The sequence below is a fragment of the Chitinophaga sp. W2I13 genome (assembly GCF_050434005.1).
Lineage (GTDB): Bacteria > Bacteroidota > Bacteroidia > Chitinophagales > Chitinophagaceae > Chitinophaga.
The window spans coordinates 5,057,304-5,287,989 of record NZ_JBNPWD010000001.1; the positions used below are offsets into that span (position 1 = coordinate 5,057,304).

A 230,686-nucleotide genomic window follows, 5' to 3' on the forward strand; every position below is an offset into this window, starting at 1 on the left:
AAGGAAGTGATTGGATTTTTAACCCCTAACGAAGAGATTCAATATAAACTGCTGTTGAATAAATCTATCAAATCCACCAGCGATGGAAAAGCGGTAAGCTCCTGGCGGACAGGAATTATTGTGCTTGATTATGTTGACTTTGAGAGCCTTCAGGCCATTCTCTTTAATAACTATAACTACGTATTGAAAACAGGCAAACGGGATTTAAATCATCTTCATTTTTCGGCAACCATCAAAAAAACAGACCGTATTGAAGATGTGATGAAACTCCTGAGCTCCATCAATAAAACCAAGTTTTCTATTACCGACAAGACAATCGTAATGTATTAATAACCCGGTGTAATCCTGTTTAAACGAATGAAAATAACTGTAGCATCTTTAGAGCGATTTTTACGTATTTCCGTATTGTGTTTCCTTTACATTCTCAATGCCGGCATTCTGCTTGGCGCAGCGGATGTGAGGGCACAGAAACTTTCCGATACCAAACTGACGGTTAATTTTGAGCACCAGAAATTAACGACTGGCATTGAGAAACTGAAAGAATTAACCGGTTTATATTTTGCATATAATAAAGATCTTTTTAAAGAAACCCGCATTGCCCCCATGTCGTTCAGGGATACGCCGCTGGATGTAATATTGAACAGGATGCTGGAGAAAACAGATTTTTCTTACCAGGTTGTTAATAATAATATTCTTATCAGCTTAGATAATAATAAACGGAACCAACGGGCGGAACCAGGACGTGTATCGGGCAAGGTAACAGATGGGAAAACAGGTGAAGCCATTCCGGGTGTAACGATCATCGCTTCAGGAGGCTCCTCATACGGCAGTACAGATATCCAGGGAAACTATGTGCTGAAACTGCAGCCCGGACAATATAAGCTGGAGTTCAGGTACATCGGTTACCAGGCGAAGGTGATCACAGAGGTGATGGTAAAAGAAAATGGAACCACTTCTTTAGATATTGTTTTGCAACAAACCTCCCAGCGGCTGAAAGATGTGGTAATCACCAGCTCGTATCGCCGGGAATCGCAATCAGCATTGTATGCCCTTCAGAAAAGAAGTACGGCCATCACCGATGGGATTTCTGCAGAGCTGATACGCAGAACACCCGACAGGAATGCAGGAGATGCGATTAAGCGGGTAACAGGAGTAAGTGTGCTCGATGGGAAATATGCGGTGGTAAGGGGACTTGCAGACCGCTACAATTATACGCTGTTAAACGGAGGGCTGCTTCCCAGCACGGAGCCCGACAGGCGCACTTTCAGCCTGGACCTGATTCCTGCGCTGGCTGTGGAAAGCATTGTAGTAACAAAAACAGCGACCGCAGATTTGCCCGGTGAATTTGCCGGTGGCGTGGTACAGGTGAACACGAAAGATTTTCCGGATAAGGATTTTATTACACTGTCGCTCGGAACCGGCTTTTATGACGGGCAAACAGGGAAAGCATTTTTCAAAGACCGCAGCGGTAAGAATGACTGGATAGGCTTTGATGATGGTAAACGCGCGGTCCCGGATGAATTTAAAATGAAAGCCAGTGAGTTGGCCCAGCTCTATCCGGAAGAAAGGTTCCGGATCAGCAATGCGCTGAGCAAAGGCTGGGAGCCGGTAAGCAGCGGGAAAGCAGAGCCCATACAACAGGTACAGATTGGCTATGGCAAAACCTTTAACTTCAAAAATGATACGAAGTTTGGCATCGTAGCGTTGGCAAATTACCGCAAAGACCAAACCATTGACCAGGTGGAACGGTATGATCTTGCACGGTATAGTAAATACGAGGGCACTGCCGGCCCGGGAGACACGGTGAAGTTTATGCGGTCCTATTTTAATGAAGAAGCCTACCGGTACCTGGTAAATACGGGAGCTTTGTTGAACATCACCTACCAGTTTGGAAAGAACAAGATAGGCATTAAAAGCATGTTTAACCAGGACTTTGAAACAGTAACCACCATCAAAAATGGGGAGAAAACATTGGGAGAAGGGATTGGCGATATCGTAAACAGCAGGGTAGTGGATATGCACCCTACGCAAAAAACCTTGCTGGGTGCGCAACTCCAGGGTGAGCATCGGTTAGGGATAGAAGCACCGGTTACATTTACCTGGAATGTTTCTTATAACAAAATCAGGAAGTATGAGCCCAACCAGGTGCGGTTAGGTTATGTAAACCTGTACCGCGCAGATACGGTGAGATATAAAGACCAGGATTACTTTGTACCGGAGTTCGGTTCTGTTGAAAATTCAAGTAAACTATATTCCGATTTAAAGGAAGATGCTTATAATATCAATTTTGCGGTATCCACTCCTTTTAAAGTGGCAGGCCAGCCACAGATTGTCAAAGCAGGCGCTTTTACACAATTTCGGAAGAGAGAGTATATCACTTATAATCTTGGGTATTTTGATGCCGCCCGCGGGTTAACTACCGGCAATGATACAGGAGGTTTCCCAAGTGATTCGGCCATTAACTTCGGCCAGCCAATAGATAAGATACTCAGTCCTGAAAACTTCAGGCCCGGTGGGTTAGTGGCAGTAAATTATGAGCTGCCTGCGAATCAATACACCGGCGGGGCTAATCTGGCATCGGCTTTTGTAAACGTGGAGAGTCAGCTGCTCGACAATCTTAAACTGATCTATGGTGCAAGAGTGGAGTTTTATGCCATGAGCCTGAGCACCAACAAGGAGCTAAACCGCAAATTGCCCGGAAGCGGTGGAACAGGAGATGACCAGGCGCCTATAGATTATATCCGTTATAATACAGATGTACTACCCTCGGCAACGATCATTTACAGCCCGGTTACATCAATGAACGTGCGGGCGGCCTATTCAAAAACACTGACAAGGCCCGAGTTCAGGGAAATAAGCCCCTATAATTACTTTGATTTTGTAAGCGGGTATATGACCATTGGTAATCCGGAGCTTAACCGGGGAACGATTCAGAATCTCGATTTCCGGGTAGAATGGTTTCCTTCCGCCGCTGAAATTATTTCGGCATCTATCTTCAAAAAGAATTTGCATGATCCGGTGGAACTTACCACGCAGGCAACAACATCCACAACGAGGTTTGTACGCACGTACAGGAATGTGGATGAGGCATTGGTATGGGGACTTGAATTTGAGCTGCGTAAAAGCCTCTATTTTGGAACCGGCCCTGAATGGCTCCGTAACATTATCATCTTTGGTAATTATTCCCGGATACATTCCAAAATAATGGGAGAAACCGCAGGCTCCGGATTGGAGGTTACACAGAAATTGCGGGAAAGGCCATTAATGGGGCAGTCGCCTTATCTGCTCAATGCAGGGTTGCTTGTTAACGCATTTAAAAATACTTTCAGCTTTTCAGCAGCAATTAATCGTACCGGCCGGCGCATTGTTGTTGTTGGAACTACCGCTGAAGACAGGTCTGAAATCGGGGCCTATCCTGATATATATGAAAACCCTCGTAACCAGCTGGATGTACAACTTTCGCAAAAGCTATTGAAACAACGACTGGAACTCAGGTTGAATGCAGCCAATTTGCTGAACGACAGGTACATACAATACCAGGATTTTGATTTGAACGGCAAGTATTCAGGGAACACTTTTGACGGAACAACTTTTTCAAGGAAATCATTCAGTAATTACACATTCACAATTTCTTACAATTTTAAAAAGTAGCACGGAGAAAGAAAACGGTTTTTTGATGTGTGCGCGCACAAGCTGGTAAAACCGTAATTGATTTTTGTACTGCAAACAACGGCAATTGCTAAACACAGTTGCTGGTGGGCATGCCTTGTCTTAACCCTTGTAAAGGCGCTGATGTCCATTTTATGAAACCCACTTTATCATTAAAAATTTCAACAAAAATGAAAACGATCAGTAAACTGTTAACTATCGCAGCCCTGACGGCATCTTTTGCAGCGTGCAAAAAAGACGGAAACATTGAACGTGACGTAGTATCCGGCCCAGATCCCAACGTTGACACCATTAAAGGAAATGTTGTAGGTACTGTAAATTTACTCGCAACCAAAACTTACATTTTAAAAGGCCTGGTAACCGTAAAGAGCGGAGCGATCCTGAATATTCCAGCCGGAACAACCATCAAAGGTTATGATGTAGCTGGAGAAAAAGGCGTACTGTTAGTAGCCAAAGGCGGTAAATTAAACGCAAACGGTACATTGAACAACCCGGTTATTTTTACCTCTATTAAAGCTACTCCTACCAACGGCGATTGGGGTGGTATCATTATTCTCGGCCAGGCGCCAACCAATAAACCAGCTACAACTTTCATCGAAGGTATTCCTAACACATCAGATGCCCAGTACGGTGGTACAACGCCTGCAGATAACAGCGGTACTATCACTTACACACGTATTGAGTATGCTGGTGGTGTTTTCCAGGGTGCACTCGGAAATAACAATGAAGTAAATGGTCTGACTTTAGGCGGCGTTGGTTCCGGTACTGTGATTAATCACGTACAGGTAAGCTATAGCGGCGATGATTCCTTTGAGTTCTTTGGTGGTACAGTAAACCCTACCCACCTGATCTCTTATCGTGCAATTGATGATGACTTTGATTTTGATTTCGGTTACAGTGGCAGATTACAGTTCCTGGTTGCTTTGCGCGATCCTGAAGTTAATGACCAGTCTAAGTCTAATGGTATCGAATGTGATAACGACAATACCGGCGTAGCTACTAACGTACCACGCACACATCCGATCATTTCTAACTTAACCGTACTGGGTAACAACGGTGTGGCTGATTCTAACCCGGATTTCCCTGTAACTTCAGCCACTGGTGTTGACGGATCATTCCAGGCTGGTGCGCATTTCCGCAGAAATACCGGCTTGTCTGTACGTAACTCCATTTTCCTGGGCTTCCCGGCTGCTGGTTTACTGGTTGACGGAAACGTTACTGCAGATTCCCTGACTAACGGTGCGTCAGAATTCAGGAAGAACTTCGTTCATTCCAATACTTCAGGAAAAGCCTTTGCAGTTGCTTCAGGAACTACTTCCTACACAGATGCAACTTTAAAGACCTTCCTGACAAACGCTACCAATGCAAATGTTGAACTGGCTGCTGCGAGCGGCGCCGGCCTGGTTAATCCGTTTAACCTGAGCAGCGTTAACTCCACTCAGTTCTTCCTCACTTCCGGTGCTGCTCCTGCTACAGGTGCTGATTTCACCGGTGCATTCTCAACTGGATTCAGTTCAGTTGCTTACCGTGGTGCATTCCCTGTTTCAGGTGGTGCAAACTGGGCGACTGTAAGATCAGGTTCTCTCGGATGGACAAGATTCTAAGCAATTTTCAGAACATTTAATGATGGTGAGATTGGCATATCATGCCAGTCTCACCTTTGTAATATACCACCGTCAAAATAATATAAGCCAAATGAACAGAAACTATTGCCTGCCGATGATGCTCAGTGCCTTTCTATCCATTTGTTTGTTGTCATGTAAGAAGGATGATAATAAGTTAGAAACCCAAAAGCCAGTCGTGGCCCTGCCGGAAAAAATCGACGCAAACCGCACCCTGAAAAGCGATACCATTTACACCTTTGCGGTATCCGTGAATGTAACAAATAATGCCGTGCTCACTATTGAGCCGGGCACCGTTATTAAAAGCAGGAGCGTAGCAGCTGGCGCCGGAAGATCCGGTTATATTGCTATCGAAAGAGGTTCGAAAATTATGGCCGAAGGCACTGCGGAGAAGCCGATCGTATTTACTTCCGGCACACCTTCCGGGTTCCAGCAACACGGTGATTGGGGTGGACTGTATATTTTTGGCAAAGCACCTGTCAGCGCTTATGATGAGAATACCGGTGGGGCCGGTACAGAAATGACCCTGACCGGGTTAGGCGCGCTTTTACCTTCCGGCGGGGGAAATGATCCCAGGGATAATTCCGGTGTGCTCAGGTATGTGCGCATCGAATTTGCAGGAGTGGGATCTGCCGAATCATACGGACTGGCCTGTGTTGGCGTAGGGTCAGGCACCACCATTGAAAATGTGCAAACCAGCTATACACAAACTTCAGGGTTTGGCTTCTTCGGTGGAACCGTGAATGCAAAGCACCTGGTGGCATTTAATAACCGGCTGGCAGGATTTGTTTATTCAAACGGCTATACCGGCATGCAGCAGTTTATAGTGAGCTATAAACATCCTTATTTTGCTGCCCCCGGACCTTTTATCAGCACCTGCGATGCATTATTGGTACTGAACGATACCAAGGGGTACCCGGTAGCGCCGGATACACGCCCGGTATTGTCAAACGTTACCGCTGTTGGCCCGTATAACAATCCTGGTTACAATAGCGCTTTACCCTGGAACGCCGCCTTAAATGTAAGTTATAGCGGGGCGTTTGTTTTGAGAAATTCTATTTTGATGGGAATGCCAAAAGGCGGGATTAAATTCAGCGACGATATCGCCGCACAGCGGTTAATGGACGGCACCTCCGAATTTTCCACCAACCTGGTGCATAGTAATATTTCAGCAGATGCTTTTACCGTAGATCCCGGGGCTGTTTACTCAATAGATGCAGCCGGCGTTACTGATTACGCGGTAAATCATCATAACAAAATGTACGTTAAACCGGAAGAAATCGGTCTTACCAACCCGTTCAAATTTGCGCTGCCTGAACTATTGCCCACCACCGGTGCGGCAGCTCTGACAGGCGCTGATTTCAGCGGGGAGCCTTTCCAGGGATTTTTTAAGAAAGTAAATTATATAGGCGCTTTCGGAACTGAAAACTGGATGCAAAACTGGACAGATTTTTATCCTTTTACCATTAAATATTAAGGCAATCAACAGCTGTTTGAACATACCGGGTCGTAAAATGGGCTTTTGTTTTTGCCTTTTCATGATATTATGGTGCCATCGCAGCCCGGCGCAGCAGATGGTATCAATGGGCGTGTTTTTATCCAGGCAAACGGTGAAAGACGCCGGGATGTCTGCCCGTATTTACCAGGGAACATATCCCGGTATGGCCGCCCGGTTTTCGCATACCGGCCGGGTAACACAGGAAGTGGGCGCCCGTGGGGCATGGGGAAAATTATATGCCAACAAAGGATCTGGCGCCATGCGATCAAAAGTTTTGGGGTTAGACTACAATATTTTATTTACGCTGGGAAAGACAGACAGAACCCGGTTTGAATTTGGCGCTGCCCTGGATAATTATCTCCATCTGAGGGAACAGCTGCATTACGTAAACAATCGTGATTACTATGAGTTTATCAGTTCCATTGGCCCCACTGCCCGGTACAGCTATGTATTTTCATGGCGTGATAAACAGGCCGGCAAAAACTGGGAACTAAGCACCCGCATCTTTTGCCCGGTGGCTGCTGCGCTTTCCACAGCGTATTCGGTATACGAAGGACAAGCCGGTTTGCATACGCCCTCATTGCGGACCATTACCCGGGATATTAAGCTGACAAGCTGGAACAAGCTTAACCGGTTTTACTGGAACACCGGCATAAAGGTGAGCATGCGCAAAGGCAGTGGCCTGTCTTTACACTATCAATGGGAATACTACCGGATTAAAGAGGTGAGCGGGGTACAATCAGCTATGCATAGTTTAACCATCAACTACTTTTTTTTATTATGAGGAATGTTGTCAGCATATGCATGGTGATGATGCTATTCATCGTTTCCTGTGAAAAGGCGATTATAAAAGAAGACAAGCAAAACCCTGTCGCTGTTTTTGAAAGCCTCTGGCATGCGATGGATACCAGGTATGCACTGTTCACCTATAAGAAAGTGGATTGGAAAGAAGCCTACCGGAAATACCGGCCGATGGTATCTGACAAAACCAGCACCGGGGAATTGTTTGATATTTGCACAGCTATGCTTGATCAGCTGATGGATGGCCATGTGGCCCTTATCAACGGGGAGCAGAAGCACACTTACACCGGTTATTACAATTCATATCCCCACAATTTTAATTTCGGCCTGTTAAAGGAAAAGTACCTGCCGGGAATTAACTACCAGGGTACATTGGCGTATACTTTCATAGAACAGTTTGGATATCTGCACATTCCGTCCTTTGGGGAGGAATTGACATTAGCGGATATCGACCGGGTGTTTGAGAAATTGGCAGATGTACAAGGGCTGATCATTGATGTGAGGGATAATGGGGGCGGTGGTTCTTTAAAAGTAGACAGGATCGTGGAGAAGTTGCTGCCGGAAAAGATGTTGCTGAAGTATGATATTTATAAGCGCGGACCGGGCCATGATGACTTCCTTCCGCCGGAGGCCAAATACCTGGCGCCCAGGCATCCTGTTTTGGCAGGCAAGCCAATGTTGATATTGACAAACAGGAGATGTTTCAGTTCGTGCAATGATTTTGTGCTGTATATGTCGGAATTACCAAACGCTGTTATAATCGGAGATCAAACAGGCGGTGGAAGCGGTACTCCGTTTGATTATGAGCTGCCCAATGGCTGGGTGCTGAAATACGCTGCTTCTATGGCTGTTTCTGTTGAAGGAACGAATATAGAAGGAGGGATTGCCCCGGATTATTTTATATCCAATAGTTTGGATGATGAAAGTAACGGGAGGGATGCCATTTTTAAATTTGCATTGGAACACCTGCAATAGTTTATCTTAAATATTAGAAATGCCTTCTTATATTACAAGTTGAAAATTATTGTTTACCCCAAAAAAGGGTGTTTACCGGAATCTATGTTGATCATCTTATTGCGTATAACCAGCTATGGCTGGGCGGCCATTGCGATTGTAGTATTGTCTGTACTGTTAGCGGTTAAAATATTAAAACGAAACAACCCGGGCGGCAAACCTGGCTGCATGGGGATAGGTTATGTTTCGCTGGTGGTATTTTGCCTGCTTAGTCTCTCTGCCACGCTTGCGGGTGTATTGGGCGACTTTGTGGTGAATGCGTTTACCTTGCCGCGGTATAAAGCGAAGGTGGTCAGTTTTTCCTCTTATGTATCGAAGGACAGCAAAAATAAAAACACTATCATGTATCGCTCCACGGTAGCCTTCACAACGAAAGACGGCACACCGGTGGAAATGGAAACCGATGTATCCTCCTCCGGCAAGCCGGATATCGGCGAGGTGATTACCGTGGGCTATGAACCCGGTATGTCTGCCGCCGGCGAGTTCTCCACAAGTAAATACCTGTTAATGAGTGGAGCGGCTGTTATGTTACTGGTAATGGGATATTTTGCAATAGGAGGTATTTTATATGCAATGGGCTGGCGGATGGCCTCTTTCTTTAATTCCGGGATGATCCTGCTGCTGTATTTCATCATACCTTTGGCCATGCTGTTTATGTTAGGCGGCATGGGATACGCGGTAGTGCAGTATTTCATGGGACTCCGGCCCGATATGCCGGTATGGGCGGTGGTAGTATGTACTTTTTTCTGCCTGGTGTTATCTGCCGGGATGCTGGGGTATTTCCGGATGCTTACGGACAGGCGGGCACGCACCCGTTAAATTTTTGTGGGGGCTGTCCCGAATTGCTTCTTGAAAGCAAATGAAAAATGCGAGAGGTCCTCGAAGCCAAGGTCCAGGTAAATATCGGAAGGCGTTTTACCTTTTTCTTTAATAAGATAATAGGCTTCCTGTAATCTCCGCTGCTGCAGCCAGCGGCTGGGGGTTGAATGAAACAGCTTTTCGAAATCGCGCTTGAAAGTAGCCAGGCTCCTGCCGGTCAGGTAAGCAAACCGGTTAAGGTCCACGTTAAAATGAAAATTCTTATTCATAAAAGCTTCGAGATCTATTTTTCCCGGCTCACTGAAATCGAATAATATATCTTTCATGCCGGGATTTACTTTTAACAACAGCAGCACTGCTTCTCTTAATTTCAATGTAACCAGCGCGGCATCATCTTCCCCGTTCAGTTGCATGTAGGGCGGCAGTGAATTAAAATAGTTTTTATACAAAGGATGGGGTTCCAGGGCAATGACAGCGTTGCCATTCACCTGCTTTTCGGCTTTATATCCGGCTTCCATACTAAACTCCCGCAGGAAGGGCTGATCGAAGTGAACGGAAAACGATTTAAACTCGCCGCCTTCGGGCGGTAGCTTGTTGAACTTCATCAGCCGGTTCCGCCTGCCGAGTCTGACATCACCGGGTTTAAAAATATATGCTTTGTTGCCATCATTCATGATCATTGTTCCCGACACCTGGTAGCTGAATACATAGTCCTGTATAAACTGTTCTCCCTCCCGGGTACTGATGGTGTAGCAGGAATACGCGATAGGGGATGGTTGTTTATTGAGTGAAGGCATTATTCAATTGTATTAATCCGTTTGTGTAAAACTCACTGCATCTGTAGAGACGCTTACCGGCAGCCACTTTTCCATTTCCTCATTTCTTTCCGCATTGGCTTCCCTTATCCGGTATATGGCATCGCTTCCAAGTACCAGGTGTACCGGGGGCGCAGGATGCTTAACCAGGTTAATGATTGCTTCCGCGGCTTTGTCAGGCGTGCCTGCGGGGCTAAAGTTACTATTTTTAAACAGTGTTATCCGGGTGCCCACTGTCTTTTCATAGCCCGCTATCTCCTGCGCGCAGGGCAAAGAGGCCGTCATGCCGGTGCGGAAACCGCCCGGTTCAATACTTGTCACCAGTATGCCCAATGGTCTTACCTCTTTAGCCAGGGCTTCGCTGAAACCGCTCAATCCAAACTTCGCGGCCTGGTAAATGGTGAGGCCGGGGCTGCCCACCCTGCCGCCTACGGAGCTGATTTGAAGTATCCTGCCCGAACCTTGCCGGCGCATATATGGCAACACTGCACGGGTGATGGCGATAGGTGCATACAGGTTCGTTTCCAGCTGGCTGAGTACCTGCTCATCGCTGTAGGCCTCAGCGGCGCCTAAGATGCCGGCGCCTGCGTTATTGACCAGCACATCTATCCGGCCAAAATGTTGAATGGTATTTTCAATGGCGGCGATGATCTGTGCGTTGTTGGTAACGTCCAGCTGCAGCGGATATATATTGCCGGGATACTTTGTTGCAAGATCTTTTAACAGGCCGGGACGCCGGGCGGTGGCCGCTACCAGGTCGCCACCCGCCAGTACAGCTGCTGTAAGGCTCCTTCCCAATCCGCGGGAGCTGCCTGTAATAAACCAAACGCTGGACATAATTTTAGTTTTATCAAAGGTCGGATTAACCGGGTAAGACCGGTTTGCTGAAACGTGGTGCAAACTGCTTTGTTAAAAAGTTCAGATTAATAAAAACAGACGCTCCTGTTGATGGCCGGGATTACATCCCCGAAAAAAATTTCCTCCTGCTTCACCCTTTTTCACTTTTCTGTTGCCTATGATGATAGTGGTGATTTAAATGAGGCAGCCGGCCGTTGGTTATCTGCAAAAAACAGCAACAGCATAATGCGGGACAACAGATGATGGAAATAAATCCGGATTTTATTATACTTTGTGCGGATAACAATGAAGTTACAAAGTGGTTTATGTACCAACCAAAATCAGGTGAAGTAGTTTCTTTCGAAGAACAGTTCAAACTTCACTACACCTTCCTGTGCACTGCCGCTTACTATGTAGTGGAAGATGAGGACGCGGCCAGGGATATTGTGCAGGATTTTTTCCTTTATTGCTGGAGTAAGCGGCATGTCATCCGTATTACCCACGATTTTAAGAGTTATGCCGTTCGCGCCATCCGCAACGCTTCACTGAACTATTTAAAGAAATCAGGCAAAACGTCGCTGGAGGAAATAGCCGTCATTGAAAACATGACGCAGCATTTTCCGCTGGAAGACAATGAAGCGGAAGCCGACCGCAATGCAGCGCTGTGGGCGGCTGTAGCCCGGCTGCCGGAGCAGCGCCGCCGGATATTCCTGCTAAGCAACCGGGATGGACTGAAATATAAAGATATCGCCGAAACGCTCGGTATCTCCATTAATACGGTGAAAACGCAGATAAAACTGGCACTGCAGTTTTTACGGAAAGAATGCCGGTGGATGAATATTTTCATCGCTTTCCTTTTTTTCTTAAAAAATAACTGACAGGCCTTCACCCTTTTTTCATAATTGTTTGCCCTTATTACCGAAGTTATGAATGAAAAAGATAAAGAAATAGACTGGGATAAGCTGCTGGACCTGATGGATGGGAACAGAACGGGGGAATCCCTGACGGAGGAAGAGCTGGCAATGCTGGCTGCAGCTAAAGAGATGCAGTCGAGACTGGGCGCGGAAAAATTCCCGGAAGAAGAGGGATGGCAGAGTTTTGTACAGGCCAGGGACCGCAGGCAGGCCCGCCGTTTCACACTGGTGAAGCTGGCCGCCGCAGCAATATTGGTATTGGCCATCGGGGCAGCATTATGGACATTCCTGCCCAGGCAGCACACGCCGCAGTTGGCCAACGAAATGCCCGTGGGCAAGGTGCGCCTCAAGTTATCCAACGGTCATGAAATAACGCTTGGCGGCGACACACAGGTTATTCAAAACAACGGCATCGCCGCTATCAAAGCAGGTCAGTCGTCATTGGTATACGATGCCGGCGCCGATCGTGCAGTAGTAACGGCGATGGATACACTGGAAGTGCCCCGCGGCTTACAATTCACCCTCCGGCTGGCCGACAGCACCAGGGTATGGCTCAACGCCGGTTCCCGGCTGATCTATCCTGCTGCCTTTAACGGCCCGTCACGGGAAGTGTATGTGCAGGGAGAAGCCTACTTCGATGTGGCCGCCGATATAGAACGCCCATTCCTGGTACATACAGGCAAAATGACCATGAAAGTACTGGGTACTGCCTTTAACGTAAACACCTACGGACCGGGTATACAAACCACTTTAAGCAGCGGAAAGCTGCTGGTCACCGCCGGCCAGGAGCATACCATACTGGCGCCCGATGAGCAGGCCGTTTATAATGATAAAAATGGTTCGCTGCAAAAAAGGACCGTGGAAGCCAGGGTGTTCACCGCCTGGATGGAAGGCGATCTCTTTTTTGAAGATGCCACACTGCTGGATATTACCGGCTACCTGGCCCGGAATTATGATTACGTTTTTGTTTTTGAAGATCCAACGCTCGAGAAAATAAGTTTTACTTTAGATATGCGCCGCCCGGCGGTTTTACAGGATGTACTGAACCAGATCAGCCATAGCATGGGTAATTTAAGGTTCCGGGTGGAAGGCAAAACAGTGCACATCATGAAACGTCAATAGTTAAGAATATCAACCGGAGTCAATCAGATTGCCAGTAGCCACCGGTTACTGCTTAAACCATAATACCAAACCAGAATGAGAAATTTATTGGGCTTGTCCTTCGCCTGGAAGGAAGCGCGGCGCTATGTCATGCGGTTACCTTACCAGTTGTTGCTTTTGCTGCTTCTTACCGGCAATGGGGCGTTGGCGCAGGATAGTATACAACAGGAAATATTATCGAGAAAGATTTCTTACGAGGCCAATAAATCATCTTTAAGCAAAGTGCTGAAGGATCTGCGTACGAAGATGCATATACGCTTTACCTATAACAGTGAGCTAATCCGGCGTCAGCCACCGGTTACGGTGAAAGTAAATGCGGTTTCACTGGAATCGTTACTCAAAAAACTGTTGCTTAATACCGGCCTGCAATTTATGGTGGAGATGGGCGGGATCATTATCTACGAACAGGAGGTGTCTGCAGAAAAGGCAACCAGCCAGTCGGTGATCCTCAGGGGAAGGGTAACCGACCCCCAGGGCTCGCCTTTGGCAGGGGTGAGCATTAAAGGACTTACCTCAAAGGAAATGACCGTAACACAGCCCGACGGGATGTTTATGCTGGTTGCCCGGGAGCAGGAACAGGTAAGCCTCTCCCTGGTAGGAATGAAAACGCTGCTGTACAAAGTGAAGGTGTCAGACGATCCGTTGATCCCTTTTAAAATGGATACCATTGCCCGGGAAATCCAGGAAGTTGTGGTGAACGGGTATCAGAAAATAGATCCCCGTTTAGCCACGGGCTCCGTATTAAAACTCAATGCAGCCGATATCTTACAGCCCGGTCAGCCGTCTGTAGACCGGATGTTGCAGGGCAAAGTGCCGGGGCTGATGGTGATCAACACCTCCGGTGGTGTGAATGCAAAGCCTACTATGCGAATCCGCGGTACCTCCACCTTAATTGGCAACGCCGCCCCGCTCTGGGTGATCGATGGTATGATACGCCCCGACCCCGTTAATATCTCCTCCGCATTGTTGAATAATGTACTCAGCGGTCCTTCCCAATCCAACTATGAACTGATGGGAAACGCCATCAGTGGTTTGAACCCCTATGATATTGAAAGCATCACATTTTTAAGAGATGCCGCCGCTACTTCTATTTATGGTACCCGCGCGGCCAACGGCGTAATTGTGGTAACCACTAAAAGAGGAAAGGCGGGTCCAGTGGAAGTAACCTACAATTCAAATATATCTTTCCAGGCGCGTCCATCCTACAACCAGCTGAACCTCATGAATTCGAAGGAACGCGTGGCTTTCTCAAAATCACTGATAGAAGATGGCGTGGTCTTTAACGGAAGTGAAAGTGGTTTCGAAGAACGTTTTTCGTATGAAGGATTATTAAGACAGTTGTATGCCAGGCAAATTACGGAAGCAGAATTCCGGGCGGGGGTAGGCACTATTGAAACCCGGAATACGGATTGGTTTAAGGTGTTGTTCAGGAACCAGATGAGCATGCAGCATGCGCTCAGCATGAGTGGCGGCGCGGGCAAAACCACCTATTACGCTTCCCTGAGCTATGGCGGCTTTAACGGCGCAGCGAAAGAGGATGGCAAGAAAACATATTCAGCGAATGTAAGTGTGCGCACGCAGATTGGTAAACGGTTGAACCTGGACTTGTCCATGCAAAGCAATTATATAAAATCCACCGGGTATTACCAGTCGGTAAACCCGTTGACCTATGCGTTGCAAACAAGCCGTATTTACAGCCCGGATGATTTTTACCCGGTGCGCACGCCGGGCAACCTGAGGGTTAATGAGCCCGTACAGTTAGTATGGCCACCGTATGTTTATAACATACAAAATGAAATCAGTCACTCGGAAAACAACAGCAGCACACATTCTTCCAGCCTGAATTTATCGTTGGATTATAAGATCAGGAAGGGATTGTTTTTTCGCCATTCTTCCAACGTTATTGTGAGTGGAGCCGATGGATTAACCGCAGCTGATGAGCAAACATATGCTATTGCGGTTGAACGCGGATGGAGCGCGGAGGTGGTGCCTACACAGGAGATGATGCTGACGGCGCTGCCCACAGGAGGCATGGCCTATATGATGAACCAGAAGAGTATGTCGCTCGGAATGCGGAACAGCATAGATTACAATACAGGCGTACGGAAGGACCGCGACCAGTTTAATTTTACGTTGGGTAACGAGGTGAGAAGTGAAACCGCCAATGGCCTTACATCCAGGGAACCGGGGTACTTTCCGGACAGGGGAAAGTCATTCTTTCCGACTGTAATGGGCAGGAAATTATATAGTTCAGAAACAATCAACGAAGCTATCGACAACTCCGTTTCCTATTACAGTACGGCCGCTTACAGCATGATGAACCGCTATGTATTGAGCGGTACCATCCGGACGGATGGCTCCAACAGGTTTGGGCAGTATTCCAACTCCAGGTTCTTACCTAATTACAGTATTGCTGCCCGCTGGAATGCTTCTTCAGAAAACTGGTTTCCCGTAAGCTCCCTGATCAGCGACTGGCAGGTGAGAGGTTCGTATGGCACACAGGGAAATGTGGTGAGTGCAGTAGGACCTAACCTGGTAGCCACTTATTCCCCCGTTGTGGGAGAAACAAGTCCCATTACCGGCAAACCCTACCTGCACATAAAAACCATGCCTTACCCGGAGTTGCGCTGGGAAAAAACCCACCAGTGGAACCTGGGCACCCAGGTAGCCATGTTCAATAGCCGCCTGCGGGTGAATGTTGATTATTACTCGAAGAAAACAACGGATGTACTGGACATGATAAAGATTCCTTTTGAATATGGTATGGATGTGATGTACAGGAACGGAAGCGAGTTATATAACCAGGGATGGGAAGCGATGATCAATGTAGATGCCATCAGATCGCGGAACACATCGCTCTCCTTTACGTTGACCACCAGCAAGAACAGCAACCGGGTATCTGACGAAATTATTCCCAACGACTACAATTCCTTTTTTAATGGCAGCGGACACTTACGCGGAAAACCAGTGAGTGGTTTCTACTCTTATATTTATAATGGTCTGAATCATAACAGCGGTTTGCCGATGTTCAGGAATTTAGATCTCAAGGAAAAAACCACCAACCCGGATGATTTCCTGGTGTATTCCGGGCAACTTCAACCTTCTTTCACCGGGAGTATTCAACCGGTGTTCCGGTACAAATCCTTTTCAGCAGTGATGTTGTTTTACGTGAGTATTGGCAGCAGCAAACGGCTCAATGATCCTTTCCCGCGCACAAATGCATTGAATGGGGTGCCGGCGCCATTTACCAATCTCAGCAAAGATTATTTAAACCGCTGGCGTAAACCGGGTGACGAATTACATACAGATATTCCTGTAGTGATGGATCTTTTAGCCACCCGGGACTGGCTTGTTATACCGTACAAAGTGCTCAGTAACCGTACCAATGTAAACGCCGGAGAAATATCCGTGGATCCGTTCCAGGCTTATAACATGTCTGATCTGAGAACCGTCAGTAACAACTATATGCGATGCAGCAATCTAAATCTTACCTACACCATTCCTGCTGTTAAGCTAAAGGGAAGCGGGATTAAGAATTTAAGCGTTGGCGCCGCCGTAAATAATGTTTTTACAGTTGCCAACAGGAAACTAAAAGGACAGGACCCTGAAATTGATGGCATCGGCACCACTGCATTGCCGCTTACCCGGCAATATGCTTTCAGCCTGAATGCTACTTTTTAATGTAACTAATTTCAATAACACAGCATGAAGAAATCGTTGCTTGTAATCATAGGCGCCTTGTGTCTGGTATCCTGCAAGAAGTTCCTGCAGGAATATTCTCCAACAGATGTAATACCTAAATCCACCCATGATTTCGGGGAAATATTATATTATGATGGATACCCTACCGCTTCCACATTGCTGCAACCCTGGATGGTATTCCTGGATGACGACACCCAGGGCTATACAGGACCACTCATGGCCCACTCAAATGCGCCACTCCTGCCGGCTCCCATCTTTCAGTGGCAACCAGACATGGAGCCCGCCACGGCCGCTGCCGGCAATGCTATCAATTTCAATACCTGGAGCACTTATTATAAGTTGCTGCTGGGCGTAAATGTAGCGCTTCAGTATATGGATAATTCAACCGGCTTGCAGGCCGACAAAGACCAGTTTAAAGGAGAAGCCTATACACTACGGGCGTTCTATCACTTTATGCTGGTGAATATTTATGCAAAACCCTATAATGATTCCCTCACTACACCCGATAAAAGTCCCGGCGTGCCTATCAGGAAAACCGCCGACCTCTCGGATGCTTTTCTCAGCAGGAACACCGTGAAAGAAGTGTACAACCAGATTGTGAGTGACCTCGACAGCGGTATTTACCTGTTGGATAAATACAAGGCTAACCGCGAATATTACCGGGTTTCCCATGTGGCTGCGCATCTGCTGGCCAGCAGGGTTTTCCTTTACATGGAAGACTGGGATAAAGCGATCAGTCATGCCGACGAAGTGCTGCGTTATCACCCGCAGTTAATGGACCTGAACACCTGGGGAGGGATGCCGGATACAGAAAATAAAATGCTGATAGGACCGTCTAATATTGAAAGTATCTGGAACTATGGACAGGGAGAGGAGCAGTTACCAAACACTTATTCAGAGGCATATGATATTTCGTACGACCTGGTGAACTGTTTTGAAGAGAATGACCTGCGCAGGCAAACAGGATTTTACATCAATCCGGAATTTATGAAAGAATTCCTGACGCCCGATTTTTCACAGATGAAGAATGTGCCATCCGTTTCGGGGCATTCTGCCGAATTAACCAATTCGTGGAGAAGTTCCGAAGCTTACCTGAACCGTGCAGAAGCCTACATCCAGAAATACAGGAAAACAGGCGATGGTAACGCCGCCGCACAGGCACTGGTAAGCCTGAATACCTTGCGCGCCAATAGAATTGACCGGGCTTCTTTCACCCCCTGGATCGTAAAACCGGGAGATGTATTGCTGCAAATGTGCAGAACAGAACGCCGCCGGGAACTATACCGCGAAGAAGCACATCGCTGGTTTGACCTGAGACGCTACGGCATGCCATCGATCAAACACATCTTTACACCCAACCAGGTAACGGTGCAGGTGTTCCGGTTGCCGGCACGCGACCCGCAGTATATAATGCCGATACCCACCGATGTACTATCAAGGAACCCGGCACTGACACAAAATCCCTTATTCGCAGGTAAGCGTTTACCGGAATAATTTCTTTCAACTGTAAATAATCATATATGAGATTATATTTCCTGATAGTGCTGTTAGTGGGAATAGCCTGTAATAAAGAGGCGGCATTAACACCGGATCCTGTCCAGCCCTTATATACGCTCCCACAGGGTAATCATGAGTATGATGATACGATAGTGGCCTGGTATAAAAAATACAACACTTTTGTCCTGTATAAATTTACACAGCTGGATTATGCTTATAACTACTCCGATAAGAAAACAGATAGTGCATTTAATGCTAATCCCGCTTATATAGCATCCACGTTACAGTATATAAGAGAGGAATTACTGGACGTATACCCGGAGGCTTTTTTAAAGACCACACTCCCTTACAAAATTTTACTTGCCTCCTATATCGGCGCAGGGAATACCCGTTCAGCAACCGGATTTTCTGCCACCAGCAGTATGCTGGCTATTGGCTGGGCCGATAGTACGCTGTCGAAAAAAACACCGGCAGAACGCAAGCAGATGCGTGGCTGGCTGCACCGAAGCTATATGGAACGCGTCGTTCGGACAGACGGCACTATTGTTCCTGATGCATTCAAAGCCCTGGCGCCGCCTTCCTACGGACAGGTACCGCCTGCCAGGCTCCTGGCAGAAGGCATCGTGGAGCCATACAACAACCAGCTGAATGTGGCCACTGATTTCCTGGCATTTATTCAATTGATTACCAGTCATACCAAAGATGAACTGGAAGCGGGCGTACTGCGCAGCCAGGTGGATGAAAAGGGATTGATAAGAAAGAAATACGATGTTGTTGTCAGCACATTTCTCAACAGATACCAGGTAGATCTTCAGGCGATCGGTAACAGGCCATAACCTGTACGGAGCCGTTGATATTCTTCGCATTAATATTTTTTGTATGAAAACATTGAAAGGAGCGCAACTCCTGCTATCAGGCGTGTTGGCCATTGCCGGCTTTACGGTTAAAGCCCAAACGCCCGCTGCTAACGCTACGCAGCCGTCGTACCACAGCGCCGTTATCACTGCTGCTATCAATAAGGTCACGAAAAAACATTACCATCCAAGGCCGATTGACGACGCCTACTCCGCGGCAGTATGGAACCGGTTCCTGCACACCCTGGACCCTAACAGTAACCTGTTCCTCCAGGAAGATGTGGCTGCCCTTGCGGTATATAAAACGCAGGTCGACGATCAGCTGAACACAGGCGCTACTACTTTTTTTGATGCCGCCTACGCGATATATGAGAAACGCGCTAATGAAGCCAGCCAGCTTTGCCAGCAGATCCTGGCCACTCCCTTCGATCTGAAAAAGAAAGAAACGGTAATGGCCTTCAGGAAAGATCTTCCCTTTTGCACCAGTAAACAAACGCGCGAAGAACTGTGGCGCAAGCTCCTGAAATATTACACCCTGCGGCATTATATGGAGATGAGCGCCGCCAGTGGCGACACCGCCAAACACCTCGCAGCTGCCGACCCGGCACTGGAAGCCAAAGCCCGGGAAAAAGTACGCAAATGGTACAGCGATTATTTCCGTCAGACGACCGGGCAACGCGGAGCGGAAGACAAATTTGCGCAGTATGTAAGTGCCGCTATGTTTGAAATTGATCCGCATACTACCTATGCGGCGCCACAGGACCGGTTCATGAATGAACAGCTGAATAAACGTTATTTCGGACTGGGCATAGAGCTGGGCGTAAAAGAATCCGATTACTATATCAAAAGATTATTGCCGGGTGGTACCGCTTACCGCAGCGGGCAGGTAAAAGAGAACGACAATATCATCGCCGTTGCCGACAGCAAAGGAGAGATGCTGCCGGTAAACGGGCTTCCCGCCAACGAAGTAGCCGGCTTGATCCGCGGTGAAAAAGGAACCTCCGTTACCATGCGGCTGCAACAGCCAGGTGAAAAAGAAAGAACGGTGACCGTAAAAAGAGATGAAGTAATTGACCTGGAAAACAGGGCGAAAAGCGCCGTGATTGAAAAGAACGGAAAACGTTTTGGATATATCTTCCTTCCCCTCTTTTACATGGATCCTTCCGGTACCAAAATAAATGGCTCTGCCAACGATGTAGCCCGGGAAGTAGAGAAGCTCAAGGAACAGGAAGTAGATGGCATTGTAGTGGATCTGCGCGGCAATGGCGGTGGCTCCCTCGATGAGGTAGTCACCATGGGCTATTGCTTTGTGCCCTCCGGACCTATTACCTGGCTCCGCGGAAAAGACAGTATCCGGATGTATTCCTCTCCGGCAGTGGAACCATTGTATGATGGGCCGCTCACCGTGTTGGTAGATGAAGGCAGCGCCTCTGCGTCTGAAATATTTGCCGCCGCTATGCAGGATCGTGGCCGCGGGCTTATTGTAGGCACCTCCTCTTCTTTTGGAAAAGGCACTGCCCAGGTGAATATCACCATCGGTAAAATGGGTGATGCTGCGAAAGGCATTGCCGATGTAAACTATGGCACCATGCGGGTTACCACGGAGAAGTTTTACCGCATTAACGGATCATCCACACAGCTGCAGGGCGTAATCCCTGATGTTGTACTGCAGGATAGAATGAGTTCGCAATCCGTAATGGAAAAAGATTTTTCGTCTGCCCTCGCATGCGATACCGTCGGATTGCCTCCTTATCAGCGGCTTACCTTTGGGTTTGATTATCAGAAAGTAGTGCAGCAGGCACGCTTGCGGGTTCAGCAGCATCCTTCCTTTGCCACTATCGCAGCCAACACCCGCCAGTTAAAAGCATTGCAGGAGCAACCTGCACCACTGGAACTGTTGTCGTTCGGCGCTGTTTATAAGCAAACATCCGGGTATGAGAAAAACATACAACAGGCCAAAGAACTGAAAGGTAAGGACGTGCTGACCGTACTGCCATCGATGCTGAGGAACATTAATCCCGCTATGCAAAAGAATGATGCCGTTAATACTGCCTCTTACAAAGAATGGCTGGACAAACTGGGGAAAGATGTTTACCTCGCTGAAACAGTATCGGTGCTGGAAGATATGCTGACTAACCCGGTCACGCCGAAAAAATGATAATTAATTAACAACAGGCTTCACCCGTTTTGCGGTAATGATTGCCTAATACTTAAACGCACTTAATCATGATGAGAAAACTGTTTGCATTCACTTTTTGCATGGGAAGCTTTGCTGCGTATGCGCAGGAGGATGTGGCCATCATTACGGCCAAACTGGATAAGTCCCCGAATGATACCGCGGTGACGCTGTACGAACCTTATTCCGGAGATACTGCCAACACCGTCATTAAGAACCACCAGTTCAGGCTAACGATGCCGATAGCCAAAGGAGGAAGCGTATATATTATGCAGATAGGCAGTAAACCGGAACTGGGAGGCGCATTGGTATACCTGGAAAAAGGCAAGATGAACATCACGGGGAAAGGCGGATATTTTAATGACGCCACTTTTTCCGGCGATTCCTGGGTAAAGGAATGGCAGGAAGTAATGGAAATGACTTCCCCGGACAAAGGTGATGGGAAGTTGTTTGCAGAGCTGGAGCAGAAATACCATAAAGCAATGGAAATAGGAGATGAGGATGCAGCGGAAGCCTACAATAAACAGGGTTCCGAAGTGGAGCAGCGGATGAAGGATACACTCCGGAAGTGGATATTGGCCCATCCGAATTCCGGTGTTACCGGTTATCTCATCACGGTATATTTTAATAAGAATACAAAGGAAATGGAAGCGCTTTATGATGGCCTTGGTGAACATGCAAAAGCTTCCAGGATACTGCAACGCTGGAAGAATCCGGGTAAAGTGGATCCATCCATCCTCTCTCTGAAGATGAATGAAGAAGGAGAAGCACCCGGCAGGCCCGGCCAGATAAAGATCGGCGACGCTGCGCCGGCTTTCAGTATCCCCGATGTAAATGGCAAAATGGTGTCGCTGGGAGATTTTAAAGGGAAGTATGTACTGGTGGATTTCTGGGCCAGCTGGTGCGGTCCCTGCAAACCACAGATCCCTTTCCTGAAAGCGGCGAATGACAAATTCAAAGATAAGAACTTCGTAATGGTGGGCATCTCACTGGATTCCAAAAAAGAAGCCTGGGTAAAAGCCATGGAAAAACATGAACTGAACTGGCTCAATCTCTCCAGTCTCAAAGGTTGGGGCGACACCGCCGCAGCGGCTTATGGCGCCGGCTACATTCCTTCCAATGTATTGATCGGACCAGATGGAAAAATAATAGCCAGGGATCTCTATGGGGAGGCATTGGATAAAAAATTAATGGAAACAATCAAATAGGTTGTTTGCGGGAATACCTTCAGCATAACTTCCGCCAGGGGCAACGGCACACTACCGCTGTGCTGTTGCCCTTTTTTGTTTACATAAAAAAGATATCAACTTTATGCGTCCTGTCATTAAAATAATCATCTTCCTGCTGCTGCCTTTATACAGCCTGGCAGGAGAAGGATTTGTAATCAAAGGAAAAGTAACGGGCATCATCAGCGGATACGTGGCCATTCTTGAACATGTGGATGAAGCCGGGAAGCCGGCAGTGCTGCCACCAAGGGTTCGTATCATCAACGGAGAGTTTACTTTTTCCGGTAAGCTGGATCACCCCGAATTGATACAGCTTAAAGTGAGCACAAAAACAGTGCAGCTGTTCCTGGAAAACACTACCTATACAGTTGAATCCAGCCTCGACTCACTGACCGGCAGTTCTTTTAAAGGCGGCCGGATGAACGACCAGTTTTATGCGTATCAACAGCATAGTAAGCCGCAAATGGAATATGTGAAAGATAACCCCGAACTGGAACTCTCGGCCTGGCTTGCCCTGAGAAACGCATCCACAGCCGATAAAGCAGCGCAAGGGTATGCGCTCCTGGCTCCCGCCAGCAGGAATACCTGGCATGGAAAAGCATTGCTGACAAAGATCGAATCATTTAAACGCACCGGCGCCGGCGCAGCATTGCCGGAATTAAAATTGACGGATCCTGATGGTCATGCCTTTTCTATCAAAGACATGGCAGGAAAAGTGGTGGTACTCGACTTCTGGGCATCCTGGTGTGCTCCCTGTCGTGCTTACATTCCGCAGATGCGCAATCATTATAACAAGTTTAAGGAGAAGGGAGTCGTATTTGTCGCGGTGTCTGTTGACGACGACAAAGCCAAATGGCTGACCGCTGTAAACGAAACTAAAATGGAGTGGCTGCAGGGGCTTACAGAAGGCGGCTTTAAAGCAGGCATAGGTGTGCAACAGAATTTTAATATCACCTCCATACCACATGTGGTGATAGTGGGAAAAGACGGAAAGATTGCCCAATCACTGGACTTTTATAAAAAAGACCAGCTGGAAAAAGAATTGGATAAACTGGTGCAATAACAAGAATATGATCATCAAAAAATTACCACTGCTGCTGGCAATTGCTGCCGCGATATTTTTCTCCGGGTGTACAGCATTTAAAACACCCGAACCACGGCTTCCGAAAAAACTGGCTGTCAGGGTTTTCAATATCACGCCGCAACAGGCGGCATTGAAAATAGAAGGAATCTACTATAATCCTAACAGTTTCGGATTCACGTTTAAAGGCGGCGACCTGGACCTGATGCTGGATACTTTCCTGTTGGGACATGTGCACATCGATACCCTGATAAATGTGCCGGCAAATGCGTTGTTCACCATCCCCGTAACAGTGAAACCGGATTTTAATAAACTGGGTCAAACGGGCATTAACCTGGAGGACTCTGTGCATATTTCCTTCAAGGGTACCATGAAAGGCGGTGTGGGCTGGTTCTCCAAAACAATCAACATCGCGTATGATGGCCGGCATTACCTGGACCTGATCATGAACTGATGCTATCTAAGGCGTTTCAGCTTCGCAGCAATTACTGATAAAAGCCGGCTTTTTTTGCAACCTCCGTAAAACGGACACGCATGTTCAATGCGTAGCCATGGAATAACTTCATTTCATCGATTTTTATCCATTAAAATGTTAATTATGAAGTTTAATTCCATGGTTGATTTGCGGGCAGATGTAACTGCACTTAATCCAAATGATCTGATCCATCTACTTGGCTATTATTCACCCGGAGATGGTGGTGGTGGCGATTTTTACTGGGATGCCACCAGCACAGATACTGATAACGGCGGATCGGTTATTAAGAGGACAGCCATAGCGGTTGGCCGGTTTAAAGCCATCCTGAATGATGTTATTAATGTAAAGCGTTTTGGCGCAAAAGGCGTTGGCGGGAGTGACGATGACACCCAGGCAATAGCCAATGCGTTGGCAGCATGTGTTGCTACGGGTATACAGGTATTGTATTTGCCCCAGGGAGAGTATGCCACCACGCAGGATATTGTACTTACGCAGGACCATCAGATCATTAAGGGGGAGTCGCGTGATGATGCTATTATTGTACTGAATAGTGGGGCTAAAGTAATAGTCAATAATGCGCAATACGCACAACTATCAAGCTTTAAGATTATCGCGCCGAAAGAGCAGGGTTGTGTGAACGGTTTGTTACTGAATAGTTCACCGGGTACACTGGTGGAAGATGTTTACGTAACCGGCTATTTTACAGAGTGCGGCATTCGCGTTGGGGAAGCATGTTATAGCACAAGGTTTGTGCGCTGTTTTACGAATGAAATACAAACAGGTGATGGCTGGTGGTTCCGTAATGAAGGGAATAACAGCATTCAGCTGCAAAGTTGTTATATCCTGAATACAAAAGCCGGATGTGGTATTTCCATCTCCCAGGCTAATAACATGGTGATCGACGCGCCGCAATTAGAGGCGAATAAAGAAGGTCATATCCAGTTCTACGCGGCTGAAGGAGTTCCCGGTGCAATAAGAAGCCTGATTATAAATGATCTTTATTCAGAACAGTCTGATGCGGCCAATAAACCCACCTTTACTATTAAACATGTAAGTGGTGTGATGAACATCCGTGGGTTGTACGTCAATGGCGGCTATGTCAACGGATTCACAATGCCCTATTTTGCGGACTTTACCGGCATCATTAGCGGGTCCGGAACGGTAGGCGTTTCCTGTCACAATGTGAATATCCAGAACATAACAGCAGCGGGATATAATATAGATACCTCCGTAAGGGGGTATATCACCGGTCCTGCACCACTCAACGATCTCACAGAATGCTGCCCATTGGTGGTTACGCTGCCAGGTAATGCCGCAAGTGTATCTGTAGTCAGGAACAGGAGCATCGGCATCGCGGAACCTATGCAGCCGTTATTATTGGGACCATACAATCCTACCCTGGCACAGGCTGGAGGATTATGGTATGATGCCATGCAGGATAACCTGCGTTTTAAAGATACCAAAGGTGAATATATTCTTGGAGCACGTAGCCTGTATATACCACCGTTATCGGCACAATTCCTGATCTCTCAAAGATAAAACAGGACTATTTTATTCCATTGAACGCTGTCAATGCGGCCATTACTATTCCTTTACCAGCGGCTTCCACTGTTCCTGCGGGCCTGACAATCACCATCAAGAAAATTGATGCCAGTGCGAATCCTGTTACCATCACCTCCACCAGTTTGATGGACGGCGCGGGCTCCAGAACACTCACCGCGCAGTATGAAGCAATCACGGTAATGTCTGATGGCAGTTCAATATACCGGGTGGTTTCCGGCGTGAATGCCAATACGAATGTATTCAATAATACCTCTGTGGCTAAAACAGCCATTACCAATACCTTTCTCAATACTAATTACCCGGCCGCTGCATATCCCGCCGGATCTTTGGTAATATTTACCAACCTGTCTGACGCGGTCACCAACACCGCCGAATGTAGAAGACTTACTCCTACTACATGGTCAATAAATGCAACAGCCGGTAAGCTGTAGCAAGTCTGCATAAAGGAGAATGCCTGTTCAAGGCATCCTCCTTTATGCAGAACCTTGTTCATGCCGTTGCCCGTTTATATTTTCGCGGCAGATTTGCAGTTCCAGAATGGAATGTATATTTTAACGCTATGCTAAAAACTTCGGACACAATGACTGACCTTTCCTTTAATCGCAGAACAGCCTTAAAAGCGCTCAGCTTATCAGCCGGCGCTGCATTGCTGAAATTACCGGTATCAGCAAAGGCGCCTGTTGAAAAGCCTTCGCCTGCTTTTAAGTATTCACTGAACATGAGTACCATCCGGGGGCAGAAATTGGGTTTTATCAAAGAGCTGGAAACGGCGTCCAAAGCAGGGTTTAGCTCGGTGGAGATATGGATAGATACTTTTCAGGGGTATTTGCAGCAAGGGGGCTCGGTAACGGAAGCCAGAAGGATCATTCATGATTTAGGCATTGAAGTGGAGAATGCGATTGGATTTGCCAAATGGATTGTGGATGATGAAGCCACCCGCAAAGCGGGGCTGGAACAGCTGCAGCGCGAAATGGAGCAGCTGGCGCAAATTGGCTGTAAGCGGATAGCGGCGCCGCCAATGGGCGCTAACAGCAGCAATGACCCGTTAATTGACCTGAACGTGGTAACGGAAAGATATCTTACTATCCTTGAAATGGGCAAGAACACCGGTGTAATGCCCATCCTTGAAATGTGGGGCGGATCTCCCAACCTGAAAAAAATAAGCCAGGTGCTGTATGTGATCACAGAAAGCGGCCATAAAGATGCCCGCGTGCTGATGGATACCTTTCATATTTTCAAAGGTGGTTCAAACCCCGACAGCATGGCGTTTGTAGGTAAGGATGCCGTGGATATTTTCCATATAAACGACTACCCGGCGGGGATCACGCCAGGTAAAATTTCTGAGCCGGATCGTATTTACCCGGGAGATGGCATTGCACCGCTGAAGCAGATGCTGCAACATATTAAGCACCCCGGGAAACCGGTGATTATTTCACTGGAGGTTTTTAACAACAATTATTATCAGCAGGATGCTTTGCTGGTAGCGAAAACCGGCCTGGTGAAAATGAAAGCGGCGACGGCGGGGATATAGGGAAATCTTAACTGGATTCCCGCACAATCAGTTCCGTTTTCAACACCCTGATAATACTCTTCCATTCCGATACATCGCGGCTGATCTGGTCTATGAGCAGCTGTGCGGCCGTGCCGCCAATTTCCTTTACCGGCTGTGATACCGTGGTTAAAGAAGGATGAATAAGCCCTGATGCAAAGTCGTTACTGAATCCCACCACCGCAATATCTTCCGGTACCCGCAAACCTCTTTTCTTCACCACCTGTATAATCTCAATGGCGGTAGGATCGCTGATCGCAAAAATCGCATCGGGGGGATGGGGAAGGTTTAAAAGATGATTAACATAAATATGCACCTTATCGAGGTTCAGGTCATACGGAATTACCAGGTCTTCATCCAGCTCAATATTGTTTTTTCTTAAAGCAGCCTTATAGCCGTTCAGTCTTTTTTCACTTATTTTGAGAGAAGGTGGGCCGGATAAATGTGCGATCCTTCTCCTGCCTCTTTCAATCAAATGATTCACCGCACGGAATGCGCCGTCATAGTCGTCAACAATTACTTTGGGCACATCCATTTCATCGCATACCCGGTTGAAAAATACGATGGGAATCCCCTTGCGCTGGAATATCTTTAAATGATCAAAGTTCTTTGTTTCTTTAGTGATCGATACCAATACACCATCTACCTGGTTGGCCAGCATCACTTTGGTATTGGCTACTTCCGTTTCATAAGTTTCGTTGGATTGACAAATGACGGTATTATAGCCGGCTTTGCTGGCCACTTCCTGCGCGCCGATGGTAATATTTGGGAAATAAGAACTGGTAAATTCCGGAACGATGATCCCGATAGTATTTGTTTTCCGGGTAACCAGGCTGATCGCCAGCATGTTACGCTGGTAGTCGAGTTTTTCCGCCAGGTCCAGCACCGCCTGCCTTGTTACTGCGTTCACGCTGGGGTGCCCTGTTAAAGCCCGCGATACGGTTGATTTAGAAAGATTAAGCTCCTTCGCAATGTCAACAATGGTGATCTGGTGTCGCTTCATCAGGTTTTTTTCTTGTAAAGAAACATAATTATATCAAAATTGGGAACATTCCCAATTTATGGGAATGTTCCCAATGGCAAAATCATCATTTTTTTTACCATCGGGTAACAGTTAGTTATAATCTTTGGACACATAAATTCTCACGATATGAAAGAACTGTTGCTCTCAACCTCTTTTGCACCAACCGTGCCTGTACCTGTCGCCTTATGCCAATCATCCGCATTACACCTGTTACACGATTACATGGAGTAACTTCCTGCGCCCGGTAATTGAACCGGCACTCGATAAAATAAAAATGAATTAAACAGATTTTAATCTAAAAAACACGTTTGGGGGTATGCATAAAAATGGTTTCTTATCAGCAGGGTATTTATTGCTCCTGCTATTTATCATCTTCCCTGCTACGGATGTAGCAGCACAGCAGCCTGCCACGGGGTCTGCTGATAAAATATCAGTTACCGGAAAAGTAACAGAAGCCGCAGGCACCGGCCTGGTAGGGGTAACGGTCCGCGTGAAAAATGACAAAACCTCCGCCATCACTAATGAAGACGGGATCTATCACATCTCCGCCAGTAACGCACCCGGCGCCACACTCGTATTCAGCTATGTAGGATTTCTGAGCAGGGAAGTAAAACTAACCAGTGGAAGAAGCGTATATAACATCGTGCTGGAACCTTCCATAAAGGGTTTGAACGATGTGGTTGTAATCGGTTATGGAACTGTAAAAAGAAAAGATGTCACCGGATCAGTAGGCGAATTTAAAATAGCCGACCTGGCAAAAGCGCCGGTACCTTCCTTCGAAGAAGCCCTGGGTGGCCGCGTGGCGGGTGTACAGGTATCTGCCAGCGATGGTCAGCCCGGATCCTCTTTGAACATCGTTATCCGCGGCAACAACTCCGTAACCCAGGAAAACTCCCCATTGTACGTGGTAGACGGATTCCCGATGGAAAATCCGTCCAACAACATTTTCAATCCTGAAGAAATAGCCTCCATCGAAGTACTGAAGGATGCCTCGGCAACAGCCATTTATGGCGCCAGGGGCGCCAACGGCGTTATCCTTATCACCACCAAAAAAGGGAAGGCCGGCGCGCCAACCGTTACCTATCAAACCTGGATGGGCTTACAGGAAAATATTAAGAAACAGGAGATGATGAGCCCCTACGAATTTGTGAAATACCAACTGGAACAAAATTCGGCTTTTTACACGCCCATCTACCTCGGCGAAGATAAAACACTCGACGACTATAAGAACGTAAAGGGAATCGACTGGCAGGATCAAATCTTCAGAAAAGCATTTATGCAAAATCACAGCCTCTCCCTGAGAGGTGGTAACGATAAAACAACTTACTCGCTTTCCGGCTCGCTGCTGGACCAGAACGGTATCATCATTAATAGCGGCTTTAAACGGTACCAGGGAAGGGCAGTGGTGGATCAGCGGCTGAATGATAAAGTGAAAGCCGGCATCAACGTTAACTATACAGCTACCAAAACATATGGCGCTGTAGCTTCGCCAACACCCAACGGTCCAACCTCCAGCCTGATGTACAGCGTTTGGGGCTACCGGCCGGTAACCGGCGACTCCGCCAGCGACGCCTCCCTCATCGATCAGCCCTTTGATCCGGATGTGGACCCGCTGAATGAATACCGCATGAACCCGATCATTTCTACCAGGAATGAATATAATCCGCTGTTCAATAATACCCTTATCACCAACGCGTATGTGGAATACCAACCTGCAAAATATTTTACATTAAGAGTGGCCGGTGGTATTACCAAAGAAGCACAACGGAAAGAAATATTCAATAATTCCAATACCCGCCTCGGAAATCCCAAGAGCAGTGTACTGGGCATCAATGGCTCGGTAAGCAATCTGGAAAGAACCAACTGGCTCAATGAAAACACACTCACCTACGCCAGGGTGATCAACAAAGATCATAACCTGAATGTATTGGGTGGTTTCACCATGCAGAAGTCAGCCTTTTATAGTTATGGTTTCTCCGCCAGCCAGGTGCCAAACGAATCGCTGGGTATGAGCGGCCTGGACGAAGGGACTATCAATACCGCGCCCACGGCAAAATCATCTAATGCGTTGATGTCTTTCCTTGGCCGTGTTAACTACGGCTATAAATCACGCTACCTGCTCACACTGTCGTTCCGCGCAGATGGCTCTTCCAAGTTTCCTGTTAACAACCGCTGGGCCTATTTCCCTTCCGGCGCCGTGGCATGGAGGATCATTGAAGAATCTTTCATGAAAAATTTATCTTTCCTGTCGGATGCCAAAATACGGGCAGGATTCGGTACCACCGGGAATAACCGGGTGGGCGATTTTGCCTATCTCACTTCCCTGCAGCTGTTTCCTTACTCTGGTTACAGCTTTGGTAACTCGCCTGCGCAGGGTACTATTCCCAGCAACCTGGGATATCCTAAACTGAAATGGGAAACCACCGCGCAAACAGATATCGGGGTAGACCTGGGATTCCTGAAAAACAGGATCACGTTTACCGCCGATTATTATAAGAAGAATACAAAAGACCTGTTGTTAAATGCAACGTTGGCGCCCTCTTTGGGTTACCTGAGCGGTATCCGGAATATCGGTAAAGTGTCTAACGAAGGGTTGGAATTTTCTGTGAACAGCATGAACGTGCAACATAAAAAATTCACCTGGTCTACCAGTTTCAATATTTCATTCAACCGCAATAAAGTAATACAGCTGAACGAAGGAGAACCCAGTTACGCTTCCCGCATCACCTGGGGTAATTTTAACAACGCTTATCCGTATATCGCTATACCGGGACATCCGATCGCATCGTTTTATGGGTTTATTTTTGATGGCGTCTACCAGTACAGCGACTTTGATCAATCCAACGGCACCTATGTGCTGAAAGATAAAGTGCCGAATAATGGGAATCCAAGAAGCAGCATCCAACCGGGTTACATCAAGTTTAAAGATATCAACGGCGACGGACAGGTAGATAACAGCGATCTCACCATCATCGGTAATCCTAATCCTATACATACCGGTGGGATCTCCAATAATTTTACGTACAAAAACTTCGACCTGAACGTATTTTTCCAGTGGAGCTATGGCAACGATATCCTGAATGCCAACCGCATAGAATTTGAAAATGGCGACGTCACCAGGTCTTTCCTGAATATGTTCGCCAGTTATGCCGATCGCTGGACACCGGAAAATCAAAACAACAAATTGTATAAAGTAGGCGGACAGGGACCACTGGTATATTCTTCCCGCACTATTGAAGATGGCTCTTATCTGCGTCTCAAAACGGTGGCACTGGGGTATAATTTACCGGCGCCGCTGCTGAAACAGGCCAGGATAAAAGCACTGCGGGTGTATGCTTCCGCGCAAAATCTTATTACCTGGACCAATTACTCAGGACTCGACCCTGAAGTTTCTGTAAGGCAATCGGCATTAACACCGGGCTTCGACTGGTCGGCGTATCCGAAGGCAAGAACCATCACTTTCGGACTGGATGTGACCTTTTAACGAAACTAAAAAGCTGCGATTATGAAATCAAACAATATCAGATTATCTCCCGTTAGAAAAATAACAAAGCTCTTCCTGCTGTGCATCCTGGCCGGCAGTACCTTCAGCGCCTGTAACAAATTCCTGGATACAAAGCCGGAAGATTTCGTAACACCGGAAAATTATTTTAACACAGAGGCTGATCTCGAAAGAGCCCTGAACGGCGTATACAACAGGCTGATAGACAACTTCGGAAGGATGTATTCACGTGGACTGTACAGCTTCCTGGCCATCAGCGATGATTTTTTCTACAAGAATATTACCGTGAATAATTTAAAGGTGATGGATTTTGACGCCGGTCAGCTGGATGTAGGCAAACTCTGGGAAGTTGCCTACCAGGGCATCGACCGCGCCAACCTGTTACTCGAAAATGTAGACAAGCCAAAGATGGATGAAAAGAAGCGGGCAGCTATTAAAGGGCAGGCGCTTTTTCTGAGAGCTTACTATTATTTTATCCTGGTAGATAATTTCGGCGGCGTGCCCCTGAAATTGTCGTCTACCAAATCGCCTGTAGAAGTCGCGCTGCCCCGCTCTTCCGTGGCGGATGTGTATGCGGCGATCCTCAACGATATGAAAGCGGCGGAGCCGCTGGTGAACGATATCAGCACCTACACCAATAATGAAAGGGTAACCACCACCACCGTGCAGGCCATATTGGCAAAGGTGTACCTCACAATGGCCGGGGAGCCGCTGAAAGATGTATCAAAATATGCCGACGCATTAACTTATGTGGACAAAGTGATCGCCTCCGGTAAGCACTCCCTGAATCCCGATTACAGCGCCATCTTCATCAATCACTCCAAAGATATTAACGAGCCGAAAGAATGCCTCTGGGAAATAGGTATGTATGGCAACCAGCAGGGTTCCACCCAGCTGGCAGGCGGCATAGGTATTGAAAATGGCGTGGAATCACCGGATGATAACGTCGGTTATTCAAACGGACCGGTACACCCCAGCGCGAGGTTGTTCAACCTGTATGATGCCGCCGATAAGCGGAGGGACTGGAGCATTGCACCGTACAAATATTCCCTCGTGAATGGCGTTGTTACCAAAGTGGCTTATACCGCTACGCAGATATATGACCGCACCGCCGGCAAATGGCGCCGTGAATACGAAACGCAGACACCTAAAAACAGGTCGTATAATTCTACCAACTTCCCGGTGATCCGCTATGCAGATGTATTGCTGATGAAAGCCGAAGCGGAGAATGCGGTGAACGGGCCGGTAGCAGCAGCTTATGAAGCTATTAATATGGTAAGAAGAAGGGGCTACGGCAAACCTCCGGCAACGCCGGATGCCACCGTTGACCTGCCGGCTGGTTTAGGGAAAGACGCATTCCTCGAAGCATTACAGGATGAACGGGCGCGGGAACTTAGCTTTGAAGGGGCGCGCAAGCACGACCTGATCCGCTGGGGATTATTCCTGTCTAAAATGCAATCGCTGGCGGCTGAAGTAGCAGCGACAGCGCCCTCCGCATGGAAATATTCAGGGAACGCGGCAAAGAATACAACAGCCAGGAACGTGCTGCTGCCTATTCCTACTACAGAAACCACCATTAATCACCTGGCAGAACAGAACAAAGGTTGGTAACGCCGCGCTAAAAAGTATTTAATATGCGAAATTCATTATACCTGTTGATCATTGTTATTATATTTATCTCCTGTGCAAAGGAGAAGGTAGTCACACCGTCGCTGGAAATAACTACTTCTTCACTTACTTATAAAGCAGGAGATACCGTTACCTTTAACTTTACCGGCAACCCGGATAATATTACTTTCTATTCCGGCGAACCCGGCCACAACTATGCGTTCAGAGACCGTACCACCGCAGAAAATGATCTGCAGATAAATTTCAAGACATGGGTACAATTTGGGATGATCTATAAAAACCTGCAGTTGTTGGTATCTAACAACTATTCCGGTGTAGCCGATACCACCAATGTAAGGGCCGCTACCTGGACAGATATTTCTGACCGAGCCGTTTTTTCCACCGGGCAGGACAATACACCGTCAGGGACTATCAGCCTGAAAGATTTTGCGGATCCAAAAAATACGGCTGCCCGCATTTACATTGCTTTTAAATACACGGACTATAAAAAAACACAGGGACAAAACCGCTGGGTAGTCCGGACCTTTGAAGCCAACAACATTTCAGCAGATGGTGTAGTATCGCCGGTGGCGGTACTATCCAGCGGAGGATGGAAAGCATTCGATTTTAAAAACCCGGCATCCGTGTGGACGGTTACCACCGCGCAGCTGTTGATGTTTGGCGGTGATAAGAATGCGGATGATAATGAAGACTGGGTGATTACCAAAGGGCTGGATCCTTTTTATATTAAGCCAGATGCGGGTGTTGCACTGAAAAATATCAGTACCGTACTGCCTTCGTATAAATATGTTTATACTAAACCGGGTACTTACAAAGTAGTATTTGATGCGTCCGCGGTACGTTATAATGGAGAAAAAAGAATAACAAAAGAACTTACTTTAACTATCACCCCATAGCTGAAAAGCGGGGGTTAAACGGAAACATTTGATGAACACTGTAATCGATACGTCAGTCATTATTGTATTTTCCTTATTTATTATGCTGGTAGGTTTTTCCTTTTCCAGGACAGGAAGAAACCTCAAGTCGTTTTTTGCCGCAGGCGAATCAGTGCCCTGGTTCATTGGGGGGCTCTCACTTTTCATGAGCTTCTTTTCTGCAGGCACGTTCGTGGCATGGGGATCTATCGCCTATAAATACGGATGGGTAGCCATTACCATACAATGGACCATGTGTATCGGCGGACTCGTAACAGGATTATATCTGGCGCCCCGGTGGAAGGCTACCGGCAACCTTACCGCGGCGGAGTTTATCCGCGAACGCCTGGGGGTAGATGTGCAGAAGATCTATATCTACATCTTTATGGTGGTATCGTTACTAATCAAAGGTTCTGTGCTGTATTCTGTGGCCAGGCTGGTAAGCGCTTCACTCGGACTGCCACTGATGCCGTCTACCGTGGTGCTGGGCCTGTTCATGATTGCTTATACCGCCGTTGGCGGACTGTGGGCAGTAATGGTAACAGATATATTGCAGTTCGTAATCCTCACGGCGGCTATATTGATTATTATCCCCCTGGCCTTTGATGCCGCCGGCGGTGTGCAGCACTTCCTGCACTTTTCACCCGAAGGTTTTTTCAGCGTAGTGAACGGGGAATATACCTGGGGCTTTATCCTGGCCTTTGCATTGTACCACGTTTTTTATATCGGCGGCAACTGGACCTTTGTGCAACGCTATACCAGCGTGGATGTTCCCAGGTCTGCATCCAAGGTGGCGTATCTTTTCGCAGGACTGTATATCATCAGCCCCGTGCTATGGATGCTGCCGCCCATGTTATATAAAAGTATCAACCCAGGTTTGCAGGGACTGGAAACAGAAAATGCCTACCTGATGATGTGCCAGCATGTATTGCCGGCCGGCCTTATGGGACTCATTCTTACGGGCATGTACTTCTCTACGTCCGCATCTGCCAATACCGCGCTGAACGTGGTGTCGGCCGTTTTTACGAATGACATCTACAAAGGTTCCATCAACCCAAAAGCATCTGATAAAAAACTGATGAGTGTTGCACGCATATCCTCCTGGTTCTTCGGACTTGGTATGATATGCATCGCCTTAATTGTGCCTTATATCGGCGGCATCGTTGAATTTACACTGAGCATAGGCGCTGTAACCGGTGGCCCGTTGCTGGCGCCACCTATATGGGCGCTGTTTTCAAAACGGCTAACGGGAAAGGCTACACTATATATCACGGGTATCAGCCTGGCTACCAATCTTGTATTTAAGATTATCCTTCCACTGGCCTATGGCACCGGTTTAAGCCGCGCCAACGAAATGCTGCTGGGTGTAGGATTGCCCTTTGTAATGCTGGCGCTGTACGAAGCATACGCTTATTATAGAGGACTCACCAGCAATGAATATATACAGCTCAAAGCACTGAGAACACAACGCAGGGAAACCGTTCGTGAAATAGATGAGAAAGAAGAACTGGAGATAAGAAAGCAAAACAAATTCGGCCTGAAAGTAATCGCTTTTTCGCTTTCATTTATTGCATTGCTGTTATTCGGACTGTGTTTCTTTTCCGGGAAAAGCGCTACGCTGGTAGCTGGTATTGCCACGGTGATCCTGTTAACAGCAGCCATTCCGCTACGGGCATCCCGCAAGGTGAAAGTAGACCCGGTAATCTCACCGTCAGCACATTTGGTAAATTAAAAAGCAGATCCTTTGAGAAAAATATTATCAGCCGGTATCTTATTTTATGCAGTGTGCGTTTGCTGTATACCTGCACCGGCACAGCAACAAACCGCATTGGCCAACAACGCGCTGCGGCTTTCCTGGACCAGCAAAAACGGGGAATGGCATATTAAAGAGGTGGCCGTTCACGGGCAATCCCTGCCGCATACCAGTGGCGAATACACCCTGCTGTATACGAAAGAGAAGCCCGGAAATACACCCATCACATTATACGATAAGTCGGGTAAGAAGAGCAGTTTCCTGGAGCAGCAATACAAATACATTGTTCCTTTATGGGAAGCGGCCCTGAAACCCGTTCCCATGAATACTGCCGGCGAGGCCATCTATTTCTATCCTTCTTCCGTTAAAAAAAATAACGGGGAGCTGGTCTTCACGGGGGAAAATAATAAGGCTACGGTTACTTCCTCCTGGCGACTGGATGAAGTCTTTAAAACAGATATCCTAGTGGAAATATCATTGCAGGCAAAGGAAGACGGCTACTATTCCCTGGCAACACCCACGCTGGCTACTGTTCCGGAAAATGAACTGGCCTGGGGAGGCATACCGGGATACTTTCAAAGTAATGCGGTGGAGAAAGATATTATAAAAGCATACGCCTATATGCAGGGCATCCCCGATAAACCGGTGATTGTCCGCGAGAGAACGGCGGCTACCTTGTCGCCTTTCATCCAAACCAAAAATAACCTTACGCTGGCGGTAATACCCGCCCCCGGTACAGGAAGGGATCCCTGGGAAAATGACACGAATACGCAGAGTGACTGGCTCCTTGGTCTTTCCCTTATGAACAGGAAGGCATCGCTTACGCCTACACTCTATCACCCGGTGTTGGGAGAAAAAGGCTCCCTCCTGAAAAGAGGAGAGAAGGTGACTTTTTCTTTCAGGTACTCGCTGCAGAAGGCCGGCTGGTACACGGTGTTCAAGCACGCCGTGAACGATATTTACCATTTCAACGATTTCCTGGCGCTGAAAAAGACGCGGCAATCACTCACCAGCCGTATCTTATCCATGCATAAATATGTAGTGAATAATAAGACATCATTATGGAACATCGAAAATTATAAGGGGATCGATATCGGCGCACAATCTTACCTGGGGGGGGTGTATGGATCGGAAAAAGATGCCATGAAGAATTCCGATTATGGCGCTATGTGGATGCTGGCCGGCATCACCGGCGACAGCGTACTGCAGCAAACGCGCCTGCCTTATGCCCGCAACTTTAAATTACAGCAACAGGATAATACGCCCGGCTTTTTCCACGGCGCCGCAGCAGGACAATATTATCTCACAAAAAGTAAAAGATTTACAGAAGAATGGGGACCGTATGTAGAACCCATTGGTCTCACCTATTACATGATGATGGACATGGGTAATGTCCTGCTGTTTAATCCACGCGATACGGTATTAAAGAAAGAACTGCAATCCGCGGCTGACAAGCTGCTCGCCTGGATGGCGCCTGAAGGGAAATGGGCGGTGGCTTACGACCATGCTTCGCAACAGGAAATGTTTACGGAAGTGGAAGACCTGCGTCCTACTTTTTACGGGCTGATAGTAGCCTGGAAAATATTGAAAGAAAAAAAATACCTTGATGCGGCTAAACGTGGCGCCGACTGGTTCATCCGGAATGCCACCGCGAAAGGACATTTCCTCGGCGTTTGCGGCGATGCCCGTTTTGCGCCGGATTTTGCAACCGGGCAAAGCGCCCAGGCACTATTGGATCTTTACGATATCACAAAAGATCGCAAGTATTTGCAGGCCGCCGTGCGCACCGCGCAATTGTACACGACTTCTATTTATACTCACCCTGTTCCTTCCGCCAAAAGTAAAAAGGTGAACGGTGTATTACGGCAGGACTGGGAGATAAGCCAGGCAGGGCTCAGCTTCGAGCATGGTGGTATCCTTGGTTCTGCCAATCATCGTGGACCTATTTTGTTGGCTAGTCATGCCGGTATGTTTGTGCGCATGTTCACCCTCACCGGCGATTCCCTGTTCCTGAACATGGCCCGCGCCGCCGTGCTCGGAAGAGATGCGTTTGTAGACAGCGCTACCAGCGTAGCCTCCTACTATTGGGATGTGATGAATAAAGGCGCCGGTCCTTATCCGCACCACGCCTGGTGGCAGGTGGGATGGATCACCGATTACCTGCTGGCTGAAATGGAGATGCGTTCATCCGGGAAAGTTCAATTCCCGAGAGGATTTATTACACCGAAAGTAGGGCCGCATCAAACCTATGGTTTTGCCGCAGGGAAAGTGTATGGTACCAGTGCGGATTTGTTGTTGAAAGATGGATTGCTGAAAACAAATAACCCTTACCTCGATTACTATTGTGCTATTAATCCTAAAGAGCATAAGCTGTTCCTGCTGTTGCTGAACAGCGACGACGATCCGTTGAAGTGTTCGATAGACATTGATTACACCAAAGTACTGCCCGGTAAAACCATAAAGCCGGTTGCCTGCTACCGGATCAGTAAAAACGGCAGTAAAAAGACCACTGAAATAACGCCATCATTCCAGGAAGACATCCCGCCTTACGGACTGAATGTAATAGAAATAAATTATGAGCTGTTGGCTAAGTAGATATTTATTCCTGGCTGCAATAGGATGCCTGTGCAGCGCATCATCAGTACAAGCGCAAACCGGCTACTTGTTGGAAGCAGAAGATTTCCAGTTCAAAGGCGGTTGGCAGGTGGAAAAGGTGCCGGGCGAACAAGTGTCCGGTAATACTATCCTCCGCGTTTTTTCCGGTAAAGTAAAAGCCGCGGATGCGCTTACCGTGATCAACAGCAAAGCTGCCGGCACATTTACTGTTTGGGTACGTACCCCGGATTATCCCGCCAATAAACCCGGCACGCGTTTGTTCCAGGTAGCCATCAACGAGCAACCGCTGGAAAAAGAACCAGGGCAGCATGGCAAGGAAGGCTACTACTGGGAAAAGGCTGGTACTGCTACGCTTGATGCCGGCGAAAATGTAATTGCGCTGCAGGATACAAAGGGTAATTTTGGAAGATGTGATGCCATCTTCCTGGCCACTGCCGGCTTTGATCCAAATACAGAACCGCTGGCATCACTCCAGCGTTTTAAAATAAGGCCACTAACGGTGAAGTATATACCACCTGCTCCGGTTACACCGGCAGCCGGTGTGAAAAATATTTCCGGGCAAGGCACTGTTATCGCTGGTATTAGCAACGGTAAACTCCGCCTGCAATTCCTGCAAACAACTGACCGGCAGATAATAGCCAGTAACAGTATCCGGAAAGGCGATCAGTGGATCGATATGCAAACGCATGGCGAAGGAAGCAAAATATTCCTGCTTACCGCCGAAGATCCGCAGATCAGCTTTGGCAGTTTCTTCCCTTCCTGGAACGGACCGGCAGCTTCCGGTAGTTTCCAAAGCCGCGGCAAAACGTTCACGGTACTGGCTGCTGAAAGTCTTACCAATCCCTTTCTTGCGGGCACACTACAGGAATGCCTGCCGGTTGCCGTGAAGCAGTTATCGGATAAAAAACTGGATGTCACCTATCAGACTGCCGCAGGAGATACCCTGAAAGGTACCTGGCAACTGGGGCCTGGCAATAATCATTTACTGCTAACGTTAACGTATATACCAAAACAGGCGGGATATTACAGCCTGGCAGTTACCGGTTTTGAAGGAGTAAAAAAAGAAGAGGTAACCGCCATACAGCTGCCTCCCATGTTTCAATACCAGCGCATCCCGGATCACCCGGTGATGCTGCCTTCTGCCATGATGCCGCAGCCATTGGCCATCATGGAAACGAAGGAGAGGATCGCTGTTTTTGTTTCCGGAACACCGGCCGATTTCCCATTGGATTGGGGAGAAGCAGGTACTTCGCCGATGGGATTTACCATTAAGAATAAAGAGAATAACGTACAGCCGGTAGCGTTATCACCGGTGCTGGGACTGGATGATTCCAGGCGTGCCGCCGGTCAGACTGTTACCCGTGAATTTGCACTGGGTGCATTGCCCTCTGGCTGGAACGATGCACTGGCGTATATATCAGACAGTATCTATAAAGTAAAGGACTATCGCATACAGGGACCCGTTTCTCTCACAGAAACTGTTTTCAATATTACAGACCTGATCCGGAACGATACTGCCGCCGGCTGGGCGCCGGAACTGAAGGGCTTTTACGATATCGAAGCAGATCCGAAAGTGACGCCCACCGTTGTGCAGGCTGCGCCGCTGGCAGTGGTTTCAGCGGCAGTGCTGGAAAAGGACGAAGCGTTTTTCATCAGCAGGGCGTTGCCTACTATCGAGTATACGCTGTCCCGCAGCGGGTTCCGCTGGTCGAGGGGCATTGCCGGCACACCGTTTAACAAAGATAAACAGTCGCTGGTGCTGAGCCCCTATCACTCGCAATTTACCACGGCATACTACGAGGGCTTGCATCAATTGCTCGGCGAAGCCAATCCCTGGCTAAAAGAAATAGCGCTTCCCGGAAATAATATCAGGTCAGCGAAAGGCTATTCAGTGAACATTCCCGCCTGGACACAGGAACTGGCAGCTTACCGTTTCACCAAAGATAAGAGCTGGCTGGGGGCCGCAAAGAAACATGCGAAGGAGTATATTGCAACGGAAGTATATGGCACTAAAACCGCACCATTAGGCAAGCAGCCTTTTTATAATGCATCTTTCTACGCCTATTGGTGGGATCTCACAGACCTTTATGACATCACAAAAGATACGTTCTTCCTGCGCGCTGCGGAAACTACTGCTTTTCAGACGCTGGCGGGAGTAAGGGTGTATCCGGAAGTAAAGGAACAGCTGCAAACGATTCATCCGGGCAGTACCTACGATGGCAACACTACGTTGTGGTGGAAAGGCGGAGAGAAATACCGCCTCGGGTTTCCAAGAAAGAAAGGCGATGCACCGGAGAAACAGGTGCCGCAAAGCCTCGTATCTCCCGTTGGACTCGGATTTGAGCAACCCTTTACATTCTTTGATCCGGGCAAGCTGGTGCGACCGGTATTCATGAGCAGCTGGGCGCCTCACCTGTTACGTTTATTTGCTGAAGATAACCGGACGATTTTTGAAATCTATGCACGCAATGCCGTGATAGGACGCTTTTCAAACTACCCCGGCTACTATGCCACCGGGTTTACTGATATTACGATGCAGCCGGATTTCCCTTATAAAGGTCCGGATGTGAGCTCTGTTTATTATCATCATATTCCGCCGCATCTGGCGTTTACACTGGATTTCCTCATCACCGAAGCAATACAGCGTTCCCACGGGAAAGTGAGTTTCCCCTATGGCAAGCAGGACGGCTTTGTATGGTTTAATAACCGGGTATTTGGCGGAGGCAGCGGCAAAGTATTCGATGATGAAGGCGTGCGCCTCTGGATGAAAAGAGGACTGGTGCAAATAAACAACCCGGCTGTAAATTATGTCACCGCTATTTCTCACAACCGCTTCTGGTTGTTTTTACTCAATGAATCGCAAGAAAAAGTAACCGCTGATATTCTTCTTGGAAAGGAAGTCGCGGTGCAGGATAACGTAGTTGCTGCCTGTTATGTCACTGCCGCTGCTCCGCCGGCCACTGTTCCCGTGAACAACCGCAAACTGCGTGTGCCCGTTACCGGTAAGGGCTTTTCTGCCATCTCTTTCCCGCTGAAGATAAAGTACGAAGTGACAAGTATACCGCCGGTAAAGAATGGTATGCAGGTGCTGGATCTGGGTACAGGCATTGGCAAATGTTATGCCTTCAGGATACGTTCGCCCTTTGGATGGGATGCCATATACACCTACCTGGAATCGCCGCCTGAAGCGGGGTTGCAGGCCAGCTTCCAACTGAATGGAGAAAGCCGTGTTATTACTGCCTATCCTTATGAAAGCTCGTTTTATCCCGTGAAAATATCAGCAGAAGTGGTGCTGAAAGTAAAGGTCACCACCGGAAACGGACAGGTGAAAGAAGGGATTGTCACATTTGATAACAACTGATCGCAATATGAAGCATTATTTTATCCTGGTACTATGTATGGGAATGTCGTTAGAAATAGCTGCACAGCATAAAGAAGAAGCGGAAAGAGCTAAGCTCATTGCCCTTTCACAGGCAGGCGCCTCGCCTTTATATTTTTACCCGGCTGATACTGTGCCATTAATAGCCCCCGGCAACTTCAACAACCCGGCGGAATGCACCGTGCGCAACGGAGCGCCTCATTTCTTTCAAAAAGTTGCGTCAGGAAAACCGGTGACGATCGGGTTTATAGGAGGAAGCATTACGCAGGGTAATCAATGCTACCGGCCACAGGCCACCCGTTATATCCAGTCGATGTATCCATCGGTAACCATGAAAGGCATCAATGCCGGGGTATCCGGCACAGGCACTGATCTTGGCGCCTGCCGCCTCCGGGATCAGCTGCTGCAATATCACCCCGACCTGGTATTTGTGGAATTTGCGGTGAACGGCGCCTATACAGATGGAATGGAAGGTATTGTGAGACAGATACGAAAATATGATCCCACTATCGACATCTGCTTTATTTATACGATCCACAACGAACATACGAAAACCTACCTGGAAGGCAGCATCCCTGAAAACATTCAGGGCCTCGAAAAAATAGCGGATTATTATCACCTGCCATCCATACATCTTGGTATGGAGATCTCCGTGCTGGTGAAAGAAGGGAAGGTGGAGTGGAAGAGTGACAGTACGGCTATACCGGGCAAAATTATTTTTTCCCGCGATGGCATACACCCGATAACAGCCGGCGGCAACCTGTATGCAGCGGCTATTGCAAGAGGCATGAATAAGTTGAAGCAACACACCGCTATTTCTTCCACCACATTACCCGCACCACTGATAGCAAATAACTGGGAAGACGCGGGCATGTATGCCCCGCAGGATATTGCTGCATTCAGTGCTGGCTGGAGCCGCGTTAATACCGCTAATTCCCCGCAAAAGCAGTTTACAGGATGGTTCCCCTATATTATGAAAGCAACGCAGCCAGGCGCTTCCTTTACCTTTAAATTCAACGGCAGCATGTTTGGCATTTTTGATATCGGTGGTCCCGAAATGGGGCAGCTGGAAGTAATAGTGGATGGTAAGCCGGCCAGGCTCGCGGACGCCGGTGTAAAAGGCGCCCGCCAGCTGAAGATAGTGAACGCAACAGATCCCAATGGCAGTAACGTAATTAACCGGTTCAATAACTTTTGCAATAATAGGTACCGCGGTCAATACGAGTTCATCTCCCTGGCGCCCGGTATTCACACCGTTACCATCCGGCTATCTGCTGAAAAAGCAGATAAAATAAAAATCCTGGGAGATAAACAACTGGAAGATATTACCAGGAATCCCGCTAAGTACGATAAAACCACGGTGTATATCGGGAAGATCCTTTTAAGGGGAAAGCCCCTGTAACAACAGCAACTTTTTATGGGAACATTCCCGTGAAATGGGAATGTTCCCAACTTTTTTAGCGGCCCTATATTTTGAAGTTACGATGCGCAGGCTGTTAATTTGAAGGATTAAAAACTGATACGGTATTAATTATTTCACGTTCATATGCGGTGCTTGTTAATCATACTTCTATTATTGCCTGTTCAGATTGCACAGGCAACTGATACCCTGTTGCTGCAAAGTCCGCATAAAACACTGTGCACAAAACTTTTTACAGCACACGGCGCCCTCCTGTACCAGCTGCAGGCTGGCAAGCAGTGGGTGATCATGCCATCGCGCATGGGCATCAGGGTAAACAACAAAACCACCGGCGTCCATGTGCAACAAATGACCATCTCCAGAAGGGAGATAATCCGGGAAACACATCCCACGCGGCTGAATGCAGCTGTAGCTAAACAGGAGGGCATTGCCTATACGATCGCCATAAAAGAGCCTGGTACCACCTATACCATAGAATGCAGGATGTTTGATAACGGCTGCGCCTTCCGTTATATAATAGATGGAACAGCAGATAAACACGTGCAGGAAGAATTAACTGCTTTTACTGTGCCGGCTTCATACGGTGTATGGTATTTTGAACGGAACAACAGCTGGAAACTCCAGTCGTATGCAGGGCTATGGCAACACTCTACCATCAGTCAGTTATCCACCGTGTCAGCACAAGGCCCCATTCAGGGAAAGCCGCTGGTGATTGAACTGCCACAAAAAAAATATGCAGTGATTACTGAAGCTGCGTTGTACAACTATAGTGGCATGCGGCTCAAAGCCTCCGCCAATGGCAGCTTGCAGGTGAACTTCACAGAAGGCGATACCGGCTTCGTGGTGAAAGGTACATTAGTTACCCCGTGGAGAACGATCCTGTATGCAGATAACCTCAACGCAATGGTGAATAACCAGGTGATTGAAAATCTGAATCCGCAGCCCGACAGCCGTTTATTTGCCGATATCACCTACATAAAGCCCGGTAAAAGCGTATGGAGCTGGATTACGAGAGATGAACACTATATGGAGCCTGCAGAAGAGATGCGGTTTATAGACGCCGCTGCTGCCCTGGGCTTTGAATATTCGTTGCTGGATGAAGGCTGGGAAACCAAATGGCCCCATAAATGGGAACAGCTGAAAATGCTGTGCTGCGATGCAGCAAAGAAAGGGGTACGTATATGGGTATGGAAAAACTCTAAAGAGATAAGAGACACCGCGCAGCGGGATGTTTTCCTCGACAGCGTAGTGATGGCGGGTGCGGCAGGCATTAAAACCGACTTCATGAACAGCGAAGCCCAAACATTGATCGCGTTTGAAGAGGGCCTGCTAAAAGCAACGGCCGCCAGGAAGCTGATGGTTAACTTCCACGGCTGCCAGGCGCCTACCGGAGAAAGCAAAACTTACCCCAATGAAATGACCCGCGAAGGTATCCGCGGCATGGAACTGAATATTATGAAAGAACCGATCCCGGCATGGCATAATGCGGCGTTGCCTTTCACCCGGTTCCTCTGCGGGCACGGCGATTATACCCCCGGCTTTTTTAGCAACCGCGGACATACAACCAATACGCATCAGCTGGCACTGCTATACCTGTTTAATTCGCCGTTTCAATGCATAGCGGAAAACCCGGTCACTTTGCTGGATAATGATATTTATAAACCCATTCTTCCACTGCTGAAAACATTGCCGGTAACCTGGGATGAAACCATTGTGCTGCCTGGCAGCGATATAGGCAGGATGGCCGCTTTCGCCCGGAGGAAGGGGCGCGATTGGTACGTAGCCGTGATTAACGGAGCTGACAGTGCCAGCACATTTACCCTGCAACCATCTTTTCTCAGTAAAAAAATAAAATATACAGCAACACTGATCACAGATACGCCTGATGGCAACGCTTTTGCATCCACATCTCCGGAGATCAATGCAAAATATTACAGGAAAATAATGATACCCGCAACAGGCGGTTTGGTTTTACGGTTAGCAGCACATAATAATGAAAACGACTAAAAAACTATATGGTCATATCGGATGGTTGTGCATAGCCGCTAACATGGTGAATGCACAAAGCCGGGTGTCTGTAAACCAGCAGGATATTGTTATCACCACTGCCGGCCGGTCGTACGCATTTGCTCCGTCATTTGTGGTATTATATAACGCCACGGATCCCGGTATGGCGCTAAAGCCCGCCGGTATTAAAAAAGTTGAATACAATGTGCTTACCTGGAAAGTAGCCGATAGCGCGAAGGCCGATTTCAAACAAAAGAAAATAAATGCTTCGGTTGCCGGCGACGGCTTCGACGACAGGATACTGCGCAGCAAAAAAGAATACAGAACCGCGAATATATTTAACGCCGGGGAAAGAACAGAGATCGTCGCAGATAGCATTGAACAAAAGAAAGACACGGTTTTCTTCCGTTTCCCCTCTTCCCAAAAATTCCGGTTAACGGCTTATGTTATCACCTCCGCCAAACCTTACCCCGTATTGCAGTACAGCTTCCAGCCTTTGCAGGATGGCTATTACAGCATTGGTTATACCGGCGCGCCGGCATCTGTAAAGGAGAAGGCCACTGCCATATGGCAGCCACTGATCTGGCAGGAAAAGCGGATCCCGGATGCCGCCTATCTTACACCGGCATTTATGGCTACACTGCCCACTACCATGGTATACGACGGCGCTGCTACCATTGGTGTGCTGGCCGCACCGGAGTACCTTCCTTTTCAGCCGTTGCCCGTACTGGCTAACAGCCGGTTTGGTATTGCACTGCTCAACCCGCAGCAACAATTGCAGCCACAGGTATATGCACCTATACCGGGAGGTTACGGTTCCCGCATGAATGCCGGGCAAACATTCCGTTTCGGACTTCAGCTGGTAGCGGAACCACTTGCCATCAACAATACTTATGAACGGATTGCGGAAAAAGTATTTGGCTTCCGCGATTACCGGCACAATGATATCTCTTCGCTTAATAGTACGCTGGATAATATGGTGGACTATGCCATGTCCGGCTACGCCTGGTTCATCGACAGCCTCAAAGGCTGCGCTTACTCCACAGATGTACCGGGCGCTGTGAAAAATGTTTCCAGTCTTAACCCGCTGGAACTGGCGCTGGTAAGAGATGATACAGCGATGTTTGAAAAGAGGGCGTATCCGTTAATGGAGTTTATGTTGTCAAGGGAGAAGTTTCTTTTCAGCCTTGACAGCATCCAGAAGATCCAGAGTCCTTCCCGCAGGTTAAAAGGTCCGGTAGCGCCATTGTCGGAGTTAGCGGCGCTCTATGAGCTTTCAGGAGGCACTAATGATTTTTACCTGCAAATGATGCAGCGGGAATATAACAACGACCGCATACGCAATCTGGATGTAAAAGAAAAAGGCAACAACTGGATTAACGCGATGCACCTGTACCGCGCCACCGGCAATAAAACCTACCTGGATGCCGCGGTAACAAAGGCAAAGCAATACCTGGAACAACGGGTGTACCAGCCACAAACTGCTTTTGATGATCCGTTCTCCGGCAGCTTCTTTTTCTGGCCCACTTATACCAACAGGTGGATAGAGCTTTTACAGCTGTATGAACTCACCGGCAATAAAATATTCCTCGATGCAGCAGTGCAGGGAGCCCGGAATTATACCATGTTCACCTGGATGTGCCCAGTAGTGCCCGACAGCCTGATCACCGTGAATAAAGGCGGGAAGGCGCCCATGTATTGGTACCTGCAATCCAAAGGACATCAGCCCATGTATTACCCTGAGGAAAATGCGCCGGCCTGGCGGCTTTCGGAAACAGGACTGACGCCGGAATCATCCGGTACCGCCACAGGACACCGCGCTATTTTCATGGCCAACTATGCCCCGTGGATGTTACGCCTCGGGTATTATGCGAAAGACAGCTTTCTCCTCAATGTCGCCAAAGCGGCCGTGATAGGCCGCTACAGGAACTTCCCCGGGTATCATATCAACACTGCGCGAACTACAGCTTATGAAAAAGCAGATTTCCCGCTGCATGAACATAAAGAACAGAGCGTTAATTCTTTTCATTATAATCATATCCTGCCTATGGCTTCCATGCTGCTCGACTACCTGGTAACGGACACCTATATACGTAGCAAAGGAAGTATTCATTTTCCGGCTGCGTATATTGAAGGATACGCCTATCTGCAAAGTAATATGTATGGTATGCAGAAAGGATCTTTTTACCAGGATAAGGACGTGCAGCTATGGATGCCTGCAAGATTACTGCGCATCAGCAATACAGAGCTGAATTACATCGCTGCAAGGAAGGATCATAAACTATTGCTGGCTTTTACCAATCAGTCGGCACAATCCGTTACCGCCACGGTAACAGTAAACCCCGCATTGATAAAACCGGCCGCCGGAAGTAAAGTGATTTCATACACCGGCGCGGCGCCGCAACAAACCAAAGACAGCACCTTTGTTGTTACCGTACCCGCCAACGGCATAGCCTCCGTAGTGCTTCAGGATGTAACCTATGCAGGCACCGGGTTTCAGCAGCAAATATTATCAGGGACCAATAACCGCAGCCGGGATTATACCAGGCTCAGCACCGGCAACGCACACGCGATGCTGTTTAAGTTCGGCAGTTACGGCAGGCGCCTGTATATCTACCTGGAAGACGATGATACCAAACTGAAAAATGTCTCCCTGTATTATACCAGTAATACCGGGAAAGAAGCAAAAATCACGGATACCACCTACCCGTTTGAGTTTACGGTACCATTACCGGAACAACAACCGGTGAAATTCCGTTTAGCCGTAACCGGTATAGATGGAAAGTTAACAGAAAGCAAAACAGTTGTACTAGAAGAAAAAGAATAATTATGTACAATACACCGGCACAGAAAATTTTCAGGACCACAGCAGCCATCTTACTGGCTGCGAGCATCCACGTGTCCGCTCAATCCGTACACGTAAAAGATTTTCATGCCATCCCCAACGATGGCCTGGATGATGCCAAAGGCATACAGGACGCACTGAATTATGCAAAAGCAAATAACATTCCTACCATATTATTTGACAGCGGCCGGTACGATCTGCTACAGGTAAGTGCCACTGCATTGAACGCTTACACTGGTCTGAAGGAATATGCAGGGCTGCATTTACAGGGAGCTGCAGCAGCGGATCATACGCCTGCCACCCGGCTGGTGAAGAAGAATCCGCAGCAGAATAACACGATACTGCCGCCGCATATGCGTTTCGACCAGTGCAATAACCTGGTGATGGAGAACCTGGTATTCGATAACGATCCGCAGTATGCTACCGCAGGAACAGTGGTGGAGAAAGACGCTTCGCATGCAGTGGTGCAGGTGTTTGACGGATTGCCGGCTGTAAACGGAATGGGTTGCTATACTGCTAACATATGGGACAGTGCGACACGTATGTTGAAACAGGTGTCCAGTCTTACTTTCGTTGATGAGATAGCCACGCAGCAACTTTACTGGCAACTGGAAACAAGGGAGCAAAAGAATTATATGCGGATGAACAACGCTGCCTTTGCATCACGGCTTGCCGTGGGAGATGTAGTGTCGTGGCACTTTGGCGGGCAAACCATGTTCCAGCTGGCAATAAACAACTGCGATGATCTTGTTCTCAGAAATATCTCGATGGTTAACATCGCAGGATTTGGTATCCATACTTACGACTGCAAAAACATTACCGGGCAACAGGTGGTATTCAAAGCCACCGGCCGGCAACTGGCAGTAGGTCCGCGCGATGCCTGGAAAATAAACAGCTGCGATGGCCTGGTAGCAATAGATAGTATGTATGTGGAAGGTGTTCGTTGGGACGGACAGAATGTACACAGCGCCTTCTTCCAGGTGAAGGAACGGCTCGCATATAATAAAATAAGGGTGTGGAAAAGATATACCGGCGTAGCGCCTTTCTTAAACGACAGCATCGGGTTTTGGAATGGAAATAACGCTGTCAGTAAAATGCCGGTGAGCTGGCAGCTGGAACCAGCGGGAGACGGTGGTATCTACGGCATCATCACCCTGCAGGATTCACTGCCTGATTTTGTACAGGCGGGAACGCTTATCACGGTGTACGAGTGGGACATTGACGACTACCGGTTGTCGCACAGCACCTTCAGAAACATCGCCGGGTGCGCGGGTGTTATCAAATGCGCCAAAGCTACGCTGCAGCAGGTTTCCTACGATCATATTATGTACCCTGCGTTGGTGCTGGGTACGGAAATTACCACTCATAATGAAGCCACTTTTCCGCAGGATGTGATGATCCGGGAATGCAGCTTTAACGCCAGCGGCTGGGTGTCGCGCATCGGTAAAGCAGGATTGGTGGGGATTGGCAACAGCGGCACGGAAGCAATGGCAATAGGAACCATACAGTTTGATCACTGTTCTTTTTCCAATGCACCTATCGGCATTAACGCAAGTGGTATTAAGGTGTTGAAAATTACCAATAATCATTTCGTCTCGGTGAATCAATCTTATAAAGTAAACAATAGTAACACCGGCCAGGTGATCTTTGAAAATAATACTGAACAATGAAGATGAAGAATATACTATTTGTGTTATTGCTGAGCCCTTTCCTGGTGATGGCGCAGGGTACTTCAAAGGCGCCGCTCAGTGGCGTATGGACGTTTGCGTTAGACCCCATGAGCAGGGGCATACAGGATAAATGGTACGCTGCGGATTTTGCTTCAGCAGGCTTTGATAAAGTACAGGTGCCACATAGCTTTTCAGTGGATAGGCGCTATTTTTTTTATACCGGAACGGCCTGGTATTTTAAGAAGTTCAATGCGCCTGTTGTGCAGAAAAACGAACGCACCTTCCTGCAGTTTGATGCCGTGTTTTATAAAGCAAAGATCTGGCTGAACGGGCAGGTGGCCGGCGAGCACGAGGGCGGCTATACGCCTTTTGAAATAGAGGTAACCGGCTTACTAAAAGATAAAAATACACTCGCCGTATCGGTGAATAATGCGTGGGATACTACCACTATTCCCGGGGCTAAGGCCAGCGACGCCAAAGAAGCGCCAAATGCCACCCAGCTATATGCCTGGATGAATTATGGCGGCATCACCAGGCCGGTGCACCTTATTACACGGCCTGCAGCCTTTATACGAAATATAAAGGTAGTGGCCGAACCGGATCTGAAAAAAGGGAATGCCCGTATACAGGTAATCGCTTCGCTGAAGGATTACCTGTCGCCCGATGTAAAGGTGAACATCTATCAATCAGGTAATAAAAATAACATCCGCTTTAAACAAATATCTGCCAATGCTTCGCAAGTAACACTGGAAGGCATACTGTTATCTGCGAAGTTATGGAACCAGGATACGCCGCATCTCTACGAAGCTGAAGTGATTGCAGGGGCAGACACCATGCGGAAAACATTCGGTATCCGGCGGCTGGAAATTAAAGGCACGCAACTGCTGCTGAATGGTGAGCCTGTCCGCATGGGCGGTTGCAACCGGCCGCTGGATTACCCCGGATACGGTTCCCTTGATCCGGATACAGTGCTGGAGAAGGATCTGCAGCTGATCAAAAGCGGTAGTATGGAACTGTCGCGGATCAGTCATTACCCGGTATCTGAAAGTATGCTCGACTGGGCCGATAAGCATGGTCTCCTTATCATCAGCGAAGCCGGTAACTGGCAAATGACGCCACGCCAGATGGCCGATCCGCTGATGCGGGCAAAGTATCAGTCGCAGTTGAAGGAAATGGTGGAGCGCGACTGGAATCATCCCAGCGTAATCGCCTACAGCCTGGGAAATGAGTTTCAATCGCAAACACCGGAAGGTATTTCCTGGGTGAAAGATATGGGCGTTTTCGTAAAATCACTGGATGCCAGTCGGTTGGTCACCTTTGCCAGCTTTAATGTATGGCGCGAATTTGTAAAACGTCCGGAAGATGAAGCGTCCCTGTATGTGGACTTTATCAGTACCAATATTTATGGCAACGATCAGCTGCCACATCTCCAGCATATTCATGAAATATATCCCAACAAGCCGGTTTATATCAGTGAATTTGGTATGCGGCTGCCGCAAAGTGGAAAAGAAGAAGACCGTATCGCTTATTTCAGAAGGGCCATGCAGATCTTCCGCCAATGCGATTATCTCATAGGAGCTTCTGTATGGACGTTTAATGATTACCTGAGCCGGTATCCCGGAACAGATGCAAACGGTTACCGTGCATGGGGATTGGTGGCGCCCGACAGGACACTGCGTGCGGTGTATCCTGTATGGCAGGAGGAATTTTCTCCTGCTGTTATTGAACTGGTAAAGTTGAATGAAGATAAAGCCATTGTTAAGATCACTGCCCGTGTTGATTTTCCTTCTTATGTACTACGCAATTACCAGCTCAGGTATGGTAATAATTCACTGGAGCTGCGGACGCTGAAACCGGGTGAAAGCCAGGAGGTGACCATACCTGTTACCGGTAAGGCACTCACAGTAGCCTTGGTGAAACCCGGCGGGTTTGTAGTAGTCACAAAAAGTATAAAGGAATAATACACGATCAATAAAATTATAACCGTACAATCATGATACAATCTGGAGAAACAAACAGTCGCTCTTTTCCCGGCATAGCGCTTAACGCGGACCTGGTTATCACCGGTGGCGGCCTTTCAGGCGTGTGCTGTGCCATTACAGCGGCCAGGCAGGGATTAAAAGTAGTACTGGTGCAGGACAGGCCGGTACTTGGAGGAAATTCAAGCAGCGAAATCCGTTTATGGATACTGGGCGCCACCTCACATATGGGCAACAACAACCGCTGGGCGAGAGAAGGTGGCTTGGTAGATGAGATCCTGGTAGAAAACACGTACCGGAACCCGGAGGGTAATCCCGTTATATTTGATATGGTGCTGCTGGATAAAGTGAAGAAAGAACCTAATATCACCCTGTTGTTAAATACCGCCGTATATGCAGTGGAAAAAAAGGATGCCACTACCATTAGTTCGGTGAAAGCTTTTTGCAGCCAGAACCAAAAGGAATATTTATTAAGCGCTCCTTTATTTTGCGATGCCTCCGGCGATGGGGTAGTGGGCTTCCTTTCAGGCGCCGCTTTTCGCATGGGCGCAGAAAGCAGCGAAGAATTCGGTGAAAAATTTGCTCCTTCCGCCACGTATGGAGAACTACTCGGACATACCCTGTATTTCTACAGTAAAGATACCGGCAAGCCTGTAACATTCATCCCTCCTGAATTTGCCCTGAAAGACATTACAAAGATCCCGCGTTTTAAAACATTCAATGCAAAGGATTTCGGCTGCCGCCTCTGGTGGGTGGAGTATGGAGGCCGGCTTGACACTGTTCACGACACAGAAGATATCAAATGGGAGCTGTGGAAGGTGATATACGGCGTATGGGATTATATCAAGAACTCCGGCAATTTCCCGGAAGCAGCCACACTTACCCTGGAATGGGTGGGCGCTATTCCCGGTAAAAGGGAAAGCCGCCGTTTCGAAGGGGATTACATGATGAAACAGCAGGATGTGATTGAGCAACGTACCCATGAAGATGCAGTAGCTTTCGGCGGCTGGTCGGTGGACCTGCACCCCGCCGACGGCGTTTTTAGTGAGAAACCAGGCTGCAATCAGTGGCATAGCAAAGGCATCTACCAGATTCCATACCGGAGCCTGTATAGCAAAAATATCACGAACCTTTTCCTGGCGGGGCGCATCATCAGCGCATCGCATGTGGCCTTTGCCTCTACCCGTGTAATGGCTACCGCAGCATATGTATCGCAGGCTGTTGGAGTGGCTGCGGCGGTTTGTAAAGAGCAACATATTTTACCGGCAGACATTTTTAATAAGGGGCACATCGCCATTTTACAGCAACGCTTACTTAAAACGGGGCAATATATCCCCGGGTTAACGTTGAAGGATAACGAGGACCTGGTGCAATCGGCCCTCATCACCGCATCCAGCGAGCTGGTGTTTAAAGAGTTTCCCGGTAAGCCGCTCCTGAAACCTTTAACCCTCTCCGTTGCACAGATGCTGCCTTTACAAAAAGGAGAGGTGGCGCCTTTTATTTTTCATGCAGATGCGACCAGCAACACCGAAATAGAAGTGGAACTACGCGTGAGCAGTAAGCGCGGCAACTATACGCCGGATATTACCCTGGCAAAACAAACCATTCCGTTACATCCTGGCAGAAACTGTGTGGACCTTCGCTTTAATACATCTTTAGAAAATACGGCCTACGCATTTGTTACTTTCATGAAAAACCCGTTGGTGCAATTGCATTTTACAGAGAAGAGAGTGACGGGGATACTGTCGGTGTTCAACAGCGTAAACAAAGCCGTCTCCAATTACGGCAAACAAACACCGCCCGAAGATATTGGCATGGAAGCATTTGAGTTCTGGTGTCCGCAACGCCGGCCGGAAGGGCATAATATCGATTTAAAATATCACCAGGGCATAAACTTATTCAAAGCAGAAAATATCCGCAACGGAATCGACCGCCCTGCATCCACACCCAATGCCTGGGTAGCCGACTGGAACGATCCGCAACCCCGGCTGACGCTGAAATGGAATGCACCGCAACAGATCAGTACCATCGATCTGTTCCTCGATACAGATTATGATCATCCGATGGAATCAGTATTGATGTCGCATCCTGAAACGGTCATGCCTTTTTGTGTAAGGCAGTACCGGATTAAAGATGCAGCTGGAAATATAGTAGCAGAGAAAACAGGTAATTACCAGACGCACAACCGTATTCAATTGCAGCAACCTGTTACAACGGATACGCTGGTCATTGAACTGGAACATCCGTCTGCCAATGTGCCGGCGGCATTGTTTGCGGTGCGTTGCTATTAACGGAGTGTTCCTTTTTATTCCTATAACATAAGTATGGAGGGCCTTCAGATCGCAGGATTTGGAGGCTTTTGTTGTAATTGGAATGAGACGCTATTTGTTAATACAGCAACGTTTGGAATTCCCAGTGTGAGCAATGTTTATTTAGACCGATAATTGCGACATATATCGCCATTAATTCACATTTATGAATACGAGAAAACATATGAAAGGCGCGTCATCATTAGGCGTGAAAATAATACGGGATAAATCCCTGGATAAATTTTCCGGAAAAGTCTTGTTTCCGGATAAACTAAAACAAGCTAATAAAGTTGTTGCCAAATTAAAATGATAATCTGATAGTTTTATCAGCCGTACTAAAACCCTCGCATCTCCCTCATTCCGGCTTTCTTTTTGTGTCATCCACCCTGGTACAAAACATCTTCTATGACACAACCATTCCAGGTCGCCATCAGACAACCGGTACTCGATGATCTGAAAGCCCGCATTCTCGCCACCAGGTGGCCGGACGCAATAAATCCAGCCGGCTGGGAATACGGAATGAGCCTTTCCTACATGAAAGAGTTGGCTACATATTGGGCCCATGATTTTGACTGGAGAAAAACTGAAGACGCCATCAATGCCTGGCCCAATTTTATCATAGAAATTGATGGCTATAAAATTCATTACCTCCACGTAAAAAGTAAATACCCGGATGCTATTCCTATCATCATTTCCCACGGCTGGCCAGGTTCTTTCCTGGAAATGCTGAAAACCATTTCTTATCTCAAGGATAATGAAACACTGCCATTCGATGTAGTGGTGCCGTCACTCCTGGGGTTTGGATTTTCAGATAAGCCTGCAAAGGAAGGGATAAACGCCTCATTGATGGCCCACCTCTGGGTGAAGCTGATGGAAGGGCTGGGCTATGATAAATTTATGGCACAGGGAGGCGATTTCGGCGCCATTATCGCTACGCATATCGCCATGCGGCACCCGGACAAGCTGACCGGGCTGCACATGAACTATATTCCGTTCAACTATAAGCCGTTTATACCGCCCGGTGAAAAACTGACAACAGAAGAAACGGCTGCACAGCAAAAAACCGCTCAGTTCTTCCAGGCGGAAGGCGCTTATGCCCAGGTACAAACAACAAAACCGCTCACGCTTTCATATGGCCTACAGGATTCTCCGGTAGGACTGTGTGCATGGATACTCCAGATCTTCCGCAGCTTTTCGGATCCCGGCGCAGTGCTGGAGCAGTTATTTTCAAGAGATGAACTGTTGTCGAATGTTACCCTGTTCTGGATCACACAAACGATCCATTCTTCTATGCGTTTATACCATGAGATCCGGAATGAACCGCTGGCGTTCGGAGAAAATGATTTCATAGAAGTACCTGTTGGCATTGCACACTATCCTTATCCCGTTAGCTTTCCTGCACGGAAATATGTTGAAAGAGGATATCATGTTTGCTATTGGAGAGAGATGCCAACAGGGGGACATTTTGCCGCCATGGAACAGCCTGAACTTTTTGCACAGGATGTAGGCGCATTTGTGAATACTATTTTATCAAAGTAGCAGTAGATACTTTAGGCACTCATTTTTCTCCTGGCATTTAAATATTTCCGCACCGGAATATCGTACAATACCATCACCAGGTAGGAGAAGCCCACCAAAAGGAGGGTGCCGGCGGTGATGATAAATGCCAGCTGCATAGTTCCGGGTTTATACGCCGTATAGTAATTGGCGAAGATCCATATCCCTGCATAATGTGTCATATAAAGCGGATAAGATATCTTCCCGGAAAAAACACACAAGTTTTTTAATCCGGAAGTAAGCCTCGCGCCAGTTCCGAGTACAATGAGTAAAGGGAAATAAAACAATACCACCAGCACTTCCACCAGCCAGTTCCATTGAAAATGAGGCATCAGGAACGGCAACATCAGCAAGGCCGACAGCCCGATGAAGCCCAGCCGGTTCTTTATAATCCAGCTGAAACGGAACACCAGCAGCCCGGCAAGAAAGGAATAGGAAATACGCACAGCGCCATCCCAGAAGTTATCTTTTCCCCAGCCACCCATCAGGTTCCCTGCATGATAACCGACTACGACAATACCCGCAGCAGCCAGCAGGGCTAATATGACCAGGTAGCGCCGGCTTAGTTTAACGAGAATAAGCGCATACAATATATTGGCCACGTATTCCCAGAACAGCGACCACGCAGGCGCATTAAAACTGAATAGGTTAAAACCCCGGTCCATCATAAGTGGAAAGGGAATCAGGAGGATACTGGTAAGAAAGAACAACGCTATTTTGCCAAATCCATATAATTCCGGGTGACCGCCGAACGGATCAAAAAGAAAGCCGAGCAGCCCCAATACAGACCCGAAAATAACCAGGGGATGTAACCTGATGATCCGCGATTTAAAGAACTCCCTGAACCCCATTTTGCCAATGCGGTTATCATAGGCATATCCAATCACAAACCCGGATAAGCAGAAAAAGAAGTCGACCGCCAGGAAACCATGTCCCACAAAGTTCTTACTGTAATCAGTATAAACTACTTCCATAAAATGAAAAACAACTACCGTTAAAGCGGCTATTCCTCTTAATCCATCCAATATTTCAAAATGCTGTTTGGTTCTTAGCAGATCCGGGTTCAATTTGTTCACGTTCATTAAATACTGTTATATATAGATGACAGGCTGCTTTACAGCCGCTAAAAGGCGGTAAATAAATAACATTATTTCTTAATTTCCTAACAATCAAAGCTGGTGTGCCTTTTGTGAACGGGGTTACTATAAAATATATAGTATGGAAACAACAGATATCACCGTTTATATCGACAATAAGCCTTACCGTTTTCACATCGACGTGGATTACGAGAATGACAAAACCACCTACCGGGTATCCACTGATGAGGAACACAGCGAAAAGCTTGATTTTATGCCGCCACACCTGCAGTTTAACGAAGACGGGGAAGTGACCCTGAAAGAGCGGCTGCATACAGTAGAGCAGGAGCAGATTGCGCGGCTTATCTGGCAGGAAATCATTGACAAGATGAAACCATGAAACGGTATGTGGCAGGTTTGCCACAGCCTTGTCTCCGGTCTCAGCCATATAAATGATCAGATGCCAATATAGTATCAAAATTTGCTAATCACTTTGAATTTTTTAGCAAATGATATTATAATTTGATCTCACTGTATTCCCGTTCCCACAGGGTGGTTTTAAAGTGAGGTCATTTAATGAAAACAACTGAAATCATCAGCGAAGAATGTTATGCCATCCGCCTGCAGCAGGGCGACGAGGTGGCTTTCCGTTATATTATGGACCGGTATTTTGCGGTCATTACCAATTTTGCGAAGAGGATTGTCGTGAATCATGCTATCGCGGAAGATGTAGCAGAAGAAACATTTATAAAATTATGGAACGATCATGCAAAGGTCGGTTCCTTTCAATCTATAAAGGCGTTTCTGTACATCGCCGCCAGGAATGCCTGTTTTAATGAATTGAGAAAAGAGAAAAACCTGCAATACCGCCATCATGCCTATGCCGCCAGCATGACGGGCGAAGCCGATTTCGTAGCCAACGAAATTATCCGCGCAGAAGTAAAAGCAGAGATATTAAGAGCAGTGAACAGTTTACCCGTAAAAATGAAAAGAGTATTCCAGCTCGGCTTCCTCGAGGGCTTGCCCAACCGCAAAATTGCGGAAGAATTGCAGATCTCCGTTAATACCGTTAAGGCGCAGAAATTCCGCGCACTGGAACTGGTAAAGGGAAAACTCCAGGGAAAAGATATTCTTCCCTTTGCATTAATAATACTGGCGGCATTTCACAAAGATTAATCCCCGTCTTCAAAAAAATAAAAAAAACTTTCTCCCCCACTAACCCGAAATGATCCGGGCAGTGTATCCACTATATAACGGCATTAATTTTTTCTCAGCAAAGATGTGCAGCCCGTGGCCCTGTAATGTGTGGTCGCAGTGGTCATGGCTGCATACTATTATTTTCTATGGAAGAAAAAGACGTACAACAGCTATTACATATCGCCGGACTTATTTACCGGCAGCGATCGGGGGAACTGGATGAAGCGGAGCAGGAAACGCTGGACAACTGGCTGGCAGCCAGTGAGCAAAACAGGCAGCTGTTCCGGGAACTTTCCAGTCAGGATCTGGAAGCCATCACGCGCAACGAAGCCGATCCGGCTAACCTGCAGGCATCTGTTGAAAGAGTATATCTGGCCACCGGCATTAAACCCGGACCAGCACGTATATATATAAGTAAGTGGAGAACCTGGAGATGGGCCGCTGCCGTACTTGTTCTTGCTGTTGCCGGCGCCGCCGGCCTGCAGCTGGCAAAAGAGAAAAGTAAACCAATAGCGGCCATCCATACCACCGATGTGGCGCCTGGTAGCCGCAAAGCCACGCTGAAACTGGGCAACGGCGCTACCATTGTCCTCGACGACGCGCAGAACGGCGTAATCGCCAACCAGGGCAAAACCGTGATCAAAAAATCGGGTAATGGCCAGCTGGTATACGATGCATCCGCATCCGTTACCACAGAAATAACTTACAACACCATTACCACACCAAATGGTGGCGAATACGAAGTAATACTGCCTGATGGCTCGCACGTTTGGCTGAATGCGGCTTCGGTGATCCGTTTCCCGGCAGCATTCACCGGCAATACCCGTAAGGTGGAAATTAACGGGGAAGCGTATCTTGAAATAGTAAAAAATGAAAAAGCGCCTTTCATCGTTGTTTCCGGCAAACACTCGGTGGAAGTACTCGGAACAAAATTCAATATCCATTCCTATCCGAAAGAAGAAGATATCACCACTACATTAATCCAGGGAAGTATCCGCATCGCCGCCGGTAAATATACCAAAGTGCTGCAGCCCGGTCAGCAATCGCTCGTGAACACCAGCACCAATAGCAATATCCGGCTGGCCACCGGCGTAAACATGGATGAAGTACTCGCCTGGCGGAATGGCAAATTCATTTTTGACGACGCCTCACTTAAAACAGTAGTGAGCCAGCTGGAACGCTGGTACGATGTAAATATTGACTATGCCGGTATGGAAGACTACCGCTTCAACGGCGAAATATCAAGGAATGTAAGTCTTTCGAAAGTATTAAAGATGATGGAACTCACCAGTAATATCCACTATAAAATAAACGACAGGAATATCTACATGACAAAATAAGCAAAGCAAAAGACAAAAAAACCGGAAGCGCGGGAACGCTGCCGGTTATCGTCAGGCTAATGGGGACTTCGTATCAATAAAATCCTTCAACCTTAACATCGCAAATGTATGAATTTTATCATTCATCGCAAGGACCATCTGCGCCTATCCAAACCGGTGCCAGGGAATTGCTTTATCAACCATTCCAAAGTACTCCTGGTTATGAAACTAACTGCTTTACTCTTAACAGGTATCTGCCTGCAGGTCAGTGCAACGGCCTGGTCACAGGAGGTCACCTTATCAGAGAGAAACGCGCCGCTAAAAAAGGTATTGCAGCAGATCAGCAAACAAAGCGGTTACACCTTTTTTTACGATGCCCGTTATCTCAACGAAGCCAAACGTATCAACCTTGATATCACCAACACGCCGGTAGATAAAGCCCTGGACGCCTGCTTCGCAGGCCAGCCCTTTACCTACGAAATGCTGGACCGCACCATTATTGTAAGAAGAAAAAAGACAGAAGAAAAAACGGTCGCACCAACGGCAGTTATCAGCTGGGTACTATCGGGGAAGGTGATCAACGAAAAAGAAGAAGCCCTGCCCGGCGCTACCATCAAGGTGTTGGGCACACCCAAAGGCGTAGTAACAGACGTGTTTGGAAAATTCCTGGTAGAAATCGGCAGCGAAAACGATTCCCTGTCGGTTACCTTCATCGGTTATAAAACACAGATCATACACCCCGGCAATCAGAAAACGATCGTCGTAAAATTATTGCCTGACCTCGAAAACCAAAAACTCAATGACGTTGTGATCGTAGGTTTTGGTACGCAGAAAAAAATCTCTGTTACAGGCGCCGTATCCACTGTGAAGGTGAGCGAACTGCAGCAGTCTTCCACCGCCTCCCTGTCAAATACCATCGGTGGCCGGCTGCCCGGTATCATTACCCGCCAGAACTCCGCGGAACCGGGTTTTGACGCCGCCAGCGTATTTATCCGCGGCCTCGGCACGTTCACCGGTAACAAGTCGCCTCTCATCCTGGTAGATGGTATCGAACGCGATATGAACAACCTGAACGTACAGGAAATAGAAACCTTCTCAGTGTTGAAAGATGCGTCAGCTACCGCTGTTTATGGGATCCGCGGCGCCAACGGCGTAATCCTCATCAACACAAAGCGCGGCGCTGAAGGCCGGCCCATCGTTTCGTTCCGTACAGAAACCGCCCGTCTCACCGGTATGCGCTTTCCCAGTTATATCAACAGCTACGAATACGCAATCCTGGCGAATGAAGCCATGAAAAATATCGGCAAGCCTCCTTTCTATACGGATGAACAGGTACAGAAATACAAAGATCATTCAGATCCTTACCTGTACCCCGATGTAGACTGGATCGACGTAGTGCTGAAAAAGCATACCATACAAACCATCAATAACCTCAGCGTAAGAGGCGGTAACCAAACATTCCGCTACTACACCAATGTAGGTTATACGTTTGTTGATGGTCTTTATAAAGAAGACAAATCCGTTCCTTATAAAACAAATACCAGCTTAAAACGCTACAATTTCAGATCCAATGTAGATGCCAATCTCTCCAAAAATCTTACGATGGACCTCAGTCTTGGCGGCATCATTGAAAACGGCAACGCTCCCGGCCTGCAAGGCGGCGCCCCCGAATTATTCGATGCACTGAGATGGACGCCCAACAACGCTTACCCCATAAAAAATCCAAACGGATCCATCCCCGGGTTAGGCACCTTCCTGAATGAAAACCCCTTTACTAAAAGTACACAAACGGGCTATCAGAAAAGGTTCCGGAATACCATCCAAAGCTCGCTCGGCGCTACCTGGGATTTGTCGTCGCTGGTTACAAAAGGACTTAAACTGAGAGGACTTTTTGCATACGACTACTACGGCGCCATGACCACCGTGCGCGTGAAAAGCCCGGCGTCTTACCAGTACCTCGGCCCGGATGCCAACGGCGTAGACCAGTATCAGCTCATCAAAACAGAGCAGGCACTCGGCTACTATACCAACTCCGGCGCCAACCGCGCCGCCTACCTGGAAGTATCTGCCAACTACGACCGCAGCTTTGGCGATCACCGGATAGGAGGGCTTATATTAGGTAACCGGCGTGAATATGTAGACCTGCTCGCAGGAAGTTCTATCGGCAATATCCCTTTCAGGCGACAAGGACTCGCCGGCCGCATAACCTACGATTATAACTCCAAATATTTGCTGGAGTTTAACGTGGGCTACAATGGCTCGGAGAATTTCCCCAAAGGAAAACGATACGGCTTCTTTCCCTCCGCAGCTGCCGGTTGGCTCGTGTCCAACGAAAACTTCTGGAATAAAAATATCATCAGCTTCCTGAAAATAAGAGGCTCCTACGGACAGGTAGGCAACGACCAGATAGGCGGCGCCAGGTTCCTGTTCCAGACAACCATCGATAAAGCCCCCGGCCATACCTGGTTTGATCCGTACTATATGTTCGGCGCCAATCAAACCTACCAGACAGGCGCTTTCATGGAAAGCCGCATCGGTAATCAGAACGTGACCTGGGAAGTAGCCACCAAAGGAAATATCGGGGTAGATATGGAACTGCTCAACGGAAAAATTACCCTCACCGTAGATGCGTTCAAAGAACGGAGAAATGGTATCCTCATCGCACGTCAACAAATACCCATATCAGCAGGTTACCCGTCAGGGATTATACCTTATGCCAACCTCGGAATAGTGAACAATAAAGGCGTAGATGGAAACATCGAAATAAAAAACAAAACAAAATCAGGCTTCTACTATTCCATCCAGGGCAATTTTACCTACGCCCACAATGAAATAGTAGAAGATGATTCACCTGTAAGACCACTGGCCTACCAGAACAGCCGGGGGCAAAGCATCGACCGCCCCTTCGGCTATGAAGCCCTCGGCCTGTTCAAAGACCAGGCAGATATCGACAAAAGCCCTTCGCAATCGACGCTGCAATCGGTAATACGCCCCGGTGATATCAAATACCGCGACCTCAACGGAGACGGTAAAATAACACCCGACGACAGAACCTATTTCGGTTATGCACGCAACCCGGAAATCATGTATGGCTTCGGTGGCACGGTGGCGTGGAAAGGAGTAGACATGAGCATATTTTTCACCGGCGCAGCGAAAACGAGCTACCTGCTCAGCGGCCGCAGTTCGTATGCGTTTTCAGGCGGAGTAGGGAATTACAACGTGATGCGCGAAGTATACGACAACCGTTGGATACCAGGTGCAGATAACACCAACGCCAAATATCCTACGGTGATTGATATCAACAATACCAACAACTATGTAACCAGCACCCTCTACATGAAAAACGGCAACTACCTGCGCCTGAAATCTGCAGAGATAGGGTATACATTCACCAAAACCCTCACCAAAAGGGTCGGTATCAGCAGCGTTCGCGCATTTATCAACGGCACCAACCTCGCCGTATGGGATCATATCAAAATAGCGAATCCTGAAATTGATAACGGGGAAAGTCTATACCCGCTGCAAAGCAGCATCAATGCAGGGGTACAGGTAAATTTTTAAAGCATTAAAATCATTAGGATGAAAACGATCACAACATATTGTACGTTCCTGTTCCTTCTCCTGGCAGCCGTATCCTGTAAGAAAGACTTCCTGGATAAAGCGCCGGATGATGATCTCACTATTGCCGACGTATTCTCTAACCGCGATTACGCCAACAACTATCTCACCAACGTATACTCACACCTGCCGGATGAAATGGTATGGGCAGATAATAAAGATAATCCTTTTCATGGCGCCGCGGATGAACTGAAACAGTTCTACCCGCCGTCGTTTTGCAACAGCATGACGTCTGGCGCATGGGACCCTAATTCCACCGTGATTAATCCCTGGGCCAGGAATTATGCGGGCCTGCGCAAAGCAAATATCTTTATTGAAAATATCGACAAAGTACCGCTGGATCAATTCTATACAAAGGAAGCGCGTGACCGCCAGAAAGGAGAAGCTATTTTCCTGCGCGCATTCTATCATTTCCTGCTGGTAAGATTATACGGCCCGGTACCCATCGCCGACAGCAGCATTTCACTGGATACCGATTTCAAGAGCATCCGGCGGCAACCCCTGGAAAAGTGCGTGGCATACATCGTATCACAATGCGATCAGGCAGCTGCACTGCTGCCGACCCGTATTACCTCCGAAACAGAATACGGACGGCCCGCCAAATCTGCTGCACTGGCACTGAAAGCAAGAATGCTGCTGTACATGGCCAGCCCGTTGTTTAATGGTAACCCCGACTATGTGAATGTAAAAGACCATGAAGGCGTGTCGCTGTTCCCGGCTTACGACGCCAGCCGCTGGCAGGCAGCTGCAGATGCCGCAAAAGCCTGTATCGATCAGACACAGGCCGCCGGGTATGCGCTCTATACTTCTCCCGGTAATAACCCGGTGAAAAACTACCAGGAAATATTTTACATGAACAACAACCAGGAAGTATTCTTTGCCTATAATGATGGTACCTACGATGGTCTGGATGTTTATAACGAACCGCTTAGTCTCGCCGGATTTACTTTGCATGCGCCTACCCAGGACATCGTGGACCAGTATGAAATGGCAAACGGACAACGCCCTATCACCGGCTACACCGGCGATCATTCGCCCATCATCAACCCGCTGTCTGGTTATACGGAAACCGGCTTTACCGATACTCCCGGACCGGATAACCTGTATGTAGCCGGTACCAGCAATATGTATGTAGGCCGTGAACCACGGTTTTATGCCAGTATTAACTTCTCGGGGTCGGTATGGAAAACGCGTACCGGCGGACTGGAATTCTGGTTCAAGGGGGCCGACGGAAAGCAACGTGCAGGCGGAGGCAATTACAGCGTAACAGGTTACCTGCTGAAGAAATTATCTGACCCGAATTTTGTTTTTAAACCACAGGAGAAAAGAACGCTGCGCACCTGGATCTTCTTCAGGCTGGGAGAACAATACCTCAACTACGCAGAAGCGTTGAATGAAGCACAGGGCCCCGTGGCCGATGTCTATAAATATGTAAACCTGATCAGGAACCGCTCCGGGCTGCCCGCCCTGCCAGGCGGATTAGGCAAGGACGAAATGCGGGAACGTATTCATCATGAAAGACAAATAGAGATGGCGTTTGAATCGCACCGGTATTTCGATTGCCACCGCTGGAAGATTTCTGAAACAACAGATAACGCCAACATGTATGGATTAAATATCTATGCAGGAGAATCAAAAACAGATCCTGCTTTCTTTAAAAGAACCGTTTTTGAACGCCGGGTTTTTGAAAAGAAACATTACCTGTGGCCAATGCTGAAATCTGAAACTGATAAAAATCCTAATCTACTTCAAAACCCAGGATGGTAATAAAATAAACCGGATGAAAATAATACTGATGATGTTAATCCTCCTGCCACTGAGCGTGGTGGCGCAGGAACTGTATAAGTTCCCCGCGGATGCAGATACCCGTTGGATCAGCTTCGAGAACCGCTCCGGCGCCAAAGGGAAGGCAGGAATAGAAAACAAAGGCGCCAAAGGACATGCATGCGATACACTGAAAGCAGGTGGGAGTGTAACCTTACTGGATTACGCCGGCGCCGGAATCATTAACAGGATATGGCTCACCACTTCCCATAAACCGGAAGCGCTGCGGTCCATTCATATCGATATGTATTGGGAAGGTGCGTCCAAACCCGCGGTATCCGTTCCTTTGGGCGATTTCTTCGGCATCGGGCTGGCACGTAGAACGCCGTTCCAGTGCGCCCTGTTTTCCGATCCCGAAGGACGGTCATTTAACAGCTATATCCCTATGCCTTTTAATAAGCATGCAAGGATAGTGCTGGTGAATGAATCAAAGGAAACGCACCTGTTGTTTTATGATGTGAATATCACCGCGCTGAAGCAGCCGCAAAAAGATCTGCTGTATTTTCATGCTTACTGGAGCAGCAATCAACAAACCAAACTGGGAGAGGATTTTGAAATACTGCCTGCCATCAAAGGGAAGGGCCGTTACCTGGGCAGCAATATGAGCGTAATAGCGGATACTGTGTATGGCAACACCTGGTTTGGTGAAGGCGAGGTGAAAATGTACCTGGATGATGATACACAGTATCCTACACTGGTGGGTACCGGCACAGAAGACTACATAGGCACCGGCTGGGGACAGGGTATGTTTGCGCACCTGTACCAGGGCTGTCCTATTGCAGATGCGGCAAAAAAACAATTCGCTTTTTACCGTTATCATATTCCGGATCCGGTTTATTTCCATAGTGGTTGCCGCGTGGTGATACAACAAATGGGTGGTGGTGGGAGAGACCAGCTGCGGGAAATTGTAAAAGCCGGTGCGCGTTTAAAAGTGGTAACCGTTACAACACCGGCCACCCTGGTTAAAATCCTGGAGGAACCTGGCTACCCGGATCTCTTCGATGAAAAATTCCCCAACGGCTGGGTTAATTTTTACCGGTTGGACAATTATTCCGCCACTGCTTATTTCTATCTCGATAAACCGGAAAATAACCTGCCGGCGCTGGCGCCGTTGAAGGAACGTTTGGCGGGTATACTGTCACCAACAGGTAAATGAATGTTATGAACTGGAACCAACTGGATCTGTGGATAGTCATCAGTTATTTATTGCTCATGCTGGGAATGTCTTTGTGGCACCGGCGTTTCTCGGGCTCCAACCTGGAAAACTTTTTCCTCGGCGGCCGGAAAATACCCGGCTGGTTGAATGGAATTTCCTACACGGCTGCCCTGGTAAGCCCGGATGCTGCTACAGGTTATGGCGGCCTCGCCGTGGTAACGGGCGCTTTTATTTCCTGGTGGTACCTGAGCAGGTTTGGACTCGCCTTGTTTTTTGGCGGCGTATTGTTTGCTGTTTTCTGGCGACGGCTAAACCTCTTCACCACGCTGGAGTTTTATGATCTTCGTTTTCCCCCGCGTGCGGCAGCAGCCATGCGCTTATGGATAGCCATCCGGACTTCTATGATAGCCATGCCGGCATGGACAGGCATTACGTTACTGGCGGCGTACAAAATAATGGGTCCTGCATTCGGGCTTACAAAGGCAGAAACACTTTACCTGGTAGTGCCCATTTCTTTCCTGTTTGTTTTCTTTTCAGGATACAAGGGAGTAGTGATTTCCAACCTGATCCAGATGGTGATATTTTTTGCAGGCACGCTTACACTGGCAGCACTCACGCTCGCGCATTTCGGCGGCGCTGCCGCCATGACGGCCGCGCTGGGCCATGCTTTCAATGGCACACATCCGGAAGTATTACAACTGATGCCACCCCACGAACATTCTGTATTTCCGCTGGCTGCTGCGATGGCCTGGATGGTGGGACAAAGTATTGGTTACGGTGGTGATGCGGCGCCAATGGGCGGCGCAATGGAAGGACAACGGATCCTGTCTACCCGCACACCGGCGGAAGCGCTCACCATGTACGTGGTAACTGCCATCAGCATGTTCCTGCTCTTGCTGCTGGTTACGCTTCCCAGTATATCCGCTGCCGTTATATGGCCGGAACTGCGCGTGGAAGGCGCCGACCGGGAGCTGGTATATGGAAAGCTCATGAAAACAATGCTGCCTGCCGGCGCTATGGGATTATTGGTAGCTGCTATGATGGCCGCCACGATGTCTACCGTTGGCGATAATCTGAACTTTGGAAGCCAGGTGCTGGTAAGTGATATTTACCGCCGCTGGTTTGTAAAAAAAGCCAGCGAAAAACACTACATGCTCATCGGAAAACTGGGAATGGCGCTGATCCTGTCGTTGGCGGTGGCAGTAGTATTCAACGTGAGCATTATCACTGATGTGGCCATTTTTATGTTGCAACTCAGTGCGGCGGAACTACCGGCTAACTGGGCACAATGGTGGTGGTGGCGTTTCAACGGGGCAGCGCGTATCGCTGCATCCTTCGGTGGCGCTGCTATTTTTTGTATCGTGGTATTAGGGCCTAAACTATTAATGTACCTGCACGTTCCCTGGGCGTCGCAGCTGGTGCTGCCCTGGTGGTGGCAAACATTGGTAGTGATGGCGCTTACTACCGCGCTGTGGATTACAGTAGCGTTGATCACACCACCCGATCCGGCTGAACTGCTGCATTCATTTTATGAACGCGCGCGTCCACTGGGTTGGTGGAAGCAACACAGCGGCAATATGATACAACCTATTGTGCGGGGAATGGGTATTGCCGTAATTGGTTTTGGTGCAACGGCTATGCTGATCACAGGGTTAACACAGGCTTGGTTTGCACGTTACGTGTCATGTGCCTGGCTGTTGTCCGGTTCGCTGGTGTTATTTTTTGTTTTTAGAAAGATGGCCAACAGGTACCTGTCGTGGCTGGCCGCCAGGGCAACGGTGAGCAGGGCTGTACTGGAGCAGCAATCCTTCGAATCTTTATCTCAAAAAGTATAAAAAAATAATTATGTCTGTTAGAAAAGAAGTCAGGACAAAAGAAGAACATGTACTATACCTGGGCGATTGGGTATTTCACCTGGGACCCACGTTTATAGAAACGCCGTTTGGCACAGAAACAAAAGACGCAGATCTGCATTTCTATGGTGAGCGCTTAACAGAAGCACTGGAACATGTAGCGGATGTTACCACGCTTGCCAACTGGGAGCTGTACCGCCTTGCGCCGGGTAAGCTGGAAGCCTTCCTGGAGGAATCTGTAAGTCTTATTATCAGCGATGTGGAGGCAAAATGTTTCCATCTTTATCCCAGCTTTTTCGACCGCTCCCGGCGGGAAAATAAAGTGGTTACATTCCCCGACAGGCTTACTCTCATTAAAGAATGGATCAATGATGGCGGCGGACTGATGATGCTCGGCGGATGGTTGTCGTTCAGCGGTGTACAGGGCAAATCAGGGTGGGGCAGGTGTACACTCACAGATGCGTTGCCCGTGAAATGCCTCGTTACTGAAGACCTGGTAGAGTCCTCCGCAGGGTTTACTGCGGAAGTGTTGGCGCCTGATCATCCTGCGGTGAAGGGCTTGCCATGGCATACGTTCCCGCCAATATTTGGTTACAATGAAGTAAGTGCCGCTGGCACCGGGGAAGTGCTGGTGCGTGTAAAAGAAACCGGTCACCCGCTGGTGGTGGCCGGCAGCTATGGAAAAGGCAGGGTGTTGACCTACATGTCTGATCCCGCTCCGCACTGGGGAATCAACTTTGAATTATGGGAAGGATATGATGCCTTCTGGCAGCAATCACTGCAATGGGTAAAGAAACAAAACAGGTAATTGATGAACCGTTCCATATTACGCGCAGGAACAGCCGTAGCTGATATCACCCCGCCGCTGGAAGCCGGATTGCTTACCTCTTCGGTAGAAGGGCGTTACGATCCGTTTACGGCAGTACGGTTGCCGCTGAAAGCCAGGGTGCTGGCGCTCACCACCACAACCACTACCGTCGCACTGGTATCGCTTGACCTGTTAGGGTTAAGCGATACCGCTACCGGCGGGTGGAAAGCATTCAAGCAGGGGTTGTCGGATGAAATATTGCCGGAGCACATTATTATAACGTGCACGCATACACACAATGCACCGGAATCGGTAGCCTTATCGCAATTGTATTTAACACCGGTATATCGTACATGGTTACACGAAGTACAGCAGCAAATACGTAGTGCTATTTATACAGCGCTGAAAGAGGCGCGCGCATGTACCATCGGCGTCAGCAGCGGTGTGCTGGAAGGATTCTCGCTGCAACGCCGCATACCCACGCCGCAGGGCATCGTGATGTCCGATTCCATGCAGCCCGTTACACCGGAACTGATGCGCCGCGAACCGGCAGACCGCCGCGTACATACGCTCCGGTTTACCGGGGCGAACGGGATCATCGCAACGGTGGTGCATGCAGTTTGTCACCCTGTGCATGAAATGTGCCTGCCGCATGTATCGCCCGATTTCCCGGGGGAGCTCTGCAACGCGCTGGAAGCCACCGGCAATAATGGCATGGTGATGTTTATCAATGGCGCCGCCGGTGATATCAATCCGCCTACGGTATCCGGAGGGCCCGCCACTGCAAGGCAACATGGCGCCGCACTGGCCGCAGTGGCGCAACAGGATACCTACAGCGAATCGCTGGAAGGCAATAGGCTGCTGTTCGCACATGATGAAATTACCTTTGGAATACGTGCCGCTGCCGTCATCAACAAAGAAGATGCGCATGCAAGGGTAAATGTGATCGCTATCGGAAAGCTGGCCATCGTCTTTCTCCCGGGTGAACCATTTACCACTACCGCATTGGAAATAGAAAGCGCGTCTCCATTTACGCATACACTCGTCGCGGCATATGCCGAAAATACCATCGGCTATATTCCGGATATAAAAGGATTCGCCGAAGGAGGATATGAAGCCGGGCCCGGTAAGTGGTCATTCCTGGAAACCGGGGCCGCTGCTATGTTACAGGCCACCGCTGTCCGCCTGCTGAACCAGTTAAAAAACAACACATGAAAAAGAAAATACTGCTGAGTGCCCTGGTATGCCTGTTGTACAGCTGCATACAGGTATATGCGAAAGATAAAACGCTGTTGTTCTGCGGCAGCAATAAAAACGGTCTCTATTTCCTTTTAACACAGGAAGGATATAAACTGAAACAGTTCAGCACTCCCGCTGCTGCCATTACTGCTGCCGCCGATGGCGCGGCGGTATTCATCGTATCAGACACTTACCCCGCAATTGATCCGGAAAAGCGTATTACGGAAGCGTTGCTGGCGGCCGCCAAACAAAAACACCTGCAGCTATATGTTGAATACCCCGCTGCATTCCCGGGTCTCGATATTCCTGCAAAACCGCTGGAAACGAGGCTGGAACGCGGTGTGGTAACTACCGGCGATTTCGGTGCGCCGTTACAGCCCATGAGCATACTGGGTATCCATAACTGTTATATCCTGCCGGTGAGTGCCAATGATCCGTTGATTGTACTGGCTAAAGTAGTGGGGTTCGATAAAGCAGAATATGGCCTGGACAGCACCAAATCATATCCGCTGCTGTTTAAACAGGACGGCGCTTTTATTGCCACCACTGCATTGAGTAACTTTGAGCGCGGACGATATGGTCCCGCGGCTTCCATAAAACAGGTGTGGACGTATATCCTTGCCCGTATGACCGGCAGCCCGCACCTCGTTATAAAGCACTGGCCAATGGATGTAAAGCCCATGTATGGCCGCAACGCGACACTGCCCGGCAACGCAAGGCTCAACGCCATCCGGAAGGGAACCGCCTGGTTCTTTCATGGCCGCTTCTTTGTGCATCCGGCCTGGCAAAAAGAATGGGAAGAATACAACTCCCGCGAAATGCCAACAGGCCCGCCAATAAGTGCCGATAAGCCCGATGGCGACGGCTCGCTCGGCATCATGGAGGGACATACCTCCACCATCAATTACGATGGTACCCAGCAATACCGCTACTGGATGCGCGCAGATGTACAGGGAGAAGTAAGCATGGCCCTTTCTGCCGCAGGCAGGTTGCTGAATATTAAAAGCTATCAGCAGAACGCCGTAAATCTTATTAACTATACGTTGAAAACCTCCAATATGAGGGCCGGCCCAAAGCGGGATCCCAACAGTCCCGCCTACGGCCTTATAGGCTGGGCAACGCCTAACCCCACCACCTTTTACGGAGATGATAATTCAAGGGCCATCCTCGGTATTATTGGCGCCTCCGCTTATATGAATACCAACCAGTGGGACCAGGAGATGGCTGCCGCCATACTGGCTAATTTCAGAACCACGGGCAAAGATGGCTTCCGCGGCGAACGGCTGGAAGAAAAAGATATCATAAAAAACGGCTGGCAGTTTTACAGCAACCGTTCTTTCGTACATCCGTCCCCGCATTTTGAATCGTGGATGTGGGCGCTGTACCTGTGGCTTTATAACAAAACCAGGTATGAGCCGCTGCTGACCAAAACAAAAAATGCCATCCGGGTGACCATGGAAAGTTATCCCGGCAACTGGCGCTGGGGCAGCAGCATGCAAACACAGCGCGCACGCATGATCCTCCCATTAGCCTGGCTGGTAAGAGTGGAAGACACGCCGGAACACCGGCAGTGGCTCGACAAAATGGTGACCGAAATTATGAAGTACCAGGATGAAAGCGGTGCTATCAGGGAAGAACTGGGCGTAAAAGGGAAAGGAATGTTCAACCCGCTGAACACCAATTCTGCCTATGGTTCCGACGAAGGCTCCCTCATTTTTAAAAACGGGGAAAAAGTGTCGTGTCAGTTATACACCTGCAATTTTGCACTGTTTAGTTTGAATGAAGCCGCGCGCGCAACAGGCAATAAAAAGTACCAGGAAGCCGCCGGTAAATTGTCGGCCTATCTTACCCGCATACAGGTACAAAGCAATAAACATAAAGATCTCGACGGCGCCTGGTTCCGTGCATTCGACTACGGGCGGTGGGACTACTGGGCCTCCAATTCAGATGCAGGCTGGGGCGCCTGGTGCACGCTGAGCGGCTGGATACAAAGCTGGATCATCACCTCGCAGATCCTGATAGAACAACAGCAGAGCTACTGGGAAGTAACGCAAAAGTCAGCGATCAGCGAACCCGCAAAATCATTGATCAATACCATGCTTAAATAGTTGTATGAAGATGAAAATACCTTTGCTGTTGTGGTGCCTCGCCGGTTGTGCGTTATCCTCCCGGGCAAATATCCGTTTGCCGGAGGTGCTCAGCAGCAACATGGTGCTGCAGCAGCAAAGCCAGGTAAAGTTGTGGGGATGGGCTGATCCGGGTGAACACATCTCCATTACCACCTCGTGGGATCAGCAGGTATACCCCGTCACCACAGCGGGTGATGCCGCCTGGGTGGCTACTATTACCACGCCGGCAGCCGGCGGCCCTTTTACCATTACGCTGAAAGGAAATAATACCATCACGCTGCAAAATATCCTGTTGGGTGAAGTATGGGTATGTTCCGGGCAAAGTAATATGGAAATGTGCGGAAACTGGGGACTGAAAGACATCAAAGCCATTCAGCCGGCTGCTGATAACAACAATATCCGGTTCTTTAAAATTACCAAAGCTACCGCCGCACATCCACAGGATCGCCTGACCGCGCAATGGGTTGCGTGCGACAGCGCCGCACTGAATACTTTCAGCGCTGTCGGCTATTTCTTCGGAAGGAAATTAAATGAACAACTAAAGGTGCCCATCGGGCTCATAGATGCCAGCTGGGGCGGTACCGCTGCGGAAGTATGGACGCCGGACAGCATCGTAAGCAACAACCAGGTGTTAAAAGAGGCAGTTGCGCATATATTGCCCAATGGCATGTGCCCGCATTTGCCGGGTGTGGCCTGGAACGCCATGCTGGCGCCAGTTACACGATATGCCATTGCCGGCGTTATCTGGTACCAGGGAGAAAACAACACCGGCACCGCGGCCACTTACCGGCTTTTATTTACTTCCATGATAGATGCCTGGAGGCGTGCATGGCAGCAGTTGCTCCCTTTTTATTTCGTACAGATAGCCCCATTCAATTACCGCGAAAAAAATACCGGCGCACTGCTCAGGGAAGCGCAGCAACAAAGTATGCAACATCCCAATACCGGCATGGTTGTCACCACCGATATTACCGGCAACGTATACGATGTACATCCGGCCAATAAGCATGATGTAGGCTACCGGCTGGCCGACTGGGCGCTGGGGGAAACTTATCACCGCCAGGGATTTAGCTACAAAAATCCGTTGTTTAAAGAGATGATGATAAAGAAAGATAAAGTGATCATCTCTTTTGAAAATGCGCAACAGGGACTATCAGTAAGAGGCGATAGCCTGACGGAGTTATTTATTGCAGGAAACGACCGGCAGTTTTACCCCGCCCGGGCTACTGTGAAAAAAAACACACTGATGGTATGGAACAATAAAGTGAAACAACCCGTGGCTGTGCGCTACGCTTTCAGTAACACCGCTATTGGTAACCTGTTCAGTAAAAACGGTTTGCCCGTAGTGCCTTTCCGCACCGATCACTGGGAGGTGCCAACAAAATAAATTTATCCGCATGAAACATTTTGTTTTCTTATTACTCATGATATCATTCGCTGGTTTACAGGCGCAGGACCTCGCCGGTCTCACGCTCATCAAAGAGCATGTAACCACAAAACGGATCAGCAGTTACGACAAGGCCGGTGGTCCGAACGACAACCTGCAACACATTGAAAACGGCGGTAAAAGAACCCTGGTGGATATCAAAGGCGCCGGCATTATTAATCATATCTGGATCACGATGTGGCCCGCCCCGGATAAACTGAGCCGCAACGATGTGATCATCCGCATGTATTGGGACGGGAAACCATATCCTTCCGTGATATCGCCCATCGGTCCCTTTTTCGGACAAGGCTGGAACGAATCTTACCCTTTTACATCATTGCCACTGGCCGCTGCACCAATGGATGGTACCAGCCTGGTGAGCTATTTTGCCATGCCTTTTTCCAACGGGGCAAGAATAGAAATAGAGAATCAATCAGGTACGGAAATACAACCTTTTTATTTTTGCGTGGACTATGTGGAAATGCCCAAACTGCCCGCCAATACCGGCCGCTTTCATGCCTGGTACAATAAACAACTCATGGGATCACAGGATAGCATAGAAAACGAGCATTGGGTCTTTGGCCCCGAAGGACAAAATACCGATGGCCGCAATAATTATATAATAGCAGATATCAAAGGCGAAGGGCATTTCGTCGGCGTAAATTACTATGTGCAATCGCCCACACCTTTATGGTATGGAGAAGGGGATGATATGATTTTTATAGATGGAGAAACAATACCATCCCTCAATGGTACCGGTACGGAAGATTATTTTAATACCGCCTGGGGCCCCAAAGTATTATATACGCACCCGTATTTCGGGTATGCAAGGGTGAACAACGATATCGGTACACTTGGCCGCACGCATCTTTATCGCTTTCACATCACCGATCCTATCTATTTTAATAAGTCGCTGAAGTTTACCATCGAACATGGTCATAATAACGAGATGACACTCGATCTTGCCAGTGTAGCCTATTGGTACACAAAGGAAGCGTTGCCGGTACCGGACATCCCGGATGCCAAAGCCCGAAAGCCCATGCCCGCGATCAACTCATACGATATCCACCGCTGGCGCAATGAGTGGCGGAAAAACAGGGGCAAGGATCCGAAGTTATGGAACTAACTATTTCATCATCATACATCTTACTAAATGAAAAATATATCCTGGTTATTACTGCTGCTTTTTAGTATGTCTTGTACGGGCAAAGCAAAAGACTCCACCGTGGCGCCGCCACCGGCGCCTGCAGATACCACCTTCTCCAATCCGCTGCTGGATGGCGGCGCGGATCCCTGGGTGTATAAAAACGGCAATGCTTATTATTTTCTTTGTACCAATGGCGGAAATATCACCATCCGTAAAACAGCCGCTATGTCGGAATTGAGAAATGCCATTCCCAAAGTGGTATGGACGCCTCCCGCTACCGGCGCTAATTCAAGAAATATCTGGGCGCCGGAACTGCATCGCCTGCAAGGCAAATGGTACCTGTATTATACAGCCGGCGCCACATCCGACCTGGCTACGCAGCGTTTGTTTGTGCTGGAAAATGAGGCCGCGGAACCATTGGAGGGTGTTTGGAAAGACAAAGGAAAAATAGGCGATCCGCAGGCCGACTTTTTCGCTATCGATGGTACGGCGCTGACTTACAACAACAAAAACTATTTTATCTGGAGCGGCCAGATCTCCGGGAAAGATATCACACAACGCATCTACATCGCCGAAATGGAAAATCCCTGGACCCTCAAAGCAGGCAGGGTACAGATTTCCATGCCGGATTATGACTGGGAAAAACACGGTTCACCGGTAAATGAAGGCCCGGAAATACTGAAAGGCCCTGATGGACAGATCATACTGATCTACTCTGCCAGCAGTTGCGGCACAGATGACTATGCACTCGGTATGCTGCGCCTGAAGAAAGACGGTGATCCGCTCAATCCTGCACACTGGACCAAAGCCGGCCAGCCGGTGTTCACGAAGAGCGTTATCAACAGCGTATTTGGTCCCGGTCACAATGGCTTCTTCAAATCGAAAGACGGAAAAGAAGACTGGATCATTTATCATGCAAATCCTCATGCCGGCCAGGGCTGCGGCGGCGCACGGAGTCCGCGTATCCAGCCGTTTACCTGGCGCGCCGATGGCACTCCCGATTTTGGGGAAGCCCTTAATCCTTATTATAAACTCAAAAAGCCCTCAGGGGAATAATACTATGGCTGTTTTTTTAAAAGAAGGGAAGAGCGAAGCGGCATTAAAAGCTACCGATGCCCGGGTAAAGGAAACGGTAGAGAAAATGATCAGTGAGATAGAACAGCACGGCGACGCTGCCGTGGTGAAGTATTCCGCTTCCCTGGATCGCTGGTCGCCACCTGCCTTTCTGTTATCGGCAGCAGCTATCCGGGAGATTATAGCACGCACACCGGACCAGGTGATCCGCGATATCCAGTTTGCGCAACAGCAGATCCGTTTTTTTGCGGAGCAGCAACGCGCTTCCATCCGGGATATCGAAATAGAAACACTGCCGGGCATCTTCCTGGGGCATAAAAATATCCCGGTCAACAGCGTAGGGTGTTATATTCCCGGTGGAAGATACCCGATGGTGGCCTCTTCGCACATGAGTATCCTCACCGCAAAAGTAGCCGGCGTAAAACGGGTCATCGCCTGCACGCCACCTATCAACGGCCAGGTGCCGGAAGCCACTGTTTGTGCCATGCACCTTGCAGGAGCCGATGAAATCTACATTTTAGGCGGCGTGCCTGCACTGTGCGCCATGGCAATAGGCACCGGGTCCATCACCTCGGTGGACATGATTGTAGGTCCGGGAAATGCCTATGTAGCAGAAGCCAAACGGCAACTCTATGGCAGAGTGGGTATCGACCTGTTTGCCGGTCCCACGGAAGTACTGGTGATTGCAGATGAAACCGCCGATGCGGAAATGGTGGCCTGCGACTTATTAGGGCAGGCAGAACATGGCCCCACCTCTCCGGGTGTGCTCATCACCACTTCTGAACAGCTGGCCCGTGAAACCCTGGTGGAGATAGAAAGACAGCTCACCTTTCTTTCCACTGCGGACATCGCAAGGGTGGCCTGGGAAAATAATGGTGCCGTGATATTGGTAAAAGACGAAGCAGAAGCCATCGCCGTAGCAGACGAATTGGCCAGTGAACATGTGGAAGTGCTCACCCGCAACCCCGGTGTATTCCTTGAAAAAATGACCAACTACGGCGCCTTGTTCCTTGGTCCTGAAACCAATGTAGCTTACGGCGACAAAGTGATTGGTACCAATCATACACTGCCCACCCGCAAAGCGGCAAAGTATACCGGCGGACTATGGGTAGGTAAGTTCCTGAAAAATTGTACCTATCAGCGTTGCACGCCGGAAGCCAGCGCTATGATTGGCGAATATGCCATGCGGCTGTGTGAACTGGAAGGATTTGCGGGACATAAAGCACAGGCTGCCCTGCGCGTAAAGCGTTATGGAAAAAACTAGCCCGTTTTGGCCTGCACGTATACCTTCTGGTATTGCAGCGGCGTTTTGTGTGTGAGCAGTTTGAACTGCCGGTTGAAATTGGAGAGGTTGTTGAATCCACAGGTATAGCCTACCTGCGACATAGGCAGGTTGTTTTCTATCAACAGTTTACAGGCATAGCCAATGCGTACTTCCATTAAAAACTGCCAGTACGTTTTCAGTGTCCTGGATTTGAAATACCGGCAAAAGGAATTGGGGCTTACGTTGGCCGCCGCAGCCACTTCTTTGAGAGTGATTTTGTTACGGAAATTATTGAAGGTATAATGATAGATCTTGTTGATGTTATCGGTGTTGATGATGTTGTAGGAACTGGCGAAACCAATGCTCGACAGCAGGGTACAGTCTTTTGAACCGGCGATGGTGTCCAGTATGTTGAGCAGGGAGGTGATCCTTTGTACCTGCCCGGCTTTGAGGATGTTCTCCATTTCCCGGCTGATCAGTTCACGGGTAACGCCATGAATCCGGATGCCGTGCCTGGCTTTTGCAAGCAGTTCTTTTATTGCTGTCAGTTCCGGCAGGTCAAGGAAACCGGCGCCCCAGAAGTGGTCTCCGAAATGTATGGCAATGGCTTCTATCTGCAACCCGGGTTGATCCTGGAAGTAAATGGCATCGCTCCGCCACATGTGCGGAAGTTCACTGCCCAGCAGCACCAGGTCGCCATCTTCAAATCTTTCCATACTGTCGCCCACCAGCCGCATACCGCTGCCCTTGCGGATCAGCGTAAGTTCAATTTCCGGGTGGTAATGCCAGTGATTATAAAGGTAAGGGTAGATGTCTTCCCGGATGCTGAACGAATAGTTATGGCCGGTGTCAACCTTACGCAGAATCGGTTTCATACAACGGAATTATATAATGAAGCTAATACAATTTATGATAGTTGCAAAACACATACACCCGCTGAAATCATGCGTGACAACGTATTTACGGTATACCTGCCTGCTGGTGCTTGTCCTCTGTAAATCCGTGCTGCCGCTTCAGGCTCAGCGCCTCCCCGTGATACCTGCCGGCGCCGATGCATACCGGATGTGGGACAAATGGCCCTCTCAACGGTTCGGAATGCGAACTTATATGAGAAGTACCTACGACCGCTCCGGCAGTAATGAAGCGGCCGACGCCAGCCACTATCTTTTCATGAACGGGGAAACGGATAACGTTACATTGGATGTAACGGGAACGGGCATACTTTATTTTTTTCGTACCAACCACTGGCACGGAAGTCCCTGGCATTTCACTACGGACGGACAGAAACATACCATAAAAGAAACGGCTACCGAAGATCCTGTAAATGCCCTCCGGAACATTAAAGCAAGCGCCTTCATCCCGGCTGCGCCGTTTCCCCGCCCGCTGGCCTGGACCTGGGGCGACACCAAAGGAGCAGACCTCATCTGGACACCTATTCCATTCCGGCAATCCCTGCGCATCGCGTATTCCCGCACACACTACGGCACAGGGTACTACATTTACCAGTTGTTTGCCAACCCCCGCAATCTTTCACAACGCATCAAAAGCTGGGATATAGAAAAAGCACCCGACAAAGACGTAGTAGCGCTGCTCAGTAAAGCAGGGCAGGATATTGCACCGGTACATATACCAACCCGCCAGGGAACGGTAGCGCTCAACCAGGAAAAGGTAACGTTGACGGATATACGTGGTATGGCGGTAGTAAGGGCCCTTAAATTCACTATTCCGCTTGCAGACGCGGAAAAACTGGAAAGACTCCGCCTGTTGGTTACCTGGGATGATGCCTCCCTACCTTCTATAGATGCGCCGCTCAGCCTGTTCTTTGGCGCAGGTACCCTGCACAACGCGGGCGCCCGGGAATACCTTGTAAAAGGCTTTCCTATCAATATCCGCTATGATAGTATCCGGCAAAATGTAGTGCTGGCCTGCTACTATCCGATGCCATTCTTCAAGGCGGCAAAGTTTGAACTGGCTGGTATCACACCCGGGGAGACTTTCATTAACTATGAGATTCGCTACCAGCAACAGCAATTGCGGCCCGCATTCAGCAGCTATTTCCATGCTACCTACCGCAATTTTCCATCACCGGAATTGGGAGAAGATCTAACGTTGCTGGATACACGTGGAATGGAAGGCAAATCCGAATGGTCAGGCAGTTTTGTTGGCACCTCTTTTATTTTTACACATAGCGGCGATCTCGGCACGCTGGAGGGAGACCCGCGTTTTTTCTTCGACGACAGCCAAACGCCGCAGGCTCAGGGCACGGGTACGGAAGAGTGGGGTGGTGGCGGCGATTACTGGGGCGGGAGGAATATGTCGCTTCCACTTGCCGGGCATCCCTGCGGCGTAGCCCGGAAGGAGCAGGCAAAAGATAAAAAAGACCTCATCCACTCGGCATACCGTTTCCTCCTCGCTGATCTCATGCCCTTTGGACGCAATGCCCGCATCCAGCTGGAACATGGTGTGGACAATCGCTCCACCGAACACTATGAATCCGTTACCTACTGGTATGGACTGCCCGCCCCCTCTTTGATAAAAACAGATGAACTGGATATCGGTGATCCGGGCAGTGAACAGCAACATGGCTATCATTCTCCGCAGGCATCTCCGGTAGAATCCATTGTTTCCCGTTACGAACTGGGTGTTGATTCGCTTAACATTAAAGGACAGGGCAGAAAAGAAATCTACCCCGTACACACAGAAGATGGCCGTTATACCACCGGCGTGTCGGAATTCACCATCCGCCTCGATCCCGCCAACGTTGGTGCGCTGCTGCGGCGTACACTGGATTACAGTCACCCTAATCAAAAGGCAGCAATATATATCGCAGACGACAACGGAGACACCACCCATCTTAAATGGAAGCCCGCCGGCACCTGGTACCTGGCCGGCGCCAATACCTGCATGCATAGCAATCCGCCAAAAGAACTGGATAAAAGGGTGTACGAAGTGCAAACCAGTAACCGCCGCTTCCGCGATGATGAATGGCTGGTTCCGGCCGCCCTTACAAAAGGACGCAGCCGCATCAGGGTAAGGATCGTATTTGTACCGGTAGAACAGGAACTATACCCGGGATTTAAATTCCCGGGGAAAAACGCATGGAGTGAACTGCGTTATACCGCCTATAGCTATGTGGTGCCTGATTTTAAAGATTAAACATCTTCCAGCAGGATTTTCACCATGTTCTTGTAATTATTGATAAACTGGTGAGAGATCTTATAATTTTCTGTGGCGGTATAACTGGTTTTTTGGATCCCGTTTTCTGTCAGCTGGTAAATAAGGGCATCGGGGTAAGCCATTACAATAGGGGAATGCGTGGCAATGATAAACTGCGACTGCTGCCCGATTAGCTGGTGCATTCTTGTGAGCATGGCCATTTGCCGCGTAGGGGAAAGCGCGGCTTCCGGTTCATCCAGTATATACAGGCCATTACCGGAAAAGCGATGCACCAGCAAAGACCAGAACGCCTCCCCATGTGATTGCTCGTGCAGGGACACGCCGCCGTAACTGTCAATCACCCGCCGGCCCATACCTTCCCGGTCCAGTTCTTCAATGTTGGTACCCACGTTGAAAAAGCTCTCCCCTCGCAGGAAAAAGCCATCCTTTGCGCGCACTGCCGCCCTGGCTACCCGGATATACTGATGTAATACCGAATGGGAAGCACGCGTGGAAAACGTGAAATTCAGTGAGCCACCTTCGGGGTTAAAACCACAGGCCACCGCAATGGCCTCTATCAGGGTGGATTTTCCCATGCCGTTTTCACCGGAAAGGTAGGTAACCTTCGGATGCAGCTGCAGGGTCGAAAAGTTTTTTAACGCGGGTATGTTGAAAGGATATTCCCCCGGGGTGGTGATCTTGTCCCTGTTGAGTGTAATGGCCGTTAATCCCCTTTGTGTAAGCATAGCCTTGCCTGTTAGTGTAGCTGTTAAAAGAAAGTAACCTTTCCGCTGTTCATATCGTAAACGCCGCCTGTAATGATCAGTTGCTTCTTTTTTTCCATTTCTGCAATAATAGGGCTATTTTTACGTATATTCTCTACCGTTAGCCTTACATTTTGCTCGCAAACGGCATGTACATACGACTCATTTTTGCTGTTCATATCTCCTTTAAATTCTTTGATGCTGGTAACTGCCGGCTGTATTTTTGACAGCAGCGCGGTTATATTGCCCAGTTTTACATTATCGATGGCCGACTTAATCGCGCCGCAATGCTCGTGTCCCAGCACCAGGATTACCTTTGCGCCGGATACTTTGCAGCCATATTCCATACTGCCCAGCATATCTTCATTCACAATATTCCCCGCCACACGCGCCACAAATACATCGCCGATCCCCCTGTGAAAAACATCTTCCACGGGTACCCTTGAATCCAGGCACGACAAAATCACTGCCTTAGGAAACTGGCTCAATGCCGCTGCCCTTACCCTGGAAGAAGTATTCCTGACCGTTAAGCGGTCATTTACAAAGTCCTCATTTCCCTCTTTTAAAATATCAAGCACCCTTTCCGGCGTCAATGACTGCTGTTCGTTGGACGACAGTACTTTATTTTCCAACACATCGGTGCTGTCTATAGCAACCTCCTTTTTTGTACTGCTGGTATCGCTGCCTTGTTGTAACCCTTTTTCGTTGCCCGGGTTGCCACAGGCGTATACCAACAAGAGGAGCATGATAACAGATAATTTTGCAGGTATCTTCATAATTTTTTTTAGATGATTAACGGAATGCTTGGCATGTATAAGCTAACAATCCGGCAAATAACATTGTTTTATTTTCCGGAAAGATAAGGGAATAATGATCACAGCCTTGTATAAAAGTACAACGCCCGCGCTTGGCGCAGGCGTTGCAGGTTATGGTAATGTATCGTTTAAAACAATGGTGTAACCAGTTTAATAAAATAGACAGTATTAAAATCTGTTTTGCCGGTAAGCGGCAGTATTTTCTGGATATAGGTATTGTTAACCGGATCAGGGGGAACGATGCCAAAGTCATCGTCGTTGCTCACTGCCAGGGTAGTGCTGTTCACCAGTACAATACCTTCCGGTTTATCATGCGGGTAACCGGCGATATCTTTCAACAGGTCAACCACCAGCGATTTGGAAACGGTTTTGATGCCTGCAGCCTGCAGTTCTTCATCGGTCAGCACTTCTACTGTTTTGCCATTCACCAGCTTGCCGCCCGCGCCGTCGCCGGCATCAGAAATATCAGTAGCTGCCGAAAGGTCGATTTTATAGATTCTTTTGATCAGCGATGGTTTAACCGGATCGCCGGGGAATTCACCGTCGCGCTCCAGCACCAGGAAGGTACTATTGCTGATCACGGTGATTTCGCTGTTAGCGGTATTTTTGTTTTCCAGTTTATAGAGGTATTGCTTAGTTTGACCGGAGGCGATATCATAGGTGAGGATGCGGGTAAACAGGGAGTTTTTCACCGCATCTTTGGTAGGATTGTATAAGGGCGACTGCATAATGCCTACCAGTGTTTTGCCGTCAGGGGTAATGGTAAGCCCTTCCATGCCACGGTTGGCGCGGCGCATCGCAAATACTTTAGGGATCTTCCTGCCGCCGGTGCCTGTACCAAAAGGATTGATCCTTTCCAATGTTTTGCCGCTTCTGTCGAGATGCACCAGGTGCGGACCGTATTCGTCACTCAGCCAGAAAGTACCGTCAGCTGCTACCGTAAGACCTTCACAGTCGATACCTTCTGCATCTACAGGAAGTGTTTTGCCATCTTTGTCGAGCGCCGTTTCCCCGGTACCGCCTGATCCTGCAGGATTGGGAAGCCCCGTTACGGGTACGTTTGCAGCAGATTTGATATGAATGGTTTCTACCAGTACGAGCGAGTCGCCATTCAGCTTGAATTTTCCGATCTGTGGATTAAACCCCGGTACGGCAAATACTTTGGAGTCCTTGATGATACCATCTGCATTCGGACCGCGGTCGGTCATCAGGTAAAAATAGCCTGGCTGCCCGGGCACGTTTGCAATAGAAGATCCATAACCGCCATTGTAAACTTTTACACCGGCCATGTTGGTGGTCATTACTACAGCACCAGCCAGGGTGGCTTTGGCAGGATAAGACGTATTGTTGTTATCAGGAGGGGTGTCGTTTTTCTGACAGGCAAAAAGGAACACAAATCCTAATGGAGCAAAGTAGCGTACTACAGTCATAGTGGTTGATACGTTTAAGGCGCAAATGTGCCCTTTCCGTATGAAGACTATGTTACCGCAATATTATCAAATCGTGAAATTGCTATTCCTTTTTGGGTTCTCTTTCTACGGTAATGCTGCACTCGCCGATCAGTGCCGCCAGTGCGCCAACTGCTGCAAAAACGGGCGCCAGTAATGCACCCACTACGCCAATGGTTAACGGGAAAGTCATCAGCTCCTTTCCTTCTTTATCTGTAATAGTAATCTTCCGTACATTCCCTTCAGCAATCAGCTCTTTGATCTTTTTTAAGAGGTTTTCGCCGTGGAGGGTGAAAGTTTCTTTTGTGGTCATAGTCTACAGGTATTTGTCTTTTAAGGTACTAATATTTGGTGGGATAACGGTGATGTTCATACATCTGTCAGCTCTATCCACACCGGCGCATGATCACTGCTCTTTTCCCAACCGCGCACATGGCGGTCCACGCCACCGGCAACGAGACGACTATCCAGTTGCGGGCTCAGTAAAAAGTGATCGATACGCAGGCCCGCATCGCGGCCATATGCATTACGGAAATAATCCCAGAAGGTATAGATCTTTTCATCAGGGTATAGTTTCCGGATGGCATCAGTCCAGCCCTGATCCCTCAGGTTCCTGAATGCTTCGCGCGTTTCGGGGCGGAAGAGGGCATCATCCACCCAACGTTCCGGTTTGTATACATCCTGTTCCGTGGGCATTACGTTATAGTCGCCTGTCAGTACCACCGGTGTTTTGGCCGCCAGCAGCTCTTTGGCGTGCGCCGTGAGGCGTTTGAACCAGCTCAGCTTATAATCGAACTTAGGACCGGGAGCGGGGTTGCCGTTTGGTAAATAAAGACAACCAATGGTAACGTTATTAATTTCGGCTTCTATATAACGGCTGTGGATATCCTCGGGATCTCCGGGGAGCGCTCTTCTTATTTCTTTGGGTTCACCTATCCGGGAAAGGATGGCTACGCCGTTCCAGCTTTTTTGTCCGTGCCAGATGGGGGAGTAACCCGCATCGCGGATGGCCTGCTCCGGAAATTTTTCAGGAGGTGCTTTTAATTCCTGTAAACAGGCCACATCAGGCGCCGTTTCCTTTAACCAGCGAAGTAATACCGGGAGACGTCCGTTGACGCCGTTAACATTATAAGTGGCTATTTTCATGGATGCTGTTTATTCATTTGGGTTCGTAATTAGCAACACAATCACGCTGCCATGTGCTTTGTGAATATAGGCAATTATCTGTTTCCGTTTGCCCCGGCAAAGGGAAAAAACTTACTTTTGTAACCTGTTATCAACAGGGGTAGCAGGTTTTATAAATAACGGAACATCATGGCAAAGAAGCATACATCACAACCACACATACACCAGTCGGGCTTTCATTTTTTAAGTAAATTAAAAGAGAATAACAACAGGGACTGGTTTAATGCCCACAAAACAACTTATCAGCAAGAGCTGGGCCTGGTAGAAGAATTTGCAGAAGCACTGCTGGCTGAACTTTCGGTGCATGACCTGATAGAAACGCCCTCCGGGAAAAAGAGCCTGTTCCGCATTTACAGGGACACCCGTTTTTCCAACGATAAAACCCCTTATAAAACACATTGGAGCGGGAGCTTCCGGCGCGCCACCAAATTCCGCAGGGGCGGATATTATTTTCATATAGAAGAAGGCAACAGCTTCGTTGCAGGCGGATTCTGGGGGCCCGTTCCGGAAGACCTGAAGCGGATCCGGGAAGAAATCGCGTTTGATCCGGCACCGCTGAGAAAGATCCTCAACAGTAAATCTTTCAAAACCTATTTTAAAACACTGGAGGGAGAACAGTTGAAAACTGCGCCGAAAGGTTTTGCCCCGGATCATGAAGCGATCGACCTGTTGCGTCATAAGCAGTTTGTACTGGTAAGGAAGTTCACTGATAAAGAGGTGTTGAGTGCAGATTTTCTGAAAGAAGTAAACCTGACCTTTAAAGCCATGCGCCCGTTTTTAGATTACATGAGCGAAGCGCTTACAATGGATCCCAATGGTCTTACGGAGTAATTGCCCTCGTTGGGGCAGTTGCCTGTTATTTTCATACATTCAGGTATGGACAAGCTACAGCAGGCCATCAACGTTTTTGATAAACGTGCGGTCCAATACCAGGATAAATTTATGGACGTGGCATTATACCACGATTCATTTGATCTTTTCTGCAACAGTATTCCCAAACAAGAGGCGGCTGTTTTAGAGATCGCCTGTGGTCCCGGCAATATCACCAAATACCTGCTGCAGCAGCGGCCGGACATTCACGTGCTGGGAATAGACCTGGCGCCCAATATGCTGGAACTGGCCCGCAGCAATAATCCGTCCGCGGAGTTTATGCTGATGGATGCCAGGGACATCCTCCGGCTGAACAAATTGTTCGAGGGGATTATGTGTGGGTTTTGCCTGCCATATCTCAGCCGGGAAGAGGCCGTGAAAATGATCGGGGATGCCGCCCGCTTACTGGCGCCGGGTGGCGTGTTTTATATCAGCACGATGGAAGATGATTATGCCAGATCCGGCATTCAGCGCTCCAGTGCGGGCGATGAGCTGTATATGTACTATCATCAGGCTGATTACCTGGTGAATGCTTTGAAAGAAAACGGGTTTAAGATAATGGATCTTCAACGGAAGCAATACCCCGCCGCTGATGGAAGCACTACAACAGACCTGATCATCATGGGAGGACTATAACCTGTTGAGAAGAAATTTAATATCTTACAGCTTAAATCATCTCTGTGACCAACGATATTTCCTCCATTTTTGACAAAGATTTTTCAGGCGAATCAGCCGTTCGCCGCCGCGATATAATGCCGCTTGCGCTGAGAATATATGCCTGGGTTTTTATGGTTTCTTCCATTTATTCGCTGTTAGGCAACTGTTTCCGGTATATCCGGTATCCTGATGTATTTAAGTTGAATGAATTCAGTCTTACCGTAATATTTTCTATTGCCACTGCCGTGTTGCTTCCGCTGATAAGGTTCCTGCCTAACCTTTTAATTTTGCTGGAGAAGAAGTACGCTATACTGTTATCCCTGGTAGCGGTGGCAATTTCCATACTGGTGGGGTGCTACAGCTCTTACATTAGTATGGCTCACGGGATGGTGGGCTACGTGGTAGTGGCCACGAATATTTTCTGGTTGTTAGTAGATATCCCTTATCTCATGATCCTGCTAAGGATCAGGAAGGACTGGGAAAAGGGCATGGGCCGACCTCAGGGAATATAAGGTCCGCCCGGTTCTCCCCATCCCCACTTCGGCATCGGTTCATCCGGCTTCAGGGGTACTTCCGTTTCCCTGGAGTTGATTACGGCTATACGTGTTCCCCATTCGATATACGCCACAAAAGCAGACCTGAATTCGGGATCATCCGGGAGGTTCAGCGTGTCGGCCGTTTCTATCAGCAGTTGCACCCATCTTTTCCGGTGTTGCTCAGTGAGGTGTTTCCCGAGGTGTTTTTGGATCATCTTAAAATGAGAGCCATCTTCTTCACTGTACATTTTTGGTCCGCCGAAAACTTCCGCAATAAAATGCGCTACATGCAATTGATGTGCAGGCGACATATGCCGGAATACGGGCGCTAATAATTCATCCTGCAATACCTTTTCATAAAAGGCATTCATCAGCTTTTCAAATACGGGCATACCGCCGGCCCATTCGTATAGTGTGGGAATTTTTTTCTCTGAAGTCATTACCGGGTGCTTGATTATGCTAAAGATAATAATTAAGCAGCCAAGTTAGCAGGAGTAACAATGCAAAACAAGCGCCTACCAAAAAGTAGGTGGGGTTATTCACCCGGCGCCGGGATGAAGCAGCACCGGGTGAAATTATTTTAGTTCATCAGCTTCTCAATAGAATTGTATAGCATTGTTTTATTAAAAGGTTTCTCCAGGAACAGATCTGCACCGTTAGCCAGCGCCACATCCTTTGCAGCCGCATCCATCCCTGATATCATGATAATCCTGGTGGCCGGATATTTTTCCTTGATATAACTGATAAAGTCCAGTCCGTACCCATCCGGCAGCCGGTTATCCAGCAATACAATGGCTGGGGGCTGCTGTTGAAAATATTCCACAGCATCGGAAATTGTTTGTACATGCTCTATCTCCATCTCTTTCCCGTCGAGCAATAAATTGATGAGTAAACACATTTCCCCTTCATCTTCCACTATCAGGAGCTTCTGTTTGGGCGTGGTATTCGTAAGATTATGTTCCATAAAATTAATTTAAATGTAATTATTGACGCGGGATAAAAGTTTAAAAACCGTACCAAAGCAACCGGGGATGAATTATCTTTACAAATACCTTTATCAACGGTTAATATATTTCAATGGAAATAAAAGATTTATCACCAAAACACTTATGGCAGCATTTTGCTGAACTGAACGCCGTTCCCCGCGCTTCCAAAAAGGAAGAAAGAGTGATCGCTTTTATGATGGATTTCGGAAAACGTCTTGGCCTGGAAACCACAAAAGACGCCATCGGTAACGTAGTCATCAAGAAGCCTGCAACCCCCGGCATGGAAAACCGGCAAACGGTTATCCTCCAGTCGCACCTCGATATGGTTCATCAGAAAAACAGCGATACGGTATTTGACTTTGATACCCAGGGCATCGATATGTACGTGGACAAAGACTGGGTGAAAGCCCGTGGTACCACACTGGGTGCAGATAATGGCATCGGTGTAGCGGCTATCATGTCGGTACTGGCGGCAAAGGATGTCCCGCACCCCGCTATTGAGGCCATGTTTACCATCGATGAGGAAACGGGCATGACCGGCGCCAAGCAACTGGACCCCGTTAACTTCTCCGGGAAGATCCTCCTGAACCTCGATACAGAGGAGGAAGATGAGCTGACCATCGGTTGTGCCGGCGGCATCGACACCAATACAAAAGGCGTTTATAAGGAAGTGCCCGCAGGTAAAAACGCCATCGCATTTCAAATCAGCATTAAAGGATTACTGGGCGGCCACTCCGGTATGGAAATTCATAAGGGCAGGGCCAACGCCAATAAGGTGATGAACCGGTTACTATATAAAGCAGCAGGGCAGGTAAACATTCAGCTGGCCAGTTTAGATGGCGGAAGCCTCCGGAACGCTATCCCCCGCGAATCACAGGCCATTGTGGCTATTCAGGCTGCGGATAAGGATAAGTTCATGAACGTTATCAGTGAATTTGAAGCCACCATAAAAGACGAGTATAAAATCATAGAGCCCTCCTTCGTACTGGAATGTAAGGAAACGGCGATGCCTTCGCTGGTAATGGACCCGGCCTATCTCCCGCAGCTGCTGCGCGCCATTTACGCAGTGCCCAACGGCGTGTTCCGCATGAGTCCTGACATCGAGGGACTGGTGGAAGCATCCTCCAACCTCGCCAGGGTACAGGCAAAGGAGGGTGTTTTTATTACACAATCGCTGCAACGCAGCAGCGTGGAAAGTACTAAAAGCGATGTAGCCACTGCCGTGAGCGCCGCATTTGAAATAATCGGCTGCGAAATAAACCAAGGCGGCGATTACCCTGGATGGAAGCCCGATGCCGATTCTGCAATACTCCGGTTATTACTGGCCTTGTATAAAGATCATTTCAGCCACACACCTAACGTAGGGGCCTGTCATGCCGGCCTCGAATGCGGTATCCTGGGCGCACACCTGGGCAACCCGGATATGATCTCTTTCGGGCCTACCATCCGAGGCGCACATTCCCCGGATGAAAAGGTGCAGATCTCGTCCGTTGGAAAGTTCTACGATTACCTGTTGCATATTCTCCGGGAAATACCGGTTAAATAAATGCTTTAGTATAAATGATAGGGCTTCTGATAGGGCTTCCGTTTTTCGAACGGAAGCCCTGTTGTTTATACTAAAAGTGTTTAATCCCTCGCATTTTCAAGAGAAAGTGTTTATTTATGAACATCTCAGGAAGTGAAAAAATATGGAGAGAATAAGTATAAACGCTACTTTTGTGTCTTAATTCATTAAACTCAAAAATCCCTTTAATCCGATTTACCCAAGTATCTATGAATCTGTTAACTAGAATTCTCGCCTGCCTGGCTACAGGCATTGTAATTTTATCGTCCTGTAAAAAAGATCATCCGGACGACCATAAAATACCTGCTGCTACAATTACCAGGATCAATTCACTTGGATTTGATACCCTGAATGTTACAAAAGTGGACGGCGGTTATGTGGTGGAAGGGGATATATTTTTAACGGAAAATGACCTCGAAACCCGGCAAGGCTATACTACGCTCTTTATAGGAGGAGCTGACCAATATAAATTTTCCTATACACTGAATGCATTACCACGTGAAATCAACATATCAGTATCCGGTTTGCCGGCTGCTTATGTTACCGCGGCAGAAGTTGCCATCGCCAGGTATAATGCCTTAAATCTCCGTGTCACCTTTAAAAAAGTAACCAGCAGCGCTAACGCAGATATTGAAATCCGTGATAGTAATCTTGGTAATAATACATTGGCGCGGACTTCCGCTTACCCGGCTGCTCCAAGAAATCCTTCCAGTCCCATTTTATTGAATGTGAGCGCGCTGGGTAATAGCCCGGATGGAAACCGCCTGGCAACATTGATCACTCATCAAATAGGCCATGCTATTGGTTTAAGACATACCACCTATGTTAACAATCCATATAGCTGTACATATGCCCAGATGGACAGGGCAGGAAATAACCAGGTAGAACTGATCAATATTAACGGAACGCCTACAACCGGGGCAGCCTACAGCTGGATGCTGGGTTGTATCGATAACGGAGATCATCCGTTTAATCCAAATGATGTAGTGGCGTTGAATTATTTCTATGGAAATACACCAGGAGAATTTGGCGTACCTGCAGCCGCATATAGAAGAGGTACGAAAGAACTCCATTTGTTTTTAAGAAGCAAAACAAATACGTTATTGGAGAAGATCTATATACCTGGCACGGGCTGGTCGGCATGGAAAGACCTGGGCGGTACGCTTACATCTGATCCGGGTGCTGCTTCTAAAGACGAAAACAGTATAGATGTGTTTGTAAGAGGAGCTGCCAACAATCTGCTCTATAAAACCTGGACTACCACCGGTGGGTGGAGCGACTGGAAAGATCTGGGAGGCAACTTAACTTCCGCGCCTGCCGCAGAATCAAGGGCATCCGGCTTACTTAATATTTTTGCAAAAGGATACAATAATGTTTTGCAAACTATTTATTACGGAGAAGGTGCAGGTTGGTTATATTGGCAGAATTTCAATGTAACGGTTATCTCTGCTGCTTCTGCAACATCCCGTTACCCAACTTCCCTTGAGATGTACGCACGTGGGGAAGATAATCAACTGGTACAGGGAGTTTGGACAAAAGAGTCTGACAGGACAGTATGGAACAGCGTTGGTGGTAATATTACGTCTGCTCCTTCTGCCATAGCAAGAGGTTTCCTTACTGTGGATATCTTTGCGCTGGGTGCAAATCATAACCTGATGACAACTAACTGGTCTGTTACAGCTGCCTGGAAAACATGGGAAAGCATTGGCGCCAACATCTATTCAGCACCCGGCACTGCTTCAGCTGATTCCCTTTCAATAGATATTTTCGCAAAAGGACCAAGTGATAACCTGATGCAGAGAACCTGGACGAAGGCCGCAGGCTATGGCCCGTGGATAAATCTTTAACGGATTTACGTTATCTTATAAAATATCCGGCTGCCTGTTTATTTTAAAACGGACAGCCGGATATTTTGTAATACCAGGTATCATCACTTGACACTCACTTTCCCTTCGGCACATAACGGAAACGGATCATCGCATTTTCTGTTTCTGAAGAAGTAACTTTCAGTTCATAGCGCTTGTCACTGGTTAAAATAACCATTTTAGAGGTGTTGGGCGGAATATCGCCGAGGTTATTGGCATGTAATACCAGCTCCTGGTATTCCTGCGTGGTATCTGCTGTAAGATGAATGCGCAACGGGCTGCCGGTAAGTTCCTGCCGGTCGGCCACTTTTACGTCGTTGAAAAATACGGTTACAGTATCGTGATCAATGGTGCCGTAGTCATACAGGCTGATGTCTATACCCGGACTGCTGATATCATAGCTTCCCTGTACCCGGTTTTTCCGTTCCGGCGCTGGTTTCGCTGCAAGTGGTACTGTATCCGGTTTGGGTGGAGGAGTAGCCTCCGATGGAGGAAATGTTTTCCCGCTGCCTGGAATTTCCAGGGCAGCAATTGCCGCCCCGCTGAGCTTCGATAACCGCAGCACTCTTTTGGTATGTACTTTACCAGTGTACTTTGAGTAACTGATCATGCTTCCCTGCAGCACTGTTTCTCCATCAATATCAAACAACTTCAGGCTCATGACTGCCAGCCGGGCGCTATGATTTTTGGGGATGGTGAGCTGGTTGAATTTTATCTCTTCAAAACGCCAGTTATCGGCACTGTCGTTTCGTTGGCCAGTCACCGCTAGTTCGCCATACAGTTGCGGCGTTTCGTAAAACCAGGCAGTGCCGGTGTATTTCCCGGCGGCGGTTTGTTTTATATCCATTATATAACTGCCGGTGCCATAAAACCATCCCTGTGATTCGGCGGCAGCATAGCCTTTCCATACGCCTTCAAGGTTTTGCGCACGGAGCGCGGCAAACAGTAGGAGTCCGCAGCAGGTCAACAATATTGTTTTCATCCGGTTGGTTAACATATAGCCTTAAAGATAAGATTTCTACGCATGCGCCGGCAATGCGGTTACTGGTTGTAACCGTTGTTGCCGGAAAAGGAGTCCGCCAATAACGATGGTCACCAGGCCTTGCAGCAAAACGGTATTGGGCGTGCCTATCCATTGGGAAATAGCGCCCACCAGCAAACCACCAAGCGGCTGCATCCCGAAAAATGCCATCGCATAAAAGCTGATCACCCGGCCACGCATCGCGGGGTCTACGGTTGTCTGTATCAGGGTATTGCTGATCGTGATTTGCGACATCATCCCAAAACCAGCTACCGTGGCAAATATCAGCGCAACCGGGTAAATAGTGGAGTGGGAGAATAGTACAAGTCCTGCGCCGAATATCAGCGTGTTAAATGCCAGGATCTTCCGCAGGTTTTTCCCTGGTTTCAGGGATGCCAGGAACAGAGCTCCGCAAAATGCGCCCATTCCGATGGCGCTGTCTATCACTCCAAAGGTGGAAGCATTGCCCTTGAAAATATCTTTGGCATACACCGGCATCAGCGTGCTGTAAGGCAATACCAGCAAGCTCACAGAAGCCAGTGTGACTAATATCAGTGAAATAGCCGGAGTGGCCCGGATATAGGCAAACCCTTCTTTCAGCTCTCCCAGCATATTGGTAGTACGCACTTTGGGCGTATAAGCGGGCAGCTTCATACACAGCAACGATCCTATTACGGCAAAAAAGCTGATGGCGTTTATACCAAAACAAATGTCTTCTCCGAATTTTTCAAGCGCCAGCCCGGCGATGCCGGGGCCAATGAGCCTCGACAAATTTACCATCGAGGAATTCAGCGCCAGCGCATTGGGAAGGTCCGCTTTGTTCTCCACCATTTCATAAACGAGCGATTGCCGCGCAGGTACATCAAATGCGTTGATGAGCCCCAGGAAAGCGCTTAGTCCAATGATCTGCCACACCTCGTAGTGCTTAAAGTAAATCAGCACCGTTAACAAAACAGCCTGGAACATAGATGCAAACTGGGTTATCAGCAACAGCTTGTACCGGTTATACCGGTCCGAAGCCACACCGCCCAGGAAGGAAAAAACAAAGGAAGGAAACATGCTCGCAAAAAGGGTGAGCCCCAGCATGAATTTGGAATGTGTTTGCGAATAGATCACCCAGCTGACCGCAGTTTTCTGCATCCAGGTGCCTATCAGCGATATGGACTGACCACTGAAATATAACCGGTAATTACGACTCTTGAAAGCATTAAAAGTGCTGATGTTCATGTTAGTTCCCCGCTTTTATTCGTACTCCACCAATTTGGATAAAGGCCCGATGGCTGCCAGCAGGATCGCTTGCTCTTCTTTAGTGCAAACCTCGCTGATCGCCTTGCCTAACCATTCGTCCCGCTCTTTCCGTACCCGCTCGATCCGCGCTTTGCCCGCTGCCGACAAGGAAATATGAATCTTCCGCTTGTCGTGGGGAGAGGCCGTCCTGTTGATTAAATTCAGCTGGAAAAGATGCTGGAGTAATTGTCCCATCGATTGCGGCGTCATTTTCTCCATTACCGCCAGTTCTGCCGACAGCAGGTAATCGTGCTGGTCCAGTAATACCAGCACAGAACGCTCACTCTGCGATAGCTCCTCATTTGCCGGCGATAGCTTTCGCAGCTTTCTCACCAGCCTGGCAAGAAGTGGACGGAGTTGTGCGGCAAGTTGGTGCGGATTTCCGGAAGCCATATAGTAAGGTAAAGTTATAAGTTTACCTTACAAACATAGTAAATTATTTCCGGAGAAAATAAAAGGAATAGTTACTTCCCTGAGAACCGGCTCAGCGTTTCACGCGATACGCCAAGATAGGCGGCAATCAATGTTTTGGGAACCCGTTGAAAAAGCGCCGGGTATTGTGCCAGCAACTGTTCGTAGCGCGACTGCGCATCATTGTTGAGCAGCGACAGGATCCGCTGCTGTGACGCCACATAGCCGGAAGTGGCTTTTACCCGGAAAAAATGCTCCATTTTATGGGAAGCTTCACAGAGCTTCTTTTTATTTTCGAAAGATAAACACAGCAGGGTAGATGCTTCAATACTATCAATGTTCAGCTTTGCAGTTGTTTGGTTTACGTACGCATGGTAATCGGTGATCCACCAGTTTTCCATCGCGAACTGGATAATATGCTCTTTACCGGCTTCATTAAAATATGCCGCTTTTAACAAGCCGCTTACCACAAAATATTCATGTCCTACCAGGTTGCCCTCCTGCACCAGGAACTGGTGCTTACGTAATTTTTTTTCAGTGAAGTACGACTGTATATGATCGAATTCCGTATCGGTGAGTGGGGAGATTACTTCAATATGTTGCCTTAGCGCATTACTCATAAGATACAAATTAACATAAAAGCTGTGACCTGTATCACAATTAAATGGTGATCTGTTTCCTTTTGCAACATATTTATAAATACCAACTTTGTGCAAAAATCAGGTGAATGAAAACTAAAAAAACGGGCTTATTGCTGTTACTGTTGCCCTTTCTGGCTTTTCAGGCATATAGCCAGCATACAAAAACAATTAATCATCAGTCTATGAAAAAAATACTTATTGTAGTGACTTCCTTCAGCGAAGTAAAAAGCACCGGGCATAAAACCGGTACCTGGATAGAAGAATTTGCCACACCCTACTACCTGTTTACCGATAAGGGGTTCCAGGTAACCATTGCGTCACCCGCAGGTGGAAAGGCGCCCATTGATCCAAAAAGCACCGCACCCGATTATAGCACGGCATCAGTAAAAAGATTTTTCAATGATCCGGCAGCCCAGGAAAGATTGAATCATACTGTTTTGTTGAAAGACGTGCAGGCAGCGGATTATGATGCCGTGTTTTATCCCGGCGGACATGGCCCCATGTGGGACCTGTCAGATAATGCCACCTCCGCGCAGCTGATAGAAACATTTTATGCCGCCGGAAAACCCGTGGCACTGGTATGCCATGCACCTGCTGCACTGAAAAATGTAAAGGATAAGAATGGCGCGCCTTTGGTAAAAGGGAAAAAAGTTTCGGCATTCACCAACAGTGAAGAAGTAGCCGGACAAACCACCGCTGAAGTACCTTTTTCTTTGGAAGATATGTTGAAGGACCGTGGAGCAAACTATGTGAAAGGGGCCGATTGGCAGCCCTTTGCAGTAGCCGATGGTAACCTTATCACCGGACAGAACCCTGCTTCCGCACAGTTAACAGGCGAAAAAGTAATCGCAGCCCTGGGCGTGAAATAATATAACAATAGTAATAGAAAGCCTTCAGACATATACGGTCCGAAGGCTTTCTGTTATCAGGCAACCACCACGGGTGGATGCAGTTTGCGATAGTAAACATAGGAAACCACCAGGCTTACAAAAAAAGAAGTATGACCTATTTCCAGCAATACACTGTCGCCGCTTGATAAATGCGCCACCGCCGCGGAAATCAGGGTTATGCCAAACCCGAAGTAGGCGAACTCCCGGAGCTTTGGCGGCGTAAAGGGCAACAACAGCGCCAGTGAGCCCAGCACCTTGGCAATGGTAAGTTCTATCCGGAACCAGTTGGGCAGCCCCAGGTGAGCAAAGGCGCCTTTCATTTCAGGATTGAAAGCAAAATTAAAGGCGCTCCATAACATTACGCCGGTAAGGATAAGTGTGGCGGTCCAGTAAATGATTTTATCTTTTTTCATGATGTTCAGTTTGATCAGTTGAATTTGTAAACACTCAACAGGATGATGATGAAAACGAAAAGTAATTGTATCGTGTGGAACAAACGGATGTTGCCCCTGATCTTTTGAACAGTGCCGGCAGATGTTTCAAAGGATTTCTTTAACTGCTTTTTCTGCCGCTGTCCGAAAAGGAAGGTGTTGAGGATAATAACGATCACCAGGCCGAACTTCACCCGGAACCACAACTGCTCGCCAAAAACGCCATGCGTCATGTACATAATGCCTATGCCGGAAAGAATGATCAGCCCTATTCCTACTCTCATTAATACCGGGAAAACAGAAATGGCCTGCATTACCGTGGCGGCTTTGCTTTTATCCACGTCGTACTGCTTCCAGAACTGCCGGAAGCCTACAAAATCCGCTACCGAAGTACCGGCGAAGAGAAGAAATCCTATGAGGTGGAGCACAACGAAGCCCTGGAAAATAATCTGTGTTGACATCTGACTATGATTTTTATATGACAGAATCGAAATAATATAAGTAAATGTATAACGGAAATATAGTAAAAACAAAAAATCCGGGGTATTTTTTCTATTATTGCTTCGGAAATAAAATATCTGGTATGAATAAAGCCGTAGAACTGATGACTGAATGGGGTGCATTTGATGATCAGCATCCGGAAGGCAGCATTGAAGAATTTTGCAGGCATTACCTGGCACGCAAACAAACACGGAAACCGGTTCCGCCGGAAGGGAAGTTTCTGCCGGTACAAAGCGAAGGCGTTTTGATGCGGGTAATAGGAAGAATCTTTAAACTACACACTATTTACACGGTGGCGGCGCTGGACGGCACCGGTATCAACACAATCGATGAATATTCATTGCTCAATACGGTTGCCCAGTTAAAAGAACCCCGGAAAACAGAAGCGATCTACGCGGCGTTGCAGGAGCTGTCTACCGGCACGGATAAGTTAAACCGGCTGAAAAAACTCGGCTACCTCGCCGAATATGACGATAAAGAAGACAAGCGCTCCAAACGGTTAAAAGTAACGCCCAAAGGCGAAAAAGTATTGATCCAATGCAGGCGGCGGATCAGCCAGCTCGCGGAAGTAATGTTCCACGACATGACCGACGATGACCGTAAGTTATGCGTGCAGCTCTTGAAAGGAGTGGAAACAAAATTCGCCGGTATCTGGCAATCGCACAAAGGAAAAGATTTTGAAGAAATCTATGCGGAGATCATAACGGATAAAGGTTAGTACTTCATATCAAACCGCCCGTCTGTCATATGAACGGTATCACAACCTGCGGTTATCAGCGTACAGGTAAAGGTGCCGGCAATGATTTTTTGCTCGGTGTCCAGCTTCGTGATAATCAGCTGCCCTTCCTGTTGCACCTTTGCCGCATCCATGCCAATATACTCACAACCGGTATGGGTGCGCATTAGCAGCCGGGTATATACAAAGGCTACATCCGCCGCAGGCGTGGTAACAGGATAAGTTCCCGTTTTATTTAAGTTGGTGGCGATAATCTGGAAACTCCGCTGCACAGAGTCGCCGAAGTCGAACCGGGTCATGGATACATTAAAACTTCCGTTCCTGGTACTAGGGTCATAATATGCGGAGGGATTGGGCAGGCCTACACTTCCGCGTGGAATGAACACCTTCCCGTTTACCAGGCTGCCAATAGTATTTTTACCTTCCTGTGTGATGGAGGGCAGCGTATCCGGGAGGGAGGAAGGAGGGATCACGGTTCCCCGGCCGCAGTGAATACTAAACAGGGAAAAGGAAAGAAGCGCTATACAGAACAGTTGTTTCATGGGTCTTATTAAGAGGATATGAAATTAGGATATTCTCGAAATAAAACGGGAAAGGCCGGCAAAAATTGCCAGCCCTTCTGAGTCATTTTACGTTTACTTATCTACATCCATGCAGTAAGTAACGCAGTGCCATACTTTATTAAAATCCTTGCCTTCATGTTGTCCGCTGGCTTCTTCGGTAAAAGTACCTTCCAGCAGGTAGCGGCCTGCCCATGCGGGTGAAAAAGTAACATCACCAGCCTGACCGGCTTTGAATTTCTTAGTCCATCCCTCCGGCGACTGTACGGTTACTTCACCGGCAGCAGGAACAGCCTTCTTATAGCTTAACTGCACGGTAGCCGGCTGATGCAGCTTGTTTGCTTTTTTGAGATTCGTCAGCATGGAGAAATCCGTATGTTCTTTTGCGTTGTCTGCGCCGGTTAAAGTATTGTTGACTTTCACCAGCCCCATCGCATAATAATGGATCTTACTGCCGCTGTATACTTCCTGCACGGTATGATCAATAGCTAACAGGTGCGTGCCGGCAACAGCAGGCGTAAAGGTGGCGGTGAAGTAATTGCCGTTGGCGGTACAGGTCAGTTTCTCTTTTTGTCCGTCGGGTTTTACCAGGTACAGGGTAAAATCTTTCATATTACTGAACCAGTGCTGAATAGAATCGCGCTCGTTATCGGCATATTCTCCCAGGAAAACTTTCACTTCCTGTGCCTGCCCGATCTTCCCGGTAGTAACGGTTTCGATCCAGATAGCATGGGCAAAAAGTGATTGAAGGCTACAGCATAAAATAACAGAAAACAGGAATTTCTTCATTATATCTTAATTTATAAATGGCGCATCATCTGCAATGCGGCAAAGCTATGCCGGCAGAGGGCCGGCCGGTAAGCGAAAAGGGAATATTATTTACGCAATCGGGAAAAATTAGGCGCTATTCTATTGAAAGAGCGCTTCACTATTCCGATGGCAATATCCACTGTAATCCTTTTATAAATGTAGGCAGCTGCGTATCCATATGTCCCAGGTTGGAATAAACATCTCCCCGGTAAGTAACCTTTGGGGAGATAGAAGTCGTTAGTTGCACCATCAGTATCTGCAGGGATAACGCCCCGGAATCCCCGGCCTCCGGTTCCTCCTGCCCTCCGAATGTAAAGTACGCCTTGACATCCGTCCGCATGCTGTCCTTTCCCCCCGCTGTTTTCAGTTGCTCCGGCAAATAGTAGTGGTTATAATGTAATGCCGGGCTCGCCGCAATATATCCGCTGAAACCGGTGGAAGCGCCCGCCAGATCACGGTAAAGCGCATACGCCGTAAAATAACCGCCAAGCGAATGTCCCATCAGTACGCGCTTTGTGGTATCGGTGCGATATTGCCGGTCAATCACCGGCATCAGCTCCCTGTGTACAAACGACAGGAATTTATCGGCGCCGCCACTGGTGCTCATTTCATATTCCGGGATGGCAACAGGATAGGTGTCATCCCGGTTCCTTAAGGAATCCATCTCCGGAAAATCTTTATAACCAATACCCACTAAAATCACATTCGGCGCCAATCCTACTCCGGCATATTTATTCAGGGTAACTGCCATCACATCAAAATACAGGTTGGCATCCAGGAGGTATACCACCGGGTATTTTTGAGATTGCTCCGGATGGTAATCATCCGGAAGGTTTACGAAGATAGAAAAGGAATCGGCCACCGCTTTTGAATACAGGCGCATCACGGCAGTTTTGCCTTGCTCGCCTGCCACAGGCGCACATCCGGCCATTAGCAGCAATATAATAACGGGAGTAACATAACGGGTCATGGCTGTGAATTTAGATACATTCTAAAGTATCACTTATTTCTGTTTACAAAATGTTATATTTAAACTCATCTTTTCCTGAACAAACAACAAATCCTCCATGAGTAATACCGCGAATGAAAGAGCCGCCATGCCAAAAGATAGCAGCGTTTTAGACAGCAGGAGTTTGCAGAACAGCTACGCCACGCTGATACCACTGCTCAGGGAAGGTATGCGGGTGCTGGATGTTGGCTGTGGTACAGGCGCCATATCTGCCGGTATCGCCGGCGCAGTGGGAAAAACAGGAAGCGTTGTGGGCATCGACAGCAGCCCGCACCTGATCGCTAAAGGAAACACGGATCACGCGGATCTTTCCAACTTAACACTGCTGGAGGCCGACCTGTTCGCCTACAATCCGGCAGAAAAATTTGACCTCATCGTTTCTGCCCGTGTGCTGCAATGGTTAAGTAATCCACGCGAAGCGCTGCTGAAATTTAAATCCCTGTTAAATCCGGGCGGCTATATTTCTATTTTAGACTACAACCATCATCAGCTGGAATGGACGCCTGCGCCACCGGAAAGCATGCAGCGCTTTTATAAAGCATTCCTTTCCTGGCGTGCAGATGCAGGCATGGATAATGAAATTGCGGATCACCTCTCGGGGCTTTTTGAAGAATTGGGCTTTCATCACATCACCGTGTTGAACGCCGATGAAATATACACCCGCGGCGAAAATAACTTCGCAGAAAAGGCAGGCATCTGGTCCAAAGTAGCGGAACTAAGAGGCCCGCAGATGGTGGAAAGTGGTTTTATCACAGAAGAGGAGCGTACCCGTGCCGTCACGGATTACCAGGTATGGATCGCGGAGTCAGCGCAAAAGATGGTGATGAAATTGAAAGATGTGCAGGCACGGATTACTCCCCTACATACGCACTAAACTTCAGTACCCGGTCCTTTTCAATGGTAAATGCCTGTCCGCAGTCGGCGCTGTAAGCGGAAACACCACCGCGGGCTTCGTCCTTGTAGGTAATACCATAGCAACCACTGGCCGTGGACGATCGGATCACCATCACATAACTGCGTTTGGCCGCTACCGTTATACGCGGTTTGATAGTAACCGGCTCCGGCGACCAGCTCAGGCTGTCGCGGGGAATAGCCGCCTCATACAGCACTTTTCCTGTTGCCGGTAATCCCTTATCATCTGCCGGGTAAATGCTGATATGCAGGTCGTCGTCCGGATAGCCGCTTTTAAAAGCAGTGATGCTTACAGCCGAAAGCACGCCTGAGCGGGGAGGAGTAAAACTTTGCGAACGCTGTATACATCCGTTAATGTCGCACTGGAACCGGAAGCCTTCCTGCCCGCTGCTGTTGTCGGGCTTCACTTTCATAACAGGAGTCGAAGCAGCGCGCAAGGGCAGCTGTATGCTGTCTTTACAAACAATAGGTTCAATAGCGCCGTCTGCTGCAAAGGAAAGCGGCGCCCAATAGTAATTAGCCAGCGCTTCATTTTTTGCCGCATTGTTCCACAGATCACTGCCATACAGGAAAACGCTGTCGCCGTTGAGTTTAATAAGAGATACAAAAGACGGTTGTCCACCGCAGGATCGATCGCTGATCTTTATTCCATCGGACCATGGGCCCAGCGGCGATTCCGCACGACGATAAGAAGTACCAGTACCTGCACAATAGCCGCAATTAGGATCGGAGTACAACAGGTAGTAACTGCCATTGCGCCGGAAGAGCGCCGGCGCTTCGGTATTGCCTTTCGTCACTGCTTTTACATGCTCTCCGCTGCCAGTCAGATAATCGGCACTGAGCTTTTCAATTACAATGGTGCCTTTTGTTTGCCAGTCGGTATACGCAATATAAGCGGTGCCATCTTCATCTACAAAGGTATCATGATCACCGTTGTTCAACCCGGCGATGGCGCCGTTGCTGTTCACTGCCATCCGGGGCTCCGCCACTTCTGTAAACGGACCGGTGGGTTGCTGGCTGGTAAATACGCGGAAGCCGGTACGGTTATCATATACATTGATCCACAGTACATACTGTTTTGTTTTTTTATTATAGATCACATGCGGCCTGAAACAGCCATAGGTACTGCCATTGCAGCGGGTTTGCCATACCGGTGTGCGGGCGTTAAATAAAAAGCCTTTGTCGGTCCACTGCTGAAGATCTGTAGAAGTATATACTTTAAATCCGCAAAAGGGAGCCTCTTTTCTGCCCCATTCAAATCCACAGCCATAGCTGGTACCATAGAGGTAATAGGTACCGTTGAAATAAGCGATTTCACCGTCGTGCGCATCAATGGCTGCGCCGGCAGTACTGAAGCGGATAGTTTGTTGTTGCTGCGGGTTGAAGTTAACAAGCGACGAATTCGTTTGCGCGTGCACGTTATACATCAATAACAACAGGCAGCAAACCATGTTAAATATCGCCTTGCGCTCTTTTCCGGTATTCCGTGGGCGTAAATCCGGTCTTCTCTTTAAAGATCCTGGAGAAGTAAAACGAAGAATCAAACCTGAGATCATACGCAATTTCTTTTACAGATACAGCGGGATCATTCAATAGCTCCCTCGCTTTCTCTATTTTAAGTTGGATATAATATTGAAACGGAGATAGCCCCGTGTATTGCTTAAACGCTTTTCTGAACCAGGAGTAACCCACCTGCAACTCTTCTGCGGCCTGCTCCGGGGAATAATGCCGGGAAATGTTGGCGCGGAATAACAGCCGTGCTTTGTTCATCAGTTCTTCTCTCTCTTTATTCCCGCTTGCCTGTTGCTTCACGAGGTAGTGGATGTTTCCCATCAGGTGAAGCGCTGCGCCGGCAATGAGCGGCTGGTAGCCAGGGCGCTCCTGTTTTGTTTTTTCTATAATAAGATGAAACAACTGCAGGGTACCTTCCTGGTAACCGATATATAAACAGGGCTTTTCCCTGGTGAAAAAGTTTTCCTTCAGGAGGTTGTCAAGCACAGGGCCTTTCATGCCTACCCAGTATTCATCCCAGCCGGTTTCGGCGAGTGGCCGGTAGCGGTGCCTTTCTCCCGGGAACAGCAGGATAATGGTACCGCCTTTTATTTCCTGCTGCCGGCAGCTGTCGGACTCAAAAATGCCTTTGCCGCCGGTGATATAAATAACCTGGTATTCATTCAATACCCTTCCTTTCTTCCAATTAAAATGATGATGCGCCGGATGATCTTTCCCCGGGTAAATGCCCGCTGCTGCCACCTGCGTACAACCGGTATTCAGTACCCAAAGGCCCCAGCGCTCATCTTCCCTGCTCACGGGCAGATACTTGTAATAGTTCATCATAACGCTTTCTTCTTTATATAAAAATATAAAAAGCCGGAAAGGTTCCGGAAAGTAATAAGAATTTCCGCCACCCGCCGGGATTGTGTCATAAAGTACAACCGAAATATCAAATAATTCATCGCACCGCGACTAGCTTTATCACAGGATCCGGTTACCATTCAAAAAATTGCGTTATGAATACATTAAAAGTTGGCCTGTTTGGGATAGGCCTCGCTGCCTATTGGGAACAGTTCGAAGGACTGCAGCAGCGGTTGTCGGGGTATATTGATATTGTGCATCAGCAGTTGCAGCACTACGGCGCCGATATCGTTCACCTCGGCCTGATAGACACGCCGGAGAAAGCTTTTGAAGCGGGCAGCCGTTTCCGGAAGGAAGACGTTGATCTGATCTTTTTATATGTAACCACCTACGCGTTATCCTCCACGGTTTTACCAATAGTGAAACGCGCAAAGGTACCGGTGATCGTATTAAATCTCTCTCCGGCCGCGGCCATCGACTATGCCGCATTTAATCAGCTGCCGGACCGCATCACCATGACCGGCGAATGGCTCGCCTTCTGCGCCGCCTGCCCGGTGCCGGAAATAGCCAGTGTATTCAAACGTGCACACATTCCTTTTTACCAGGTAACTGGTATGCTGCAGGATGATCCTGTGGTGTGGAAAGAAGTGGAAGAATGGATCGCCGCCGCAAAAGTAGCCTACATCCTGTATCACAACAGGCTGGGCCTGATGGGTAACTACTATGGCGGCATGCTGGATATTTACTCCAATCTTACCCTGCACGCAGCCGTGTTAGGCGGACATATGGAAATTATTGAGGTAGATGAATTATCAGGACTCCGGAATACGGTCAATGAAGCGGAAATTGCCGCGAAGCTCCGGGAAGCGCAACAGTTGTTTGACATACAACCCGATTGCTCACCGGAAGAATTGCACCGCGCTGCCAAAACCGCAGTGGCTTTGGATAAACTGGTAGCAAAGCACCAACTGGGTTCCCTGGCGTATTACCATAAAGGAAGTGGCAACGCTATCAATGAAGATACCATGAGCTCCGTGATCATGGGTACCTCTCTCTTAACGGCGCAAGGCATCCCGGTAGCCGGGGAGTACGAAGTGAAAAATGCGCAGGCCATGAAAATCATGGACAGCTTTGGTGCAGGTGGTTCCTTCACAGAGTACTATGCCATGGACTATAAAGATGATATTGTGCTCATGGGACACGATGGGCCCTGCCATCCTGTAATCGCCGCCGGTAAAATAAAACTGAAACCATTACAGGTATATCATGGAAAAGTAGGAAAAGGATTGTCCGTGGAAATGTCGGTGGCACACGGCCCGGTAACATTACTGTCTGTAGTGGAAACAGCTGATGGAAAATTGCAGTTCCTCCTGGCGGAAGGGATGTCGGAAGCCGGCCCTATCCTCGAAATCGGCAACACCAACAGCCGTTACCGGTTTCCCACAGGCGCCAGGAATTTCGTGGAAGCATGGAATGCGCATGGACCGGCGCATCATTGCGCAGTAGGCAAAGGGCATATAGCGTCAAAAATAAAAAAGCTGGCGGAGTTGTTGGGAGTGGAGGCGGTGCAGGTCTGTTAACACCGCAATAACCGCTGTATATTTATTCAAGTTTTACAAGCGGTCACCTGCTGTATCAAAAGCGGACATATTATTAAAAAAATAACTTTTTAAACTATTGGAACGTATGTAACTTTTGGTATGGCATGTTTTTTCAACAGGTGCTGTAACTGATACTGACTATCATGATAAGCAACTACTTCAGGATTGCATGGCGCAACCTTGTCCGCAATAAAGCATTTTCTTTTATCAATATCCTGGGACTGGCGCTCGGACTGGCCTGCAGCCTCCTCATGATCCTGTGGGTACAGGATGAAAAAAGTATGGATGGATTTCATGCCAACAGCGATAAACTATACCAGGTATATGTGCGCCAGTCATCCGGTGGTAAAGTGAACGCCGGCTATCTCACGCAGGGGCCGCTGGCGGCAGAACTGAAAAAGGAAGTGCCCGAAGTAGAATACTCCAGCGGCTTCGAGGTTTTTCTGCCGGTAACATTACGCGTAGATGATAAAGTAATGAAGATCACCGGCGCCTATGCAGGCGCTGATTTTTTGCAGATGTTCAGCTACCCGGTATTACAGGGCACAAAAGCATCTGCCATCGATAAACCAGGCACCATCGCTATCTCCAAACACCTCGCGGAATTATTTTTTGGCAGCCCGGAACAGGCGCTGGGGAAAACACTGCGTTATGAAGACACGGTAAGTCTTTCTGTTACTGCAGTGTACGAGGTGCCGGCCAATTCATCACAACAATTTGAGTACCTCCGCAACTGGGAAGATTTTACCAGGGACAATGCCTGGGCAAGAAATTGGGGCAGCTTTAACCCGCTGACGTATATCCGTCTCCGTGACAATGCCGATGCAGGTAAAGTAGCCGCCAAAATAAAAGACTTCGTTTATAATTATCAGCAACGCAACAACGATTCCTATACTGAACTGGGTTTACAGCCTTACAGCGAAAAATACCTGCACGGTGTATTCAGCAATGGCATACCTGATGGCGGGCGTATTGAATACGTGCGCCTCTTTACCCTGCTGGCCATATTCATTATGCTCATTGCCTGCATCAATTTTATGAACCTCGCTACGGCGCGGTCGGTAAAAAGAGCAAAGGAAGTAGGCGTGAGAAAAGTAGTAGGCGCCCTGCGCTCTTCCCTTATCATCCAGTTTATCGGGGAAGCCATGCTGCTGGCATTTTTTTCACTGGTTATTGCCCTGTTGGTAGTGATATTACTGCTGCCCGCGTTTAACCAGCTCAGTGGAAAACAATTGGCATTACCCGTTTCACAACCTGTATTCTGGGGTACTTTACTGGGCCTTACGGTACTCACCGGCTTCGTGGCCGGTAGCTACCCGGCCTTGTTCCTGTCGTCCCTGAACCCGGTACGGGTGCTTAAAGGCAGCCTTAAATTTGGCTCCGGCGCTACCAATTTCCGGAAGGGCCTGGTGGTGTTTCAATTCACCCTGTCCATCCTGTTAATGATAGGCATGTTTGTGATTTACCGCCAAATGGATTATGTGCAAACAAAGAACCTGGGCTACAACCGGCAGAACCTTATCTATATTCCTATCGAAGGCGAATTGATTTCCAAGTACGATGTATTCAGGGAAGCGGCAACCAACCTGCCCGGCGTGGTGGCTGTTTCTAAAATGAAAGAGTCGCCAACGGTGATAGAACATCACAAAGGAGGTATCAGCTGGTCAGGGAAAGATCCCAATGATGACGCCTCTTTTGCGGATGCGGCAGTGGGATACGACTTTATAAAAACCATGGGTCTCACCTTACTGGAGGGCCGCGACTTTTCCCGTGCATTCGGGAATGACTCAGGGAGTTATATCCTGAATGAAAGCGCCGTGAAAAGGATTGGTTACCAGCATCCGGTAGGACAGCCATTCACGCTCGGAAATGTTCCCGGTACCATCGTGGGCGTGCTCAAGGATTTCCACTTCAACTCCATGCACGACGCCATAGAGCCGCTGGTAATCCGCCTGGATGAAAAACCTAAGTGGGGCAATATCCTGGTAAGGGTCGCCGGGGGTAAAACAACACCGGTGCTGGCCGGACTGGCAGGGATCTGCAAAAACTTAAATCCTAACTTCCCCTTTACTTACCAGTTCTCCGATGAAGAATATACCAAGCTTTATAAAAGTGAACAGATGGTAAGTCAGCTGTGCAATTATTTCGCCTGCCTCGCTGTATTCATTTCCTGTCTCGGCTTATTCGGACTGGCCATGTTCACCGCCGCGCAACGTACCAAAGAAATAGGCGTGAGAAAGGTGCTAGGCGCTTCCGAATCCAGTATTTTCCTGTTGCTGTCGGCCGGTTTCCTGAAGCCGGTATTTATAGGAATGCTCATTGCCTTCCCGCTGGCCTGGTATACCATGAACCAATGGCTGAATCACTTCGCGTATAAAACAAACCTCGATTGGTGGATCTTTGGCGGGGCTGGGCTCATCACTATCATAGTGGCTTTAGTCACGGTCAGCTTCCAAAGCATCCGGGCGGCGGCCATGAATCCCGTGAAAAGCCTGAAAATGGAATAATCCTACTTATTGGGGTGCTATTTCCCCATTATACCGCTAAAAATGCTGCCACAGCAATGGCATGTGGATTGCCGGTATATTCATAAACGCAACATTATGAAAGTACTTGGCATCATCCTCATTATTGCTGGTATTGCAATGATCGTTATCAGGGGCTTCTCTGTTCAAACAGAAAAGAAAGTGGTAGACATTGGTCCTGTTGAAATTAATAAGAAAGAAAACAGATGGATAGGCTGGCCCACTTATGCCGGCGGTATCGTAGCCATTGTAGGTGTGGTACTGGTGGTATCGGGTAAACGGAGAGACTGATCAATAACAATAACGACTATATGCAGAAATGAGCGCCTCCCCGGGCGCTCATTTCTGCATTTGGGGTACGCCTGCCAAAAAAGTGTGGTAATTCATCGTAATCAGATAAAAAAGTATGCTTTTATGCTAACTCCCTGCAATAATTTTATACTACCGCCGGAGAGATATCGAAGCCCTTTTTATTTAACATTTACAGCAACACAAAAACTCCTGTATGCGCTGCATCAACAGGTAAAGGAACCTTTATGTCTGCATAGCATTTCCCGTCTTTTCAACCATAAAAATTCCACTAATGAACAAACAAACAATCACCCCGAACTACATGATTACAGGAACATTAATGCTGCTGCTATTGGCAGCCTGCTCCTGCAAAGAAGCGGCAGTAACACCGGAAGCGGCTCCGCGCCCGGTAACCACCGAACTAACTAACGGTATTGGGAATGGCGTAAACCTGCAGCCTTCCTACTACAACGGCGGCAATGTAAACTTCGCATGGGCGCTGATGAAACAGCAAACAAAAATCAAAACCGTGCGCATTGAAATTGAACCAACCGTAAGTATTACGTTGGCGAAATCCTGGATTCAGCAGGCAAAGAACAACGGCTTTGCGGTGATCGCCACTTATCACAAAGCGAGTGTATTGGGAAGCGACAATGCCAGCGAACTTACTGCGGCCGCCAACTGGTGGAAGAATAACTACGCTGCATTATCCTGTCTACACACATTTATCCAGGCGCCTGGAACCAGGGCAGAAACCGTACCCTCATCAATGCTGATCTCGATGAAATGGCTACTTCCGGACGCCCTTGTATGGTAGGGGAGTTCGGCACCGGCTCCGGCAGCGCCAACTGGTCCGGCTTAACGAATTATGCCAAATCCAAAGGATGGACTGTATTGGGATGGGCATGGAATGGCGATGGTGGCAGTCTGAATATGGTTACACCCTCCTGGGCCACTAATCCCACCGCTACTTCTTTTAGTACCAATAGTTACTTCACTACTATTTACAGCCTGCTGTAAATAACAACAGGTTTTCAATATCTACAGCCGGCCCCGTGGCCGGCTTATTTGTTATATTGCAGGATAAAACCTGGAAGATGTCGACATCCCTGTTGGATCAAAGCAAGGATCCGCTGCTCAAAACTTTCATTGCTGGTAGATCAGATCAGGCATTGATGCTGTTGCAGCACTTTGTCTCACAATATGAAAAACTGGGAAAGATATACCTGTATCCCACCAAATCTATGATGGGTATCGGTTTTGGCGACAGACGTGTAGCCTGGGTTACCCAGCTGGGAAAGAATTTTGTACACATTGTATTCCCTTTTGAAAAGGCGTATCCCGACAATTTATGCTTTCAGAAAATTGCGCAGGTACCGGGCGATAGCCGGCAGTTTAATCATCATTTCCGTATGTATCTCCCCGAAGATATTAATGAAGAAATACAACAGTTTATGCGCCTGTCGCTGTTATAACCTGTTTTAAGTATATTTAGGAAGAAACCTGTATAAAATACTGTCATATGAATCACCACCGCCCTGCCTCTAAAAATATGATTGAATCCATCCTGGTGCTGTTGCTGTTGCTGGCTTTGCTGCTGGCACTGTATGATGTGTTGCGGCTGTTTTTTGGTATTCTCACATTTGCACTGATCTTTTCCGTTTCTTTCCATCACCTGTTTGAGCGCATGGTTGTTTGGTTCAAAGGCCGCCGTAAACTGGCCGCCACCATATATGCGGTGGCGTTAGTTGCCATCATTGCCCTGCCGGTTACTTATTTCATTGCCGCGCTGAGTTCACATATCCGGGAAGCATTGCACTGGATTGGTAATGTGAAGGAAAACGGATTGCCGGCGCTGCCCGAATGGGTGGTTACCATGCCATATGTTGGCAGCGATATCGTGGACTTCTGGGAGCATTTACAGGAAAGTCCCCGCGAAACTTTGTCCACCAGCGTACATGAACAACAGGTAAGAGTGGTGCTGCATCATATTATCACCAGCGGCGCAGGTATTCTTGGTGCAGCCGGACAACTCATACTCGGCATCATTATATCTGCATTTTTCCTGGTAAGCGGTGAAAAAGCAGTTCGCCCTATCAGGGCTACTGCACAGCACCTGCTGGGACGTAAAGATGGCGCCGATCTGTTGAACGCTACCACGATGGCCATCAAGGGCGTGTCTATCGGTGTAATGGGTACGGCTTTCATCACAGCGGTGGTGGCGTTTATTGGGCTTAAAATTGCAGGCATCCCCTTTGCGCTTGGCTTGTCCGCGTTTATCTTTTTCCTGGTGGTGATTCCAGATAGGCCCGCTCGTGGTTTGGATCCCATTAACCATCTGGATGGCTACACAAGGTCATCCCGGTATGACGCTCTTCCTGGCTATTTACGGTACCGGCATCCTGATAGGGGAAGCCATCCTGAAACCCCTGCTCATCGCTAAAAGCGGCAAACTGCCTTTCCTGGTATTATTCCTCGGTGTAATTGGCGGTATGGCTGCATGGGGATTCACCGGCATGTTCAAGGGCGCTATCATTGTAGCCGTATTCTATACCGTATTTAATTCCTGGCTGTTGCGTAAAGACGCCGCCCACGCTTCACATGCTGCGGAATAGGTAGTATCTTCGCCCACAAGCACCAGATGAATTATGAAAGCGGCAAGTATCAGCGATATAAAAAAAGAATTAACTACCCTGCCTCCGGCAGAGCTGTCGGCCCTGTGTTTGCGGCTGGCCAAATTCAAGAACGATAACAAGGAACTGCTTACCTACCTGCTGTTTGAAGCCCACAACGAAGAAGGGTACATCGCCGCCGTGAAAGAAGAAATCGACAAAGGGTTTATTGAAATGGCCGGTGATAAATTATACCACGCTAAAAAAAGGCTGAGGAAAATCCTGCGGATAACGAACAAGCATATACGATATACTGGTTCCAAAACCGCCGAAGTAGAACTACTGATCTATTTCTGTACAAAAATGAAACTGTCCGGTTTATTATCTTCCTATAGTGTTCAGTTAAATAACCTCTACGAACAACAGGTGAAAAAGATCACCAAAATAGTGTCTGCACTGCATGAAGACCTGCAGTATGATTATCTCCGGCAGCTGAAACGGCTTACAGGCGAGGACTAAAATGCTTCAGCAAAATTAATATAAAAGCCCTGCCAGTTGCCCGGACCTGGCTGTATCATCCTGTAAACGTACCATTCATGCTTTTGTTCAATAAACCGGTTAAATCAGGTTTGTTGCCTTCACAGGAAAATTTTATTTTGGAGGGTGTTGATGAATTAAAGAGGCTTTAAAATGAAGGCATGAAAATTCTATTTGAAACGCTGCGGCTGCAGGTCCGCACTTTTGCCGCTACAGATGACGCATTCGTCCTGGAATTGCTGAACACGCCCTCCTGGCTGCAATACATCGGCGACCGGCAGATCCGGACCCTTGCAGATGCACAACGCTATATCATGAATAACCTGTTGAAGCTATACGCCGAACAAGGCTATGGCGCATGGGTAGTAGTGCTGAAAGAAACAGGGAATCCTATTGGTATCTGCGGGTTATTTAAGAGAAAGTACCTTGATCAGCCCGACCTGGGATTTGCTTTTTTACCGGCCTTTGAAGGCCTGGGGTATGCTTACGAAGCGGCTACCGGTACCATTACCTATTCCCGGCAGCAATTGCCGTTTCCAAGGCTGTTTGCCATTACCCAACCGGATAATCACCGGTCGGTTCGTTTATTGGAGCGGTCTGGATTTACCCGGCAGGGCACCATTCTTCCACCCGGAGAAGCGGAAGAACTGATGTTATTTGATCTTGAATTAGGAAGCTGACTGCCGCCGTTTCCGGTAGGCCATCATCCTGCTTCCCGCCAGGTAAAGCAACGACCCCACACACAATACCACCAGTCCTGATCTAAGCCATGTAGCAGCGGTTACAGACAACCCGATTCCTGTACCCAGGGCTACATAGGCAGCGAAACAAATGGGGCACTTTGGCAGCAGTACGAGGGTGATGCCCGGTATCAGCCATCGTACGCCTTTTACAAAGCGTTGCCTCAAAGTAAGCGGACCGGTGGTTTGCGCGGCGGTTGTTTTGCGGGCGCCGCTGCCCGTAGCGGCGCCGCAGGAACAATGTGTTTTCATAATACTTAGTCTTCTGAACAACAGGAACCCGGCGTTTTCTCTTTGTGATACCTGCCGGTATTATCTACATGTCCTTTCTCTTCGTATTTGTCGTGGTGCCGTACCCACGATGTTAAATCGCCACGTTCATTGATTTCATTACGTCCCAGCGGCGCTATATCCAGGTAGTTGTAAGTAGCGAGCTGTAATTCGCCACCACGGCCATACGTGGAATAGGTGTGATAAATATCGCCTGCTTCATCTTTATAAAAAACGCTGATGCCCTGGAGGTCTTCCAAATGATGCGGCAATCCTTCCACGATATCGTAGTTGTAATACACCTTACCACTTTCCAGGTCCTCTTTACGGAAAGACACGTGATAGTCGTAGTTGAAATCACTGCTTTCAGAAGATACCCATTTGAAGTGCCAGTCCATACGCTTACGGAAAGCCTCCAGCGCAGGCAACGGTGCGCGTGATATCACTACAACGGACACATCATGATGCTCCAGGTGAGGCAATACGCCGTTAATGGAATCTGCTGCAAATGAGCAACCAACACAACCTTCTTTTTCATGGGGACCAAACATAAAATGCTGGATGATCAGCTGGCTGCGGCCTTCAAAAAGGTCAGAAAGGGTGACCTTACCTTCCGGACCATCAAATACATAGTTCTTCTCTACCTTTTCCCATGGTAATGCCATGCGCTCACGGCTAAGCTCATCCCGCAAACGGGTATATTCCTTTTCTTTTTGCAAAAACTTCTTCCTGGCTTCCAGCCACTCTTCGGAGGATACAACTTTGTGCGGGGGACCGGGTTTAACAGCACTATCTTTAAAACCAGTCGTTACAGGAGTACTCATGATTTTGTGATTTTAATGTCTTACAAATCTCCGGAGTTAATATGTAAATGTAGATGGGTGAATGCGACTTATTTAGGGGGTGATTGTGCCACCGGAAAGTAGTAAATTCGTGTTGTAACAGACGCAAACTGCCATGAAGACTGTTTCTTTGCTTATTTATGAAGATGCCATTTTATCTTCCGTATCCAGCGTGATAGATATCCTGCTGGGCGCTAACCGCTTTCTGGTTGGAGCCGGAAAGGAACCTGCCTTTAAACTGGAGCTGGTCAGCGAAAAGATGAAGAATATCCAATTGCACAGCCCTGCGCAGTTTATCTGCTATAAAACCATCGATGAAGTACAACATACGGACCTTATCCTGGCGCCGGCCTTTGAAGGCCCGCCGGATACGGTGCTGGAGAAGAATAAGGCGCTGGTGAACTGGATCCGTAATATGCATGCCAGCGGCACTGAGGTAGCCAGCCTGTGCTTTGGAAGCTATTTCCTGGCCGAAGCAGGACTGCTCACCGGCAAATCCTGTACTTCCCACTGGGCGGCACTCGACGATATGCGCAGGCGCTATCCGGATATCAATATCCTGCCAGATAAAGTAATGACCGACGACGATGGCGTTTATACCAGCGGCGGCGCCTTTATTTCATTGAACCTGGTATTATACCTGATAGAAAAATTCAGTGGCCGCGACACAAGTATTTGGGTGAGTAAAATGTTTTCGATAGATATGGACCGCTTTAACCAGGCCCATTTCGCCGTGTTCCAGGGACAACGCCGTCATGAAGATGAAGACATCCTCAAAGCGCAGGCCTACATCGAACAAAACTACGATCAGCAGATCTCCGTGGAACAGATCGCCAGCCAGGCTAATATGAGTAAACGTAATTTTGTTCGACGCTTTAAACTCGCCACACACAATACGCCCATGGAATACCTGCAGCGCGTAAAAATAGAATCCGCCAAAAAAGAACTGGAGAAAAATGCCATCAATATCAGCACACTGATGTACAATGCCGGGTACAACGACCAGAAAGCATTCCGGCAGATATTTAAACGGTACACCGGTTTAACCCCGCAGGAATACCGTAGAAAGTACTCCCGCGGCGGCGTAGAGATGAATTAAGCATTATTCCGTCCGCAAACTTTTTACAGGATTCATCAGCGCTGCTTTAGCCGACTGGTAACTGACCGTTAGCAGCGTAATGACGATTGTACCGGCGCCAATGGCTATAAAAAGCCAGATCGATACGGGTGTATGATATGCATAGTGATTCAGCCACATCTGCATAAAATACCAGGTAAGGGGAGTAGCCACCAGTAAAGCAATGATCACCGGCTTCACAAAATCATTCGACAACAGCAACAAAATACCAGACACCGTAGCGCCCATCACTTTGCGTATCCCGATTTCTTTGGTGCGTTGTTCTGCCATAAAAGCAGCCAGTCCAAGTATACCCAGGCAGGAAATAAAAATTGCAAGCACGGCAAATACAGTGGTCAGCCGCGCAATGCGCTCTTCATCAGAAAACTTCTTCGCATAAACCTCATCTGTAAAAGTAAAATCAAAGGGGCCCTCGGGGTTAAACTTTTTAAATACGCCGGCAATCCCGGTTAATGCCGCCCGCATAGGCATTGCAGGGTTCACGCGAACAGTTAACGCATTATATACGCCGTATTCCAGGCAAAAAACCACCGGCTGCACCGGTGCATATGGCGATTCCATTACCATGTCTTTCACCACGCCAATGATCATGTGCGGCTCACCACCCGCCTGTATAATTTGCCCGATAGGATGTTTAAACCCCGTTAGCTTCACCGCCGCTTCATTTAAGATCAGTGCGCCCGTATCCGTAGGGAAGCTCCTGGAAAAATCGCGGCCCTCTTTTATTTGCCAGCCAATAGTATGGCCGTAATCATGCGATACCGTTACAAAGCCCAAAGGCGCTGCAATACCGGGTACTTTACCTTCCCAACTCAGGTCGTCACTATTGCCGGGATTCTCCGTGGTAGGATGCGACGCCTTCGCCATATCCGCCACCGCACCGCTTTCCAGTAAAGCAGCCCTCAATTCATTGTAAGGCGCACCAAACATTTCAGGGGTGTTCATGGTGAGGTTAATCAATCCCTCCCGGCTGTAGCCCACCGGACGGCTTTTGGCATATTGAATTTGCTGGTACACAATTACAGTACCTATGATCAGGGCAATGGATATGCTGAACTGTACTACCATCAGGGCGTTGCGGGGGAGCAATGAAAAACGGCCCATAGTAAAACCTCCTTTTAATATTTTTACCGGCTGAAAAGAGGATAAATAAAAAGCAGGATAACTGCCGGCCAGCAGGCCGGTAAACACGGCAAACCCTGTTCCTGCCAACCATAGCACCGGCGCGTCAAATGGAATCGTGATCTGTTTTTCAGTGATCCGGTTAAACAGCGGCAATAAAAGCCACACCATGCCCACCGCCACTATAAAGGATAAAAAGGAGAGCAGCAGCGATTCGGCGAGGAACTGCCGGACAAGACGTCCCCGCGAAGCGCCGATGGCTTTGCGGATACCTGTTTCTTTGGCACGTTTGGCACTCCTGGCGGTAGACAGGTTCATGAAATTGATACAGGCCAGCAGCAACACCAATGCACCTATAACACCAAACAACCACACCAGGCGGATACGCCCGCCGCTTACCTGCCCGTTCTTAAACTCGTTATATAAATGCCATTTGTTCATCGGATGCAGCAACAGCGTTTCTTTGCCCGCCTTTACATGCTGTTGCACAACGCTGCTGATCTTTGCACTGGCCTTATCCATATCAATGCCCTCATTCAGCTCCACGTATAATTTCCAGTAATGGGTATCCCAATTGGATACTTCGTCTTTCAGCCACGGAATGGTAGTCACGGCCCGGTCCCACGGAAGGAACAGCTGTGTGCCATAAAAAGCCGTGCCTTGCGGGAGATCTTCATACACACCCGCCACCTGCAGATCAGTGCGGTTATCCATGCGGATGGCCTTCCCCATAGGATCGGAACTGCCAAACAGGGAAGTGGCCAGCGACTGGTTAATCAACACTGCGGTGGGCGTTTTCAACGCATCCCTTTTGCCCTGAATCATTTTGAGCGTGAGCATCTCAGGCAAATCCGGGCCTGCCCACACCCCCGATTGCGATAACTTTTTATCACCCACGGCAATCGTATGGGTGAAGTTGGGATAAACAATAGCCACCCGTTTGAAATCGCCTGCATAATTATTCCGGAGTTCATCTGCGAGTGGAATGGCAATAGCTTCACCGGTAGTGGTTTCACCGTTGATGGTTTGTACATCCATTACCTGTGCCAGCCGGTTATGATGATCATGCCAGTGATTAAATGACACTTCATCCCATATCCATAACCCTATCAGCAGTGTAACTGCCATACCGGTAGCCAAACCAATAATATTGATGGCAGTGTAACTTTTATTTTTTATAAGATGACGGAAGGTAAATTTAAACAATTGCATGCAGCCGCTATTTTTAATGGGTGCCGGAAAAATAATGCCGGAACCGGATTCTTTTATAAATAACAAATTTATACTTTTGCAGATATTCTAATGTGTCCGTTTTCAATACAGGCGACGGCCGGTTTTGAAAACAACCTTTCTCGTTATCTTTCCCTAATTTTAGCGTTTTCAAATTGGCAGATGCGTATGAACAGAATTATCTATAGCCTGCTGTTGCTGATGGGAGTAAACATCATCGCATCAGCACAGGAATTGTATATGCCCCGCAATATTAAACAGGCATATGTGAATGGAACCCGGGACAAAAGCGGCGCCCCCGGCAAGTATTACTGGCAGAACAAAGGCGTGTACGATATCCGGCTGGCAGTAAACCCGCCCGACCGTAAAGTAACCGGCAGCGAAACAATCAGCTACGTGAACAACAGCCCCAATGCATTAAAACACATAGTACTTCGCCTCATCGTTAACCTGCATAAATACCAGGCGCCCCGCTCCGGGTATGTGAGCAAAAACTTTTTAACGGATGGCATCACCATTGATACATTGCTGGTGAATGGCGTGAAGCTAAAAGTTAATAATGATGTAGGCACGCTCTCGTATGTAGTATTGCCAACGCCATTGCAGCCGAAAGACAGCCTCCAGCTGCAAATCGCCTGGCACTACGACCTCTCCGTGCAAAGCGGCCGGGAAGGCATGCTGGACAGTACCTCGGTTTTCATGGCCTACGCATATCCCCGCGTATGTGTATACGATGATTACAACGGCTGGGACGGACTGGATCATACCGACCGGGTAGAGTTTTACAGCGACTTCAACGACTACAACGTATCGGTAACTGTACCAAAGAACTTCGTGGTGTGGGGTACCGGCGACCTGCAAAATGCTTCAGAAGTGCTGCAGCCCGGGTTTGCAAAGCGCCTTCAGCAATCTTATACCGCTGATAACGTAATGCACATTGCTACCCTCGATGAAATGCAGCGGAAAGTGGTTACCCGCCAGCACAACACGAACACCTGGAAGTTTAAAGCCAACCACATCGCAGACGTTACCTTTGCGGCAAGCAACCATTATGTGTGGGACGCTGCCAGCGTAATCGTGGACAGCAGCACCATGCGCCGCGCCAGCGTACAGGCAGCCTATAACGATACTGCCACAGACTTCCATCACTCGGTAGCGTTTTCGCAAAATGCACTGGGCTGGTTCTCGCACCAATGGCCGGGCGTACCGTATCCGTTTTCGGTAATGACAGCCGTACAAGGCTTTGCAGATATGGAATACCCCATGATGGTAAATGATGGTTCGGCCGGGCACGACCTCAGCTTTGCGCAATTAGTGCAGGACCATGAAATAGCGCATACTTATTTCCCTTTTTACATGGGCATCAACGAAAGCCGCTACGCCTTTATGGATGAAGGCTGGGCCACCACTTTTGAATACCTTATTGGCATTGCGGAAAAAGGGAAGGAGGTAGCCGATAACTTCTACAAAAAATTCAGGGTCACCAAGTATATCTTTGACCCGTCCACGGAAGAAGACCAGCCGATTATTTCCATGTCCAACCAGGTAAGCGGAATGGGCTACAGCAACAACTCCTATGGCAAAGCATCCTTGTCCTACCTCGCGGTAAAAGACCTGCTGGGCGATGAGCGGTTTAAAAAATGCCTGCATGCTTATATGGACAACTGGCATGGCAAACATCCCATCCCCTGGGATTACTTTTATTCCTTCAATACGGCGGCCGGTGAAAACCTCGACTGGTTCTGGAATAACTGGTTCTTCAGTTATAACTACATCGATCTTACTCTATCAGATGTAAAACAAGAGAAGAAAAGTATAAAAGTGAAGATAGATAATACGGGTGGTTTCGCTATCCCGTTTGATGTGATAGCTACTTTTGCCGACGGCAGTACGGCTACCTGGCATCAAACACCCGCTGTGTGGAAAGCCAATACCAAAGCTACTGTGCTGGATCTGGCGGTGAAGAAAGAAGTAACTGCTGTGCGGCTGGAAGGCAACCTGTTCATGGATGCCAATGCAAAAGATAATAGCTGGAAAAAATAATAACAGAAGGGATCGCATCCCGCGATTCCCTTATTCCTCTTTCAGTAAGCCGTTTATTTTACAATACTCCACGGCTTCTTCAATACTGTTTACCTGGAACTTGCGCAGGATGTTCATCCGGTGCGCTTCAATGGTGCGGATGCTGATGTTCAGCGATTCAGCAATGTCTTTATTATTGAGTCCCTGGCTGATCATCCGCATGATCTGTTCCTCGCGGCGGGAAAGGGAGATCTCCTGCGTGCCGCTGTTGCCGGGCGTTTGCCTGGCATCAAGATATTTTTTTACGAGAACATCACTGACTTCCCCGATAAAATAATATTTCCCCCGGTGGATGGTGCGGATCGCGCTGAGGAATATCTTATTGCTCGTATCTTTCAAAATATAACCGCTGGCGCCCATTTCAAGGGCTGCTGCTACGTAGTCGGGTTCATCAAAAAGGCTAAAGAAAAGGATCCTGCCACGGGGATTTTTTTCCAGCAGGCGGGTACTGGTTTCCAGTCCATTCATACCCGGCATGCGGATATCCATGATAATAACATCCGGTTGGATAACGGCTAACCGTTGCAGTGCATCTTCGCCGCTGCTGGCTTCTCCCGTCACTTCCATGTCGGCTTCACTGTTGATGAGCTGTTTAAGACCGTTCCGGAATATTTCATGATCATCTACTAAAAAAACGCCTATTTTTTTCATTGCTAAAAAGTTATTGCCAACTGTACAATTGTTCCGGTGTTGGGTGTTGAATTGATTTGAAGCGTTCCGCCCAGCAATTCCGCCCGCTCTTTCATATTACGGATGCCATTCACCTTTTTGGCCTGTTCGGAAGAGTAAAGCTGCTGGCTATCGAAATGAAAACCGTTGCCGTTATCCCTCACCGTCAGCTGCAGGAAATTGGCGGTACCGTCAATATCTATTTCAATGGTATCTGCATCAGCATGTTTGATGGCATTGTTCAATGCCTCCTGCAAGATACGGTAAACGCCTGTCTTTACTTCCTTTGGCAGCGGCGCCGCCGCTAAGGTGTCTTCCAGCTGGAAGTCTATACCAGGGGCTGTTTGCCGGCAAAGTTTAATCAGTTCATCAATGGCGGCCCGCAAGCCGAAATCTTCCAGCACGCTGGGTAACAGGTCGGCGCAAATCCGTTTGGTTTCATTGATGATGCTGTACATCATGGTATTCACCATGGCAATTTCAGGATCGTGCTGCATACTCCGGTCTTCTATCTGTTCCAGCTTCATACGCAGGCTGGTGAGCATTTGCCCGATGCCATCATGTATTTCAGCGGCCACCCGCTTACGCTCTTTTTCCTGCCCGTTGATAATGGAATACGACCGTATGCGCTGCTCCGTTTCCTGGCGCAGCAATTTCTCCTGGTTGGCCAGTTGCACCTGCTCTGTTAACTTGCGTGCGCGCTCTTCTGCATCTACCAGCCCGCGGATAATTTTCCGGATGCGGGTAGATAACGGGTAGAAGATCACCCCTGCTTCCAGCATCAGCGTAAACAGCACCAGTCCCAGCACGATGTATTCAATTTCCTTCAGGTTGCGGATGCGTTCTTTAGAAAATCGGTCGTAGTCGAATACAATCAGCTCCATACCCAGCAGGTACGACTTTTCATAGGCCAGTATCGTTTGCACATACGGCCGGATGCGCTCCGGTTTAAAGGCACTGTCGCTGTACAGTACCGTAATCATTTTACTGGCGGCATCCCATATTTCCTGGTGGGGATTGCGGATAATCTCGAACATCTGCTTCAGCTCATCCTGGTCGTTTGCCGGTAAGTTGAGAAAGTTACTGCCGGCCTGTAAGCCTTCGTGCGATTTCTGCCACTGCTTCAGCGTATTGATAAATTCTTTCCGGTTATCATCTATATCCCTGCCGGATTCCAGTAGCAGCGCCAGTTTACTCAGCGTTTGACTGTACGTTCGCAGCTTTCCTGCAAAGTTGATTACATGCGAATCATTCATCTGGTGGTTCAGCGCCTGCTGGATCTTTATCTGGCTGAATACAGATAACAACGCAATAGTAGTGAGCGCCACCGCGTAGAGGATGGTGAAGATCTTAAAAATACTTCTGTCTTCGGATACAGGATGCATAATGTTAAAGATAAATAAAACCCGCGCCCGGTGGCATCACACCGCAATATGTTTTTCCAGTTCCGAGTGCTTCAGCTCTTCCGCGGTGCCATCCAGCACCATCCGGCCACGGTCCATGAAATAGTAATGATCCGTTACCTGGTTGGCGAAATCTATTTTCTGCTCCACCAGTAATACCGACAGTCCCTTTTGCTGTACCAGCTGTTGCAGGATACTGCCAATTTCCTGCGCAATGGAAGGCTGTATCCCTTCTGTAGGCTCATCGAGCAACAGGAGAGAGGGGTTGCTTACCAGTGCCCTGGCAATAGACAGCTGTTGCTGCTGCCCGCCGCTCAGGTTACCACCTGCGCGTTTACGGAAATCTTTCAGGATGGGAAACAGGCTGTAGATCTCTTCTTCCGGGATCTTTGCTTTCCGGTTGGGATGCGCTTCCAGTCCCAGCAGCAGGTTTTCGTATACCGATAGTTTCGGGATAATTTCCCTGCCCTGTGGTACGTAAGCGATGCCGGCCTTTGCTTTTTTATGCGGCGGCAATGTTGTAATGTTTTCATTGTTGAAAACGATACTGCCTTCCTGCGCGGGCAGCAGTCCCATAATAGTTTTGAGCAAGGTGGTTTTCCCTACGCCATTGCGGCCCATCACGGTGGTAACGGCGCCTTTTTTTACGGCAAGGGTGGTGCCGCGTAAAATGATGCTCTGTCCGTATGCGGCAGAGATATTGTTGATGGTCAATACCGGTGTGCTGATCATAATGTTTCAAGTTGAGCGTTAGTACGGCCTAAATAGCAATCTATTACCCGCTGGTCATTCTTAACTTCTGCAAAAGTGCCTTCCATCAGTCGTTTGCCGCGAACCAGTACCGTCACCAGTTCGTTGGCTATCTGTTCTACAAACTTCATATCATGTTCAATCACAATGATGCTGTGCGCTTTGGACAACTCCAGTAACAACGCACCGGTTTTCTCCGTTTCTTCATCACTCATGCCGGCAGCAGGTTCGTCTATCAGCATCAGTGTAGGGTCCTGCAATACCACGATGGCAATTTCCAGCCATTGCTTTTGCCCGTGCGAAAGATCGCCGGCCAGTTTATACATTACGTTGGTGAGCGACAGCTTCACGGCTACGCTGTGTATCCTCTCTGCCAGCGCCGGTGTGGATTTGAAGAAGAGGGAAGAAAAGATGTCCTTCTTCATTTTGGCCGCCAGTAACAGGTTGTCGTGCACCGTTAATCCCGGGAAAACGGAGGGCTTCTGGAATTTCCGGCCTATGCCGGATTCCGCGATCTTTACTTCGGTTTTCCCCAGGATAGATTTGCCATTGAAAAATACTTCGCCTTTGTCGGCTTTTGTTTTTCCGCAGATGATATCGAGGAAGGTGGACTTGCCCGCTCCATTCGGACCAATGATCACACGTAGTTCTTTATCGCGCAAACTGAAATGATCCAGGTTCAGTGCATGCACACCGCCAAATGATACCGCCAGGTTGTTTACGTTGAGTAGCATATCAGTGGGTAGTTTGAGGCGTTTTAAACCGGGCAGCGGAGATCTTTTGTTTGATAGTCTCCAGCAGGCCCATAAATCCTTTATCAAAATATAATACCGTGATCACAAACAGGAAGCCCAGTATAAACAGCCATGAATCCGGGAATAAACTGGTGCAGATGCTATACAGGAAGTTCACCAGCAAAGCCCCCAGCACTGCGCCTTTCAGGTTGCCCCGGCCACCGAGCGCTACCCACATCACCATTTCCACCGATGCTTTTACATCCATACGGCCGGGTGTGATGATGCCTGTTTGCGGCAGGTATAACATACCTCCCACGGCGGCTAACAGTGCCGCCACTACGAAAACCGCCAGCTTGTAATCCACCACTTTGTAGGCGGCGTAGCTGATACGCGATTCACTGTCGCGGATCGCCTGCAATACTTTCCCGAACTTGGAGTTGGTGATCCGGTAGCAGAAAAAATAAGCGGCACACAATACTGCAAAGGAGATCATGTACAGCGCAAGTTTTACGGAAGATGAAGAGAGGTTATAACCCAGCAGGGTGTTGAAATCGGTAAGACCGTTGGTACCACCAAGATTGGTTTCATTCCGTAAAAAGATGAGCCACATCGCCAGCGTAAGCGCCTGCGTGATGATAGCCATGTACACGCCTTTGATCCTGCTCCGGAACAACACAAAGCCCACTACAAAAGCAAAGAGGGCAGGGATTAGCAGGCATAGCGCCAGCGACCAGCCAAACGAATGAAATGGTTGCCAGAATAACGGTAACGTATCTATTTTATTCCACGCCATAAAATCGGGCAATACAGCGCCCGCCGCCACTGTTTTCTTCAGCAGCAGGTGCATGGCAATGCCATAGCTGCCCAAACAAAAGAAGAAAGCCTGGCACATGGAAAGGATGCCGGTATACCCCCAGATGAGATCAATACCCAGCGCCGCTATGGCAAAGCAGAAATACCGCCCCCATACAGAAATGGTATTCACGGAGAGGAGCCCCGACAGGTAACCCGCCGGCAACAGGATCGCAAAAATTGCGATGAACAATATATAATACAGTGGATTGTTTTTCGTTTTCATATGCCCGGTTTTTAATCTTCCGCAACGCGGCCTTTGTCAGGAAATAAGCCTTTGGGTTTATACTGCATGAACAGCATAATAAACACCAGGATAAACACTTTGCCGTATACCGCCTGGAAAAAGGATTCTGATATTTTGGTGAAGAAGCCAATGCCCAGCCCGGAGAAGATAGTGCCGGCGAGTTTGCCCACACCGCCTGTTACTACTACCAGGAAAGAATCTACAATATAAGTTTGTCCCATGTCGGGCACCACGTTGCCAATCAGCGTAATGGCGCAACCAGCGAGGCCGGCCAGCCCCGAGCCAATAAAGAAAGTAATGGATGCCACACGCCTGGTTTCTATGCCCAGGCAGGCGCTCATCTGCCGGTTTTGTGTAACGGCCCTGATCTGTAATCCCAGCCTGCTGCGGTACAACATCAGGTAAGTGAACACCACCATCAACAGGGTAAGTACAATGATAAAAATGCGGTTATAGGGTAAGGTAAGATGTGGCGATACCTGCCATCCACCGGATAACAGTTGCGGCGTTTTCACCGCTGTAAGATCGCCGAATAACAAACGGGCGGTTTGTATCAGTATTAAGCTCACGCCCCAGGTAGCCAGCAGGCTTTCCAACGGCTTGGCGTACAGGTGGCGGATGACCAGCCGTTCCAATATCCATCCCATTGCGCCTGCTACCATGAAAGAAAGGGGCAGGGCGGCGAGGAAGAAAAGATCTGTTTGCGGAATGCCCAGTGTGCGGGTGAAAAACACCTGCGTGCAATAAGTAGTATAGGCGCCTATCATCATAAACTCGCCATGCGCCATGTTAATGATACCTGCGAGGCCGTATACGATAGAAAGTCCCAGGGCAATCAGTATAAGGATGCTGCCAAGACTCAGCCCGCTAAAGAAGTTCTGTATCCTTTGCAGGCTGTCGTAGCGTTTCTCCAGGCTGATGGCCTGTGCTGCGGCATAGTGGGCTGTTTCCTGATTTAAGAACCCGGCTTTTGCATAGTTTCTCAGCAGCACGGGTGCATTGTCGCTCCAGTTGTCGCCGATACTGTCAATATACGCTTTGGCGGCAGCGGTGCTGGCGGCGCTGTATAAGCGGGCGGCGTACAACACATCTTTACCGATGCGCCGCGCATCCGCATTCGTTTCTTTTGCCAGTGCGGCCTGCAGGATAGGAAGTGTGGCGCTGTCGCCCGCGTTTTTCAGCTGAGTATAAGCGAGGATACGTTTTTGCGCATCGTTGCTGAACAGGTTCAGCAGCGGGGCTATCCCTGCCAGTTGCAGCCGGTCGGCGCGGGGAATATCTACCGTTTGGAGGGCTGACAATGGTAACAGCAGCGGTTGCCCGCTGCTGTTGGTAAGGAGTCTGTTATCGGGATAAAGGGAGTAAAGCCGGTAGGTTCCTTCTCCGGTCGGTTTGCTGTCCACCGTTACCGCCTTATGATCCAGCAGGTATAGCTTTTTATCATTGATCGCCATCAGCAAAGGAAAGGTGGCCGGTATCCGGAGGGCGGCCAGTCTGCCAATAGCCTGCGTTCGCACGGAGTCGTTAGTTGGTTGCAGCAGCTGTGCGGTGTAGATGGAGGCGCTATCCTGTGCCGCTACTTTCAGGGGTAGCAGCAGTAAGCAGCACATCAGCATCCGTAGGGAGATTTTCATCACATCGTATTTGATAATTTGGAAATAGCCTGTCTTTTTAAAAAGTACCCGCTTATTTTTTAGCGTAAGTACCGTTGTGGTTCACCCAGTCGCAGTCTTTATCAGGAGATGTTAACGGCGACCATGGCTGCGGATCCACGAGTCCTTCGGATTTCCAGATGATATCAAATTGTCCGTCGGGTTTTATTTCGCCGATCACAACGGGCTTTGCCAGGTGATGATTTCTCGGGTCCATTTTAACCAGTCCGTCGGGCGAAGGGTAATCCAGTCCGTACAGTGCGTTGCGCACTTTTGATACATCGAAGGAACCTGCTTTTTCAGCGGCTTTTGCCCAGAGATAAACACCGGTGTAAGCCCAGCAGATAGGATCATCTGTTACTCTTTTATCGCCGCCGGGTAATCCTTTTTTGGCGCAGAAGGCTTTGAAGTCGGCTACAAACTTTTTGTTTTCGGGCAGGTCGTTCGACTGGAAGTAGTTCCATGCCGCGAGGTGTCCTACCAGGAATTCCGTGTCCATAGAGCGGAGTTCATCTTCTGCCACAGAAAATGCCATGATGGGGCAGGTAGCGGCAGAAAGGCCCTGGTTGGCAAATTCTTTATAGAAAGGCACATTGGAATCGCCGTTGATAGTAGAAAGGATACAGGCTTTACCATCTGCTGCAAAGCGTTTCACTTTAGAAATGATGGTTTGGTAATCCTGGTGATGGAACGGCGTATATTCTTCAATGATATTTTCTTTCGGGATGCCTTTGGAGAGCAGGTATGCTTTCAGGATTTTGTTGGCAGTGCGGGGAAATACGTAGTCTGTTCCGAGCAGGTAGAACTTTTTATAGCCGCCGCCTTTTTCACTCATAAGGTATTCCGCGGCTGGGATCAGCTGTTGATTGGGGGTGGCGCCGGTGTAGATCACGCTGTTGGAGCATTCTTCTCCTTCGTATTGCACCGGGTAAAAGAGCAGGCCGTTGTTCTGTTCAAAAACCGGCAGTACGGATTTGCGGGATACGGAAGTCCAGCAGCCAAATACGGCAGATACTTTTTTATCGATCAGCAGTTCTTTGGCTTTTTCTGCAAACAGGTCCCAGTCGGATGCCGGGTCTACGATCACCGGTTCTATTTGTTTGCCGAGTACGCCGCCTTTGGCGTTGATTTCATCTACTGCCATTTGCACGGCATCTCTTAAAGATACTTCAGAGATGGCCATGGTGCCGCTGAGGGAGTGGAGTACGCCTATCTTAACCGTTTCTTTGGAAGTGGCAGAGTCGCTGCTGCCGGCTTTTCCGGCGCTGTTGTTACAGGATGAAAAGAGTGCGGTGGCGCCGAGGAGCAGGATGGGTAGTTGTTTCAGGAAAGCGTTTCTCATGTGTTGTATTATTTTATAAAGAAGATGAATGAATGCGTATGTCCTTTAGAAAATGAAGAATTGAGCCTGCAGCCAGAGTTGTCCGAATGTTTTTTTCGTGTAGTCGTCGGCGGTAGCAGTGGCCACGTTGTAGGTACGGGTAGTGTAGGAGAGGCGCAGGTTAGTCCCGGTGCCATTGAAGAAGTAGTTTAGTCCTCCCCCCATTACAGTGCTGGAGTTCATCTTATCAAAGTTGGCGGGTTTTACGGTGCCGGCTTGTGCGGCTTCGGCGCTTACATCCTGGTTTTCGTACCGGATCCAGGGTTGCAGTTTTGTTTTTTTGAAGTAGTAGCCGAGTTCCAGGAACTGAACGGTTTGTTTAGGAATGAGGGTGGCAAAGGAGTATTTGGAATCCAGTTTGGTGCCGCCGGTCATGTACTGGAAGGCTGCATTTACTGTAATGGAGCCTGCATTTCCCAGCGGGTGGTCAAAGAATACATCCGTGCTGAGGTTGTAGTAGGTGGCCTGTGCATCGAATCCTGCGGCCCATGCGAAGGTTTTACCATTGCCCAGTTTGGTGCCGGCATAGTAATAGTCCTTTTCCGCATCGAGGAAGTTGTAGGCAACACGGCCTACGGTACGGAGTGGTGCGCCGCCATCTACATTGCGGCCGGTGAAAACTCCCAGCCGGTATTCCAGTTTATCGTTGGCAAGGAATCCGCGGGCGTTGATCCCGAGATCGCGGCCAAAGTTTCCCTGCAGCGGGCTGTTGGCAAACAGGTTATAAGGGTACTGGAAGTAGGTGAAGTCGTTGGCCATTAAGCCGGCGGCGCCCTGTAAGCCGTTACGGTTGTTGGCCGCCAGCTGCATCCCTGCCACCAGCTGGAAGGCATTGGTGAAAGTATATTCCAGTTGTGCATCCAGTATGATGGGCGACACCTTTACATTCTTCTCGCCATTGGATTGTATGCCGATGGGAGAAGGGATTTCCGTTTCCATAAAGAAGCTGGCCTTTTTCGTAAGCTGGCCGCCCACGAGTACCCTGGCACGGTAAATGGAAAAGCCTTTGTTCCAGTCCTTCGCCGTTTTATTGTTACTGGGGGTGCCAAAGCCTGTTTGCTCGCCGGAGGCGAACATATGAACAATGGCGCCTACCTGGATAGAAGGTTTAAAGGGGAGGTCTGAAGCCTGGAAAAGGGTGATAGCTTTTGCGCTGTCGTTGCTGGTATTTAAAGAAGCGGGCAGTTCAATTAAGTAACCGCCTTTCTTTTTCTTTTTAGGGGGATCGTTGTTTTCGGCTTTCGCAATAAATGGAGCAGTGGCAAGTATGAAGATAAATGTGGCTGACAATTTCATAAAATAAGTAATTAAAAATTAGATAATGTACTTAAGTACTTTTTTGGTTGATCGATCAGTATACTTAAGTATAAAAGTAGAAGATTAATTTACTTAATTCATATAATTTTTAGAAAAAGGATTAAAAATCGTGTGATGTGCTGATAATAAATGCACATATAATTTATTATAATATAACTATTGAAGCTGTTTATTACTTGATTAAGTAAGTTGATTTATAGTATGTTGTAAGATAACACAGGATGGCCAGGAAAAATTTAGCCTTCCGGTTATACTCTTATACTTAATAATATTATATATATTGACTATCTAACGATAGAATGGAGGAGTAACCTATCTCCGAATAAAGTCCGAGGCAGCGTTGCTGCCACCCCGATTTTGAGACAAGCCGTATTTAAGCCATAGATAACTCGTATCTATTAGATACGGCTTATGCGTAAGTAAACTATGGGTATACTTTGAATAAACATGATTGGATACCAGCATGAGCTTTACACGCAGTACCAGGAGGACATGGCCATGCAGGAGAAAATGAATGGTTTTGGAGAAAGTGGCCTCAGCGTTTCAGCCAGCCGGTGATACTCATCCTCGGTTTATGGGTGAGCTGCACTTCATGTTCCAGTTCACTGCTTTTAAAGAAAACGGTTTTGCCGCTGCTGGGATCTACCTGCTGCGCATCGCCATTGGCATGGTAAATAGATAGCTGCCCCCCATCGGCGGGCAGCCAGCCGGTATTGAGGTAAATGATCATGGAATATTGACGGCTGTCGTTATTGCGGAACTGATCCAGGTGTTTCTTATAAAAGCTACCTGTTTCATACAAGGTGTAATGAAACTCATACCCGGTAATGCCGGTGTAGCACGACTGGTTCAGGTAAGCTACGAAGGCATCCATCACATCAAAAAAGGCATTTTCATGCGCGTTGTTGTGTTGCCTGTCGAGCCAGTAAATAACATCCCCGCGAACGGATTTGTCCTGATTCACCAGTGACTGATTACCGGTACCTGCGGCCAGCATATTTTTTTCGGAGTGAAGATGAAACAGGTTTTCTTTTAAGTCGTTGGAAAGCTGACTGCTTAAAAAATTTTCTGAGATACCTACTTTGCTTTCAATAAAGCTGTTAATTAATGTGTCAAAGGCCTGTTGCAAAAAGGGGCGTGCTTATAGGAACAGAATTATTCCCATTCCGGTGAAGGTAGCGGGAATAAACAGATTTAGCATCATTAGTAGTTAATATTCTCGCAAAACAGGTTAATATCTGCGTGTATTTTATTTTGCAATCTGGTAACTTCACGGCGAAAGTACCTGCCACATGACCGAAAACAACAGCGCCGCACCAACGCAACAGGAAAAAGAGAAGCGCTTTGCGGCGCTGTTTGAACTGTTTAATGCGCGCCTGGTACTCTTTGCAAAATCCATGCTCCCGGCAGGAGAAGAAGCCGCAGATCTTGTCCAGGAGGCATTTGTAGCGTTGTGGCAACGGTTGGAAAGTTTCAGCGACACGTCAGCTATCAAAGTATTCCTCTATCTCACCGTTAAAAATAAATGCCTGAATATTTACAAACATGAAAAAGTAATACGTAGGTACCAGCACCGTCAACTTCCCGAACAGGAAGAAAAACACATGATGCTCCGGCTGATAGAAGCAGAAGTGGCAGGTGAAGTACAACAGGCATTACAGCAACTGCCTGCCGGCTGCAGGAAGGTAATTTATCTCAGCTACTTTGAAGGACTGCGTAATCATGAAATAGCAGCACGGCTACAGGTATCCGTTAATACCGTGAAAACCCAGAAAACACGCGCCTTGCAGCTAATGCGCGGACTATTGAAAAAACAGCCGTTACACCTGCTCGTCTTTTTAGGCAAAGTATTTTAGGAAAAAAAATATTTAAAAAAATCCACTTCTCCTTTCACCCACTTTTTAAAACTGGTTGTTTATGTACTACCAGTTATGGAAAATACCAGCAAACATCTAGTCATTGCGCAGCTGATAGCCAGGCAGCTGGCGGGAAACATTACGCCCGCGGAACAGCAGCAGCTGCAGGCATGGAAAAAAGAAGATCCGGCTCATGAGCAATTATGGCAGCAACTCACCCATCCCGGTTACCTGGATGAACGGGTGACGGCGCTTGGTGAAACGGAAAATGAAACCGCATTTGATAAACTAATGATGCAGGTACGCCACCTGGATGCCGCACCAGGTATACCAGTGCTTACCCGGAATAGCCGGCGAAGATGGCTGCAATACGCTGCCATTGCCATGCCTTTATTGGCGGCCATTTCCATGGGATGGTACCTGCGTGGGAAACAGGCTTCTCCGCCAGCGGTGTACCCAGTGAACGGCACCGGCAGGGAAGGTGCGCCGGCAGCATGGCAACAGCTTGTTACGCCCAGAGGAATGGAGGATAAAGTAGTGCTTCCCGATGGCAGCCACGTATGGGTAGGCGCCGCTACCTCGCTGCGGTTCCCCGCCACCTTTACCGGAAAGGAACGCTGCGTGGAACTGGACGGAGAAGCCTATTTTGAAATAGCTGCTGATCCGCAACACCCTTTTGTGGTGCATACCAGCAAAACAACTGTGCAGGTGCTCGGCACTGCCTTTAATATAAAAGCGTATAAGGGTGAACGTTATGAACGCACCACGCTGGTATCCGGCGCCGTAAAAGTATCCGCGGCAAACAGTACCAACAGCCGGTTACTGGCCCCAGGCCAACAGGCGGTGGTCAATGGCGCTATCGCTGTGGAATCCACCGACGTGGACGCTGCCCTCGCCTGGAAAAGGAGAGTGTTCATTTTCCGCAGCGAAAAGTTATCGGACATCCTGGAAGAATTATCCCGCTGGTACAACGTAGTGATTGTTACCGAATCATCCGTAGATGGTAACGCGCATTTCACCGGCCGCATTATCAGAAGTGAACAATTAGATGATATACTGCAATTCCTCGAAGCAACCGGGAAGGTACATTTCTCCCGGGAAGGCCAGCTGTTAAGGGTAAGCGCTGGCCGCAGAAAAACAGATTAATACAACCAAATCAGTTATTCCATGTAAGCAGGATCAAAAAGAAAACCGGGAATGCGCGAACACTCCCGGCTTATAATGCCAAACAACCTGTATGTACTGTGAAAAGGGAACAGACAGGTATTGTCTAACTATTATGCTAAACAAAGTTATGAAAAAAATTGGATGCTCCGGGTACCTCCCGGACGACAAACTATTGCTGGTATTCATCTCCCGTACAATGCGTGTTACCTTACTCCTTACACTGACGTGCATCTTACAACTGCGCGCAGCCAGCTACTCCCAGGAAATTAAGTTATCCGTTTCCCTGAAAGAAGCAAAAATTTCAAGCCTGTTTAATTTCCTTCAACAAAAGAGCGACTACCAGTTCCTCTACAATGATGAAGACCTGCAGAAGATGCCGGTCATCACTATTTCCCTTCATGATGCCACCATTCCGCAAATCCTGGATGCCGGCTTCAACGGGTTACCACTGGGCTACCGCATCACCAACAAAATGGTAGTAGTATTTGAAGCGCCTGAAAAAATGCCGCTTCAGCAGGAACACACCATTAGCGGCATCGTGAAAGATACAGAAGGAAAGCCGCTGGCTGGTGTTAGCGTAGGGCTGCAACATTCCGCCAATGGCACACAAACCGATCAGAACGGACACTACATCATCCGGGTAAAAGAAAACACCGGCACACTCGTATTTTCCTTTATTGGCTACCAGAGAAGAGAAGAAGCCATCCGCACAAGAAGCGAAATTAACGTTGTGCTGGAAGCCAGTATTTCCGCGTTGAACAATGTAGTAGTGATTGGGTATGGTACTAAAAAACAGGTAAACGTCACCGGCGCTGTATCCAGCGTAAAAGGAACAGAACTGAAACAAAGTCCTTCCCCGAATTTATCGAATGCGCTGGCAGGCCGCATTACCGGTGTAATCGCCAACAACCGCAGCGGTGAGCCGGGAAACGATTTTTCGTCGATCCTTATCCGTGGCAAAGGCACCCTCAACGATAACAGCCCGCTGATAGTGATCGACGGTGTAGCCAACAGGGGCTCCTTCGAACGCCTTAACTCCGATGATGTGGAAAGCATTACCGTGCTCAAAGATGCTTCCGCCGCTATTTACGGCGCACAAGCCGCCAATGGGGTTATCCTCGTTACCACAAAAAGAGGCAAACCTGGCAAGCCCGTTATCTCTTACAATGGCAGCTATGGCGTTGCACAACCCACCTATATTACCAAATTACTCAATGCAGGGCAGTACGCCACCTACATGAATGAAAAATATACCCGGTCCAATAAACCCCTTTTGTTCACGGACGAGGATATACGAAAATATACCGACGGCAGCGATCCGCTGGGTCATCCTAATACCGACTGGTACCACTCGGTTCTCAAAAAATATTCCCCGCAAAACCGTCATGCCCTGTCGGTAAACGGCGGCAGCGACCGCGTGGATTATTTTATCTCCGGTGAATACCTATACCAGGACGGGATCTATCGCCAATCAGCTACCAACTATCACCAGTATAACCTGCGCTCCAATGTAGGCGCCAGCATCTCCAAAAACCTGAAGGTAGCGGTGGATGTTTCCGGCAGGATGGAAGACCGGAAATATTCCAACTACAGCAGCGGCACTATCTTCGGCGAAACATTATCCGCTTATCCCACGTTACCTGATTATTATCCCAACGGGTTGCCAGGCCCCGGGCTGGCGGGCGGGCGCAACCCTGTGCTGATGGCTTCCGGCGCTACCGGCTATAACAAGGTGAAGGATTTCTTCGTACAATCTAATTTATCGTTCGATCTGAAATTGCCCGCCATCACACCGGGCCTGTCGCTGAGCGGACTGGCAGCCTACGATTTCCAGTTCCATAACGATAAAACATTCCTCAATAACTGGGATGCATACCGGTACGATCCTGCCACCCAGAAATATAACAACGTACGCGATGCAGAAAGCCCCATGCGGTTGGATGAAGGCTTCCGTCATTACAATAATAAAACCTATAACCTCCGGCTGGCCTATGAAAGAAAATTCCATCAGCATGAGGTAAGCGGTTTTGTGGCGTATGAACAAAGTGAAGGATATAACGAAGGCATCACCGCTATGCGCAAAAATTTCCTCAGCGACCAGGTAGACCAGATTTCATTAGGTGCGGATAAAGACAAAGACAACAGCGGTTCAGCAGCGCAGGTGGCGAGGCGAAATGTTTTTGGAAGGGTGAGCTATGGCTATGCGGATAAATATCTGGCAGAAATTATCATCAGACATGACGGGTCTTTTAATTTTCCTAAAAACAAACGTTGGGGTACCTTCCCCGGTGTTTCAGTAGGGTGGCGTATTTCAGAGGAACCCTTCTTTCAGCAATCCGTGAATTTTATGGATCAGCTCAAAATAAAAGCATCCTGGGCGCAAATGGGGAACGATAAAATTAATCCTTACCAGTATATTTTACAGTATAATAAAGATAACGGGGTGTATTTTGGAAATGATCCGCAAAGAGTACCCGGGCTTTCTGCCGGCATTTCTCCCAACCCCAATATCACCTGGGAAGTGGCTGAAACAAAGAATGTGGGCATAGAAGCATCTTTCCTGAAAGGGATGTTTACCCTGAATGGCAACTACTTTACTTCCCGCCGCTCCAATATCCTGGTAGCGCGGAATGCTTCAGTGCCGGCATCTACCGGGTTAACGGGCAGTTTGCCTCCGGAGAATATTGGTATTGTAAATAACCACGGATTTGAAGTGGAGGCAGCACACCAATACCGCGTGAGTAAAGATCTGAGCTATAGTCTAGGATTTAACTATACCTACGCGCAAAACGAAGTGGTGTTTAATGATGAAGCGGCCAACATCCCATCCTGGCAGCGGATCCAGGGCCACCCGATGAATTCCTGGCTGATCTATAAAACTACGGGCATCTACCATAACCAATCTGAAATAGATGGTTCCGTACACCCGGCAGGCACCCAGCCTGGTGATATCCGCTATATAGATGTAAACGATGATAAGAAAATTACTTCCGACGACCAGGTGCGGGTTTTTGAAAGCACTACGCCCACTAGTATTTATGGCATTACCATGGGCGTGAACTATAAAGGAATTGGTCTGAACGTGCTGTGGCAGGGACAGGCAGGCGCAAAGATGCTGATTCTTCCGTCGCAGAACGGCGGCGCCTTAACACCACCCTTATGGATGTACGAAGACCGCTGGACGGCCACTAACGTGAATGGCAATATGCCCGCATCGTTCGATCGTGATAATGACATTACCAACCGCCAGTCAGATTTCTGGTTGCGGAACGCTTCCTTTCTCCGGCTTAAAACAGTAGAACTTTCCTATACTTTCCCGGCTGCCAGTCTTTCCCGTTTCAAGCTGCAGCAGCTGCGGGTATACGCCAATGGCTTTAACCTGCTGGTGTTCAGCCAGGTGAAAAAGTATGATCCGGAGTTGAACAACGTAACCGGCAACTACTATCCGCAAACGAGGATCTTTAATATGGGCGTGAATCTTTCTTTCTAAATTATCATAATTAATAATCATGAACAAAACGATATATAAACTTTTTGCAGCGGGCATAGGTGCATGGGTAAGTTTATCTGCCTGCAATAAAGATATCCTCGACAAGCAACCTCCGATGAGCTACTCTGATGAAGTGATGTGGTCTGATCTGCGGCTGGTGGAAGCTTATGTGAATTCGAGGTACTGGATATTGCCCCACTTTATCGACGCTTCCACGAAAGCCAGTACTACCGGTCTTTCCGGCGCTTCCGACGAAGGTTATGACCACTGGAACTACGAAGGCGAATTCCACTTTAACCTCGGGCAAATTACGCCGGATTACACCGGCCTGGATAACTGGACCGATGACTATGCATATATCCGCAGCTGTAATATTTTTTTTGAAAGAATAGCAGGGGTGAAGGGAGATGAAGACCTGCGTAACCGGCTGACCGGTGAAATGAAGTTCATCCGTGCCTGGTGTTACTTTGATTTGCTATGCCGCTATGGCGGTGTGCCGCTGATTACAAAATCGTATACTATTGCCGATAGCAGTTTCCTGGTAAAACGTGATACTTATGAAGCAGGTATGAATTTTATTATAAAGGAGCTGGATGAGGCGTTGCCACTGGTGCCCTACGTTTATAGCAGCAGCAATACCGGTCGCATTACCAAAGGCGCCATACTGGCTTTCAAATCCAGGGCTTTGTTGTATGCTGCCAGTGCGCTGAATAATGCTGCCGGTGACAAAGCCAGGTGGCAGCTGGCGGCAGATGCGGCCGAAGCCGTGACAGACCTGGCCGCGCAGGGATATTACCAGCTGGATCAACGGACAGATTATAAACAGCTCTTTCTTGATAAAAAAACACCGGAAGCAATTCTCTCCTTCGGCATGAATGCCACTTATGGCGATAACTATATTGATGTTTATATTTATCCTAACGGTTCACATGGATATTCCGCGTATGTGCCTTCGCAGAATATAGTTGACGAGTTTGAAATGAAGAACGGGAAACCTGTCACAGATCCGGCTTCGGGGTACGATGCCACACATCCCTATGACAACCGCGACCCGCGATTTTATGCAGATATCCTGTTTAACGGCGCCCCGTTCAAAGGCAGAACGGTAGAATATTTCACCGGGGGCATGGACAGCCCGCAAAGCAACGTGGATAACTGGAATGCGAGCCTTACCGGTTATAACTGGCGCAAATATGCGGATGAAACCAATACGAATATCGATGGCGGCAGCGCGCAGAACTGGATTATTTTCCGGCTGGCGGAAATTTACCTTAACTATGCGGAGGCGGCCTGGGAGCTTGGCGATGAAGTGAATGCGCGTAAATACCTTAACCTGGTACGTTCCCGCGCCAGTGTGAATATGCCGGACGTTACCGCTACAGGTACCGCGCTGCGCGACCGGATCTATCATGAAAGAATGATTGAGCTTTGCTTTGAAGGGCACCGTTTTTTTGATGTCAGGCGCTGGAAGATTGCTGCTATCACCGATAATAAGCCATTGAAACGGGTAAGCATTGACAAAAAGGCCGATGGTACTTTTACGTATACCTACCCGACGCTGCAAAACCGCAAGTTTAATTTAAATAATTACCTGTTTCCCATACCTAAAGAGGAGATGAATAAAAATAATTTACTGGTGCAGAATCCAGGCTATTGATAAATATTTCGTCCATTGTTTCCCCTTTTTTTTAATTTGATGATACATGAATCATATTCGCACGTTATTACTCAGCTGCCTGTTAACGGGCATTTCCTGTTACGCAACCGCGCAGGAAGCCCGCTGGGAACTGGCCGCAGATGGCGGTATCCGCTGGACCGTAAAAGATTCCCGGCCGCATACCGATCACATTGAAATGAGCGGCAAGCAACTGTCGGCCATCATCACCTATGGTACAAACGAACAGCGGGAACTGCTGTTAAAAAAACAGTTGGTGTTCCCGATGCTGCGCACCATTCCCAATAATACCCATGCCAGCCTGAAAGTTGATTTTACTGGTAGTGAGCTGCCGCCGGTGACGGTAGATGGTGTGCTGCTCCGGTCTATACCTGTTGGTTTTTATCTCAAAGGAATGCTCCGCATTCATTCCCGCAGTAATACAGCGGTGGGGGTAACAGATCTGCTTTTCCCTTCTGTAGATAAGGCTGGTTTTATACAATTGCGCGAGCTGGTGAATAATGGCAGCCGTGTTTGCCATGTGCAGGTGGACAGCCTTGTGAAAGAGCAGCATACTGCGGCTGATAAAGGCGTGTACGGCGAATATGCCATCCGTTCGGAAGTAACCGGGTATGGCAGCTTTGATTTGCAACCCGGAGAGACGCATTCCGTAGCGATAATTTATTCCGCCCGTAAAATGAGTATGCCTGCTTATCATTTTTCGCCGGGTTATGAGTTGGGAAGACGGGAAGCTTTTGTGCAGGAGCTGATGCGGAACCTTGTGCTGGAAACACCTGATGATACTATTAACCGCGGCTTCGATTTTGCGAAGTTGCGGGCAACGGAAAGTATTTATGACACCAAGGCCGGACTGATGCACGGTCCGGGTGGAGGGGCCTATTATGCCGCTATCTGGGCCAATGATCAGGCAGAATATGCCAACCCGTTTTTTCCTTTCCTGGGAAATCTCAACGGTAATGAATCGGCCGCCAACAGTTTCCGTTTATTTGCCACTTATATGAACCCCGCTTTTAAGCCCATTCCAAGTTCCATTATTGCGGAAGGGGATGGGTACTGGAACGGGGCTGGCGACCGGGGTGATCAGGCCATGATTGCTTACGGAGCCGCCAGGTTTGCACTGGCTTCCGGCGATACTGCTATGGCGCAGCAGTTGTACCCATTGATTAATTGGTGTTTGCAATACCTGGAGCTGCACAAAAGGGCAGATGGGATCATTACTTCCGATGCCGATGAGCTGGAGGGACGTTTCCCTGCGGGCAAGGCTAATCTTTCCACCAATGCCCTGGCTTACGGGGCATACCAGGGTGCGGCTTACCTGGCTAAAGCACTGGGCTATCGCGATACGGCCGCATTGTATAACAAACGGGCTACGCAGCTTGGCCGCGACATGGAATTGTTTTTTGGTCGCCGTGTACAGGGATTTGATACCTACCGTTATTACGAAGAGAACACTGTGCTGCGCTCCTGGATCTGTTTGCCGCTGGTGATGGGGCTTAATCAACGCCGGGATGCGACCATGAAAGCGCTGTTATCGCCTTATTTGTGGACGCGGAACGGTATCCTCACTGCGGCCGGTGATCATACTTTCTGGGACCGCTCCACACTGTATGCTTTCCGTGGGTTATTTTTTGCGGGGGCTACTGATACCACCCTGAAATACCTGGCGTATTATACCCGTCAGCGTTTATTGGGTGAGCATGTGCCATACCCGGTGGAGGCGTGGCCGGAAGGGGATCAGCGTCACTTGTCGGGCGAGAGCGCGTTGTATTGCCGCGTGATTACCGAAGGGCTTTTTGGAATTGTTCCCACGGGGCTGCGGAGTTTTGACATGTGTCCGCGGTTGCCTGCCGCCTGGAACCAGATGGCTTTGCGCCATATCAGGGCTTTCGGCGCGGATATGGATATTACCGTGAAACGTTTGGGCGGGCAATGGAAGGTGACCGTAACAAATAAAGGGAAAACGGTATTGGCGAAAAACTGGGACGGTATTTCTCTGATCCCGGTATTATTGCCGGGTTAAAAAGGAGGAGGGTATTTTTTTGAGAGAAATTGTCCCGCGTCCTCCAAATGTGCCTTAACCTATTTACATTTGAAAGATGAACTTAATTGGTAACATCATCTGGCTCATCTTCGGGGGCTTTTTTGCATTTATACAGTATATGGTCAGCGGTTTTCTCCTTTGCCTGACGATTATCGGTATTCCGTTTGGATTGCAGTGTTTTAAGATTGGTTTCTTTACTTTGTTTCCATTTGGCCGGCAGGTGAGAGACGTGCCGGGGCAAACGGGTTGCCTGGCCACGATCTTCAACATTATCTGGATCCTTATCGGCGGTGTATGGATAGCGCTCACACACCTGGTTTTCGGTCTGCTGCTCACTATCACCATTATCGGCATTCCCTGGGGCCGGCAGCATTTTAAGCTGATGAGCCTGAGCTTTACGCCTTTTGGGAAAGAAATCTTCTAACGGTTGTGTGTGCCGCTATTGGCATGACTATTGGATTTCTGTTTTCGGACTAAAAACTGAAATATGAAAAAGATATTGTTTGCAGCAGCAGCTGTAGGTACTGCAGCCTCCCTGGTTATCTTATATCTCAGAAAACGTCAACAGGGACAGGATTTACTGGAAGACGCCAAAGATTCCGTAAAGAAATCTGCCGGTACGATGCGTGATTACGTGCGTAAAGCAAAGGCAGAGGCCAATGGAATTTATAGTAACGCAATGGGGTAATCCAGATAACTTTTTGAAAGCGCGTCCTGCCACGGGACGCGCTTTTTTTTATCCAGTCGAAATTAAATGCAGCTGATTTGCCGGGAAAATAGTAGGTTTACGGCATCAGTATTTTCACCACATATCTCCTCCCGGTTACCAAAAACCGGTTTTCCCCGGAAAGGGACAGGGTTTCCTTTCTTTAATATTTCCACACTATTTTAATGCAAACAGGTGCTTACATGCACATTTAACCAGGTAATTACATGTCATCAATATCCAATAAGGCCATTGTACTGGCCGCATTCAAACACCTCATCGGGGAGCGCAACACCGGTGTAATAGATACTTATCTTCATGATTCCTACATCCAGCACAGTCCTATGGTAAAAGACGGCAAGGCCGGTTTGCTGGAGGCGCTGGCGTACCTGAAGCAGCAACCCGCTCCTGCAGAGGCAAAATCGCCCGTAGTGCGTGCCATCGAGGATGGCGATTACGTAATGCTGCATATGGATGTGGCTTTTATGGGCAAAAACGTGGCAGTTGTGGATCTTTATCGCCTCCAAGAGGGGAAGTTGGCAGAGCATTGGGATGCCACGCAGGAACAGCCGCAAAATGCGTCTATAACGGAGGGCGCCACTGCCATCACTGACCTGCATCTTACTGCCGGTAACAAGGTCATTGTAGAACAATACCTCCGGGAGCCTGATGCCGCGCTGCTGTCGCCCGGTTATCTTTCACATGATATGGGTTATTCAGTACTGGAAAACGGCAGGGTTCACCGCATCATAGGAGAGGGGAACTTTGTAATGGCGCAATGTTCCACTGCAGATGTAGTTTGTTACGATATATACCGGCTACATGAAGGATTGCTGGCCGAGCACTGGCGGGTGGCACAGGCTATTCCCGCAAAGCTGCCGCATAGTAATGGAATGATATAGTTTTTTTACAGCTGGAATGGCCGGTCAGTGAAACTTTTCGTGCCGTTCCAGCTTTGCGATGAAATCGACGATACGCTTCGCCCTTGTTTCTGCCTTTTTCGCGTTTTGTAACCGGAAGTAAATAGCGAATTTATTTTGCTTGTTCAGCGTTTCAAAGAAAGCCGCCGCCTTTTTATTCTTTTTTAATGCCGCCATAAAATCGTCCGGCACCGTTGCCTCACTCTGCGTAGCGTAGGCTTTTTCCCAGCGGCCATCGGCCTTTGCCAGCTCCACCTGGTAGATACCTGCAGGCTTCATCTTCCCTTCCGCCGTAAGGCGCTCTATATGTTTTGTATTCCTTTCCGACCAGATGCTCTTAGCCCGCCGCGGCGTAAATTTCTGTATAAAGGATTTTTCATCAACTGACTTCGACTGGCCGTCGATCCACCCGTAGCACAACGCTTCTTCCAGTGCCTGGGCATAATTAATAGAAGGGATTTTGGTATCTTTTTTATACATGCGCAGCCATACGCCATCTTCCTGGGCATGATTCTTTGCGAGCCATTTCTCCCACTGCTGCTGGGTTTCGAAGAAAAGTTCGGGTAGTTCTTTAGGAGTTGCCATAGGTATAAAGATAGGGATTTGATGTACGTGTATGCATGGGGGTTAGCATTTTTTTTAAGAATTATTTGGAAGTTTTAAATTAATTCCTACTTTTGCACTCCCATTAAATGAAACGATTCCCTAGCTCAGTTGGTAGAGCAATACACTTTTAATGTATGGGTCTTGGGTTCGAGTCCCAAGGGGATCACAACAAAGAATACAAACAGTATCAAAGCCGCATAAATCGCACGATTTACGCGGCTTTTCTGTTTTCCGGCTACAAAGGTTTATCATTCAAAACGAAGGTGAATGGTAACATAAAAGGTTACACCTGCAATACTTAAATTTAGTGTAACCTTTCTCTCTGTAATGCTACACTGATCAGGGTTTTAGGACTTCAAACCAAAACATTTAACACCAAACAACACCAAAGGCATTAACCTAAACCCACAAAGAACATGAAAGTAAGTCAAGAGTTATCAATTTCATTCTGGTTGAGGAAGGACAACAACAATCCCGGCGGCAAGGCAACCACAACGAAAAATTCAAAGAAAAAGTAGAAAAGAAAAACGGTCAGCAGGCACGTTGAATAAGTGGTGCACTACGAAAGATAAACAGATTGCTTTCCTGAAAGCAGTATTTAAGATGCCGGATATCCCGCTGGAAAGAATTGAGTATGCGTTTGCGGAGGACTTCTTTGATCATATGACCCTCACGAAAAGACTCCAGGATAATAGCTCTCGAAGGTTGACATCATTCGTCGAAATAATCACTATCAATTCTTTTGATCTCAAAAGTTTGAATTGTAGAAACTCCCAAACCATAATCTATCATATATTCAGAAAGTTCTTGACCATCAATAAGTATAACCTTTTTTGAAATTGTTTTAACATATTCTCGCGCCGTGTTTGCGAAAGTAGATGTTGTTATAAAGATTCCTTTACTTGCTCTTTGCCCATCTAAAGCACCGACAAAAGATTGTATATCTGGACGCCCAACCGAAGTGTCAGTCCATCGTTTTGCTTGAATATAAATGAAATCCAATCCCAATTTGTCTTCCTTAATTATGCCATCTATACCTTCATCGTTAGTTAATTTAGTTGATTTACCCGCATCCTTAATACTACCCCCATATCCCATTTTTAATAGTAGATCAAGAACAAGTTTTTCAAAGAAAATAGGCGTTAAACCTTTTATTCTCTCTAGTAATTCTTGTGCAAGAGAGGCTCGTATACTTTGATATGCACTATCAATTAACTCCTGTGGCGTTTGTCTACTTATTGACTCGATATTATTTTCTTCTTTTGCAAGCGTTGTTTCATCTTCTTTTTTCAGATTCTGAAACTCAATAAATTCAGGGAATTCTTTTAATAAATGAAGATCAATCTTAGAGGGTTTACGTTTCAAAACCAAATGCCCTCTATCTGTAATCTGGAGACATCCTCTTTTAGGCGAACTTAATAACCCTGCCTTTTTTAGATAGGTTCGTGCCCAACCGACGCGATTACTAAATACGAACGATTGACCACTTGGTAATAGTTCGGCTCTTTCTTCCTCGGTAAGTTGAAAGTCTTTTGAAAGCATTTCGATGAGGTCCTTTAAGTTATGCTCCTGATTATCAGAAATGAGTTGTAGTAAAGGAAGCATTATAGTTTGGTAATCCGGAATTGGCATTATGAACAATTTAAACAAAAATCAATTTATTAATAAATTAAGTAACTCGAATAAACCCCAAACTTCTCAAATGGTGACAACAGTAATGGTTATCACCATTTGGACTACAAGACAATAATCATTTATTTCCGGTTCAGTCTCCGCCCAGAAAGTTTTTTCCAAATGCTACGGAATTGCTTTACTTCGGCAGTTGTAAACTTCAACTGTTTAATCAATAATTCCCGGTCTATCAGATTCATCACCTCCATAATTCGCCGCTCTCGGATCAAGGCATCGACCTGCTCGAAATCAACACGGTCATGGGTCAACAGGGGTAAAGGAATTTCCCCGATCTCCGTGGGTTCAAAAGTAAGCACCCCCCCGCCATAGCTACGCCCGGTGATCTCCGAAAAAGCGAAGGTCAGGGAATTTAAAAATGATAAGACCACCTTTTTTGAATCAACCTCCGGCCGGAAGCGCAGACGGTGGATCGTATCTGTGGACGAGGCATTGGTCTCATTAACGATCAGCTTAGGGTAATCGCCCACCTGCCTCAAGGCAAAACCTCCTGGTTCATAAACCGAGGGCGTAATATACCAGCGTTTCCTGATCCTGCATTTATAACCTTTATGATAACCCTTGGATTCTCCGTAACGGATATAAGCCTGGCAGGCCGGTGGCAGTTTATCGAAATCTTCATCCGGCGGCAGGAATAAAAAACTGTCTATTTCCGCGGCCGCATTTTCCAGGAAATCCTGTTCCGTAAATTTAATACCGCGGAAATGCGCCGAACGACTGACTACTCTTTTGGTATAAGGCAGGATGCCCCATTGTTCGGCAGTTTGCTGCGTGATCATAAAGAATTCGTTGATCCCTGTCACCAGGCCAACGTTTGTAATCATTAATTCACCCGCCAATTGGATGCGCGGGTCGGTTTTGAACCGCCTCAGCAAATGGATCTCAGCTTCGTCTAAAAAGTATTTCGTCCATTTCTCCGTATCGTGTTCCAGTACTTTAACGTCGCCATTTTGAACCGCCGCTATATCCAAGGTTTCCAGTTCTTCCATCGAAGTAACCTCAACCACACGTATTCCCTTAGCACCCGCCACTTCCTTTTCGCAAAGCAGCAGTACGACCTCCTGTTGAATATCTTTAAACACCAATTTCTTAAAAGTCACAATGGTTACTCTTTCAAAGAAACGCGACAGGAAAACACGCGTCTCAGCCGCGTATTTCACCTGGAAAAGCTCAGCCGGGATCACCATGCCTAATTTCCCACCGGGATTTAAACGGCCCGCCGATAGAACCAGGAACGGCACCCAGATATTCGTCAGCTTATTTGGGTTCAGGCCCATTTCCTGCATCATCTGTATCGCCAGGCTGCGGTGTTCTTCAGGAAAATTCTGGTAACGGATAAAAGGTGGGTTGCCTACTACAACGTCAAACCGTTCGGCCGGGTTGGCTGCCAAAAAGCTAAAGAAATCCGCATTGGTGATCGTTGTTGAATTTAGTCCATAATTAGCGGCACGTGCCTTAGACTTCTGCGCTTCCACGGCTAATAATTCTACTCCCTTAATCCGTCCAAACAATTCATTTTCCGGTACACCGATCTCCAATAACCTTTGGATAACGGCCTCCACGAAATTGCCGTCACCACAGCTGGGCTCCAAAACACGCACAGCCGGTTCTGTGATAGCCCATTTACAAATAAAATCAGCGATCGGCTGGGGCGTATAATAGCCGCCGCGCAGCTTACGGGAATCAATATCTTCTACCATGATGGGTTTCATCGCGTTATTCTTCAAAATCTGTTATAAAAATCTGGTCACTAAGTGCTGTGTTGATATCAGCTGCCGTGATCCCGTACAATTGATTGACCTGTTCCAGGAGGCCTGTTTCCAAAAACTCCAGCTTTCGCCGCAACACTACTTTCCTGGCTGGGTTATGCATATCCTGGTAACTCTTTTTCGTGCTGATTACTTGTTTGACCATCGCTACCAAGTCATCATGCAGTTTGAGTTCCACTGCGTCTGCGAAATTTATCGTGCGAATAGGCAGGCGCTCCATAAACTGCTTACCATGCGAATAATAAGCACCCCGGAATTCACTCGCACCCGACTTGATCATGCCTTCGAATAAAGGATGAGCCAATATCGCCAGGAAATATAATGGCGAGTAGCCTGTGCTGCTCAATAGGGAATAATAAGGACCGTTACCGCCACCGGTGAACTGGATGTTCGCCTCATCAAACACATAACTGGCTTCTTTTGATAACACTGGCCAGATCAGCTTATCGTTCGCATGAAATTTGGTAAGGCTTTGTGAACGCCCGAACTGGTACCACTTCGGGTCTTTAGAACCATTGATGCTTCTTTTTTCCAATGCCGTCTTATGCAAGGAAAGGTAAGCCCAGGCCAGCGGGTAATTGGCTTGGAAATAAGCTTCGCTGAATACTTCCGCCTTGTCCGTAATTATATAGGGAAAGATCATCTGGGCATTCCCCTGTACAGTGTCGAACAGCTCAAAACTCAAATCGTAAAGACAGGGTTTACAGATCGCTTTTTCTACTTCATAATCAACGCCGCCTTTCCGGAAACTGTAGGTTGCCGCAGTTTCTGCAATTGGCTGGAAGATATAGATCTTGTCGGCGCTGGTCTGTAGCCCCACAGTGATCTCCGCCACGCTGTTCAGTGGCGCGGTACCGGCCGCATATAGTTTATTAAAGACCTCCTGGGTTTCCTCTGCCAGGAAGATCCAGGGTTCTTCCCTGAAATCCCCTTTTTCATAAGTTTGATAAGCAGCCTGGCCGGAATATAGTTCCTTCGCCATGTGTTTAACCCGCTTAAACTCAAACTGATCATTGCCAGTCGGCCCCAAAACAATGATCGCGGTATAAGTGCTGCGCTGCGGGAAAACTTGCGTTACCCCAAAGTGGATGATCTTAGCCAGTTCGCTGGTGCCTGTAATAAAACGGCGCAGCGCACGGCCTCCCTTTACGATAAAGAATTTATTGGGCACGATATAACCCAATCGCCCGGAAGGCAGCAGCAGTTGTACTGCCCGCTGGATAAACAAATAGTATTTATCAAAAGTATCCGACTGGGCAACCGTATAGCCCGCCACAGCGTGTTGGTAGAACTTGATTTCTTCTGCAAGGTATTTCACCATATGTTGGATACGGACATAAGGTGGGTTGCCAATGATCGCGTCGAAGCCGCCTGATCCAGCTAAGAAAGGAAATTCCGTTGACCAGTTAAAGGGCTTGACCTTATATAGCAGGTCATTATTGTTAATGGCGGTGAGGTCGAAAGTAAAATAGCTATCATCTACCAGCGAGTTACCTGTTTTGATATGGCCGTCCAGCGAAGGCAGCACCTTTTTACCATGGTGGGCTAAAAAGTGATTCACCGACCCGGAATTCTCCTGCTCTAATAACTTCAGGAACAGGCTAAACTTGGTTACTTCAACCGCGTAGGGGTTGATATCCACGCCGTAAATATGGTTAAGTAGCACCGCGTGCCTCCCTTTTAAAGTCAGGCTGTAAGAGCCTGTTTTGTCTAAAGCTAAAAGTTCAGGGTCAGGGTTGCATGCGGCGATTAAGGCCAGCGTGATCTTTTCCAGCAAGTAATCATAAAGCGCGACCAGGAAGGTACCCGAGCCGCAGCAGATGTCAGCGACCTTCAGATGCACTATTTCGGCCAGTGTTTTGCCTTCAAACAAGGGTTCCAAGGTTTCACGGATCAACTGCCGCACCACCAGTTTGGGTGTCGGCACCACACCGCTGGATGCCGCTACTTCCGGCTCTTCCACCAGCGTGACCTGACCTGGTGCGGTAACCGAAATCCGGCTACCCAAGTAGCGTTCATAGATCTGCCCGAGTATGGCCGGATCCACCACGGAGAAATCATAAGGGCTTTCCGGGTAATAGAGTTCGTTAAAGATTCCCACCAAGATAGCTGCATCCAGGTTGATATGCAAAGAGAGCTGGTCGTCGATGAAATCGAATAGGCCGGAATTATATTTTTGATCAGAACTCAAAAAAACCGCTTTCAGCTCGTCATAGTTCTTTACCTTTTTTAAAGTCTCGTATTTTTCAATATCGCGGTCTTCGCAAATACGTAGGAATACGATCCGGTTCAGCAAACGCTGCACCAGGATATTAACCGTTTCCTCGTCCAGCTCGGGGTTACTAGTGATGATGTTTCCTGCAAGCAGTAAGCGCCATCTTTCGATCTGGCCCAGGAACACTTCATCAAAGGTGCTGAGTTCCGGCACACTTAATGAAAAGTACTCATCTAAATAACCGGCTGAAACCGAACTAAAGGAAAGCAGGTCATATAGCGCATCAAAGTTCGCCACGAAATCTGTATATCGGAAAACCCGGTAGCGCGCTACAGAAGGTTCATCCGTGCTGTGGGGCTGGTGGCGGCAATCATAAACCACCAGTTTGTCAAAATTGGTTAAGACCGTGACGCCTAAGTTCGCACTCCAGCCATACCGCCGAGCTTGGAAAGCCGACCTGGCCGAGCGCTCGATATCGACCGCTACTTTTTTGGCTTCCACGAAAAATTTCCGCGCACCCTGCACTCGCAGCGTATAGTCCGGATTCTTTTTGGCCAGTACATCGGCTTCGGCCACTTCGATAGCCTCTTCCTGGATGACATCACGCAGGAATTGCGTTTGGGCAGATTCGTTATCAATATCCCAGCCGAATGTCTTCAGCAGCGGGCTGATAAAATCAACGCGCAACTGCGCTTCATTATAAGTGTTTTTACTGTATACGTCATACTGGGCAGCAAACACTCCCACTATCTGTTCCAATTGCAAACGACTTTCTTCTTTGGTATGGGTAACGTTATAAGCCATTTGCCAGCGTTAAATTATCTTTTAAATGATTCTTAATCTGCGCACCTGCCAGCGTGATCGCTTTAAGACCCAGTTGTTCACCTGCCACCACATCCAGCAAATGATCCGCCAGCCATAGGGTCAGCAATTCTTCACCGTCCGCTTTCAGCGCCAGGGCGAACAGGTTAACCTGCTCTTTTTTAGCCTTGCGGTCACCGCTTTCGATCTTACTTAACATCGGCGGGTCGATATGTAGTCGGTCAGCCACTTGCTTTTGCAAAAGCCTGCCGTCTTGGCGGAGCTGCCTGATCTTAGTGCCGAACTGGTTTGCCATTACTTGTCAAGTTTTGACAAGTTTAAACTAAAATCTTTAGCAAAGGAAATAATTTTATGCACATTCAGTTGTTAACTGCTACATTGGATAAGGTTCATGTCTTCCGTTTCAGTGGCATCTATGGCGATTTCAACGCTTGCAGCATTCCCATTTACGAAAGTTTCAGTTTCAAAATCTATTTCTGCCGCAGCCACTAAGATTTTGAAGTGCGTGGCGCCAGCAGGGCTTGCTACCATGTTAATTGGAATAAAGGCCGGAATGTCAACGCTGAGCGTTCCTGCAACACGATCTATAGCTGTGGTAAATGACGTTGCGTTGTCCTCTTACATTGGTAGTATCTGCCTGGATGACTTTCATCATTTCACGGCCCAGCCGGGAAGACATGTAGCTATCACCAATATTTAAAAGTAATGCACGAAACGCCGTGCGCAGTAATTTACCGGCCTCACCTGCCCGGCCAAACTCAGCTCCGTTTTCACGCGTGCGGATAAACGCCGGATCTGTTGCAATACGGTTAGCATCAACACCGCCTTTTTCACGTGCCAGGTTACCGGCCTTTGATTTATAAAAGGTGATATTGCCAATCATTCCTTTTAAAGGGATTATTCCGCTTTGTCTTGCCATTGAAAACAATTTTAGATAGTAAACTTTTACATAGCCAGCCCCATTAGGTTTACATCTGCGCAGGATGCAGTAAATTTGCATTTAACCACACGAAACTAAGCAGGCATCTTAAACCAAAAAAAATTCCATTCCGATTATGCCGAATTTGCACATATTGGTACCACATCGCATAGTGATTTATGCAAAAGACATCCGAAATATTACGGGTAGGAGTGAACGTACCGCCAGGAAGATGTTCCAGGAGATCCGCAAAGCCAATGGTAAGAGGAGGGGAGATTTGGTAACGGTGGCGGAATTTTGCAGGTTTATAGGAATAGAGGAAGGTTTGGTATCACAGTTTCTTATATAATGATGGTACAGGTTCCAGGTTGATATGAAGCGTATATACTTCATGGTTATAGTTCCAATATATTTTAAGCTGATTTGTATTGATTTAGCAAGCCTTTTCGTACCTTTGTATAGATAAGAAGTTCTTGCAAACCTGATCAAAATAAGCTATTCCGGGAGGTGACAAAAAAGATTACACAAACTTTTAAAACCCCGAAAGGCCGCGATTTATAAGGCATTGATATAGTCCCAAGGGGATCACTGGAAGATTTCAAACCTCGCGCTTGGCGCGGGGTTTTCTTTTTAGTTGAGTCCCTTTGGTATAGCCCCGATTTCAGGGTACTCAGCTTTTACTAAAATATGAAAATCCGAATCGGATTGTACCAACCTTCATCGTTATAGTCTTTTCCCGCAAAGAGGTCAGAAATAATTTAAATCTGTTGTTTTGCGATACTCTTGGTCGCATAGTTATTTATTATATTTGCCTATTTATCACAAATTGCTCCATAGAATGGAAGATGTCAATCTTTGGTTAGATCAGCCTAGAAAGGGTTAATCAGAAGTTAAGAATAAAGAAGGTTTTATTTAGTAGAATCTTTCGATGAGACAACCTGGAAGTCTTCCGGACATTTTATTGTGCTCATCAATCAACGCTTTCAATAGCTTATTTTTAACTTCATAATGAAAAGATGAATATAATTTTGTGGATAATACAGGGGCTTCTCTCTACATTTTTTATTTTGCCTGGTTATGGAAAAATTGCAGGAAGTAAAGAAAAGCACATCGCAGACGGACATTTGAAACCGAGCAGGTCTATAATACCAATTCGAATTTTAGGGGTTCTGGAATTATTAGGATGTATCGGCATTATAGTCCCATGGCTTTCAGGCATTGCACCAATTATGACACCTATGGCAGCGGCAGCCTTTTGCTCAATCATGTTAGCAGGTATGGTTGTTCACGTCAGGAAGAAAGAATACAAAATGCTCCCAATGTTGATTGTAGTTTTTATCCTGTCAGCAATTGTTGCATACTTTAGGTTCGCAGGTCTAGCATCACAATAGAAAATATCCAATGGTTCAATGGAAGATTACAAAGCTCGCGCTAGTCGCGGGCTTTGTTGTTTTTGGACTATTTGTTAGTCTGTCAAGGTGCGGATTCGATGTTTCGGCTTACCTTTTTGAGCTCAGTATGTTCTGATTCAAGATCTTTTAGACGCTTGACATCCCTGGCTTCCATCTCTCCATATTACTTCTTACTGATAATTTCCTTATATAAAGCAGAATTATTCAACAAGTCCTGATGAGATCCTCCTTCAATAAGGACTTTTCCTTCATCTATAACAATAATATTGTCAAAAACATTGATATTTGAGAGGTTATGTGAAATTACAACGACTGTCTTATTTTCATTCGAAAAATTCCTGATTATTTCAGTCACATAATCATGACCACCCTTATCGAGCGAAGAAGTTGGCTCGTCGAGAAGTAATATTTCAGGATTTCTGTATAAAGCCCGGGCAATAGCAATTTTCTGCTTTTGGCCGGCCGATAGCAAAACTCCATTTTCTCCAATGTAGGTGTTAAAACCATTAGATTGTTTTTCTATGAAAGATAGTAAGTTAATCTGTTTACAGACTTTCATCAGGGTTTCATAATCAATCCTGTGGGGCTCGCCTATTGTAATATTTTCAATAATAGTTCCGGCAAACAGGTCTATTTTTTGAGGGACAACTCCTATCATTTTCCTTAAAGAGTGATTGCTTATGGTATCTAGACTGTACGCTCCTATATGTACATTTCCTGCGTCAATAGGATACATGTTTTGTAAAAGATTCATGATTGTACTTTTACCTGAACCATTATTCCCTATTATTGCGGTTGATTTTCTATGAGGAATAAGAAGGGATATATTATCCAGAATAATTGCACGGTTACCATATCGAAAAGTGACGTTTTTGAAAGTAATATCTCCAATCATACTAGTTTGAAGATCAACCTTGCTGGTCTGATTTTCGGCCTCTGTTTTTAAATCCATAATTTCAAATAGCCTGTCAGATGCAATAACTGCTTCCTGAATTTGTTTATTCGATGCAATTAATGCAAAAAGAGGGGCGGTAAAGTACGCCAGGAGACTATAGAAGGAAAACAACTCTCCGGTAGTAATTATACCGTCTGTAACCATGAAAGTCCCAAAATAAAGCAGAAGAACGATAAGTGCCTTATTTACCAGGTCGCTTATTACTTTAATATAAGAATTTGAAGTATAAGCTTGGTATATGGTTCTTAAAAAGACGATAAAACTATTTTCCGTTTTTTCGTTCACATAGTTTTCTAAGCCCAATCTTTTGATGGTACCTGAAGCATTTATTGATTCGACAAGTTGGCTCTCCAAAACTGCCGATGCCTCCATTCCTTTTCTCTGATAGATTCGGTTAATTCTATGACTGAAGAAATAAAGTAAAATCGCAAGAGGTATAATCAGGGACATCAGCAGTGCAAGTTTCCAGGAATAAATAGCCATTAAAACCAAGGATAACATGACAATAGCCCCGTTTAGAAAGATACTGATACAGACTTCATTTATAAAACTCCGGATCTTAATGGCGTCATTTACACGGCTGATAATTTCTCCTACACGCATCCCATCAAAAAATGCCTGAGGCAGGTAAATAATGTGTTTATAATATCCTAATATCAATTTTACATCAACTAGTTTCCCTATTTGTATAATTAAAAGCTCTTTGGAAAGATTGATAAAAGCTTGCATCACCACGATAATAATCATTATTATAGTCAATAGATTTAAAAGATTATTATTGGAGCTGGGGATTACATAATCTGTAATTTTTTGCACGTAAATTGAGGTGGAAACACCAAGTGTGGCATAGATTATTCCACCAAACAGCACCTGGAGAAACAATGATTTTTGAGGTTTTATAAGAGACCAAAAGTGAGAAGCATGCGACCGGGTAAAATTACCAGTCTCAAATTCAGCATCCGGAGTTAGCGTGATCAGCGTTCCACTCCAGATTTTCAGGAAATCTTTATGGCTATATTTAATGATTGTACCATAAGCGGGATCCATCACCTTAACATATTTTTTTGTAGTTTTATAAATGACTACATAATGGGGTTGCCTACTGATGAATACATGCGCAACAATTGGCTCTTTTCGTTCTTCCAAATCAATCAATTGTGCATTTGCGTATGCTGTAGAGATAAATCCCATACTTTTGGCAGCTTTGACGATTCCCAGAACCGTTGTGCCTCTAAGGTCCGTTTTGGTTAGACTACGGACGCTTGCTATTGAGATTTTAAGTTTATAATAAGAACAAACACTAACCAAACAGGCAGCGCCACAATCAAATGGATCATGCTGTTTAATTTTAATTCCCATCTTCCATTCTTTTTGTATTAAACCAATCAGCAGCTTTATCTGTAATCAACTTTCTTAAACTTCTCCGGGTTAAGGATAAGAATCATTATTAGTATTATCATACTCCAACTTATGCTGTTCGAATTGACGTGCCCTGCATGGTGATTTGTCCTAATAAGATAAGATACAGACCGATTGAAGGGACTGTACCTTATCTCCAGGATGTTTACCATTCAGGGATTAGTGTGAACATAGCAACTGGGTTTGCCAGCAAACACCATACAGTCGACCCTCCATCAATTGAAGCCATATCAGATTCGGTTAACTCTGTTACGGTTCTCTTTTCAATTGACAATGACTTTAAATCATCCATTTCAAGTTTGCATTCTTCTTTTAATAACATAGTTTCTGGGTTTAAAAATTGCGTCTACTCTGATAGCTTTTCGACATCCGCTTTTATTTCTATTAAAGAAATTATTTTTTGCTATTTATCGCGATATGAGATAAATAGTAATTATAAATAAAGTAATAAATAACCATCTCATTAGTTCTTGGTTTGAATGAAAAAACGCGATTTAGAGTCATGTGGGTAACACTACTAAAGTATCGGAGTTCACTAAAAAAAACAGCGTTCTCTTTTTTTTTCTCAGGAAAATGAGACAAAAATCCAGCTATACCCTTTTGATTAGCCGATACAATATGCTTAATGAAAGAAATATCTGAATCATTGCGGTCATATTTTTTGTCATTTGATAATAACTCCTGTAGCTTATCCCTATGTTTTCGATATTTTAAATTTAAAGCTTTCTTTTCCTCCTTGCCTACGTTGAACTCAATGTAAAAAGCATCCAAACTTTTTTTTAAATGACTTACTTTATCAGAAGAGCTAAACCCAGCAGTGTTAAAAAATGAGTCAACGGAGACAACCGCAAACATCCATTTCTTTTCTTCCCATTCATTTGAATTAAAATTAACAAGGAAGTCAAGGAAATTAATACTTTCAAGATGAAATATACCTTCTGTCAGGTCGATGGATTTATCTCCATAGCGATCCAATTCCCGAATATAATTGTCTGTACTTAGCCTTGAAACCAGGTTCATTTGGACAGCTTTCTGCAGATACCGGCAAATTATTTCATAAACTTTTCCCTTGTTACTATCATCTATCAGCTTAACTCTAAAACGCAAATGAAAGTAAGGGTCATAATACCTAATAAAGAACCACATCGTTATAAGACCTGCTTCAATAAGTAAGTCTGTCACAGGTTTAAGATAATTTAGGAGGACGTGGTCTGCTGAACTCTCACCACAATAAATTTTGAAGTATAGCCATTCTGGTTCGGGTGCATCATTGCCTGGCTCCATTCTGGTTTCATGGGGAAAGTTTCGATACATTTTGAACTCCTTTGAACCATCGATTAATACAGTCCCCATGAGTTGATTGGCTGAAATTGTATGTTCGTCTTCGTGATAAAGAAATTCTTTGATTAATATTTGAGAACGATTCTTTGCTGCTTTCAGAAGGAACCTGAATGTGATCTGCGTTTCAAAGTCAATCAACAGTTCATTATCTCCGTCAGCTAAGACCACATATCTTGGAAACCTGAATCTGTTTACGAACTCCTCTATTAATTCAGTTATTGACTTATCACCATCATTTTTATAAAAACAATGTAGGTCCGATCTATCCAACTTCCACATCGCAGGATATAAAATTACCTTGCCATAAGTTACGCGCGGGAAAAACTCGAAACAATGAAGAAGATCACCCCACTGGAAACTAATATTATTTTTCAAATTTTGCTTTTGAAAATCGCACAGGAAGCGGTATACAGGTAAGTTACTCGAACTGTAATTATGCATTGAATTAAGCCTTGGTCGCACAAAATACTTTAACTTTTTTGACCATAGTAACAACACTCCATCCATACACTTTAAATAGAGGTCATTAATGTTTACCGAATACTTTCCCGACTTGTTGGAGTTCCCGAGATATGCGAGATTATATTGCCCAAAATCTGGATGTTGGACAATATTGGCAGCTTTGTCGCTTGGTATGTGTATTATTTCAACATCAATACAATTTACCAGTTCATTTTCTTCATATGATATAATATCTTTCGCTAAATCAGCAATATCTGTTTTTATGTAAGCAAAGCGACTAATCGCATTTACAGCTGAGGGACCAAAAAAGCCTTCCAGCTGAATTTTATACGAATCGTTATTGATCAATCTGAAAAGAGCTGAGAGAGTGGACGGCAGATTGTTCGTTTGTCTTTCCCTGATCGGCAGATCATTGTCTGTCAAAGATATTTCATACGCCCGATTATCCCTGCCGGCCATTATTTTTTTAAAAAGCAGCCGATTACTGTAGTTCCATTTGATGCTTATAGCTTCACGAGGCGATTGGTGAAGGTCAATATCATTTACAAACGGCGAATACCCGAAATTTTTGCTAACTGGATAACCAAGACCACTATCATAATCCATGATCAGGTTGAGGGGCATAAAGCGATCACCATACTTTTCTGAAAATTGCTGTGAGAAAAGATTTAATTCTTTATCCTGATTATTTCCTTCAAAAAATGAATTTAGGAAAGTAAATGATTGCGCTAACAGCACCTTGTAATCCGCACTAACTGCTTCCTCTACTCCTTCAAAAAAGGAATCTACCTGTATAAGATTACTTTCGACCTGGTTAGGTATTATCAATTTCGACCTTTGATATAAGTTTTTGTATGCCCCTACGCCTAATGTATTATTTTCATTTACGTGTTGAAGATCCGAGCGCAAAGCATTGATAAAGTCCATAGCATCGTGTAATTCTCTCATTTCGCGATCGGGAAGATCTAAACCGATAAGGGCTTTAATATTATTTGAAATTTGTTGGAGAATATCAGTACCAACAGGGGACGGCTCGAAAGCGGAGGTCAGCACCTTACTTTCAATTAAGTAATCGAGGAATTCATTTGCAGCTTTAACATCGATGCCATTCTTAACAAGAAAACGCTCAAGATCTATAAAAGTTGCTCCTGTGATCGTTAAGTCAAATACCTCTTCGATGAGGCCGGATATTTTTATAGCGGCAATTTGATACTTCCTGGCAAATCCATATGGAAAAAACTCTACATACCTGAATTCATTATTTATTTTGTAACCGCTATTATTTAGAAAGTATACTGAATATCTCTTTGCAACAGTTAAATTTGATATTTTTTTGATTGTAGCAGCTAAAAAATGGAAATCTAATCTTGCTTTTCTTCTCCAACGGATCTTACCAGGATTAAAAACAACGTCCCCCTTGCCCCAGGAAGTTATTCCCACTCCAGAAAATAAACCAAAAGGCGTACTTCTTGTTGACATTCTGGTATAGTACTTTGCAAGAGTAAGCTCTAACGTATCAACATCAGCGGCAGTAAGAGCGTTTGCCTGAAATTTAATGCATTTATCATAGACGACGGGAGAAGCTACATAAACAGCTTCCAAAAAGAATACATCCTTCATCATCATTTCTATAGTCAAATCCGCAGCGAAAGTTTTTTTGTGGATTATATAGCGTGGTAATCTCAGAAATACCTTATCATGGAATCTAAAATTCATCTATATTAATGATTAGGTTATGTTTTGGTAGTAAGCAGCTTAAAACATTTTTGTTTATGTCTATTCGATATAAGCTTTTTGCCTTTTGCTTAAACAAAGCAACTAAATTAACCATGTCAGTACAATACCTGATTACCGGTATTTTTTTCTACCAGTACTTCGGTTTTATAATCCTTTCCTATTCAGTAAAACAGGCTGTTTATGAAGAAATCTTTATTTGCTCCGGACAGAAATATTTGACCGTTATGGGTTAAAAGAAGTTTTCCTTTACTCCTGCAGTTTAGGTCCATCCTTTTTTATCTAGAAGGTTACACTGAAGGCCCGTTGTCTAACATTCATTTCTTCAGCTTTATACCGCGAACGTAATATTTCTTTCTGTGAGACTAAACCCTTTCTTATGGAGATACCTTTACTTGGTATACGCTGCATTTACCAGGTTGTTGTCCTGACAATTCTGATGTTGACTACCATATCAACTTTTCCTGTATTTTCACAGACGAAACCCAATGTAATCGTTTCGGTAACAAATGGTGTTTGCCAGTCAGACGGGAAGATCACGGTAACTGCTACCAATACCGCTCCACCGGTGCTCTACGAGTTGTTGGACGCCAACAGCATGGCGGTTGTAGTGCCGCAGCAAGGTCCTTGATGGCGGTCACAAGGTATTGGAGACAAATTTTGATGAGGTATTGGATCTCATTAGTAATTTTTTAAGCGTAACCCGGACTACTAATCTGTGACGAGAAATCGATCACCGAATGATTGAGTAGGGCGATAGCATTTAGGAGATTTTACAGAGAGCTATCGTTACCTATTTGCTTTAAATTTAGCAAAAGGAAATTCGATTCCTGTACCATAGGAAACGGCTAGCGTAATAGTACCCTATCTCGCTATTGCAACTGCAATAAACTGATAAATTATGGATCTTAACTTTGGCCCTTTTGGGAAGTACCTGCTTTACACCTTTTATTATTGGTACATTACTGTACCAATAGCTTTTTTACTGCTCTGGGCTTGCCTCCACAGAAATAGCAAACCGGGTATAAGATGGATTTCGGGTATTGGCGCTACTGTGCTGTTATTTCCGATGGTGGTAATGGTATGGGATCCGGGCGGATTAATAGATAATGGAATCAATAAACCGGAGGTAAGGCCACAAAAAATGCTACATACTTATATCTTGAAGCAGCCCGAAACTACAGCCGGCATTGTCCTTTCGGCCGGAGATACTGTTTTTTATGCTACGGAGTTTGATATGAACTACAGGAAAGAGGCACAATTGAACGATATTGACTCCGTTCATTTATCAAAACCTGCCCGTTTTTTCAATTTACAGGTAAAGGATATTATCAGGGTTGGCTTGCACAATGAATGGAACGTTACGCTTACCCATCAACAACTGGTATTTGGTTGGCCCTGTATTGGTGAGGTGATGATTGGTGCCGACAGCACATTTATCAGGGGAACGCTGGCCGACGATTACATTTTACTAGGCTATCGTTTACCCAAAGGCTCAGAGGTCACGTATGACTCCGATTATGTAAACATCGTTTTGCCAAATTTGGAATTGCTTACCATCACCGGGAGAACAGGACGACCACTTTCGGAAGAGGACAAGCAACAGGCCGATTTACTAAAATATAAGCGCCAATAAACTCAGAAAAGGGCTGTGGCGTAGAATGTATGGCCAAACGATATGGATGTGGATTGTTTTTCTATTGCTTATCATCAAATGGAAGTATTAGCCTGATATAATCGTAGGTACTTTTCTCAATAACCTTATCGCCATTATCATTCGGGTATAGCAATTTTATTTTCAGCCATAGTTCGCGGTACGATACCAGCTTAACCTCCGCCGGTTTCCATTCTGTTATCCTTATCTCAAGCAATCTTTTTATTCCGTAATATTGTCCCTTAAATTGCAGGTTGGTGACGATGGTTTGCCCTACACGTTCTCCTTTACCCCTTGGTGCGGTTGTATAAATCTCTTCCACAACTCTTATTCCGGTTAATGTGGTAGCTCCCTTTGATACAGGTGTGATTAAGGTGTTCTTGTTACCCGCAGTTTTTGTGTTCGAATTTTCCCATTCTTTTCTACTTAGTTTTTTTACCGAAAAAGTGGCAAAGGGCGTTCTGTTATCAACAAATGCGGTATAGGTTTTTTCAAATTGGTTGAAAGAAGTATCTGTTTGTGCCATAGCGGAAGTGTTTAGAAAGAAAAGAAATATCAAGATATTTGATGGCGATGTTTTCATACTATGGCAATATCTTTCTTTACTGAGCAAATGCTGTTTCATATTTTCCGTGTCAAACCAAAAGGACAATGAGGCCAATAAAAGCCAATACTGCTTCTACAATCCAAATTGTTAGAAGGCTTTTGATGGTAAGCCTGAAAATTACATCTAATACCAATGTAATCACAAATAAAAACCCTGTTAGCAAGACAATATAACCCCCATACCTGCCTTTGGGTATGTTTTGTATACCTTGTAAATAATAAATCGTAGCTATCAGTGCTATTATCGAAATAATAGCGAAGGGTGTAATTTGCAATCTCATAATTTTTATAGCAATATTGATGTTTGGGGCTGGCAACAAAACTTTTATAGTTCTTTCAAATTACAAAGATACTCAGTAATACAAAGAATAAAATACCGGTATCCAGGGATATTTGTCAGCACCATAATGTCTATTTTTGGAATATGAGCCCACAACCAATCTTTCAGTTATTGCTCTTGTTATCAGCAATTATGACATTTACAAACGGCAATGCCCAAGCAAAAAACAATCAGTTGTTAGATATTTATAAAGTAGATTTTGGCTTTTACATTAAGGCAACAGATACCAGCAGCCCATCTGAAGTGCCGATGCACGTGGAGCAGGAACGGATAGAAAAGGCCGGTTGGAAACTTTTGGTAATTTATGCTCATCCCGGGTATTTGTATGCAGAGGATATTTTGCCCAACGGCGATAGAACAATCTGGCAGATAGAATACAAAATCAAAAGGCTGATGGAATTGCGGGGCAAAATGGCGCTTCCGATGAATTTTGATGAATTTATGAAGACCAATGTTTACCATGCCGGTGAGGGTTTTCCGGAGCGGTGGAAAAAGCACGGTGGTATTACACTAACCAATGATACAATGACTGTAGCCGGCTATCTCTGTAAACGTGCAGTAATCAATTATTCCCCGGATGCGGTAAGGCCGGGTGATACAAAGCAGGAAACAACAGTGTGGTACTGCCCCGAACTGCCCCGGTTTTATTTGCCCTCGTTTGAATACCTGCAAAAAATACCCGGTATGGCTTTGTTGGTTTACAGCGACAGAGGCTACGGCGAAATAAAAGGGATGATCGCAAAAAGCGTTGTGAAGCTGGAAAAGCCGGTGTCGTTTTACCAATTGCCCGAAGGAACATTTATAATGTATCCGCCTAAAATAAAATAAAAATCAGCTTTGAAGGGGCAAAATAACATAGGATAATGTCAATTTTGACGGTATGTTACCGGGATATATCATTTAGCTTAGTGCACCGTTCCCTCATGAATTAAGTGTAGAATCACAGGGGGAAGAAAATTCGTAACAAGAACAGGTGCACAAGATCGAAAAACAGCTACTCCCTATATTTCGAAAGTAACAGACGTATGGGTGGTATTTAAGACCCATTTTGACTTAGGATTTACCGATTTACCACAGAATGTTTTCAAGCGTTATCGCACAGAAATGATGGATAAGGCATTGGAAATAATAGAAAAAAATTCCACTCAATCACAAGATCACCGATTCGCCTGGACAGTTCCGGGCTGGCCTTTACAGGCACAGATACTTGGTCCTCTGCAAACTCCTGAAAGGAAGGCAAGAATTGAAAAAAGTATCAGGGATGGCCGGATTGTAGTACACGGGCTTCCTTTTACAATGCAAACGGAGTCGCTCGATTATGAGGACCTGGTTCGTGGCCTTTATTATTCGTCTGCCGTCACCCGGAAGTACGGGCTACCAATGACCATTAGTGCAAAAATGACAGATGTGCCGAGTCATTCCTGGGTTTTGCCAACCTTATTGAATCATGCTGGTATTAAGTTTCTGCAGCTGGGTTGTAATCCTGCCAGCCAGTATCCCCGTCTGCCTGAATTGTTTTGGTGGCAAGGCCCTGATGGTTCGAAAATACTTTGTAATTATACCGTTTTGTACGGCTCCGATATCAGGCCAACTGAAAACTGGCCATGTAAAAATTATCTGGCGATGCAAATGACGAATGACAACGCCGGACCACCTTCGGAAAAAGACATAGCGAATCTTTTAACCTATGCCAGGAAGGAAATGCCGGGGATTAAAATCCATTTCGGAACCCTCGATGATTTTGCCAATGCGCTTATTGCCGAAAAACCTGATTTGCCAACGGTTACCGGAGATATGCCGGATACATGGATACATGGCCTGATGGCAAACCCACAGGAATCAAAGATTGCCAGGAATATCCGTCCGTTGGAATCTGTACTGGATGCACTTTCAACACAAATGAACATCTGGGGCGTATCTAATCAGTCAGTTGCACAAAGGCTGGCGGAATCATATGAGCAAAGCCTTTTATACAGTGAGCATACCTGGGGTATGAATGCCGGATATGGTCCCCGGTATAGCTATGGCGATGACTGGAAGAAATGGTTGGAAGAAGCAAAAGCCGAACCTATTCCCCTGAATGGGGACTATTCCGGGTTGCCCAATAGCGATGCGGAAAACACCAAAATAGGAAGCAAAACAAAATGGTTAAAATCTTATGACGAAAAGCGCCAGTATATTCAAAATACAAACAATATCGTAACAAAGGAACTGACATCCCGGTTAAACGCATTGGCAAAATCGACAAATATAGCAGAAAAGCGTTTCGTAGTATATAATCCGCTATCCTGGAAACGTTCAGGAATGGTGGAGGTACCCTGGGAAAAAGGAAAAACCATTTTCGTGAAAGACGTTCCTGCGGGCGGGTATGTCACCATATCCAGAAAAGAACTGAAAAATGAAACCACATCGTCTGATGAAAAGACCACACTCACCACACCGTTCTTTACCGCAATTTTCGATTTAAAAAGAGGCGGGATATCATCTTTAAAAGAAAAAAGTACTGGTCGTGAACTGGCGGATAGTTCTTCTGCCTATGTGATGGGACAGTTCTTGCATGAGCGCTTCAGTGCTAATGAAGTGGATAAATGGTTTAATGCATACAACAGGATTAAGGAGGGGTGGGGGCTGGATGATTTAGGTAAACCAGGTATGCCGCCGGCAGACAAAATCCCTTATCTGTCTTTTACTCCTGAAGACTGGAAATTATCTGTGCATCATACCCCAATAGTCGATGTGGCTGTTTTATCGACAACTGAGACAAAAGGTTATGCAAAAAGTTACACTATTGTTTTTACTTTTCCGCGACAGGAAGCGTATGTGGATGTTGAATGGTTTGTAGCATCTAAAACCCCAGACAAACAACCTGAAGGAGGGTGGCTTTGTTTCCCATTTGCCGTTGATAAACCTGCGTTCACGGTTGGCCGCTTGGGAGGGGCGATAAATCCGGTAACGGATATTATTTCCGGCAGTAACAGGTATTTGATGGCGGTGAATTCAGGTGTTGCCATTACGGCTGCAAACAAATCAGGAGTGGCGCTTGCGCCGATAGATGCTCCCCTTATCAGTTTGGGAGAGCCCGGGTTATGGAAATTCTCTTTAGATGATATGCCCAGAAGATCATCGGTATTTGTCAATCTTTACAATAACATGTGGAACACTAATTACCCTCTTTGGCAGGATGGTACATGGAGCGAAAGAGTTCGGATATGGGCAACAGATCAACGCACGGAAACCGTACCCAATCTAATACAAAAATCCTGGGAGGCCCGGGTGCCATTACTGACAGGAGTAGCAGAAGGAGCCTCCGGAAACCAACCTTTAAAAAGGAAGGGCATATCTATTTCAAGAACCGGTGTTTTAGTAACGGCATTCGGTGAAAATCCTGACAGTAGCGGAACCATTTTGCGATTGTGGGAGCAGGCAGGTATATCCGGTAACTGTACCGTACAGCTCCCTGATGGGTATAAAGTTAAAGAGGTTCAACCAATTGATTTGCGGGGAAACATACAGGGAGAAACGATCAATGTAAAGCACGGGGCCTTTGATTTTAACTTAAATAAGTATTCTCCCGCTTCATTCTTATTGCTTTTTTGAACCGGATGGAACATAGGTTAATATCGCTGCACCATTCTCAAAATTGCGGATATCAGTCAATGTGAGTTTGACTTGGTCTGGGTCCATACCTTCAAAAATACGGCGGCCTTTGCCAACTGCAACAGGAATAATACAAAGCTGAAGTTCATCGATGAGATGATGCAACATCAGCGTCCTGTCAAGGTCACCAAATCCGTATTTAAGAATATGCTTACCCGGTCCTTGCTTCAGCCTGGCAATTTCTTCGGTTACTTCCCCATTGATGACTGTCGCATTCCATCCGGCTTCCTTGATGGTCTTAGACGCCACAAGCTTTGGCAACGCATTCATGTGATCGAAATAGGCCTCTCCTTTAATATTCGGCCATAGCGATGCAAAATGTTCATAAGTAGGACGGCTTAACAAAAACAGGTCGACATCTTTAAGCTTCGTTAATGAGTCCTGCTTATGCTCCTGATCAAAAAAAGACCCGACCCACTCCCAGGGTTTATCTACAACGCCGTCAAGGGAGACAAAGCTGCTTACAATTAATTTTCTCATGCTAGTTTATTTTTGTAATCACCTATTTCCTTCACGTCAATTGAAACGGGCTTGTTGACAATCCGATCGCCTGAATTTTTACTGAACGCCTTAAATGAAGGCAGGTTGGTAAATGCCTGATGTGCAGCCTCACTGCCAAACTGTGCGATATGCATAAAGGTATGTTCACCTGTTTGAAAACAACTATAGCTTACCTCTGTCAGATGACTGCGATTCAGTTCCTCAAATACGCCGCGTATCAGGTCGATGTGTTCACCGGTTTTTTCCGGATTTACGGAATAACTTATCTGTGTGTTTTTCATAATATTTAGTTGTTAAATGTGCTTTTGTTTTTGTAAATAAACGCTGCAAAATTCCTTGGCAGGCTTATCTTCTTCATTGCTGGTTAAAAAATGTGCTTGTGTTGTTCTGCAAATTGTGCAAATGTGGTTGGCGTTATATCAAACAATTGATGTGTGCTGATATCAATAAAAGCTTGCGGCTTGCTTACCCTTTCTGCGGTCTGTTCTGCAAGCGCATCAAGAAAGTAACCCGGCATGCCTGTAGCTGCCAATGCTGCTTTCCGTTCGTCCCAGCTTACAGGGACATAAGGAATCTCCTTACCGGTGGTGTCAGATAATATCCGGGCAATCTCCGATATGGATAGCGCCTCTGGTCCGGTAATGCGAAGAGACCGGCCGTGGTATCCACCATCAATTAATAAGGAAGCGGCAATTTTCGCTACATCGCGCAAATCGACGGGCGACATCTGGATTGACGCTAAAGGCAGGCGCAATGCACCATGCCTGCTGATGGCTGCCGTTTCCCGCAGGTATACCTGCATAAACTGGCTGGGGCGCAGGTGTGTCCATTGAAGGCCGGATTTTTCCAGATAATCCTCGATCTGCTCATGCTCACGGGTAAAACGAAATTGCTGTGCATCGTAGCCTTGCTGTGATTCTTCACCAGAAAATTTAATAACATGATTTACACCAGCCTCTTTACAGGCGTCGATAAAGGTGCATTGTGTTTCCACCATGCGATCATTTGCCGAAGAGATCAGGATAGTGCGCTCCACACCCTCCAGGGCTGGCCTTAGGATATCTTTGGCCAACATATCGCCTTCGATCCATTCAATTAAGGGAATATCAGTCCCGTTTTTTGCGCTTGCTATATTGCGTGCCAGGGCCCGGACCGGTTGTTGTCGCGAAGCCAGTTCCCGCAGAATTAAACCGCCGCTTTGCCCTGCTGCTCCGCTCACAAGAATATTTGTCTTTTTCATGAAAGCAAAATTAGAGCGCACGCGGCGACTCCGAGGGGGTGTACATTTAGCAATTTAAGGGGTTGTTTGTGCATATAGGGTGGTTTACCTTTATAATATGAAAAGTGTAACGATCTTAATAGCTGATGGCGTACTAAAACCAAGTACCCTTTTTGGAGCGATCGAAATATTCGAGAAAGCTAACCAATTTTATCTGGCGCAGGGTAAACCGCCTTATTATCATATCCAACTGGCAGGTACCGACCTTCGGCAGAAGTTATTGAACGGAACTTTCCAGTTAAATATCACACCGTTCGAAAATATTACTAAAACAGATCTGATCCTGCTGCCCAGCTTCGATCGTGAGTACGACTTCGGCATACAGAAAAGTACAAAGATGCTGGATTGGGTAACACGACAATATCGCAGGGGAACCGAAGTGGCCAGCTTATGTACAGGTACTTTCCTTTTAGCCGCCACAGGATTGCTCAGGCACACACCCTGTGCAACACACTGGCAGGCTGCAGCGCATTTTCGTGCATTATTTCCTGAACTGGACTTGCAGACCAGCAGGATCATTACAGAACATCAGGGGCTGTATACGGCGGGAGGTGGGCATTCCAGTCTGAACCTGGTACTTTATCTTGTTGAAAAATATAGCGGCCGCGAAGTCGCGCTTTACTGTTCAAAAGTACTGCAGCTCGATATTGATCGCAACTCCCAATCACCTTTTATCCTGTTTAATGGATTGAAGGATCATAAGGACCAGATGATACGAAACGTGCAGGAATATATAGAGCAGCACATCGGTGACCGGTTAACAGTAGAGCAGTTGGCAAAGCATTGTTTTATGGACCGGATTAACTTCACCCGCCGCTTTAAAAAGGCTACACAGCTTTCTCCGGCAGATTATATTCAGCGTGTTAAAGTAGAGGCGGCCAAACGGAGCTTCGAATCAACAAGTAAACAAATCCTGGAAGTAATGTACGAGGTGGGTTATGGTGACGTCAAAGCGTTCCGGCAAATCTTTAAAAAAGTAGTCGGCATGACGCCGGGTGATTATCGAAGCAAATTTAATAAGGTAGCTTAATTATGAATGAACCGGGGCGCTTATATATTTTTCATTTGAATTTATGGAATCTGGCAAGGACATCATCTTCTTATCGAATATTACAGTTTAGGATGCATGAGCGTTTGAAATCCAATGTCCGGATGGCCGCGCGCATTGAAATATCTGCTAAAATCAGTTCCAATGAAAAAAGTTTTATTGATTACTTTGGGGATGAATACTTTTTTATTTGTATCGTCTCAGGCGCAGCGTATTTGCCTGGCTGCTGATAGTGTTATTCCGTATCAGGTAACTGTTATGCAGTCGGATTACAAAGGTAAAAACGCACTGGCTTTGCAAATGCTGGACAACGCCATTAATGAAAAGACAGTTGCCTTGCTCAAAAATACCGATTTTCATAATGGTACCATTGAAGCAACCATTTCGGGACAACCACAGATGAATGCCGGAGAAGGCGCACGTGGGTTTATTGGCATTGCCTTCCGGGTGAGTAAGGATACCTCCAAAATGGAGTTGTTTTACATTCGTCCAACCAATGGCCGGGCCAATGACCAGGTACGGAGGAATCATTCGACTCAGTATGTTTCGTTGCCGGGCTACCCCTGGGATAGATCACGGGAAGAAACACCGGGAAAATACGAGGCGTATGCTGATATGATGCCGGCGGAATGGATCAGGGTGAAAATTGAAGTAAAAGATGAAACGGCCAAATTCTATATCAATGGTGCTGAACAACCTACTTTGATTGTCAATGACCTGAAGCAGGGCAAAGATCTGCGTGGAAGCGTAGGACTTTGGATTGGACCGGAAACGCTTGGTTATTTTACAGATGTGAGCATATATAAACTCGATTAACAATTTCGAATCTGGGTTTTTGCTGCCCGTTGACGTACACTGCATGTTCTCAATCGGACATTTTGTTGGATTTGGACTTATATAAATAATTATTAATCAGATGCTTGCATTTTGGCATAGGCATTGAAATGCTCAGGGAGCTTATATTGCCTATATGCTTAGAAACTACCTGAAGATTGCAATTCGCTCACTTGCGCAAAATAAAATCTACTCTTTAATCAATATTGCAGGACTAACTATTGGTCTTACCTGCGCTATGCTGATACTACTTTATGTAAAGGATGAAGTGAGCTTTGATCGTTTTCATAAGAAGAGTGCCAGCATTTACAGAATAGTTTCCAGGGTAGTTGTCAATGGCACAGAGCAGAGATTTTCGAGTACAGGCTTATTACAGGGACCCAGGTTTTTGCGGAATGTAAGCGGGATCAAATCATTTGTGCGCGTTCAGGATGGCCGGGCAGATCTTAAAAAGGGTGCTGAAGTAGAAAGTAGAGACCTCCTTTTTGTAGATGCTAACTTCTTGTCAGTATTTACCTTTCCGTTGATTGACGGAGATGCACAATCCTGTTTGAAAGACCCGCATTCTGTTGTACTTACAAAGGAAGAAGCGAAGAAACAATTTGGTACGGAGAACGCAGTTGGTAAGATTCTTATGTTAAGAGAGAATGAGAAATTTGTGCCCTACCAGGTAACTGCTGTTACTGAAAATTGCCCGCAAAACTCCACCATTGAATTTAAGATCATCCTACCAATCAAGGAAACCCAAGCAGATTTAAATAACAATGAGAACTGGTTTTCTTATTACCTTAATACTTTTGTTGAACTCGATGATAACGCTGATCCGAATTCCGTTGCTCAACAAATGCAACGGTTTTATGTGAAAGATGCAAGTGCAACAATGAAAGCGATGAATACCAGATTTGGGCAACCCGACAATTCCCGTCTGGAAACTTATTCCCTTCAGCCGTTCCTCAATATACATTTGAGCAAAGACCTTTCAGCGCAGAATGGCCTGCAAAAAGCCAGCAATCCTGTTTATGCTTATATTCTTTCCGGCATTGCACTTTTTGTGCTCCTGATTGCAAATATCAATTTCGTAAATCTTACCGTTTCCCGTTCTGTAAGGCGTGCAAAGGAAATCGGAATACGTAAGGCTATAGGAAGTGACAGGCGACAACTTATTATACAATTCCTGGGAGAATCGTTTGTATTGTGCGCAATAGCTTTTGCTTTCGCAATTATCCTGGCACAACTGGCCCTTCCACTGTTTAATGATTTGTCAAATAAAAAACTGGCAATTAGTTACTTGTTCGACTTCAAGCTGCTGGCAGGTTATTTTGCACTCTTCCTGCTTACTGGTTTACTCGCAGGATTCTATCCCGCCATTATACTATCAGGATATAAACCTGTTGAAACCCTCTACAGCAGATTTACACTGAAAGGTAATGGGGGCTTGCAAAAATCGCTTGTAGTTTTTCAATTCACACTTGCTGCCTTTTTAATTATAGCCACTTTTACTATCTATTCCCAGTTCAATTATCTTACAAAAGCGGAGTTGGGATATGATGATCGTGACATCATAATAGTTAACAAGGATAATATGTCGCACCAGGAAGCTGCGGTCTTCAAACACGAGTTGCTTAGCTATCCGGATATTGCATACGTAGCACCTAAAAACGGGGGGTATTGGGGAACTGCCGCTAAATTGGATAACGACTCATCTATCAACTTTGCATGGGAAACAGTGGATGAATCTTATTTAGCCACCTTAAAGATCCCTTTGGTAAAAGGCAGAAATTTTTCAGTTGATTACCCGGGCGATTCCGTTCATGCTGTCCTGGTCAACGAAACTTTTGTAAAGGAGGCGGGATGGAAAGGCCCTATTGGTAAATCAGTTGTTTTCAACTTTCAGAATAATAAAACGTATGGAGTAATCGGTGTAGTAAAAGATCATCATTTTACCACCCTTAATGAAAAAATAAGGGCCCAGTTGTTTACAATGAGCAATTCAAATCCTTATGGAACTTTTTATATTAAAATACGCCCCAATACAGCTACCCGCAGCCTTAAATATATAGAAACGAAGTTCAGAAATTTTTTCCCTTTCAGTCCGTATACCTACGTATTTAAGAATGAACTGAATCAGCGGAATTATGAATCAGAAGCCAGGTGGAAACAGATTATTTTCTTTGGCGCCGTTCTTACCATCTTTATAAGTTGTATAGGATTATTTGGTCTTTCTGTTCTTTCTGCAGAGAAGCGTACTAAGGAGATAGGTATTCGGAAAGTATTGGGCGCATCGGTCCAGAATATAGCGGCAGCGTTGTCTTTAGAATTTGTGAGGCTGGTGATAATTGCACTGATAATAGCAATTCCACTGGCATGGCTGGCAGGCGTAAAATGGCTGGAGAATTATCCTTATAGGATCACCATGGGTTGGTCTTTATTTGGTTGGGCCGGAATGCTGGTGCTGCTGATCGCCATGTGTACTGTTAGCTTCCAGGCCGTAAAGGCCGCATTAGCGAATCCTATTAAAAGTCTTAGGAGCGAATAGGTTTTCTTTAGTATTCCTGCGATTGGTGAATCCCTTTGGTGAGCCATAGTTATCCTGACAGTAATTGACTTCTGATTTTTTTTCAACATATCTTTATTATAGTTTAATAAGGAATTATCTTTGCATATTTAGCCGATACCTATACAAATGAAACGATATTTAAAATCAGTAGCAGCATTGCTGCTCTTGCTCAATGTATGCATACAAGTCAGCGGTCGCACTTTTTCAGATACTACGGAGGTATTAGTTGTCAATAAGGAAGATATGGTACCTGATGGTGCGAGGAAAGTTGGTAAGATAAAAGTAACCGATGGTGGTTTTAAAATCGAATGTGGATATGAACAAACATTGGAACAGGCAAAAGCGCAGACTATAAAAGCAGGCGGCAATATTATTAAGATCAGGGAGCTGAAGTCTCCTGATGCGTTTACGTCCTGCTACCGCTTGTTGGGAGAGGCTTATTACCATCCTGATATCCCCGGCGTGATAGCAGGCAGAATCAAGGCTTTCGATTCAATTATGAGCGTATTGCTCCCCGATACAGCTACCTATGCTTTATTGTATGTATATCGTCCGGACATGGGGGCGTCTCCTCCCTATAATGTATTGCTGGATGATTCGGTAATATGCCGTATGAGAAACAGTTCCAGATATCTTATTAAAGTTAATAAAACTGGTCCTGCAAAGATATCAGCGCGGACAGAGTCGCGAAATGTGGTGTCAATAAACATCCAGCCAGGGAAAGCATATTTTGTGAAGTGCTCGATACTTCCCGGAGGCCTTATGGGCCGGCCGCAACTCAGTATCATTGATGATTATAAAGGATTTCAGGAGTTTAATTCGGTGAAAGACAAGCCTAAACCGGAGAAAGTGGATGCTGTATATTGAAAAACGTAGTTGTGGGCTTATTCAGTTGATCTAAGTGATAATTGGTAAATACTTTACTAACTTTCAGCATGAGAACAACTCTCCTTTTCCTGACACTATTATTGATGTTACCCTCCTGTAGTATTGAAGGCTAATAAGCCTGATAGACTCTCTTGAATGATCATGCTATAATCCGTGAAAAAAATATATCGCTTTTCAACGATGAAGCGTGCTTTACCGGATACCTTTAGTAGAAATAATTGAATATAGGAATGCTTTGACAACAGACGCAAAGCGTTCCGGTTGGTCCATGTGGAGACTGTGACCAGCTTCAGGAATCTGTTTAACCTGGAGCGCGGGATGAAGTGACTGCAATTCGTCAGCGACCGAATGTGAAACCACACCCTTGTCACCAAATAGAAGGAGCGCTGGAATGTTAATCTCTCTCATTAACTGCTTATAGTCGGGGTTGGGCGGTGTGAGAACATCAAAAGCCCGCATGCTGGTTTGAAGCCGTGCCCGGGCGAATAATTCGAGCGTTTCCGGTGAGCGGTTTGGATGCCTGGTCCGCGCTTCCGCCACTACTTCTTTCAGCGACATTTCCAGCATTTTGCTGTGCTGACCGGCAACATCATTATCATGAACTTCGCGCTGAACTTTCGGGCTCAGGAAGGTTGGATCGGCTAAGATCAGGCCACGGAGCAGGTTGGGTTTGCGGCTTGCCACCACAGCTGCCGTCATTCCTCCCATTGAATGCCCGAGGAGGAATGGGGAAGGAAGTCTTAGGGTCTTAATCAAACCGGCGATATCATTTGCATGATCTTCATATTGGTAGCCATAATCAGGTGCGCTAGACCTGCCATGTCCCCTGGCATCCGGCAGGATCACGTCATAATCTTTTTCCAGCGTTTGGGCCAAACTTGACCAGCACAAGCCGCTAGTCATTAGTCCATGCAGCAATATCAGCGGTGGTTTGTTACCTCCGGTTCTGGTGTAGTGTATGTTAATGTTGTTCGTTTCGCAGACGCCTGTAGTCCAGTTGGTCATTTATTATTCTTCAGAATGTAAAGCTCGTGATAAAGTTAATTAGTTATGTGGATTTTGTAAAACGGATAATGACTGATAACGGGAAGATGTAGTTGGTGGGAGAGACTTCAGATGAATAAAAATTGTGTGTTGAAGTCTTTTATAAAGTTCTATTGAAGAGTTGTCACTTGATATCAGGATCGTTGTCTGATTTTTGTATCGTATCTAAATTGATTTCGAAAAACATTTTATTATATACTTGAAATAAACTCTCCATAACCACTAATTGCGGTGTCTTTCTAAGGCATGGGACTAACGAAGGCTTTCCATTTGATAATTCTCTATTTTTATTGTAACTTATTCCTAATAATTATCAAATGGTATCGCTTCCGAAGATAGTAACCTTTCTTACTTTCCATCTTATTATTGCGACGGCCTGTTTGGGTCAGCAATCAATTACTGCTGCCATAGAAAGACAATTTGATAAAATTGAGAATGATATCCTGACAACTGCAGAGGCAATGCCGGAGAGTAAGTATAATTTTACACCTGAGGACCTCCATATAAAGAATAGTGTTTTTAAAGGCGCACGGACATTTGGTGGCCAGATCATGCACCTGGCCACTGACAATATTCTTATTTGGAGTGCCATTACCGGCGATTCAATACGTCCGGATATTGAAGATGTAAATGGTCCTAAAAGTATCACCACCAAAAAAGACATTCTTGACTACCTCAAAGCTTCATTCAAAACCGGTAGAAAGGCCATTTCAACGCTAACAGATCAAAATGCGATGGACATGATTGATTTCAGGTGGCGCAAACTTTCCCGGCTTGATCTTGCATTTTACGCGCTTACCCACGCAAATGAACACTATGGCCAGATGGCCATTTATCTCAGGATGTGTGGCATAGTTCCTCCCGCAACAGCTAATGAAAAGTAAAGGAGGGGTTACCGGTTTTTCCCCTGGCCTGATAGCCATTCTTGATAAAATCTGCACAACAGACTTGTTTTGTCGGAATTCTACCCCTAAGTTGTCGCTTTCACCCCATGCCGGATCCTGAAGAGAATGATAGTTTTGTATTGTCAATAACATTCAAACTAACATTCAAACAGCGATATGAAAAATCTATTCAAAACACGTCATCTTCTTAAATCAATACTGTTAATTGCAATTATGGCTATAGCATCGCAATCAAGCGGACAGCAAGCGAAACCTTCCAGCAGCGGCTATGCACCTGTTAATGGCATCAAAGTTTATTATGAAGTATATGGCGAGGGCAGGCCTATCATTTTACTGCACGGTGCTTTTATGACAATTAATACAAACTGGGGCCAATTGATCCCCGAGCTTTCAAAAACCAGAAAGGTAATTGCCATCGAATTACAGGGACACGGACATACACCGTATTCAGACAGGGACTTATCGCATGCTGCTTTAGCACGCGATGTGGAAGGAGTAATGGATTATCTGAAAATTGACAGTGCAGATGTAGCAGGATTTAGTTTTGGCGGCGCTATAGCCTACCAGTTTGCTATACAAAGTCCTAAACGCTTAAGAAATCTGGTCATCATTTCGGCTACCTATAAAAGTACCGGTTGGCTGCCCGTAGTAGGCGATGCGTTTAAAAAAATGAAGCCGGAGTTTTTTGCGAACACCCCTATGAAAACTGCCTATGATGCTGTGGCGCCTGATAAAACAAAATGGACAAAGTTTTTAGAGCAGATGATTGCCTATGCTGCGGTGCCATTCAATCTCGGGGAGGCCAATATTTCGAAAATTACCGCACCGGTGTTAATCATATCCGGTGATAATGATGGACTGGATAAAATTGAGTTAATAAAAACCTATCAATTATTGGGAGGTGCTGTTAGTGCTGATCTGGGGACAATGCCCAAATCGCAATTGGCCATCGTTCCTTCACAAGGTCATGTTTCCCTGATGATGCAGACAACAACAATATTGAACTACCTGAACAATTTTTTAAAGTAACCGGTAGATCTCAATATCAGAAAAACAACTTTTATCTTAATTGTAAAAAAGAAAGTAAAATGAGAAAAATAACTGTTTTTTCAATGATTACACTGGATGGCGTTATGCAAGCACCTGGTGGTCCGCAGGAAGACACTTCCGGCGGCTTCAAATATGGCGGCTGGACTTCATCTTATGGTGATGAGCTTTTTGGCAAGATCATGATGGAAGAGCTGAAGCCGGCAGATTATATTCTAGGTAGAAAAACATTTGAGATTTTTGCATCTTATTGGCCTCAACATGCTGACTTTTGGCCTGGTATTAATGATGGCGCTAAATACGTACTGTCGCAGACCATGGAAAAATCAGATTGGAAAAATACCATTTTCCTCAAAACTCCGGCAGATATCGAAAAGCTGAAGAATTCGGAGGGTGCAGATATTCAGGTATGGGGTAGCAGAAAGCTCGTTCAACTATTACTTAAACACGACCTGGTGGACGAACTCCGGCTCAAAATTTACCCGTTGATTCTCGGTGAAGGAAAAAAGCTCTTCGAGAACGGCGGGATCCCGGCAGCATTTACGTTAACAGAAAGCCAGGTGACTTCTAAAGGGGTTATTATAGCGAATTACAAACGGGCCGGGGATGTTGTGACAGGTGATGTTGGGCCTTGAGTTTCAGTTTGTTTAATTATCGGGATGGTTCTTCGGAGCCATCCCCATGATTGTTAAATCCACTTTAGCTGAACAAGCATAATTTTTAGCATAAAAAATATTGCCAGACACGGAAATAGAGGCTGCTGTTTTAGGAGATTTATAAAATATATACCGAAACCACTGACAGTGGCAAACCTCAGACTTTGACCTAATATTTGGTTAGAAGACGTTTATAGATATCATCAAGTGGATACAAATCATTTCTTTCCAACTTTTCCCAGCAGTCAGTTGTAAAGGACCCGTTTAGACTGTGTTTGGAAGAATTTGCTGAAAAAACAATCCTGCTAAATGCATGGACATCATCGTGACATCCGGAGAAATTTATAGTTGTATCCATCCGGGCCTTATCAATACACTTGGTATAATTTGATTTCTGCTGCTTGGTTAATCTTACATTACGAAACCTTGATCCCGGTTTATAATAAGACAAGTTCCTAATGCCGTTTATTCTTTGTCCTTTTTTATACAAAATAAGCAGTGAGCTTCCAACTGAGAACATATATAAATACTCGCTTATGCCCAAGGTTTCCAGTTGTGTTATCTTGTCGTTTATCAACCGTTGAGCTCTTAGACTGTCTGCAGTATATTCCTGATTTTGAGACGATGCTGACAAAGCAAATAAGCTGAAAAATAATAATAATATGAGTTTTCTTATTGTCATGGCAATCGCATTAATGATCGGATAGTAAGATAGCTATTAATTTGTCGCTTTTGAAGTATTTAAAAAAGTCATTCTAGTCATGTTGATCGGATGCCAGTGGCAAGACATAACAAAAAGGGTGCCTTCTACAGCACCCTTTTTATTTATCTGCTTAAACTAATATTTCCAGTCGCTCATCAGCGATACTACATTTGAAATATATTGAACTTATGACCATCAGGATCAGCAAACACGAAACCATAATAGCCCTTTCCAAATTCCTCTGGCTGTGAAACTATTGTTCCCCCGGCGTGCTCCACCTCTTTTACCCAACTATTAACCTCTTCCTTAGTTTCAACAGAAATAGTGAAAATAATTTCATTGCCGGATTTGGTGTCTATTATTTGTCCCTTCATAGCAGGTTCAAGTATATCCTTCAAAAAGAAATGGATGATAAAATCTTCCCCGCCAAAGAAGAAGCTGGTGAGTTGGTCCGGCGCTCCGTTTGGCTTAAATCCAAGTTGTTTATAGAACTTAGTGGTTCGTTCTAAATCACTGACACTGAAATTCGCCCAGATTTTTTTTGCTTTCATAAACTAAAGGTTTTATAGTTAATATTTTTATTTTCAATACAGATTTGAATGCTGCTGAAATGTTCATCCGTGTTCCAAATCAGTTTCAAAGATAGTCCTTAAGCTTATTAAGCACGATGGTAGTTTGGGAGATTTTGGGGGGCTATTTCTGCCATTCTCACTGTATTATGGGAATTATACCCTTAACGATCCGCGAAAGCCCCTGGCGGCATAGTAAGATTCCGCACCATTATGATACACAAAAACATGATCATAACGACGATCACAGAAGAGCGCGCCGCCAAGTTTTCTTATTGCAGGGGGCGTTACGATCCAACTCGATGTTTTCAAATCAAAATTGCCAAGTTGCTGTAAGTCGCGGTATTGGGCTTCCGTTAAAACCTCGATACCCATATCCGCAGCCATTTCAATGGCGCTGTTTTCCGGTTTGTGTTCTTTCCTCGACTCCAGTGCTTCATGGTCATAACAGATACTTCTGCGGCCCTTGGGGCTTTCAGCTGAACAATCAAAGAAAATGTATTCATCTTTATTTTTATCATATCCCACTACATCCGGTTCGCCGCCGGTCAGCTCCATTTCATCGAGCGACCACAACTTTCCTGGGTTTGCTTCCAGCTTTGCCTGTACTTTGGCCCAGTCGAGCCCTTTGTGACGGTGCTTGTTCTTTTCAAAACGGGTTTTCAATACGCTGAGGAGTTCCTGTGATTGTTCGGGTGACAATTTTTTTTTAGCGTTTTTCATATGGTGGTAATTTAGCGCTTTTATTTGCTGCAAAAATAAGAAATTTAGTTTGTGTGATTCACAGTGCTTTCTATCGATATGAGGCCTTAATTACGGAATGGCACTATACGCCTTTTTCAATCCTCCAAGGTCAATCCGGATTTCATCTAATATTCCCCCCGGATCCATGCAGTATATTTTTAACTGATGCTTTCCGGCGCTTAGATGCGGCATATCAATTTTCTTTTCAGCCCTGTTGCGCAACACATTTTGTTTCCACTCTTCACTTCTGCCAAAAGTTTTATAGTCAACTATTTTTAATGGCCCATCATCGATGGAAACAGCATAACGTAAATGATAAAGGTTATTTAACGGGTGGGTGGGTAATGTGAAGATAGTAATGCCCGGATCTGCGGAGGAGAAGGTATAGAAATCATATTCAACATAAGAGTGGTTGCTTTTAATAACATCAGGGTCTGTCGGCAATTCACAGGCTATTGTCACTGGCAAAGCCTGTAGCACCGTGTCTTTATATCCCAGTCCTTCTACAAAATTCCAATGCTGCAGCCCTCTTTTCACTTGCTGGGAAAAATGAGATGCCTGTATGGAAACAAATCCACAGTTTTCAATTTTACCCTTATAGTCTGAAAGCGCCGGAATATTTCGTTTAATTCCCTGGATGTTTACCTGCATCTGCCTGCCAGCTCCCTGGAACGTTATGTGACCGGTCATTTTTTCATTGCCAGTAAATTTGTTCCAGTCAAGGTCCACCCATATTCTCATTTCTTTTTTGCCAGGTTCTGTAGTTAACACACCACTGCTGCTGGACAACCGGATCCAGTTATCAGAGGTGGTTGCTTTCCATTCTACCGGCTGATTTTTACTTAAGAAGATGTCAATAAAATATTTCTGCTTATTAAATACATCAAAAACCGGTAGCGACTTCGATCCGGTCGTGCTTAACAGGGAAGAATCTTTGGTTACTAAACCTTCGGGAGCGATATCCCAACTGTTTGTACTGTCGATATGGATGGGCGGTATAACGGGCGCCTGGTACACAGGGAGACTTCTCGGCTCCATCGACATCATATGCTTCCACTTACCGCCTGCCAGTGTTGTGTTATAGTAGGCGGTTTCCCGTACTATACTTTCATAAGCATCTGAAGATAATTGGGCATAATCGTATGCACTTAACCTGTTTTGTTTGGCGTATAAGTAGCTTTTATCCCTGTAAAGAAATTTTTTATTCATCAGCGCGGCACACACGATGGGATAATACACCAACTGATAAAACGCGTCTGTGTCCTTAACGTTGATTTGTGACCGGATATTTCTCATTTCTGTCTCCAGCATGCTGTATTTGTCTATCCGGCGCCGGGCCTCATCTCCAAAGAAAAAATGATTATAGCCGGTATAATTTGTTGGGGTAGTCGGTTCGGTTTGGCTCCATCCCATAAACTCGGGTCTTCTTTCGAACGCCAGTCGATAGTATTCCCATAGCATGTCACTAATTTTCCGGGCATGGGTGTTTCCGAATATAGACCCTGCCCAATTCGTCAGGTGATCTTTGACATACCTGCTGTCCCTGAATGGTTTTATGTTATATGCCATATCCAGGAACAACATTATATTGTACTCAAGGGGCTTGATATCTCCCACATTGAGTACCCACAACCTGTTGGCGCCTGTTTCGAAGGCTTTCAGCATTTCTTCGCGGATCAATCCGGGATGCGTGGAACTAAGCCAAAGATAATCATGAGGGCGGCCCCAATAGGAAGCATGGTAATAAACACCTGACCCACCGCTGCGTCCCTGCTCTGTTTTATTATTGAGGCGGTGTATGTAACCGTAGTTGTCATCGGGCCACACAATGGTTACATCATCGGGAACCTTCATGCCAGCATCATATATTTCCAGTACTTCTTTGTAAGGAGTTAGTACCTGTGGTACAGCTGTTACATCTTTGTTGATGTACCTGGCGAGCATCTCCCGTTCATCCCCGATAATTTTCTCCACTATGGGAACAGCGTCCCGGAGATCTTTAATACCTTCCATCTGGCCATCATGCACGCCCCTCATGCCGAGGGTATAAATGGCATTGATGCCACGGCTTGCCCGGATTCGGTTTTCCCAATAGCTGTAAATCTTTTCTTTGTTGGTGAAGTAATTAAACCGGCCCATCGTTTTTTCATCCCATTCGCCTACATTATTTCTCAGCATTGGCTCCGCGTGAGAAGAGCCAATAATGATCTGATAGTCTTCCGCGGTTTTTATATTGCCGGGGAAATGAAAGAATGCTTTGGTAGAAGGGTGCATGGCGGGCCATATCAGGTTTGCTTTTAAACGGAGGAGCAGTTCAAATACCTTGGCGTATGTTTTCGGGCCAATATCGCCTGTTCCGGTTCAAAGGTTTTAGCCGCCCACGGCTGCAGGCCCCAGTCTTCATCATTGATAAAAATCCCCCTGTATTTTACGGAGGGAGGGGCGGAGGTATAGTCTTTTATATCGATGGAAATTTTTTTCCTTTTTACCGGCTTAACATCGGCCCACCAGTACCAGGGTGAAACGCCCAAACGGGCAGATAAATCAAACACGCCATAAGCCGTACCTCTGGCGTCGCTTCCGCAAATGAGGAGTGCATTTTTAATATTTTTTGTCGGGGCTTTCAGCAGTCGGTAGCCATAACTTTCCCATTTACCGTTTAAAGAGTCGAGGTTTATCTTATCGCGGAATCGGGCAATGATTTCAGTATGAATGTTTCCAATAACAATCACATTTCCGCTTACATCAGCAATACCTGCTGAGGTGGAAGGCCGGAAGCCACTGATCTGTTCAATATCCGATGCAAGAAGATTGGCAGTAATGGAATCTAACTTACTGTTCGCATCATAACAAATAGACACCTTATTATGAAGCGTAACAATGTCAAATTCCTGTGCCCGTGCGTGGCTGTAAAAACTAAACAGGGTTAGTAAAGTGATGGTTACTTTTTTCATGTTAATACGTACGGATCACGATGGTTTTTCAAATACATAGGGGGTATTTTCATACCCCCTTTTGTAATCTTTAAATTGCTATGGTTTTATTTTCCCGGGTTACTTTTGAAAAAAGTATCCACTTCATTCACCCACAAATCGGGGGCTTCCAATGCAGCAAAGTGGCCACCTTTCTCCATGATGGTAAACCGTTTTACATTTGTTTTTCTTTCCGCCCATTCCCGTGGTGTTGGTGCATCTCCGGGAAATACCGCGACGCCGGTAGGAGTATTCACCTTCTGGCCCGAAGCAAGTTGCTGATAAGCGCCTTCGGCATAAGTACGCATGGAGGAGTTAATGGTTTGACTAACCCAATAGATCATGATATTGGTGAGCAGCTCGTCCTTTGTGAAATGTTCTTCAATAGTGCCACCGGGTGATCCCCAGGTATTAAACTTTTCAACGATCCAGGAGGCCAGGCCTGCAGGGGAATCATTCAGACCGAACGCCTGCGTTTGCGGCTTCGTGGCGTGGAGCATGGAATATGCCCCTTCCCGGTACCACCATTGCTGTATGAACTGTCCAAATTCCTGTTCGGCTTTGGACATAGTACTCCAGTCTTCCGAGCCGTTAGGATACCCTACATCCGACAGGTGGATGGCTGGCACGTTTTCAGGATAAAGATTGGCGATGGATTTGGCGATGCCGCTGCCTACGTCTCCGCCGGCCACCAGGAAGCTGTTGTAGCCGAGCACGTCTTTCATCAGCGTGGCGAAAATTTTTGCAGAACCGTCGTCGGTCATGGATACATGGCTCGAGAAGCCGAAGCCGGGAATGGAAGGCACTATCACATCGTAATCATCCGTTAACAGCGGAATGGCTTTGTAAAAGCGATAGAAACAATCAGGCCATCCGTGTATGAGCAGCAGGGGCCGGGCATTGGGGTTTTTACTCTTGATGTGCAGGAAATGAATGGAGACACCATCTATTTCCACTGTAAACTGTGGAAATTTGTTAAGTGCGGCTTCTTGCTTGCGCCAGTCGTACCCGTTTTGCCAGTAGGCGACGAGGCTTTTGAGAAATTCTGGGTCAGTGCCGTATTTCCAGCCAATGTTTTCAGGCGCATCGGGCCAACGGGTTTGGCGGAGGCGGGTTTGGAGATCATCCAGTACAGTTTGTTGTACATCGATTTTGAAGGGCTTTACAGTAAACATATTGTTGCTTTTTTTGGATTGTGCGTGGGAAGTCAGGGCTATCATTGCGATGGCCAGTACAAGAATAGTTTGTTTCATGTGTTGGATGTTTGTTGAAACAAAGTTATAAACGGGTTGTGACAACAGTATGTCAGTTGTAGATAGACACTAAAATAAAAAATATAATTGATTATAAGAGTAAATAAAATGTCGGGGTGACACTTTTTTAAACCTTATCTGTGGGGAGGGGAGCCATGGATTTTTTTTATTTTTCTTTTTATTGGATTATCCTCATCGGGTATAGAGGGATATACAATTTTATGCGTTATCAATAAGGCCTCATATAATTGACAGCTATGGTGTCTTTTTCCTTAAAACAACGTTTTTATTATCGTTGTCGTCTTCCTCCAGTATTAATTCCCAGTTTATTTTTTCAGCAATGTCAGTTAATAAACTGATGTAAAAAGTTTCATTTTCAGGTGTAGATTTTGATCCGATGATGGCGATTAAATTAACCCATTCGCTGTTGAAATCTTCGACCCTGCCATAGCTGCCATTCCGCGAATTGATAGCAGTAACGTTGATCCACGGAAGACCTTCCATGTTACAGAATTCCTGGTTCCCCTTGGCTTTTAACTTCCCGGTATTTTCCAAAACGCTGAGAACATCGTTGGTTAATAGTTGCTGGCTATAAGTTTCGTTACCTCGTATCTCGTAATACCAGTAAAGGTGTGACCACATATTTTTTCTATTTTAACCCAGGAATTTAATGATCAGTTTTAACACTTCATCAAAATTTGTTTCCAGCGCCATATGGCCGCCATCAACAATATGAACCTGGGCGCCGGGTAAGTCCCTCTTGTAGCAATGGGCTTCCTCTACACTAAAAAAAGCATCATACTTGCCCCATATAATCAAAGTAGGAGGCTGGTGAGTGCGGAAATATTCCTGGAAAACCGGGAACATTTTAATGTTATTTTCAAAATCACAGTTCAGATCAAATTGCATATCAATATTACCAGGCCGCTTCATACAGTCCCAATCGAGCTGCCACAACTCAGGACTAATCGTGGGTAGCAGTTCCTCCGGCAGTCCTGCGGTATATTGCATCTTTACACCTTCCTCACTTAAGAACGCTGAAACTCTCGCTTTCTTCTCAGGGGTTGGGTTTTGCCAATAGTCAATCGTTTCATCCCACTGCGGGCCGATACCTTCATCATAAGCGTTGCCGTTCTGTACTATTATCCGCGCTATCTTTTCAGGATGGTTAACGCATAGCCGCAGTCCGACCGGGCAACCATAGTCGTGGAGGTAGATAGTGAATGACTTCAGGTTTATTTCATCCGTAAATTTATTGATATACGCTGATATATTACTGAAGGAATATTCAAAAAGATCTTTGTCCGGAAAACCACTAAAGCCAAATCCCGGGTAGTCCGGGGCAACGAGGTGAAACCTGTCTGATAAGGCTACTATCAGGTTTTTAAACATCACAGATGAGCTTGGGAATCCGTGCAACAGTAATATGGAGGGGTGTTTTTTGTCTCCGGCTTCCCGGTAGAAAATATCGACACCATCAACTTTAACTGACCTGTTAAAAATTTGCCTGCTCATATTGCTAATATTTATTGATCAAAAACAGCGCTTGATTGAATACCAAAGATAATTGATAATTAAAAACCCGGCTTCATCAGGTGCTCCGGTGCCGGCATTTTGGGATTTGCCAATCTGTCGCAAACGCCCCCTTAAATTGTCGTTTGCAGGGGAGGCGTGACTCATCTGATCAGCGTATTTTTGTAATGTGATATTTTAGTTCATTACAATAAAGCTTAGGAAATGAAAATCGTTATTTATCTCGCTGCTTCTGCGAATGGAATGATCAGTAATAAAAGAAATGTACCTGATTGGTTATCGCCGGAGTACGGGGAGGGGTTTATGGCGATATGTCAACGTACACAGGCGGTGATCATGGGAAAAACCACCTACAACATCCTGGCGCCAAATTACCTGCCGATTAAAGAAGGTTCGCTGGTGGTGTTAACGCACGATACCAGCGCCACACCGGCTCAATCCAATGTGTTGTTTACCAGCGACGGCCCGGAAAAGATTGTAGCGCAGCTCGCTGCTAAAGGACATACTGAAGCAGTGATCATTGGTGGTACGCAAACAGTAAGCGCATTTATGAAAGCAGGATTGGTGAATGAAATAATCCTGGTGGTAGAACCCGTGTTATTTGGGAGCGGATTACCTCTTGTCAGCGGCCTGGAGTTTGAAAACCGCCTGGAGTTACTGGATGTAAAGAAATTGAATAATAACACCGTCCAGGTGCACTATAAGTTGTTATAGTAAAAAGACCTGCGTAACCTGCAGGTCTTTTTACCCTCCTCTCAAAGTACTTCTATATATCCGTCTGTTCCGTTCACCCGGATTCTTTGTCCGTCTTTGATCAGCCTGGTGGCTTTGTCTACGCCAACAACGGCCGGTAACCCATATTCCCGGGCAATAACTGCACCGTGGGTCATCAGTCCGCCCACTTCGGTGACCAGGCCTTTTATGGATACAAACAAGGGCGTCCAGCTGGGATCTGTAAAGGTGGTGATTAATATGTCACCCTCTTCTATATCTGCGTCTTCCATGTTCAGGATAACGCGTGCCCGTCCTTCTACAACCCCGGAAGAGACAGCCAGGCCCGGAATAGCCCCGGCCGGCATGTTTTCGTGCTTGTACTCACCTGTAACGATCTCACCATCGGAGGTGATAACGGGTGGGGGAGTTAGCTTATCATATAATTTGTATTCATCTTTCCGTTTGTTGATGACCTGGTAATCCAGTTTATTGGTGCGTACCACTTCGCGTAATTCTTCAAAAAAAAGATAGTAGATATCCTCTTTCTCATGAATAACGTTGGCTCGTACCAGTTGTGCCGCTTCTTTCAGTAACGCCTGCCTATACACGAAGTAACGGTTAATCACACCGTATTTCGGATATTCACGGTACCCGGCAAAGTTCCGGATCAGGCTGATCATTTGTTTTGCTTCAGCAGCTTTTCGTTTGCCTCCCGGTAATTGCTTCAGCCGGTCTAATAATTCCTGTTCCTTTTTCAGCGCGGCCTGTTGTCCCTGCTCAAACTTCAAACGGCTGGCACCAGGCTCAAAGTTCCTGACATGGCTGAGGATCATCGGAACAAGGATAATGGGTTTTTCACTCCAACGGGTTTTGGTAATATCAATTTCCCCCGCGCACCGCATGCCGTATTTGTTGAGATAAGCATTAATAGCGTCCCGGGCTTCCTGTCCGCCCTTCAGCTTAACCAGGCCTTCCAGGAAGTTATCGTCTTTCGCCTGCTGTAAATACGCCACTACTTCCGGGTAGGGGCGGATCACATCTGCCACATCCAATAATTCCAGCCCCATTTCTGCCGTAATATTGTTGGATACAGATAGTGAAAGCGTATCAGCCACATTTTTTTCACCCAGCCACTTCATCATGTTTTGGTTAATCCAGGTGGCGGCATGCATCGCCATCATGATTATATTCAAACTTTTGGGGTTAAATGATACTTTCTTTAATTCCTGGATATCTTCCGGAATAAAATCAAACAGGTCTGAGCCCGACTTAGTTTGTATTTGCTGTTTTAACGCTTCTATGGATGCCTGGCTGGCTTTGATTAAATCTGCAGCAATGGCGGGGTTGTTTTCGAATTCGGGCGGAAAGGTCCACGACATTACTTTATTGCGGCTACGCTGATCCGCCGCTTTGTTATCATCTGGCAACGATTTAATAAAACCCTTTCGCTTCACGATGGTCATGAGCGCGTCTTTTATGAGCGGATGGGATTGTCCCACGACCGATATGATCTTTTTTCTGCTGGCGGGAGATGCCAGAGCGGCGGCTATGTCAGCAAATAATCTGCCGCCGGCTTTGTGCATGGCGCCACCTGTTGTTAACAGGAAGAAAGATAATCCCAAGGGTTTCATGGCGTCGGTCATCATTTGCTGATGCCCCACGGATATATAAACGTGATTTTCGGAGTCGTTTGCTTCAGGGATGGGATATAAAGTAGTGATGGGCCGGCTCTGTACAATATAGAACTTACCTTTATGCAGGCACCATTCAATATCCTGGGGACTACCGAAATAGGCTTCAATTTTTCTTCCAATCCGTTCAAGCGTTCTGATCTCTTTATTGGTAAGCGTTGGTTCACTTTGTTGTTCCGGCCCGATCTCCTGCTGTTTGGTGCCGCCTTCCGCTGAGGCAAGAACTGCCAGTTTTTTTGAAGAAATTTTCCGGTCAATAATCCTGCCCTCCCGGACTTTATAATTATCAGCATTTACAATCCCGGAAACCAGAGCCTCCCCTAATCCGAAGCTGGCGTCAATAGACACTACCTTCCTGTTGGAGGTAACCGGGTCTGCTGTAAACATAATCCCTGCGGCATCTGGAAAAATCATTTGCTGAATCACAACAGACAAATACACTTTTCTATGATCAAATCCATTTTGCAAACGATAGGTGACTGCCCTGTCGGTGAACAACGATGCCCAGCACTTGCTGATATGCGCCAGGATAGCTTCTTTGCCGGTGATGTTCAGATAGGTATCCTGCTGACCGGCGAAGGAAGCGGTAGGAAGATCCTCTGCAGTGGCGCTGGAGCGTACCGCATATGCGTGTCCTTCACCCAGTTTTTTAAGATGGCGGGTGATCTCCTGTTGAATATCGTCCGGAATGACTATTGCTTCAATTACCTTCCGGATTTTTGCAGCGGTATCACTGATAGCTTTCCTGTTATCCGCTTTTAACACGGACAGCTGGTTCAGCAGTGAATTAAACGTTTCATTATTCGCTGTAACTTTTTTATATACATCGGTGGTAACGCAAAAGCCACCGGGTACCTGTATCCCCTCCATCCGGGATAGTTCTCCCAGGTTGGCGCCTTTGCCGCCTGCCATTGCGAGTTTTGTTTTATCGATTTCGTGAAAATCCAGTATGCTAACTCCCATATTCAATTATTTTTTATTGAGCTTATCGGTTGTTTCATTCATTATTTCAATTGCCTTTAAAAAGTAGGCTTCAATCACTTTGATTTCTTTTTCAGAAAAGGAAGCAATCAGCATTTCTGACTTGCTCCGGAATTCTTTATAAAGTGGCGCCAGCAATGCCATTATATTAGGGGTGATGGGCTCAATGATCACCTTACGCCGGTCATCTTCCGCAAATCGTCTTTTTACCAGTTTTTTCTTTTCAAACCGGTCTATCAGGCCGGTAACTGCACCTGTGGTTAAACCGGTGATGTTGGAAAGTTCGCCGGCAGTCATTTGCCCTCTCTCCAGTAAGAACCCTAAATATTTATGATCAGTTCCGGAGAGGCCGGCCTTCCGGGCAACTGCTTCATGCATCTGAATAGAGGTGTATGAATGTTGCTGGTTCAATTTTCTTATTCTTTTTATTACCTCGGTATCCATTTTTATATCTTATTAACTAATTATCTTAGTTACAAAGATAATATTAAATATGACGTGTGCAAATAGTTTTGTAGGAAAAGCGGGCAGGCGACCGCCAGCGATTCACTGTATTTCGTGTGTAGGCAAGTGAAATGACGAAATATCGTGTGATTTCTTTTGTTGGCTAGAAGGTAATTATCTGATTTTTAATGAATTATATGCCTGGCCCATCGATTGCCTCTGCTGAAGCGTTTTCGGCATGACGGGCAACCCGTCCTGTTTTTCATCTTTTAAAATGATAATAACATGAGCATCTTCTCACATCTGCTGCACCCTGGTACAACACCCACTCCTGATGGCCGTACAGAACCGAAAGAGCCCGAGGTGATATTGCCCTATCACAATGAGAATACCGCAGAAGGCGCGGGGAATTCCTGGACGACGCCATCCGCATGGAGGATGTACCATCCGCACCGGAAGCCTAATAATGTGCGCCTGTTACCTTTAATTCAACGCTGGCCCCCGGGGAACAGTGGTGGGATGGTTATTGAACAATACAAAAACTGAAAGTCGGAAATATGCATGTAGGTAAATCATACAAATTCGGGGAATTTCTCTTCTGGACACGAAGGAAGGTATATGTTTTGCTGGTTTTGAGCATTGTGCCCGTGGTACTGTACGAAACATGCGGCCTGGAATGGATCAGTATTCCCTGGACGGTAGTGGCATTGTTAGGTACTGCCACAGCTTTTACGGTGGGTTTCAAAAATACGCAGACCTATAACCGCACAAATGAAGCACAACAGGTTTGGACCTCTATAGTAAGCTTCAGCAGATCGTGGGGACTATTCAGCAGGGATTTTTTCAGTAGCCCGGCTACCACAAAGGAACTGATCTACCGCCATATGGCCTGGTTAACGGCATTGCGGTATGAGATGCGGTCATCACGCCCCTGGGAAACGGTCGATAAAAAGCACAATACAGAGTACCAGCGACTTTTTCACGTAGCAGAAAGGGAAACACCATTGGAGGCCGAGCTGGGAAAATATATTTCCAACGAAGAACTGCAGGAGGTGTTGGCAGCCAGTAGTATAACTGCCCGTATTTTGTCGAACCAGGGCAAGCTGCTGCGAATATGCTATGATGAGCAGCAGATGCAGATTGCGCAGTTTCTCGAAATGGAGAAGGGGCTGAAAGAGTTTTATATCAGCCAGGCTAAATGCGAGCAGTTGAAAAACAGTCCGTATCCGCGGCAATATGCCATTGTTAACCGTTTTTTTATCCGGTTATTTTGCCTATTGTTGCCGTTTGGATTGCTGAAGGATTTTGATCAGTTCAATGAGGTGGTGGACGGGGTGATGAAAGGGCACATGGTATGGCTGGTGGTTCCGTTCAGCATCATGATTTCCTGGATGTATACGTCGCTGGAGCAAATAGGTGAAAGTACCGAGAATCCTTTTGAAGGCAGCGCGAACGATGTACCGCTGACCAAAATATGCCGCGACATTGAAATAGAATTGCGCGAATTGTTGGAAGAAAAAGATCTTCCTCCTAAATTGTATCCTCAGAATAATATCCTGCTGTAACTGCTTTGGCAGTAAAAAATATTCTTTATCATGAATTGGTTTATAAGATTTTTCTCAAGTTCTATCGGAAAAAAATTCCTTGTGGCAACAACGGGCCTGTTTTTAATCAGTTTTCTGGTGGTACATTGTTTGGTTAATGCGGCCATCTTTTATAACGACGGGGGCAAAACATTTACCATCTGGGCGCATTTTATGGCCACCAACGTGGTTATCCGGACGATTGAGATTGTATTGGTGTTTGCTTTTATTGCGCACATTGTACAGGGCTTGTGGTTATGGAAAACCAACCGGGATGCCCGCCCGGTGAAATACCTGGTAAACAAGCCCGGCGCCAACAGTACCTGGTATAGCAGGAGCATGGCATTGCTGGGAACGATCATTCTATTGTTCCTGGTGGTGCATACCTCCAATTTCTGGATTCCGAACCGGACCAACCAGTTTTTACACGGAGAGGAGCTGCCCCTGTATGAAATGATGCTGGAGAAATTTCAGCATCCGGTAGAAGTGATCATATATCTTGTTGGCTGCTTTTCGCTTTTCTGGCACCTGCTGCACGGATTTAAAAGCGCTTTTCAATCGCTGGGGTTAAATCATGTGAAATATAATGCGCTCATCAATTACTCCGGTACTGCATTTGCCGTTATTGTACCGTTTATACTGGCCATGATGCCGGTGGCTATTTACCTGCAGTGGATAAGGTAGGCATTTTTTGATTAAGGTATTTTTAGAGAGATATCTCACTATGCAAAGAAAAAGCCTTCAGGTTTAACAACCTGAAGGCTTTTTTAAAATCAAGCAACTACCGCGTTAAAACTTAATCAGCAGCTTTTCAGAAATGAGCTTATTATCTTTATAGTACTCAAAATACCAGTCTCCGTTTTTCTTCAGCACTATTCCATGAGATGCATCACTATCGGCAATAAAATAATCCTGCACGGAGGTTTTCAGCAGCGTTAGCACTTTTTTCGGAGAGGTGTCAATTAACTGGAACCCGTTTGCTGTTGGCTGGGCATATAAAGTACCAGCAGCTTCTTTTGTTTCTGCCACTGCAGGCGCAGGTGTAGCGGCTGATGCGGGAACCGGGGCAGGGGCAACGGTTGGCGCAACGGCCTGTTGAGGCGCTTCAGCGGTGGTGCCGTCATACGCATATGGTACGTCATTCAGGGACGTAAAGGCATCTCTTAAAGCAAGATTATAGGAAGCAGCAAATTCTTTTTCCCGGCTTTTGCCTTCTTTACTTTTAAAAATGACATTGCCTTTGCAGTCTTTTAATAAAAGTGTAAGGTTGGTGACAAACAGTCCTTTTTTCTGCACCACATCCGCATTCAGGGCATTGCACCTGTTACCGGCCAGTTCTTTTGGTATTTCTGAATTGTCGAAATAAACGGTAAATCCTTTTTCTTCCAGCAACGATTTAGCTACGGTGTTTAGCCCATACTGGTTATCTTCCCTGGAGAAATTGAACCTTTCCGGTATCACCACGTATTTGTAATTATTAATTGTGCTCTGGGCATACCCGGAAAATGAAGCGAGCAAAAGAATGATTAAAGCGTATCTTCTCATAAAGTATTTTGTATTCTAGATTACGACGAATATATACAAAATAATGATCAAAATCAGCAGAATCCCGGAACCGGCGGACACATTGCTGCATCCTCCGGTCCCGGGACCTTAAGGCACTTCTTTGTGCACCTTGTAATAAATCATTTTTAAATTAACTACAGAAAATAGAAAAAAGTTAAGCCCGGACAGAGGTAGGTCGCTTATAGCGTGTAACGTTGCAGGGTTATTTACATCATACTATCTGCCGCAGTCAGCTGTCCAGGACCGGCCGTCCCTTGCAAAGCCTATCACGAGCTTGTCCTTATTGATCGTAATAAGACCGGTACCTGATGATCCCATACTTACCATTGTGTTATCGTCCTTCCGCTCAAACTGAACGCCGGTAAGGTCAGGAATGCCGTCGGAAAATCTGAAGTCATACCGGGTACCAACCTTTGTAACGAAAACGCTGCCATTGTCCTGGCTGATGTTTTTTTCCGAGTCAACATACCCGATCTTTCCCCTGAATGTACCAGCAAAGATATCTGTGTCTGCAGGGTCGGTGTCCTTGCTGCAAGAAGCAAAAAGGATGGCCGATAACAATAACACACCAATGACGCTAAGAATCGATTTCATAAACTGTTTTTTTGGTTATTCAATAAAGATTTAAAATCCAAAAATGCAATTAGCATACCAGAAGCGCTTTTCAACGGAGCAAGTTCTTCTATGTATCAGACTATCATTGGGTTTACGGGGTCATGCAGGTAAAACGGCAGCTGTGTGAGCCCATACACAAAATGGGTAAGTATGTTCTTGCTATGGATGCAATTCAGCCCGCAAAGTGGACTGAAACGTTATATTTCGTAATTTGTTAGTATAGGTTTTTATAGAAATAAATACCGGAAAATAGCCTCCCGCGCAGAGAGCGCTTAAGTAATTATCACATCATCAAAATTAAATCATGGATCAGTCAACAAAAATAACTACCTCCTGGCATGCCAATGCCGACAACTGGATTGCGTCCATTGATAATGCTGAAATTGAATCGAGGATACTGGCGACTAATGATGCCATTGTAAACACCATTTGTTCCCACAATATTCAATCTATAATAGACATCGGCTGCGGAGAAGGATGGCTCACTCGTTGCTTGCAAAACAAAGGAATAACGGCCTTTGGTGTGGATGCTGTAAGCGCATTGATAGAAAATGCCATTGAAAAGGGCGGAGAGCATTATGCAGTAGCCAGTTTCAATGACCTGGCCACCGGTAAATATACCATCGGAAACCAACCCGGAGCAGCTGTTATCAATTTTGCGCTGCTCGATAAAACAGATTCGGATGCACTGTTGAAAAATATTAATAAACTCATTGTGCCCGGGGGCCTGGTGTTCATTCAAACGTTGCATCCATCCGCAATTGCACAGCAGGAGCCTTATGTTTCCGGATGGAAGGAAGGGAGTTGGAAAGGTTTGAAAAGAGATTTTCAGCAACCCTATGAATGGTATTTCAGAACATTGGGCGAATGGGCGTCGTTGTTCAGCGAAGCAGGGTTAACGATCCGGAATATAGAAGAACCATTGCATCCTCAAAGCCAAAGCCCTGTATCCATTATTTTTGTACTGAAGACATAGTGCTTTCATTTTCCGGATCGTTCCCTGTCGCTTTATTGGCTATTCGCCATAGATAACGGCAGAAACATTTCCCTGGACCTTAGGAACATGGCTATCCAGAGTATCGACAGGAACACAGCGGAAGCAAAGGGCTGTGCACCGGATATTTCCAGGCACAGGGCGCCGCCGAAATAACTAGTGGCTAACAGGAACCCGGTTTTATTTGTTACCGGGTAAAGCAGCAGCGCTGCAATGATTAGTTCTGTGATGCCAAGTGCTTTTATATAATTGCCAAATCCCGATTTAATGAGGAATTGCATTACTGATGCAGGTTCCGCTCCAAGTAATTTCATTACTCCGCCCGTAACAAGTACTATAGCAGGAATGACCATCAGTACTGTAGATAGGATACGCTTCGTTTTGACTGTCATCGTTATTTTTTAAGGCTGTTAATAATTATGCAGCAAAAGTATCTACATTTGCTATACAGCTGATAGTACTATACCATCGGATAGCGCTATCCATCGGGAAAGTAACGGGAAAACATCGTTAGAAATAAAAGAAAAAAAATGCTGACACGGGAAGGTTGCCCCCATAATGTACTTGCTATAAAAGACGCCCTGGATGCCCTGGAAGGCAAATGGAAGCTGCTTATTATGCTTTCTCTGTCCACAGGAAACAAGCGCTTTAAACAAATATCAAAGGAAGTGGGCGGTATTACAGATAAAACGCTGTCGAAGGAATTAAAAACGCTGGAAGCGAATAAACTGATAAAAAGAGAAGTGCACAATACTTTTCCGCCTACGGTTGAATATTCCATCACCCAGCATGGAACATCTATCGAAAAAGTGCTGGACTCATTGTATAACTGGGGAGTGGAACATAGAAAACAGGTGATAGGAAAGTAATTCCTCTTTAAGTATAACAGCGATCCTGTAAAGATGACCCTTTTTGAGCTACAACAGTATATTGAGGAAGCAGAGAAAAATCCGGTGCTCTACGAGGAGCGGGAATTTGATCTGCGTATGGAGGTGATTGACTTCATCGACTTCCAGGTGATAGAGCGGATTAACGAACTCCTGCTGAACGCGCCGCAACCGGATCCATTGCTGGCACTCAGGAACCGCGCTGAAAAAGTAAAGTCCAGGCTGGAAGGAGTCGATGTTAACCTGTTTCAGCAACTTCAGCGAACCATCAGTACAACCGGATTTACAACAAACGGGTTCAAACACCTGGTGAATAAATACGTGGATATTAACCCGGATGGTAACGGGCATGGGGAAGAAGCGGGGTATGATAACCTCGATATTTTTATCAATGGATTATCCCCGCTGCAAACAATGCCGGAGCAGACCAGGGATCTTGAACCTGAAATGGTTTATTATCAGAAAACACCGGCGAGGATCGTGTTTGAACTGGTAGAAAAAGTTCCTTTCATAAAAGAAGATGTCTTTTTCGATATCGGCGCCGGCCTGGGACAGGTGGCTATCCTCGTAAATCTGCTTACCGGCATCGCCACCAGGGGAATTGAATTTGAGCCAGCCTTCTGCGATTATGCAGGGGCCTGCGCTGCGGCACTCCATCTGCCGGCTGTTACATTTATAAATGTGGATGCGCGGGAAGCCGACTATTCTGAAGGAACGGTATTTTTTATGTTTACGCCCTTCAAAGGCGAAATCCTGCAGGAAGTTTTATCGATCCTGCAAAAAGAATCGGTAAAGAGAAAGATCAGGCTTATTACCTACGGCCCCTGTACTTCCCGCGTAGCATTGGAAAGCTGGTTGTATATTGCCACACCAGCGGATGATAATATGTATAAACTGGCTGTTTTTAATAGTTATTAACAGGAAAGCCCCTGTTAATATGGATTACCCTTTACGTTTATTTTGCTTAACAGCTGCGGGTTTGTGATGGAGCTGTAGTTGTATTGATAAATGCCGTCCCTGGCGCTCACCAGCAGGCGGTGCTGGCCCTCAAAGGGAATTACATCGTATGTCTCCGGCCCTGTTACCAGCTTTGCAGTGGTGATGTTAGTAGCATTTGTGGCATCCATGAAGCGAAGTCCGTACTGGCCCTCACAAATGAAAAGCTTCCCGTTGTCAATACCTAAACCGTGTGGGTTGATCATTTCGGTAGTGCTCAACTTTATGGGTTGATCCACATTGCTCACATCAAATACCTGCAGCTGATTGAAATTGCCTGCGCAGGCTGCACCGCTCCTGATGGTTACATATGCTCTGTTTCCTTCCACTACAACCGGGTCGCATGCCCTGAAATGTGTTACCATAGAGCGTTTGGTTGGTACTGCCGGATTAGTGATGTCATAAATGAACATGGCGTTCTGGCTGCCGATAAAAAGATATTCACCATAAGGGAATATGGTTTCAATAAAGGCATTAAAGGTTTGCAGGCTTTTAAACACCGGGTTAGCGGCATCCGAGAGATCAAATGTTTTTAACTGCCAGGAATTAACAGTATAAAGGTAATCTTTAGCGATGGTAAACCGGGCCATGGATCCACCTTTGCCGGTGCCGGCCTGGTTTTTATAAGAGGAGGCCACTTCTGCGCTGGCAAGATATTGTATGTTAGGATCCGGATCGCAATCGCAATAACTGGTATCCCTGGTGGTATAACCAATCACGATGCTGTCACGGTTATAGTGCCATCCTACCAGCAGGCCGTTTACGTTGGCCGGCAAACTGGTGGCTTCCGGCACACGTTTAACAAACCTGATGTTGCGCGGATCGCTGATGTTGAATACAATCAGGTCAGCATAGCTGTCGGCATAAAGGAAGTCGCCTTTTATAGCGATATCGATATTCCCCATTACATTGATAAAAGAAACTTTCTGAGGAGATGACGGGTTACTGTTATCTATAATGTGGATGCCGGCGTAAGGCTCGTTCACAAAAATATACTGGTCTTTCACATAGATTTTGCCCGTAAGGATGATCTCCTTTGGCGCTTCCGATTTGATAGAGGCCCAATAGTCGGTCAGTGCCATCATAACGGGAATATTTATTTTAGTTTGGATCATTTTGGTGCACTTGTCCTTTGTGCATCCGCCCAGTACCAGGATAACCGCGAGAATAACCGGGAATTTAATATAGGTAGAAATATGCATGGGGAAGAGCTTTGATGTTTAACGCAGGCCCTGGAATAAATGTTACAGAAGGGGATACCGGTAAATATCACGATAATTATAGATTTGGGAGCTGGTTTAAATAAACCCAATAAAGTGCTATAAGAAGCAGGATCAAATATTTATCTTTATAGCTTTCTTCAATAAACATGGACATGAACATGAATAGAAAAAGTATTATCGCAGGTCTGATATGCTGCATGGGGCTGGGATTAGCTAATCCTTCCGGTGTAATGGCACAGGTATCGGCTATTAAGACCGAAGCCGTTAAAGGCGGGGCCCTGATTGGCGCCTGGGATATCAAGGTCAGCGAAAATGGAGTAGATAAGCCCTCCTGGCTGGAAGTGGAGCTTTCCGGTTTTAAAACCCTGGTAGGTCGCTTTGTAAGCACCGGTGGAAGCGCCAGGCCCATCTCCAAAGTAAATTTTGACAACGGGAAGTTCAGCTTCTCCATTCCGCCGCAATGGGAAAGGGAAGACCGCGACCTGACGCTGGAAGGCACTGTAACCGATGCCGGGATAAGCGGTACAATCCATACCAGCGACGGACAGTCCTACTCTTTCACGGGGGTAAAAGCGCCGGATCTTAAAAGAACGGCAGCGCCAACCTGGGGGAAACCCGTGAAACTGTTTAACGGAAAGGACCTCACCGGCTGGAAAGCCCTGGGTCAGAACCAATGGATCGTTAAGGACGGCATCCTTGCCAGCCCGCATTCCGGCGCTAACCTGATCTCTGAACAGAAGTTCACCGACTTTAAGCTGCATGTGGAATTCCGCTACCAGGCCGGTAGCAATAGCGGCGTTTACCTGAGGGGCCGTTATGAAACACAGATCATCGACAATCCTAAAACAGATCCGCCATCCAGTCACCTGTTTGGTGGGGTATACGGATTCCTGGTGCCAAACGACATGGTGGTGCTTGGCCCCGGTCAATGGCAAACTTTTGATATTACCCTGGTAGGTCGCCTGGTAACGGTTGTTGCCAATGGCAAAACCATCATATGCAATGCCGCCATTCCCGGTATTACCGGCGGTGCATTGGATAGCAATGAAGGTGAACCCGGCCCGATCTATTTCCAGGGAGATCACGGTCCTATTGAATTCAGGAACATCGTCATTACCCCTGCAAAATAAAAAAGCATAAAAAAAACGTGATACAAATTCAGTATCACGTTTTTTTTATCCGGGAGAATAGAAAATTTTATTACTTTTGCGGCAGTTGTTCTTTATAGAAAATGCCCCGGCAGTATCCCCAAATAGTTTGATACCTGCGCTGCCCGCAGGTTTTGTTATTTCACAGCATACCATTTGTTATACCCGCCTGTCTTGTGTAGCCCAACAGTGTTTCACCATCATGCTTATAATTGAATTTGCCCGCTTCAGTTAACCGTTCCCGCATATTGGCTTCAGTAGCTCCATGCGCCTGCACTACGATCATTTACTATATGGTCATCCATTTTTATTCAATCAATTAAAACAACATGAACAAGTACGAAAGATTAAAGTCCGGATTGGAAACTACCGGCACAGGAAAAATGAAAGCCTTTGGCTCCTCTATGTTACCCATTTTGAAAAGCGGCACCCTGCTCACTTTTGTAAAGCAAGCGGAATACGTCATTGGCGATATTGTGTTTTGCAAAGTAAAAGGCCGCTACATCGATGCACACAAGGTGATTAAAAAAGATACCAATAAAGGTTACCTCATAGCTAATAATCACGGTTTTGAAAACGGCTGGACGAAGGTGATCTATGGCCGCGTGATTCTCGGTGAATATGAAAATAAGGTGATCTACAAAAAAGACTGAACCCCGTAATGTCTTTTACAGATGGTAAGCATCTTTCCCTTAAATTTAATAAATAAATTAGCTGAATGAAAGGTTTTTGGAGTTACTTCTGGTTCATTTACATGCTTTTCTTTGCGATTCCTTTTCCCATGCTCATCTATTACAATACCGAGTATGGCGTAAGTGATGGAGATGGCGGTACGCAGCCGTGGCTGGCGCTTACCTGGTTGGCGCTGTCTGTAATACTGTGGGGGATATTGATCCAGCGCTGGTTCAGAAAATGGATTGTATTGCCTTTTATCATGAGGAAAAATATCCTGCGTCTTTTAAAAGAAGGCGTGAGAAAGAATGCACGTGTGTTAACCAGCAAGGAACTACCCGCTGAAGGTAAGGATGTTGTTACCCGGGAGATCACCTGCGCTCTTGAAAATTTCTGCGGCACGGAAATCACCGAACAGTTACAGGTAAACGATACCAAGCCGGAGCTGCACCGTTATGAGGTGGGTAAAACCGTTCCGCTGGTGATTGATGATAAACTTAAAGCAGTGCCGCATTTAACCCTGGACGGCGTAACGGTGGGAATAAAAGCAGGCCGGATCATCATGATGTGCCTTGCCTGGTTGCTGGTTGTTGCCGCAATAGCCGGCTACTACGTATATTCCTATATGTTAGAGAACCACGGACGAGGCTGGCGCTTTATGGCTTTCTATCATCCGCTTATTTTATGTCCGTTGATTATGCTGGTGAGCGGGATCGGGTTGGGCTGGCTGTTGAAACTTTTTACAGGCACGCCAGGCAATGCGTTGCAGCTTAAGTACTACGGCTTGCGTACAGATGCACAGATAGTTTCTGCCGAGCAAACAGGCACTTATATTAATGAACAGCCGCAGGTACGCTTTGAGTTACGCTACCAGGATGATTCGGGAAAAACCCATACTGCTTCGTTAAAAAAAATAGTGCCGCTCCTGGATCTGGGCATGACCAGGCAGGAGTCTGTCCCGGTTTTTTATCTGAAAGAAAATCCTCAACAAGTAATATTTGCCAGTGATATAGCTGATTAAAATTATGAAGATGCGTTTACAAAAGATGACCGGCATTATAGTAGTAGTGGTGATGTGTATGTCCTGTAACCAGTTCCGGGAATCCATACATGATACCCTGTATGGCAGTGATACCGACAGCAGCTACAAAGATCTTCCGGCTACCCAGGACGAAACCACCACCACCACAAGTTCCAGCACCAGTACCCACCTGAGTACGAGTACCAGTACCAATACTACTGTTGTGGAACATCGCAATGGCACTACGATTATACATAACTCCACTACAACATCCGGCGACCATGATTTTCTGAGTAATGCCGTAAAGCTGAATGCTGCCGAACACGCGCTGCGCGAATTGCCGGCCTTTGCAGGCAAAAGTATCCATCTCTACAGATCCATTCATTTTTATAATGACGGACGAATAAATGTAACTATTCAACATCCGCAGAACGCCGCCTATATTGACGAATACAACTATAACGATGGCAAATGGGAGGAACCCAAACCGGTGCAGATGTCTGTGCGCGATGATATCAGCAAATCACTGGTTGGTCTCGATGACATCAGTTTTGCCAGCGTTGCTGCTGTATACAGGAACTATCACCGTAAAGCAGCAGATATCGCCGGCGCAAAACCCCTTGAACATATTTACGGCATTTTTGATGGAAACAGCATCAGCTGGTATCCCCAGTCCATCAATGGCAGCCGGGAGCGGTATTTCATCAGCTTCACCCCAAATGGCAGCCTGAAAGATTATTACAGGGAGTAGATACTGTTTTGTAAAGGAAGCACGGCAGTATAGTTGGCATAACGGCCTGATTTTAGTGATCAGGCGTTTGGGAGACAGTGTAAAGAACGGATCTGTAAATCTCAGGTTATGCAAACAAGAAACATTATCGTGATCGGTGCTTCTGCAGGTGGCTTTGAGGCCATTAAAACGATTACATCAGCCTTGCCGCCTGATTTCCCTGCCGCCATTTTCATTGTATGGCATATATCAGCAGAGGTAACAGGGGTGCTGCCCCGGATTATCAATAAGCAAAAAAGATTACCCGCTACCAATGCAGTGGATAAAGAGCCGGTTAAGTCAGGACACATTTATGTGGCGCCGCCCGACAGGCACCTGATCCTGGAAAAAGGATTTATGCGTGTAACGCGCGGGCCAAAGGAAAATCGCTTCCGGCCCGCTGTAGATCCACTTTTCCGCTCGGCGGCCTATGCGTATGGCTCCCGTGTAATCGGGATCATACTCAGCGGTGCGCTGGACGATGGCACGGCAGGATTATGGTATATCAAACAGCGTGGCGGCCTCGCCATCGTGCAGGCGCCGGAAGATGCCGAGGTGCCTTCCATGCCGCAACATGCCATACAGGAGGTGGCGGTAGACCATGTAGTGCCGGTATCAGGCATTGCAAGGCTGCTGGTGAAGCTAACTGATGAGCCGCTGCCCGATGGGGTTGCTGACATCCAGGAGAAGGATAATAACGAAGCAGTGAGGAAAGAAATTGAGATAGCTGTTCATGAAAAGCTGCCGGAGGCCGGAATTGTTTTTGGTGAGTTAACGGCGTTGTCTTGTCCCGAATGTCATGGCGTGCTGGCGGCGATGCAGGAGGGTGGGCGACTCCGTTACCGGTGCCATACCGGTCATGCGTTCTCTGAAAGTAGCCTGCTGTCGGCCATTACAGAGGATATAGAGAATAATTTGTGGAATACCACACGCGGCCTCGAGGAAAGTGTAAACCTGCTGAATCATATGGGAGATCACTTTGCGGAAATAAATCAACCTGCACTGGCTGCCATGTATTTTAAGAAAGCGAAAGATGCCACCGGCTTTAATGAACAGGTCAGGAAGATGCTGCACGAAATGGACAATCTTGATGCCAGTCATATAAAGCGCGAAACAGCAACACCTGTTAAAAAGCAACTTCACAGTAAATAGAAGACGCTTTAAATCAGAGAAAAGCAAAATATACATCCATAATATTTAAATTGCGACGGTGGATACCATGGCAGTTATCTATCTGCCATATCCGTATCATTTACAAAACATAACATGGAATCTCCTAATTCAACGTTTGCTCCGGGTGAAGAAAATGAGCAGCAGAAAAAAGACTTTCTCATAGTAGGTATTGGGGCCTCCTCCGGAGGTATTCAGGCAATGCAGGTTTTTTTTGAGCACGTTCCGGCAAATTCAGGGATGGCATACGTGGTTATTCTTCATCTTTCTCCTGATCATGACAGCAAACTGGCCGAGGTACTGCAGGCCGTTTCCCATATCCCGGTGAGCCAGGTACGTGAAAAAGTATTAGTGGAACCAGACCATGTTTATGTGATACCTCCCAATAAGCATCTTACTATGGAAGATGGATACATCCTGGTATCCCCTAATATACAAGTAGAAGAGCGTCGCGCTCCTGTAGATATTTTCTTCCGGTCGCTGGCGGAATCACATGGGGCAGGCGCGGTGTGTGTGGTTCTTTCCGGCACCGGCGCCAACGGCTCAATGGGACTGAAGCGCATTAAAGAACTGGGAGGTGTTGCTTTTGTACAAAACCCCAGGGAGTCGGAGTTTAATGAAATGCCCAGGAATGCGATCACTACCAACCTGGTGGATGAAGTATTGCGTGTGGCAGAAATTCCACAGAGAATTATCGATTACAGGAATAGCATCGGCACGGTCCGCATACCACTGGCGCCTGAAAAAGGACAGGAAAGCCAGCAACAGGCGCTGCGGGAAATCTTTACCCAGTTAAAGGTAAGAACGGGGCATGATTTTTCAAATTACAAACGTCCTACACTGTTGCGCCGGATTGAACGCCGGATCAATATCCGGAACCTGCCCGATCTGCCTTCTTATGCGTCCTTTCTCCAGGACAATTCCGAGGAAGTGGTGGCATTGCTGAAAGACCTGCTGATATCGGTTACTAATTTTTTCAGAGATAAGAAAGCCTTTGAAATATTAGCGCAACAGGTACTTCCAATGGCCATAAAAGGAAAAACAGCGGAACAGCAACTGAGGATCTGGATAGCCGGTTGCGCAACAGGAGAAGAAGCCTATTCCATTGCTATTTTATGTGCAGAATTGCTTGATAACGAGCTGGAAGCGCCGAAGATACAGATCTTCGCCACGGACATAGACGAAGGAGCTATTAATCATGCAAGGGAAGGTCTTTATACATTAAACGATGCCGCAGACATTTCCCCTGAAAGACTACGGCGGTTTTTCAATAAGGAAGGCGAATCCTATCGCATCAGAAGGGAAATAAGGGAAATGATCCTTTTTGCCAACCACAATTTTCTGAAAGATCCGCCTTTTTCCCACCTGGATATTGTCAGCTGCCGGAATGTGTTGATCTACCTGAACCGCACGGCCCAGGAAAGAGCGATGGATACTTTTCACTTTGCATTGAACCAGGGCGGATTCCTTCTTCTGGGATCATCAGAGTCCGCCGATAGCTGGAGCGATTTGTTCATGCCTTTCAACCGGGAGTTTCATATTTTTCAAAGCCGCAAGAAATTGCTCCGGCCTTTCCCGGTACCGGAATCCTTGCCTTCCCTGAAAATTGAACAGCCGCGCTTGGCGCCTGCCGCTGTTGAAAGGGAAAGCAGGTCGCTCGAACGGATTTCTTTCGGGGAACTCCATCAGCGCCTGCTGGAAGAATATGCGCCGCCATCCATACTGATCAATGAAGAATATGAAATTGCACATATTTCCGACAGGGCAGGCCATTATCTCCAGATATCCGGCGGCGAACCTTCACAGAACCTGCTGAAACTGATCCGGCAGGAGTTGCGGCTGGAGCTGCGTTCCGCATTATACCAGGCGTTGCAGCGTCAAACCGCCGTAGAAGCAAGAGGATTGAAAGTAACGGTCAACGATAAAATTGAAACGATCAACATTCATATACGACCGGTATTACAGGGTAAAGAGGTGGTACGCGGGTATATCCTGGTACTGTTTGAAAAAGTGACAGAAGAGAAGCCGGGAAGGAACGTGATCCTGACCACTGAGGAGCCGGTAGCCCGGCAGCTGGAAGCCGAACTGGTGAACCTGAAGGCACAGCTCAGGGCGTCTAACGAACAACATGAATTCAATGCGGAAGAACTGAAAGCTTCTAATGAAGAACTGCAGGCGATGAACGAAGAACTGCGTTCTGCCGCAGAAGAGCTGGAAACAAGCAAAGAGGAACTGCAGTCGATCAATGAAGAACTGCGGACCGTGAACCAGGAGTTGAAAGTAAAGATAGAGGAAACAAGTCTTGCCGGTAATAACCTGCAAAACCTGATCAACTCTGCCAGCATAGGTACTATCTTCCTCGACCGTGGCTTCCGCGTGGCTTTGTTCACGCCGGCTATCAGGGAAATATTTAATCTTATCCCGGCAGATCTGGGCAGGCCGCTGTCTGATATCACCCATCATCTCGAGTATCATCATTTTTTAAATGATGCAGAACAGGTACTGGAAAAGCTTTACGTAATTGAGCGGGAAGTAAAAGCTACCTCTGGTAAAGTATTTATTATGCGGGTATTGCCATATCGTACCGCGGAAGATCATATCAACGGGGTGGTAGTTACGTTTATTGATATCACCTCCAGGAAATTTGCAGAACTGGGATTGATGGCGTCAGAAGAAAAATTCCGGAACTTATTTGAGTCTATTGATGAAGGATTTTGCATCAGTGAAGTAATATTTGATGAGAAGGGCAATGGCATTGATTACAGGATACTGGAGGCTAATGCTGAGTTTAAACGGCAGAACAATGTTTCCGATGTAACAGGTAAAACAGCCAGGGAATTGCAACTCGATGTTCACCCGGCATGGCTGCAATATTTTGGAGCCGTTGCCTCTACCGGTAACAGCAGCCGTTTTGAAGGGAGCGTATCCGCCGGCGGCCGGTGGTATAGTATATATACCTCCCGTATAGGCGGGGACGGTAGCAGGGTAATTGCGGTGGTGTATGATGATATTACGGACCGTAAATACCGGGAGCTGAACAGCGTATTACTGGCGGGTATAGCCGGCGATATGGTGGCAATGAATAAGGTGGAAGATATTATGCAGTCTGCCGGCGAAAGGATCACCCGGCATTTCGGGCTGTCAAGGCTCACTTTTTCCTATATCGATGAACAAGCCGGTTCCATTACTACCATTTATGAAAAAAAGGAGCCGGGTTTGGTAAGCCTCATGGGAGAACAAAGCATGCGGGCCTTTATTACCGCCGACTTCCTGCAGACCCTGAAAAAGGGGAACCTGGTAGTGGCCAATGATATCGCCAACGATCCGCATATCGCTTCCCAGAAAGGAATGTTCAAAACAAAAGGCGTGGGAGCGCAATTAATGGCGCCTTTTATTGCGGATGGCCATCTCACGTTTATCATTATTATGCAGAAGGAGGGACCTTACTGCTGGCGCCCGGATGAAACAGCGTTACTCGAAGAACTTGCCCCCCGTATTTATATGTGCCTGCAAAGGGTACAAAGCGAGGAAGCAGTGAGGCAGTCGGAGGAAAATTACCGTACCCTGCTTACCTCGATGGATGAAGGATTTTATATCGTAGAACCTTTGACGGGTGAAAATGAAAAGATAAATGATTTCCGGTTTCTCCAGGTAAATCCTGCGTTATATAAAAATACCGGCTTACAGGAGATCCTGGGAAAAACCTTCCGGGAAATTTTGCCTGATGTACCGGAGATCTGGCTGGACATTCATGCGAAAGTGGCTGCCAGCGGACAACCAGTCCGTTTTGAAATGGAAATTAAAAATGAACCGCTGAAGGGATGGTACGACATTTACATGCAGCGAATAGGCCGGCCACAACAACGGAGGGTGGCTGTTTTTATCATGAATATCAGCGTTCGCAAGGACATGGAGAAGCAGAAAGATGAGTTTATCGGTATCGCCAGCCACGAGCTGAAAACGCCGGTGACCAGCATTAAAGCATACGCAGAAGTATTGCAGGAAAAATTCAGGGAAACAAATGATGTAGAGAATGTTAACCTGATACAAAAACTTGATCTCCAGATAGACCGCCTTACGGATCTTATTCACCGCATGCTCGATTCCGCGCAGGTATCGGAGGGATTGTTATCATTGAATACAACGCTTTTTGATATTAACCATCTTATCAAAGAAGAGGCGGAAGATATGCAGCGCTTGTCCAGGAGACATCAGCTTGTATTTATGCCGGATGAAGCCGTAAAACCCGTTACAGCCGACCGTGGCCGTATTGCGGAAGTGATGGTCAACCTCATCTCAAATGCCGTTAAGTACTCACCCGATGGAGGGGAAATAAAAATTACGACCGCCCATACCGGGGAGGGCGTAAAAGTAAGCGTGAGCGACCAGGGCATTGGCATTCCGCAAAACCAGGTAAAGCATGTATTTGACCGGCTTTTCAGGGTACAGCATTTAAAGATGCATACCTTCCCCGGAATGGGGCTGGGACTGTATATTTCGGCGGGTATCATTTATCGTCATGGAGGGACCATTGAAGTAGAAAGCGAGCACGGAAAGGGCTCTGTATTCACGTTCGTGCTGCCTTATAACGGGAGTCAGCAAAATAATTAGGCGGGAGGCGTGCTGTGCCAATTTTTAAAAGAAAAAACATTTCTACCTTTACAATCTGACCTGTGGGAAGCATGACCAACGTGTTCCCGATGTGAATGTTCATGAATTAAAACAATCCACATGTGGAAGATTCTGGTTGTAGATGACAATCCTGATATCCTTGAAGCAGTTTCCCTCGTCCTTTCCAGAAAAAATATGGACGTGATGACCCTGGAAGACCCTGCAAAGCTTCATCAGTGTATCTCGCAATTCGCTCCTGATGTGCTGCTGATGGATATTGCCATGGGCAGTTATGACGGGCGGAATTTATGCAGGGAAATTAAATCCTCGCCGGACGAAGCAAAGTTGCCGGTTGTTCTTTTCTCCGCCAGGAATTATCCTGAAGAATCCATCAGCCAATGTATGGCCGACAGTTTATTAGCGAAACCTTTCCGCATTAACGATCTGTATGAGGCGGTGTACAGCCTGTTGCCTACCGGCTGATGCCTGTTAGCTTTATGCCTGTTGGCGCCGGGTTGATATACTGCATTTCTTCCCCGTAGTGGCCATGTGCATAAAGTTTTGTAAATTAAGCAAATGGCATTCAATCACTTTCTCTACCGGAAATGGAAAATTACGCTCCCGTTATGGTGTCTTATCAGCCCTGTAGCCGGGTTGGCATTATTAGGATTCGCAGGAGAACAAAGTGGTGTTTTATCGGCAGTGATGGGGTTATCCCTTATCACCGTGGTATTGTCTGCCGTGCATCATGCAGAAGTGGTAGCGCATAAAGTAGGAGAGCCGTATGGCACGCTCATCCTGGCATTGGCGATTACGGTGATAGAAGTATCACTGATTGTATCCATCATGTTGAATAAAGCGGATCAGGGCTCCACGCTCGCAAGGGATACCGTGTTCGCCGCCATTATGCTGATCCTTTCCGGTATAATCGGGATGTCATTGTTTATAGGAGGCTATCGTTTCAAAGAGCAGGCGTTTATAAAAGCCGGTGTCAGTGCCGCGTTGGTCGCATTAACGGCGATCGCTGTTTTAACCCTCGTCTTACCAAATTATACTACTACCGAAGCAGGGCCTGTTTATTCCAGCAGCCAGCTGATATTTGTGGCCATCATTTCTTTGGTGCTGTATGGCGGTTTCGTGGCCGTGCAAACGGTCAGGCACCGCGACTATTTCCTGCCTGAAGATGCGCCGCCGGGTGATGAAGATATACATGCCGCACCGCCATCGGGGCTTACTACCACCGTAAGCCTGGTATTTTTATTAATAGCGCTGGCAGTGGTGGTGTTGTTGTCAAAAAAATTATCGCCTGTTATTGAAACCATTGTGGTAAACCTGGGTGCGCCTAAAAGCCTGGTAGGGGTTATTATAGCAGCGGTTATCCTGCTGCCGGAAGGACTGGCAGCTATCCGGGCGGCTTCGCAAAACCGGTTGCAAACAAGTTTGAACCTGGCGCTGGGTTCCGCACTGGCCAGCATTGGTCTCACTATCCCGGCCGTAGCCGTCGTCGCTTATGCACTGGATTTCAAAATTACGCTCGGTATCGATGCTAAATCTACGTTGCTGCTTATCCTCTCACTTTTTACCATCAGCATTTCTTTTAACGCAGGGAAAACCAATATCCTGCAGGGAATTGTGCTGCTGGTGATACTGGCTACTTATTTATTTATTACGGTAGTGCCCTGATTTTAATATAAATATTCTTATAGTCGGGGCAAATAAGAAAATGAGCATTTCCCGGGACAAAAAACGTTACCTTCGTGCACATTTTTTTATAAAGGATATTATGAAGCTGAACGAACTATTACTAACAAGGAGTGAAAACAAGTGCGAACTATGCAAATCAGAAGAACCGCTGAATGTATATGAAGTGCCTCCTCAGACCTACAGTGATCAGGATAATTGTATCTTCATCTGTGAAAAATGTCAGTCGCAGATTGAGAAAAAAGCAGAGCTGGATAGTACCCACTGGCATTGCTTAACCGAATCAATGTGGAGCGAAATTCCGGGTGTGCAGACTGTATCCTGGCGCATGTTGAACCGCTTAAAACAGGAAAGCTGGGCGGCAGATAACCTGGAAATGATTTACCTCAACGATGAAGCGCTGGCCTGGGCGAAAGCTACCGGCGATCATGAAAACGATAGCGCTGTGGATCTGCACAGGGACAGCAATAGCGCCATTTTGCAAAACGGAGACACCGTTATTCTTACCAAATCCCTCGATGTAAAAGGGTCTACTTTAAATGCAAAAATGGGTACCGTGGTAAAGAACATCCGTCTTGTGCCGGATAATACAGCACAAATAGAAGGAAAGATAGAAGGACAACTCATCGTGATCCTCACCAAATACGTAAGAAAACAAAATGCATAAGAAAAGGGAAGGTATTACGCCTTCCCTTTCGTTTTATCTTTATGCTGCGCGCTGCAGCTTCTCTGCTGTAATCCTTCCCGGCTCCGGGGAGGTAGCAAAAAATGGTTCGAGCACTATTTTCAACCATACAATAGAACAGAATACCGCTTTCACTGCATAAGGTTCTACGTAAGTCCTGGCAATCCAGTAAGGAGTGATCAGATCGGTGGAAGAAAAGGAGGTGAATGCCAGCGTAAGCACCACCAGCACTGTATTTAACGTGGATGGCCGCTCCTGTGTAAAGTACCAGATCGCTACACCGGTGAGCGCAATAATATAAGTAGGGGATTCTCCCTTATGGTTAAAGATCACCACCCATATAAGCACAGAAGCCAGCATGCTCAGATTAAATTTCGATTCCCGGTTGTAAAGGATGGGTATGAACGGCAACATGAATACGGCCGCCGCTGAAAGCATGAACAGCTGTTTGGAGATATCCATATCAAACCAGGTATGCCACCATCCCATTACAGATACGCCATAGGAAGCAGAATAATCGTTGGCCAGGAGGTGTGCCCAGCTCCTGTAAAGGAACAATAGCTGATCCCAGGAAATTACGAGCAACGGCATCACCGCAATCACAACGGTCCAGAACACCGTGTACAACGCCGCTTTCCAGCGTTCAGGATATAACAGGAACAGCGACATGGCCACCAGGCCAAATAGTTTGATATATACGGTTACTACCAGCAGCAATGCTGCCAGCCAGATCTTTTTATTTTCCATGCTGTGCCACGCCAGGATGAAAAAGCCCGTGATGAATACGTTGATCTGGGAGCTGGTGAGCGCAATCATCATCTCTATAGCCAAAAACAACAACAGGATCGATTGCTTTTCTTTCTTTACCGGTAATGTTCTGATGGCAATAATAAACACCACTACATTCATTATATTCCAGCAAATCAATGCTGGTACATCCGGCATCCAGGCAAAAGCGCCCATCCACAAGGCAAAAGACGGGCTGTATTTATACAGGTCGTAATACTCAGATTCGTATAATACATACAGGTCCTGGTTGTGTATCAGGTGTGAGAATGCATGTTTAAAAATCAGGAAGTTATTATAACGGGTCCATCTTTCCATGTCCTGCGAAGAGTGCCAGGAATGAAAGGAGATGCCTACCGCCATTAGTAAAAATAAAGCATACAGGTATTTCGGCGGAATTTTGCTGATGGTATTACAGAAAGCATCCCAGCGGCCTTTTATGGCTAAGCTTTGCATTGTACTCTTTTAAGTTGTGACAGTTGTAGTGATCGTTCTCCCATTTAGGGTTAAGGCAAAACTATATAAATTTTTCTTTATTTGTGTATTATCAGATTGTTTTAAGAAATAAATCAGCAGATTGCTTTAGCGGGGCCAAACCGGCCAATGACGGGCTCCGCAGACGGGATCCCGCCATTGGCCGGTGTAATCCTGGAATTCATTGCTGCTGCTGCTGTTGCTGTATCATCATTTCTTCCAGGTGGCGCTGGTAACTATTTTTTACAGGCTCGGCCACAACAGTACTGCTCATGGCAGGCTGGGCAGGAAAAAATGGTTCAGGATCAAACTGGTCCTGGTCGTCGTAACCCACTGATACCGTCACATCCAGGGTATGGCCCGCTCCGCCGCTGTATACGCCTTTCACCGGTGAGCAGTCGCTGAAGTTACGCCCTACTGCCAGTTTTACATGGTTTTCCCCGGCGATGCAGTTGTTGGTGGGATCCAGCCCCAGCCAGCCATATTCGGGAATATACACTTCTGCCCAGGCATGGGTGGCGCCCTCGCCGCGCATACCGTTTTTATTCGGGCAAATATACCCGCTCACGTACCTCGCCGGAATTTGAGTGAACCGCAGCATCGCGGTTAACAGGTGCGCAAAATCCTGGCATACGCCTGCCTGTAACAGCAGGATCTCATCAAGGGTACTGTCCACTGTGGTTACTCCTTTGATATAATCGAAATGCGTGTATACGTAGTCACAGAAACGTACCGCTGTTTTGAATGGCGTATCGGTGTCTTCTTTCAGGTCCAGCGAAATTTGCCGTAAAGAGGCCACGCTTTCAAAAAATTCCTGTTTGAGATAATCAATAAATGCTACGTCGTAGCGGATATCCTCGAGCATCTGCCATTGGGTGGCAGGAAGAAGCACATCGGTGGGCAGCGGCCGCGGAATAGTTTCCACAACGATGGCCGAGAATATTTTCAATTCATGATGCGGGTCCGTTTGGGTGAAAATGCCTACTTCGTTGCCATAATAATCCTTGAATGTTTCCACTTCCGGGTGACGGGAGATACTCAGATCATGTTTGATCACTCTCTGGTAATCGTCTTTTACAGGATACAAAATTATCTGGTTGGCGCTGTCGCGCACCGGAGTTTCATAAGTGTAATGCGTGATATGTTTTATTTTGAAAACAGGCATAATAATGCGATGGTTAAGCGTTTGCGAAATAGTATTCATTCAGTAGGTTCCCGATGCCATACAGCTCACTCCTGATCTTAACAAGATAGGGATGCAGCCCTTCCGCTTTCATACTGTTTACGGAGCTGTAGGTGATGGTACTGTTCAGTCGCCCGATGTTAAACGACAATTTATTATAGTGTTCAATATTTTTATCACTTTTCAGTCGTTCGAAATACCGGTGAATATTGTTGACCGAATATTTTGCTGACCGGGGAAAATCGTTGTTGAGCATGACCAGTTCCAGCACGTTTTCCGCTTCAAAGCCTTTACGGTAGGTTTTCAGGTAAAGCTCATAACCGCCCAGCGATAAAAGCAGGTGTTGCCAGTAAGAGGTATCCGTGAGCAGGTCGGGATTATTGGAGATAGAGATAAACTTGATGTCCAGGATATCGATGGACTGTATACTTCTCTCCAGGTATTTACCAATGCTCATAAAGCTCCTGCTTTCGCCTCTTTCCATGATACTGCCTGCAGTACCGTAATAAAGCATTACCTGCTTAATGAGGATATCCAGCGCGGTAACAGGATCATCTTTTTGTACATACCAGAGCAGCTTCGGATCTTTTACGGTATGATAGTATTCATTGAGGCACTGCCAGAGGTCTTTCGCAATATGTTCCTGCACGCTCCGGGCATTTTCACGGGCCAGCGTGATCATGTTGATAATAGAATTGGGATTATCGCGGTCAAAGAGCAGGTACTCGATCACCGACCGGCTATCGTTTTTGATAGAAGATATTTCAGCTTCATTTCTGCCGGAAGAAATACGGATCACCGGCGTCCAGGTAAATTCCTGGATGGTGTCCTGTGAAGATGCGTAGTTTATTTTCAGCATTCTTAAAATACCATCGCTTCTTTCTACATACCTGCTCAACCAATATAAACTGGAGGCTACTCTGCTTAACATAGGCTTGTGTTTTAGTTTATGATGCCAGTACCCAGGTGTCTTTACTGCCGCCACCCTGTGAGCTGTTTACTACGAGGGAGCCTTCTTTCAGGGCTACCCTGGTTAATCCGCCGGGAACAATAGAGATGCCGTCTGGCCCAACGAGGGCATAAGGTCTCAGGTCCACCCGGCGTGGTTGCAGCATGCCATCGAGGTAACAAGGGGCGGTAGACAGGCTGATAGTGGGCTGTGCGATGAAATTGCGGGGATCTTTCAGTATTTCTTTTTTATAATTTTCTATTTCAGATTCCGAGGCGGCATGCCCCATTAACATGCCGTAGCCGCCGCTTCCATTGGTTTTTTTGATCACCATTTTGTGCATGTTCTGGAAAACGTATTCCTTATGTTCCGGGTTACCCAAACTGTAGGTAGGTACGTTTTGCAGCAGCGGTGTTTCATTCAGGTAATATTTGATCATGTCGGGCACGTAGCTGTACACGGCTTTATCATCGGCCACACCGTTGCCGGTGGCGTTGATGATGGCTACATTGCCTTTGCGGTAGGCGCTCATGAGGCCGGCTACGCCGAGCACACTTTTAGGGTTGAACACCAGCGGATCTATGAACTCATCATCCACACGCCGGTAGATCACATCTACCTGTTGCAGACCGGTGGTGGTTTTCATGTATACTTTCTGATCGCGTACTACCAGGTCGCGGCCTTCTACCAGTTCCACGCCCATGAGACGGGCCAGCGTGGTGTGTTCATAGTAGGCGGAGTTGTACATACCCGGACTGAGCAAAACGATGGTAGGATTAGCGACAGCCCGCGGCGAGAGTGACAGCAGGTTTTTATAGAGAATAGACGGGTATTCCGTTACGCTGCGCACCTTGCATTGCGGCAGGAGGTCGGGGAAAAGCCGCTTGGTGATTTCCCGGTTTTCCAGCATGTAGCTTACGCCGGAAGGCGTGCGGAGGTTATCTTCCAGTACATAAAAGGTGCCGTCAAAATCCCGGATAAGGTCTATCCCGGCAATATGGATGTAGATGTCGTAGGGTACATTCAGCTGGTGCATTTCCCGCAGGAAATGGGGGCAGGAGTAGATCAGCGAAGCGGGGATGACGCCGTCGCGGATAATAAACTGGTTATTATATACATCTTTCAGAAAAAGGTTAAGGGCCTTCAGGCGTTGCTTAATACCTTTTTCAATAAAGGTCCATTCGGCACAGGTGATGATGCGGGGGATAATATCAAACGGAAAGATCTTTTCAATTCCTTCTCCGCTGTCGTATACCGTAAAGGTAATCCCCTGGCTCATAAACAGCCGTTTAGCCAGTTCTTCTTTTTTATTGAGGTCGTTGGCAGATTCATTCTCCAGGTAACTGATAATCCGGTGGTATTGCTCCCGGAGGTGATTATCGGCGATGTACATTTCATCCCAGGTATCGGAGATGTGATCATAGCGGTTGAGGTTTATAGTATTCATTTTAGTAATATTTTAATTATGCCATGGGATGAGATTGTTTTTGTATAATTTATGAATAAAATGTTAATTATAATAAAGAGATGTTGTTTATTTTTTTAATCATAGAGATGATTATATGACATTACTGTAAAATATAATATTAATGAAAATGCAAAATATACAGATTAACAAACCTTAAAAGTTAAGTCCGTTTATTCATCGGGAATTATGTATATTTTGCTGCCGTACCTGTTTTAGCCATTAAGATGAACTGAAGATCACAACCCTGTCAACCACTCAATTTAACCACAAAGAAATAAGTAACTCCATGATGAGAACACCATTACTGGCCGCTGCGCTGCTATTATCCGGCCTTTGCCCGCTACAGGCACAAACCACGTATAAAATGAAGCCCGTTGCTATTCAATCCAGGTGGGCGAAAGAAGTGAGCCCGCAAAATGCACTCACCGCTTATCCGCGTCCACAGCAGGAACGCGGCAACTGGCAAAACCTCAATGGCCTCTGGGAATATGCCATCACCGGCGCTGATGAAGCAGCGCCGTATAACTTCGAAGGACAAATACTCGTGCCTTATCCGCTGGAATCGGCCTTGTCGGGTGTAAAGAAAACACTGCTTCCCGAACAACGACTGTGGTACCGCCGCAAAATTGATATCAGCCAAGCTGCCGGCGAAAGAACATTGCTGCATTTTGGTGCGGTCGACTGGCAAAGCAAAGTATATCTCAACGGCAAAGAAGTGGGTGGTCACACCGGCGGCTATACGTCGTTTACCATCGATATCACCAATGCTGTAAAGAATGGTGAAAACATCCTGGTGCTGAAGATCTACGATCCATCCGACAGGGGCGTGGGCCCTTCCGGCAAGCAGGTACTCAACCCCGCTAATATTTATTATACCCCCAGCTCGGGTATCTGGCAAACCGTATGGCTGGAAAAAGTGCCCACAGATTATATCTCCGGGTTAAATTTCACGCCGGATATAGACAAGCAACAACTGAACCTCACCGTAAGCGCACCTGCCGGATACACCGTAGAAGCCATCGCCTCCGCCAACGGTAAGCCCGCAGGTAAAGTGAAAGGCAAAAGCGGCGCACCGCTGCAGCTGAGGCTGGAAAACCCCACGTTATGGTCGCCCGGCAACCCTTTCCTGTACGACCTTTCCGTGAAATTGCTGAAAGGCAATACCGTTAAAGATGAAGTGAAAAGTTATTTCGGTATGCGCAAAGTATCCATTGCAAAAGATGAAAAAGGAGTGGACCGCATTTTCCTCAACAACAAACCTTACTTCAACCTCGGCACACTGGATCAGGGTTTCTGGCCCGATGGTTTATACACTGCGCCCACCGATGAAGCGCTGGCATTTGATATCAAAGCCATCAAAGCAATGGGCTTTAATACCATCCGTAAACATATTAAAGTGGAACCGGACCGCTGGTATTACTGGGCAGATAAACTCGGCATGCTGGTATGGCAGGATATGGTAAGTCCCAATCACAGTCTTCCGGAAGGCGCCAAAGCCGCCTTTGAACAGCAATGCAAAGAAACGCTGGCTCAACTGCACAACTATCCCTGCGTTACTACCTGGGTATTGTTCAACGAAAAATGGGGACAGTTTGATCAGCAGCGTTTAACGGAATGGATCAAACGCAGCGATCCTTCCCGCCTCGTCAACGGCCACTCCGGCGAATACCTGTATGTAAATGAAAAACTCCGCAGTCCGAGTCCGGATGCATACGTTGGCGCCGATCTGACCGATGTACACAGTTATCCCAACCCCATGAACGCTATTAAAATGCCCGGAAAGGCCCGCGTATTGGGCGAATTCGGCGGTATCGGTGTATTCATCGCTGATCATCAGTGGAACACCAATACCGCCTGGGGATACATCCAGGAAAAGCCAGGTGCACTGAAATCGAAATACGCCGTCATGAACCAGCACCTGCAATTACTGGAACGGCAAGGCTTATCTGCCAGCATCTACACCCAACCCTTTGATGTGGAGGGAGAACAAAACGGACTGCTCACCTACGACCGTGAAGTAGTGAAAATTCCGTTTGCCGAAATAAGAAAAATCCATGCACCCCTCAATAAAGACATGGGCGCCATTCCCGCAGTCGCCGCGCAGGACGCCGATCTCACAGAACCTACCGCTATTTACAGCGCCATGTTGCAGGAGTATATCGATGGTAAAAAAGATCCGGAATTTTTGAGAAAGCTGGCCATGCTGGCCGTGCAGGCCGGCGATAAAGATGGCGCCGCCCTGGCAGGAGCCGACTATTTCGCGGTCATGAAACAGCCGTATTCGGAAGAAGACCTTCGTTATGTAATGCAGGTAACCGGCAGCACCCGCGACACCGGCTTCTCCATTATCCGCGATAACAGGGAAGCCATCGATAAAGCCATGGGCGCCCGGCAATCGGCGGTAAAAATGATGAATCTCATTTACCAGGACCTCATTGCACCCGCTGTACCGGATAATGGCGCTAACCCGGACTGGGCAGCTATCTATGCTGCCGTAAAGCCTTACGGCGCACCCGGCGAGGAAATATACCTGCGTGCAAGAACGATCTATCTGCTCAATAAACAGGATAAGGCCGGGTTCAAAACAGTAGCCAGGGAGTACCTGGATAAATATGGTCAGTTTGTTAAATTGGACGAGAAGAAAAAGATAGAGGCGTTTATGAATTAGCGAAGGTTGTCTTATTCAGGATTACGCTGATTTTACTGATTACTTTGATTGATCACTTGGATTTAAAAGGATTTTGGGAGATATAAGCGGATATTTTCGTTGTATCTCCCAAAATCCTTTTAAATCCAAAAGTATAATCAGCAAAATCAGCGTAATCCTGGATAAGACAACCTTCGCACAGATTAACACAAAGATGTGAGCAATACTTTTGTTCTTTCTTCTTTCCTTTGTTCCCGGACGGAAAGTGTTCAGAATGGTTAACCCGTTACCCCTGATTGACAACATCGCTTGTCCTGCTTTCTGTTCTGCCCGACTTTTATATTTGATAAATAAAATCTCATGAAAAAATTACTCCCTGTACTTTTTATATTCGCTTTTACAAGTGTAAAAGCCCAAACCAATGTGATTGGCACCACCGGCAATGTGGGAATTGGTACGCTTAATCCTGTAAGTAAGTTGCAGGTGGTGGATAATTACCGGAATTATTTTGTGAACCGGTTGATCGCCGGGGCATCTGAGGATTCGCAGGGGCCTAATTATATATTGCTGCATGAATTATATACGGGAACCTTATTACCCGACATGCACGTAATGGGGAAAATCACAGGAATCAGGGGAGCTACCGCCGCCTTTAACAGGAAATGGACCATTGAGGTCAATACTTCTACCGCGTATAACGCCACCAAAGGGTCCCTGATCAGCTACAATGAACTGGTGAAATTAGTGACCCTTGTTTATAACAGTAAAAGTTATCTGGCCGCAGAAATAGTAAATAGTGCATCGGTGAATTTCTTTTCATTCACTGGTTATGCAAGCGGAGAGGCACTGATGCTGGTGAGAGATGATAATGTGACCAATGTGCTGCCTTTTGTTCCAACCGATGCCATCGGTATACAGGGAAATCTCAGCATCGGCACACAAGGGTCATCCGCAAAGCTGGATGTGATGGGAGGTCCAATCTGGACTACCAATAACTGGCTAAAATCAATGAAATTGTATAACGGCTCCGCCATTGAATTTACTGGTACCGCAAGATCATTTGGCCTGGGCGCTTCGGGCGCGAATTTGTATTTCTCAAATATGAACCTAGACGGAAGTGGGGGTGCTAACTATTTTATGGCAGCCGATGGAAATACCGGCAACATGAGTATTGGAAGTTCCAGCCCGTCGCCCAATTACAAACTCACGGTAGAAGGCACGCTGGGCGCACGCCGTGTTAAGGTGCAGCAAGGCGCGTGGGCAGATTATGTATTTCATCCTGACTACCAGCTGCCATCCCTGCAGGAGGTAGAGCACTTTGTAACAACAGAAAAACACCTGGAAGGCATTCCATCGGAAAAAGAAGTAGTTGAAAAAGGATTGGACCTGGGAGAATTTGATCAGCAGCTGCTGAAAAAAGTAGAAGAACTTACGCTGTATATTATTCAGCTGAACAAAAACGTAGAACGTTTAAATAAACAGGTAGCAGCACAACAGCAAACTATTGCCACTTTACAGGCTAAATAGCCGGAAGCTGCGCACGGGGTAATCATCCGGTGCGCAGCTTTTTTATTTCTTTCTCCCCACCCATTCCAGCGCATCCAGTATCAGCCTGTTCTGCGTTTCATTCGCAAACGTGGAAGATAATTCCTTATTGGTGTGATGTTCATAATCGATATCGTTATGCCCCATGTTCAGGTATAGCATCTTATATTTTTTATTAGTCCATACTACGGGATAATAGCCGCTGTGCCAGATCTCGTGCTGCTTCGGACCTGTGCCCAGCGGGAAACTGCTGGAATCTACCGACAGCAGTATCCTGATGTCCGGGTTTTTGCGCAGATCATTGCTCCAGCGGTACCATTCATTGGGTGCGGCGGAGAAAGTATCCGGCAGGTTTTTGGTGGCCGGATGCCGGTGGTCTTCTACCCGCAGCACTGCCGAGGTAGGGCGCCAGGTATTGCTGCCATAGGAACCCGACCCCAGGAAGATGTTGTGGTACCAGTCCCAGTTTTGAGGCACATCCGAAGGGGTGAGCGCAAACGCTGCAAAGTGAAAGCCTATCCAGCCGCCTCCATGTTCCATATACTGCCGGAAGGCGGCGCGTTGTGCCGGGTCTTCAGGGCGGGTGTCCAGGAAGATCACTACCTGGTACCTGGAGAGGAACGCCGTGTTCAGGTTTTGCCAGTTGTTGGTGGAATCATAGCTGAACTGGTATTTTGCGGCCATCTCCGGGAACCACTTATTGGCTTCATGTACAAAACTGATGTGTGCCTGGTCGTTTTTAGCCGTGTAAAAGGCGATAACCCGGAACCGGGGAGGAGTGGATTGGGCCTGGCTCATGGCGCTGCCAAACAGGCTTAAAATAAGCCAAAGGGTGCTTAGGTGGAATCTTAGCTTCATAAATAGTAAATGATCGTTCAGTACTACAAAATAAACTATTTCTTTCAGCAGGCGGTTAAAGCTGCAGCAGATCCCGTACAATTTTTACCCGGTCGGTAGCCATCCGGGTATTGTCGTAGGCAAGGTACAGCGTATTGCTGGCAGGTATGTTGCCCCGCCATACTTCTTTCAGTTCTCCTTTTTTTATGCCTTCTTTTACCATGTAATCCGCAGTGATGGTAAGCCCGTTGCCGCAGCTGATCGCCTGCAGGATCGTTTGCATATCCGGGATAATAAACTGTGGTTTGATAGCGGGACGCTTGCGGAAGTTTTCCAGCCAGAAACGCCGTATCACGGGCAGGTCGCTGCTATAGGCAAACCATGGCTGTTTCAGCAGCCACGACTCCGCTTCATCCAGTGATTTCTTTTTCAGGGAGTTTTTAAATGGTTTGGTGTCAAGATCCGGGTGGGATACAATCAGGAACTGTTCCCGGAGAATGGGCTCATAGATGATGTTCTTTTCTTCTATCAGCTGCGTGGCAATGAGGAAATCAAGATCGCCTTTCTGCAGCCGCCGCAGCAGGTCTTTGGTCAGGCCAAACTCAATGATAATATTCGCCGGCACCTCGCTGATGCGTTTGGCTACTACTGCCTGGAAATATTCTTTTACAGCGCCGATGTGGATATTCGGCAATTGTTTGGTGATGCAGAAATAACGGAAATCCGCTTCCACATTTTCCAGCTTTTCCAGTGGCTCCACTACCTGCGTATAAAATAGCTTACCATAATCGGTAGGCACCAGTTTGGGTTTGCGCTCAAATAGCTGTTTCCCGATATGCGCTTCCAGCGCGGATAAATGCTGACTTACATTCGGCTGCGAAATAAACAGCATCTTTGACGCCGCCGTCAGTGAGCCGGTTTGATATACGGCTTTAAATGTTCTGTACCACTCCAGATTAACCATCCTGCAAGTTATAAATATTTTTATGAGGATTAATAAATCATATTATTTTCTTTATATGATTTACATCCTCACTTTTGTACCAGCAAAAAAATTCCGGCATTATTCAACAGCAAAGAAAATGAAAAGAATCGCATATATCGGAAGTCTCGGTTTACTAGGCATCATCACCACCGAATTTGGTGTTATTGGTATCCTCCCGCAGCTGGCGGCGTATTACAACATTTCTATCGATCAGGCAGGAACGCTGTTAAGCGCATTCGCGCTGGTCATTGCATTAGGAGGCCCCCTGATGACGCTCTGGTTATCGGGATGTAACCGTAAAACACTGATGGCTGTCAGCATTTCCATTTTTCTCATAACAGGGGTGGTATCATCCTTATCACCTCCCTTCTGGCTGTTACTGGTGGTGCGGATGTTGCCGGCTTTCCTGCAGCCGGTGTACATTTCCACAGCCATCGCTGCGGCTACTGGTGCGGCCGATAAAAAGCACACGCATAAAATGATGGCCATTGTGATGAGCGGGATCGCCATTGCAACGGTAACGACTATCCCGTTTGCCACCTGGCTGGCAGGGATCTATAACAGCTGGCAGTTATCGTTTGTAGTGCAAACCATTGTAAGTGCGATTGCGCTGATAGCCATCCTTGCCTTTTTGCCATCGATGCCGGCTACAGAAAAACCATCTTATGGCGCGCAGCTGAAAATACTCACCAAACCCGCCTTCCTGGTCAGCAGTATCATGAACGTGTTTATGGTATCGGCCATGTTTTCCACCTACAGCTATTTTGCGGACTATCTCGGGAAAGTAAATCATATGTCCACCGGCGAAGTGGGCGTAATGCTGCTCCTGTTTGGCGCCGCCGGCGTGCCCGGCAACTTCCTGGCCGGCAAACTGCTGAGTAAAAGTGTAACCGGTACAATGGCTGCCTCTCTCATTGCCATCACGCTGGTGTCCATAGGTATTTACTATCTGCCGCTGTTCGCTGTGCCACTCGTTATTGTATGGGGATTCCTGCACACGCCCTGCTTTATTACGGCGCAGGCCTACATGGTGGCCGCGGCGCCGGAAGCCCCGGGGTTTGCCACCAGCTTATCTATCTCTTTCGGCAACATGGGTGTTACCCTGGGAACGGCCGTCAGCGGCTGGATCATCACCTCGCAGGGCATTCATAATGCTCCCTGGGTGATGCTGCTCTTCGGCGCCGGCTCCCTGCTCATGATGGGACTCAAAGAAGTGCTGACAGCACGGAGGTTGTCTTTCTCAGGATTACGCTGATTTTACTGATTAGTTTGATTTTTACTTTTGGATTTTTTTAGATTTTCCTGATAATAGTTTAATAATATAGTTAAGGGAGATAAAAGCGAATATCCGCTTTCATCTCTCTTAATTTTTTTAAATCTAAAAATCCAAAAAAATCCAAAAGTAAAAATCAAACTAATCAGTAAAATCAGCGTAATCCTGAGAAAGACAAAATCCGCGCGCAATTGTCGCAAGTGCCCCCAAAGAATGTCGCTTTTGCACCTTCAATAAGAGAAAGACGACGGGTATCTTTGTAACGAAATGAAAATCTGTAAAATTCTAATCTATCGTTATGCAAAAGATCACCCCATCATTATGGTTTAATATGAATGCAGAAGAAGCGATCAGCTTCTACTCATCTATCTTCAAAAATTCAAAAGTGACCGATAAGTCATATTACCAGGAAGGAATGGGAATTCCAGCCGGTACACTGCTCGCAGCTACCTTTCACCTGGAAGGACAGGAGTTCCTGGCGATTAACGCCGGACCGCAATTTCCGTTCACAGAAGCTGTTTCCTTTACGGTATATTGCGAAACTCAGGAAGAAGTAGATTACTACTGGTCGAAGCTTACCGCAGACGGCGGAAGCGAAGTGCAATGCGGTTGGCTGAAAGATAAATTTGGCTTATCCTGGCAGATCACGCCTACCATTATGCCTAAATTATTAAGTGATCCTGATAAAGAAAAATCCGGCAGAGCGATGCAGGCAATGATGAAAATGGTGAAGTTAGATATCGCTGCATTGGAAAAAGCGTTTAACGGGAAATAAATAATTATTGCCGGCTGTTACCTTCAAAATTAATAAGCCAGTGAAGACCAAACTTATCAGTAAGCCCACCGAATAAAGCCCCCCAGAAAGTACTTTCCAGCGGATGCGTAGGAATACCATCCGCGGAAAGACGGGCATAAAAAGTTCTGGCTTCGTCTTCACTGTTGCAATTCAATAATAAAGAAACGGTATTGCCGGCTGTAAGTCCCGCGTCAGGCACCATGTCGGACGCAGTGAGTACCAGGCTGCCTTTGGTAAGACTGGAATGTAATATAAACGGCTTCATAAAAGCGGGTATTTCTGCTGAAACAGGCGATTCTCCGATGGTTTGAATCTTCAGCTCTCCACCCAGACAATCTTTGTAGAAAGTCATTGCCTCCCGGCAGTTACCGTTGAAAGTAAGGTAGGTATGGATCATGGTCATTTTTAACCGGATTTTTGTGTGAAAACTATAATGCAAAAATCGTAAGGGTTACGGGAAGTAACAGGGGTGTAAAGCGACAATTCTCAGGGTAATTGCGGCATAAACTATTATAATTGCAGCGTATGATACATATTTCTGTCCTGGTTCCCCTCGGGCACACCAGTTTAGTTAACATCGAAGGCAGCTACCAGATTTTAACGGATATTAATAACTTCCTTGCGGAAAAAGGCCGGGAGCCAATGTTCCAGGTACAGCTGGTTGGAATAACAGCCGAAGTAAGCCAGCGTAACCGTTTATTTACCATCTCTCCGGAGGTGCTGATAAACGATGTAAAGAAAACAGACCTGATCATCATTCCTTCCCTGCACGGGGATCAGTCGCGCGCAGCAGCCATGAACCAGGATTTTATTCCCTGGATCAGGCAGCAATACGAGCAGGGCGCATCCGTAGCCAGTTTATGCCTGGGCGCTTTTTTCCTTGCTGCTACCGGTCTCCTCAAAGGCAAGCAATGTGCTACCCACTGGAAAATGGCCCGGGAGTTCAGAACCATGTACCCGGATGTAAACCTGATGGACAACCGGATCATCACGGAAGAAGAACGTATTTATACCAGCGGCGGCGCCTATTCTTATCTCAACCTCATCCTTTACCTGGTAGAAAAGTACGCCGGCAGGGATATTGCGATCCTTACCGCCAAGGCATATGCCATTGATATAGACCGCCAGAGCCAGTCGCCTTTCATCATTTTCGAAGGACAGAAAGCACATAACGACGAACCTATCCGTAAAGCCCAGGAATTTATTGAATCCAGTTACCAGGACAAGATCACGGTAGAACAGCTGTCTGATATGTCGGCTATAGGAAGAAGGACTTTTGAAAGAAGATTTAAAAAATCGACCGGTAACACGGTGATAGAATATATTCAGCGGATAAAGATCGAAGCAGCCAAGCGCGATTTTGAAACCAGTACAAAAAACGTCAACGAAGTTATCTACGACGTAGGATATATCGATACAAAAACATTCAGGACCATGTTTAAAAAGGTAACAGGACTTACCCCGCTGGAGTACCGGAACAAATACAATAAACAAATTATGAACCCTGTAAATGAATAGTTATGGAAAAAACAACGTTTAAAGCTACCATCAATGCGCCACGCGAAAAAGTATGGGAAGTACTTTGGGGCGATAATTCCTATCCGCAGTGGACAGCTCCTTTTGCTGAAGGCTCTAAAGCAGATACCAACTGGGAGAAAGGAAGCAAGATAATATTCCACGATGGCAGTAACCGCGGTATGGTGGCCAGGATTGCGGACAAGGTGCCCAATGAATTTATGTCGTTTCAACACCTCGGTGAAATTGACAACGGCGTGGAAGACCTCACCAGCGACAAAGTAAAAGCCTGGGCCGGCGCTTATGAAAATTATACGCTGACTAACGTCAACGGCAAAACGGAGTTACTGGTAGAAATGGATCTGGCTGACGAGTTTAAAGACTATTTCAATAAAGCCTGGCCATTAGCGCTGGATAAAGTAAAAGAATTATCAGAACAGCAGTAAGCTGTTATCAACTAATGTTCCCCTTCGCCTGCCGGCACGGCAGGCGAAGGGGTTTCCTGTTTCCTGACCAAAAAAGTGGACATGCTTTGATCCGGAATACGGTTGTGCTATCTTTGCGGTTATTGTATCAGGTAACTATGGGCCGTAAAAATGAAAAGCACTATGTTTCGGAAATCAACGATCTCCTGCCTGCTGATGTTGTCTTTTTTAAGATTATCAGCGCAGGAAAAATATGAACTCAACAGCGGATGGCAATGCAGCAATATTGCTGGTGTAAAAGTTACCGGTCAGCAGCTCTCAGATCCAGGCTATACACTCTCCGGCTGGACGCAGGCCACCGTACCAGGCACGGTGCTTACCACGATGCTGGATAATAAACAGGTGCCCGATCCGATGTACGGCATGAACAATGAAAAGATTCCGGACATCTATCACGCTGGTCGCGATCATTATACCTACTGGTTTGTAAAGGACTTTACAGAACAGCCAGCCACCGGCGACGCCCAGGTATGGCTGCACTTCCGGGCAGTAAACGATGGCTGCGATATTTATCTGAACGGGCATCGCGTAAATAAAACCACTCACTATGGCGCCTATCTCCGCCAAACATATAACATTACTCCTTTCCTGGCGAAGAACGGTAAAAACCGTCTCGCTGTAATCGTGTACCCGCCCCAGTTTTCGGGTAACCCCAACGGTGGGCAGGGAGGCGATGGTACCATCGCAAAAAATAATGGCCCGCAGTATACCGCGGGGTGGGACTGGATCCAACCCATGCGCGACCGCAACACCGGCATATGGGATAAAGTGACCATTGAAAAAACCGGCGCCGTAAGGATTAAAGACCCGCACATCATTACCCGCGTACCCGGCGTCCGCCAGCCACAGGCCCCACAGGCGCCGGCTACCCTGCAGGTAGAAGTCACGTTGGAAAATGCCACTGCCAGGGTTGTTACAGGTACTTTGCAATACACCCTCGCAGGGAACCGCATCACAAAGAAAGTAGCCTTGCAGCCACATACCACCGCCATCGTGCAACTACCGGACCTGTTGCTGAAACAACCGCTGTTATGGTGGCCCGCCGGCTATGGCCCGCAATCACTCTACCAGCTGCAGCTGCAGTTTATAAACAACGGTAAAACGGATGACCAGGAAGTAGTGGAATTTGGCGTGCGCGAAATCCAGACATATTGGAATGCACACACCGGCAGCAGGGAAGTGGCGGTCAACGGTCAGAAGATATTTATTAAAGGCGGCAACTGGATTACCTCCGATGCCATGTTCCGCTTCACTAAAGAAAGATATGACGCGGAAGTACGCTTCCACCGCGATATGAACCTGAACCTCATCAGGATTTGGGGCGGCAGTCTTACGGAAAGACCGGAGTTCTACGAAGCCTGTGATAAGTACGGCCTGCTGGTGTTCCAGGATTTCTGGATCTCGGGCGACTGTAACGGCAGATGGCAGGACCCCATGAAAAAGGACGACCAGTGGACCCGCCGCAAATACCCCGACAATCATTCCCTGTTCCTCGAAAGTGTAGCCGACCAGGTGAAAATGTTACGCAACCATGCCTCGCTGGCTTTCTGGTGCGGGGGAAATGAAATTACGCCTCCGGCAGATTTGTTCGCCGCCATGAAGGATTCTATTATTCCGTCACTGGACGGCACCCGCTATTTCTTCGACTACTCCAATTCAGACAGCATGTCGCACAACACGCTCGGTGGTAACGGCGACGGTCCTTACGGCATTCAGCCACTGTCCACCTTCTGGAGCACGCGCACCTTTCCGTTTAACTCTGAAGTAGGTTCGGTAGGCACCGGCGATTATGAGTCACTGGAAAGATTTTTACCCACGGAAAACCTGGTGCCGCCTGATCCGCAAACCGGTAAAACCGACGCCGTATGGGATTACCATAAGTATATCGCTTATAACAAAGCCGTGGATCCCTATGGAAAAACAAATGACCTGAGAGAGTGGGCCAACAAAGCACAGCTGGTAAACTACGACCAGTACCGCGGTTTAATGGAAGGTTTCAGTTCACATATGTGGGATTGGTATACCGGTGTGATCATCTGGAAAACACAAAACCCCTGGACGGCCCTGCGCGGACAAATGTATGATTACTATCTTGACCCTAATGCCTGCCTGTATGGTACCCGCAAAGGAGCCACCCCGCTGCATGTGATGTATAACCCGGAAGAGGGAATGGTAATGGCCGTAAATAACACCTTTCAATACGCCCGCGACCTGATGCTGGAATTAAAAACATACGATATGCAGGGCAACGATAGCCTGCTCACACAGGTATTTGTAGAGGTAGGGCCCACCACGGTGCAGCCATTCATGAATATGAAACCGCTCCTGGATAAATTAAAAGCGCCGCAGGGATTGTTCTTCTCTTTGCGTTTGCTGAACGCCGCGCAGCAGGTGGTAGATGAAAACCTGTACTGGTTGCCGGATGCCAAAGGAAATTATTCCGGGTTAGCGCAAATGCCGGCAGCAGGCGTGAAGGTAACGGCCGTAAAAGCGGGAGGCGACAGTATTAATGTAACTATCAGCAATCCGGTAGGAGGCCCGATAGCATTTTTCAACCGCCTATCACTGGTAAATGCACAGAACAAGAAAAGGATCTTACCGGTATTTTACAGCGATAATTATATTTCTGTATTACCAGGCGATCAAAAAACGATCAGCATCAGCGGCGGCGCAACCGCCACCAGTAAGGATGCGCTGGTAGAAATTTATGGTCATAACGTAAAACGCCAGTATATCGCTATTCAATAATCAAACATATTGCAGGCATCTGTGTAAACAGATGCCTGTTTTTTTTGTATATTCATTTTGTTAATCTGTTCCCTGAACCTATTTGTAGCTGTTGCCCGGGACCGGTTTGTAAGAAAACACCTATTATTCCAATTTATAGCAACAAAATAATTATCGATGACCTCCCTGCAGGAAGAAACAACTATCCGGAAATTAGCCACAAACGAGAAGATGCCCTATGACCTGTTATTGCTGGCCGATCCATCTGTAACGATGATCAACAGTTACCTCCCTTTCAGCGACGTATATGTGCTGGAAACAAAGAAACAGGTGATTGGCGCCTATGTATTGTTGAAAGATAACGACGAACTGGAAATTAAGAACATTGCCGTAAACCCCGCCTACCAGGGAAAGGGGCTGGGAAAAATCCTGCTGCAGGATGCTGCACAACGCGCCAGGGCAGGGGGTTCTAAAAAGCTTTGTATTGGCACGGGCAACTCCAGCATTGCTCAATTGTACTTATACCAGCGCCAGGGATTTGAAATAACAGCCATTAAGAAAAACTATTTCACCACGCATTACCCGGAACCGATCTATGAAAATGGTATTCAATGCAAGCACATGATCGTGTTGGAAAAATCGCTATACTGACAAAGGCCGGTCGTCCTTATTTTCAATATAGGCCCTGGTTTTAGGGAGGCTGTCAGGGTGACGTTCCCTGATATACTTAACGAGATTTTCGCGGATATAACACCGCAGGTCAAAGGCTTCGCCTGAACTGGCAGCACTCATCAGCGCCCTTACTTCAATGGTGCGTTCACTGGTATTGGTTACCTGCAGCGCCTTTGCGCGTTTGTCCCACAGCGGGGATGTATCCAGCAGTCTCTCAAACTCGGCCCTCACCTGGTCCACCGGCACGGTATAGTCGAGGTAAAAGAACGCGGTGCCCAATATTTCTGAACCGGTGCGGGTCCAGTTCTGGAAAGGCTTCTCTATAAAATAATTAATCGGTAAAATCAGTTTACGCTGATCCCAGATATTCAGTACCACGTAGGTGAGGGTAATTTCTTCCACACGTCCCCATTCGCCTTCCACCACCAGCACATCATCTATCCGGATAGGCTGTGTAAATGCCAGCTGAAAGCCGGCCAGCAGGTTGCCCAGTGATTTCTGTGCGGCAAAACCAATGATGATACCGCCCACACCCACACCGGTAAGGAGTCCTGCGCCGAGTTTACGCATGCTGTCGAAGCTTAGTAAAATAATACAGGCCGTCAATATCAGTATCAGCGCAATAGACACCTTACGGATAAACTGCAACTGGGTGCGTATTTTACGTTCTTTCAGGTTGTTCACTTTCTTCAGGTCGTAGGTATGGTACACATAATCCTCCAGCACTTTGATGGCGCCGATCACCAGGGCTGCAAAAGAAAGCGTCAGCGCTATTTCTGCTATTTTACTCAGCGTTGGTACATATTGCTGGTGTACCCGCATCAACGGGATTGCCATGTTGAGCAGCAGCAACGGCAGGAAATAGTTAAATGCTTTTCCAAGGCGGAAAAGGATAGTATGTATTAAAGAGAAGTCCTGCTGTGTCCGTACAGATTGACGCAAAAAAATCGATAACAGATATTTTATCAGCCATCCTGTGATGACTGCAATCCCCGCCAGTATAAGGTTCCATAGGAAATTAGGCAGGTGGTCCGCATTTTCAATAAGTTGATTCCACATGCGCGCCTTGCCTCAAACATGATGCCGTTATATCCCTTCCGTCATTAAGTTATCATTAGAAAATACAGTCATCACCAGCTTGCGGCCCTTGCTCTGGTTGAGTTCCAGCAGTTGGTGCGACTGCTGTACGGTATCCACACTAAATCCGCCAGTGATCCATATGGGGGAAGGTAACAGGGCGCCGGTTTCCAATAACGTGGTTATCTGCCGGAGGCCATCTCCATAATATTTAAAATTCCCGGTAAGCGAATATGCATAGTTGGAAATATTCATGATTACTGCGCCTTTGTTGAACAAGGTTTCCCTGGCTGCTGCCGTGGTAAGCGCTGTTACATCCTGGTAAATGCCGTTGGTAGCAAGCAGTGCTGCCCCTGTTTCAGACATCTGCCCGCCTACGAGATCAATACATGCGTCAAACAGTTTTCCTTCCTGCTGATGCAGTATTGCCTGCAATAACCCGCTTTGCCGGTAATTGATAATTTGGGAGATGGGTAGCCCGGCGTTGATCAGCTGTTGCGTACTTTCTTCGCTGCCCGCGGTGGCCAGCAGTCGCCTAAAACCTGCGTGCAGCAGCAGTTTTACCAATACCAGTCCTACGCCCCCGGCTGCGCCGGTGATCAAAACAGATGCCTGCGGAGGAAGTCCGAGCCTGTTTATGCATTGCAATGCCGTAAGGGAGCCCGTTGGAATAGCAGCGGCGGTAGCAAAGGGAATATCCGCCGGTTTATGCGCCAGTATGTGCTGCGGCACGCTGATATATTCCGCGTAAGTGCCATTGGAGCCCATACTGCCGGATGCCGCTATCACGGCGTCGCCAGGGCTGAATTGCGTAACATCTTTGCCTGTTTTCACTACCACACCTGAAAATTCGCGGCCCAGCACCGGGGAGTGCATGCGTTTGCGTTCTGTAGCGCCTTGCCTGATCTGGTAATCAATCGGGTTAAAGGCTGTAGCTGCAATTTGCACCAGCACTGCATCATCGCCAGGCTGAGGTACCGGAATGGTAGTCATGGAGAAATTCTCCACACCGCCGAAATCGTTTAATATGATTGCCTGCATTTGATGTTTCATCCCGCAAAATTATTACTATGTTGGGTTACCTTTGCTATAGGTATACCGGAGGTAACCGGTTACATGAGGAGAACCTATATGGCAACGATCAACATCAAAGGGCAGATACGGGAAGCCACCTGTGAGGAAGAACTCACGGCCATGCGCGACAGCATTGAACTGTTCAGCGGCAAATGGAAACTGCAGTTACTGCGGTACCTGGCCAACCGCACAGCGCAAAGCAATCACTTTAAAAAAATGCTGCGGGAAATCAATGGCATCTCTGCGCGAATGTTATCGAAGGAGCTAAAGCTACTGGAGATCAATTTCCTGGTGACCCGTACGGTGCTGGCCACCAAACCGGTAACCGTGGCGTATGCCATTACATCATACGGGCAAACTATTCTCCCCGTAGCAGAAAACCTGGTAGCGTGGGGGCTTTGTCACCGTGAAAAAGTAAAATCGGCGATATCCGCATAGCGCTTATTCATGTACCCGGATAATTTGCCCGGTTACTACTCCTTCCACACTTTTGAGGTAAGCGTTTACCAGCTTCTGCATGGGCACCGGGTTAAAGCCGGGAAACAAATGTGCAATTGCATCCGCGGAGTCGGCTGCCAATCCGGGGCTCACGGCATTGACCCGCAAATTTCTTTTCAGCTCGGTGGCTGCCGCTATCGTAAAACTATTCACGGCGCCACTCACCAGCGAGCCTGCAGCGGCATCCCGGGCGGGTTCGTCAGCGAGTATGCCGGAGGTGAGCGTGAAAGAGCCGCCTTCATTCAGGTAATGCTGGCCAATCAGTACTACATTTACTTGTCCGAGTAATTTGGATTGGATGCCCGGTAGCAAACTTTTTTCGGAAAGGGTTTGAAAGTTCTCCATGCCGGAGGAGCCGGCCGTAACAATCACCGCATCTATACCGGGTGTGGATCTGTACATGTTTTCAATGGAAGCTGCATCAGTAAGATCTACCTGGATATCGCCGCTGCTGCGGCCTGCGCTGATCACCTCATGTTTTGCTGACAACGCCTCTTTTACTTTACTGCCGATGGCGCCGGTAGTGCCTATGATAAGTATCTTCATTATTAATAATTGGTTACTTCAATAGTGGTTTCTTGTGCAATCTGTTTTAACCTGGCGGTCCACTCTTCCAGTGCCAGTGCGCGTTCTTCCGGTGATATTCTGGCGGGGCCATGTATAACAAATGGCTCCAGCACGGAAAAGCCCGTGAATTGGAAGATGCCCCGGTGAATGGGTTTCAGCATGTTTTCCAGGTCGCCGTGAAGGCCACCGCTAATATACGCATCTTCCGGTCCGCCGATGGTGAGCGAAAGCATTGCTTTTTTCCCGGTGTAAATGCCGGTTTCATAAATGTGGCTGTTCCCGTAGGAGGTGCCCATTGCAAATACGCGGTCTACCCAACCTTTGAGGATGGCAGGTATGCTGAACCACCACAAAGGAAACTGCCAGATCATTAGATCGCACCAGGCTATTTTTTCCTGTTCGGCTGCAATATCTGCTGCAAAGCCATGTACGCGCGAGGCGTGCTGTTCTTCCAGTTGTTGTTTAAAAAAAGCATCGTTGTATACCGTGGTGAAATTTTTACGATCGGAAATTGGGTTAAACCGCATAGCATAGAGGTCAGAGGTTTGCACTTCATGGCCTGCGTCCAGCAGTGTGGTCACTGCAGTGTTGAACATAGCGCCGTTCATACTTTTGGGTTCCGGGTGCGCATAAACTATTAATATCTTCATAAAAGTTGTTTTTTAAATAACTGCGGACAAAATTATTCCACGAACGTTACATTTGTATTTTTGAAGCCTATTGTATGCAACACACAAAAATGTAAGTAATGGCAAAGCGCAAGGAAACGTCTACCAATCATTTGAACCGCGAACAGATTTCAGGTGTGTGCGGGGTGGCCTATGCCATTGATATCCTGGCGGGGAGGTGGAAGTTATATATCCTGTACAAGCTGGTGAACAGAACGCTGCGCTTCGGTGAGTTGAAAGAACACATTCCCAATATCACCGATCGCATGCTAACCCTGCACCTGCAGGAGCTGGAAGCGGACGGGCTTGTTACCAGGACCGTATATGCGGAAGTACCGCCGAGAGTGGAATACCAGCTTACTGAAATCGCTGCGCGGCTTATTCCTGTATGGGATCAGTTGAACGAATGGGGATTTCAGCACCGCGATAGCCGGTTACACCAATAGCGTAGTAGCGTTACCGTTATCTGCTGATTGATATCATAAAAAAACGGCGTACCCGTGAGGATACGCCGTTTCTTCATTATTATTACCTGTTACTGTTGTGCGGTTTGTTTCTTCTTGTGATCTACAATTGCACCTGTACCAGCACCTACACCAGCCCCGATCAGGGTACCGATGGCAGCGCCTTTCACGCGGTCTTTATTCACGATAGCACCGGTTACTGCACCTGCGCCGGCGCCTACTACAGCACCCTTAGCGGTGTGGCTCCAAGATTTCCAGCCCTTTTTCTTTGCGGGGGCCGGCGCGGGCGCTTCTGTATTGGCTACCACCGGAGCGGTTTCATTGTTATATTGGGTACCGGCTACATTTTCGCGGCCGTGTGAACGGTTGCTTTTCAACGCATTCATGGAATCCACTACCTGCTGTTTGATGGCACTCACATTATTCATCGAATCGATGGTGGCTTTCTTTGCACTTTCAATAGCGGCGGCATTATCAGCGTTACTTTTGCAGGAAAAGAAAACGACTGCTGCAGCTAAGGCTACGAGTATCTGTTTCATGGTTTTAAGTTCTTTAACCCGCCACCTGTCGAAAATTGTGCCATTTTTTTACGAAATCCCGGAAACTCATATGGGGAGCCGCATTTCCAGCATGTGCTTGCTGAAGCCGATTTTCTCATAAGCTTTAATTGCGGGCGTATTTTCATGGTATACCTCCAGGCGCATTTCCACTATGCCTCGCGATTGTGCCCATGCTTTCAGCCCCCCGATGATCAGCTTATTCACCCCTTTACCCCGCCAGGATGGCGCCACGTACATAAATCCCAGGTAAGCATATTGCGCAAACCTGACATAGGGTTTTGCATCCTCTATACGGGCATAGCCGGAGCCAATCAGCTGGCCGGCTGCTTCTGCCACCAGCAGCTCAATATGCGAAGCGGTGATCATGGCCGCTATATCGTAATAATGTATAATGCCCTCTTTTAAGGTGGGATCAAAAGGGCGTTCTGCACTAATAATACCTTGCTCAAACACCAGCTATACAGGCAAATCTGCGGTAGTGGCTTTACGGATAATAATTTCTTGCATGGTTCTCTGGCTAACTGATTCTTACAAATATCAGTTATTTTCAGTTTAACGGGAACGATTGCGTAAATAACGTCCTGCTTTTGCAGGTCATTTACTAATTTGACCGGCACATTTTCAGCACGTTATGAAACCATTAAAGTTCTTTATGCAGATAATCACCGGTGTGTTATGCCTGCTAACTGCTACCACCGCTATCGCACAATCGACCGCGGATATTTCTAAAGTATGGGTATCTGATAAAGGAGACGGCACTTATAAAAACCCGGTGCTGTATGCGGATTACTCTGACCCTGATGCCATCCGCGTGGGAGAAGACTATTACCTCGTTGCCTCCAGCTTTGATGCGATTCCCGGTCTGCCTGTCCTGCATTCCCGCGACCTGGTGAACTGGCGCATTATCGGGCATGCATTGCTGCGCCAGCCTCCTTACGATCATTTTTCCGCGCCACAACACGGCAATGGTGTTTGGGCGCCAGCCATACGCTATCACAACAACGAATTCTACATTTACTACCCGGACCCCGACTTCGGGATCTACGTGGTGAAATCAAAACAGATCACCGGCCCGTGGAGTACGCCTCAACTGGTGGTAGGTGGCAAAGGATTGATTGACCCATGCCCGCTTTGGGACGATAACGGTGACGTATATATGGTGCACGCATACGCCGGCAGCCGCGCCGGTATTAAAAGTATTATCGTGGTGAAAAAGCTGGATGCCACCGGTACAAAAGCCACGGATGAAGGCGTGCTGGTATTTGACGGGCACGATGAACACCCCACGCTCGAAGGACCGAAGTTTTATAAACGCCACGGCTACTATTATATTTTCGCGCCCGCAGGTGGAGTCGCCACCGGCTGGCAGCTGGTAATGCGCTCAAAAAATGTGTACGGCCCTTACGAAAGTAAAATCGTAATGGACCAGGGGCGTACGCCTGTCAACGGGCCGCACCAGGGCGCATGGGTGCAAACACCCAAAGGAGAGGACTGGTTCCTGCACTTCCAGGACCTGGAAGCTTACGGCAGGGTAGTACACCTGCAGCCAATGAAATGGGTGAACAACTGGCCGGTGATAGGAACAGATAACGACAACGATGGGAAAGGAGAACCGGTGCTGACCTTCCGCAAACCGGTTACCGGTGCGGGTTACCCGGTTGCCACGCCGCAGGAATCAGATGAGTTTAATGCCAGCACTTTAGGGTTGCAATGGCAATGGCAGGCCAACCCGGCCGCCGGCTGGGCGTTTCCGTCTGTGGCAAAAGGCAGCCTGCGCCTGTTTGCCGCACAGATACCCGATAGCGCCCGTAATTTATGGGAAGTACCCCATGTACTCCTGCAGAAATTCCCGGCGCCGGTATTCCGGGCTACCACAAAGCTTAGCTTTAAACCACGGCAAAATGGGGATCGTGTCAGCTTCCTGGTGATGGGAGCAAACTATGCGGGGTTGTCGCTGGTGAAAAAAGCGAATGGTATTTATTTGTCGTACTTCACCTGTACACAGGCTGACAAGGGCTCCCGTGAAACAGCCACCGCTATAACGGAGATAACGTCGACGGATATATTTTTCAGGATAGAAGTGGGGGCAGGAGGTATATGCCAATTCAGTTACAGTACAGATGGGAAAACTTTCCGTACCACGGGTGAACCATTTACCGCCACTACCGGCAAATGGATAGGCGCCAAGATGGGATTGTGCTGCAGCCGGGACGTAAAAACAAACGATGCCGGTTGGGCAGATGTGGATTGGTGGCGGGTGGAATAAACCCCGTTACTTTGATGGTATCAGTAACTCGGAGTGCAGCACCCTTGTTTCAAATTCTTTAACGGGTCGCTTGCTTTCTATCAGTTGCAGTAATAATTCGGTCGCTACCTGCCCCATTTCAAAAGCAGGTTGCCGTACAACCGTAATAGGCGCATGCAGCAGTTCTATCAGGTCTGAATTGGAGAATCCTGTCAGTGCCATTTCTTTGGGAATAGCCACCTTCGCTTTTTTCAGGGCACGCATGCAACCCGTGGTGAGCTTATCAGACGTGGCAAAAATAGCATCGGGTTTATGTTTTAATTTAATCAGCTGGTTAACTGCATCCGTTACTTCAGGAAGCAGCATGCCACCGTGAAAACAATATTTGATCAGCGCTGGTTGAGGCTGAATGCCATGCTTCTCCAGTGCTGCCATATATCCTGCCACGCGCTCCCGCGTAATGGAGAGATGCGCCGAGTTGGTAATACAGGCAATATGCCGGTATCCCTGTTGAAGCAGGTGCATCGTAGCGTTGTAGGCGCCCTGGAAATTATCCACCATCACCTTGTGCGTGGCGATGTCTTCTATGATCCTGTCGAAGAATACAATCGGGAATCCAAACTGGTGCAACGCCTTGAGATGGGTGAGGTCTTTCGTGGCACTGGACACCGAAATCAGCAACCCGTCGATCGACCGGGAGGCCAGGTATTGCAACGTTCTCACTTCTTTCTCAAATGATTCATGACTTTGCGAAATAATTACCGTTATAGCCCTTCTCGTTAGCTACCGATTCAATGCCATTAATTGTTTGTGAAAAAAAGCTGTTGGCAATTTCTGATACGATCACGCCGATTGACCTGCTTTTCTTTTCTTTCAAACTCAGTGCAATCGGGTTGGGATGATAGTTCAGTCTTGCTGCATGTTCCAACACCAGCTGCTTGGTGGCAGCACTGATTTCATGGCTGTCACGCAACGCGCGCGACACAGTGGAAGTGGACAGGCGAAGCGCCTGCGCAATATCTTTTATGGTTGCTGCTCTATACTTCATAACGGCTTCCGGACTATGTTTTCCGGTATTCTTGTTATGGTGAAAGTACTGATTTTTCCGGGAACGATTGCGTAAATAAACTTCACCATTAACAAATTGTTCTGTAGACTTGTAACAGTACAATACGGAAGAAAGAGCTCCTGTTTCGACCAATTAATCACCACGTTAATCAACGCTTACTATAGCACAACTTTTATTTGCCATTTAACTCACGCCAAACGTTATGAAAAGAATTTACTTCATTTGCTTACTGCTGTTGGGTTTCAGCAGTTGGGCGATTGCACAGACCCGTACCGTGAAAGGGAAGGTGACAGACGCCACTACTGGCGATCCACTGCCGCTGGTAAGTGTTCAGGTCAAAGGCACTACTTCTGGTACCCAAACAGATACACATGGGAATTTTAGCCTCCAGGTACCGGAAGGGAAAAAAACAGAGCTGTTATTCAGCTATATAGGCTATACAGCGATGACACTCACCGCGGATAATGTCGCCATGACAATCAAAATGGAACCCAACAACAAGAAGCTGGATGAAATTGTGGTAGTAGGTTACGGCATGGTAAAAAAGCGGGATCTCACCGGATCGGTGGTTTCCGTAAAAGGAGAAGAACTGAAAAAAGTACCCTCTACCAACGTGATGGAATCTGTACAGGGAAAACTGCCCGGTGTGGATATCACCCGCAGCAGCGGCGCAGCAGGTGCAAAAGTGAATGTAACGGTGAGAGGTAACCGCTCCATCAAAGCCAGCAACGGTCCCTTATACATTGTAGACGGTGTACAGTATGAAAATATACAGGACATCAACCCGAATGATATCCAGTCGATGGAAGTACTGAAAGATGCGTCTTCCACTGCTATCTACGGTTCCCGCGGCGCCAACGGCGTAATTATGGTTACCACCAAACGCGGTGCCAGCGGTAAACCCCGTGTAAATATCAGTTCTTATGTTGGATCGTCTGAAGTAAATGGCTATCCACGTATGAGCAACGGACCCGAATATACAGCCCTTAAAAGGGAAGCTAACCGTACCACCGGCAGATGGGCCACCGAGGCCGATGATCCAAAAATATTTAACGCTTTTGAACTGAATGAAATACAACATAACCTGTGGGCCGACTATGCAGACCTGCTGTTACATAACGGCTTACAGCAGGACTACCAGGCAGGCATCTCCGGGGGATCAGAAAAAACAAAAGTGTATTTCTCCTTTGATTATTTTAATGAAAAGGGATTATTGAAACTGGATGACCTCAAACGTTATTCCACCCGTCTCAACATTGATCAAACGATCAATGATGCCATTAAAATAGGCGCGCAAAGCCAGATTACGTATTACGAACAAAGCGCCCGCCGCGACCCGCTCAACCAGGCGAATAAGTATATTCCACTGGCCATACCGTACGATTCTGCCGGCAACCTGGTGTTATTCCCCAACAGCGGCTCAGCCATTAATCCGCTGGCGGATGAGCAGCCGAATGCTTACCAGAATAACACCCGCACTACCCGTACATTTATCAACGCTTACCTGGAACTGACACCCTTCAGTGGTTTCATGTTCCGCTCCAACTTTGGCGTAACACTGGAAAATGCAAAACAGGGCGTGTTTGCTTCCAAAAGCTCTATCGACCGGTCTACCGCTTCCACTTCGCGGTCGCAGTCGAACGGCAGCACCCGGAGGTACCTCAGCTGGGAAAACGTGGCTACCTATAATAAAACAATCGGCGATCACTCCTTTGGCGTCACGGGCGTAGCCAGCGTATTGTCGGACCAGCGTGATTCCTCGCTTATGCAGGGCGAAGGACAGTTGCTTCCGTCGCAGTTGTACTATGCCATGCAAAATAACGTAAGCGGCATCGCTGCACGCAGTATGTACCAATCCAGCAAACTCATTTCCTTTACCGGCCGCCTGAATTATGCGTACAAAGGAAAATACCTGTTGTCGCTTACCGGCCGTTCGGATGGATCATCGAAGCTTTCGCCGGGCAACAAATGGGCTTTCTTTCCCTCAGCAGCAGCTGCATGGCGCATCAGCGATGAAACGTTCATGAAGTCGCAAACCTTTTTCAGTGATCTGAAACTGCGGGTGAGCTATGGTATTGCCGGTAACGATGCGGTAGATCCTTATTCCACCATGAGCTATCTTAGTAAAATACCCTTTTCATGGGATGATACAAATGCAGCCATGGCTTACACCATTGGCGACCAGGCTGGTAACAAGGGACTTAAATGGGAACTGTCTGCAACCAAAAATATAGCACTCGATTTCGGT

General features: G+C 47.0%; 193 protein-coding genes, 1 tRNA gene and 1 pseudogene (2 of these 195 only partly in view). 117 read left to right on the forward strand and 78 right to left on the reverse strand.

Features of this window, described 5'->3' with window-relative positions; all coding sequences use genetic code 11:
- From QFZ48_RS20870 to QFZ48_RS20900, 7 genes are all read left to right on the forward strand, one after another.
- On the forward strand, nt 1-330 hold the end of the coding sequence (locus tag QFZ48_RS20870) for a FecR family protein (RefSeq protein ID WP_429050128.1). It extends 663 nt beyond the left edge of the window; only the last 330 of its 993 coding nucleotides appear in the window; its start codon lies beyond the left edge, outside the window; it ends in the stop codon at nt 328-330.
- Nucleotides 331-357: 27 nt separating this feature from the next.
- The gene (locus QFZ48_RS20875; protein WP_429063423.1) at nt 358-3,651 is read left to right on the forward strand and encodes an outer membrane beta-barrel protein; all 3,294 of its coding nucleotides are present in this window, start codon (nt 358-360) and stop codon (nt 3,649-3,651) included.
- Between the two features lie 188 nt (nt 3,652-3,839).
- Nucleotides 3,840-5,273, forward strand: a complete 1,434-nt coding sequence (locus QFZ48_RS20880) for a hypothetical protein (RefSeq protein WP_429050124.1) — start codon at nt 3,840-3,842, stop codon at nt 5,271-5,273.
- 91 nt (nt 5,274-5,364) lie between these two features.
- The gene (locus QFZ48_RS20885; RefSeq protein WP_429063424.1) at nt 5,365-6,768 is read left to right on the forward strand and encodes a hypothetical protein; all 1,404 of its coding nucleotides are present in this window, start codon (nt 5,365-5,367) and stop codon (nt 6,766-6,768) included.
- Nucleotides 6,769-6,829: 61 nt separating this feature from the next.
- Entirely contained in the window at nt 6,830-7,573 is a 744-nt protein-coding gene (locus tag QFZ48_RS20890; RefSeq protein WP_429063426.1) for a hypothetical protein, read from the forward strand.
- On the forward strand, nt 7,570-8,565 hold the full coding sequence (locus tag QFZ48_RS20895; RefSeq protein WP_429050119.1) for a S41 family peptidase: 996 nt from the start codon (nt 7,570-7,572) through the stop codon (nt 8,563-8,565). Before QFZ48_RS20890 ends, QFZ48_RS20895 begins: the two co-directional genes overlap by 4 nt.
- Before the next feature lie 84 nt (nt 8,566-8,649).
- On the forward strand, nt 8,650-9,423 hold the full coding sequence (locus tag QFZ48_RS20900; RefSeq protein WP_429050117.1) for a hypothetical protein: 774 nt from the start codon (nt 8,650-8,652) through the stop codon (nt 9,421-9,423).
- On the opposite strand, the gene QFZ48_RS20905 is transcribed toward QFZ48_RS20900, so the two are convergent.
- A complete protein-coding gene (locus tag QFZ48_RS20905) occupies nt 9,420-10,220 on the reverse strand; it encodes a helix-turn-helix domain-containing protein (RefSeq protein WP_429050116.1) in 801 nt (266 codons plus the stop codon). The two genes, QFZ48_RS20900 and QFZ48_RS20905, sit on opposite strands and share 4 nt — an antisense overlap.
- A 12-nt stretch (nt 10,221-10,232) precedes the next feature.
- Nucleotides 10,233-11,075 (reverse strand): SDR family NAD(P)-dependent oxidoreductase, encoded by an 843-nt coding sequence (locus tag QFZ48_RS20910; RefSeq protein ID WP_429063428.1) that lies wholly within the window; start codon nt 11,073-11,075, stop codon nt 10,233-10,235.
- Nucleotides 11,076-11,401: 326 nt separating this feature from the next.
- On the opposite strand from QFZ48_RS20910, the gene QFZ48_RS20915 reads away from it, so the two are divergent.
- The 12 genes from QFZ48_RS20915 to QFZ48_RS20970 all read left to right on the forward strand — a co-directional run bounded on the left by QFZ48_RS20915 (nt 11,402) and on the right by QFZ48_RS20970 (nt 27,255).
- Complete coding sequence (locus QFZ48_RS20915) at nt 11,402-11,953, forward strand: RNA polymerase sigma-70 factor (RefSeq protein ID WP_370907717.1); 552 nt, start codon at nt 11,402-11,404, stop codon at nt 11,951-11,953.
- A gap of 48 nt (nt 11,954-12,001) precedes the next feature.
- Nucleotides 12,002-13,111 carry a FecR family protein gene (locus tag QFZ48_RS20920; protein WP_429063430.1) on the forward strand — a complete coding sequence of 370 codons (1,110 nt, stop codon included), beginning with the start codon at nt 12,002-12,004 and terminating at the stop codon, nt 13,109-13,111.
- A gap of 75 nt (nt 13,112-13,186) precedes the next feature.
- A complete protein-coding gene (locus QFZ48_RS20925) occupies nt 13,187-16,831 on the forward strand; it encodes a SusC/RagA family TonB-linked outer membrane protein (protein WP_429063432.1) in 3,645 nt (1,214 codons plus the stop codon).
- A gap of 24 nt (nt 16,832-16,855) precedes the next feature.
- Nucleotides 16,856-18,346, forward strand: a complete 1,491-nt coding sequence (locus QFZ48_RS20930; RefSeq protein ID WP_429050109.1) for a RagB/SusD family nutrient uptake outer membrane protein — start codon at nt 16,856-16,858, stop codon at nt 18,344-18,346.
- A gap of 26 nt (nt 18,347-18,372) precedes the next feature.
- Nucleotides 18,373-19,185 (forward strand): hypothetical protein, encoded by an 813-nt coding sequence (locus tag QFZ48_RS20935; protein WP_429063434.1) that lies wholly within the window; start codon nt 18,373-18,375, stop codon nt 19,183-19,185.
- Nucleotides 19,186-19,228: 43 nt separating this feature from the next.
- A complete protein-coding gene (locus tag QFZ48_RS20940) occupies nt 19,229-21,361 on the forward strand; it encodes a carboxy terminal-processing peptidase (RefSeq protein ID WP_429050105.1) in 2,133 nt (710 codons plus the stop codon).
- A 68-nt stretch (nt 21,362-21,429) separates the two neighbouring features.
- Nucleotides 21,430-22,587 carry a redoxin domain-containing protein gene (locus QFZ48_RS20945; RefSeq protein ID WP_429063436.1) on the forward strand — a complete coding sequence of 386 codons (1,158 nt, stop codon included), beginning with the start codon at nt 21,430-21,432 and terminating at the stop codon, nt 22,585-22,587.
- Nucleotides 22,588-22,690: 103 nt separating this feature from the next.
- On the forward strand, nt 22,691-23,668 hold the full coding sequence (locus QFZ48_RS20950; protein WP_429050101.1) for a thioredoxin-like domain-containing protein: 978 nt from the start codon (nt 22,691-22,693) through the stop codon (nt 23,666-23,668).
- Nucleotides 23,669-23,675: 7 nt separating this feature from the next.
- The gene (locus tag QFZ48_RS20955; protein ID WP_370907709.1) at nt 23,676-24,140 is read left to right on the forward strand and encodes an LEA type 2 family protein; all 465 of its coding nucleotides are present in this window, start codon (nt 23,676-23,678) and stop codon (nt 24,138-24,140) included.
- 144 nt (nt 24,141-24,284) lie between these two features.
- Nucleotides 24,285-25,700 (forward strand): glycosyl hydrolase family 28-related protein, encoded by a 1,416-nt coding sequence (locus QFZ48_RS20960; protein ID WP_429063438.1) that lies wholly within the window; start codon nt 24,285-24,287, stop codon nt 25,698-25,700.
- Nucleotides 25,701-25,720: 20 nt separating this feature from the next.
- The gene (locus QFZ48_RS20965) at nt 25,721-26,155 is read left to right on the forward strand and encodes a hypothetical protein (protein WP_429063440.1); all 435 of its coding nucleotides are present in this window, start codon (nt 25,721-25,723) and stop codon (nt 26,153-26,155) included.
- A gap of 149 nt (nt 26,156-26,304) precedes the next feature.
- Nucleotides 26,305-27,255: a sugar phosphate isomerase/epimerase family protein gene (locus tag QFZ48_RS20970; RefSeq protein WP_429050095.1), complete on the forward strand. Its 951-nt coding sequence runs from the start codon at nt 26,305-26,307 to the stop codon at nt 27,253-27,255.
- A gap of 7 nt (nt 27,256-27,262) precedes the next feature.
- Here the strand turns inward: QFZ48_RS20970 and QFZ48_RS20975 are convergent, their stop codons facing one another.
- A complete protein-coding gene (locus tag QFZ48_RS20975) occupies nt 27,263-28,276 on the reverse strand; it encodes a LacI family DNA-binding transcriptional regulator (protein ID WP_429050093.1) in 1,014 nt (337 codons plus the stop codon).
- A gap of 337 nt (nt 28,277-28,613) precedes the next feature.
- Between QFZ48_RS20975 and QFZ48_RS20980 the strand changes: the two genes are divergently transcribed.
- The 13 genes from QFZ48_RS20980 (at nt 28,614) to QFZ48_RS21040 (ending at nt 55,859) form a co-directional block, all read left to right on the forward strand.
- Entirely contained in the window at nt 28,614-31,781 is a 3,168-nt protein-coding gene (locus QFZ48_RS20980) for a SusC/RagA family TonB-linked outer membrane protein (RefSeq protein WP_429050092.1), read from the forward strand.
- A gap of 21 nt (nt 31,782-31,802) precedes the next feature.
- Nucleotides 31,803-33,410, forward strand: coding sequence for a RagB/SusD family nutrient uptake outer membrane protein (locus tag QFZ48_RS20985; protein WP_429063442.1), 1,608 nt, complete (start codon nt 31,803-31,805; stop codon nt 33,408-33,410).
- A gap of 23 nt (nt 33,411-33,433) precedes the next feature.
- Nucleotides 33,434-34,324: a DUF5017 domain-containing protein gene (locus QFZ48_RS20990; protein WP_429063444.1), complete on the forward strand. Its 891-nt coding sequence runs from the start codon at nt 33,434-33,436 to the stop codon at nt 34,322-34,324.
- Between the two features lie 31 nt (nt 34,325-34,355).
- Entirely contained in the window at nt 34,356-36,074 is a 1,719-nt protein-coding gene (locus QFZ48_RS20995) for a sodium:solute symporter family protein (protein WP_429065521.1), read from the forward strand.
- Between the two features lie 12 nt (nt 36,075-36,086).
- The gene (locus QFZ48_RS21000) at nt 36,087-38,690 is read left to right on the forward strand and encodes a glycerophosphoryl diester phosphodiesterase (RefSeq protein WP_429050088.1); all 2,604 of its coding nucleotides are present in this window, start codon (nt 36,087-36,089) and stop codon (nt 38,688-38,690) included.
- Between the two features lie 70 nt (nt 38,691-38,760).
- On the forward strand, nt 38,761-42,072 hold the full coding sequence (locus QFZ48_RS21005; protein ID WP_429063446.1) for a hypothetical protein: 3,312 nt from the start codon (nt 38,761-38,763) through the stop codon (nt 42,070-42,072).
- 7 nt (nt 42,073-42,079) lie between these two features.
- Nucleotides 42,080-43,492, forward strand: coding sequence for an SGNH/GDSL hydrolase family protein (locus QFZ48_RS21010; protein ID WP_429063448.1), 1,413 nt, complete (start codon nt 42,080-42,082; stop codon nt 43,490-43,492).
- 174 nt (nt 43,493-43,666) lie between these two features.
- The gene (locus QFZ48_RS21015) at nt 43,667-45,517 is read left to right on the forward strand and encodes a glycoside hydrolase family 97 catalytic domain-containing protein (RefSeq protein WP_429063450.1); all 1,851 of its coding nucleotides are present in this window, start codon (nt 43,667-43,669) and stop codon (nt 45,515-45,517) included.
- Nucleotides 45,504-48,344: a hypothetical protein gene (locus QFZ48_RS21020; protein ID WP_429063452.1), complete on the forward strand. Its 2,841-nt coding sequence runs from the start codon at nt 45,504-45,506 to the stop codon at nt 48,342-48,344. Before QFZ48_RS21015 ends, QFZ48_RS21020 begins: the two co-directional genes overlap by 14 nt.
- Nucleotides 48,345-48,346: 2 nt before the next feature.
- Entirely contained in the window at nt 48,347-50,032 is a 1,686-nt protein-coding gene (locus QFZ48_RS21025; RefSeq protein ID WP_429063454.1) for a hypothetical protein, read from the forward strand.
- A gap of 2 nt (nt 50,033-50,034) precedes the next feature.
- The gene (locus QFZ48_RS21030) at nt 50,035-51,993 is read left to right on the forward strand and encodes a glycoside hydrolase family 2 protein (protein WP_429063456.1); all 1,959 of its coding nucleotides are present in this window, start codon (nt 50,035-50,037) and stop codon (nt 51,991-51,993) included.
- 32 nt (nt 51,994-52,025) lie between these two features.
- On the forward strand, nt 52,026-54,302 hold the full coding sequence (locus tag QFZ48_RS21035; protein WP_429063458.1) for an FAD-dependent oxidoreductase: 2,277 nt from the start codon (nt 52,026-52,028) through the stop codon (nt 54,300-54,302).
- Between the two features lie 423 nt (nt 54,303-54,725).
- Nucleotides 54,726-55,859 (forward strand): epoxide hydrolase family protein, encoded by a 1,134-nt coding sequence (locus tag QFZ48_RS21040; protein ID WP_429063459.1) that lies wholly within the window; start codon nt 54,726-54,728, stop codon nt 55,857-55,859.
- 11 nt (nt 55,860-55,870) lie between these two features.
- Here QFZ48_RS21040 and QFZ48_RS21045 read toward each other — a convergent pair whose 3' ends face one another.
- Complete coding sequence (locus QFZ48_RS21045; protein ID WP_429050077.1) at nt 55,871-56,959, reverse strand: acyltransferase family protein; 1,089 nt, start codon at nt 56,957-56,959, stop codon at nt 55,871-55,873.
- Nucleotides 56,960-57,095: 136 nt separating this feature from the next.
- Between QFZ48_RS21045 and QFZ48_RS21050 the strand changes: the two genes are divergently transcribed.
- The 14 genes from QFZ48_RS21050 (at nt 57,096) to hisD (ending at nt 77,007) form a co-directional block, all read left to right on the forward strand.
- Nucleotides 57,096-57,353, forward strand: a complete 258-nt coding sequence (locus tag QFZ48_RS21050; protein WP_429050076.1) for a hypothetical protein — start codon at nt 57,096-57,098, stop codon at nt 57,351-57,353.
- Nucleotides 57,354-57,529: 176 nt separating this feature from the next.
- Nucleotides 57,530-58,129 (forward strand): RNA polymerase sigma factor, encoded by a 600-nt coding sequence (locus tag QFZ48_RS21055; protein WP_370907689.1) that lies wholly within the window; start codon nt 57,530-57,532, stop codon nt 58,127-58,129.
- 167 nt (nt 58,130-58,296) lie between these two features.
- Nucleotides 58,297-59,490: a FecR domain-containing protein gene (locus QFZ48_RS21060; protein WP_429050074.1), complete on the forward strand. Its 1,194-nt coding sequence runs from the start codon at nt 58,297-58,299 to the stop codon at nt 59,488-59,490.
- 201 nt (nt 59,491-59,691) lie between these two features.
- Nucleotides 59,692-63,030: a TonB-dependent receptor gene (locus QFZ48_RS21065; RefSeq protein WP_429063460.1), complete on the forward strand. Its 3,339-nt coding sequence runs from the start codon at nt 59,692-59,694 to the stop codon at nt 63,028-63,030.
- Nucleotides 63,031-63,048: 18 nt separating this feature from the next.
- The gene (locus QFZ48_RS21070; RefSeq protein WP_429050069.1) at nt 63,049-64,854 is read left to right on the forward strand and encodes a RagB/SusD family nutrient uptake outer membrane protein; all 1,806 of its coding nucleotides are present in this window, start codon (nt 63,049-63,051) and stop codon (nt 64,852-64,854) included.
- Nucleotides 64,855-64,867: 13 nt separating this feature from the next.
- Nucleotides 64,868-66,067 carry a glycoside hydrolase family 172 protein gene (locus QFZ48_RS21075; RefSeq protein ID WP_429050066.1) on the forward strand — a complete coding sequence of 400 codons (1,200 nt, stop codon included), beginning with the start codon at nt 64,868-64,870 and terminating at the stop codon, nt 66,065-66,067.
- 5 nt (nt 66,068-66,072) lie between these two features.
- Complete coding sequence (locus QFZ48_RS21080) at nt 66,073-67,902, forward strand: sodium:solute symporter family transporter (protein ID WP_429063462.1); 1,830 nt, start codon at nt 66,073-66,075, stop codon at nt 67,900-67,902.
- 10 nt (nt 67,903-67,912) lie between these two features.
- The gene (locus QFZ48_RS21085) at nt 67,913-68,728 is read left to right on the forward strand and encodes a glutamine amidotransferase (RefSeq protein WP_429050061.1); all 816 of its coding nucleotides are present in this window, start codon (nt 67,913-67,915) and stop codon (nt 68,726-68,728) included.
- Between the two features lie 3 nt (nt 68,729-68,731).
- Nucleotides 68,732-69,943, forward strand: coding sequence for a hypothetical protein (locus QFZ48_RS21090; RefSeq protein ID WP_429050058.1), 1,212 nt, complete (start codon nt 68,732-68,734; stop codon nt 69,941-69,943).
- On the forward strand, nt 69,940-72,075 hold the full coding sequence (locus QFZ48_RS21095; RefSeq protein WP_429063463.1) for a hypothetical protein: 2,136 nt from the start codon (nt 69,940-69,942) through the stop codon (nt 72,073-72,075). The genes QFZ48_RS21090 and QFZ48_RS21095 overlap by 4 nt, the downstream gene beginning before the upstream one ends.
- A 4-nt stretch (nt 72,076-72,079) precedes the next feature.
- The gene (locus QFZ48_RS21100) at nt 72,080-73,483 is read left to right on the forward strand and encodes a sialate O-acetylesterase (RefSeq protein ID WP_429063465.1); all 1,404 of its coding nucleotides are present in this window, start codon (nt 72,080-72,082) and stop codon (nt 73,481-73,483) included.
- A 10-nt stretch (nt 73,484-73,493) separates the two neighbouring features.
- The gene (locus QFZ48_RS21105) at nt 73,494-74,648 is read left to right on the forward strand and encodes a glycoside hydrolase family 172 protein (RefSeq protein WP_429050051.1); all 1,155 of its coding nucleotides are present in this window, start codon (nt 73,494-73,496) and stop codon (nt 74,646-74,648) included.
- A gap of 27 nt (nt 74,649-74,675) precedes the next feature.
- Nucleotides 74,676-75,725, forward strand: a complete 1,050-nt coding sequence (locus tag QFZ48_RS21110; protein ID WP_429050050.1) for a glycoside hydrolase family 43 protein — start codon at nt 74,676-74,678, stop codon at nt 75,723-75,725.
- A gap of 4 nt (nt 75,726-75,729) precedes the next feature.
- Nucleotides 75,730-77,007, forward strand: coding sequence for a histidinol dehydrogenase (gene hisD, locus QFZ48_RS21115; RefSeq protein WP_429063467.1), 1,278 nt, complete (start codon nt 75,730-75,732; stop codon nt 77,005-77,007).
- On the opposite strand, the gene QFZ48_RS21120 is transcribed toward hisD, so the two are convergent.
- Nucleotides 77,004-77,882 (reverse strand): AraC family transcriptional regulator, encoded by an 879-nt coding sequence (locus tag QFZ48_RS21120; RefSeq protein ID WP_370907676.1) that lies wholly within the window; start codon nt 77,880-77,882, stop codon nt 77,004-77,006. The two genes, hisD and QFZ48_RS21120, sit on opposite strands and share 4 nt — an antisense overlap.
- A gap of 34 nt (nt 77,883-77,916) precedes the next feature.
- Here QFZ48_RS21120 and QFZ48_RS21125 point away from each other — a divergent pair, with 34 nt between their 5' ends.
- A complete protein-coding gene (locus QFZ48_RS21125) occupies nt 77,917-80,163 on the forward strand; it encodes a DUF2961 domain-containing protein (protein WP_429063468.1) in 2,247 nt (748 codons plus the stop codon).
- Here the strand turns inward: QFZ48_RS21125 and QFZ48_RS21130 are convergent.
- The 5 genes from QFZ48_RS21130 to xth form a co-directional block, all read right to left on the reverse strand.
- Entirely contained in the window at nt 80,160-80,909 is a 750-nt protein-coding gene (locus tag QFZ48_RS21130; protein ID WP_429063470.1) for an AAA family ATPase, read from the reverse strand. The two genes, QFZ48_RS21125 and QFZ48_RS21130, sit on opposite strands and share 4 nt — an antisense overlap.
- Nucleotides 80,910-80,932: 23 nt before the next feature.
- A complete protein-coding gene (locus tag QFZ48_RS21135) occupies nt 80,933-81,703 on the reverse strand; it encodes a carbonic anhydrase family protein (protein ID WP_429063471.1) in 771 nt (256 codons plus the stop codon).
- A 167-nt stretch (nt 81,704-81,870) separates the two neighbouring features.
- Nucleotides 81,871-83,172 carry an esterase-like activity of phytase family protein gene (locus QFZ48_RS21140; protein WP_429050042.1) on the reverse strand — a complete coding sequence of 434 codons (1,302 nt, stop codon included), beginning with the start codon at nt 83,170-83,172 and terminating at the stop codon, nt 81,871-81,873.
- A gap of 82 nt (nt 83,173-83,254) precedes the next feature.
- Nucleotides 83,255-83,503, reverse strand: a complete 249-nt coding sequence (locus tag QFZ48_RS21145) for a DUF4342 domain-containing protein (protein ID WP_370907671.1) — start codon at nt 83,501-83,503, stop codon at nt 83,255-83,257.
- Nucleotides 83,504-83,559: 56 nt separating this feature from the next.
- Complete coding sequence (xth, locus tag QFZ48_RS21150) at nt 83,560-84,336, reverse strand: exodeoxyribonuclease III (RefSeq protein WP_429063473.1); 777 nt, start codon at nt 84,334-84,336, stop codon at nt 83,560-83,562.
- Nucleotides 84,337-84,504: 168 nt separating this feature from the next.
- Here xth and QFZ48_RS21155 point away from each other — a divergent pair, with 168 nt between their 5' ends.
- Genes QFZ48_RS21155 through QFZ48_RS21165 form a run of 3 tightly spaced genes read left to right on the forward strand, consistent with a single transcriptional unit; the run spans nt 84,505 to nt 86,414 of the window.
- Nucleotides 84,505-85,206, forward strand: a complete 702-nt coding sequence (locus QFZ48_RS21155) for a DUF2461 domain-containing protein (protein WP_429050039.1) — start codon at nt 84,505-84,507, stop codon at nt 85,204-85,206.
- A 45-nt stretch (nt 85,207-85,251) separates the two neighbouring features.
- On the forward strand, nt 85,252-85,881 hold the full coding sequence (locus tag QFZ48_RS21160; RefSeq protein WP_429063475.1) for a class I SAM-dependent methyltransferase: 630 nt from the start codon (nt 85,252-85,254) through the stop codon (nt 85,879-85,881).
- Nucleotides 85,882-85,925: 44 nt separating this feature from the next.
- The gene (locus QFZ48_RS21165; RefSeq protein WP_429063477.1) at nt 85,926-86,414 is read left to right on the forward strand and encodes a hypothetical protein; all 489 of its coding nucleotides are present in this window, start codon (nt 85,926-85,928) and stop codon (nt 86,412-86,414) included.
- Here the strand turns inward: QFZ48_RS21165 and QFZ48_RS21170 are convergent.
- Nucleotides 86,402-86,878: a group II truncated hemoglobin gene (locus QFZ48_RS21170; protein ID WP_429050034.1), complete on the reverse strand. Its 477-nt coding sequence runs from the start codon at nt 86,876-86,878 to the stop codon at nt 86,402-86,404. The genes QFZ48_RS21165 and QFZ48_RS21170 overlap by 13 nt on opposite strands.
- 140 nt (nt 86,879-87,018) lie before the next feature.
- Complete coding sequence (locus tag QFZ48_RS21175; RefSeq protein WP_429050032.1) at nt 87,019-87,402, reverse strand: response regulator; 384 nt, start codon at nt 87,400-87,402, stop codon at nt 87,019-87,021.
- A gap of 113 nt (nt 87,403-87,515) precedes the next feature.
- Between QFZ48_RS21175 and QFZ48_RS21180 the strand changes: the two genes are divergently transcribed.
- Together QFZ48_RS21180 and QFZ48_RS21185 are read left to right on the forward strand one after the other, a co-directional pair.
- A complete protein-coding gene (locus QFZ48_RS21180; protein ID WP_429063479.1) occupies nt 87,516-88,970 on the forward strand; it encodes an aminoacyl-histidine dipeptidase in 1,455 nt (484 codons plus the stop codon).
- Nucleotides 88,971-89,197: 227 nt separating this feature from the next.
- Nucleotides 89,198-90,835, forward strand: a complete 1,638-nt coding sequence (locus tag QFZ48_RS21185) for a M57 family metalloprotease (protein ID WP_429050028.1) — start codon at nt 89,198-89,200, stop codon at nt 90,833-90,835.
- 94 nt (nt 90,836-90,929) lie between these two features.
- On the opposite strand, the gene QFZ48_RS21190 is transcribed toward QFZ48_RS21185, so the two are convergent.
- The 4 genes from QFZ48_RS21190 to QFZ48_RS21205 all read right to left on the reverse strand — a co-directional run bounded on the left by QFZ48_RS21190 (nt 90,930) and on the right by QFZ48_RS21205 (nt 94,192).
- On the reverse strand, nt 90,930-91,835 hold the full coding sequence (locus QFZ48_RS21190; RefSeq protein ID WP_429050026.1) for a hypothetical protein: 906 nt from the start codon (nt 91,833-91,835) through the stop codon (nt 90,930-90,932).
- 36 nt (nt 91,836-91,871) lie between these two features.
- Nucleotides 91,872-93,101, reverse strand: a complete 1,230-nt coding sequence (locus QFZ48_RS21195) for an MFS transporter (RefSeq protein WP_429063481.1) — start codon at nt 93,099-93,101, stop codon at nt 91,872-91,874.
- 15 nt (nt 93,102-93,116) lie between these two features.
- On the reverse strand, nt 93,117-93,554 hold the full coding sequence (locus tag QFZ48_RS21200; RefSeq protein WP_429050020.1) for a MarR family winged helix-turn-helix transcriptional regulator: 438 nt from the start codon (nt 93,552-93,554) through the stop codon (nt 93,117-93,119).
- A gap of 71 nt (nt 93,555-93,625) precedes the next feature.
- Complete coding sequence (locus QFZ48_RS21205; RefSeq protein WP_429050018.1) at nt 93,626-94,192, reverse strand: Crp/Fnr family transcriptional regulator; 567 nt, start codon at nt 94,190-94,192, stop codon at nt 93,626-93,628.
- A gap of 203 nt (nt 94,193-94,395) precedes the next feature.
- On the opposite strand from QFZ48_RS21205, the gene QFZ48_RS21210 reads away from it, so the two are divergent.
- Nucleotides 94,396-95,082, forward strand: a complete 687-nt coding sequence (locus QFZ48_RS21210) for a type 1 glutamine amidotransferase domain-containing protein (protein ID WP_429063482.1) — start codon at nt 94,396-94,398, stop codon at nt 95,080-95,082.
- Between the two features lie 56 nt (nt 95,083-95,138).
- On the opposite strand, the gene QFZ48_RS21215 is transcribed toward QFZ48_RS21210, so the two are convergent.
- Both QFZ48_RS21215 and QFZ48_RS21220 read right to left on the reverse strand, forming a co-directional pair.
- Nucleotides 95,139-95,516: a DoxX family protein gene (locus QFZ48_RS21215; RefSeq protein ID WP_429050014.1), complete on the reverse strand. Its 378-nt coding sequence runs from the start codon at nt 95,514-95,516 to the stop codon at nt 95,139-95,141.
- Between the two features lie 14 nt (nt 95,517-95,530).
- Nucleotides 95,531-95,995: a hypothetical protein gene (locus QFZ48_RS21220; RefSeq protein ID WP_429063484.1), complete on the reverse strand. Its 465-nt coding sequence runs from the start codon at nt 95,993-95,995 to the stop codon at nt 95,531-95,533.
- Nucleotides 95,996-96,117: 122 nt separating this feature from the next.
- Between QFZ48_RS21220 and QFZ48_RS21225 the strand changes: the two genes are divergently transcribed.
- Nucleotides 96,118-96,753 (forward strand): MarR family winged helix-turn-helix transcriptional regulator, encoded by a 636-nt coding sequence (locus QFZ48_RS21225; RefSeq protein WP_429063486.1) that lies wholly within the window; start codon nt 96,118-96,120, stop codon nt 96,751-96,753.
- Here the strand turns inward: QFZ48_RS21225 and QFZ48_RS21230 are convergent.
- The 3 genes from QFZ48_RS21230 to QFZ48_RS21240 form a co-directional block, all read right to left on the reverse strand.
- Nucleotides 96,750-97,313 (reverse strand): hypothetical protein, encoded by a 564-nt coding sequence (locus QFZ48_RS21230; RefSeq protein WP_429050009.1) that lies wholly within the window; start codon nt 97,311-97,313, stop codon nt 96,750-96,752. The genes QFZ48_RS21225 and QFZ48_RS21230 overlap by 4 nt on opposite strands.
- A gap of 93 nt (nt 97,314-97,406) precedes the next feature.
- Nucleotides 97,407-98,120 carry a hypothetical protein gene (locus QFZ48_RS21235; RefSeq protein WP_429050007.1) on the reverse strand — a complete coding sequence of 238 codons (714 nt, stop codon included), beginning with the start codon at nt 98,118-98,120 and terminating at the stop codon, nt 97,407-97,409.
- Between the two features lie 139 nt (nt 98,121-98,259).
- Nucleotides 98,260-99,111: an alpha/beta hydrolase gene (locus QFZ48_RS21240; RefSeq protein ID WP_429050005.1), complete on the reverse strand. Its 852-nt coding sequence runs from the start codon at nt 99,109-99,111 to the stop codon at nt 98,260-98,262.
- A 97-nt stretch (nt 99,112-99,208) separates the two neighbouring features.
- On the opposite strand from QFZ48_RS21240, the gene QFZ48_RS21245 reads away from it, so the two are divergent.
- Nucleotides 99,209-100,024: a class I SAM-dependent methyltransferase gene (locus tag QFZ48_RS21245; protein ID WP_429050003.1), complete on the forward strand. Its 816-nt coding sequence runs from the start codon at nt 99,209-99,211 to the stop codon at nt 100,022-100,024.
- On the opposite strand, the gene QFZ48_RS21250 is transcribed toward QFZ48_RS21245, so the two are convergent.
- Nucleotides 100,002-101,480: a family 43 glycosylhydrolase gene (locus tag QFZ48_RS21250; RefSeq protein ID WP_429063488.1), complete on the reverse strand. Its 1,479-nt coding sequence runs from the start codon at nt 101,478-101,480 to the stop codon at nt 100,002-100,004. The two genes, QFZ48_RS21245 and QFZ48_RS21250, sit on opposite strands and share 23 nt — an antisense overlap.
- Nucleotides 101,481-101,514: 34 nt before the next feature.
- Entirely contained in the window at nt 101,515-102,399 is an 885-nt protein-coding gene (locus QFZ48_RS21255) for an AraC family transcriptional regulator (protein ID WP_429050000.1), read from the reverse strand.
- A 173-nt stretch (nt 102,400-102,572) separates the two neighbouring features.
- Between QFZ48_RS21255 and QFZ48_RS21260 the strand changes: the two genes are divergently transcribed.
- The 10 genes from QFZ48_RS21260 (at nt 102,573) to QFZ48_RS21305 (ending at nt 110,663) form a co-directional block, all read left to right on the forward strand.
- Complete coding sequence (locus QFZ48_RS21260) at nt 102,573-103,997, forward strand: arabinose isomerase (protein ID WP_429063490.1); 1,425 nt, start codon at nt 102,573-102,575, stop codon at nt 103,995-103,997.
- A gap of 164 nt (nt 103,998-104,161) precedes the next feature.
- Nucleotides 104,162-106,525, forward strand: a complete 2,364-nt coding sequence (locus QFZ48_RS21265) for an ABC transporter permease (RefSeq protein ID WP_429063491.1) — start codon at nt 104,162-104,164, stop codon at nt 106,523-106,525.
- Nucleotides 106,526-106,621: 96 nt separating this feature from the next.
- A complete protein-coding gene (locus QFZ48_RS21270) occupies nt 106,622-106,834 on the forward strand; it encodes a hypothetical protein (RefSeq protein WP_370907647.1) in 213 nt (70 codons plus the stop codon).
- 292 nt (nt 106,835-107,126) lie between these two features.
- Complete coding sequence (locus QFZ48_RS21275; RefSeq protein ID WP_429063493.1) at nt 107,127-107,651, forward strand: hypothetical protein; 525 nt, start codon at nt 107,127-107,129, stop codon at nt 107,649-107,651.
- Entirely contained in the window at nt 107,645-107,854 is a 210-nt protein-coding gene (locus QFZ48_RS21280; RefSeq protein ID WP_429049996.1) for a hypothetical protein, read from the forward strand. The genes QFZ48_RS21275 and QFZ48_RS21280 overlap by 7 nt, the downstream gene beginning before the upstream one ends.
- A gap of 77 nt (nt 107,855-107,931) precedes the next feature.
- Nucleotides 107,932-108,309, forward strand: coding sequence for a hypothetical protein (locus QFZ48_RS21285; RefSeq protein ID WP_429049994.1), 378 nt, complete (start codon nt 107,932-107,934; stop codon nt 108,307-108,309).
- Nucleotides 108,310-108,356: 47 nt separating this feature from the next.
- Nucleotides 108,357-109,277 (forward strand): AI-2E family transporter, encoded by a 921-nt coding sequence (locus tag QFZ48_RS21290; protein ID WP_429063495.1) that lies wholly within the window; start codon nt 108,357-108,359, stop codon nt 109,275-109,277.
- Nucleotides 109,177-109,449, forward strand: coding sequence for an AI-2E family transporter (locus QFZ48_RS21295; protein ID WP_429063497.1), 273 nt, complete (start codon nt 109,177-109,179; stop codon nt 109,447-109,449). The genes QFZ48_RS21290 and QFZ48_RS21295 overlap by 101 nt, the downstream gene beginning before the upstream one ends.
- 33 nt (nt 109,450-109,482) lie before the next feature.
- Nucleotides 109,483-109,965: a hypothetical protein gene (locus QFZ48_RS21300; RefSeq protein ID WP_429063499.1), complete on the forward strand. Its 483-nt coding sequence runs from the start codon at nt 109,483-109,485 to the stop codon at nt 109,963-109,965.
- Nucleotides 109,966-110,144: 179 nt separating this feature from the next.
- Complete coding sequence (locus QFZ48_RS21305) at nt 110,145-110,663, forward strand: GNAT family N-acetyltransferase (RefSeq protein WP_429049991.1); 519 nt, start codon at nt 110,145-110,147, stop codon at nt 110,661-110,663.
- Here the strand turns inward: QFZ48_RS21305 and QFZ48_RS21310 are convergent.
- Both QFZ48_RS21310 and QFZ48_RS21315 read right to left on the reverse strand, forming a co-directional pair.
- On the reverse strand, nt 110,652-110,975 hold the full coding sequence (locus QFZ48_RS21310; RefSeq protein WP_370907640.1) for a hypothetical protein: 324 nt from the start codon (nt 110,973-110,975) through the stop codon (nt 110,652-110,654). The two genes, QFZ48_RS21305 and QFZ48_RS21310, sit on opposite strands and share 12 nt — an antisense overlap.
- A 5-nt stretch (nt 110,976-110,980) precedes the next feature.
- Nucleotides 110,981-111,817 carry a DUF899 domain-containing protein gene (locus QFZ48_RS21315; RefSeq protein WP_429049989.1) on the reverse strand — a complete coding sequence of 279 codons (837 nt, stop codon included), beginning with the start codon at nt 111,815-111,817 and terminating at the stop codon, nt 110,981-110,983.
- Nucleotides 111,818-111,950: 133 nt separating this feature from the next.
- Between QFZ48_RS21315 and QFZ48_RS21320 the strand changes: the two genes are divergently transcribed.
- Nucleotides 111,951-112,934, forward strand: coding sequence for a GlxA family transcriptional regulator (locus tag QFZ48_RS21320; RefSeq protein ID WP_429063501.1), 984 nt, complete (start codon nt 111,951-111,953; stop codon nt 112,932-112,934).
- Nucleotides 112,935-112,937: 3 nt separating this feature from the next.
- Here the strand turns inward: QFZ48_RS21320 and QFZ48_RS21325 are convergent, their stop codons facing one another.
- On the reverse strand, nt 112,938-115,307 hold the full coding sequence (locus QFZ48_RS21325) for an ABC transporter permease (RefSeq protein ID WP_429063502.1): 2,370 nt from the start codon (nt 115,305-115,307) through the stop codon (nt 112,938-112,940).
- 186 nt (nt 115,308-115,493) lie between these two features.
- On the opposite strand from QFZ48_RS21325, the gene QFZ48_RS21330 reads away from it, so the two are divergent.
- Nucleotides 115,494-117,368, forward strand: a complete 1,875-nt coding sequence (locus QFZ48_RS21330; protein WP_429063504.1) for a M1 family metallopeptidase — start codon at nt 115,494-115,496, stop codon at nt 117,366-117,368.
- Nucleotides 117,369-117,398: 30 nt separating this feature from the next.
- Here QFZ48_RS21330 and QFZ48_RS21335 read toward each other — a convergent pair whose 3' ends face one another.
- From QFZ48_RS21335 to QFZ48_RS21375, 9 genes are all read right to left on the reverse strand, one after another.
- Nucleotides 117,399-118,058 (reverse strand): response regulator, encoded by a 660-nt coding sequence (locus QFZ48_RS21335; protein ID WP_429049982.1) that lies wholly within the window; start codon nt 118,056-118,058, stop codon nt 117,399-117,401.
- Between the two features lie 2 nt (nt 118,059-118,060).
- On the reverse strand, nt 118,061-119,461 hold the full coding sequence (locus QFZ48_RS21340) for an ATP-binding protein (RefSeq protein WP_370907634.1): 1,401 nt from the start codon (nt 119,459-119,461) through the stop codon (nt 118,061-118,063).
- A 36-nt stretch (nt 119,462-119,497) separates the two neighbouring features.
- Complete coding sequence (gene urtE / locus QFZ48_RS21345; protein WP_429049978.1) at nt 119,498-120,211, reverse strand: urea ABC transporter ATP-binding subunit UrtE; 714 nt, start codon at nt 120,209-120,211, stop codon at nt 119,498-119,500.
- Nucleotides 120,208-120,963 (reverse strand): urea ABC transporter ATP-binding protein UrtD, encoded by a 756-nt coding sequence (gene urtD, locus QFZ48_RS21350; RefSeq protein WP_429049976.1) that lies wholly within the window; start codon nt 120,961-120,963, stop codon nt 120,208-120,210. Before urtD ends, urtE begins: the two co-directional genes overlap by 4 nt.
- Nucleotide 120,964: 1 nt before the next feature.
- Nucleotides 120,965-122,044 (reverse strand): urea ABC transporter permease subunit UrtC, encoded by a 1,080-nt coding sequence (urtC, locus tag QFZ48_RS21355; protein WP_429063506.1) that lies wholly within the window; start codon nt 122,042-122,044, stop codon nt 120,965-120,967.
- 11 nt (nt 122,045-122,055) lie between these two features.
- Entirely contained in the window at nt 122,056-123,699 is a 1,644-nt protein-coding gene (gene urtB, locus QFZ48_RS21360; RefSeq protein WP_429063508.1) for an urea ABC transporter permease subunit UrtB, read from the reverse strand.
- A 52-nt stretch (nt 123,700-123,751) separates the two neighbouring features.
- Nucleotides 123,752-125,059 (reverse strand): urea ABC transporter substrate-binding protein, encoded by a 1,308-nt coding sequence (urtA, locus tag QFZ48_RS21365; protein WP_370907629.1) that lies wholly within the window; start codon nt 125,057-125,059, stop codon nt 123,752-123,754.
- A gap of 45 nt (nt 125,060-125,104) precedes the next feature.
- Nucleotides 125,105-126,394, reverse strand: coding sequence for a hypothetical protein (locus tag QFZ48_RS21370; protein WP_429063510.1), 1,290 nt, complete (start codon nt 126,392-126,394; stop codon nt 125,105-125,107).
- A gap of 556 nt (nt 126,395-126,950) precedes the next feature.
- The gene (locus QFZ48_RS21375) at nt 126,951-127,544 is read right to left on the reverse strand and encodes a 2OG-Fe(II) oxygenase (RefSeq protein ID WP_429049965.1); all 594 of its coding nucleotides are present in this window, start codon (nt 127,542-127,544) and stop codon (nt 126,951-126,953) included.
- 163 nt (nt 127,545-127,707) lie between these two features.
- On the opposite strand from QFZ48_RS21375, the gene QFZ48_RS21380 reads away from it, so the two are divergent.
- From QFZ48_RS21380 to QFZ48_RS21415, 8 genes are all read left to right on the forward strand, one after another.
- Entirely contained in the window at nt 127,708-128,271 is a 564-nt protein-coding gene (locus tag QFZ48_RS21380) for an RNA polymerase sigma-70 factor (RefSeq protein ID WP_429049963.1), read from the forward strand.
- A 75-nt stretch (nt 128,272-128,346) separates the two neighbouring features.
- Nucleotides 128,347-129,417 (forward strand): FecR family protein, encoded by a 1,071-nt coding sequence (locus tag QFZ48_RS21385; RefSeq protein WP_429049960.1) that lies wholly within the window; start codon nt 128,347-128,349, stop codon nt 129,415-129,417.
- 148 nt (nt 129,418-129,565) lie between these two features.
- The gene (locus QFZ48_RS21390) at nt 129,566-132,928 is read left to right on the forward strand and encodes a TonB-dependent receptor (RefSeq protein WP_429063511.1); all 3,363 of its coding nucleotides are present in this window, start codon (nt 129,566-129,568) and stop codon (nt 132,926-132,928) included.
- A 19-nt stretch (nt 132,929-132,947) separates the two neighbouring features.
- Nucleotides 132,948-134,585, forward strand: coding sequence for a RagB/SusD family nutrient uptake outer membrane protein (locus tag QFZ48_RS21395; RefSeq protein ID WP_429063513.1), 1,638 nt, complete (start codon nt 132,948-132,950; stop codon nt 134,583-134,585).
- Nucleotides 134,586-134,631: 46 nt separating this feature from the next.
- Nucleotides 134,632-136,623 (forward strand): hypothetical protein, encoded by a 1,992-nt coding sequence (locus tag QFZ48_RS21400; RefSeq protein WP_429063515.1) that lies wholly within the window; start codon nt 134,632-134,634, stop codon nt 136,621-136,623.
- Between the two features lie 76 nt (nt 136,624-136,699).
- Nucleotides 136,700-137,068: a YccF domain-containing protein gene (locus QFZ48_RS21405; RefSeq protein WP_429049951.1), complete on the forward strand. Its 369-nt coding sequence runs from the start codon at nt 136,700-136,702 to the stop codon at nt 137,066-137,068.
- 63 nt (nt 137,069-137,131) lie between these two features.
- Nucleotides 137,132-137,332, forward strand: a complete 201-nt coding sequence (locus QFZ48_RS21410) for a hypothetical protein (RefSeq protein ID WP_079472574.1) — start codon at nt 137,132-137,134, stop codon at nt 137,330-137,332.
- A gap of 245 nt (nt 137,333-137,577) precedes the next feature.
- On the forward strand, nt 137,578-138,252 hold the full coding sequence (locus QFZ48_RS21415; protein WP_429049949.1) for a nuclear transport factor 2 family protein: 675 nt from the start codon (nt 137,578-137,580) through the stop codon (nt 138,250-138,252).
- 24 nt (nt 138,253-138,276) lie between these two features.
- On the opposite strand, the gene QFZ48_RS21420 is transcribed toward QFZ48_RS21415, so the two are convergent.
- Nucleotides 138,277-138,855, reverse strand: coding sequence for a YdeI/OmpD-associated family protein (locus QFZ48_RS21420; protein ID WP_429063516.1), 579 nt, complete (start codon nt 138,853-138,855; stop codon nt 138,277-138,279).
- A 114-nt stretch (nt 138,856-138,969) separates the two neighbouring features.
- Here QFZ48_RS21420 and QFZ48_RS21425 point away from each other — a divergent pair.
- Nucleotides 138,970-139,042: transfer RNA gene (locus tag QFZ48_RS21425), tRNA-Lys, on the forward strand.
- Nucleotides 139,043-139,377: 335 nt separating this feature from the next.
- A pseudogene (locus tag QFZ48_RS21430) lies at nt 139,378-139,569 on the forward strand (hypothetical protein); the annotation flags it as partial.
- A gap of 18 nt (nt 139,570-139,587) precedes the next feature.
- Here QFZ48_RS21430 and QFZ48_RS21435 read toward each other — a convergent pair.
- The 6 genes from QFZ48_RS21435 to QFZ48_RS21460 all read right to left on the reverse strand — a co-directional run bounded on the left by QFZ48_RS21435 (nt 139,588) and on the right by QFZ48_RS21460 (nt 146,290).
- On the reverse strand, nt 139,588-140,508 hold the full coding sequence (locus tag QFZ48_RS21435) for a restriction endonuclease (RefSeq protein ID WP_429063518.1): 921 nt from the start codon (nt 140,506-140,508) through the stop codon (nt 139,588-139,590).
- 122 nt (nt 140,509-140,630) lie between these two features.
- Nucleotides 140,631-142,292, reverse strand: coding sequence for an Eco57I restriction-modification methylase domain-containing protein (locus QFZ48_RS21440; RefSeq protein WP_429063520.1), 1,662 nt, complete (start codon nt 142,290-142,292; stop codon nt 140,631-140,633).
- Nucleotides 142,282-145,353 carry an Eco57I restriction-modification methylase domain-containing protein gene (locus QFZ48_RS21445; protein WP_429063521.1) on the reverse strand — a complete coding sequence of 1,024 codons (3,072 nt, stop codon included), beginning with the start codon at nt 145,351-145,353 and terminating at the stop codon, nt 142,282-142,284. Before QFZ48_RS21445 ends, QFZ48_RS21440 begins: the two co-directional genes overlap by 11 nt.
- Nucleotides 145,343-145,666, reverse strand: coding sequence for a helix-turn-helix domain-containing protein (locus tag QFZ48_RS21450; protein WP_429063523.1), 324 nt, complete (start codon nt 145,664-145,666; stop codon nt 145,343-145,345). The genes QFZ48_RS21445 and QFZ48_RS21450 overlap by 11 nt, the downstream gene beginning before the upstream one ends.
- Before the next feature lie 71 nt (nt 145,667-145,737).
- On the reverse strand, nt 145,738-145,902 hold the full coding sequence (locus QFZ48_RS21455; RefSeq protein ID WP_429063524.1) for a hypothetical protein: 165 nt from the start codon (nt 145,900-145,902) through the stop codon (nt 145,738-145,740).
- 25 nt (nt 145,903-145,927) lie between these two features.
- Nucleotides 145,928-146,290: a hypothetical protein gene (locus tag QFZ48_RS21460; protein ID WP_429063526.1), complete on the reverse strand. Its 363-nt coding sequence runs from the start codon at nt 146,288-146,290 to the stop codon at nt 145,928-145,930.
- A gap of 1,016 nt (nt 146,291-147,306) precedes the next feature.
- Between QFZ48_RS21460 and QFZ48_RS21465 the strand changes: the two genes are divergently transcribed.
- Nucleotides 147,307-147,681: a DoxX family protein gene (locus QFZ48_RS21465; RefSeq protein ID WP_429063527.1), complete on the forward strand. Its 375-nt coding sequence runs from the start codon at nt 147,307-147,309 to the stop codon at nt 147,679-147,681.
- A 184-nt stretch (nt 147,682-147,865) separates the two neighbouring features.
- Here QFZ48_RS21465 and QFZ48_RS21470 read toward each other — a convergent pair whose 3' ends face one another.
- From QFZ48_RS21470 to QFZ48_RS21480, 3 genes are all read right to left on the reverse strand, one after another.
- The gene (locus QFZ48_RS21470) at nt 147,866-150,016 is read right to left on the reverse strand and encodes a peptidase domain-containing ABC transporter (protein WP_429063528.1); all 2,151 of its coding nucleotides are present in this window, start codon (nt 150,014-150,016) and stop codon (nt 147,866-147,868) included.
- Nucleotides 150,017-150,221: 205 nt separating this feature from the next.
- Nucleotides 150,222-150,398 (reverse strand): hypothetical protein, encoded by a 177-nt coding sequence (locus QFZ48_RS21475; protein ID WP_429049931.1) that lies wholly within the window; start codon nt 150,396-150,398, stop codon nt 150,222-150,224.
- 71 nt (nt 150,399-150,469) lie between these two features.
- Nucleotides 150,470-153,595 (reverse strand): lantibiotic dehydratase, encoded by a 3,126-nt coding sequence (locus QFZ48_RS21480; RefSeq protein ID WP_429063529.1) that lies wholly within the window; start codon nt 153,593-153,595, stop codon nt 150,470-150,472.
- A gap of 397 nt (nt 153,596-153,992) precedes the next feature.
- On the opposite strand from QFZ48_RS21480, the gene QFZ48_RS21485 reads away from it, so the two are divergent.
- Together QFZ48_RS21485 and QFZ48_RS21490 are read left to right on the forward strand one after the other, a co-directional pair.
- Nucleotides 153,993-154,244 carry a hypothetical protein gene (locus QFZ48_RS21485; protein WP_429049927.1) on the forward strand — a complete coding sequence of 84 codons (252 nt, stop codon included), beginning with the start codon at nt 153,993-153,995 and terminating at the stop codon, nt 154,242-154,244.
- A gap of 270 nt (nt 154,245-154,514) precedes the next feature.
- The gene (locus QFZ48_RS21490; RefSeq protein ID WP_429049926.1) at nt 154,515-155,249 is read left to right on the forward strand and encodes a hypothetical protein; all 735 of its coding nucleotides are present in this window, start codon (nt 154,515-154,517) and stop codon (nt 155,247-155,249) included.
- Nucleotides 155,250-155,310: 61 nt separating this feature from the next.
- On the opposite strand, the gene QFZ48_RS21495 is transcribed toward QFZ48_RS21490, so the two are convergent.
- Nucleotides 155,311-155,793 (reverse strand): hypothetical protein, encoded by a 483-nt coding sequence (locus tag QFZ48_RS21495; RefSeq protein WP_429063531.1) that lies wholly within the window; start codon nt 155,791-155,793, stop codon nt 155,311-155,313.
- 594 nt (nt 155,794-156,387) lie between these two features.
- Here QFZ48_RS21495 and QFZ48_RS21500 point away from each other — a divergent pair.
- A complete protein-coding gene (locus QFZ48_RS21500) occupies nt 156,388-157,041 on the forward strand; it encodes a hypothetical protein (protein ID WP_429063533.1) in 654 nt (217 codons plus the stop codon).
- 201 nt (nt 157,042-157,242) lie between these two features.
- The gene (locus QFZ48_RS21505; protein ID WP_429063534.1) at nt 157,243-159,810 is read left to right on the forward strand and encodes a hypothetical protein; all 2,568 of its coding nucleotides are present in this window, start codon (nt 157,243-157,245) and stop codon (nt 159,808-159,810) included.
- Here QFZ48_RS21505 and QFZ48_RS21510 read toward each other — a convergent pair.
- From QFZ48_RS21510 to QFZ48_RS21520, 3 genes are all read right to left on the reverse strand, one after another.
- A complete protein-coding gene (locus QFZ48_RS21510; protein WP_370907598.1) occupies nt 159,796-160,350 on the reverse strand; it encodes a dihydrofolate reductase family protein in 555 nt (184 codons plus the stop codon). The genes QFZ48_RS21505 and QFZ48_RS21510 overlap by 15 nt on opposite strands.
- Complete coding sequence (locus QFZ48_RS21515) at nt 160,347-160,652, reverse strand: antibiotic biosynthesis monooxygenase (protein ID WP_429063536.1); 306 nt, start codon at nt 160,650-160,652, stop codon at nt 160,347-160,349. Before QFZ48_RS21515 ends, QFZ48_RS21510 begins: the two co-directional genes overlap by 4 nt.
- Nucleotides 160,653-160,735: 83 nt before the next feature.
- Complete coding sequence (locus QFZ48_RS21520) at nt 160,736-161,611, reverse strand: NmrA family NAD(P)-binding protein (protein ID WP_429063538.1); 876 nt, start codon at nt 161,609-161,611, stop codon at nt 160,736-160,738.
- 97 nt (nt 161,612-161,708) lie between these two features.
- On the opposite strand from QFZ48_RS21520, the gene QFZ48_RS21525 reads away from it, so the two are divergent.
- The 4 genes from QFZ48_RS21525 (at nt 161,709) to QFZ48_RS21540 (ending at nt 166,956) form a co-directional block, all read left to right on the forward strand.
- The gene (locus QFZ48_RS21525) at nt 161,709-162,680 is read left to right on the forward strand and encodes a GlxA family transcriptional regulator (protein WP_429049912.1); all 972 of its coding nucleotides are present in this window, start codon (nt 161,709-161,711) and stop codon (nt 162,678-162,680) included.
- A gap of 162 nt (nt 162,681-162,842) precedes the next feature.
- Nucleotides 162,843-163,514 (forward strand): hypothetical protein, encoded by a 672-nt coding sequence (locus QFZ48_RS21530; protein WP_429063539.1) that lies wholly within the window; start codon nt 162,843-162,845, stop codon nt 163,512-163,514.
- 154 nt (nt 163,515-163,668) lie between these two features.
- The gene (locus QFZ48_RS21535; RefSeq protein WP_429063541.1) at nt 163,669-166,068 is read left to right on the forward strand and encodes an ABC transporter permease; all 2,400 of its coding nucleotides are present in this window, start codon (nt 163,669-163,671) and stop codon (nt 166,066-166,068) included.
- A gap of 147 nt (nt 166,069-166,215) precedes the next feature.
- On the forward strand, nt 166,216-166,956 hold the full coding sequence (locus QFZ48_RS21540) for a hypothetical protein (protein WP_429063543.1): 741 nt from the start codon (nt 166,216-166,218) through the stop codon (nt 166,954-166,956).
- A gap of 213 nt (nt 166,957-167,169) precedes the next feature.
- Here the strand turns inward: QFZ48_RS21540 and QFZ48_RS21545 are convergent, their stop codons facing one another.
- The gene (locus QFZ48_RS21545) at nt 167,170-167,982 is read right to left on the reverse strand and encodes an alpha/beta fold hydrolase (RefSeq protein WP_429063545.1); all 813 of its coding nucleotides are present in this window, start codon (nt 167,980-167,982) and stop codon (nt 167,170-167,172) included.
- Nucleotides 167,983-168,338: 356 nt separating this feature from the next.
- On the opposite strand from QFZ48_RS21545, the gene QFZ48_RS21550 reads away from it, so the two are divergent.
- From QFZ48_RS21550 to QFZ48_RS21560, 3 genes are all read left to right on the forward strand, one after another.
- Nucleotides 168,339-168,905, forward strand: a complete 567-nt coding sequence (locus tag QFZ48_RS21550; RefSeq protein WP_429049899.1) for a DinB family protein — start codon at nt 168,339-168,341, stop codon at nt 168,903-168,905.
- Nucleotides 168,906-169,082: 177 nt separating this feature from the next.
- Nucleotides 169,083-169,955: an alpha/beta fold hydrolase gene (locus QFZ48_RS21555; protein ID WP_429063547.1), complete on the forward strand. Its 873-nt coding sequence runs from the start codon at nt 169,083-169,085 to the stop codon at nt 169,953-169,955.
- 59 nt (nt 169,956-170,014) lie between these two features.
- Nucleotides 170,015-170,608: a dihydrofolate reductase family protein gene (locus tag QFZ48_RS21560; RefSeq protein WP_429049894.1), complete on the forward strand. Its 594-nt coding sequence runs from the start codon at nt 170,015-170,017 to the stop codon at nt 170,606-170,608.
- An 888-nt stretch (nt 170,609-171,496) separates the two neighbouring features.
- On the opposite strand, the gene QFZ48_RS21565 is transcribed toward QFZ48_RS21560, so the two are convergent.
- From QFZ48_RS21565 to QFZ48_RS21595, 7 genes are all read right to left on the reverse strand, one after another.
- On the reverse strand, nt 171,497-171,883 hold the full coding sequence (locus QFZ48_RS21565; RefSeq protein ID WP_429063548.1) for a VOC family protein: 387 nt from the start codon (nt 171,881-171,883) through the stop codon (nt 171,497-171,499).
- A 174-nt stretch (nt 171,884-172,057) separates the two neighbouring features.
- Nucleotides 172,058-172,624, reverse strand: coding sequence for a DUF4256 domain-containing protein (locus tag QFZ48_RS21570; protein ID WP_429063550.1), 567 nt, complete (start codon nt 172,622-172,624; stop codon nt 172,058-172,060).
- 90 nt (nt 172,625-172,714) lie between these two features.
- Nucleotides 172,715-174,991, reverse strand: coding sequence for a glycosyl hydrolase 115 family protein (locus tag QFZ48_RS21575; protein ID WP_429065524.1), 2,277 nt, complete (start codon nt 174,989-174,991; stop codon nt 172,715-172,717).
- Nucleotides 174,943-175,599, reverse strand: a complete 657-nt coding sequence (locus tag QFZ48_RS21580) for a glycosyl hydrolase 115 family protein (protein WP_429063552.1) — start codon at nt 175,597-175,599, stop codon at nt 174,943-174,945. Before QFZ48_RS21580 ends, QFZ48_RS21575 begins: the two co-directional genes overlap by 49 nt.
- A gap of 86 nt (nt 175,600-175,685) precedes the next feature.
- The gene (locus tag QFZ48_RS21585; RefSeq protein WP_429063554.1) at nt 175,686-176,870 is read right to left on the reverse strand and encodes an epoxide hydrolase family protein; all 1,185 of its coding nucleotides are present in this window, start codon (nt 176,868-176,870) and stop codon (nt 175,686-175,688) included.
- A 255-nt stretch (nt 176,871-177,125) separates the two neighbouring features.
- Complete coding sequence (locus QFZ48_RS21590) at nt 177,126-177,512, reverse strand: hypothetical protein (RefSeq protein WP_429063556.1); 387 nt, start codon at nt 177,510-177,512, stop codon at nt 177,126-177,128.
- Nucleotides 177,513-177,524: 12 nt separating this feature from the next.
- On the reverse strand, nt 177,525-178,385 hold the full coding sequence (locus QFZ48_RS21595) for an alpha/beta fold hydrolase (protein ID WP_429063558.1): 861 nt from the start codon (nt 178,383-178,385) through the stop codon (nt 177,525-177,527).
- Nucleotides 178,386-178,607: 222 nt separating this feature from the next.
- On the opposite strand from QFZ48_RS21595, the gene QFZ48_RS21600 reads away from it, so the two are divergent.
- Nucleotides 178,608-179,117, forward strand: coding sequence for a dihydrofolate reductase family protein (locus QFZ48_RS21600; protein ID WP_429063560.1), 510 nt, complete (start codon nt 178,608-178,610; stop codon nt 179,115-179,117).
- 41 nt (nt 179,118-179,158) lie between these two features.
- Here QFZ48_RS21600 and ppsA read toward each other — a convergent pair whose 3' ends face one another.
- Together ppsA and QFZ48_RS21610 are read right to left on the reverse strand one after the other, a co-directional pair.
- A complete protein-coding gene (ppsA, locus tag QFZ48_RS21605) occupies nt 179,159-181,771 on the reverse strand; it encodes a phosphoenolpyruvate synthase (RefSeq protein ID WP_429063562.1) in 2,613 nt (870 codons plus the stop codon).
- Nucleotides 181,772-181,777: 6 nt separating this feature from the next.
- On the reverse strand, nt 181,778-182,233 hold the full coding sequence (locus tag QFZ48_RS21610) for a MarR family winged helix-turn-helix transcriptional regulator (RefSeq protein ID WP_370907575.1): 456 nt from the start codon (nt 182,231-182,233) through the stop codon (nt 181,778-181,780).
- 285 nt (nt 182,234-182,518) lie between these two features.
- Here QFZ48_RS21610 and QFZ48_RS21615 point away from each other — a divergent pair, with 285 nt between their 5' ends.
- From QFZ48_RS21615 to QFZ48_RS21625, 3 genes are read left to right on the forward strand one after another with little or no spacing between them, the layout of a single operon-like run.
- Complete coding sequence (locus QFZ48_RS21615) at nt 182,519-182,779, forward strand: hypothetical protein (RefSeq protein WP_429063564.1); 261 nt, start codon at nt 182,519-182,521, stop codon at nt 182,777-182,779.
- An 11-nt stretch (nt 182,780-182,790) separates the two neighbouring features.
- Entirely contained in the window at nt 182,791-183,798 is a 1,008-nt protein-coding gene (locus QFZ48_RS21620; protein ID WP_429063566.1) for a bestrophin family protein, read from the forward strand.
- A gap of 30 nt (nt 183,799-183,828) precedes the next feature.
- Nucleotides 183,829-184,500: a succinate dehydrogenase cytochrome b subunit gene (locus tag QFZ48_RS21625; protein WP_429049875.1), complete on the forward strand. Its 672-nt coding sequence runs from the start codon at nt 183,829-183,831 to the stop codon at nt 184,498-184,500.
- A 105-nt stretch (nt 184,501-184,605) separates the two neighbouring features.
- On the opposite strand, the gene QFZ48_RS21630 is transcribed toward QFZ48_RS21625, so the two are convergent.
- Together QFZ48_RS21630 and QFZ48_RS21635 are read right to left on the reverse strand one after the other, a co-directional pair.
- A complete protein-coding gene (locus QFZ48_RS21630; RefSeq protein ID WP_429049874.1) occupies nt 184,606-185,361 on the reverse strand; it encodes a hypothetical protein in 756 nt (251 codons plus the stop codon).
- Nucleotides 185,362-185,598: 237 nt separating this feature from the next.
- Complete coding sequence (locus QFZ48_RS21635; protein ID WP_429049873.1) at nt 185,599-185,976, reverse strand: hypothetical protein; 378 nt, start codon at nt 185,974-185,976, stop codon at nt 185,599-185,601.
- Nucleotides 185,977-186,301: 325 nt separating this feature from the next.
- Here QFZ48_RS21635 and QFZ48_RS21640 point away from each other — a divergent pair, with 325 nt between their 5' ends.
- Entirely contained in the window at nt 186,302-186,973 is a 672-nt protein-coding gene (locus QFZ48_RS21640; protein WP_429063568.1) for a class I SAM-dependent methyltransferase, read from the forward strand.
- 32 nt (nt 186,974-187,005) lie between these two features.
- Here QFZ48_RS21640 and QFZ48_RS21645 read toward each other — a convergent pair whose 3' ends face one another.
- Nucleotides 187,006-187,383, reverse strand: coding sequence for a hypothetical protein (locus tag QFZ48_RS21645; RefSeq protein WP_429063569.1), 378 nt, complete (start codon nt 187,381-187,383; stop codon nt 187,006-187,008).
- Nucleotides 187,384-187,521: 138 nt separating this feature from the next.
- Between QFZ48_RS21645 and QFZ48_RS21650 the strand changes: the two genes are divergently transcribed.
- The gene (locus QFZ48_RS21650; RefSeq protein ID WP_429049867.1) at nt 187,522-187,860 is read left to right on the forward strand and encodes a winged helix-turn-helix transcriptional regulator; all 339 of its coding nucleotides are present in this window, start codon (nt 187,522-187,524) and stop codon (nt 187,858-187,860) included.
- Between the two features lie 33 nt (nt 187,861-187,893).
- A complete protein-coding gene (locus QFZ48_RS21655) occupies nt 187,894-188,796 on the forward strand; it encodes a hypothetical protein (protein WP_429063571.1) in 903 nt (300 codons plus the stop codon).
- Between the two features lie 14 nt (nt 188,797-188,810).
- On the opposite strand, the gene QFZ48_RS21660 is transcribed toward QFZ48_RS21655, so the two are convergent.
- Entirely contained in the window at nt 188,811-190,076 is a 1,266-nt protein-coding gene (locus QFZ48_RS21660) for an LVIVD repeat-containing protein (RefSeq protein ID WP_429063573.1), read from the reverse strand.
- Between the two features lie 179 nt (nt 190,077-190,255).
- Between QFZ48_RS21660 and QFZ48_RS21665 the strand changes: the two genes are divergently transcribed.
- The 9 genes from QFZ48_RS21665 to QFZ48_RS21705 all read left to right on the forward strand — a co-directional run bounded on the left by QFZ48_RS21665 (nt 190,256) and on the right by QFZ48_RS21705 (nt 201,856).
- Nucleotides 190,256-191,227, forward strand: a complete 972-nt coding sequence (locus QFZ48_RS21665; protein WP_429049863.1) for a 3-keto-disaccharide hydrolase — start codon at nt 190,256-190,258, stop codon at nt 191,225-191,227.
- A 347-nt stretch (nt 191,228-191,574) separates the two neighbouring features.
- The gene (locus tag QFZ48_RS21670) at nt 191,575-191,898 is read left to right on the forward strand and encodes a S24 family peptidase (protein ID WP_429049862.1); all 324 of its coding nucleotides are present in this window, start codon (nt 191,575-191,577) and stop codon (nt 191,896-191,898) included.
- A gap of 65 nt (nt 191,899-191,963) precedes the next feature.
- Nucleotides 191,964-192,938: a hypothetical protein gene (locus tag QFZ48_RS21675; protein WP_429063574.1), complete on the forward strand. Its 975-nt coding sequence runs from the start codon at nt 191,964-191,966 to the stop codon at nt 192,936-192,938.
- Nucleotides 192,939-192,948: 10 nt separating this feature from the next.
- A complete protein-coding gene (locus QFZ48_RS21680; protein ID WP_429063575.1) occupies nt 192,949-193,689 on the forward strand; it encodes a hypothetical protein in 741 nt (246 codons plus the stop codon).
- Nucleotides 193,690-193,797: 108 nt separating this feature from the next.
- Nucleotides 193,798-194,859 (forward strand): chemotaxis protein CheB, encoded by a 1,062-nt coding sequence (locus QFZ48_RS21685; RefSeq protein ID WP_429063576.1) that lies wholly within the window; start codon nt 193,798-193,800, stop codon nt 194,857-194,859.
- Between the two features lie 114 nt (nt 194,860-194,973).
- Nucleotides 194,974-199,488 (forward strand): CheR family methyltransferase, encoded by a 4,515-nt coding sequence (locus QFZ48_RS21690; protein WP_429063577.1) that lies wholly within the window; start codon nt 194,974-194,976, stop codon nt 199,486-199,488.
- A 120-nt stretch (nt 199,489-199,608) separates the two neighbouring features.
- Nucleotides 199,609-199,971, forward strand: a complete 363-nt coding sequence (locus QFZ48_RS21695; protein WP_429049850.1) for a response regulator — start codon at nt 199,609-199,611, stop codon at nt 199,969-199,971.
- A 93-nt stretch (nt 199,972-200,064) separates the two neighbouring features.
- Nucleotides 200,065-201,171 carry a calcium:proton antiporter gene (locus tag QFZ48_RS21700; protein WP_429063579.1) on the forward strand — a complete coding sequence of 369 codons (1,107 nt, stop codon included), beginning with the start codon at nt 200,065-200,067 and terminating at the stop codon, nt 201,169-201,171.
- A 100-nt stretch (nt 201,172-201,271) separates the two neighbouring features.
- Nucleotides 201,272-201,856, forward strand: coding sequence for a PhnA domain-containing protein (locus tag QFZ48_RS21705; protein WP_429063581.1), 585 nt, complete (start codon nt 201,272-201,274; stop codon nt 201,854-201,856).
- 39 nt (nt 201,857-201,895) lie between these two features.
- Here the strand turns inward: QFZ48_RS21705 and QFZ48_RS21710 are convergent, their stop codons facing one another.
- From QFZ48_RS21710 to QFZ48_RS21725, 4 genes are all read right to left on the reverse strand, one after another.
- Nucleotides 201,896-203,116, reverse strand: coding sequence for a glycosyltransferase family 87 protein (locus tag QFZ48_RS21710; RefSeq protein WP_429049843.1), 1,221 nt, complete (start codon nt 203,114-203,116; stop codon nt 201,896-201,898).
- Between the two features lie 199 nt (nt 203,117-203,315).
- Complete coding sequence (locus QFZ48_RS21715; RefSeq protein WP_429063583.1) at nt 203,316-204,299, reverse strand: transglutaminase family protein; 984 nt, start codon at nt 204,297-204,299, stop codon at nt 203,316-203,318.
- A gap of 13 nt (nt 204,300-204,312) precedes the next feature.
- Nucleotides 204,313-205,248, reverse strand: coding sequence for an alpha-E domain-containing protein (locus QFZ48_RS21720; protein WP_429063584.1), 936 nt, complete (start codon nt 205,246-205,248; stop codon nt 204,313-204,315).
- Nucleotides 205,249-205,264: 16 nt separating this feature from the next.
- Nucleotides 205,265-206,713 carry a circularly permuted type 2 ATP-grasp protein gene (locus tag QFZ48_RS21725; RefSeq protein WP_429063586.1) on the reverse strand — a complete coding sequence of 483 codons (1,449 nt, stop codon included), beginning with the start codon at nt 206,711-206,713 and terminating at the stop codon, nt 205,265-205,267.
- Nucleotides 206,714-207,020: 307 nt separating this feature from the next.
- Between QFZ48_RS21725 and QFZ48_RS21730 the strand changes: the two genes are divergently transcribed.
- A complete protein-coding gene (locus tag QFZ48_RS21730; protein ID WP_429063588.1) occupies nt 207,021-209,402 on the forward strand; it encodes a glycoside hydrolase family 2 protein in 2,382 nt (793 codons plus the stop codon).
- Between the two features lie 339 nt (nt 209,403-209,741).
- Nucleotides 209,742-210,908, forward strand: coding sequence for a hypothetical protein (locus QFZ48_RS21735; RefSeq protein ID WP_429063590.1), 1,167 nt, complete (start codon nt 209,742-209,744; stop codon nt 210,906-210,908).
- Between the two features lie 42 nt (nt 210,909-210,950).
- On the opposite strand, the gene QFZ48_RS21740 is transcribed toward QFZ48_RS21735, so the two are convergent.
- Both QFZ48_RS21740 and QFZ48_RS21745 read right to left on the reverse strand, forming a co-directional pair.
- Nucleotides 210,951-211,784 (reverse strand): ThuA domain-containing protein, encoded by an 834-nt coding sequence (locus QFZ48_RS21740; protein ID WP_429063592.1) that lies wholly within the window; start codon nt 211,782-211,784, stop codon nt 210,951-210,953.
- Between the two features lie 55 nt (nt 211,785-211,839).
- The gene (locus QFZ48_RS21745; RefSeq protein WP_429063593.1) at nt 211,840-212,727 is read right to left on the reverse strand and encodes a LysR family transcriptional regulator; all 888 of its coding nucleotides are present in this window, start codon (nt 212,725-212,727) and stop codon (nt 211,840-211,842) included.
- A gap of 118 nt (nt 212,728-212,845) precedes the next feature.
- Here QFZ48_RS21745 and QFZ48_RS21750 point away from each other — a divergent pair, with 118 nt between their 5' ends.
- Together QFZ48_RS21750 and QFZ48_RS21755 are read left to right on the forward strand one after the other, a co-directional pair.
- Complete coding sequence (locus tag QFZ48_RS21750; RefSeq protein ID WP_429063595.1) at nt 212,846-214,003, forward strand: MFS transporter; 1,158 nt, start codon at nt 212,846-212,848, stop codon at nt 214,001-214,003.
- A gap of 316 nt (nt 214,004-214,319) precedes the next feature.
- Entirely contained in the window at nt 214,320-214,796 is a 477-nt protein-coding gene (locus QFZ48_RS21755) for a VOC family protein (protein ID WP_429063597.1), read from the forward strand.
- A 4-nt stretch (nt 214,797-214,800) separates the two neighbouring features.
- Here the strand turns inward: QFZ48_RS21755 and QFZ48_RS21760 are convergent, their stop codons facing one another.
- Nucleotides 214,801-215,220: a VOC family protein gene (locus tag QFZ48_RS21760; protein WP_429063599.1), complete on the reverse strand. Its 420-nt coding sequence runs from the start codon at nt 215,218-215,220 to the stop codon at nt 214,801-214,803.
- Between the two features lie 122 nt (nt 215,221-215,342).
- Between QFZ48_RS21760 and QFZ48_RS21765 the strand changes: the two genes are divergently transcribed.
- The 4 genes from QFZ48_RS21765 (at nt 215,343) to QFZ48_RS21780 (ending at nt 220,195) form a co-directional block, all read left to right on the forward strand.
- Complete coding sequence (locus QFZ48_RS21765) at nt 215,343-216,335, forward strand: GlxA family transcriptional regulator (protein ID WP_429049818.1); 993 nt, start codon at nt 215,343-215,345, stop codon at nt 216,333-216,335.
- Nucleotides 216,336-216,337: 2 nt separating this feature from the next.
- Entirely contained in the window at nt 216,338-216,778 is a 441-nt protein-coding gene (locus tag QFZ48_RS21770) for an SRPBCC family protein (protein WP_429049816.1), read from the forward strand.
- A 162-nt stretch (nt 216,779-216,940) separates the two neighbouring features.
- Nucleotides 216,941-219,565 (forward strand): glycoside hydrolase family 2 protein, encoded by a 2,625-nt coding sequence (locus QFZ48_RS21775; RefSeq protein ID WP_429063600.1) that lies wholly within the window; start codon nt 216,941-216,943, stop codon nt 219,563-219,565.
- A 156-nt stretch (nt 219,566-219,721) separates the two neighbouring features.
- Entirely contained in the window at nt 219,722-220,195 is a 474-nt protein-coding gene (locus QFZ48_RS21780) for a GNAT family N-acetyltransferase (RefSeq protein ID WP_429063602.1), read from the forward strand.
- Here QFZ48_RS21780 and QFZ48_RS21785 read toward each other — a convergent pair.
- Together QFZ48_RS21785 and QFZ48_RS21790 are read right to left on the reverse strand one after the other, a co-directional pair.
- Entirely contained in the window at nt 220,187-221,158 is a 972-nt protein-coding gene (locus tag QFZ48_RS21785) for a mechanosensitive ion channel family protein (RefSeq protein ID WP_429063604.1), read from the reverse strand. The genes QFZ48_RS21780 and QFZ48_RS21785 overlap by 9 nt on opposite strands.
- Before the next feature lie 144 nt (nt 221,159-221,302).
- Complete coding sequence (locus tag QFZ48_RS21790; protein ID WP_429063606.1) at nt 221,303-222,346, reverse strand: quinone oxidoreductase family protein; 1,044 nt, start codon at nt 222,344-222,346, stop codon at nt 221,303-221,305.
- A 63-nt stretch (nt 222,347-222,409) separates the two neighbouring features.
- Here QFZ48_RS21790 and QFZ48_RS21795 point away from each other — a divergent pair, with 63 nt between their 5' ends.
- The gene (locus QFZ48_RS21795) at nt 222,410-222,805 is read left to right on the forward strand and encodes a winged helix-turn-helix transcriptional regulator (RefSeq protein WP_429049802.1); all 396 of its coding nucleotides are present in this window, start codon (nt 222,410-222,412) and stop codon (nt 222,803-222,805) included.
- A 3-nt stretch (nt 222,806-222,808) separates the two neighbouring features.
- Here QFZ48_RS21795 and QFZ48_RS21800 read toward each other — a convergent pair whose 3' ends face one another.
- Both QFZ48_RS21800 and QFZ48_RS21805 read right to left on the reverse strand, forming a co-directional pair.
- A complete protein-coding gene (locus QFZ48_RS21800; RefSeq protein WP_429063608.1) occupies nt 222,809-223,411 on the reverse strand; it encodes a short chain dehydrogenase in 603 nt (200 codons plus the stop codon).
- A 2-nt stretch (nt 223,412-223,413) separates the two neighbouring features.
- Nucleotides 223,414-224,082, reverse strand: a complete 669-nt coding sequence (locus QFZ48_RS21805; RefSeq protein ID WP_429049794.1) for an NAD(P)H-dependent oxidoreductase — start codon at nt 224,080-224,082, stop codon at nt 223,414-223,416.
- 98 nt (nt 224,083-224,180) lie between these two features.
- On the opposite strand from QFZ48_RS21805, the gene QFZ48_RS21810 reads away from it, so the two are divergent.
- Nucleotides 224,181-224,546 (forward strand): winged helix-turn-helix transcriptional regulator, encoded by a 366-nt coding sequence (locus tag QFZ48_RS21810; protein ID WP_370907533.1) that lies wholly within the window; start codon nt 224,181-224,183, stop codon nt 224,544-224,546.
- Nucleotides 224,547-224,635: 89 nt separating this feature from the next.
- Here the strand turns inward: QFZ48_RS21810 and QFZ48_RS21815 are convergent, their stop codons facing one another.
- Both QFZ48_RS21815 and QFZ48_RS21820 read right to left on the reverse strand, forming a co-directional pair.
- Entirely contained in the window at nt 224,636-225,103 is a 468-nt protein-coding gene (locus tag QFZ48_RS21815) for a hypothetical protein (RefSeq protein ID WP_370907532.1), read from the reverse strand.
- A 66-nt stretch (nt 225,104-225,169) separates the two neighbouring features.
- Entirely contained in the window at nt 225,170-225,577 is a 408-nt protein-coding gene (locus QFZ48_RS21820; RefSeq protein WP_429063609.1) for a GNAT family N-acetyltransferase, read from the reverse strand.
- Nucleotides 225,578-225,755: 178 nt separating this feature from the next.
- Between QFZ48_RS21820 and QFZ48_RS21825 the strand changes: the two genes are divergently transcribed.
- On the forward strand, nt 225,756-227,390 hold the full coding sequence (locus QFZ48_RS21825; RefSeq protein WP_429063611.1) for a glycoside hydrolase family 43 protein: 1,635 nt from the start codon (nt 225,756-225,758) through the stop codon (nt 227,388-227,390).
- A 6-nt stretch (nt 227,391-227,396) separates the two neighbouring features.
- On the opposite strand, the gene QFZ48_RS21830 is transcribed toward QFZ48_RS21825, so the two are convergent.
- Together QFZ48_RS21830 and QFZ48_RS21835 are read right to left on the reverse strand one after the other, a co-directional pair.
- Nucleotides 227,397-228,092, reverse strand: coding sequence for a substrate-binding domain-containing protein (locus QFZ48_RS21830; RefSeq protein WP_429063613.1), 696 nt, complete (start codon nt 228,090-228,092; stop codon nt 227,397-227,399).
- A gap of 16 nt (nt 228,093-228,108) precedes the next feature.
- Nucleotides 228,109-228,417: a LacI family DNA-binding transcriptional regulator gene (locus tag QFZ48_RS21835; protein ID WP_429063615.1), complete on the reverse strand. Its 309-nt coding sequence runs from the start codon at nt 228,415-228,417 to the stop codon at nt 228,109-228,111.
- A 223-nt stretch (nt 228,418-228,640) separates the two neighbouring features.
- Here QFZ48_RS21835 and QFZ48_RS21840 point away from each other — a divergent pair, with 223 nt between their 5' ends.
- Nucleotides 228,641-230,686, forward strand: partial view of a SusC/RagA family TonB-linked outer membrane protein gene (locus QFZ48_RS21840; RefSeq protein ID WP_429063617.1) — the 5' portion only. Its footprint extends 912 nt past the window's final position; the window shows 2,046 of its 2,958 coding nt (coding positions 1-2,046); it begins with the start codon at nt 228,641-228,643; its stop codon lies beyond the right edge, outside the window.

Coding starts and splice junctions, on each gene's coding strand:
- QFZ48_RS21560 (WP_429049894.1), top strand. CDS start 170,015: ATGAGAAAAATAACTGTTTTTTCAATGATTACACTGGATGGCGTTATG.
- QFZ48_RS21465 (WP_429063527.1), top strand. CDS start 147,307: ATGAATATAATTTTGTGGATAATACAGGGGCTTCTCTCTACATTTTTT.
- QFZ48_RS21790 (WP_429063606.1), bottom strand. CDS start 222,346: ATGAAACATCAAATGCAGGCAATCATATTAAACGATTTCGGCGGTGTG.
- QFZ48_RS21760 (WP_429063599.1), bottom strand. CDS start 215,220: ATGACCATGATCCATACCTACCTTACTTTCAACGGTAACTGCCGGGAG.
- QFZ48_RS20980 (WP_429050092.1), top strand. CDS start 28,614: ATGCATAAAAATGGTTTCTTATCAGCAGGGTATTTATTGCTCCTGCTA.
- QFZ48_RS21325 (WP_429063502.1), bottom strand. CDS start 115,307: ATGCAATTGTTTAAATTTACCTTCCGTCATCTTATAAAAAATAAAAGT.
- QFZ48_RS21685 (WP_429063576.1), top strand. CDS start 193,798: ATGCAAACAAGAAACATTATCGTGATCGGTGCTTCTGCAGGTGGCTTT.
- QFZ48_RS21630 (WP_429049874.1), bottom strand. CDS start 185,361: ATGAGAAGATACGCTTTAATCATTCTTTTGCTCGCTTCATTTTCCGGG.
- QFZ48_RS21655 (WP_429063571.1), top strand. CDS start 187,894: ATGACCCTTTTTGAGCTACAACAGTATATTGAGGAAGCAGAGAAAAAT.
- QFZ48_RS21065 (WP_429063460.1), top strand. CDS start 59,692: ATGAAACTAACTGCTTTACTCTTAACAGGTATCTGCCTGCAGGTCAGT.
- QFZ48_RS21340 (WP_370907634.1), bottom strand. CDS start 119,461: ATGCATCCTGTATCCGAAGACAGAAGTATTTTTAAGATCTTCACCATC.
- QFZ48_RS21415 (WP_429049949.1), top strand. CDS start 137,578: ATGTCATCAATATCCAATAAGGCCATTGTACTGGCCGCATTCAAACAC.
- QFZ48_RS20890 (WP_429063426.1), top strand. CDS start 6,830: ATGATATTATGGTGCCATCGCAGCCCGGCGCAGCAGATGGTATCAATG.
- QFZ48_RS21220 (WP_429063484.1), bottom strand. CDS start 95,995: ATGTCAACACAGATTATTTTCCAGGGCTTCGTTGTGCTCCACCTCATA.
- QFZ48_RS21385 (WP_429049960.1), top strand. CDS start 128,347: ATGGAAAATACCAGCAAACATCTAGTCATTGCGCAGCTGATAGCCAGG.
- QFZ48_RS20950 (WP_429050101.1), top strand. CDS start 22,691: ATGCGTCCTGTCATTAAAATAATCATCTTCCTGCTGCTGCCTTTATAC.
- QFZ48_RS21745 (WP_429063593.1), bottom strand. CDS start 212,727: ATGGTTAATCTGGAGTGGTACAGAACATTTAAAGCCGTATATCAAACC.
- QFZ48_RS21225 (WP_429063486.1), top strand. CDS start 96,118: ATGAATAAAGCCGTAGAACTGATGACTGAATGGGGTGCATTTGATGAT.
- QFZ48_RS21710 (WP_429049843.1), bottom strand. CDS start 203,116: ATGCAAAGCTTAGCCATAAAAGGCCGCTGGGATGCTTTCTGTAATACC.
- QFZ48_RS21775 (WP_429063600.1), top strand. CDS start 216,941: ATGTTTCGGAAATCAACGATCTCCTGCCTGCTGATGTTGTCTTTTTTA.
- QFZ48_RS20895 (WP_429050119.1), top strand. CDS start 7,570: ATGAGGAATGTTGTCAGCATATGCATGGTGATGATGCTATTCATCGTT.
- QFZ48_RS21300 (WP_429063499.1), top strand. CDS start 109,483: ATGAAAGCGGCAAGTATCAGCGATATAAAAAAAGAATTAACTACCCTG.
- QFZ48_RS21755 (WP_429063597.1), top strand. CDS start 214,320: ATGCAAAAGATCACCCCATCATTATGGTTTAATATGAATGCAGAAGAA.
- QFZ48_RS21020 (WP_429063452.1), top strand. CDS start 45,504: ATGAAAACGACTAAAAAACTATATGGTCATATCGGATGGTTGTGCATA.
- QFZ48_RS21045 (WP_429050077.1), bottom strand. CDS start 56,959: ATGAACGTGAACAAATTGAACCCGGATCTGCTAAGAACCAAACAGCAT.
- QFZ48_RS21490 (WP_429049926.1), top strand. CDS start 154,515: ATGGATCTTAACTTTGGCCCTTTTGGGAAGTACCTGCTTTACACCTTT.
- QFZ48_RS21585 (WP_429063554.1), bottom strand. CDS start 176,870: ATGAAACAAACTATTCTTGTACTGGCCATCGCAATGATAGCCCTGACT.
- QFZ48_RS21730 (WP_429063588.1), top strand. CDS start 207,021: ATGATGAGAACACCATTACTGGCCGCTGCGCTGCTATTATCCGGCCTT.
- QFZ48_RS21635 (WP_429049873.1), bottom strand. CDS start 185,976: ATGAAATCGATTCTTAGCGTCATTGGTGTGTTATTGTTATCGGCCATC.
- QFZ48_RS21305 (WP_429049991.1), top strand. CDS start 110,145: ATGAAAATTCTATTTGAAACGCTGCGGCTGCAGGTCCGCACTTTTGCC.
- QFZ48_RS20910 (WP_429063428.1), bottom strand. CDS start 11,075: ATGTCCAGCGTTTGGTTTATTACAGGCAGCTCCCGCGGATTGGGAAGG.
- QFZ48_RS21270 (WP_370907647.1), top strand. CDS start 106,622: ATGAAAGTACTTGGCATCATCCTCATTATTGCTGGTATTGCAATGATC.
- QFZ48_RS21405 (WP_429049951.1), top strand. CDS start 136,700: ATGAACTTAATTGGTAACATCATCTGGCTCATCTTCGGGGGCTTTTTT.
- QFZ48_RS21695 (WP_429049850.1), top strand. CDS start 199,609: ATGTGGAAGATTCTGGTTGTAGATGACAATCCTGATATCCTTGAAGCA.
- QFZ48_RS20975 (WP_429050093.1), bottom strand. CDS start 28,276: ATGAAGCGACACCAGATCACCATTGTTGACATTGCGAAGGAGCTTAAT.
- QFZ48_RS21770 (WP_429049816.1), top strand. CDS start 216,338: ATGGAAAAAACAACGTTTAAAGCTACCATCAATGCGCCACGCGAAAAA.
- QFZ48_RS21550 (WP_429049899.1), top strand. CDS start 168,339: ATGGTATCGCTTCCGAAGATAGTAACCTTTCTTACTTTCCATCTTATT.
- QFZ48_RS21170 (WP_429050034.1), bottom strand. CDS start 86,878: ATGACTTCAGAGAAAAAAATTCCCACACTATACGAATGGGCCGGCGGT.
- QFZ48_RS21680 (WP_429063575.1), top strand. CDS start 192,949: ATGCGTTTACAAAAGATGACCGGCATTATAGTAGTAGTGGTGATGTGT.
- QFZ48_RS21330 (WP_429063504.1), top strand. CDS start 115,494: ATGAACAGAATTATCTATAGCCTGCTGTTGCTGATGGGAGTAAACATC.
- QFZ48_RS21100 (WP_429063465.1), top strand. CDS start 72,080: ATGAAGATGAAAATACCTTTGCTGTTGTGGTGCCTCGCCGGTTGTGCG.
- QFZ48_RS21460 (WP_429063526.1), bottom strand. CDS start 146,290: ATGGCAAGACAAAGCGGAATAATCCCTTTAAAAGGAATGATTGGCAAT.
- QFZ48_RS20875 (WP_429063423.1), top strand. CDS start 358: ATGAAAATAACTGTAGCATCTTTAGAGCGATTTTTACGTATTTCCGTA.
- QFZ48_RS21145 (WP_370907671.1), bottom strand. CDS start 83,503: ATGACCACAAAAGAAACTTTCACCCTCCACGGCGAAAACCTCTTAAAA.
- QFZ48_RS20935 (WP_429063434.1), top strand. CDS start 18,373: ATGAGATTATATTTCCTGATAGTGCTGTTAGTGGGAATAGCCTGTAAT.
- QFZ48_RS21815 (WP_370907532.1), bottom strand. CDS start 225,103: ATGAAACAGATACTCGTAGCCTTAGCTGCAGCAGTCGTTTTCTTTTCC.
- QFZ48_RS21660 (WP_429063573.1), bottom strand. CDS start 190,076: ATGCATATTTCTACCTATATTAAATTCCCGGTTATTCTCGCGGTTATC.
- QFZ48_RS21025 (WP_429063454.1), top strand. CDS start 48,347: ATGTACAATACACCGGCACAGAAAATTTTCAGGACCACAGCAGCCATC.
- QFZ48_RS21670 (WP_429049862.1), top strand. CDS start 191,575: ATGAACAAGTACGAAAGATTAAAGTCCGGATTGGAAACTACCGGCACA.
- QFZ48_RS21675 (WP_429063574.1), top strand. CDS start 191,964: ATGAAAGGTTTTTGGAGTTACTTCTGGTTCATTTACATGCTTTTCTTT.
- QFZ48_RS21625 (WP_429049875.1), top strand. CDS start 183,829: ATGAATTGGTTTATAAGATTTTTCTCAAGTTCTATCGGAAAAAAATTC.
- QFZ48_RS21535 (WP_429063541.1), top strand. CDS start 163,669: ATGCTTAGAAACTACCTGAAGATTGCAATTCGCTCACTTGCGCAAAAT.
- QFZ48_RS21615 (WP_429063564.1), top strand. CDS start 182,519: ATGAGCATCTTCTCACATCTGCTGCACCCTGGTACAACACCCACTCCT.
- QFZ48_RS21050 (WP_429050076.1), top strand. CDS start 57,096: ATGGAAACAACAGATATCACCGTTTATATCGACAATAAGCCTTACCGT.
- QFZ48_RS21445 (WP_429063521.1), bottom strand. CDS start 145,353: ATGGCTTATAACGTTACCCATACCAAAGAAGAAAGTCGTTTGCAATTG.
- QFZ48_RS21520 (WP_429063538.1), bottom strand. CDS start 161,611: ATGAAAAAGACAAATATTCTTGTGAGCGGAGCAGCAGGGCAAAGCGGC.
- QFZ48_RS21210 (WP_429063482.1), top strand. CDS start 94,396: ATGAAAAAAATACTTATTGTAGTGACTTCCTTCAGCGAAGTAAAAAGC.
- urtB (WP_429063508.1), bottom strand. CDS start 123,699: ATGAAAATCTCCCTACGGATGCTGATGTGCTGCTTACTGCTGCTACCC.
- QFZ48_RS21645 (WP_429063569.1), bottom strand. CDS start 187,383: ATGACAGTCAAAACGAAGCGTATCCTATCTACAGTACTGATGGTCATT.
- QFZ48_RS21090 (WP_429050058.1), top strand. CDS start 68,732: ATGAACCGTTCCATATTACGCGCAGGAACAGCCGTAGCTGATATCACC.
- QFZ48_RS21510 (WP_370907598.1), bottom strand. CDS start 160,350: ATGAGAAAATTAATTGTAAGCAGCTTTGTCTCCCTTGACGGCGTTGTA.
- QFZ48_RS20970 (WP_429050095.1), top strand. CDS start 26,305: ATGACTGACCTTTCCTTTAATCGCAGAACAGCCTTAAAAGCGCTCAGC.
- QFZ48_RS21475 (WP_429049931.1), bottom strand. CDS start 150,398: ATGTTATTAAAAGAAGAATGCAAACTTGAAATGGATGATTTAAAGTCA.
- QFZ48_RS21410 (WP_079472574.1), top strand. CDS start 137,132: ATGAAAAAGATATTGTTTGCAGCAGCAGCTGTAGGTACTGCAGCCTCC.
- QFZ48_RS21310 (WP_370907640.1), bottom strand. CDS start 110,975: ATGAAAACACATTGTTCCTGCGGCGCCGCTACGGGCAGCGGCGCCCGC.
- QFZ48_RS21240 (WP_429050005.1), bottom strand. CDS start 99,111: ATGACCCGTTATGTTACTCCCGTTATTATATTGCTGCTAATGGCCGGA.
- QFZ48_RS21540 (WP_429063543.1), top strand. CDS start 166,216: ATGAAACGATATTTAAAATCAGTAGCAGCATTGCTGCTCTTGCTCAAT.
- QFZ48_RS21600 (WP_429063560.1), top strand. CDS start 178,608: ATGAAAATCGTTATTTATCTCGCTGCTTCTGCGAATGGAATGATCAGT.
- QFZ48_RS21485 (WP_429049927.1), top strand. CDS start 153,993: ATGGAGATACCTTTACTTGGTATACGCTGCATTTACCAGGTTGTTGTC.
- QFZ48_RS21545 (WP_429063545.1), bottom strand. CDS start 167,982: ATGACCAACTGGACTACAGGCGTCTGCGAAACGAACAACATTAACATA.
- QFZ48_RS21590 (WP_429063556.1), bottom strand. CDS start 177,512: ATGTGGTCACACCTTTACTGGTATTACGAGATACGAGGTAACGAAACT.
- QFZ48_RS21515 (WP_429063536.1), bottom strand. CDS start 160,652: ATGAAAAACACACAGATAAGTTATTCCGTAAATCCGGAAAAAACCGGT.
- QFZ48_RS21260 (WP_429063490.1), top strand. CDS start 102,573: ATGAATACATTAAAAGTTGGCCTGTTTGGGATAGGCCTCGCTGCCTAT.
- QFZ48_RS21725 (WP_429063586.1), bottom strand. CDS start 206,713: ATGAATACTATAAACCTCAACCGCTATGATCACATCTCCGATACCTGG.
- QFZ48_RS21750 (WP_429063595.1), top strand. CDS start 212,846: ATGAAAAGAATCGCATATATCGGAAGTCTCGGTTTACTAGGCATCATC.
- QFZ48_RS21570 (WP_429063550.1), bottom strand. CDS start 172,624: ATGAAAAACGCTAAAAAAAAATTGTCACCCGAACAATCACAGGAACTC.
- QFZ48_RS21780 (WP_429063602.1), top strand. CDS start 219,722: ATGACCTCCCTGCAGGAAGAAACAACTATCCGGAAATTAGCCACAAAC.
- QFZ48_RS21565 (WP_429063548.1), bottom strand. CDS start 171,883: ATGAAAGCAAAAAAAATCTGGGCGAATTTCAGTGTCAGTGATTTAGAA.
- QFZ48_RS21690 (WP_429063577.1), top strand. CDS start 194,974: ATGGAATCTCCTAATTCAACGTTTGCTCCGGGTGAAGAAAATGAGCAG.
- hisD (WP_429063467.1), top strand. CDS start 75,730: ATGGCTGTTTTTTTAAAAGAAGGGAAGAGCGAAGCGGCATTAAAAGCT.
- QFZ48_RS21650 (WP_429049867.1), top strand. CDS start 187,522: ATGCTGACACGGGAAGGTTGCCCCCATAATGTACTTGCTATAAAAGAC.
- QFZ48_RS21185 (WP_429050028.1), top strand. CDS start 89,198: ATGAATCTGTTAACTAGAATTCTCGCCTGCCTGGCTACAGGCATTGTA.
- QFZ48_RS21295 (WP_429063497.1), top strand. CDS start 109,177: ATGGCTACACAAGGTCATCCCGGTATGACGCTCTTCCTGGCTATTTAC.
- QFZ48_RS21230 (WP_429050009.1), bottom strand. CDS start 97,313: ATGAAACAACTGTTCTGTATAGCGCTTCTTTCCTTTTCCCTGTTTAGT.
- QFZ48_RS20960 (WP_429063438.1), top strand. CDS start 24,285: ATGAAGTTTAATTCCATGGTTGATTTGCGGGCAGATGTAACTGCACTT.
- QFZ48_RS21805 (WP_429049794.1), bottom strand. CDS start 224,082: ATGAAGATATTAATAGTTTATGCGCACCCGGAACCCAAAAGTATGAAC.
- QFZ48_RS21190 (WP_429050026.1), bottom strand. CDS start 91,835: ATGAAAACAATATTGTTGACCTGCTGCGGACTCCTACTGTTTGCCGCG.
- urtE (WP_429049978.1), bottom strand. CDS start 120,211: ATGATCAGCACACCGGTATTGACCATCAACAATATCTCTGCCGCATAC.
- urtA (WP_370907629.1), bottom strand. CDS start 125,059: ATGAGAAACGCTTTCCTGAAACAACTACCCATCCTGCTCCTCGGCGCC.
- QFZ48_RS21290 (WP_429063495.1), top strand. CDS start 108,357: ATGAATCACCACCGCCCTGCCTCTAAAAATATGATTGAATCCATCCTG.
- QFZ48_RS21370 (WP_429063510.1), bottom strand. CDS start 126,394: ATGAAATTGTCAGCCACATTTATCTTCATACTTGCCACTGCTCCATTT.
- QFZ48_RS21125 (WP_429063468.1), top strand. CDS start 77,917: ATGATAGTTGCAAAACACATACACCCGCTGAAATCATGCGTGACAACG.
- QFZ48_RS21265 (WP_429063491.1), top strand. CDS start 104,162: ATGATAAGCAACTACTTCAGGATTGCATGGCGCAACCTTGTCCGCAAT.
- QFZ48_RS21480 (WP_429063529.1), bottom strand. CDS start 153,595: ATGAATTTTAGATTCCATGATAAGGTATTTCTGAGATTACCACGCTAT.
- QFZ48_RS21280 (WP_429049996.1), top strand. CDS start 107,645: ATGGTAGGGGAGTTCGGCACCGGCTCCGGCAGCGCCAACTGGTCCGGC.
- QFZ48_RS21070 (WP_429050069.1), top strand. CDS start 63,049: ATGAAAACGATCACAACATATTGTACGTTCCTGTTCCTTCTCCTGGCA.
- QFZ48_RS20930 (WP_429050109.1), top strand. CDS start 16,856: ATGAAGAAATCGTTGCTTGTAATCATAGGCGCCTTGTGTCTGGTATCC.
- QFZ48_RS21705 (WP_429063581.1), top strand. CDS start 201,272: ATGAAGCTGAACGAACTATTACTAACAAGGAGTGAAAACAAGTGCGAA.
- QFZ48_RS21235 (WP_429050007.1), bottom strand. CDS start 98,120: ATGAAGAAATTCCTGTTTTCTGTTATTTTATGCTGTAGCCTTCAATCA.
- QFZ48_RS21055 (WP_370907689.1), top strand. CDS start 57,530: ATGAAAACAACTGAAATCATCAGCGAAGAATGTTATGCCATCCGCCTG.
- QFZ48_RS20985 (WP_429063442.1), top strand. CDS start 31,803: ATGAAATCAAACAATATCAGATTATCTCCCGTTAGAAAAATAACAAAG.
- QFZ48_RS21140 (WP_429050042.1), bottom strand. CDS start 83,172: ATGACTGTAGTACGCTACTTTGCTCCATTAGGATTTGTGTTCCTTTTT.
- QFZ48_RS21010 (WP_429063448.1), top strand. CDS start 42,080: ATGAAGCATTATTTTATCCTGGTACTATGTATGGGAATGTCGTTAGAA.
- QFZ48_RS21040 (WP_429063459.1), top strand. CDS start 54,726: ATGACACAACCATTCCAGGTCGCCATCAGACAACCGGTACTCGATGAT.
- QFZ48_RS21450 (WP_429063523.1), bottom strand. CDS start 145,666: ATGGCAAACCAGTTCGGCACTAAGATCAGGCAGCTCCGCCAAGACGGC.
- QFZ48_RS20905 (WP_429050116.1), bottom strand. CDS start 10,220: ATGCCTTCACTCAATAAACAACCATCCCCTATCGCGTATTCCTGCTAC.
- QFZ48_RS20940 (WP_429050105.1), top strand. CDS start 19,229: ATGAAAACATTGAAAGGAGCGCAACTCCTGCTATCAGGCGTGTTGGCC.
- QFZ48_RS21455 (WP_429063524.1), bottom strand. CDS start 145,902: ATGGTAGCAAGCCCTGCTGGCGCCACGCACTTCAAAATCTTAGTGGCT.
- QFZ48_RS20955 (WP_370907709.1), top strand. CDS start 23,676: ATGATCATCAAAAAATTACCACTGCTGCTGGCAATTGCTGCCGCGATA.
- QFZ48_RS21390 (WP_429063511.1), top strand. CDS start 129,566: ATGAAAAAAATTGGATGCTCCGGGTACCTCCCGGACGACAAACTATTG.
- QFZ48_RS21085 (WP_429050061.1), top strand. CDS start 67,913: ATGTCTGTTAGAAAAGAAGTCAGGACAAAAGAAGAACATGTACTATAC.
- QFZ48_RS20945 (WP_429063436.1), top strand. CDS start 21,430: ATGATGAGAAAACTGTTTGCATTCACTTTTTGCATGGGAAGCTTTGCT.
- QFZ48_RS21200 (WP_429050020.1), bottom strand. CDS start 93,554: ATGGCTTCCGGAAATCCGCACCAACTTGCCGCACAACTCCGTCCACTT.
- QFZ48_RS20925 (WP_429063432.1), top strand. CDS start 13,187: ATGAGAAATTTATTGGGCTTGTCCTTCGCCTGGAAGGAAGCGCGGCGC.
- QFZ48_RS20880 (WP_429050124.1), top strand. CDS start 3,840: ATGAAAACGATCAGTAAACTGTTAACTATCGCAGCCCTGACGGCATCT.
- QFZ48_RS21470 (WP_429063528.1), bottom strand. CDS start 150,016: ATGGGAATTAAAATTAAACAGCATGATCCATTTGATTGTGGCGCTGCC.
- QFZ48_RS21765 (WP_429049818.1), top strand. CDS start 215,343: ATGATACATATTTCTGTCCTGGTTCCCCTCGGGCACACCAGTTTAGTT.
- QFZ48_RS21180 (WP_429063479.1), top strand. CDS start 87,516: ATGGAAATAAAAGATTTATCACCAAAACACTTATGGCAGCATTTTGCT.
- QFZ48_RS21095 (WP_429063463.1), top strand. CDS start 69,940: ATGAAAAAGAAAATACTGCTGAGTGCCCTGGTATGCCTGTTGTACAGC.
- QFZ48_RS21400 (WP_429063515.1), top strand. CDS start 134,632: ATGAATCATATTCGCACGTTATTACTCAGCTGCCTGTTAACGGGCATT.
- QFZ48_RS20900 (WP_429050117.1), top strand. CDS start 8,650: ATGTTGATCATCTTATTGCGTATAACCAGCTATGGCTGGGCGGCCATT.
- QFZ48_RS21435 (WP_429063518.1), bottom strand. CDS start 140,508: ATGCCAATTCCGGATTACCAAACTATAATGCTTCCTTTACTACAACTC.
- QFZ48_RS20990 (WP_429063444.1), top strand. CDS start 33,434: ATGCGAAATTCATTATACCTGTTGATCATTGTTATTATATTTATCTCC.
- QFZ48_RS21080 (WP_429063462.1), top strand. CDS start 66,073: ATGAACTGGAACCAACTGGATCTGTGGATAGTCATCAGTTATTTATTG.
- QFZ48_RS21825 (WP_429063611.1), top strand. CDS start 225,756: ATGAAACCATTAAAGTTCTTTATGCAGATAATCACCGGTGTGTTATGC.
- QFZ48_RS21110 (WP_429050050.1), top strand. CDS start 74,676: ATGAAAAATATATCCTGGTTATTACTGCTGCTTTTTAGTATGTCTTGT.
- QFZ48_RS21835 (WP_429063615.1), bottom strand. CDS start 228,417: ATGAAGTATAGAGCAGCAACCATAAAAGATATTGCGCAGGCGCTTCGC.
- QFZ48_RS21555 (WP_429063547.1), top strand. CDS start 169,083: ATGAAAAATCTATTCAAAACACGTCATCTTCTTAAATCAATACTGTTA.
- QFZ48_RS21060 (WP_429050074.1), top strand. CDS start 58,297: ATGGAAGAAAAAGACGTACAACAGCTATTACATATCGCCGGACTTATT.
- QFZ48_RS21035 (WP_429063458.1), top strand. CDS start 52,026: ATGATACAATCTGGAGAAACAAACAGTCGCTCTTTTCCCGGCATAGCG.
- QFZ48_RS21735 (WP_429063590.1), top strand. CDS start 209,742: ATGAAAAAATTACTCCCTGTACTTTTTATATTCGCTTTTACAAGTGTA.
- QFZ48_RS21495 (WP_429063531.1), bottom strand. CDS start 155,793: ATGGCACAAACAGATACTTCTTTCAACCAATTTGAAAAAACCTATACC.
- QFZ48_RS21795 (WP_429049802.1), top strand. CDS start 222,410: ATGAGGAGAACCTATATGGCAACGATCAACATCAAAGGGCAGATACGG.
- QFZ48_RS20915 (WP_370907717.1), top strand. CDS start 11,402: ATGTACCAACCAAAATCAGGTGAAGTAGTTTCTTTCGAAGAACAGTTC.
- QFZ48_RS21215 (WP_429050014.1), bottom strand. CDS start 95,516: ATGAAAAAAGATAAAATCATTTACTGGACCGCCACACTTATCCTTACC.
- QFZ48_RS21595 (WP_429063558.1), bottom strand. CDS start 178,385: ATGAGCAGGCAAATTTTTAACAGGTCAGTTAAAGTTGATGGTGTCGAT.
- QFZ48_RS21130 (WP_429063470.1), bottom strand. CDS start 80,909: ATGCTTACACAAAGGGGATTAACGGCCATTACACTCAACAGGGACAAG.
- QFZ48_RS20920 (WP_429063430.1), top strand. CDS start 12,002: ATGAATGAAAAAGATAAAGAAATAGACTGGGATAAGCTGCTGGACCTG.
- QFZ48_RS21245 (WP_429050003.1), top strand. CDS start 99,209: ATGAGTAATACCGCGAATGAAAGAGCCGCCATGCCAAAAGATAGCAGC.
- QFZ48_RS21525 (WP_429049912.1), top strand. CDS start 161,709: ATGAAAAGTGTAACGATCTTAATAGCTGATGGCGTACTAAAACCAAGT.
- QFZ48_RS21420 (WP_429063516.1), bottom strand. CDS start 138,855: ATGGCAACTCCTAAAGAACTACCCGAACTTTTCTTCGAAACCCAGCAG.
- QFZ48_RS21315 (WP_429049989.1), bottom strand. CDS start 111,817: ATGAGTACTCCTGTAACGACTGGTTTTAAAGATAGTGCTGTTAAACCC.
- QFZ48_RS21610 (WP_370907575.1), bottom strand. CDS start 182,233: ATGGATACCGAGGTAATAAAAAGAATAAGAAAATTGAACCAGCAACAT.
- QFZ48_RS21530 (WP_429063539.1), top strand. CDS start 162,843: ATGAAAAAAGTTTTATTGATTACTTTGGGGATGAATACTTTTTTATTT.
- QFZ48_RS21160 (WP_429063475.1), top strand. CDS start 85,252: ATGGACAAGCTACAGCAGGCCATCAACGTTTTTGATAAACGTGCGGTC.
- QFZ48_RS21740 (WP_429063592.1), bottom strand. CDS start 211,784: ATGAAGCTAAGATTCCACCTAAGCACCCTTTGGCTTATTTTAAGCCTG.
- QFZ48_RS21275 (WP_429063493.1), top strand. CDS start 107,127: ATGAACAAACAAACAATCACCCCGAACTACATGATTACAGGAACATTA.
- QFZ48_RS21175 (WP_429050032.1), bottom strand. CDS start 87,402: ATGGAACATAATCTTACGAATACCACGCCCAAACAGAAGCTCCTGATA.
- QFZ48_RS21320 (WP_429063501.1), top strand. CDS start 111,951: ATGAAGACTGTTTCTTTGCTTATTTATGAAGATGCCATTTTATCTTCC.
- QFZ48_RS21030 (WP_429063456.1), top strand. CDS start 50,035: ATGAAGAATATACTATTTGTGTTATTGCTGAGCCCTTTCCTGGTGATG.
- QFZ48_RS21255 (WP_429050000.1), bottom strand. CDS start 102,399: ATGATGAACTATTACAAGTATCTGCCCGTGAGCAGGGAAGATGAGCGC.
- ppsA (WP_429063562.1), bottom strand. CDS start 181,771: ATGGGAGTTAGCATACTGGATTTTCACGAAATCGATAAAACAAAACTC.
- QFZ48_RS20995 (WP_429065521.1), top strand. CDS start 34,356: ATGAACACTGTAATCGATACGTCAGTCATTATTGTATTTTCCTTATTT.
- QFZ48_RS21205 (WP_429050018.1), bottom strand. CDS start 94,192: ATGAGTAATGCGCTAAGGCAACATATTGAAGTAATCTCCCCACTCACC.
- QFZ48_RS21665 (WP_429049863.1), top strand. CDS start 190,256: ATGAATAGAAAAAGTATTATCGCAGGTCTGATATGCTGCATGGGGCTG.
- QFZ48_RS21720 (WP_429063584.1), bottom strand. CDS start 205,248: ATGTTAAGCAGAGTAGCCTCCAGTTTATATTGGTTGAGCAGGTATGTA.
- QFZ48_RS21800 (WP_429063608.1), bottom strand. CDS start 223,411: ATGAAGATACTTATCATAGGCACTACCGGCGCCATCGGCAGTAAAGTA.
- xth (WP_429063473.1), bottom strand. CDS start 84,336: ATGAAAATAGCCACTTATAATGTTAACGGCGTCAACGGACGTCTCCCG.
- QFZ48_RS21580 (WP_429063552.1), bottom strand. CDS start 175,599: ATGAAAAAAGTAACCATCACTTTACTAACCCTGTTTAGTTTTTACAGC.
- QFZ48_RS21285 (WP_429049994.1), top strand. CDS start 107,932: ATGTCGACATCCCTGTTGGATCAAAGCAAGGATCCGCTGCTCAAAACT.
- QFZ48_RS21395 (WP_429063513.1), top strand. CDS start 132,948: ATGAACAAAACGATATATAAACTTTTTGCAGCGGGCATAGGTGCATGG.
- QFZ48_RS21105 (WP_429050051.1), top strand. CDS start 73,494: ATGAAACATTTTGTTTTCTTATTACTCATGATATCATTCGCTGGTTTA.
- QFZ48_RS21120 (WP_370907676.1), bottom strand. CDS start 77,882: ATGAAACCGATTCTGCGTAAGGTTGACACCGGCCATAACTATTCGTTC.
- QFZ48_RS21810 (WP_370907533.1), top strand. CDS start 224,181: ATGGCAAAGCGCAAGGAAACGTCTACCAATCATTTGAACCGCGAACAG.
- QFZ48_RS21135 (WP_429063471.1), bottom strand. CDS start 81,703: ATGAAGATACCTGCAAAATTATCTGTTATCATGCTCCTCTTGTTGGTA.
- QFZ48_RS21195 (WP_429063481.1), bottom strand. CDS start 93,101: ATGAACATCAGCACTTTTAATGCTTTCAAGAGTCGTAATTACCGGTTA.
- QFZ48_RS21155 (WP_429050039.1), top strand. CDS start 84,505: ATGGCAAAGAAGCATACATCACAACCACACATACACCAGTCGGGCTTT.
- QFZ48_RS21335 (WP_429049982.1), bottom strand. CDS start 118,058: ATGAAAAAAATAGGCGTTTTTTTAGTAGATGATCATGAAATATTCCGG.
- QFZ48_RS21075 (WP_429050066.1), top strand. CDS start 64,868: ATGAAAATAATACTGATGATGTTAATCCTCCTGCCACTGAGCGTGGTG.
- urtC (WP_429063506.1), bottom strand. CDS start 122,044: ATGAAAACGAAAAACAATCCACTGTATTATATATTGTTCATCGCAATT.
- QFZ48_RS21640 (WP_429063568.1), top strand. CDS start 186,302: ATGGATCAGTCAACAAAAATAACTACCTCCTGGCATGCCAATGCCGAC.
- QFZ48_RS20885 (WP_429063424.1), top strand. CDS start 5,365: ATGAACAGAAACTATTGCCTGCCGATGATGCTCAGTGCCTTTCTATCC.
- urtD (WP_429049976.1), bottom strand. CDS start 120,963: ATGCTACTCAACGTAAACAACCTGGCGGTATCATTTGGCGGTGTGCAT.
- QFZ48_RS21380 (WP_429049963.1), top strand. CDS start 127,708: ATGACCGAAAACAACAGCGCCGCACCAACGCAACAGGAAAAAGAGAAG.
- QFZ48_RS21620 (WP_429063566.1), top strand. CDS start 182,791: ATGCATGTAGGTAAATCATACAAATTCGGGGAATTTCTCTTCTGGACA.
- QFZ48_RS21715 (WP_429063583.1), bottom strand. CDS start 204,299: ATGCCTGTTTTCAAAATAAAACATATCACGCATTACACTTATGAAACT.
- QFZ48_RS21700 (WP_429063579.1), top strand. CDS start 200,065: ATGGCATTCAATCACTTTCTCTACCGGAAATGGAAAATTACGCTCCCG.